General features: G+C 63.6%; 211 protein-coding genes, 2 tRNA genes and 5 pseudogenes (2 of these 218 cut by a window edge). 103 read left to right on the top strand and 115 right to left on the bottom strand.

What is annotated here, in order from left to right:
- The 4 genes and pseudogenes from SCLO_RS06880 to SCLO_RS06895 form a co-directional block, all read left to right on the top strand.
- Window positions 1-179, top strand: a pseudogene (locus SCLO_RS06880) (NAD(P)/FAD-dependent oxidoreductase); its annotated part reaches 688 nt to the left of the window's first position; the annotation flags it as partial.
- 259 nt (window positions 180-438) lie between these two features.
- Window positions 439-642 carry a YgaP family membrane protein gene (locus SCLO_RS06885; protein ID WP_083949073.1) on the top strand — a complete coding sequence of 68 codons (204 nt, stop codon included), beginning with the start codon at window positions 439-441 and terminating at the stop codon, window positions 640-642.
- Between the two features lie 128 nt (window positions 643-770).
- Window positions 771-1904: pseudogene (locus SCLO_RS06890) on the top strand (TolC family protein); the annotation flags it as partial.
- Window positions 1905-1921: 17 nt separating this feature from the next.
- Window positions 1922-2263 (top strand): carboxymuconolactone decarboxylase family protein, encoded by a 342-nt coding sequence (locus tag SCLO_RS06895; RefSeq protein WP_066517029.1) that lies wholly within the window; start codon window positions 1922-1924, stop codon window positions 2261-2263.
- A gap of 136 nt (window positions 2264-2399) precedes the next feature.
- Here SCLO_RS06895 and SCLO_RS06900 read toward each other — a convergent pair whose 3' ends face one another.
- Window positions 2400-4784, bottom strand: a complete 2385-nt coding sequence (locus SCLO_RS06900; RefSeq protein WP_066517028.1) for a TonB-dependent receptor — start codon at window positions 4782-4784, stop codon at window positions 2400-2402.
- A gap of 544 nt (window positions 4785-5328) precedes the next feature.
- Here SCLO_RS06900 and SCLO_RS06905 point away from each other — a divergent pair.
- A complete protein-coding gene (locus SCLO_RS06905) occupies window positions 5329-6627 on the top strand; it encodes an O-acetylhomoserine aminocarboxypropyltransferase/cysteine synthase family protein (protein WP_066517050.1) in 1299 nt (432 codons plus the stop codon).
- Window positions 6628-6721: 94 nt separating this feature from the next.
- Window positions 6722-7948: an NAD(P)/FAD-dependent oxidoreductase gene (locus SCLO_RS06910; RefSeq protein ID WP_066517027.1), complete on the top strand. Its 1227-nt coding sequence runs from the start codon at window positions 6722-6724 to the stop codon at window positions 7946-7948.
- 6 nt (window positions 7949-7954) lie between these two features.
- Here the strand turns inward: SCLO_RS06910 and SCLO_RS06915 are convergent, their stop codons facing one another.
- The 4 genes from SCLO_RS06915 to SCLO_RS06930 all read right to left on the bottom strand — a co-directional run bounded on the left by SCLO_RS06915 (window position 7955) and on the right by SCLO_RS06930 (window position 11167).
- Complete coding sequence (locus tag SCLO_RS06915; RefSeq protein WP_123905456.1) at window positions 7955-8470, bottom strand: 2'-5' RNA ligase family protein; 516 nt, start codon at window positions 8468-8470, stop codon at window positions 7955-7957.
- A 35-nt stretch (window positions 8471-8505) separates the two neighbouring features.
- Window positions 8506-9477, bottom strand: a complete 972-nt coding sequence (gene mltG, locus SCLO_RS06920) for an endolytic transglycosylase MltG (RefSeq protein ID WP_066517025.1) — start codon at window positions 9475-9477, stop codon at window positions 8506-8508.
- Window positions 9478-9487: 10 nt separating this feature from the next.
- Window positions 9488-10747 (bottom strand): beta-ketoacyl-ACP synthase II, encoded by a 1260-nt coding sequence (gene fabF / locus SCLO_RS06925; protein WP_066517023.1) that lies wholly within the window; start codon window positions 10745-10747, stop codon window positions 9488-9490.
- Between the two features lie 186 nt (window positions 10748-10933).
- Window positions 10934-11167: an acyl carrier protein gene (locus SCLO_RS06930; RefSeq protein WP_007689016.1), complete on the bottom strand. Its 234-nt coding sequence runs from the start codon at window positions 11165-11167 to the stop codon at window positions 10934-10936.
- A 206-nt stretch (window positions 11168-11373) separates the two neighbouring features.
- On the opposite strand from SCLO_RS06930, the gene SCLO_RS06935 reads away from it, so the two are divergent.
- The gene (locus SCLO_RS06935; protein WP_066517021.1) at window positions 11374-12615 is read left to right on the top strand and encodes a glycosyltransferase family 87 protein; all 1242 of its coding nucleotides are present in this window, start codon (window positions 11374-11376) and stop codon (window positions 12613-12615) included.
- On the opposite strand, the gene fabG is transcribed toward SCLO_RS06935, so the two are convergent.
- From fabG to fabD, 3 genes are read right to left on the bottom strand one after another with little or no spacing between them, the layout of a single operon-like run.
- On the bottom strand, window positions 12569-13309 hold the full coding sequence (fabG, locus tag SCLO_RS06940) for a 3-oxoacyl-[acyl-carrier-protein] reductase (protein WP_066517020.1): 741 nt from the start codon (window positions 13307-13309) through the stop codon (window positions 12569-12571). The genes SCLO_RS06935 and fabG overlap by 47 nt on opposite strands.
- A gap of 2 nt (window positions 13310-13311) precedes the next feature.
- Entirely contained in the window at window positions 13312-13743 is a 432-nt protein-coding gene (locus tag SCLO_RS06945; RefSeq protein WP_066517047.1) for a GxxExxY protein, read from the bottom strand.
- Window positions 13744-13781: 38 nt separating this feature from the next.
- Complete coding sequence (gene fabD, locus SCLO_RS06950; protein ID WP_066517018.1) at window positions 13782-14717, bottom strand: ACP S-malonyltransferase; 936 nt, start codon at window positions 14715-14717, stop codon at window positions 13782-13784.
- A 158-nt stretch (window positions 14718-14875) separates the two neighbouring features.
- Between fabD and SCLO_RS06955 the strand changes: the two genes are divergently transcribed.
- From SCLO_RS06955 to SCLO_RS06975, 5 genes are all read left to right on the top strand, one after another.
- Window positions 14876-16348: an efflux transporter outer membrane subunit gene (locus tag SCLO_RS06955; RefSeq protein WP_174521955.1), complete on the top strand. Its 1473-nt coding sequence runs from the start codon at window positions 14876-14878 to the stop codon at window positions 16346-16348.
- A complete protein-coding gene (locus SCLO_RS06960) occupies window positions 16338-17879 on the top strand; it encodes an efflux RND transporter periplasmic adaptor subunit (RefSeq protein WP_096362105.1) in 1542 nt (513 codons plus the stop codon). Before SCLO_RS06955 ends, SCLO_RS06960 begins: the two co-directional genes overlap by 11 nt.
- Window positions 17880-17883: 4 nt before the next feature.
- Entirely contained in the window at window positions 17884-18597 is a 714-nt protein-coding gene (locus SCLO_RS06965) for an ABC transporter ATP-binding protein (RefSeq protein ID WP_066517016.1), read from the top strand.
- Window positions 18598-18751: 154 nt separating this feature from the next.
- On the top strand, window positions 18752-19960 hold the full coding sequence (locus SCLO_RS06970; protein WP_066517015.1) for an ABC transporter permease: 1209 nt from the start codon (window positions 18752-18754) through the stop codon (window positions 19958-19960).
- A gap of 198 nt (window positions 19961-20158) precedes the next feature.
- Window positions 20159-20533 carry an RcnB family protein gene (locus SCLO_RS06975; protein ID WP_066517011.1) on the top strand — a complete coding sequence of 125 codons (375 nt, stop codon included), beginning with the start codon at window positions 20159-20161 and terminating at the stop codon, window positions 20531-20533.
- Window positions 20534-20593: 60 nt separating this feature from the next.
- Here SCLO_RS06975 and SCLO_RS06980 read toward each other — a convergent pair whose 3' ends face one another.
- Window positions 20594-21994, bottom strand: a complete 1401-nt coding sequence (locus tag SCLO_RS06980; protein ID WP_066517009.1) for a GntP family permease — start codon at window positions 21992-21994, stop codon at window positions 20594-20596.
- Between the two features lie 218 nt (window positions 21995-22212).
- On the opposite strand from SCLO_RS06980, the gene rpsF reads away from it, so the two are divergent.
- Genes rpsF through rplI form a run of 3 tightly spaced genes read left to right on the top strand, consistent with a single transcriptional unit; the run spans window position 22213 to window position 23498 of the window.
- Window positions 22213-22641, top strand: coding sequence for a 30S ribosomal protein S6 (gene rpsF, locus SCLO_RS06985; protein ID WP_066517007.1), 429 nt, complete (start codon window positions 22213-22215; stop codon window positions 22639-22641).
- A 13-nt stretch (window positions 22642-22654) separates the two neighbouring features.
- Window positions 22655-22879: a 30S ribosomal protein S18 gene (gene rpsR / locus SCLO_RS06990; protein ID WP_004212076.1), complete on the top strand. Its 225-nt coding sequence runs from the start codon at window positions 22655-22657 to the stop codon at window positions 22877-22879.
- Between the two features lie 13 nt (window positions 22880-22892).
- Window positions 22893-23498: a 50S ribosomal protein L9 gene (gene rplI, locus SCLO_RS06995; RefSeq protein WP_066517006.1), complete on the top strand. Its 606-nt coding sequence runs from the start codon at window positions 22893-22895 to the stop codon at window positions 23496-23498.
- Between the two features lie 65 nt (window positions 23499-23563).
- Here the strand turns inward: rplI and SCLO_RS07000 are convergent, their stop codons facing one another.
- A complete protein-coding gene (locus SCLO_RS07000; RefSeq protein WP_066517043.1) occupies window positions 23564-23869 on the bottom strand; it encodes a plasmid stabilization protein in 306 nt (101 codons plus the stop codon).
- 120 nt (window positions 23870-23989) lie between these two features.
- On the opposite strand from SCLO_RS07000, the gene SCLO_RS07005 reads away from it, so the two are divergent.
- The 5 genes from SCLO_RS07005 to SCLO_RS07025 all read left to right on the top strand — a co-directional run bounded on the left by SCLO_RS07005 (window position 23990) and on the right by SCLO_RS07025 (window position 27401).
- A complete protein-coding gene (locus SCLO_RS07005; protein ID WP_066517005.1) occupies window positions 23990-24325 on the top strand; it encodes a hypothetical protein in 336 nt (111 codons plus the stop codon).
- A complete protein-coding gene (locus SCLO_RS07010; RefSeq protein ID WP_066517004.1) occupies window positions 24325-24570 on the top strand; it encodes a hypothetical protein in 246 nt (81 codons plus the stop codon). The genes SCLO_RS07005 and SCLO_RS07010 overlap by 1 nt, the downstream gene beginning before the upstream one ends.
- A gap of 100 nt (window positions 24571-24670) precedes the next feature.
- The gene (locus SCLO_RS07015) at window positions 24671-25603 is read left to right on the top strand and encodes a DUF808 domain-containing protein (protein ID WP_066517003.1); all 933 of its coding nucleotides are present in this window, start codon (window positions 24671-24673) and stop codon (window positions 25601-25603) included.
- A 10-nt stretch (window positions 25604-25613) separates the two neighbouring features.
- Window positions 25614-26978 carry an MATE family efflux transporter gene (locus SCLO_RS07020; RefSeq protein ID WP_066517000.1) on the top strand — a complete coding sequence of 455 codons (1365 nt, stop codon included), beginning with the start codon at window positions 25614-25616 and terminating at the stop codon, window positions 26976-26978.
- 102 nt (window positions 26979-27080) lie between these two features.
- Window positions 27081-27401 carry a hypothetical protein gene (locus SCLO_RS07025; RefSeq protein ID WP_066516999.1) on the top strand — a complete coding sequence of 107 codons (321 nt, stop codon included), beginning with the start codon at window positions 27081-27083 and terminating at the stop codon, window positions 27399-27401.
- A gap of 30 nt (window positions 27402-27431) precedes the next feature.
- Here the strand turns inward: SCLO_RS07025 and SCLO_RS07030 are convergent, their stop codons facing one another.
- From SCLO_RS07030 to folE, 6 genes are all read right to left on the bottom strand, one after another.
- A complete protein-coding gene (locus SCLO_RS07030) occupies window positions 27432-28202 on the bottom strand; it encodes an ABC transporter permease (RefSeq protein WP_066516997.1) in 771 nt (256 codons plus the stop codon).
- Window positions 28199-29131, bottom strand: a complete 933-nt coding sequence (locus SCLO_RS07035; protein WP_066516996.1) for an ABC transporter ATP-binding protein — start codon at window positions 29129-29131, stop codon at window positions 28199-28201. Before SCLO_RS07035 ends, SCLO_RS07030 begins: the two co-directional genes overlap by 4 nt.
- Window positions 29132-29197: 66 nt before the next feature.
- Window positions 29198-29827: a class I SAM-dependent methyltransferase gene (locus SCLO_RS07040; RefSeq protein WP_066516995.1), complete on the bottom strand. Its 630-nt coding sequence runs from the start codon at window positions 29825-29827 to the stop codon at window positions 29198-29200.
- Between the two features lie 168 nt (window positions 29828-29995).
- Window positions 29996-30772 (bottom strand): enoyl-CoA hydratase-related protein, encoded by a 777-nt coding sequence (locus SCLO_RS07045; RefSeq protein ID WP_066516994.1) that lies wholly within the window; start codon window positions 30770-30772, stop codon window positions 29996-29998.
- 26 nt (window positions 30773-30798) lie between these two features.
- Entirely contained in the window at window positions 30799-31635 is an 837-nt protein-coding gene (locus tag SCLO_RS07050) for an SDR family oxidoreductase (protein ID WP_066516993.1), read from the bottom strand.
- Window positions 31632-32240 carry a GTP cyclohydrolase I FolE gene (gene folE, locus SCLO_RS07055; RefSeq protein ID WP_066516992.1) on the bottom strand — a complete coding sequence of 203 codons (609 nt, stop codon included), beginning with the start codon at window positions 32238-32240 and terminating at the stop codon, window positions 31632-31634. The genes SCLO_RS07050 and folE overlap by 4 nt, the downstream gene beginning before the upstream one ends.
- Window positions 32241-32392: 152 nt before the next feature.
- Between folE and SCLO_RS07060 the strand changes: the two genes are divergently transcribed.
- The gene (locus tag SCLO_RS07060) at window positions 32393-32992 is read left to right on the top strand and encodes a nucleotidyltransferase family protein (protein ID WP_066516991.1); all 600 of its coding nucleotides are present in this window, start codon (window positions 32393-32395) and stop codon (window positions 32990-32992) included.
- Here the strand turns inward: SCLO_RS07060 and SCLO_RS07065 are convergent, their stop codons facing one another.
- Window positions 32993-34654 carry an MFS transporter gene (locus SCLO_RS07065; protein ID WP_066516990.1) on the bottom strand — a complete coding sequence of 554 codons (1662 nt, stop codon included), beginning with the start codon at window positions 34652-34654 and terminating at the stop codon, window positions 32993-32995.
- Window positions 34655-35042: 388 nt separating this feature from the next.
- Here SCLO_RS07065 and SCLO_RS07070 point away from each other — a divergent pair, with 388 nt between their 5' ends.
- The 5 genes from SCLO_RS07070 (at window position 35043) to pgl (ending at window position 40688) form a co-directional block, all read left to right on the top strand.
- Window positions 35043-36251 carry an acetyl-CoA C-acetyltransferase gene (locus SCLO_RS07070; protein ID WP_066516989.1) on the top strand — a complete coding sequence of 403 codons (1209 nt, stop codon included), beginning with the start codon at window positions 35043-35045 and terminating at the stop codon, window positions 36249-36251.
- Between the two features lie 21 nt (window positions 36252-36272).
- On the top strand, window positions 36273-38450 hold the full coding sequence (locus tag SCLO_RS07075; RefSeq protein ID WP_066516988.1) for a 3-hydroxyacyl-CoA dehydrogenase NAD-binding domain-containing protein: 2178 nt from the start codon (window positions 36273-36275) through the stop codon (window positions 38448-38450).
- A gap of 68 nt (window positions 38451-38518) precedes the next feature.
- Window positions 38519-39523, top strand: a complete 1005-nt coding sequence (galE, locus tag SCLO_RS07080; RefSeq protein WP_066516987.1) for a UDP-glucose 4-epimerase GalE — start codon at window positions 38519-38521, stop codon at window positions 39521-39523.
- Window positions 39520-39996: a YbaK/EbsC family protein gene (locus tag SCLO_RS07085; RefSeq protein WP_066516985.1), complete on the top strand. Its 477-nt coding sequence runs from the start codon at window positions 39520-39522 to the stop codon at window positions 39994-39996. The genes galE and SCLO_RS07085 overlap by 4 nt, the downstream gene beginning before the upstream one ends.
- Window positions 39997-40004: 8 nt before the next feature.
- Window positions 40005-40688, top strand: a complete 684-nt coding sequence (pgl, locus tag SCLO_RS07090; RefSeq protein ID WP_066517042.1) for a 6-phosphogluconolactonase — start codon at window positions 40005-40007, stop codon at window positions 40686-40688.
- A 194-nt stretch (window positions 40689-40882) separates the two neighbouring features.
- On the opposite strand, the gene SCLO_RS07095 is transcribed toward pgl, so the two are convergent.
- Window positions 40883-41359 (bottom strand): SspB family protein, encoded by a 477-nt coding sequence (locus tag SCLO_RS07095; protein ID WP_066516983.1) that lies wholly within the window; start codon window positions 41357-41359, stop codon window positions 40883-40885.
- Between the two features lie 97 nt (window positions 41360-41456).
- On the opposite strand from SCLO_RS07095, the gene hisB reads away from it, so the two are divergent.
- The 13 genes from hisB (at window position 41457) to SCLO_RS07160 (ending at window position 52375) form a co-directional block, all read left to right on the top strand.
- On the top strand, window positions 41457-42044 hold the full coding sequence (hisB, locus tag SCLO_RS07100) for an imidazoleglycerol-phosphate dehydratase HisB (protein ID WP_066516982.1): 588 nt from the start codon (window positions 41457-41459) through the stop codon (window positions 42042-42044).
- Window positions 42041-42658 carry an imidazole glycerol phosphate synthase subunit HisH gene (gene hisH, locus SCLO_RS07105; protein ID WP_066516979.1) on the top strand — a complete coding sequence of 206 codons (618 nt, stop codon included), beginning with the start codon at window positions 42041-42043 and terminating at the stop codon, window positions 42656-42658. Before hisB ends, hisH begins: the two co-directional genes overlap by 4 nt.
- Window positions 42655-43392, top strand: a complete 738-nt coding sequence (hisA, locus tag SCLO_RS07110) for a 1-(5-phosphoribosyl)-5-[(5-phosphoribosylamino)methylideneamino]imidazole-4-carboxamide isomerase (RefSeq protein WP_066517041.1) — start codon at window positions 42655-42657, stop codon at window positions 43390-43392. The genes hisH and hisA overlap by 4 nt, the downstream gene beginning before the upstream one ends.
- Window positions 43389-44153 (top strand): imidazole glycerol phosphate synthase subunit HisF, encoded by a 765-nt coding sequence (gene hisF / locus SCLO_RS07115; protein WP_066516977.1) that lies wholly within the window; start codon window positions 43389-43391, stop codon window positions 44151-44153. The genes hisA and hisF overlap by 4 nt, the downstream gene beginning before the upstream one ends.
- A 154-nt stretch (window positions 44154-44307) precedes the next feature.
- Window positions 44308-44580, top strand: a complete 273-nt coding sequence (locus tag SCLO_RS07120; RefSeq protein WP_066516976.1) for a PEP-CTERM sorting domain-containing protein — start codon at window positions 44308-44310, stop codon at window positions 44578-44580.
- Window positions 44581-44636: 56 nt separating this feature from the next.
- Window positions 44637-44954, top strand: a complete 318-nt coding sequence (locus SCLO_RS07125) for a phosphoribosyl-ATP diphosphatase (RefSeq protein WP_066516975.1) — start codon at window positions 44637-44639, stop codon at window positions 44952-44954.
- A gap of 232 nt (window positions 44955-45186) precedes the next feature.
- Window positions 45187-45759, top strand: coding sequence for a hypothetical protein (locus SCLO_RS07130; RefSeq protein ID WP_174521954.1), 573 nt, complete (start codon window positions 45187-45189; stop codon window positions 45757-45759).
- 131 nt (window positions 45760-45890) lie between these two features.
- The gene (locus tag SCLO_RS07135) at window positions 45891-47363 is read left to right on the top strand and encodes a L,D-transpeptidase family protein (protein ID WP_066516974.1); all 1473 of its coding nucleotides are present in this window, start codon (window positions 45891-45893) and stop codon (window positions 47361-47363) included.
- Window positions 47364-47367: 4 nt separating this feature from the next.
- The gene (locus tag SCLO_RS07140) at window positions 47368-47679 is read left to right on the top strand and encodes a hypothetical protein (protein WP_066516973.1); all 312 of its coding nucleotides are present in this window, start codon (window positions 47368-47370) and stop codon (window positions 47677-47679) included.
- A 52-nt stretch (window positions 47680-47731) separates the two neighbouring features.
- Window positions 47732-48415 (top strand): murein L,D-transpeptidase catalytic domain family protein, encoded by a 684-nt coding sequence (locus SCLO_RS07145; protein WP_066516971.1) that lies wholly within the window; start codon window positions 47732-47734, stop codon window positions 48413-48415.
- 298 nt (window positions 48416-48713) lie between these two features.
- Window positions 48714-49412 (top strand): endonuclease/exonuclease/phosphatase family protein, encoded by a 699-nt coding sequence (locus SCLO_RS07150; protein ID WP_066516969.1) that lies wholly within the window; start codon window positions 48714-48716, stop codon window positions 49410-49412.
- A gap of 42 nt (window positions 49413-49454) precedes the next feature.
- Window positions 49455-51785: a patatin-like protein gene (locus tag SCLO_RS07155; protein ID WP_066516968.1), complete on the top strand. Its 2331-nt coding sequence runs from the start codon at window positions 49455-49457 to the stop codon at window positions 51783-51785.
- Complete coding sequence (locus tag SCLO_RS07160) at window positions 51782-52375, top strand: hypothetical protein (protein WP_096362106.1); 594 nt, start codon at window positions 51782-51784, stop codon at window positions 52373-52375. The genes SCLO_RS07155 and SCLO_RS07160 overlap by 4 nt, the downstream gene beginning before the upstream one ends.
- Before the next feature lie 45 nt (window positions 52376-52420).
- On the opposite strand, the gene SCLO_RS07165 is transcribed toward SCLO_RS07160, so the two are convergent.
- From SCLO_RS07165 to zwf, 6 genes are all read right to left on the bottom strand, one after another.
- Window positions 52421-52915 carry a CvpA family protein gene (locus tag SCLO_RS07165; protein WP_066516967.1) on the bottom strand — a complete coding sequence of 165 codons (495 nt, stop codon included), beginning with the start codon at window positions 52913-52915 and terminating at the stop codon, window positions 52421-52423.
- 11 nt (window positions 52916-52926) lie between these two features.
- Window positions 52927-54294 (bottom strand): DNA repair protein RadA, encoded by a 1368-nt coding sequence (radA, locus tag SCLO_RS07170; RefSeq protein WP_066516965.1) that lies wholly within the window; start codon window positions 54292-54294, stop codon window positions 52927-52929.
- 198 nt (window positions 54295-54492) lie between these two features.
- Window positions 54493-55125, bottom strand: coding sequence for a bifunctional 4-hydroxy-2-oxoglutarate aldolase/2-dehydro-3-deoxy-phosphogluconate aldolase (gene eda, locus SCLO_RS07175; protein WP_066516964.1), 633 nt, complete (start codon window positions 55123-55125; stop codon window positions 54493-54495).
- A 1-nt stretch (window position 55126) separates the two neighbouring features.
- On the bottom strand, window positions 55127-56092 hold the full coding sequence (glk, locus tag SCLO_RS07180) for a glucokinase (RefSeq protein WP_066516963.1): 966 nt from the start codon (window positions 56090-56092) through the stop codon (window positions 55127-55129).
- A complete protein-coding gene (gene edd / locus SCLO_RS07185) occupies window positions 56089-57921 on the bottom strand; it encodes a phosphogluconate dehydratase (protein ID WP_066516961.1) in 1833 nt (610 codons plus the stop codon). The genes glk and edd overlap by 4 nt, the downstream gene beginning before the upstream one ends.
- On the bottom strand, window positions 57914-59389 hold the full coding sequence (gene zwf / locus SCLO_RS07190; protein WP_066516960.1) for a glucose-6-phosphate dehydrogenase: 1476 nt from the start codon (window positions 59387-59389) through the stop codon (window positions 57914-57916). Before zwf ends, edd begins: the two co-directional genes overlap by 8 nt.
- A gap of 357 nt (window positions 59390-59746) precedes the next feature.
- Between zwf and SCLO_RS07195 the strand changes: the two genes are divergently transcribed.
- The 8 genes from SCLO_RS07195 (at window position 59747) to SCLO_RS07225 (ending at window position 65199) form a co-directional block, all read left to right on the top strand.
- Complete coding sequence (locus SCLO_RS07195; protein WP_066516958.1) at window positions 59747-60907, top strand: tyrosine-type recombinase/integrase; 1161 nt, start codon at window positions 59747-59749, stop codon at window positions 60905-60907.
- Window positions 60908-61000: 93 nt separating this feature from the next.
- Window positions 61001-61084: transfer RNA gene (locus SCLO_RS07200), tRNA-Leu, on the top strand.
- A gap of 90 nt (window positions 61085-61174) precedes the next feature.
- Window positions 61175-61330 carry a hypothetical protein gene (locus SCLO_RS23280; protein ID WP_157080311.1) on the top strand — a complete coding sequence of 52 codons (156 nt, stop codon included), beginning with the start codon at window positions 61175-61177 and terminating at the stop codon, window positions 61328-61330.
- Window positions 61331-61913: 583 nt separating this feature from the next.
- Window positions 61914-62129, top strand: a complete 216-nt coding sequence (locus SCLO_RS07205) for a hypothetical protein (protein ID WP_066516956.1) — start codon at window positions 61914-61916, stop codon at window positions 62127-62129.
- Window positions 62126-62359: a hypothetical protein gene (locus SCLO_RS07210; RefSeq protein WP_066516953.1), complete on the top strand. Its 234-nt coding sequence runs from the start codon at window positions 62126-62128 to the stop codon at window positions 62357-62359. The genes SCLO_RS07205 and SCLO_RS07210 overlap by 4 nt, the downstream gene beginning before the upstream one ends.
- Window positions 62356-62883, top strand: coding sequence for a hypothetical protein (locus SCLO_RS23810; RefSeq protein ID WP_231923370.1), 528 nt, complete (start codon window positions 62356-62358; stop codon window positions 62881-62883). Before SCLO_RS07210 ends, SCLO_RS23810 begins: the two co-directional genes overlap by 4 nt.
- 73 nt (window positions 62884-62956) lie before the next feature.
- A complete protein-coding gene (locus SCLO_RS07220) occupies window positions 62957-63769 on the top strand; it encodes a type IV toxin-antitoxin system AbiEi family antitoxin domain-containing protein (protein ID WP_066516952.1) in 813 nt (270 codons plus the stop codon).
- Entirely contained in the window at window positions 63766-65199 is a 1434-nt protein-coding gene (locus SCLO_RS07225) for a nucleotidyl transferase AbiEii/AbiGii toxin family protein (protein ID WP_066516946.1), read from the top strand. The genes SCLO_RS07220 and SCLO_RS07225 overlap by 4 nt, the downstream gene beginning before the upstream one ends.
- 12 nt (window positions 65200-65211) lie before the next feature.
- Here SCLO_RS07225 and SCLO_RS07230 read toward each other — a convergent pair whose 3' ends face one another.
- Window positions 65212-65532 carry a hypothetical protein gene (locus tag SCLO_RS07230; RefSeq protein ID WP_231923371.1) on the bottom strand — a complete coding sequence of 107 codons (321 nt, stop codon included), beginning with the start codon at window positions 65530-65532 and terminating at the stop codon, window positions 65212-65214.
- 271 nt (window positions 65533-65803) lie between these two features.
- On the opposite strand from SCLO_RS07230, the gene SCLO_RS07235 reads away from it, so the two are divergent.
- From SCLO_RS07235 to SCLO_RS22865, 5 genes are all read left to right on the top strand, one after another.
- Entirely contained in the window at window positions 65804-66289 is a 486-nt protein-coding gene (locus SCLO_RS07235; RefSeq protein ID WP_066516942.1) for a hypothetical protein, read from the top strand.
- Window positions 66289-68673 carry a type IV secretory system conjugative DNA transfer family protein gene (locus SCLO_RS07240; RefSeq protein WP_083949069.1) on the top strand — a complete coding sequence of 795 codons (2385 nt, stop codon included), beginning with the start codon at window positions 66289-66291 and terminating at the stop codon, window positions 68671-68673. Before SCLO_RS07235 ends, SCLO_RS07240 begins: the two co-directional genes overlap by 1 nt.
- 543 nt (window positions 68674-69216) lie before the next feature.
- The gene (locus tag SCLO_RS07245) at window positions 69217-69744 is read left to right on the top strand and encodes a plasmid mobilization protein (RefSeq protein ID WP_066516941.1); all 528 of its coding nucleotides are present in this window, start codon (window positions 69217-69219) and stop codon (window positions 69742-69744) included.
- 9 nt (window positions 69745-69753) lie between these two features.
- Window positions 69754-71238, top strand: a complete 1485-nt coding sequence (locus SCLO_RS07250; protein ID WP_066516940.1) for a relaxase/mobilization nuclease domain-containing protein — start codon at window positions 69754-69756, stop codon at window positions 71236-71238.
- 113 nt (window positions 71239-71351) lie between these two features.
- Complete coding sequence (locus SCLO_RS22865) at window positions 71352-71750, top strand: hypothetical protein (protein ID WP_123905457.1); 399 nt, start codon at window positions 71352-71354, stop codon at window positions 71748-71750.
- 62 nt (window positions 71751-71812) lie between these two features.
- Here SCLO_RS22865 and SCLO_RS07255 read toward each other — a convergent pair whose 3' ends face one another.
- The 4 genes from SCLO_RS07255 to SCLO_RS07270 form a co-directional block, all read right to left on the bottom strand.
- On the bottom strand, window positions 71813-72001 hold the full coding sequence (locus SCLO_RS07255; protein ID WP_066516939.1) for a hypothetical protein: 189 nt from the start codon (window positions 71999-72001) through the stop codon (window positions 71813-71815).
- 282 nt (window positions 72002-72283) lie between these two features.
- Entirely contained in the window at window positions 72284-72703 is a 420-nt protein-coding gene (locus tag SCLO_RS07260) for a hypothetical protein (protein ID WP_066516938.1), read from the bottom strand.
- Window positions 72704-72722: 19 nt separating this feature from the next.
- On the bottom strand, window positions 72723-73523 hold the full coding sequence (locus SCLO_RS07265; RefSeq protein ID WP_145980667.1) for a hypothetical protein: 801 nt from the start codon (window positions 73521-73523) through the stop codon (window positions 72723-72725).
- Window positions 73524-73562: 39 nt separating this feature from the next.
- Window positions 73563-74147, bottom strand: coding sequence for a hypothetical protein (locus SCLO_RS07270; protein WP_066516934.1), 585 nt, complete (start codon window positions 74145-74147; stop codon window positions 73563-73565).
- Between the two features lie 256 nt (window positions 74148-74403).
- Here SCLO_RS07270 and SCLO_RS07275 point away from each other — a divergent pair, with 256 nt between their 5' ends.
- Window positions 74404-75480: a helix-turn-helix transcriptional regulator gene (locus tag SCLO_RS07275; protein ID WP_197705128.1), complete on the top strand. Its 1077-nt coding sequence runs from the start codon at window positions 74404-74406 to the stop codon at window positions 75478-75480.
- A gap of 32 nt (window positions 75481-75512) precedes the next feature.
- On the opposite strand, the gene SCLO_RS07280 is transcribed toward SCLO_RS07275, so the two are convergent.
- Window positions 75513-76286 (bottom strand): TylF/MycF/NovP-related O-methyltransferase, encoded by a 774-nt coding sequence (locus SCLO_RS07280; RefSeq protein WP_083949068.1) that lies wholly within the window; start codon window positions 76284-76286, stop codon window positions 75513-75515.
- Between the two features lie 452 nt (window positions 76287-76738).
- Here SCLO_RS07280 and SCLO_RS07285 point away from each other — a divergent pair, with 452 nt between their 5' ends.
- A complete protein-coding gene (locus SCLO_RS07285) occupies window positions 76739-77671 on the top strand; it encodes an ArdC family protein (RefSeq protein ID WP_231923372.1) in 933 nt (310 codons plus the stop codon).
- Window positions 77672-77807: 136 nt separating this feature from the next.
- Here SCLO_RS07285 and SCLO_RS22870 read toward each other — a convergent pair whose 3' ends face one another.
- On the bottom strand, window positions 77808-77996 hold the full coding sequence (locus SCLO_RS22870) for a hypothetical protein (protein WP_123905459.1): 189 nt from the start codon (window positions 77994-77996) through the stop codon (window positions 77808-77810).
- 247 nt (window positions 77997-78243) lie between these two features.
- On the opposite strand from SCLO_RS22870, the gene SCLO_RS07290 reads away from it, so the two are divergent.
- Genes SCLO_RS07290 through SCLO_RS07300 form a run of 3 tightly spaced genes read left to right on the top strand, consistent with a single transcriptional unit; the run spans window position 78244 to window position 81102 of the window.
- Complete coding sequence (locus SCLO_RS07290) at window positions 78244-78534, top strand: type II toxin-antitoxin system RelE/ParE family toxin (RefSeq protein ID WP_066516929.1); 291 nt, start codon at window positions 78244-78246, stop codon at window positions 78532-78534.
- Window positions 78535-78543: 9 nt separating this feature from the next.
- Window positions 78544-78873, top strand: coding sequence for a HigA family addiction module antitoxin (locus tag SCLO_RS07295; RefSeq protein WP_066516928.1), 330 nt, complete (start codon window positions 78544-78546; stop codon window positions 78871-78873).
- Between the two features lie 27 nt (window positions 78874-78900).
- Window positions 78901-81102 (top strand): type I restriction-modification system subunit M, encoded by a 2202-nt coding sequence (locus SCLO_RS07300; RefSeq protein ID WP_096362107.1) that lies wholly within the window; start codon window positions 78901-78903, stop codon window positions 81100-81102.
- Here the strand turns inward: SCLO_RS07300 and SCLO_RS07305 are convergent.
- Together SCLO_RS07305 and SCLO_RS23815 are read right to left on the bottom strand one after the other, a co-directional pair.
- Entirely contained in the window at window positions 81068-81646 is a 579-nt protein-coding gene (locus SCLO_RS07305) for an IS5 family transposase (RefSeq protein ID WP_231923361.1), read from the bottom strand. The two genes, SCLO_RS07300 and SCLO_RS07305, sit on opposite strands and share 35 nt — an antisense overlap.
- Window positions 81541-81813, bottom strand: a pseudogene (locus tag SCLO_RS23815) (transposase); the annotation flags it as partial. The pseudogene SCLO_RS23815 and the gene SCLO_RS07305, both read right to left, overlap by 106 nt.
- 163 nt (window positions 81814-81976) lie before the next feature.
- On the opposite strand from SCLO_RS23815, the gene SCLO_RS07310 reads away from it, so the two are divergent.
- The 6 genes from SCLO_RS07310 to SCLO_RS07335 all read left to right on the top strand — a co-directional run bounded on the left by SCLO_RS07310 (window position 81977) and on the right by SCLO_RS07335 (window position 90330).
- Entirely contained in the window at window positions 81977-82156 is a 180-nt protein-coding gene (locus tag SCLO_RS07310; RefSeq protein WP_179948863.1) for a hypothetical protein, read from the top strand.
- Entirely contained in the window at window positions 82150-83346 is a 1197-nt protein-coding gene (locus SCLO_RS07315) for a restriction endonuclease subunit S (protein WP_123905460.1), read from the top strand. Before SCLO_RS07310 ends, SCLO_RS07315 begins: the two co-directional genes overlap by 7 nt.
- A gap of 26 nt (window positions 83347-83372) precedes the next feature.
- Window positions 83373-86423 (top strand): type I restriction endonuclease subunit R, encoded by a 3051-nt coding sequence (locus SCLO_RS07320; RefSeq protein ID WP_066522258.1) that lies wholly within the window; start codon window positions 83373-83375, stop codon window positions 86421-86423.
- The gene (locus SCLO_RS07325) at window positions 86423-87151 is read left to right on the top strand and encodes a M48 family metallopeptidase (protein ID WP_066522263.1); all 729 of its coding nucleotides are present in this window, start codon (window positions 86423-86425) and stop codon (window positions 87149-87151) included. The genes SCLO_RS07320 and SCLO_RS07325 overlap by 1 nt, the downstream gene beginning before the upstream one ends.
- Window positions 87152-87638: 487 nt before the next feature.
- Window positions 87639-88100, top strand: coding sequence for a MarR family winged helix-turn-helix transcriptional regulator (locus SCLO_RS07330; protein WP_096362109.1), 462 nt, complete (start codon window positions 87639-87641; stop codon window positions 88098-88100).
- Window positions 88101-88245: 145 nt separating this feature from the next.
- Window positions 88246-90330, top strand: coding sequence for a TonB-dependent siderophore receptor (locus tag SCLO_RS07335; RefSeq protein ID WP_066521890.1), 2085 nt, complete (start codon window positions 88246-88248; stop codon window positions 90328-90330).
- Between the two features lie 221 nt (window positions 90331-90551).
- Here SCLO_RS07335 and SCLO_RS07340 read toward each other — a convergent pair whose 3' ends face one another.
- From SCLO_RS07340 to thyA, 4 genes are all read right to left on the bottom strand, one after another.
- Window positions 90552-91847: a dihydrolipoamide acetyltransferase family protein gene (locus tag SCLO_RS07340; RefSeq protein ID WP_066521886.1), complete on the bottom strand. Its 1296-nt coding sequence runs from the start codon at window positions 91845-91847 to the stop codon at window positions 90552-90554.
- A gap of 95 nt (window positions 91848-91942) precedes the next feature.
- Complete coding sequence (locus SCLO_RS07345; protein ID WP_066521897.1) at window positions 91943-92947, bottom strand: alpha-ketoacid dehydrogenase subunit beta; 1005 nt, start codon at window positions 92945-92947, stop codon at window positions 91943-91945.
- A gap of 41 nt (window positions 92948-92988) precedes the next feature.
- Window positions 92989-94284: a 3-methyl-2-oxobutanoate dehydrogenase (2-methylpropanoyl-transferring) subunit alpha gene (locus SCLO_RS07350; RefSeq protein ID WP_066521883.1), complete on the bottom strand. Its 1296-nt coding sequence runs from the start codon at window positions 94282-94284 to the stop codon at window positions 92989-92991.
- A gap of 107 nt (window positions 94285-94391) precedes the next feature.
- Window positions 94392-95282 (bottom strand): thymidylate synthase, encoded by an 891-nt coding sequence (gene thyA, locus SCLO_RS07355; protein ID WP_066521894.1) that lies wholly within the window; start codon window positions 95280-95282, stop codon window positions 94392-94394.
- Window positions 95283-95501: 219 nt separating this feature from the next.
- Between thyA and SCLO_RS07360 the strand changes: the two genes are divergently transcribed.
- On the top strand, window positions 95502-95789 hold the full coding sequence (locus SCLO_RS07360) for a JAB domain-containing protein (RefSeq protein WP_231923373.1): 288 nt from the start codon (window positions 95502-95504) through the stop codon (window positions 95787-95789).
- A gap of 99 nt (window positions 95790-95888) precedes the next feature.
- Window positions 95889-95965: transfer RNA gene (locus tag SCLO_RS07365), tRNA-Pro, on the top strand.
- 64 nt (window positions 95966-96029) lie between these two features.
- On the opposite strand, the gene putA is transcribed toward SCLO_RS07365, so the two are convergent.
- Complete coding sequence (putA, locus tag SCLO_RS07370) at window positions 96030-99638, bottom strand: trifunctional transcriptional regulator/proline dehydrogenase/L-glutamate gamma-semialdehyde dehydrogenase (RefSeq protein WP_066521892.1); 3609 nt, start codon at window positions 99636-99638, stop codon at window positions 96030-96032.
- 99 nt (window positions 99639-99737) lie between these two features.
- On the opposite strand from putA, the gene SCLO_RS07375 reads away from it, so the two are divergent.
- The gene (locus SCLO_RS07375) at window positions 99738-100238 is read left to right on the top strand and encodes an Lrp/AsnC family transcriptional regulator (RefSeq protein ID WP_066521878.1); all 501 of its coding nucleotides are present in this window, start codon (window positions 99738-99740) and stop codon (window positions 100236-100238) included.
- Between the two features lie 183 nt (window positions 100239-100421).
- Here the strand turns inward: SCLO_RS07375 and purB are convergent, their stop codons facing one another.
- A complete protein-coding gene (purB, locus tag SCLO_RS07380; protein ID WP_066521772.1) occupies window positions 100422-101738 on the bottom strand; it encodes an adenylosuccinate lyase in 1317 nt (438 codons plus the stop codon).
- Window positions 101739-102012: 274 nt separating this feature from the next.
- Here purB and SCLO_RS07385 point away from each other — a divergent pair, with 274 nt between their 5' ends.
- Window positions 102013-102456, top strand: a complete 444-nt coding sequence (locus SCLO_RS07385; protein WP_066521785.1) for an EF-hand domain-containing protein — start codon at window positions 102013-102015, stop codon at window positions 102454-102456.
- Between the two features lie 136 nt (window positions 102457-102592).
- On the opposite strand, the gene SCLO_RS07390 is transcribed toward SCLO_RS07385, so the two are convergent.
- Complete coding sequence (locus SCLO_RS07390; protein ID WP_066521770.1) at window positions 102593-102784, bottom strand: hypothetical protein; 192 nt, start codon at window positions 102782-102784, stop codon at window positions 102593-102595.
- A 206-nt stretch (window positions 102785-102990) separates the two neighbouring features.
- Here SCLO_RS07390 and SCLO_RS07395 point away from each other — a divergent pair, with 206 nt between their 5' ends.
- Together SCLO_RS07395 and pyrF are read left to right on the top strand one after the other, a co-directional pair.
- Window positions 102991-103362, top strand: coding sequence for a lipopolysaccharide assembly protein LapA domain-containing protein (locus SCLO_RS07395; RefSeq protein ID WP_066521768.1), 372 nt, complete (start codon window positions 102991-102993; stop codon window positions 103360-103362).
- Entirely contained in the window at window positions 103359-104033 is a 675-nt protein-coding gene (gene pyrF / locus SCLO_RS07400; RefSeq protein WP_066521766.1) for an orotidine-5'-phosphate decarboxylase, read from the top strand. The genes SCLO_RS07395 and pyrF overlap by 4 nt, the downstream gene beginning before the upstream one ends.
- A gap of 122 nt (window positions 104034-104155) precedes the next feature.
- Here the strand turns inward: pyrF and SCLO_RS07405 are convergent, their stop codons facing one another.
- The 5 genes from SCLO_RS07405 to SCLO_RS07425 form a co-directional block, all read right to left on the bottom strand.
- Window positions 104156-104809 carry an outer membrane protein gene (locus tag SCLO_RS07405; RefSeq protein ID WP_066521765.1) on the bottom strand — a complete coding sequence of 218 codons (654 nt, stop codon included), beginning with the start codon at window positions 104807-104809 and terminating at the stop codon, window positions 104156-104158.
- A 183-nt stretch (window positions 104810-104992) separates the two neighbouring features.
- Window positions 104993-109177 carry a translocation/assembly module TamB domain-containing protein gene (locus SCLO_RS07410; RefSeq protein WP_066521763.1) on the bottom strand — a complete coding sequence of 1395 codons (4185 nt, stop codon included), beginning with the start codon at window positions 109175-109177 and terminating at the stop codon, window positions 104993-104995.
- Entirely contained in the window at window positions 109177-111234 is a 2058-nt protein-coding gene (locus SCLO_RS07415; RefSeq protein ID WP_083949222.1) for an autotransporter assembly complex protein TamA, read from the bottom strand. The genes SCLO_RS07410 and SCLO_RS07415 overlap by 1 nt, the downstream gene beginning before the upstream one ends.
- Before the next feature lie 100 nt (window positions 111235-111334).
- Entirely contained in the window at window positions 111335-111814 is a 480-nt protein-coding gene (locus tag SCLO_RS07420) for a DUF1465 family protein (RefSeq protein ID WP_066521761.1), read from the bottom strand.
- 99 nt (window positions 111815-111913) lie between these two features.
- The gene (locus tag SCLO_RS07425; RefSeq protein WP_066521780.1) at window positions 111914-112093 is read right to left on the bottom strand and encodes a YdcH family protein; all 180 of its coding nucleotides are present in this window, start codon (window positions 112091-112093) and stop codon (window positions 111914-111916) included.
- A gap of 189 nt (window positions 112094-112282) precedes the next feature.
- Between SCLO_RS07425 and SCLO_RS07430 the strand changes: the two genes are divergently transcribed.
- Complete coding sequence (locus SCLO_RS07430; RefSeq protein WP_083949224.1) at window positions 112283-112441, top strand: YdcH family protein; 159 nt, start codon at window positions 112283-112285, stop codon at window positions 112439-112441.
- Window positions 112442-112651: 210 nt separating this feature from the next.
- On the opposite strand, the gene SCLO_RS07435 is transcribed toward SCLO_RS07430, so the two are convergent.
- From SCLO_RS07435 to SCLO_RS07450, 4 genes are all read right to left on the bottom strand, one after another.
- Window positions 112652-113017 carry a PilZ domain-containing protein gene (locus SCLO_RS07435; RefSeq protein ID WP_066521757.1) on the bottom strand — a complete coding sequence of 122 codons (366 nt, stop codon included), beginning with the start codon at window positions 113015-113017 and terminating at the stop codon, window positions 112652-112654.
- Window positions 113018-113089: 72 nt separating this feature from the next.
- Window positions 113090-113554, bottom strand: coding sequence for an RNA polymerase-binding protein DksA (gene dksA / locus SCLO_RS07440; protein ID WP_066521754.1), 465 nt, complete (start codon window positions 113552-113554; stop codon window positions 113090-113092).
- 573 nt (window positions 113555-114127) lie between these two features.
- Window positions 114128-114691 (bottom strand): hypothetical protein, encoded by a 564-nt coding sequence (locus tag SCLO_RS07445; protein WP_066521752.1) that lies wholly within the window; start codon window positions 114689-114691, stop codon window positions 114128-114130.
- A gap of 18 nt (window positions 114692-114709) precedes the next feature.
- Complete coding sequence (locus SCLO_RS07450; protein WP_066521750.1) at window positions 114710-114910, bottom strand: hypothetical protein; 201 nt, start codon at window positions 114908-114910, stop codon at window positions 114710-114712.
- A 336-nt stretch (window positions 114911-115246) separates the two neighbouring features.
- Here SCLO_RS07450 and SCLO_RS07455 point away from each other — a divergent pair, with 336 nt between their 5' ends.
- A complete protein-coding gene (locus SCLO_RS07455) occupies window positions 115247-116206 on the top strand; it encodes an IS481 family transposase (RefSeq protein WP_096362068.1) in 960 nt (319 codons plus the stop codon).
- Here SCLO_RS07455 and SCLO_RS07460 read toward each other — a convergent pair.
- From SCLO_RS07460 to SCLO_RS07475, 4 genes are all read right to left on the bottom strand, one after another.
- Window positions 116147-117514, bottom strand: a complete 1368-nt coding sequence (locus SCLO_RS07460; RefSeq protein ID WP_407695316.1) for an IS701 family transposase — start codon at window positions 117512-117514, stop codon at window positions 116147-116149. The genes SCLO_RS07455 and SCLO_RS07460 overlap by 60 nt on opposite strands.
- 133 nt (window positions 117515-117647) lie before the next feature.
- Window positions 117648-119234 (bottom strand): DHA2 family efflux MFS transporter permease subunit, encoded by a 1587-nt coding sequence (locus SCLO_RS07465; protein ID WP_066522155.1) that lies wholly within the window; start codon window positions 119232-119234, stop codon window positions 117648-117650.
- Window positions 119231-120358: an HlyD family secretion protein gene (locus tag SCLO_RS07470; RefSeq protein ID WP_066522158.1), complete on the bottom strand. Its 1128-nt coding sequence runs from the start codon at window positions 120356-120358 to the stop codon at window positions 119231-119233. The genes SCLO_RS07465 and SCLO_RS07470 overlap by 4 nt, the downstream gene beginning before the upstream one ends.
- Before the next feature lie 7 nt (window positions 120359-120365).
- Window positions 120366-121751, bottom strand: a complete 1386-nt coding sequence (locus tag SCLO_RS07475) for an efflux transporter outer membrane subunit (protein ID WP_231923374.1) — start codon at window positions 121749-121751, stop codon at window positions 120366-120368.
- On the opposite strand from SCLO_RS07475, the gene SCLO_RS23285 reads away from it, so the two are divergent.
- The 5 genes from SCLO_RS23285 to SCLO_RS07490 all read left to right on the top strand — a co-directional run bounded on the left by SCLO_RS23285 (window position 121750) and on the right by SCLO_RS07490 (window position 125478).
- The gene (locus tag SCLO_RS23285; protein ID WP_169800598.1) at window positions 121750-121890 is read left to right on the top strand and encodes a hypothetical protein; all 141 of its coding nucleotides are present in this window, start codon (window positions 121750-121752) and stop codon (window positions 121888-121890) included. The genes SCLO_RS07475 and SCLO_RS23285 overlap by 2 nt on opposite strands.
- A 50-nt stretch (window positions 121891-121940) precedes the next feature.
- Window positions 121941-122735 (top strand): AraC family transcriptional regulator, encoded by a 795-nt coding sequence (locus SCLO_RS07480; RefSeq protein ID WP_066522163.1) that lies wholly within the window; start codon window positions 121941-121943, stop codon window positions 122733-122735.
- A 505-nt stretch (window positions 122736-123240) separates the two neighbouring features.
- Entirely contained in the window at window positions 123241-124200 is a 960-nt protein-coding gene (locus SCLO_RS07485) for an IS481 family transposase (protein ID WP_096362068.1), read from the top strand.
- Window positions 124201-124214: 14 nt separating this feature from the next.
- Window positions 124215-124559: a hypothetical protein gene (locus tag SCLO_RS23290; protein WP_169800548.1), complete on the top strand. Its 345-nt coding sequence runs from the start codon at window positions 124215-124217 to the stop codon at window positions 124557-124559.
- The gene (locus tag SCLO_RS07490; protein WP_169925556.1) at window positions 124543-125478 is read left to right on the top strand and encodes a tyrosine-protein phosphatase; all 936 of its coding nucleotides are present in this window, start codon (window positions 124543-124545) and stop codon (window positions 125476-125478) included. Before SCLO_RS23290 ends, SCLO_RS07490 begins: the two co-directional genes overlap by 17 nt.
- A 467-nt stretch (window positions 125479-125945) precedes the next feature.
- On the opposite strand, the gene SCLO_RS07495 is transcribed toward SCLO_RS07490, so the two are convergent.
- Window positions 125946-127082: an aminotransferase class I/II-fold pyridoxal phosphate-dependent enzyme gene (locus SCLO_RS07495; RefSeq protein ID WP_066516043.1), complete on the bottom strand. Its 1137-nt coding sequence runs from the start codon at window positions 127080-127082 to the stop codon at window positions 125946-125948.
- A gap of 65 nt (window positions 127083-127147) precedes the next feature.
- Here SCLO_RS07495 and SCLO_RS07500 point away from each other — a divergent pair, with 65 nt between their 5' ends.
- Window positions 127148-127411: a hypothetical protein gene (locus SCLO_RS07500; RefSeq protein ID WP_066516044.1), complete on the top strand. Its 264-nt coding sequence runs from the start codon at window positions 127148-127150 to the stop codon at window positions 127409-127411.
- 39 nt (window positions 127412-127450) lie between these two features.
- Complete coding sequence (locus SCLO_RS07505) at window positions 127451-127963, top strand: hypothetical protein (RefSeq protein ID WP_066516289.1); 513 nt, start codon at window positions 127451-127453, stop codon at window positions 127961-127963.
- Between the two features lie 5 nt (window positions 127964-127968).
- Here the strand turns inward: SCLO_RS07505 and SCLO_RS07510 are convergent, their stop codons facing one another.
- The 5 genes from SCLO_RS07510 to SCLO_RS07530 all read right to left on the bottom strand — a co-directional run bounded on the left by SCLO_RS07510 (window position 127969) and on the right by SCLO_RS07530 (window position 134466).
- A complete protein-coding gene (locus SCLO_RS07510) occupies window positions 127969-128535 on the bottom strand; it encodes a gamma carbonic anhydrase family protein (protein ID WP_066516047.1) in 567 nt (188 codons plus the stop codon).
- 42 nt (window positions 128536-128577) lie between these two features.
- Complete coding sequence (gene hemB, locus SCLO_RS07515) at window positions 128578-129573, bottom strand: porphobilinogen synthase (RefSeq protein WP_066516049.1); 996 nt, start codon at window positions 129571-129573, stop codon at window positions 128578-128580.
- A gap of 377 nt (window positions 129574-129950) precedes the next feature.
- Window positions 129951-131255 carry an amidohydrolase family protein gene (locus tag SCLO_RS07520; RefSeq protein WP_066516051.1) on the bottom strand — a complete coding sequence of 435 codons (1305 nt, stop codon included), beginning with the start codon at window positions 131253-131255 and terminating at the stop codon, window positions 129951-129953.
- Window positions 131252-132640 carry an amidohydrolase gene (locus SCLO_RS07525; protein WP_066516054.1) on the bottom strand — a complete coding sequence of 463 codons (1389 nt, stop codon included), beginning with the start codon at window positions 132638-132640 and terminating at the stop codon, window positions 131252-131254. The genes SCLO_RS07520 and SCLO_RS07525 overlap by 4 nt, the downstream gene beginning before the upstream one ends.
- Window positions 132641-132657: 17 nt before the next feature.
- A complete protein-coding gene (locus SCLO_RS07530; protein WP_083949032.1) occupies window positions 132658-134466 on the bottom strand; it encodes a peptide MFS transporter in 1809 nt (602 codons plus the stop codon).
- 126 nt (window positions 134467-134592) lie between these two features.
- Between SCLO_RS07530 and SCLO_RS07535 the strand changes: the two genes are divergently transcribed.
- Together SCLO_RS07535 and SCLO_RS07540 are read left to right on the top strand one after the other, a co-directional pair.
- Window positions 134593-135174, top strand: coding sequence for a nitroreductase family protein (locus SCLO_RS07535; RefSeq protein ID WP_066516066.1), 582 nt, complete (start codon window positions 134593-134595; stop codon window positions 135172-135174).
- Window positions 135175-135244: 70 nt separating this feature from the next.
- Complete coding sequence (locus SCLO_RS07540) at window positions 135245-135589, top strand: GntR family transcriptional regulator (RefSeq protein ID WP_066516070.1); 345 nt, start codon at window positions 135245-135247, stop codon at window positions 135587-135589.
- Window positions 135590-135894: 305 nt separating this feature from the next.
- Here the strand turns inward: SCLO_RS07540 and SCLO_RS07545 are convergent, their stop codons facing one another.
- From SCLO_RS07545 to SCLO_RS24510, 9 genes are all read right to left on the bottom strand, one after another.
- A complete protein-coding gene (locus SCLO_RS07545) occupies window positions 135895-137859 on the bottom strand; it encodes a tetratricopeptide repeat protein (protein ID WP_066516072.1) in 1965 nt (654 codons plus the stop codon).
- 3 nt (window positions 137860-137862) lie between these two features.
- Entirely contained in the window at window positions 137863-139233 is a 1371-nt protein-coding gene (gene prsR, locus SCLO_RS07550; protein WP_066516074.1) for a PEP-CTERM-box response regulator transcription factor, read from the bottom strand.
- Window positions 139233-141314: an XrtA/PEP-CTERM system histidine kinase PrsK gene (gene prsK / locus SCLO_RS07555; RefSeq protein WP_066516075.1), complete on the bottom strand. Its 2082-nt coding sequence runs from the start codon at window positions 141312-141314 to the stop codon at window positions 139233-139235. Before prsK ends, prsR begins: the two co-directional genes overlap by 1 nt.
- A 10-nt stretch (window positions 141315-141324) precedes the next feature.
- Entirely contained in the window at window positions 141325-142713 is a 1389-nt protein-coding gene (locus SCLO_RS07560) for a TIGR03013 family XrtA/PEP-CTERM system glycosyltransferase (protein WP_066516078.1), read from the bottom strand.
- A gap of 140 nt (window positions 142714-142853) precedes the next feature.
- Window positions 142854-143132, bottom strand: a complete 279-nt coding sequence (locus SCLO_RS07565) for a hypothetical protein (protein WP_066516080.1) — start codon at window positions 143130-143132, stop codon at window positions 142854-142856.
- A gap of 53 nt (window positions 143133-143185) precedes the next feature.
- On the bottom strand, window positions 143186-143788 hold the full coding sequence (locus SCLO_RS07570) for a sigma-70 family RNA polymerase sigma factor (protein ID WP_096362209.1): 603 nt from the start codon (window positions 143786-143788) through the stop codon (window positions 143186-143188).
- 117 nt (window positions 143789-143905) lie between these two features.
- Window positions 143906-144037, bottom strand: a complete 132-nt coding sequence (locus tag SCLO_RS24180; protein ID WP_255210221.1) for a hypothetical protein — start codon at window positions 144035-144037, stop codon at window positions 143906-143908.
- A 75-nt stretch (window positions 144038-144112) separates the two neighbouring features.
- A complete protein-coding gene (locus SCLO_RS07575) occupies window positions 144113-144907 on the bottom strand; it encodes a response regulator (RefSeq protein WP_066516085.1) in 795 nt (264 codons plus the stop codon).
- 28 nt (window positions 144908-144935) lie between these two features.
- Complete coding sequence (locus SCLO_RS24510) at window positions 144936-145460, bottom strand: hypothetical protein (RefSeq protein ID WP_456154408.1); 525 nt, start codon at window positions 145458-145460, stop codon at window positions 144936-144938.
- A 48-nt stretch (window positions 145461-145508) separates the two neighbouring features.
- On the opposite strand from SCLO_RS24510, the gene SCLO_RS07585 reads away from it, so the two are divergent.
- Window positions 145509-147056, top strand: a complete 1548-nt coding sequence (locus SCLO_RS07585; protein WP_231923375.1) for a sensor histidine kinase — start codon at window positions 145509-145511, stop codon at window positions 147054-147056.
- Window position 147057: 1 nt separating this feature from the next.
- On the opposite strand, the gene tgt is transcribed toward SCLO_RS07585, so the two are convergent.
- Together tgt and SCLO_RS07595 are read right to left on the bottom strand one after the other, a co-directional pair.
- The gene (gene tgt, locus SCLO_RS07590; protein WP_066516091.1) at window positions 147058-148188 is read right to left on the bottom strand and encodes a tRNA guanosine(34) transglycosylase Tgt; all 1131 of its coding nucleotides are present in this window, start codon (window positions 148186-148188) and stop codon (window positions 147058-147060) included.
- 44 nt (window positions 148189-148232) lie between these two features.
- Window positions 148233-148379, bottom strand: a complete 147-nt coding sequence (locus tag SCLO_RS07595; protein WP_231923376.1) for a hypothetical protein — start codon at window positions 148377-148379, stop codon at window positions 148233-148235.
- A gap of 253 nt (window positions 148380-148632) precedes the next feature.
- Here SCLO_RS07595 and SCLO_RS07600 point away from each other — a divergent pair, with 253 nt between their 5' ends.
- Entirely contained in the window at window positions 148633-149586 is a 954-nt protein-coding gene (locus SCLO_RS07600) for a crotonase/enoyl-CoA hydratase family protein (protein ID WP_066516304.1), read from the top strand.
- Between the two features lie 12 nt (window positions 149587-149598).
- On the opposite strand, the gene SCLO_RS07605 is transcribed toward SCLO_RS07600, so the two are convergent.
- The 3 genes from SCLO_RS07605 to groES all read right to left on the bottom strand — a co-directional run bounded on the left by SCLO_RS07605 (window position 149599) and on the right by groES (window position 154018).
- Window positions 149599-151521 (bottom strand): putative bifunctional diguanylate cyclase/phosphodiesterase, encoded by a 1923-nt coding sequence (locus tag SCLO_RS07605; RefSeq protein ID WP_231923377.1) that lies wholly within the window; start codon window positions 151519-151521, stop codon window positions 149599-149601.
- A gap of 512 nt (window positions 151522-152033) precedes the next feature.
- Window positions 152034-153677 carry a chaperonin GroEL gene (gene groL, locus SCLO_RS07610; RefSeq protein ID WP_066516096.1) on the bottom strand — a complete coding sequence of 548 codons (1644 nt, stop codon included), beginning with the start codon at window positions 153675-153677 and terminating at the stop codon, window positions 152034-152036.
- A gap of 53 nt (window positions 153678-153730) precedes the next feature.
- A complete protein-coding gene (gene groES / locus SCLO_RS07615; RefSeq protein WP_021243753.1) occupies window positions 153731-154018 on the bottom strand; it encodes a co-chaperone GroES in 288 nt (95 codons plus the stop codon).
- 366 nt (window positions 154019-154384) lie between these two features.
- Here groES and SCLO_RS07620 point away from each other — a divergent pair, with 366 nt between their 5' ends.
- Together SCLO_RS07620 and yghU are read left to right on the top strand one after the other, a co-directional pair.
- On the top strand, window positions 154385-154819 hold the full coding sequence (locus SCLO_RS07620) for a universal stress protein (RefSeq protein ID WP_066516104.1): 435 nt from the start codon (window positions 154385-154387) through the stop codon (window positions 154817-154819).
- Window positions 154820-154903: 84 nt separating this feature from the next.
- On the top strand, window positions 154904-155776 hold the full coding sequence (yghU, locus tag SCLO_RS07625) for a glutathione-dependent disulfide-bond oxidoreductase (protein ID WP_066516306.1): 873 nt from the start codon (window positions 154904-154906) through the stop codon (window positions 155774-155776).
- A gap of 136 nt (window positions 155777-155912) precedes the next feature.
- Here yghU and ligA read toward each other — a convergent pair whose 3' ends face one another.
- From ligA to SCLO_RS07705, 16 genes and pseudogenes are all read right to left on the bottom strand, one after another.
- The gene (ligA, locus tag SCLO_RS07630; protein WP_066516105.1) at window positions 155913-158048 is read right to left on the bottom strand and encodes an NAD-dependent DNA ligase LigA; all 2136 of its coding nucleotides are present in this window, start codon (window positions 158046-158048) and stop codon (window positions 155913-155915) included.
- Between the two features lie 49 nt (window positions 158049-158097).
- Window positions 158098-159759 (bottom strand): DNA repair protein RecN, encoded by a 1662-nt coding sequence (gene recN / locus SCLO_RS07635; RefSeq protein ID WP_066516106.1) that lies wholly within the window; start codon window positions 159757-159759, stop codon window positions 158098-158100.
- A gap of 44 nt (window positions 159760-159803) precedes the next feature.
- Entirely contained in the window at window positions 159804-160577 is a 774-nt protein-coding gene (locus SCLO_RS07640) for an outer membrane protein assembly factor BamD (protein WP_066516109.1), read from the bottom strand.
- 47 nt (window positions 160578-160624) lie between these two features.
- Entirely contained in the window at window positions 160625-161653 is a 1029-nt protein-coding gene (locus SCLO_RS07645) for a sensor histidine kinase (protein WP_066516111.1), read from the bottom strand.
- Between the two features lie 146 nt (window positions 161654-161799).
- Entirely contained in the window at window positions 161800-164103 is a 2304-nt protein-coding gene (pnp, locus tag SCLO_RS07650; protein ID WP_066516113.1) for a polyribonucleotide nucleotidyltransferase, read from the bottom strand.
- A 172-nt stretch (window positions 164104-164275) separates the two neighbouring features.
- Window positions 164276-164545 carry a 30S ribosomal protein S15 gene (gene rpsO / locus SCLO_RS07655; protein WP_066516115.1) on the bottom strand — a complete coding sequence of 90 codons (270 nt, stop codon included), beginning with the start codon at window positions 164543-164545 and terminating at the stop codon, window positions 164276-164278.
- Between the two features lie 17 nt (window positions 164546-164562).
- The gene (truB, locus tag SCLO_RS07660; protein ID WP_066516122.1) at window positions 164563-165480 is read right to left on the bottom strand and encodes a tRNA pseudouridine(55) synthase TruB; all 918 of its coding nucleotides are present in this window, start codon (window positions 165478-165480) and stop codon (window positions 164563-164565) included.
- Between the two features lie 90 nt (window positions 165481-165570).
- Window positions 165571-165948, bottom strand: coding sequence for a DUF6491 family protein (locus tag SCLO_RS07665; RefSeq protein WP_066516124.1), 378 nt, complete (start codon window positions 165946-165948; stop codon window positions 165571-165573).
- A gap of 118 nt (window positions 165949-166066) precedes the next feature.
- Complete coding sequence (gene rbfA, locus SCLO_RS07670) at window positions 166067-166462, bottom strand: 30S ribosome-binding factor RbfA (protein WP_066516127.1); 396 nt, start codon at window positions 166460-166462, stop codon at window positions 166067-166069.
- 64 nt (window positions 166463-166526) lie between these two features.
- Window positions 166527-169097 (bottom strand): translation initiation factor IF-2, encoded by a 2571-nt coding sequence (gene infB / locus SCLO_RS07675; protein ID WP_066516130.1) that lies wholly within the window; start codon window positions 169095-169097, stop codon window positions 166527-166529.
- A 71-nt stretch (window positions 169098-169168) separates the two neighbouring features.
- The gene (locus tag SCLO_RS07680; RefSeq protein ID WP_066516133.1) at window positions 169169-169825 is read right to left on the bottom strand and encodes a DUF448 domain-containing protein; all 657 of its coding nucleotides are present in this window, start codon (window positions 169823-169825) and stop codon (window positions 169169-169171) included.
- 141 nt (window positions 169826-169966) lie between these two features.
- Window positions 169967-170203 carry a tautomerase family protein gene (locus SCLO_RS07685; protein ID WP_066516135.1) on the bottom strand — a complete coding sequence of 79 codons (237 nt, stop codon included), beginning with the start codon at window positions 170201-170203 and terminating at the stop codon, window positions 169967-169969.
- A gap of 6 nt (window positions 170204-170209) precedes the next feature.
- Window positions 170210-171780 (bottom strand): annotated as a pseudogene (gene nusA, locus SCLO_RS07690) (transcription termination factor NusA).
- 12 nt (window positions 171781-171792) lie between these two features.
- Window positions 171793-172317 carry a ribosome maturation protein RimP gene (rimP, locus tag SCLO_RS07695; RefSeq protein ID WP_066516308.1) on the bottom strand — a complete coding sequence of 175 codons (525 nt, stop codon included), beginning with the start codon at window positions 172315-172317 and terminating at the stop codon, window positions 171793-171795.
- A gap of 139 nt (window positions 172318-172456) precedes the next feature.
- A pseudogene (locus SCLO_RS07700) lies at window positions 172457-174186 on the bottom strand (acyl-CoA dehydrogenase C-terminal domain-containing protein).
- Between the two features lie 64 nt (window positions 174187-174250).
- On the bottom strand, window positions 174251-174817 hold the full coding sequence (locus SCLO_RS07705) for a TetR/AcrR family transcriptional regulator (RefSeq protein WP_066516310.1): 567 nt from the start codon (window positions 174815-174817) through the stop codon (window positions 174251-174253).
- Between the two features lie 205 nt (window positions 174818-175022).
- Between SCLO_RS07705 and SCLO_RS07710 the strand changes: the two genes are divergently transcribed.
- Window positions 175023-175844 carry a cupin-like domain-containing protein gene (locus SCLO_RS07710; protein WP_066516144.1) on the top strand — a complete coding sequence of 274 codons (822 nt, stop codon included), beginning with the start codon at window positions 175023-175025 and terminating at the stop codon, window positions 175842-175844.
- A gap of 535 nt (window positions 175845-176379) precedes the next feature.
- Window positions 176380-177063 carry a CDP-alcohol phosphatidyltransferase family protein gene (locus tag SCLO_RS07715; protein ID WP_066516149.1) on the top strand — a complete coding sequence of 228 codons (684 nt, stop codon included), beginning with the start codon at window positions 176380-176382 and terminating at the stop codon, window positions 177061-177063.
- 37 nt (window positions 177064-177100) lie between these two features.
- Here the strand turns inward: SCLO_RS07715 and SCLO_RS07720 are convergent, their stop codons facing one another.
- From SCLO_RS07720 to SCLO_RS07740, 5 genes are all read right to left on the bottom strand, one after another.
- Window positions 177101-177304, bottom strand: coding sequence for a hypothetical protein (locus SCLO_RS07720; protein ID WP_066516312.1), 204 nt, complete (start codon window positions 177302-177304; stop codon window positions 177101-177103).
- Between the two features lie 178 nt (window positions 177305-177482).
- Window positions 177483-179021, bottom strand: a complete 1539-nt coding sequence (locus SCLO_RS07725) for a SpoVR family protein (protein WP_066516152.1) — start codon at window positions 179019-179021, stop codon at window positions 177483-177485.
- Window positions 179021-180331 (bottom strand): YeaH/YhbH family protein, encoded by a 1311-nt coding sequence (locus tag SCLO_RS07730; RefSeq protein ID WP_066516155.1) that lies wholly within the window; start codon window positions 180329-180331, stop codon window positions 179021-179023. Before SCLO_RS07730 ends, SCLO_RS07725 begins: the two co-directional genes overlap by 1 nt.
- Window positions 180332-180350: 19 nt before the next feature.
- Window positions 180351-182294 (bottom strand): PrkA family serine protein kinase, encoded by a 1944-nt coding sequence (locus SCLO_RS07735; RefSeq protein WP_066516158.1) that lies wholly within the window; start codon window positions 182292-182294, stop codon window positions 180351-180353.
- Between the two features lie 138 nt (window positions 182295-182432).
- Window positions 182433-183941 carry a carboxylesterase/lipase family protein gene (locus SCLO_RS07740; protein WP_231923378.1) on the bottom strand — a complete coding sequence of 503 codons (1509 nt, stop codon included), beginning with the start codon at window positions 183939-183941 and terminating at the stop codon, window positions 182433-182435.
- Window positions 183942-184757: 816 nt separating this feature from the next.
- Between SCLO_RS07740 and SCLO_RS07745 the strand changes: the two genes are divergently transcribed.
- Window positions 184758-185327, top strand: coding sequence for a CinA family protein (locus tag SCLO_RS07745; protein WP_407695317.1), 570 nt, complete (start codon window positions 184758-184760; stop codon window positions 185325-185327).
- A gap of 36 nt (window positions 185328-185363) precedes the next feature.
- On the opposite strand, the gene SCLO_RS07750 is transcribed toward SCLO_RS07745, so the two are convergent.
- Genes SCLO_RS07750 through SCLO_RS07760 form a run of 3 tightly spaced genes read right to left on the bottom strand, consistent with a single transcriptional unit; the run spans window position 185364 to window position 190996 of the window.
- A complete protein-coding gene (locus SCLO_RS07750; RefSeq protein ID WP_083949036.1) occupies window positions 185364-186788 on the bottom strand; it encodes an efflux transporter outer membrane subunit in 1425 nt (474 codons plus the stop codon).
- The gene (locus SCLO_RS07755; RefSeq protein ID WP_066516161.1) at window positions 186785-189886 is read right to left on the bottom strand and encodes a multidrug efflux RND transporter permease subunit; all 3102 of its coding nucleotides are present in this window, start codon (window positions 189884-189886) and stop codon (window positions 186785-186787) included. The genes SCLO_RS07750 and SCLO_RS07755 overlap by 4 nt, the downstream gene beginning before the upstream one ends.
- Before the next feature lie 3 nt (window positions 189887-189889).
- Entirely contained in the window at window positions 189890-190996 is a 1107-nt protein-coding gene (locus tag SCLO_RS07760) for an efflux RND transporter periplasmic adaptor subunit (protein WP_066516163.1), read from the bottom strand.
- Window positions 190997-191100: 104 nt separating this feature from the next.
- On the opposite strand from SCLO_RS07760, the gene SCLO_RS07765 reads away from it, so the two are divergent.
- A complete protein-coding gene (locus SCLO_RS07765) occupies window positions 191101-191778 on the top strand; it encodes a response regulator (protein WP_066516164.1) in 678 nt (225 codons plus the stop codon).
- The gene (locus tag SCLO_RS07770) at window positions 191775-192836 is read left to right on the top strand and encodes an ATP-binding protein (RefSeq protein ID WP_066516167.1); all 1062 of its coding nucleotides are present in this window, start codon (window positions 191775-191777) and stop codon (window positions 192834-192836) included. Before SCLO_RS07765 ends, SCLO_RS07770 begins: the two co-directional genes overlap by 4 nt.
- A gap of 22 nt (window positions 192837-192858) precedes the next feature.
- On the opposite strand, the gene SCLO_RS07775 is transcribed toward SCLO_RS07770, so the two are convergent.
- A complete protein-coding gene (locus tag SCLO_RS07775; protein WP_066516169.1) occupies window positions 192859-193803 on the bottom strand; it encodes a LysR family transcriptional regulator in 945 nt (314 codons plus the stop codon).
- A gap of 882 nt (window positions 193804-194685) precedes the next feature.
- Here SCLO_RS07775 and SCLO_RS07780 point away from each other — a divergent pair.
- From SCLO_RS07780 to SCLO_RS07790, 3 genes are all read left to right on the top strand, one after another.
- Window positions 194686-195678 (top strand): DUF6925 family protein, encoded by a 993-nt coding sequence (locus SCLO_RS07780; RefSeq protein WP_066516171.1) that lies wholly within the window; start codon window positions 194686-194688, stop codon window positions 195676-195678.
- A gap of 108 nt (window positions 195679-195786) precedes the next feature.
- The gene (locus SCLO_RS07785) at window positions 195787-197766 is read left to right on the top strand and encodes a TonB-dependent receptor plug domain-containing protein (RefSeq protein ID WP_231923379.1); all 1980 of its coding nucleotides are present in this window, start codon (window positions 195787-195789) and stop codon (window positions 197764-197766) included.
- A 4-nt stretch (window positions 197767-197770) separates the two neighbouring features.
- Window positions 197771-199303 (top strand): PepSY domain-containing protein, encoded by a 1533-nt coding sequence (locus SCLO_RS07790; RefSeq protein ID WP_231923380.1) that lies wholly within the window; start codon window positions 197771-197773, stop codon window positions 199301-199303.
- Window positions 199304-199440: 137 nt separating this feature from the next.
- On the opposite strand, the gene SCLO_RS07795 is transcribed toward SCLO_RS07790, so the two are convergent.
- Both SCLO_RS07795 and SCLO_RS07800 read right to left on the bottom strand, forming a co-directional pair.
- Window positions 199441-200898, bottom strand: a complete 1458-nt coding sequence (locus tag SCLO_RS07795) for an NAD-dependent succinate-semialdehyde dehydrogenase (protein ID WP_066516174.1) — start codon at window positions 200896-200898, stop codon at window positions 199441-199443.
- 163 nt (window positions 200899-201061) lie between these two features.
- Window positions 201062-202273: an acyl-CoA dehydrogenase family protein gene (locus tag SCLO_RS07800; RefSeq protein WP_066516177.1), complete on the bottom strand. Its 1212-nt coding sequence runs from the start codon at window positions 202271-202273 to the stop codon at window positions 201062-201064.
- Between the two features lie 684 nt (window positions 202274-202957).
- On the opposite strand from SCLO_RS07800, the gene SCLO_RS07805 reads away from it, so the two are divergent.
- Both SCLO_RS07805 and SCLO_RS07810 read left to right on the top strand, forming a co-directional pair.
- On the top strand, window positions 202958-204304 hold the full coding sequence (locus SCLO_RS07805) for a helix-turn-helix domain-containing protein (protein WP_123905461.1): 1347 nt from the start codon (window positions 202958-202960) through the stop codon (window positions 204302-204304).
- Window positions 204305-204358: 54 nt separating this feature from the next.
- Window positions 204359-204736 carry a hypothetical protein gene (locus tag SCLO_RS07810; protein WP_066516188.1) on the top strand — a complete coding sequence of 126 codons (378 nt, stop codon included), beginning with the start codon at window positions 204359-204361 and terminating at the stop codon, window positions 204734-204736.
- A gap of 160 nt (window positions 204737-204896) precedes the next feature.
- Here SCLO_RS07810 and SCLO_RS07815 read toward each other — a convergent pair whose 3' ends face one another.
- The 8 genes from SCLO_RS07815 to SCLO_RS07850 all read right to left on the bottom strand — a co-directional run bounded on the left by SCLO_RS07815 (window position 204897) and on the right by SCLO_RS07850 (window position 212282).
- Window positions 204897-205313 carry a carboxymuconolactone decarboxylase family protein gene (locus tag SCLO_RS07815; RefSeq protein ID WP_066516190.1) on the bottom strand — a complete coding sequence of 139 codons (417 nt, stop codon included), beginning with the start codon at window positions 205311-205313 and terminating at the stop codon, window positions 204897-204899.
- A 113-nt stretch (window positions 205314-205426) separates the two neighbouring features.
- Window positions 205427-205990, bottom strand: coding sequence for a cytochrome b (locus SCLO_RS07820; protein WP_066516193.1), 564 nt, complete (start codon window positions 205988-205990; stop codon window positions 205427-205429).
- A 27-nt stretch (window positions 205991-206017) separates the two neighbouring features.
- A complete protein-coding gene (locus tag SCLO_RS07825; RefSeq protein ID WP_231923381.1) occupies window positions 206018-206815 on the bottom strand; it encodes an SDR family oxidoreductase in 798 nt (265 codons plus the stop codon).
- Between the two features lie 91 nt (window positions 206816-206906).
- A complete protein-coding gene (locus SCLO_RS07830; RefSeq protein WP_231923382.1) occupies window positions 206907-208466 on the bottom strand; it encodes an acetolactate synthase large subunit in 1560 nt (519 codons plus the stop codon).
- A gap of 91 nt (window positions 208467-208557) precedes the next feature.
- Entirely contained in the window at window positions 208558-209448 is an 891-nt protein-coding gene (locus SCLO_RS07835) for an alpha/beta fold hydrolase (protein ID WP_066516200.1), read from the bottom strand.
- Between the two features lie 36 nt (window positions 209449-209484).
- Window positions 209485-210093: an amino acid synthesis family protein gene (locus SCLO_RS07840; protein WP_066516205.1), complete on the bottom strand. Its 609-nt coding sequence runs from the start codon at window positions 210091-210093 to the stop codon at window positions 209485-209487.
- Between the two features lie 152 nt (window positions 210094-210245).
- Window positions 210246-210728 carry a VOC family protein gene (locus SCLO_RS07845; protein ID WP_066516207.1) on the bottom strand — a complete coding sequence of 161 codons (483 nt, stop codon included), beginning with the start codon at window positions 210726-210728 and terminating at the stop codon, window positions 210246-210248.
- Between the two features lie 36 nt (window positions 210729-210764).
- Window positions 210765-212282, bottom strand: a complete 1518-nt coding sequence (locus SCLO_RS07850) for an aldehyde dehydrogenase family protein (protein WP_066516211.1) — start codon at window positions 212280-212282, stop codon at window positions 210765-210767.
- 191 nt (window positions 212283-212473) lie between these two features.
- Between SCLO_RS07850 and SCLO_RS07855 the strand changes: the two genes are divergently transcribed.
- The 5 genes from SCLO_RS07855 to dmeF all read left to right on the top strand — a co-directional run bounded on the left by SCLO_RS07855 (window position 212474) and on the right by dmeF (window position 216976).
- On the top strand, window positions 212474-213229 hold the full coding sequence (locus tag SCLO_RS07855; RefSeq protein WP_123905462.1) for a 2-keto-4-pentenoate hydratase: 756 nt from the start codon (window positions 212474-212476) through the stop codon (window positions 213227-213229).
- 14 nt (window positions 213230-213243) lie between these two features.
- On the top strand, window positions 213244-214047 hold the full coding sequence (locus SCLO_RS07860; RefSeq protein WP_066516218.1) for an SDR family NAD(P)-dependent oxidoreductase: 804 nt from the start codon (window positions 213244-213246) through the stop codon (window positions 214045-214047).
- A gap of 86 nt (window positions 214048-214133) precedes the next feature.
- Window positions 214134-214595 carry a GNAT family N-acetyltransferase gene (locus SCLO_RS07865; RefSeq protein WP_066516221.1) on the top strand — a complete coding sequence of 154 codons (462 nt, stop codon included), beginning with the start codon at window positions 214134-214136 and terminating at the stop codon, window positions 214593-214595.
- A gap of 82 nt (window positions 214596-214677) precedes the next feature.
- On the top strand, window positions 214678-215820 hold the full coding sequence (locus tag SCLO_RS07870) for an MFS transporter (RefSeq protein WP_231923383.1): 1143 nt from the start codon (window positions 214678-214680) through the stop codon (window positions 215818-215820).
- A 109-nt stretch (window positions 215821-215929) separates the two neighbouring features.
- A complete protein-coding gene (gene dmeF, locus SCLO_RS07875) occupies window positions 215930-216976 on the top strand; it encodes a CDF family Co(II)/Ni(II) efflux transporter DmeF (protein ID WP_231923384.1) in 1047 nt (348 codons plus the stop codon).
- Window positions 216977-217055: 79 nt separating this feature from the next.
- On the opposite strand, the gene SCLO_RS07880 is transcribed toward dmeF, so the two are convergent.
- Both SCLO_RS07880 and SCLO_RS07885 read right to left on the bottom strand, forming a co-directional pair.
- Window positions 217056-217766 carry a (2Fe-2S)-binding protein gene (locus SCLO_RS07880; RefSeq protein WP_123905463.1) on the bottom strand — a complete coding sequence of 237 codons (711 nt, stop codon included), beginning with the start codon at window positions 217764-217766 and terminating at the stop codon, window positions 217056-217058.
- Window positions 217767-217879: 113 nt separating this feature from the next.
- Window positions 217880-218464: a DUF7676 family protein gene (locus SCLO_RS07885; RefSeq protein WP_231923385.1), complete on the bottom strand. Its 585-nt coding sequence runs from the start codon at window positions 218462-218464 to the stop codon at window positions 217880-217882.
- A 600-nt stretch (window positions 218465-219064) separates the two neighbouring features.
- Here SCLO_RS07885 and gstA point away from each other — a divergent pair.
- On the top strand, window positions 219065-219712 hold the full coding sequence (gstA, locus tag SCLO_RS07890) for a glutathione transferase GstA (protein ID WP_066516228.1): 648 nt from the start codon (window positions 219065-219067) through the stop codon (window positions 219710-219712).
- Window positions 219713-219732: 20 nt separating this feature from the next.
- Here the strand turns inward: gstA and SCLO_RS07895 are convergent, their stop codons facing one another.
- From SCLO_RS07895 to SCLO_RS07910, 4 genes are all read right to left on the bottom strand, one after another.
- Entirely contained in the window at window positions 219733-220902 is a 1170-nt protein-coding gene (locus SCLO_RS07895; RefSeq protein ID WP_083949039.1) for an MFS transporter, read from the bottom strand.
- A gap of 97 nt (window positions 220903-220999) precedes the next feature.
- Complete coding sequence (locus SCLO_RS07900) at window positions 221000-222370, bottom strand: aminotransferase (protein ID WP_066516238.1); 1371 nt, start codon at window positions 222368-222370, stop codon at window positions 221000-221002.
- A 276-nt stretch (window positions 222371-222646) separates the two neighbouring features.
- The gene (locus SCLO_RS07905) at window positions 222647-223135 is read right to left on the bottom strand and encodes a DUF6644 family protein (RefSeq protein ID WP_066516243.1); all 489 of its coding nucleotides are present in this window, start codon (window positions 223133-223135) and stop codon (window positions 222647-222649) included.
- A gap of 40 nt (window positions 223136-223175) precedes the next feature.
- Window positions 223176-223664: a DUF6644 family protein gene (locus tag SCLO_RS07910; RefSeq protein ID WP_066516244.1), complete on the bottom strand. Its 489-nt coding sequence runs from the start codon at window positions 223662-223664 to the stop codon at window positions 223176-223178.
- A gap of 772 nt (window positions 223665-224436) precedes the next feature.
- Between SCLO_RS07910 and SCLO_RS07915 the strand changes: the two genes are divergently transcribed.
- From SCLO_RS07915 to SCLO_RS07925, 3 genes are all read left to right on the top strand, one after another.
- The gene (locus SCLO_RS07915; protein ID WP_083949040.1) at window positions 224437-224793 is read left to right on the top strand and encodes a DUF6152 family protein; all 357 of its coding nucleotides are present in this window, start codon (window positions 224437-224439) and stop codon (window positions 224791-224793) included.
- An 87-nt stretch (window positions 224794-224880) separates the two neighbouring features.
- Window positions 224881-225639 carry a hypothetical protein gene (locus tag SCLO_RS07920; RefSeq protein ID WP_231923386.1) on the top strand — a complete coding sequence of 253 codons (759 nt, stop codon included), beginning with the start codon at window positions 224881-224883 and terminating at the stop codon, window positions 225637-225639.
- Window positions 225640-225800: 161 nt separating this feature from the next.
- Window positions 225801-228212, top strand: a complete 2412-nt coding sequence (locus tag SCLO_RS07925; protein ID WP_231923387.1) for a TonB-dependent receptor — start codon at window positions 225801-225803, stop codon at window positions 228210-228212.
- A gap of 67 nt (window positions 228213-228279) precedes the next feature.
- On the opposite strand, the gene SCLO_RS07930 is transcribed toward SCLO_RS07925, so the two are convergent.
- Window positions 228280-228524: the end of a cytochrome c gene (locus SCLO_RS07930; protein ID WP_066516252.1), read on the bottom strand. Its footprint extends 313 nt past the window's final position; only the last 245 of its 558 coding nucleotides appear in the window; its start codon lies beyond the right edge, outside the window — the gene reads right to left on this strand; it ends in the stop codon at window positions 228280-228282.

Genomic DNA, 228524 nt, shown 5'->3' on the forward strand with positions numbered 1-228524 from the left:
CCAGGGTCGAGCACGACGTCATGCATGTTGATGAAGTCGGCGAGGATGGCGCGGTCAGGAAGGCGCATGATCTGCCCTTCGGCTTCTCAATGATGCTTCCGGCGTTCCGCGGCGTCCCTGCGGTGAGCAATATCGAAGGGCTGACCAACCCGCGCGGCTTCGTCATCGTCGACAGGCACCAGCGCAATCCCGCCTTCCCGGAGATCTTCGCGCTCGGCGTCTGCGTCGCCATCCCGCCGACCGGGCCGACGCCGGTGCCGGTGGGCGTGCCCAAGACCGGCTTCATGATCGAATCCATGGCGACGGCGATCGCCGCCAACCTGTCGCTGATCCTCGACGGCAAGGAGCCGACGGCCGAGGCCACGTGGAACGCGGTCTGCGCACGCGATGGGCATCCGCAAGTTGCGTTTCTGATCCTCAAGGAAAGGAGTGAGACTGATGACTCTCGATCGTGCCGTGATGGCGTTTGCCGGCTGCGTGGTGCTGCTCGGCATCGTCCTGTCGCTGACCATGCATCCCTGGTGGATCGCGCTCACCGCCTTTGCAGGCCTCAACATGCTGCAGGCGAGCTTCACCGGCTTCTGCCCCGCCGCCATGCTGTTCAGGGCATTCGGCATCCGTCCGGGGACAGCCTTCAAATGACGCTCAAGCGAGCGATCCCCTTCCCTCTGCTCGCCTGCCTGCTGGCGGGCGCCTCCCTGCCCGCGCGGGCGACGACCCTCCAAGAGGCGATCGCGGCGGCCATGAGCCATGCGCCGGAGATCGAAGCGGCGCGCGCCGATACCGACGCGGCCGACGCCCGGATCAGGGAAGCGCGTGGCCAGGGCCTGCCCAGCGCGACGTTGAGCGGCACGATCGGCCATGGCCGCCTCGATCCGCAAGGTTTCTTCGGCTTGCCGGCCGCGAACGTCACGCCTCGCGCAGCGCAGCTCACTATCGAGCAACCGCTGTTCCTGGGGGGCCGGGTCAGCGCCGGGATCGCGCAGGCGAAAGCGGGCAGCGAAGCGGCACGCGCCGGCGAAACCATGACGCGCAGCCAGATCGTCGTCGCGACGGTCCAGGCCTATGGCAATGTGCTGACCACGCGTCGCATGGTGGCGCTCTATGGGCAGATGGTCGCCCAGATGGAGGAGATCGAGCGCCAGGCCCGACTCCGCTTCAAAGCCGGTGAAAGCCCCAGCACAGATGTCGCACAGGCAACTGCCCGGCTTGCCGAAGCGCAGGCCGCCCTTGAAAACGCGCGCGGCCTCGCCGTTTCGGCCGATGCACGGTTCACCAACCTGACGGGCCTTGCCCCACGGGCTCTCCAGCCCATTCCGGCAAGTCCCGCCCTGCCCGCCTCGCTCGATGAAGCGCTCGACAGCGCGCGAGCGAACAATCCGGCGCTGGCGCAAGCGGAAGCTGCACTGGACGCCGCCCAGGCCGGCACGCGGGGCGCGCGAGCCGAACGCCTGCCCATGATCGGTGCCTTTGCCGAAGGGGCAAGCGTGCGCGATCAGTTCTTCCCCGATTATCGCTCCGACGGGGCCACGATCGGCGTGCGGGCGCGCTGGCAGATATTCGCGGGCGGGCGTGTTTCGGCCAAGATCACCGAATCGGACAGTGCGGCAAGAGCGGCCGATGCGCGTGTGCGTGCCGCTCGATCGGCTGTCGACGAACAGACGATCAGCGCCTTTTCAGCCGCGCGCGCGGCGTCGCTGGTCGAAGCCGCCGCAACTGCCCAAGCGCTCGCCGCCGCCCAGGCGCGCGACAGCGTTCGCCATGAGGTCCGCGTGGGCATGAAACCCCAACTCGATCTTCTCGATGCCGAACGCGAGGCGACCGCCGCCGCCGTCAACGAGACCCGTTCGCAAAGCGATCGCATCGTTGCCGCTTACCGGCTGCTCGCCCTTATGGGACGCTGAACTTCACAGGAGACGACATGCATAAAGACTGGCCGAAAATGGCTGCCGAACTGAACGGCGCAATCAAGGAAGTGCGGCTGGGTACGCCCGAGGTCATGCAGGCATTTTCCGCCATGGCGGCGGCCGCGACCAAGGCAGGCGCCCTCGACGCCAAAACGAAGGAACTGATCGCGCTGGCCATTGCGGTGGCGATCCGTTGCGACGGCTGCGTGGCGTTCCATGCCAAGGCGGCCGTGCAGAAGGGGGCGACCCGCGACGAGGTGATGGAGACGATGGGCATGGCTCTGTACATGGGCGCCGGCCCCAGCCTCATGTATGCCGCGCAGGCGGTCGAGGCGTTCGATCAATTCTCCGACTAGGAGAAACGATACATGCCCATGCCGGCAAATCGGCGGTATGACCGGTCGCCGATCCGCCCGCAGGTCCATGGGGAGACCCGCGGGCGAAACCAGTGCGGGAAGATGCTGTCCCAGCTAACGCATCTTCCCTCTCATATCAGCGGCGGACGCTCAGCGTGACGCCGAAGGTACGCGGACGGAAGGTACCCGAGCGATACCAGGTCGAACCGGGCAACTCGTGATACAGGCTGACCAGAGGCAGGCTGTTGGTCACATTGTTGATGAAGAAGCTGAGATCAACATTGCTGTTTCCACCCGCATCGATGCGCGCGCCGAAGCGCAGGTCGAGCTGCGAGGTCGCCGGTGGCCGCGGCAGTTCCGGATCGACCAGGATCGAGTCGAGGTCGAGCGGCTTGGTGATGCGGCTGCTATAGCTGAAGTCCGCGCGCGCATAGGCTTCGGAATCGCCCACCGGCTGGGTGAATTCGCCGTTCAACTGGATCGTCCACGGCGCCACGCGCGGGAAGGGCTCGCCTGCCTTGCGGACAGTGGTCCCGTCCAGGCCCGGAATCGCCGTGGTGTACCGCGCATGGGTATAGGCCACCGAGCCGCCCAAGGTGAGTTGGCGGATCGGCTGGACGGTCACGGAAAGATCGAAGCCGTCGATCTTCGCGTCGCCCAGGTTCAGCGCGGCGTAAACCGTGCAGAGCGGCAGGTTGAACATCGTCTGCACATTCTTCCAGTCGATGCGATAGGCCGAAGCGTCTATCACCACCTTGCCGCCGAACAGGCGGCTCTTGGCGCCGACTTCATAGCTCCAGATGGAGTCCGGCTTGAGGCGGAGCGTCGCATAGGGATCGAAGCCGATCGCCTGGGCTTCAGGCTCGCAGCGCGCGCCCACCGGCGGCGATATGCCCGGACCGCGAATGCCCTTCGATGCCGATGCATAGAGCATGGTGTCGCGGTCGGCCTGGAACGACAGGCCTAACTTGGGCGTCAGATTGCGAACCGTCACGTCGCCTGTGTCGACGCGCCCGTTGGTCGCATAGAGCGGACCGGCGGTGAAGCCGGTGAACTTGTAGTTGGCGATCGTATAACGCGCGCCGGCGGTCAGCTTCACACGAGGAACGATTTCATAATCCGCCTGCGCATAGACAGCGAACTGCTTGTCGCGATGCTCGTTGCGCTGGAACACGAAATATTCGTCCTGGTACAATTCGACTTCATAAAGGTCGCTCAGCGTTTCGGTAAGCGGTTCGCCCCTCTGCGCTTCACCATAATTGATGAGCTCGAGAACGCGCGGGTCGCTGCCTGCATATTGATCGCGTACATAGGATTTCTGGAAAAACGCGCCGACGATCCAGTTTAAGCGATCGGTCGAATTATTGTCCTGCAAACGCAGTTCCTGCGTGAAGGCGGTCTGCTTCGTGCGGCTGGCGGTGCCGGGCACATAATCCTCGAAACCGGGAAGGAATTCCCCGGAAAACCCGGTGTTGAGCGCCGTAGAAAGAGAAGCATCGTCGCTCTGGCTGCGGGTCTTGCGATAGAAATAGGACGTGTCCGACACCAGCGTCGCGGCGCCGAGGTCCAGCTCCATCTTCAAGGCGGGCAGGTAGAACCGATCGTGCAGCGGTTCGGGGATCTTGTTCAGGCTGAGCTTCAGATCGCCGGTATGGCGATTGGAGGTCGCCAGTTCGAAACGCGAACCATCGGCGATCTTCTGCTTCTGGTAGAAGAACGACGGCGTGATCGTCAGATTCTCGCCAAGCTTCGCACCCAGTGCGAGACGGGCGGAAAAGGTGTCGGAATTGTTGATGTCGCTGTCCAGCGGCTTGTGGGTATAGCGATCCAGCCGATCGATATAGCCGCCGTCATGACGATACCAGACGCTGGCGCGGAAACCGACCTTGTCCTCGACCAGAGGCGCGCCGCCCGCAAGACCGGCCTCATAGCTGGTCGCGCCATGCTGGGTCGTGGCGATTTCCGTACGGCCGTACACGCTGACGTCGTTATATTCGGGCTTGGGCAGGATGAAGCGGATCGCGCCGCCCACCGAACCGCTGCCGAACAGCGTGCCCTGCGGGCCGCGCAGCACTTCGAGGCGCTCAAGGTCGAACACCTGCGGATAGGGGTTGCTGAGCGACGGGCTCACGCCGATACGGGTCTGCACCGGGGTGTCGTCGATATAGACGCCGGTGGTGGGGATGCCCGAGGCGGAGTCGACGCCGCGAATGGCGATCGAGGTCTGGCCCGTGCCGTACAGCACCGCGCTCTGACCGAAGGTGACGCCCGGTGTGATCTGCGCGATGTCCGCGATCGAACGGACGCCCTGCTTGTCGAGTTCAAGCTGCCCCTTCGCGACGATGCTCGCGGGAACGCGGCTGAGGCTTTCCTCACGACGGTTCGCGGTCACGACGATTTCACCGATGCCGGTGTCCGCGGCCTGGGCGCCCTGCGCGGCATGCTGCGCATAGGCGGGCGCTGTGCCCACCGACAAACACCCAAGCGCGAACAGCGCATGTTTGAATTTTGCTGATTTCATATGAAAGACCTCCCTGAAATTTCTTTATAGCTAAACTATCGCAATAAATTTTATGATTAAACTATTTTGATAGGGATGTGCAGATTTTTGGCTGCTGCGTTATGCGTTGACGAACGAAACTGCGTGGGTGAGGCTTGAAGCCTGGCCGATGACGAAAACGCCTATGACCACGCCCGATCTCGAACCATTATCGATGCGCGTGGTCATAATCTTCCCCTAGGACTGAGACATTCTCTCTGTCGGCCTGCCAGCTTTGCCTGGCATGTTGTTGTCGCACTGACCGTGCGACGTAACGAATGCGCATTTTACCCGTCGCGCCGCGTGAGCTTGATTGCATAACAGGCCATAATATCTGCAAAACTGGCCAATTGCGGCACTGCCTTTCAGCCGGGCCCTCAGGAGAAATCGCGTCAGGACGCGGTATCGGAACATGGCTTCTCAAACATCGACGATCCGACGCCTGCCCCATTTGCACCGGCCCCTTGTCAAACAGCGGCAAATCGACGAGCTTCGCCTTGACCAAAAGACAGGCAAGAGGATTATCGTGGCCAAGAAGAAACTGCACCCCGAAACGCTGGCCATCCATGCGGGATGGCGCGCCGATCCGGCTACGGGCGCAGTGGCTCCGCCCATTTATCAGACCACATCCTATCAGTTCCAGAGCGCCGACCATGCCGCGCGCCTCTTCGCCTTGCAGGAGTTCGGCGGCCTCTACACGCGGCTGGCCAATCCCACGACCGGCATTCTCGAAGAACGCATCGCCGCCCTTGAAGGAGGGGCTGCGGCCGTGGCGACGGCCTCGGGGCAGGCCGCGTCGGCTTATTCAATCCAGAACCTCGCGCGGGCGGGCGACAATATCGTCAGTTCCACGGACCTTTATGGCGACACGTGGAACCTGTTCGCCAACACGCTCAAGGATATGGGGATCGAGGCGCGGTTCGTTGATCCGTCCGATCCCGAAGCCTTCGTCCGCGCCAGCGACGATCGGACCCGCGCCTGGTATGTGGAAACGCTCCCCAATCCCAAGCTGGTCGTCTGCCCCATCGCGGAGATCGCGGCGCTGGGCCGGCCGCTGGGCATACCGCTGATCGTCGACAACACCGCCGCGCCGATGATCGCGCGTCCGCTCGATCATGGCGCGGCGATCGTGGTCTATTCGACCACGAAATTCATCGGCGGGCACGGCACGTCGCTGGGCGGCATGATCGTCGACGGCGGCAATTTCGACTGGAGCGCCCATGCCGCCCGCCAGCCCCTGCTGAACCAGCCCGATCCAAGCTATCACGGCCTTGTCTGGACGGAGGCCGCACAATCCATCGGGCCCATTGCCTATGCCTTCCGCGTTCGCGCGGTGCTGCTGCGCGACCTGGGCGCCTGCATGTCGCCCTTCAATGCCTTCCAGCTTTTGCAAGGCCTGGAAACGCTGCCGCTCCGCATGGCGCGCCATAGCGAGAACACGGTCAGGGTCGTGGACTTCCTGCGCGGCCGCTCCGATGTGACGAAGGTCATTCACCCCTCCTGCCAGACCGGCGTGCAGGCCGAACGCGCGGCCAAATATCTGGTGGGCGGCCAGGGCGGTCTGCTCGGCTTCGAACTTGCTGGCGGCCGGGAGGCGGGACGGCGCTTCATCGACGCTCTGGAGCTGTTCTACCATGTCGCCAATATCGGCGATGCCCGCAGCCTGGCGATTCATCCGGCATCCACCACCCATTCGCAGCTGACCGCCGAGGAGCAGGGCGCGGCAGGCGTTTCGGAAGGCTATGTACGCCTTTCGATCGGGCTGGAACATATCGGCGATATATTGGACGATCTGACCCAGGCGCTCGACCGGGCGGCAGGTTGATGGCTGGTTCCAGTAAAAATCCCCGCATGCACTCTTGAAAGCGGAGGCAAAGCCGTCCAATCACGCGCTCGGCAATGACAGAGGATGAGCGCGGATGAGCTATTATGACGTTCTGATCGTGGGGGCGGGCCATGCCGGGGCGCAAGCGGCGATTTCCCTGCGTCAGCTTGGGTTCGAAGGATCGATCGGCATGATCGGCGATGAAAAGGACCTGCCTTATGAACGCCCGCCTCTGTCCAAGGAATATTTCGCGGGCGACAAGGGTTTCGAGCGCATCCTGATCAGGCCCGCCGCCTTCTGGGAAGAGCGCAAGGTCGACATGCTGCTGGGCAAGCGCGTGAAGCATGTCGATCCCGCCACCAAAATCGTCACGGCGGGCGGCGAGGAAATCGGTTATGACAAGCTGATCTGGGCGACGGGCGGCAGTCCGCGCATGCTGACCTGCAACGGCGCGGACGCTTCCAACGTCCATGCGGTCCGCCGCCGGGACGATGTCGACGCCATGATGGCGAAGATGGACCAGATCGGTCATGTGACCGTGATCGGCGGAGGTTATATCGGACTGGAGGCTGCGGCCGTCCTCACCAAATTCGGCAAGAAGGTGGTGCTGCTGGAGGCACTCGACCGGGTGCTGGCCCGTGTGGCGGGGGAAGAGCTTTCGCGCTTTTACGAGGCCGAGCATCGGGCCCATGGCGTGGACCTGCGGACCGGCGCGAAGATGGACTGCATCGAGGTCAGGGACGGCAAGGCGACCGCCGTGCTGATGCAGGACGGCGAGCGGATCGAGACGGACATGGTGATCGTCGGCATCGGCATCGTGCCGGAAACCGGTCCCCTGATCGCGGCGGGCGCGGTCGGCGGGAACGGTGTCGACGTGGACGAATATTGCCGCACCAGCCTGCCCGATGTCTATGCCGTGGGCGATTGCGCGGCGCATGCCAACCGCTTTGCGCGAGGCGCGCAGCTTCGCCTGGAATCCGTGCAGAATGCCAATGACCAGGCGAAAACGGCGGTGGCGCACATCATGGGCAAGGAAGAAGCCTATGATGCGGTGCCGTGGTTCTGGTCGAACCAATATGATCTGAAATTGCAGACGGTGGGGCTGTCGACCGGGCATGACCAGGCCATCCTGCGCGGCGATCCCGCAACGCGCAGCTTTTCCGTGCTTTACCTGAAGGGCGGCAAGCTGATCGCGCTGGATTGCGTCAATGCCGTGAAGGATTATGTGCAGGGACGCGCCCATGTGTTGTCCGGCGCGGCGCTGGATCAGGCGCAACTGGCGGATTCATCCGTCCCGCTCAAGGAAGTGGGTCTGGCGTAGATTTCCCTAACCCCGAAAGCAGGATCTGGCGGCCAGTTCCCACGGGCCGCCACGATAATGCCAGACCGCCAATCCCGTGATGGCGAGCGGACGCGGACGGAACCCGGCTTTCAACCGCCCCGCAAGCGCCCTCGCCTCCTTTGCCGTGACCTTGTTCTGCACGGTGACGTGCAGGCGCGGGCGGGCGAGGTCCTGCGGTACCAGCAGACTGGAAAAGGCATCGGCCAGTTCCAACCATATATCCATGAGCGCAGGGCTTTCGACGCGATACGCGACGCCGTGCTCCAGGAGGAGGACGCCCGCCAGCGACGCCTTGGGCGGCGGCGAGGCGCAGAGAGTTTTGATCCGCACCGCCACTTCACCAAGCGTGGACGGCGGCAAATGGCGAAACAGGGTCAGATGCGCAGGCAGGACGTTGCGGTCCGGCGGATAATAAGCCCGCCTCTGCCGGTCGAGCCAGGCAAAGTCCTCGCCACCCATGAGCCCGGTGACGACGATCGGCGCAAGGAGGCGGCCGGTCATGGATCAGCGCCGCCGGAAAAGCCGCACGCTACAGGTCAAAGTTCCCCGCGCGCGCGCCGGATTTCGAACCATTTGCGGACATTTTCATTATGTTCCTGATAGGTGTCGGCGAAGATATGCCCGCCCTTCCCATCCGCCACGAAATAGAGAGCCTTCGTTTCCGCCGGGTGCAGCACCGCCAGCAGGGACAGCCGCCCCGGATTGGCGATCGGCCCCTTAGGCAGGCCCACCATGGCATAGGTGTTATAATCGTTGACCGCCGCGATTTCGGACTTCCGGATGCGGCGGCCCAGCGGTTTCCCCTTGGTGATGGGATAGATGATGGTCGGATCGGCCTGAAGCATCATCTTCGCCCGCAGCCGGTTGGCATAGACGCCCGCGACCATCGGCCTTTCCTCCGGGATCGCCGTTTCCTTCTCCACGATGCTGGCGAGGGTGACCGCCTCCTGCGGCGTCTTGACGACGAGGTTCGCCGCACGCTCCGCCCATAGTTTCGCGAGCCGGCGGTCCATCGCACCCTGCATCCGTTTCAGCACCGCCTCGCGGCTCTCCCCCTTCTGATAGGCATAGCTGTCCGGGAGGACGCTGCCTTCCTTGGGCACCTTGATTTCGCCAGTCAGTTCCTCATTCGCCATCAGCCGTTCGTAGACGAGGATCGAGGGCATGCCTTCGGGGATGGTGATCAGGCGGGTGAGCGTCTTTCCGCCCTGAAGGATCGTCAATATCTGCGAATTGCTCGCGCCCTTGGGGATGACGAATTCCCCGGCCTTGATCGGCGTCCCGCGCCCGAAAACCTTGGCGCGCGTCAGGAAAGCATCGGCGGAGCGCACCGCCCCCGCCTGTTTCAACAGCACCGCCGCGTCGGAAAGGGTCGCCCCCTCCGGCACCATCAGCGTGATATTCTGCGCCGCAGGTCCCGCCTCCGTCCATCCATAGACGAAGCGGAAAGCGATGAAGGCCGCGACGGCAAGGCCGATCAGCAATATGCCACAGCCAAGCCGCCGCATGCTATGTTCCTCAGATCGCCTTCATGATGAGCGATGCATTGGTGCCACCGAAACCGAAGCTGTTGTTCAGCACAGCGCGCACCTTACGTTCCTTGGCGACATGCGGGACCAGGTCCACGCCCGCGCAGCTTTCGCTCGGCTCGTCGAGGTTCAGCGTCGGCGGCACGATCTGATCGCGCAAGGCGAGGATGCAGAAGATGCTCTCCACCGCGCCCGCGCCGCCCAGCAGGTGACCGATGGCGGATTTGGTCGAGCTCATCGACATGGTGGCGATATGGTCGCCGAACAGCCGCTTGACCGCACCCAGTTCCAGCTCGTCGCCCAACGGGGTCGAAGTGCCGTGCGCGTTCACATAGTCGATGTCCGCGAGCGACAGGCCGGACTTCCTGAGCGCCATCTCCATGGAGCGATAACCGCCGCTGCCTTCCGGGTGCGGGGCCGTGACGTGGTAGGCGTCGCCCGACAGCCCGTAACCCACGACCTCGGCATAGATTTTCGCGCCGCGCGCCTTGGCCCGCTCATATTCCTCCAGCACGACCACGCCCGCGCCTTCGCCCATGACAAAGCCGTCGCGGTTGACGTCATAGGGCCGCGAAGCCTTTTCCGGCGTGTCGTTGAAGCCGGTGCTGAGCGCCCGCGCCTGCGCGAAGCCAGCGATCCCGATCGGGCAGATCGCGCTTTCCGCGCCACCCGCCAGCATCACGTCGGCATCGTCCATCGCGATCATGCGCGCGGCGTCGCCGATGGAGTGCGCGCCGGTCGAGCAGGCGGTGACGACGGCATGGTTCGGACCCATCAGGCCATATTTGATCGACACCTGCCCAGAGATCAGGTTGATGAGGCGGCCATGGACGAAGTGCGGCGACACACGGCCAGGCCCCTTGTTCGCCAGCACCAGCGATTCGCTTTCGATGCCCGGCAGGCCGCCGATGCCCGAACCGATGGAGCAGCCCGCGCGCAGGCGCTCTTCCTCGGTCATGTCGAGAAGGCCGGCATCCTTCAGCGCCTCACTCGCCGCCGCGATGCCGAAGACGATGAAGGGATCGACCTGACGCTGAATCTTGTGGTCGACCTCCAGATTCGCGTCGAAGCCATATTCGTGGTCGGCCGGCTTCACCTCACAGGCGATGCGGCATTTATAGTCGGTGGGGTCGAAGCGCGTGATCGTGGCCGCGCCCGATTTCGACGCAAGGATGTTCTTCCATGTGGTTTCGACATCTCCACCCAGCGGGCTGACCATGCCAAGACCGGTTACGACGACACGACGCATATGTTGCTCCGAATTCCTTTGGCTTCACGCCGCTCCTTAGCCGCTCGCGATCCGATTGTCGAAAGCCGAGGCAAGGGAATCAGCGCGCCAGATACGAAAAGGCTCCCCAGACCCGGAGCGACCGGACAGGAGGAGCCGTTCCTTCAAGCGATGCGGCCGACCGGACGGACCAGCCGCGAAACGCCCTTACTGCTTGCTGTCGATATAATCGATCGCATCCTTGACGGTGGCGATCTTTTCAGCCGCATCGTCGGGGATTTCGACGCCGAATTCTTCCTCGAAGGCCATGACCAGCTCAACGATGTCCAGGCTGTCTGCGCCCAGATCGTCGATGAAGCTGGCGTCTTCGGTCACCTTCTCGGCTTCGACGCCCAGATGCTCGACGACGATTTTCTTTACGCGATCCGCGGTCTCACTCATGAGTGGTCCTTTTTACTGGGTATCGTTGGTGGGTATGAATATCCGTTAAGGGATGCCCTAAAGCCAAGCCCGGATAGAGGCAAGAGGCAAGAGAGCCAAGCCCCTACATGCAGCGCGGGCATATGGCCGCATGCCTCGCGATACCCCGGCTCGTTGGATAAGCGTCCGTTTACCAAAAGTTCAATCGAATTTGCGACATCTTGCCAATGATCGAACGCCTTTGTCCCGACCGCTTCATTTCACGCGAGCGCATCCGGATAACGGCGGTCTTGATGCTCGCGATGACGGTCGGCGCCATCGCGATTCTTTTGCTGACGGCGCATGGGACCGTGGATTCGCTGGGGCGGCCGATCGGCACGGATTTTTCGAACGTCTGGACCGCCGGATGGATGGCCGATCATGGCCGCGCCGCGCAGGTCTGGGACTGGCGCGCCCATCATGCGGTCCAGCAGGCGCTGCATCATGACGCGGCGATCCCCTTCTATGGCTGGCACTATCCCCCGCCCTTCCTTCTGCTGGCCATCCTGCTCGCGCAGCTTCCCTATGTCACGGCGCTGATACTCTGGCAGGGAACAACGCTGACGCTCGCTTTCCTTCTGGTGCGCCGGATTCTTCCTCAGGCGCGCGATGCGTGGCTGGTAGCGCTCGGTGCGCCGGTAGTGCTGATCTGCCTTGGCCATGGGCAGAACGCCTTTCTGACGGCCAGCCTGCTGGGCGGCGGGATGCTGCTGCTCGACCGGCGGCCATGGGTCGCAGGGATACTGCTGGGTACGCTCGTCTACAAACCGCAATTCGCCGTGCTGATTCCAGTCCTGATCGCGGTGCGAGGGAACTGGCGAGCCTTTGTCGCGGCCGCGCTTGCCAGCATCGGCCTTTGTCTGCTGACCTTCGCAATCTGGGGATGGCCGGTGTGGCAGGCATTCCTCGATTCCCTGCCCCTGACGCGGCATATCGTCATCGAAAGCGGCGATACGGGGTGGGAGAAAATCCCCAGCCCCTTTTCCGCGATACGGCAATGGGGCGGGTCGATCCCGGCGGCCTATGCAATACAGGGGATGGTAGCCTTCGCGGCGATTGCAGTGGCCGCGCTGATCGCAAGGCGAGGATCGATGGAAACGTGCGGAGGCGCCGCGCTGTCCGCCGCGCTGCTCTGCACTCCTTATGTGCTGGACTATGATTTCGTATTGCTGGGGTTAGCCATCGCGTTTCTGGCGGCGGATATGCGGAAACGCGGCGAATTGCCGTGGGAGCGCACGGTGCTGGCCTATGGCTGGGCCGCGCCGCTTTTCGGCCGGTGGATGACCGCGATGACCGGCATTCCGGTCGTCATGATCGCGGCCATCGCGGTGCTTTTCATGGCGCTGCGGCGCGCCGCCCGGTTCGACGGCGCGCTGAGCGGGATCAGATCATCGCCATGCCGCCATTCACATGCAGCGTCTGGCCGGTGACATAGCCTGCTTCCCGGCTCGCCAGATATACGACCGCCGCGCCGATATCCTCGCCCGTGCCCAGGTCGCCCGCCGGAATCTTCTGGAGGATCGCGCCCTTCTGCACCTCGCTCAGCGCGTCGGTCATGGCCGATCGGATGAATCCCGGCGCGACGCAATTGACGGTGACGCCCCGGCTCGCCAGTTCTTGCCCCAGCGACTTGGACATGCCGATGATGCCCGCCTTGGACGCGGCATAATTGGCCTGCCCCGGATTGCCGGTGACGCCCACCACCGAAGTGATCGAGATGATGCGGCCGAAGCGCGCCTTCATCATCGGCTTGGCGGCGGCGCGGGCAAGGCGGAATGCAGCCTCAAGGTTCACCGCGATCACATCGGCCCATTCATCGTCCTTCATGCGGAGGATCAGATTGTCGCGCGTGATGCCCGCATTGTTGACGAGGATGTCGATCTTGCCGCCCAGCGCCTCGACTGCCTGCGGCACCAGCGCGTCGACGGACGCAGCATCAGACAGGTTGCAGACCAACGTCTTGTGATCGCCCCCCAGTTCCGCCGCGAAAGCCTTCAGCTTTTCCTCATTGCTCCCCGAAAGCGCCAGCGTCGCCCCCTGCGCGGCAAGCGACTTCGCGATGGCGGAGCCGATGCCGCCCGATGCGCCCGTCACCAGCGCGGTCATGCCTGTCAGATCGAACATGTTCAGTCTCCTTGTTCCTGTCGGTTCACGCGGAGGCGCGGAGACGCGGAGGGGCGATAGTCGTTGACGATTCGCTTCACCCCCTCCTTAAGCGTCGCGCCGCCGAAATTGACGAGCAGGCCGACGGGCTGCCCGGTAAGGCGCAGATAGGTCAATAATTGCTTGGCATGTGCGGCATTCAGTCTTTCCGTCGACTTGATTTCCACCAGCAATCGCCTTTCGACCAGCAAATCAATCCTGAATGCGCTGTCGAAACGAAGCCCGTCATATTCGACATCAACCGGGCGCTGGCGCTCGACGGCATAACCCATGGCGGCCAGCTTGGCCGCCAGGATCATTTCATAGACGCTTTCCAGCAGTCCCGGCCCCAATTCGCGATGAATCCGCAGCGCGACGTCCAGAACGTCGCCGCTGATCCGGTCAATATCGGTCAAATCCCCTCCGCGCCTCCGCGTCTCCGCGCGAATGCAAATCAAAATTCGGCCAGAGCCGCTTCGATATCGTCCATCGTCACGATGCTGCGGACGGTGGCGTCGGGCGCGATGCGCTTGACCATGGGGCCGAGCACCTTGCCGCCCAGCTCCACGAATTCCGTTACGCCCGCATCCCACATCGCCGCCACGGATTCGCGCCAACGCACGCGGCCAGTCACCTGCTCCACCAGCCGCGCCACGATCTCGGCCGGGTCGGCGATGGGAGCGGCCAGCACATTGGCATAGACTGGCAGCAGCGGCGCATTGATCGCCGCCTTGCCCAGCGCCTCGTCCATCGCTTCTGCGGCGGGCTGCATCAGCGGGCAGTGGAAGGGGGCGGAAACGGGAAGCAATACGCCGCGCTTGATGCCATGGTCCTTGACCAGCGCCACCGCCCGCTCGATCGCGCCGCGATGGCCGGAAATCACCACTTGCGTCGGGTCATTGTCATTGGCGACGGTGCAGACTTCTCCCTCCGCCGCCGCGTCGGCCAGAGCCTGCGCCTTTTCGATGTCCGCGCCCAGCAGGGCCGCCATCGCGCCCTCGCCCACCGGCACGGCGGCCTGCATCACCTGCCCGCGCAGCTTCAACAGCTTCGCCGTGGTACCGATATCGAAAGCCTCCGCCGCGCAAAGGGCGCTATATTCACCCAGGCTGTGCCCGGCGACATAATCGCCCTTGTCGGCCAGCGAGAAACCGCCTTCCTTCTGCATCACCCGCAGCGTTGCCAGCGCGTTCGCCATGATCGCGGGCTGGGCATTCTCCGTCAGCGTCAGGTCGCTTTCCGGCCCTTCCACCATGATGCGGAACAAATGCTGCGACAGGGCGTCGTCGACTTCCTGAAACAGTTCCTTCGCGGCCGGGCTGGCTTCGGCCAGCGCCTTGCCCATGCCCACCGACTGGCTGCCCTGACCCGGAAATAGAAATGCCCTCATGCTTCACCCTCTGAACCCGGCGGCGCGAAAAGCGCCATTTTCCAAGACCGTTACACTTTACGACAACATTGCCATTGAGACACCGCCGCGATTTCGGCAGTTATTTCAACGAGCGCCTCGACATCGCCCCTGGGCGGCTGTCTGCGGTGCCTTTAACGATGACGGAGTGCAAGGAAAAGGTGCGATATCGCATTGCATGGATCAGCGGAACGGCGCTCCTGTTGACGGCCTGTGCCGCCGGTCCCGATTACCGCCCGCCCCAAACGACGGCGCTGGGAGTTCCGCCTGCCTATAGCCAAGGCGCTTCCGTCCCGCTCAGCGAGGCCGATCTGGCCAATTGGTGGACACGGCTCAACGATCCCGCGCTCAGCCATCTGATCGATCAGGCCATCGCCAGCAATCTGGACATCGTGCAGGCGCAGGCGCGGCTGCGGCAGGCGCGGGAATCGCTGCGGCAGGCCAATGCCTCCTTCCTGCCGCAGGTGAACGCGTCGGGCAGCGGGGGACGCAATTACAGCAGCCAGGATGCGGGCGGGCGGCTCGACAGCAGCGGCAATCCCATCGGCGGCGCCGGAGGCAACTGGTCAAGCAGCTATTCCCTGCGCGCCAATGCAAGCTGGCAGATCGACCTGTTCGGCGAGCTTTCCCGCTCCGCCGAAGCGGCCCGCGCCGACCTCGCCGCATCGGGCTATGACCTCGCCAATGTGCGGATGACCATCATTTCCGAACTGGTCACCAACTATGTGCAGGCGCGGCTGGCGCAGGCCCAGCTTCAGGTGGCGCGCGAAACGCAGACGGTCCAGCAGGACAATTACGACATCGCCAACTGGCGCTTGCAGGCGGGCCTCGTCTCCTCGCTGGACGAGCAGCAGGCCAAGGCGCAACTGGCGCAGACCAGAGCGTCCATCCCGCAACTGGAGACCAGCCTGAAAGGCAGCCTCAACCGGATCGCGGTGCTGACCGGGCAGGCTCCGGGAGAAGCCACCCGCACCCTCGAAACCCCGGTCCCCATTCCCGCAGCCGCGACGCAGATCGCCACCGGCATTCCCGCCGACACGCTGCGCCAGCGCCCGGACGTGCGCTCGGCGGAGCGCGCCCTCGCCGCCGCGACGGCGCGGATCGGCGTGGCGCAGGCGCAGCTTTATCCGTCGCTGGGGATCAGCGGGAATATCGGCACCACCTCCAATGCTTTCAAAGACCTGTTCGACCTGGTGACGGGCGGCGTGTTCGCCAATGTCGCGCAGGTGATCTTCGACGGCGGGCGGCTCTCCTCGCAGGTCCGCTCGCAGAAAGCCGCCGCGGACGGGGCCTTCGCCTTCTATAAGCAAAGCGTGCTGACCGCGCTGGAAGATGTCGAAAATGCGATGGCCGCGCTCGCCAGCGCGCAGGCGCGAAAGGCGGAGTTCCAGACCGCCTTCGAAGCGTCCAACAACGCCGCGACCATGGCCCGCAGCCAGTATCAGTCGGGCCTGATCGACTTCCAAACGCTCTCCAACAGCGAATCCACGCTTTTGAACGCCCGCAACAGCCTCGCCTCCGCTCAGGCCGACGAAATCCTTGCCATCGCCCAGCTTTACAATGCGCTGGGCGGCGGCTGGCAGAACATGGAAAACCGCCCCAATGAGCAATGATGTGACGACGGATCAGGATCTGAACGACTTCCTTGGCGCGAAGCCCGCAAAGCCGTGGCGCAAATGGATCATCCGGGGGGGTATCGGCGTGGCGCTGCTGATCGCCATCCTGCTGCTGGCTTATTGCTTCGGCGGCGATGACAAGCCCGACTATGCGACGCGCGAGGTGCGCAAGGGCGACCTGACCGTCACCGTCTCCGCGACCGGCAATCTGAAGCCCATCAATCAGGTGGATGTGGGCTCCGAACAGTCGGGCAAGATCACGGCGGTCTATGTCGACGTGAACGACCGGGTGACGAAGGGGCAGAGGCTGGCCGAACTCGACACCCGCCGTCTGGTCGACACCATCAACCAGAACCGGGCGCAGGTTTCCTCCTCGCAGGCCAGCGTGTCGCAGGCGCAGGCGCAGCTTGCCCTCGCCAAGGCGACGCTGGACCGGCAGCTCAACGTGTTCAACCTGTCGGGCGGGCGCGTCCCCGCCAAGACGGAACTGGACGCGGCCCGCGCCGATTATCAGTCGGCCCTCGCCAACCTCAATTCCGCGCAGGCGCAGGTCCGCGTGTCGCAGGCCCAGCTTTCGACCGCGCAGACCAATCTTTCCATCGCCCAGATCGTGTCGCCGGTGACCGGCGTCGTCCTCTCCCGCGACATAGAGCCGGGGCAGACGGTGGCGGCGTCCCTCAACGCGCCGGTCCTCTTCACCATCGCCGAGGACTTGACCAAGATGGAGGTCGAAGTCTCCGTCGACGAGGCCGATGTCGGGCAGGTGAAGGAAGGCCAGAGCGCCAATTTCTCCGTGGACGCCTTCCCCGGCCGGACCTTCCCGGCCAAGGTCACGCGGGTGAATGTGGGGTCGAACAGCTCCAGCAGTTCCTCATCCTCCTCCTCGTCCAGCAGCACGTCCAGCAGCACGGCAGGCACCGTGGTGGCCTATACCGCCGTGCTTTCGGTCGACAATCAGGACGAAACCCTGCGCCCCGGCATGACGGCGACGGCGGACATCGTGACGCAGGAACTGCGTGACGTGCTGCTCGTCCCCAACGCCGCGCTGCGCTTCAAGCCCATCACGGATGCCGGCCAGGGCGGCGGCATCACCAGCCAGATCGTGCCCGGCCCCCGCCGCTTCCGCCGCGGCAACGCCCGGCAGGTCAGCTTCGGCGCGGGCAGCAGCCAGACCGTCTATGTGCAGGACGAAAATGGCGAGCCCAAAGCCGTGCAGGTCACGGTGGGCGCGAGCGACGGCGCGCGCACGGCCATCATCGGCGGCGACCTGAAAGCCGGAATGCGGGTCATCACCGGCCAGCTGGCCGCCGGGCAGCAACAGCCCGCCGAGGACCAGAAGGCCGACCAAAATGGCGGCGGCCGCAAGGCGGGCCCGCGCAACAAGGCGGCGGACGGCAGCCCCGCCACTGTCGGCAAGCTCGGCAATTCGGGCGACTCGCCGCCGGAAACCGCGCCGGTCGCTCCCACCCCCGCGCCGCAGGGCCAACGCAACGAACCGCGCGGCACGGGCCGGACGAACGGAACCTGACGCCATGGCTTCCCCGCCCCCCTCCGCGCCGATCATATCGCTGCGCGGCATCACCAAGACGTTCGGCTCCGGCCCGACCGCGTTTCAGGCGCTCAAGGGCATCGACCTCGACATAAAGGAAGGCGATTTCGTCGCCGTCATGGGCCCGTCCGGCTCCGGCAAGTCGACGACGATGAACATATTGGGCTGCCTCGACGTGCCGACGGCGGGCGAGTTCCTGTTCAAGGGCCGCCATGTGGAGCAACTGGACCGCGACCAGCGCGCCCTGCTGCGCCGCCGGTATCTGGGCTTCGTGTTCCAGGGCTTCAACCTGCTCGCCCGCACCAGCGCGCTGGAGAATGTGGAACTGCCCCTGCTCTACCGGGGCGAGGACAAGAAGATGCGCTATGACGCGGGCATGGCCGCGCTGGAGAAGGTGGGCCTCAAGGAATGGTGGGATCACACGCCCGCAGAGCTTTCCGGCGGCCAGCAGCAGCGCGTCGCCATCGCCCGTGCCATCGTGACGCAGCCCGCCGTGCTGCTGGCGGACGAGCCGACCGGCAATCTCGATTCGGAACGGTCGGTGGAGATCATGGAACTGCTGACCGACCTCAACCGCAACAGCGGCATCACCGTCATCATGGTCACGCATGAGCCGGACATGGCCGCCTTCGCCCACACCATCGTCCATTTCAAGGACGGGCTTGTCGAACGGATCGAGGAAGGGGCGAGGGTTTGACGATGTTCCCGACCACCGTTCGCCCTGAGCGAAGTCGAAGGGCAAGTCTGAGCGAAGCGAAGGCACGGCCAAGGCCCCTTCAACGCCGTCCGCGGCGGCACTCAGGACAGGCTTCGACAAGCTCAGCCCGAACGGATTTGAGGTTTGCATATCCATGCTAGGCACCACCGTCATCCTCGCCTTCCGCGCGATCAACCGGCACAAGCTGCGCTCGTTTCTGACGACGCTGGGCATCATCATCGGCGTCGCGGCGGTCGTGACCATGGTGACGCTGGGCAACGGCGCCACCGCCGCCGTGCGGGAACAGATCAGTTCGCTGGGCGCCAATGTGCTGCAACTGCGCCCCGGACAAGGCTTCGGGCGCGGCGGCGGTGGTCCCCGTCCGCCCGATTTCAAGCCGCAGGACCTGACGGCCATCGAAAACCAGCTCACCGGCGTTCGCGCGGTCGCTCCGCTGGTGCAATCGAGCGGCAGCACGGCCATTTACGAAGGCAGCAACTGGTCCACCACCGTCTATGGCACCACCGCCGCCTATTTCGAGGTGCAGAACTGGAAAGCCGAAACGGGCCGCCTGTTCATGACGGAGGAGGAGGAGGCCGGAAAACCCGTCTGCATCATTGGCAACACCGTCCGCACCAACCTCTTCCAGGGCAACGACCCCATCGGCAAGCGGATGCGGATCAAGGGCGTGTCCTGTCAGGTGATCGGCGTCCTCACCACGCGCGGGCAAGGCGGCTTCGGCGATCAGGACGACGTGGTCGTCATGCCGATCAAGTTCGTGCAGCGCCGCTTCACCGGCGACCGCGACATCAGCCAGATCATGGTCGCGGTGGACGACGCCTATGACACCTCCGCCGTGCAGAGCAGCCTTGAGGAACTGATGCGCGAACGGCGCAAGGTGAAGGCGGGCGATCAGGACAATTTCAACGTATTCGACACCAAGCAGATTTCCGACACGCTGACCGGCACCACCACCATATTGACTCAGATCGTGGCCGCGGTGGCGGCGATTTCCCTGCTGGTCGGCGGGATCGGCATCATGAACATCATGCTGGTGTCCGTGACGGAGCGGACGCGGGAAATCGGCATCCGCCTCGCCATCGGGGCGGTGGCGCGGGAAGTTCTCATGCAGTTTCTGGTGGAGGCCATCGTGCTGTCCTGCCTGGGCGGGCTGATCGGCCTGTTCCTGGCGCTCATCGCGTCCGTCGCCATCGCGCCGCTGATGCAGGTGCCCTTCATCTTCGACGTGAAGGTGAACCTCATCGCCTTCCTGTTCTCGGCCGCGATCGGGGTGGTGTTCGGCTATTTCCCGGCGCGGCGGGCCGCGGCGCTCAATCCCATCGACGCGCTGCGGCACGAATAGGGGAGCATGGACCGGCTCCGCGCCTCTTCCGAACACCGCTCCTCGAATCGTTCCATGAACAGCCGTTCAGATTAAACCGCGCACCGATACAATTTCCGACACAATTCTCTCTACCCGGCACATCCTTGCGACAATCGCCTCCTAATTCTGTGTTCGACGCCCCGGAAGGCGCCAGAGATCGAAGAAGGAGCAATAACGATGATGAAGAAGTTCCTGATGGCCCTTGCCGCCACCACGATGATCGCCAGCCCGATGGTCGCCGCGCAGGCGCAGGCTGCTCCCCATCGCGAAACCGTTCGCGTGGTGAAGCAGGGCCCGCACGGACGCACCATGGTCCGGCAGAAGACGGTCGTCCGCAAGCAGGCCTATCGCAACAATTATCGTCACTGGACGAAAGGCCAGCGGTTCGACCGTCGCCACGCAGCCCATTATCGGGTCGTGAACAACTATCGCGACTATCGCCTTTCGGCCCCGCCGCGCGGTTATCAGTGGGTGCGGTCCGGCAATGACGCCGTGCTGATCGCGATCACCAGCGGCATCATCGGCGCGGTGATCGGCGGCGCCCTGCGCTAAGCAACTCGCCCGAGCGGTGGGCGGCGCCCCGGCAGGTGACCTTGCCGGGGCGTTTCGCGTTTATACGAGGCCGGTCAGATAATAGACGGCGATCACGATGAAGACCGTGAGCGTCTTGATGATCGTCAACGCGAAGATATCCTTGTAAGCCTGCCGATGCGTCAATCCCGTCACCGCCAGCAAGGTGATGATCGCCCCATTATGCGGCAGGCTGTCCATCCCGCCCGAAGCCATGGAAGCGACGCGATGCAGCACCTCCCTGGGGATGCCGGCCGCATCGCCCGCCGCGATGAACTGATCCGCCATGGCCGCCAGCGCGATCGACAGCCCGCCCGAAGCCGATCCGGTGATCCCGGCCAGCGACGTGACGGTGATCGCTTCGTTGATGAGCGGATTCGGCACGGATTTCAGCGCCTCCTTCACGATCAGGAAGCCCGGCAAGGCCGCGATCACCGCGCCGAAGCCATATTCGACCGCCGTATTCATTCCCGCCAGCAAAGCGCCGCCCACCGCCGCTTTCGATCCATCGGCGAAACGCTTCGCCACGGTTCGGAAAGCAAAGAGCAGGATGGTCGCGATGCCCAGCAGCAAGGCGCCCTCCACCGCCCAGAGCGCGGCCATCTGCGCGACCTTGACCGACACCGGCTCGGCGAGGCCAGCCATGGACAGGCTGACCTCCTCTTCGGTCCAGATCCGGGGGATCAAGACGGTCAGCGCCAGATTGCCGAAACCCACGACCAGCAGGGGCAGGATGGCGATGATGGCGGGCGTGCGCTCTTCATCCGCGACCGGCTCGGGCTCGTTGACCAGCGTTTCGGGCGCGCCATAGCCCTCTCCCGCCGCCATCAGCACGCGCCGCCGCCAACCCAGATAGGCCAGCCCCATCCCCATGATGCAGGCCGATCCGATCAGCCCCAGCACCGGCGCGGCCCATGTCGTCGTGCCGAAGAAGCTGGTGGGAATGATATTCTGGATCTGCGGCGTGCCCGGCATGGCGTCCATGGTGAAGGTGATCGCGCCCAGGCCGATCGTCGCGGGCACCAGCCGCTTGGGGATGCCGGCGCGCCGGAACATCTCCGCCGCGAAGGGATAGACGGCGAACACCGCGACGAAGACCGACACGCCGCCATAGGTCAGCAGCGCCGTCACCAGCATGATCGCGGGGATCGCCCTTTCCGCGCCCACGAAGCCGATCACCGCCGTCACGATGGAGCGGGAGAAGCCGGAAATCTCGATCAGCTTGCCGAACAGCGCGCCCAGCAGGAAAACCGGGAAATAAAGCTTCAGGAAACTTGCCACCTTCTCCATGAACAGCCCGGAAAAGGCGGCGGGGACGGCGGACGGATCGGTCAGGAACACCGCCAGCATCGCCAGCAGCGGCGCCATCAATATGACGCTCATCCCGCGATAGGCCGCCAGCATCAGCAAGATGAGCGATAATGCCGCAATGCCGACCGCCATATTTCTCCCCCTTCCCGCTGCGTTCGACGAAGAACTACGCGGAGACAGGCCGCAAGCCAACTGTCCCTTGCCTTTCACCGGCATTTCCGTCATAGGCGCGCCTTCGCACGGGACCGGGGTGACTCGGCCCCACGCGTTTCAATGCTTAAGACGACAGCCGGAGGGGCGTTCCACATGGGGTGGACGTCAGCGATCGGCCAACAGATGAGGCAATACCCATGGCTCTTTACGAGCATGTGTTCCTTGCGCGCCAGGACCTGGCACAGGCGCAGGTGGACGCGCTGGCGGAAACCGCCACCAAGATCGTCGAGGATATGCAGGGCAAGGTGACCAAGGTCGAAACCTGGGGCCTGCGTTCGCTCGCGTACAAGATCGCCAAGAACCGCAAGGCGCACTATGTGATGCTCAACATCGACGCCCCCGCCGGCGTCGTCGCGGAACTGGAGCGCCAGACCCAGATCAACGAAGACGTGATCCGCTACATGACCATCAAGGTCGACGAGCTGGAAACCGGCCCGTCCGTGATGATGCGCAAGCAGGAACGCTCCGAGCGTGGCGATCGCGGCCCGCGCGGCGATCGTGGCGATCGCGGTCCCCGCGAAGATCGTGGCCCGCGCCGCGACCGCGAAGAAACCGCTGGCGAATAAGGAGATCTGAAACATGGCACGCCCGTTTTTCCGCCGCCGCAAGAGCTGCCCTTTCGCCGCCAAGGATGCGCCGAAGATCGATTACAAGGACGTCCGTCTGCTGCAGGGCTTTGTGTCCGAGCGCGGCAAGATCGTCCCCAGCCGCATCACCGCGGTGTCCGCCAAGAAGCAGCGCGAGCTGGCCCAGGCCATCAAGCGCGCCCGTCATCTGGGCCTGCTGCCCTACATCGTGAAGTGAGGGAGTAATCTCCATGGAAATCATTCTCCTCGAACGGATCGAGAAGCTGGGCGCCATCGGCGACGTGGTCACCGTGAAGGACGGCTATGCCCGTAACTTCCTGCTGCCCAACAAGAAGGCTCTGCGTTCCAACGCCGCCAACAAAAAGGTCTTCGAAGCCAACCGCGCGAAGATCGAAGCCGACAATGCGGCCCGCCGCTCGGATGCCGAAAAAGCCGCCGAAGGCGTCAACGGCAAGCAGATCGTCCTGATCCGCCAGTCGTCCAACGCCGGCCACCTCTACGGTTCGGTCGCCGTCCGCGACATCGTGGACGCGCTGCATGCCGATGGCGTCACCAACGTGAGCAAGGCGATGGTGGTTCTGGAGCGCCCGATCAAGACGCTGGGCGTGTTCGACGTCAAGGTCGCGCTGCACCCCGAAGTCGCCGTCGCCATTTCGGTGAACGTCGCCCGCTCGCCGGAAGAGGCCGAATTGCAGGCGCAGGGCGTCGACGTGATGGCCGACCTGTTCGAAAAGGACGAGAGCGGCTTCACCGAAGATTACGATCCGAACGCCGAACCGGGCGAAATCGCCACAGAAACGGAAGAGACGGAAGAGGCTCCGGCCGCAGAAGCCTGAGCCCTCAGACAGGATCGAAAAGAAAGCCGCCCTTCACCGGGCGGCTTTTTTTGTTTGCGCGCGGCTCATCCATGCGCCCGCTTGCGTCGTGTCTCCCATCCCTTCTTCGCCGCGGCCGAGCGGTCAGCGGCAGAACGTTGCGACGACGCGGCTCCGCCCTTGCGGCCGCCCTTACGGGATGAGGCATGGCTTTCGGGCTTTCCGCGTCCCGATCCGGATTTCTTGCCGCCGCCCGATTCCTTGTTCACCGTGGCCCAGGCGCGCCGTTCCGCTTCCTTGTGGGATACGCCGCGATCCTCATATCCTTCCTCGATATGCTCGGCCTTGCGCTTCTGCTTGTCCGTGTAGCTGCTCTTGTCGCCTTGAGGCATCGTCTTTCTCCTGCCAGCCCCGACCCCATGGGAACCGATCAGGACCGCGTCGGTTGCCATCGCTGCAGGGGCGTTATGAAATAGCCGGAACAGGAGCCGGGCAGGGGCGTTCCCCTTGCCATGGAGCAATGCGCCCTCATCGAACGCCTGGCTCGCCACCTTTCCGCCGATCGGCCCGATGAATGGGCCAGCCGGCTGGAGGAGGCGACGAGCATCCTCGCCATCCTGAAGGATCCGGACGAGGTCATGACGCAGGCAGGCCGTGGCGACATATGGCGTTCCATGATCGACGCGGCCCTGCGTCAGCGCTGGCAGGTTGTCCCTGCCCAAGCGAAGGCGCAGGAGGAATTGCCCGTCGGAGCCGATGAGGAAGGCGAGTTTACCCTGCCGGAAAAGGCTGTCGGCGGCGATCCGGCAGACTGGATACATCTTCAGGAATCGCGGGAGAAGAAATGATGAAGACATTGTTGAAACTGGCGTTCCTGACTGGCCTGGGCACCGTGGCCTGGAAAAGCTGGCACGACTGGAGAGCGAAGGACGGCGATGACGACCGGGGCGCCGCAGGATCTTCGGGCGTCATCCGCGATGCCGGCCCCGCCGAACAGCATGTGGATGAGAAGGATTGGGATCTGGTGGACGAACAGTCGGACGAATCCTTCCCCGCGAGCGATCCGCCCGCCAATTTCCGCGGCGTGGCCTGAATCCGTCTTGCCGCATTGCCCGGCGCGCGCGACCCTTCTATGACCCGAAAGGCAGGAAAGCCGGCAACCGGCTTTCCAACAGGGGAAAGCTGAAAAATCCATGCCTTCGGGTCTGATCGCGCTGCTGGATGATGTGGCGGGCATAGCCAAGCTGACGGCCACATCGCTGGACGATGTGGCGGCGGCGGCGGGCAAGGCCGGGAGCAAGGCCGCTGGCGTCGTGATCGACGACACGGCGGTTACGCCACGCTATGTCATGGGCCTTACCCCCGACCGCGAGCTTCCGATCATCTGGAAGATCGCCAAGGGCTCGCTCCGCAACAAGCTGCTGTTCCTTCTTCCCGCCGCGCTCGTCCTGAGCGCGCTCGCCCCGTGGCTGCTGCCGCCGCTCCTGATGGCAGGCGGCGCGTTCCTCTGTTTCGAGGCAGCGGAGAAGCTGCTGGAAGCGATCGGCAACGGTCATGACGTCGCGGACGAAGCGCTCGCCACGCACAGTTCGGCGGAGTTGGAGAACCAGAAGGTTTCGGGCGCGATCCGAACCGACTTCATCCTTTCCGGCGAGATCATGGCGATCGCGCTCGGCACGGTCGCCAGCGAGCCGCTGTGGGAACAGGCCATCATCCTCGTGATCGTGGCGATCCTGATCACCGCAGGCGTCTATGGCGTGGTGGGCCTTATCGTGAAGATGGACGATATCGGCCTTCACCTGGCGAAGCGATCCTCCGCCCTCGCGCGCGGCGTGGGACGCGGACTGGTCCACGCCATGCCGGTGCTGATGAAGATATTGAGCGTCGTGGGCACCGCCGCGATGCTCTGGGTCGGCGGCGGCCTGATCGTGCATGGACTGCACGAATTTCACTGGGACATGATCCCTGACGCCATCCATCATATGGCCAAGAGCGCGGCCCACGCCCTGCCCGCCATGGGATCGGTCGTCGAATGGGTGGTGAGCGCCATCGGCTCCGGCATACTGGGGCTGGCGATCGGAGCGATCATCGTCGGCGTGCTGCACCTCATCCCCCGGAAACATTGAAGCGCGGAGCATGGGCCATCCATGGCGTTCCGAGGCGCGCGCCCTGCTGACGCTCGCCCTGCCCATGATAGCGGGCAATATCGCATGGTCGGCGATTGCGGCCACCGACCTGCTGCTGCTCGGCTGGCTGGGGACCGATGCGGTGGCGGCCGGCGCGCTGGCGATCAACCTGTTCGCGGCCATGCTGATCTTCGGCATGGGACTGGTCACCGCCGCCGCTCCGCTAATCGCGGAGGAACGGGGACGCCGCCGCCATTCAGTGCGGGACGTGCGGCGCACGGTGCATCAGACGCTGCGCGCCGCCCTGATCTTCGCCATCCCGGCCTGGCTCGTCCTGTGGCAATGCGAAGCGATCCTGCTCGCCATGGGACAGGATGCCCATCTGGCCCGCAAGGCCGGTGAGTTGATGCATGGACTGCAATGGGCGCTTCTGCCCTTTCTGGGCTTTTCCACGCTCCGCAATTTCATTTCGGCGCTTGAGCGGCCGTCATGGGCGGTCATCGTCATGCTCTGCGCGATCCCGTTCAACGTGCTGGTCGGATGGGTGTTGATCTTCGGCCATCTGGGTTTGCCCGCGCTGGGCATAGCGGGCGCGGGGCTGGCGAGCACCCTCTCCTCCTCCTTCCTGTTCTTCACCCTGTTGTTCGTCATTATGTATGACCGGGGATTCCGCCGATACCGGCTGCTCGGCCGCTTCTGGCGAAGGGACAGCGAAAGACTGCGCGCCATATGGCGGCTGGGCTTGCCGATCGCGGTCATGCTGGGGCTGGAAAGCGCGGTGTTCAATGCCTCGGCGCTGCTCATGGGCCTGATCGGCAAGGAGCCGCTGGCGGCCCATGCCGTCTCCATCCAGATCATATCGCTGCTGTTCATGGTGCCCTTGGGCATTGGGCAGGCGGCCACGGTGCGGGTGGGCCTTGCCCATGGGCGCGGGGACAAAGACGGCGTCGGGCGTTCAGGCTGGCTTTCGCTGATGATCGGCATCGCATTCGCCTGTGCCGCCGCCGCGTCCCTGATCCTCTTTCCGCGATGGCTGATCGCGATCTTCCTCGATACGCAAGACCCGGCCAATGCCCGGACCGTCGCGCTGGCCATCGTCTTCCTGGGGGTGGCGGCGCTGTTCCAGCTGGTGGACGCGACGCAGGCGGTGGGCGCGGGCGTGCTGCGCGGTATCCGCGACACGAAGATCCCGATGATCTTCGCGCTGGTGGGCTACTGGATCATCGGCATCGGCGTCGGCACCTTCCTGGCCTTTCCGATGCATATGGGCGGCCTTGGCATCTGGATCGGCCTTGCCAGCGGCCTCAGCGTCGTGGCCGCGTTGCTGGTCGCGCGCTGGGCCATGCGGAAGAAACTGGGCTTGCTTTCGCGCTAGCGAAGGGCACGCCCTCTTTTCCTTCCATCATGTCCCCCGTCAGAATGACGCGGTGCACAAAACAATTGAAGAGAGCCTGCGAATCGGTAATGATCGCGGATTATGCAAGCGCCGACCGAAATCCTCCAAGCCATCGCCCAGCAGAAATGCCTGATCGTGACCTATAACAAGATGGTCGTGAAGCTGGCGCCTCACATCCTCTATACCCGTCATGACGAGATGTTCATCGACGCCGTGACGGTGGACCGGGACGGCCGCCCCCCGCGCGAACTGAAGCTGGGCACCTTCAAGCTGACCGGCCTCAGCAACATGGCGGTGGTGGATGAACCGTTCGAGGCCATGCATGGCCTTTATGACGAAACGGACGGCAAATATAAGGGCGTGACCCTGTTCGCCGTCCAGTCCGAGAGCGCGACGGCCTGACCCATTCCGGAACGAAGCGACGGCCCGCTCCTATTTCTTGAGCCGGTAGCCCGTTCGGAAAACCCATCCAACGATGGCGAGACACAGCGCCAGCATGGCCCCGATGAAGGCGATGCTGAATTCGATCCCGACATCGCCCCTGCCGAAGAAGGTCCAGCGGAAGCCGGAGATCAGATAGACGATCGGATTGAACAGGGTGATCGTCCGCCACGGCTCCGCCAGCATGTGGATCGAATAGAAAGCGCCGCCCAGGAATGTCATCGGCATGATGAGCAGCAGCGGGATCACCTGCAACTGTTCGAAACTCTGCGCCCATATGCCCAGGATGAAGCCGAACAGGCAGAAACTGATCGCGATCAGCGCCATGAAAGCGATCATGGCGATGGGATGGGCGACGGAAATATCGACGAACAGATGCGCGGTCACGAAGATGACGATGCCGACGAGGAACGCCTTGGTCGCCGCCGCCCCGACATAGGCCGTGACCGTTTCCGCGGCTGAAACCGGGGCCGACAGCAGTTCATAGATGGTGCCGTTGAATTTCGGCATGTAGATGCCGAAACTGGCGTTGAAGATGCTTTCCGTGAACATCGACATCATGATGAGGCCCGGCACGATGAAGGCGGCATAGGGAATGCCGTCGATCTCCGTCATGCGCGAACCTATCGCTCCGCCGAAGACCACGAAATAGAGGGAGGTCGTGATGACCGGCACCAGCAGTCCGGTCATGAGCGTGCGGCGGAAGCGATGCAGCTCGAATTTGTAGATCGCCCAGATGGCGCGCAGATTGGGGCCGCTCATGCCGCCTGCTCCTGGTGCACGAGGCTGACGAAAATATCCTCCAGGCTGCTTTGCTGGGTGTTGAGGTCCTTGTAGCCGATGCCCAGATCGCCCAGCTTGCGCAGCAGGGAAGACACGCCCGTGCGCTCGGCGCGCGTGTCGAACAGATATTCCATCTCATTCCCTTCGGCCTTCAGCGTCACGCCCCATTCCGCCAACTCGCCGGGCACCGTGGGAAGCGGCTCCGTCAGGGCGATCGTCAGCGTCTTCTGGCCGAGTTTGCGCATGAGGACATCCTTGTCCTCCACGAGCATCAGCTCGCCCTTGTTGATGACGCCCACGCGGTCCGCCATCTCTTCCGCTTCCTCGATATAGTGGGTGGTGAGGATGATCGTGACGCCGGTCTGGCGCAGTTCGCCGATCAGCTTCCACATGTCGCGCCGCAATTCCACGTCCACGCCCGCCGTCGGCTCGTCCAGGAACAGGACGCGCGGTTCGTGGCTGAGCGCCTTGGCGATCATGACGCGGCGCTTCATGCCGCCCGACAGCTCCAATATCTTGTTGTTGCGCTTGTCCCACAGCGACAGGTCGCGCAATATCTTCTCGACATAGGCATCGTTGCGAGGCTTGCCGAAGAGGCCGCGGGAAAATGCCACGGTGTCGATCACCCGCTCGAACTGGTCGGTGGACAGTTCCTGCGGGACGAGGCCGATAGTCGAGCGCGCGCCGCGATAGTCGCGGATGATGTCGTGGCCTGCCACCGTCACCGTCCCGCCGCTCGGCCGCACATTGCCGCAGACAATGGAAATGAGGGTCGTCTTGCCCGCGCCGTTCGGGCCGAGCAGAGCGAAAATTTCCCCCTCTTCAATCGAAAGGTCGATGCCCTTCAAAGCCTGAAAACCGGAAGCATAGCTTTTGGTCAGGCCGGAAATAGTGATGATCGATGCCATATGCGGCAAGGCCCTTTCTGCTTCGCCGGGAACATAGGCGCCCGGTCCCGCCAGGCAAGCCCGCCCTCATTCTCCCCGGCGGAAAAAGCGGAACACCGTTGCTGGCGGAAAATTCCTGACCGTCTGGCCCACCCGGACGACATCCAGGTCGAGCAGGTCCAGAATGTCGCGATTGACCGGCGGGCGCATGGAGTAGGTGAACTGGATGAAGGCGCCCCCCGGCCGCAGCATGCGGAAGGCTTCCGTCAATATGTCCACATGCAGGGTGCGGTCCATCGCGAGCAGCGGCAGGCCGCTGATGACCGTCTGATATTCGCCGGGCCCTCCGGCGGCGGCGGTCGACACGATCTGGGCGGGCGTTTCCAGAATCGTCACATGGGGGAAGTGCCGCCGCAATCCTCTGGCGAAGGCCGGATTGATTTCCACCACTTCCAGCTTTGCCGCAGGGAGGCCGGTTTCCAATATGGCGCGCGTGAAGACGCCCGTGCCGCCGCCCAATTCCAGCACGCGTCCGTCCGCCGGATCGATATGCGACACCATGAGCCGCGCCAGATAGCGGCTGCTGGGAACGACGGACGCGGTCTGGCGGGGCTTTTTCAGCCAGGCGCCGAGAAAGTCCAGATATTCGGAGGCCCGGGCGCGAAATTCATTCCGGGGCATGGCGATCGCCCGGCTGCGCTTCGACTTATGCTGCATGGGCGAAATACGACCGCTCCGTTACCGTTGTGAGTCCTCTTAGCCATGACACAGGGCCACGTCGATTATGTTTCCGCACAACACCCGCCCGGTGACCGGTCCATGGGACAAAATGACAGGCCCCGCACGATCGCCCTTCGATGGCCGATCGTGCGGGCCGAATGGCTGTCAGCGCCCTTTCCACACGCCGGGCCGCTTTTCAATGAAGGCGGCCATGCCTTCCTTCCTGTCGTCCGTCGCGGACAGGATCTGAAACAGGCGGCGTTCGGTCAGCAATCCCTGCGCCAGCCCCGTTTCGAAGGCGATGTTGACCATTTCCTTGTTCACCATCGCCGCCATCGGCGGCATGGACGCGATTGCGGCGGCCGTTTTCAGGGCGTCGTCCAGCAGGTCCGCCGCCGGAACGATCCGCGCGACCAACCCGGAACGCTCCGCTTCCTGCGCGTCCATCATCCGTCCCGTCAGGCACATGTCCATCGCCTTGGCCTTGCCGACCGCGCGGGTCAGACGCTGCGACCCCCCCATGCCCGGCGCCACAGCCAGCTTGATTTCGGGCTGGCCGAATCTGGCGGTGTCCGCCGCGATGATGAAATCGGCCATCATCGCAAGCTCGCACCCGCCGCCCAAAGCGAAACCCGCTACGGCGGCGATCCACGGCTTGCGTGTCGCGACCACCTTCGACTGCCAGCCGGAGAAGAAATCCTCCAGGAAGAAGTCGGCGGCGAGCTTGTCGGCCATTTCCTTGATGTCGGCGCCCGCCGCAAAGGCCTTTTCACTGCCGGTCAGGACGGCGCAATGCTGTGACGGGTCGGCATCGAAGGCGGCGAAGGCGGCGCCCAGATCAACAAGCACCTGGCTGTTGAGCGCATTGAGCGCCTGTGGCCGGTTGAGCGTGATGAGTGTCACCGCGTCGCGTTGTTCCACCAAAATCGTTTCATAAGCCATGGCTGTCTCCTTCGATCCCTGAGCCATTAACGGCACAGATGCATGAAATCCCGGTCGTAGCCGCGCATATGCGCGCCCGCGTCGATATAGAGGGTCTGGCCCGTCACCGCGGTCGCCTGCGCCAGATAGAGGACGGCCTGGGCAATCTGTTCGGGCTGCGGCAGACGGTCGAGCGGCATGAGCTTTTCCAGCCGCTCGATCTGCGCCTCGTCATAATCGGCCGTGGGAATGGTGAGGCCAGGGGCCACCGCATTCACCCTGATCCGGGGCGCCAGATTGCTGGCGCTCAACCGGGTCAGGCCCGCCAGCGCCAGCTTGGAAAGCGTGTAGGCCAGTTGGTCCTCATGCGGATGGTCGATCCGCTGGTCCAGGATATTGACGATGCACCGGTCGACCACGCCGGCGGGCACCATCGCGAAGGCCTTGGTCAGCAGGGCGGGCGCGGCGCAGTTGACGGCATAATGCCGCATCAGATCGTCGGCGGTCACGTCGCCCAGCCGGTCCTGACCGAACAGGGCCGCGCCGTTCACCAGCACGTCCGGCGGACGGCCGAAGCGTTCGGCCACCTGGCCGATCAGTTCTTCCGCGCTTTCGGGGTCGGAAAAATCGGCGACGAAGCCTTCCCACTCGGTGCCATTCTGCTCCAGCGCCAGCGCCAGATGGGAATCGAGCCGCGTGTCGTGGCTGCCATGGATGGCGAGCGAGAATCCCTCCCCCGCGAAGGCGGCGGCGATATGCGCGCCCAGCCGCCGGTGCCCGCCGGTGACCAGCGCCAGCCGCTTGCCCGCCAGGGGAGCGGCGCGCCCCTCTCCTTCCGGCCGCGCGCGTCCCAGCGGACGGTAGATCGGATCGCTCCCGCTCACGATTCGATGAGTTTCAGCACTTCCTCGCGACTCTTCACATCGTCGCGGAAGACGCCCAGCATGCGGCTGGTCTTCATGATGACGTCGGGCGTCCGCACGCCACGGCCGGTCATGCAGCCATGCGTCGCCTCGACCACCACGGCGACGCCCTGGGGCTTCAGATGCTCCCAGATGCAGTTGGCGACCTGCGAAGTAAGCCGCTCCTGCACCTGCAGGCGATGGGCAAAGGCATGAAGGACACGGGCCAGCTTCGATATACCCACGACATAATCCCCCGGCAGATAGGCGATATGGGCATGGCCGACGATCGGCGCCATATGATGTTCGCAATGCGACTGGAACGGAATGTCCTTGAGCAGCACGACATCGTCATAACCGCCCACCTCATGAAAGATGCGGGACAAATGATAAGCCGGATCGTCGCCATAGCCGCGGCAATATTCCCGCCAGGCCCTGGCTACGCGCTCGGGCGTCTCCATCAACCCTTCCCGGCGCGGATCGTCGCCCGACCATTTGATGAGCGTGCGGATGGCATCGGCTACCTCGGCCGGAACCGATTCCTTGACGGATTCTCTCACCGTTTCCGCATCGGGATCATAGATCATGAAAAGACCGCTCCTTGCTTCCGGCCCTGCATATGGCGTCTCGTCCCGGCGAAGGCCAGCCCTTTCCGGCATGCTGGACACAAGAGCCCGCCCATGGCAAATCCACCCCCCAGGGAGCCTTATCAAGCACATGCCCTCCTTTCCGGCCTTTCATGCGCACTGAACAGATCGCGGCGGTCTTGCTGGCGGCCGGTCCGTCGTCCCGCTTCGGCGAGGCGGATAAGCTGATGGCCCCGCTGCGCGGCAAGCCCGTCATCCAGCATACGATGGAGACGGTCGCTTCGATGGCCTTTGCGGAACTGGTCGCCGTGGTCCGTCCCGCCGCGCAAGCCCCGGTCATCCACCGGAAGCTGGAACGACGCGGCTACGCCATCATCGTCAACGAACAGCCCGAAGAGGGGATTGCCGGCAGCATCGTGCGCGCGGTAGGGCATGTCATGCCGATCCGGCGGGTTCGCGGTATCCTCCTATGCCTGGCCGACATGCCCGACGTGCCGCAGACCCATTATAATCGCCTCTGCATGGCCGCGACGGACATCCGGTCCGTGATCGCCAGCACCGACGGCTTCTCCTCCTCCCCGCCCGCCTTCATCGGGCGCCGGCATTTCCCCGAATTGCTGGCGCTGCGCGGCGATCAGGGCGCCCGCGTCCTGCTGAGCCACGGCGTGCAGATCGAAACGCACGGCAATCTGCTGCGCGATATCGACACGCCGGAGGATCTGGCGAACTGGCAGTCCGACCCCGAAGGATGATCAGCTCGAACGGGTGGGATCGGTCATGGGATCGCCCATTTCGCGCGGATCGGGCGCGCGGCTGAACGGCAGCGATCCGGTCTGCCGCTCCAGCATCCGGTGGACGACAGGCGGGTTGGGTCCGTTATGGAGCGCCCGGATGGCTTCACTATTGGCCTGATCGGCGAAGGTGCGGCGCTGATTGTGCCGGACATAATCGAGCCAGGTGGACACATGATAACGCTCGATCCACAATTCCGGATCGCCCAGGTCGCGCATCAACGACCAGCCATGCGCGCCATCGCGACGCCTGATCCGGCGGCGCTCCCCCATGGCCGCCAGGAAGGGCACGATGGAGCCGGGCGGGATGCGATATTCGATCGTCACCACCACCGGACCGCTGCGCGGTTCGACCGGCACCGCCGTTTCGGGCTCCCGCCAAAGATTCTGGAGATCGAGATTATCGTCGCCCGATTGCGGCAAGGGACGGACGAGGCCGATGACCATCGTCAGCACCTGCCCCGCCGCCGCCGCCTGAAGCGCCGTCACCACGCCATGCGCCTCGGCTATGGAACCGAAAATCCAGGCTCCCCCCGCCATCGCGCCGAAAACCACCATCTGATAGAGCGCGATCGCCCTGGCCACGACCCAGCGCGGAGCGGACATCTGGACCGACACGTTGAAGGTGGCGAGCGCCAGTATCCAGCCGAACCCGGCAAGCAGATACCCCGCCAACGCCAGCGCCAGCCAGCCGCTCAGGCTCATGATCGCAAGGCCGCCCCCCAGGCAAAGGGTGCCGAGTTGCACGATCTGCTCGATGGAGTAGCGCGCCCGCAACCTGCTGGTGACAAGCGCCGCGCCCACCGCGCCGATGCCGAAGGCGCCGCTCAGCAGGCCGAAGGTCAGGGCGCTGCCCGCCAGCACATCCCGCGCGACGAGGGGCATCAGGGCCGACACAGCCGCCGCGCCGAAACCGAAGGCGAGCGCCCGCACCAGCACCAGCTGGATATTGGGCGACATCGCGACATAGCGGACCCCCGCCCGCATCGCGAGGCCGAGCCGTTCGCGGGGGAGAAGTTGTGGCGGCCTTTCCGGCCGCCAGCGCGACAGGACCGCGATCAACGGGATGTAGCTGACCGCGTTGGTCAGGAAAGCAGCCGCCGCGCCCGCAGTTGCGACGATGACGCCGCCCAGCGCCGGTCCCATGCTGCGCGCCAGATTGAAACCCATGGCGTTGAACCCCACCGCATTGGGCAACACCGAACGCGGCACCATGTCGCCCACGGACGCCTGCCATGCCGGGCCGTTCACCGCCGTCGCGCAACCGATGAGGAAGGTGAGCGCCAGCAGGCTCCACGGCGTCAGCAGGTCGCGCCAGGCCGCGAAGGAGAGAATCGCCGAGACGAGCAGCATGAAGCACTGGCAGGCCAGCATCACCTTGCGCCGTTCCAGATTGTCCGCGATCGCCCCGGCCCAGAGCGAGAGCAGCATGATGGGGAGCGTGGTCGCGGCGGGCACCAGCGCCACCATCAGCGAGGAGCCGGAGAGCGACGTCATGATCCATGCCGCGCCGACCGACTGGATCAGGCCGCCGAAGTTCGAGGAGAGGCTGGCGAGCCAGACGGAGCGGAAGATCGGGACGGAAAGGGGCGAAGGAGCGGGGTGGGAATCGGCTTCGGACACGGGGCAAGGTGAAGCGGAAAATGGCGGGGGCGTCAAATCGGCGATTCGGCTGTGGACCGCGAATCCATGAACGAAGTAGCGAAGGGAACGGGTTTTGCCTTGGGCGGTTGCCCCTACGGCGGGTGGGGATGGGCATGTTCCGCTTGCACTTTACGTAAACGTAAATACATTCCGGGGCGTGAACCGTAGGCCGGATCGGGATTCAGGAGACGGCGTGACGAAAATGGCGGATTTCCGTGACCCGGAGCGCGGCGTGCCTGCGGCATGCCAGCGCCGGGCGCATGGAAGGAAGCGGGGCAGGTGACTCGCTCCGACGCCATGGACCGATCGCCGGAACCGGATGCCGGTCCAGCCCAACCCAGCCCGTGGTCAGCGGAGAGGAATATCCATGGAAGCCTATGTCTACGACGCCGTCAGGACGCCCCGCGGAAAGGGGAAAGCCGACGGGTCGCTGCACGAGATCACGCCCATCCAGCTTGCGACGCAGGTGCTGGAGGGCATTCGCGACCGGAACGCCATCGACACGGCTGATGTGGATGATGTCATCCTGGGCTGCGTCGCGCCGGTGGGCGAACAGGGCGCGGACATTGCGCGGGTCGCGGTGCTGAACGCCGATTACGACCAGACGGTGCCGGGGGTGCAGATCAACCGCTTCTGCGCTTCGGGGCTGGAAGCGGTCAACATGGCGGCGGGCAAAATCGTGTCGGGCGAAGCGGGCTTCGTCGTCGCGGGCGGCGTCGAATCCATGAGCCGCGTGCCGATGGCTTCGGACGGCGGGGCCTGGGCCATGGACCCGGCCGTCGCCTACAAGACCTATTTCGCGCCGCAGGGCATCGGGGCGGACGTGATCGCGACCAAGTTCGGTTTTTCGCGGGACGATGTGGACGCCTATTCTGTCGAGAGCCAGCGGCGCGCCAAGATGGCATGGGACGAAGGGCGCTTCGCCAGGTCGATCCTGCCGGTGAAGGACGTGATCGGGCGCGTGGTGCTGGACCATGACGAGCATATGCGGCCCGATGCGACCATGCAGTCGCTGGCGGCTCTCAAGCCGAGCTTCGCGGCGCTGGGCGAAGAGATGCCGGGCTTCGACGCGGTGGCGCTGCTGCGCTATCCGGAACTGGAGAAGGTCAATCATGTCCACCATGCGGGGAACAGCTCCGGCATCGTGGACGGCGCGGCGGCCGTCCTGGTCGGCAGCAAGGCGATGGGCGAGAAATATGGGCTGAAACCCCGCGCGCGCATCCGGGCGGCGGCCTCCATTGGGTCGGAACCGCTCATCATGCTGACCGGGCCGGAATTCGTCGCGGGCAAGCTGCTGAAGCGCGCCGGGATGAGCGAGGCGGACATCGACCTTTGGGAACTCAACGAAGCCTTCGCCGCCGTGGTGCTGCGCTACATGCAGGCGATGAAGCTCGACCACAGCCAGATCAACGTCAATGGCGGCGCGATCGCCATGGGACACCCGCTGGGCGCGACGGGCGCGATGGTGCTGGGGACGGCACTGGACGAGCTGGAACGGTCGGGCAAGGGCACGGCTCTGGTCAACCTGTGCGTGGGCGCGGGCATGGGCACGGGCACGATCATCGAGCGGCTGTAAGGCGGAATCAGGAGAGACGATATGAACACCATCCGCTTCGACATTGACGGCGACGGTATCGCCACGCTGACCATCGACGTGCCGGGGCAGTCGATGAACGTCATCGGCCCCGACTTCATCGCCGATCTGGATGCGGCGATCACGCGCATCGCTTCGGAAGAAGGGATCAAGGGCGCGGTGATCGCTTCGGGCAAGGACAGCGGCTTCATGGCGGGCATGGACCTCAAATATTTCGGGTCCATGCTGGCGAGCGCGGAAGGGCAGCGCCCCTCCCCCGCCGCCATTTTCGACAATGTGTTCACGCTGAACCAACTTTTCCGGCGGCTGGAAACCTGCGGCAAGCCGGTGGCCTGCGCCATCGAGGGCACCTGCGTGGGCGGCGGTTTCGAACTGGCGCTGGCCTGCCACCGGCGCGTGGTCGGGGACAGCAGCAAAACGCAACTGGGCCTGCCCGAAGTGCTGATCGGGCTTTTCCCCGGTGGCGGCGGGTCGCAGCGTCTGCCGCGCCTGATGGGCGTGCAGGCGGCGCTCTTGTATATGCTTCAGGGCAAGCTGTTCCGGCCCGCGGAAGCCGCGATGCTGAAGGTCGTCGATGAAGTGGTGCCGCAGGGCACGGCAATCGAGAAGGCGCGGGAGTGGGTGAAGGCGAACCCGACCGCTTCGGTCCAGCCCTGGGACGTGAAGGGCTTCAAATTCCCCGGCGGCGCGGGCGGGTTCAACCCCGCTTTCGTGCAGACCATGGCGGGTGCTGTGCCGATGACGGTCAAGCAGACGCAGCGCAACATGAATGCGCCCATCGCCCTGCTGTCGGCGGTCTATGAAGGCGCGATCCTGCCGATCGACCAGGCGATCAGGGTCGAGAGCAAATATTTCGCCAGGGTCGCCGCCGATCCGCAGGCGGGCAACATGGTCCGCAGCCTGTTCGTCAACAAACAGGCGGCCGAGCGCGGGGCGCGGCGTCCGAAGGATCAGCCCAAGGCGCCGACGAAGAAGCTCGCCATGCTGGGCGCGGGAATGATGGGCGCGGGGATCGCGACCGTCGCGGCGCAGGCGGGGATGGAGGTCGTGCTGTTCGACCGCGACCTCGCTTATGCCGAGAAGGGCAAGGCCCATGTTGAGGAGCAGCTTAAAAAGCGGCTGGGCAAGGGCATGACGCCGGAGAAAATGGCGGAGACGCTGGCGCGGGTGACGCCGACGACCGATTATGCGGCGCTGGCCGGGGCGGACTTCGTGATCGAGGCGGTGTTCGAGGATGTCGCGATCAAGGCGGAGGTGACCAAGAAGGTCGAGGAAGTGCTGGGCGCGGATACGATCTTCGGGTCCAATACTTCGACCTTGCCGATCACCAAGCTCGCCAAGGCATGGAGCAAGCCGGAGAATTTCATCGGCATCCACTTCTTCTCGCCGGTCGAGAAGATGCCGCTGGTGGAGATTATCCTCGGCAAGGAAACCGGGCCTGCCGCCATCGCCAAGGCGCTGGATTTCGTGGCGCAGATCAAGAAGACGCCCATCGTCGTCAATGATTCGCGGGGGTTCTATACGTCGCGATGCTTCGGCACCTATGTGCAGGAGGGCGTGGAGATGGTCGCGGAAGGGATCAACCCGGCGCTGATCGAGAATGGCGGGCGGCAATTGGGGATGCCCGTGGGGCCGCTGGCCGTGGGCGATGAAGTGTCCATCGAACTGGGCAACAAGATCGTGCTCGCCGCGAAGAAGGAACTGGGCGACGCCTATGTCGCGCAGCGATCCGACGAACTGATGGCGCAGATGGTCGAGATGGGCCGTCTGGGGCGCAAGAGCGCCAAGGGGTGGTATGACTATCCCGAAGGCGGCAAGAAGCATCTTTGGCCGGGGCTGGCGGAACTGTTCCCGCTGGCCGCCGATCAGCCCGGCGTGGAAGCGGTGAAGGAGCGGCTGCTCTATCGGCAGTTGATCGAATGCGCGCGCTGCTTCGAAGAGGGCGTGCTGGAGACGCCGGAGGATGGCGACATCGGCGCGATCTTCGGATGGGGCTTCGCGCCCTGGACCGGCGGGCCGTTCAGCCATATGGACACGGTCGGCATCGCGCATGTCGTGGCGGTGCTGGACCGGCTGGCGGCGGCCCATGGCGACCGCTTTGCCCCCACGAAGCAGTTGCGGGAGATGGCGGCGAGCGGCGCGACCTTCTACCGCCCCGCCCCATCCCGCGCTGCGGCATAAACAGGCTGACAATCCCCCTTCCCCTGAGTTAGGTCTTCCCGGAGCATTTCCGGGAGGACCTTCTTTTTATGAGCGACAAGCCCACGGTTTTGGTGACGGGCGGGGCCGGCTATATCGGCAGCCATGCGGTGCTGGCGTTGAAGGACGCGGGCTATGGCGTGGTGGTGATCGACAATCTCGTCACCGGGTTCGACTGGGCGGTGCCCGAAGGGGTGCCTCTGGTGCGGGGGGATATTGCCGATCAGCCGCTGGTGGAGGCGGCTATGCGGGACCATGGCGTCAGGGCGATCATGCATTTCGCCGGTTCGGTCGTGGTGCCAGAGTCGGTCGAGAACCCTCTGAAATATTATCATAACAACAGCGCCAAGACCCGCGACCTGATCGAAAGCGCGGTGCGGGTGGGCGTGCCGCATTTCATCTTCTCCTCGACGGCGGCGACCTATGGGATACCGGAGGAAAGCCCGGTCAGGGAGACGACGCCGCAGCGGCCGATCAATCCCTATGGCATGTCGAAGCTGATGACCGAATATATGCTACGCGATGTGAGCGCGGCGCATCCGATGAACTTCTGCGCGCTGCGTTATTTCAACGTGGCGGGGGCCGATCCGCAGGGGCGTAGCGGGCAATCGACGGCGGGCGCGACGCACCTCATCAAGGTGGCGGTCGAGGCGGCGCTGGGCAAGCGCGAGGCGGTCAGCGTGTTCGGGACGGATTTCGACACGCCCGACGGGACGGGGGTGCGCGACTATATCCATGTGACCGACCTGGCCGCCGCGCATGTGCTGGCGCTGGAGGCGCTGATGAAGGCGCCGGAGCGGAATTACCTGCTGAACTGCGGTTATGGGCGCGGTTTTTCGGTGCTGGAGGTGCTGGACGCGGTGGATCGCGTGACCAACATCAAGATCGAGCGGCGGATGGAAGGACGGCGGGCGGGCGATCCCGACTCGCTGATTTCCGATAACCGGGCGATTATGAATGAGTTTCCGTGGGAGCCGCGCCATGCCGATCTGGAGCAGATCGTGACCCATGCGCTGGCATGGGAACGCAAGCTGTCGGAGATCCGCGGGGCATGAGCGAGGCGAGCGTTCGGGCCTTCTTCGCCGCGCTGGCCCCTGACGTGGCGATCATCGACCAGGGCGTGAGCACGGCGACGGTGGTGGAGGCCGCCGCCGCGCTGGGCGTCGAACCGGCGCGGATCGCCAAGACGCTTTCGCTGCGGATCGGGGATCAGGTCGCGCTGGTGGTGGCGCGGGGCGATGCGCGGCTGAGCAACGGCAAGGCGAAGGCGGCGCTGGGCGGCAAGCCCCGGATGCTGGGCGCGGACGAGGTGGAGGCGATCACCGGGCATCCGGTGGGGGGCGTGTGTCCCTTCGGCCTCGCATCCCCCCTGCCCGTCTATTGCGATGTGACCCTGCGGGCGTTCGAGACGGTGTTTCCGGCGGCGGGATCGCGGACGGCTTCGGTGGAACTGACGCCGGATCGGCTGGCCGAACTGACCGGCGCGCGGTGGATCGATGCCTGCACCCTGCCGGAGGAAGTCGCTTGAGCAAGCCCATGGAGCATGTTTTTGCCGATGGCGCGCAGGCGGCGGGCGATCTGGCGCGACGGATCGGGGATGTGCTGGGCGAGGCCATCGTGGCGCGGGGGGTGGCCAGCATTGCCTTGTCCGGCGGGCGGTCGCCGCGGGCGGTGCTGGAGGCGCTGGCGGGATTGCCGCTCGACTGGAGCAAGGTGGTGGTGACGCTGGTGGACGAACGATGGGTCGCGCCGGATCAGGCCGACAGCAATGAGAAGCTGGTTCGCGAGGCGCTGCTGACCGGAGAGGCGGCCAAGGCGCGGTTCGTGGGGATGAAGAATGATGCGGCGGATGCCTATGCGGGGGTGGAAGCCTGCGAGGCGGCTTTGGCCGCGCTGCCATGGCCGCTCGACATCGTGCTGCTGGGCATGGGGGAGGACGGGCATACCGCCTCGCTTTTCCCGGAGGCCAGGGAACTGGCGGAGGGACTTTCCACGCAGGCGCGGGTGCTGGCGGTGACGCCGCCCGCCGCGCCGCATCAGCGCATGACGCTTAGCGCCAGCGCGATCCTCGATAGCCGCCATATCTTTCTCCAGATCGGCGGGGCGGCGAAGAGGACGGTCTATGAGCGGGCGCTGGCGGGCGGCGCGGCGGAGGATCTGCCGGTCCGGGTCGCGCTGTGCCAGGACAAGGTGCCGGTGGAGGTGTGGATCGGCGGGTAAAATGTCCAGGATGGGTGGATTGGCGACGGTCCGCTTTCCTCATTCCGTTCGCCCTGAGCGAAGTCGAAGGGCACGGCCGACCGTAGAGAGGCCACTTCGCTCAGTGGAGGGCTCTTCGGCAAGCTCAGGACAGGCTTCGACTTCGCTCAGCCCGAACAGAGGAAGGAGTGTCCCCTCCTGCCCGGAACCGGCGCTTATTTCTTCTTGCCGAAATCCACCGTCACGACATTGGAGCCGTCTTCGGCCTTCACCTCGGGCGCGTCGTTTTCCGCTTCGTCATGGGGTTCGGGCACGGCGTCGGCCTGCACCTGGAACTGGAGCGCGAAATTGACCGCCGGATCGACGAACGCCGTGATCGCGGAGAAGGGAATGGTGAGGTGCGCCGCGACCTGGTTGAAGGTCAGGCTGACCTGGAACATATCCTCGCTGACCTTCAAGTCCCAGAATTTGTTCTGGAGGACGATGGTCATTTCATCGGGAAAACGCTCGATCAGCCGGGCCGGGATGTCGACTCCGGCCGCCTGCGTCTTGAAGGTGATATAGAAATGGTGATTCCCCGGCAAACCGCCGGTCTGCTCCACCTCGCCCAGCACACGGCCGACGACGGCGCGCAAAGCTTCCTGCACGATCTCGTCATAGGGAATCAGGCTGTCGGGCAGGTCTTCGCTCATGGCGCACTGTCCTAACGAGGCCGCGCGGCGGGTCAAGTCCGCGCGTCATCCTGCGCGCGCGGATTGCATGGCGCGCGCAAGGCGCTATAGGGCAGCCATGCGCAGGGCCGAGATTCACCGCAACACTGCGGAAACGCAGATCGACGTCACCGTCAACCTCGACGGCACGGGCGTCTATTCCGTTTCGACCGGCATCGGCTTCCTCGACCATATGATCGAGCAATTGTCGCGCCATTCGCTGATCGACATGGACGTGAAGACGGTGGGCGACCTGCATGTCGACCAGCATCACACGACCGAGGATACCGCCATCGCCATCGGCGAGGCGGTCGCCAGGGCGCTGGGCGACAAGCGCGGCATATCCCGCTACGGCACCGCCTATGCGCCGATGGACGAGACGCTGACGCGCGTGGCGCTCGACATTTCGGGGCGGCCGTGGCTGGTGTTCAAGGCGCCCTTCACCGTGGAGCGGCTGGGCGAATGGGACACCGAGCTGATCGAACACTGGTTCCAGAGCTTCGCGCAGGCGGCGGGGATCACGCTGCATGTCGAAAATCTCCATGGCGGCAATAACCACCATATCGTCGAAAGCTGCTTCAAGGGGCTGGCGCGGGCGTTGCGGCAGGCGGTCGAGATCGACCCGCGCAAGGCGGACGCGATCCCTTCGACCAAGGGGATGCTGTGACGGTCCTTGCCCTTATCGACTATGGCGCGGGCAATCTTCATTCGGTCCATAACGCCCTGCGGAAAGCAGGCGCGCGGGATGTGACGATCACCGCCGACGCCGATGCGGTGGCGAAGGCCGACCGGATCGTGCTGCCGGGCGTGGGCGCTTTCCGGGCCTGCCGCGACGCGCTGGTCGCGATCCCCGGCATGGTCGAGGCGATGGACGAAGCCGTCAACGGGCGCGGGACGCCCTTTCTGGGCGTGTGCGTGGGGATGCAGTTGCTCGCCGGCGCGGGCGAGGAGTTCGGGCGGCATGAAGGGCTGGGCTGGATTCCCGGAACCGTCAAGCTGATCGAACCGCGCGATCCGGCGATCAAGGTGCCGCATATGGGCTGGAACGACGTGATCCTGCGGGGCGCGCCGCCGCTGCTGGAGGCGGGGGAAGCCTATTTCCTGCACAGCTATCATTTCGAAGCCGACGATCCGGCGCATGTCGCCGCCGTCACCGACCATGGCGGGCCGCTGGCCGCCGCCGTGGCGCGCGACACCATCATCGGCTGCCAGTTTCACCCGGAAAAGAGCCAGAGCTACGGCCTTTCCTTCCTCTCCCGCTTTCTGGAGTGGCGTCCTTGAGCCTGATCGTCTTTCCCGCCATCGACCTCAAGGGCGGACAGGTCGTCCGCCTGGCCGAGGGCGACATGAACCGCGCCACCGTTTATGGCGACGATCCCGCCGCGCAGGCTTTGCTCTTCGCGGAGGCGGGCGCGCAGCATCTGCATGTGGTGGACCTCGACGGCAGCTTCGCGGGCCATGCGGTCAATGCCGAGGCGGTGGAGAAGATCGTCGCGGCCTTCCCCGGCCATGTGCAGCTGGGCGGCGGCATCCGCAATCGCGAGGCGGTGGAACGCTGGTTCGACATCGGCGTATCGCGGATCGTGATCGGGACGGCGGCGCTCAAAGACCCGGCCTTCGTCAAGGCGGCGGCGCGGGATTTCCCCGGCGGGATCGTGGTCGCGGTGGATGCGCGGGACGGCTTCGTCGCGACGGACGGCTGGGCGGAGAAGTCCGACATGCCGGTGGTCGACCTCGCCCGGCGGTTCGAGGATGCGGGGGTGGCGAGCCTGCTCTTCACCGATGTGGGGCGCGACGGGCTGCTGAAAGGATGCAATATCGACGCGACCGTCGACCTGGCGCGGGCGACCGCCATTCCGGTGATCGCCAGCGGCGGCGTGGCGGGGATCGCGGATATTCGCGTGCTGAGCCTTCACGCGGACGAGGGGATCGAGGGCGTCATCACCGGGCGGGCGCTCTATGACGGGCGGCTGGACCTCAAGACCGCGCTGGCGGTCGCGCGGGCGGCGGCATGACCGTCCGCACCCGCGTCATCCCCTGCCTCGACGTGGCCCATGGCCGCGTGGTCAAGGGCGTGAACTTCGTCGACCTGCGCGATGCGGGCGATCCGGTCGAGCAGGCGAAAATCTATGACGCGGCAGGAGCGGACGAACTCTGCTTCCTCGACATCACCGCCAGCCATGAGGCGCGGGGCACCATCCTCGACGTGGTGCGGCGCACGGCGGAGGTCTGCTTCATGCCCGTGACCGTCGGCGGCGGCGTGCGCGGCGCGGAGGATGCGCGGGCGCTGCTGCTCGCCGGGGCGGACAAGGTGGCGGTGAACAGCGCCGCCGTGGCGCGACCCGACGTGGTGGCGGAGATCGCCGACCGCTTCGGCAGCCAGTGCGTCGTGGGATCGGTCGATGCGCGGCGCGTGGGTGAGGGCCGGTGGGAAATCTTCACCCATGGCGGGCGCAAGCCGACCGGGATCGACGCGCTGGACCATGCGGTGCGGCTGGCGGAACGGGGCGCGGGAGAATTGCTGGTCACCTCGATGGACGGGGACGGCACGAAACAGGGCTATGACCTTGCGCTCACCCGCGCCATCGCCGACGCCGTATCCGTGCCGGTGATCGCGAGCGGGGGCGTCGGAACCCTCGAACATCTGGTGGAAGGCGTGATCGAGGGCCATGCCAGCGCCGTGCTGGCGGCATCCATCTTCCATTTCGGGCAGCATACGATCGCGCAGGCGCACCGGGCGCTGGCGGCGGCTGGCGTGCCGGTGCGATCCGCCTGAAAAGCTGGAAAAGCGTCGGCTGATCTTACATTAACCAAAGTGCCCGGAAGGCCATTAACCTTTTTGAGCAGCGCAAATGCGCCGCCCGGTCCTTTCTGGCACGGCTCCTGCTTAACTCTCCTGCATCATGTTCTGGGAAACAGGGAGTAAGAGGATGAAGATGAACAAGTTGCTTCTCGCCGTTGGCGTCGCCGGCCTGGTCGGCGCGGCCACCCCCGCCAATGCGACCTTCGGCTGCTGGTTCGGCGGCAAGTGCGGCGGCGGTTCGTCCTCGGGCGGCCACTCCTCGTCGGGCGGCAACAGCAGCTCGGGCGGTTCGTCGGGCGGCGCGACGCAGGTGCCCGAGCCGGAACAGCTCGGCCTGTTCGCCATGGGCATCGCGGTGCTCGGCGCCCGCGCCTTCCGCGCCCGCCGCAAGCGCAAATAAGCGCTTCGTACACGGATTTCGGTTGACGGGTCGCGTGCCGGGCGCTTGATGGCGCCATGCGCGCGACCCTTCATCATCTGGAACAGACCATCGCGGAGCGGCGGAGCGCCGATCCGTCGCAATCCTATGTGGCGAAGCTGACCGCCAAGGGGCGCGGCAAGATCGCGCAGAAGGTCGGCGAAGAAGCGGTCGAGACCGTCATAGCGGCCCTGAGCGGCGAGAGCGCCGAAATCGTCGGCGAAAGCGCCGACCTGCTGTTCCATTGGCTCATGCTGCTGGCCGATTGCGGCGTATCGCTCGATTCCGTGCTGGATGAACTGGAACGGCGCGAGGGACTGTCGGGGCTGGCGGAAAAGGCGGCGCGCAAGGAGTGATGCGGTTTTTCAGGCGACTGCCGGCCCTGCCTTGCCTTGACAGCTAGTCGAAGGGGACAGGCTGAGTTTACCGAAGGCCGTCCCGCACCTCTCTTCGTCCGGCGGAGGGCTTCGACAAGCTCAGCCCGAACGGAAATCGAGTGTCTGGAATCCGCCCATCATCGCCTCCGGATAAATATTGCCTCACCGGCGTTTCTGCTTCAGCTTCGGTGGAAAGACGATGGAGGGCATCATGGTGCGGACGATCCTGGGCGGACTGCTGGGCGGGTTCGCCCTGTATATCACCGGCTTCATCTTCTGGGGGACGCCGCTGGGCGCGCTGGCCTTCCACAGGGCCGATCCGCAGGCGGGCGCCAATCTCCAGGCCGCCATGGCGCAGGCGCTCAATCCCACCGGCACCGGCGTCTATATCGTGCCCGACCCCGCGACCGCGCAGGGCACCGTGCTGTTCGGCAAGGGGCCGGTCGCGCAGATCTTCTACAATAGCGGCGGGTTTCCGGTGACGGACGGCTCCGCGCTGATCGGCGGGTTCGTGCTGGCGCTCGCGGTGGGCGTCGTCATCGCGCTGGCGCTGCGCTTCACGGCGGCGGATTTCGGAAGCCGGGCGCGCGTGGTGCTGCTCTTCGCGCTGGCGGGGGCGCTGTGGCTGCATGTCGGGCAGGCGGTCTTCAACCATGCGCCATGGGGTTATATCCTCTACAAGGCGCTCAGCGATTTCGTGGGGCTGGCGGTCGCCGGGCTGGTCGCCGCGAAGCTGATGGAGCCCAGGACGGCGGCTTCGCCCGCGGCCGACACCCTTCACTGACGAAGCGCCACCGGCGAGCCAGGCCGCGAACGTTGCCCGAAAGACATAGGGCGAACGGGCAATGGCTCGTCCCATCCTCTTTTACGCGATCGGAGTTTGATCGCGGCAGGCTTTGCGCTATCTGGACCAGCATGAACCGTCCCCATCCGATCCTTTTTTCCAGTGCCTTGGCGCTGACTCTCGCCGCCATGCCGGTTGCCGCGCAACCGCCCGCGCCCACGTCCATCCTGCCTCCGCCGGTGTCGGCGCCGCCGGTCATGCCCGCGCCCGTGGCGCCGCCCGCCATCGTGACGCCGCCGCCCCTTCCGCTGCCGCCGCTCTCGTCCGCGCAGGAGAAATGGCTGAACGACTGGCTGCGCAGGGGCGCGGCCGAAGGGCTGATGGCGAAGAGCAAGGCGGGAACCGCGCTGTCGGGCGACGCGCTGCTGTCGGCCACGCTGGACCGCGCGCGGGCGCTCAGCACCGGGCGGGTCGATACGGCCGACTTCCTCAATATCTGGGCGCTGCGCCCCGCGCCCTTCGACCCGCGCCCGTCGCTGGCGAAGGCGATCGCGGAGGACCGGCTGCCGCAATGGGCCGCCACGCTGACGCCGCCCTGGTCGGGCTATGACGGGCTGCGCAAGGGCCTCGTCAATTATGAGCGCATCCGCGATACGGGCGGCTGGCCGAAGCTGAGCGCGGATTCCTCGCCCGACGCGATCCGCAAGCGGCTCGCCATCGAGGACAAGGCGGTCACGCCCGACGAGAAGCTGGTGGACGCCATCCAGCGGGCGCAGCGCCGCTACGGCCTCAATCCCACGGGGCAGCTCGGCACGCGGACGCTGGCGGAACTCAACGTGCCGGTGGAGGACCGCATCGCCGCGATCATGGCGAACATGGAACGCTGGCGCTGGATGCCGCGCACCCTGCCCGTCAACCGGGTCCAGGTGAACATCGCCGCCGCCGTGCTGACCATGTTCGAAGGCGACCAGCCGGTGAAGTCGATGCGCGCCGTCACGGGCAGCCCGGACAACCAGACGCCGATGCTGGCGTCGAGCATCCATTCGATCGTCGTCAATCCGCCCTGGAACGTCCCCGCCTCCATCGCGAAGAAGGAGTTGTTCCCCAAGGGCCGCGCGACGCTGATCCGGCAGGGATACAAGATCGTCGGCACGCCGGGCGGCGGCGAGCGGATCGTGCAGCCCGCCGGGCCGAACAGCGCGCTCGGCCGGTTGAAGTTCGATTTCAACAACCCCTTCGCGGTCTATCTGCACGACACCCCATCGCGGGCGAAGTTCCAGAGTTACGACCGGCTGGCCAGCCATGGCTGCATCCGCCTCGAAAAGCCGGTGCCGCTCGCCGAGATGATGGTGGCGGGCGATCCGCAGCTGGCTGGGCAGATCCAGTCGCTGATCGACGAAGGCAAGACGCAGCGGGTGTCGCTGCCCAGCGAGGTCGCCGTCTATCTGCTCTACTGGACCGCCTTCGCGGGGAGCGACGGGGTGATGAACTTCCGGTCCGACCCCTATGGCTGGGACAAGCTGCTCGCCCAGAAGATCGAGGCGTCCAGCCGCCGCCTGGACCCCACCGCCGACCATTCCACCGCCATTGCATCCAAGGATTGATCCCATGCGCAAGATCGCCCTTTTCGCCCTTTGCGGCGCGCTCGCCCTTTCCGCCTGCGGGAAGAAGGAAGAGGAAGCGCCCGCGACCAACAATCTGGTCGAACCGCCGGTCGAGAATGTCATCATCGAAGAACCGGATGCCGTCCCGAACGTCAGCCAAAACCTCACCAACAGCGCGCCCGCCGCGCCGCCGCCCGAAGTGTCCGATGACCAGCAGATGCTGGACGACGCCGCCGCCACGGGCATGACGTCGCGCCTGCCTTCGCAGGCCGAGGCGGACCATCACGCCGACGAAGCGAATAACACGAGCGGTTGATGCGCAGCGCGGCGGCCTTGGACCGGGGCCGCCGCTCTGCTATATTGATTCGATGGATCGCCGCAGTTTTACGAAGTTCGCTTTGAGCGGACTGGCCTTATCGTTTCTTTCCGACAGCATCGGCAAGGCCGCCGCGCCGGAAATGCCGTCTCCCCGGAATGCGCCTCCCGCGCCGGTTCCCGCCGCGCCGCGCGCCGTTTCCTTCGCGGGCAAGCCTTATGAGCGGCTGCTGGAAAAGGCGAAGGCGGCGCTGGACAGCCATGCCCATGCCTTCACCCTGCGCGACCGGATCGCCATCGCCGATTTCAACGCGCCCTCGCGCGACCTGCGGCTGCATGTGGTGGACCTGATCGGCGGGCAGTCCAGTTCCTATCTGGTCGCCCATGGCCGCGGATCGGACCCCGGACATTCCGGCTGGCTCCAGAGCTTCTCCAACGAGCCCAATTCGCTGGCGAGTTCGTCCGGCGCCTACCGGACGGGCGACATCTATTTCGGCCAGCATGGGCAGGCGATGCGCCTCATCGGGCTGGACCCGACCAACAACAATGCCGAAAACCGCGCCATCGTCATCCATGGCGCGGACTATGTGAGCGAGGACCATATCGCCGCATGGGGCAAATGCGGGCGCAGCGAAGGCTGCCTGGCGGTGGCGCGGCACATGCTGCCGCAACTGGTCGGGCTGCTGGGCCCGGACCGCATGGTCTATGCGGACAAGGTCCTGGTGGCGGGGGCCTAGACCCGGATGTGCGGGACGCTCCGGCTTGATGGCCGGCGAGGGCGGTTTGCGTGCGGCCTGCTTTTTCCATTCCGTTCGCCCTGAGCCCATTCCGTTCACCCTGGGCAAAGTCGAAGGGCAGGACCGGCCGTAGGGAAGCCACTTCGCTCCGATCAGCGGCGGGCCCTTCGACAAGCTCAGCCCGAACGGATGAACCAGCGTCCTCGAATGGCCGATATCCGCCGATCGCCGGATATAATCGGCGGTCTCGCGCATTGCCCTCTTGGAAACAGGGCGCCCGCTGGCGCATTAGGTCATCATGAAGTCCATTCGCGTCGCAAGCTACAATATCCGCAAGGCCATCGGCACCGACCGCCGCCGAATCCCCGAACGGGTGATCGACGTCATCAATGAAGTGGATGCCGACATCGTCGCGCTTCAGGAGGCCGACCGGCGGTTCGGCATTCGATCCGCTGCCCTCCCGCCGCTGCTGCTCGACAGCCAGAGCGGGTACAAGGCCGTGCCGCTCAATGTGCAGACCGACTCGATGGGGTGGCATGGCAACGCCATCCTCGTCCGCAAGGAGACGCAGGTCGCGGCCTATGACGTGATCCACCTGCCCTGCCTGGAGCCGCGCGGCGCGACCATGGCGGAAGTCACGCTGGACGGCGCGAAGCTGCGCGTGTTCGGGATGCATCTGGACCTGTCGGGCCTGTGGCGGCGGCGGCAGGCTTCGGCGATGATCCATGCGGCAGCGCAGGGGGAAGCCATGCCCACGGTGCTGATGGGCGACCTCAACGAATGGAGCGCGGACCGGGGCTGCCTGGCCGACTTCGCGCGGCATTTCAGCTTCGCGCCGTGCGGGCGGAGCTTCCATGCGCGGCGGCCGGTGGCGCGGCTGGACCGGATCATGCATTGCGGCAGGCTGAGACTGGTGGACAGCGGCGTGCATGAAAGCGCGGCGGCGCGCAAGGCGTCGGACCATCTGCCGATCTGGGCGGAGTTCGCGATTGGCTGACGCCCTCTCGACAAGCCCGGCCCGCTCTGCGATCCATGGGGCATGAGGGAGAAGGAACTCCGGCTGGCGCTGGTCTGCTATGGCGGGATCAGCCTTGCGGTCTACATGCACGGCATCAGCAAGGAAATCTGGCGGCTGGCGCGGGCGAGCCGGTCCTTCCATGACGGGACGCCGGCCGAAGGCAGCACCGAGGCCGTCTATCGCCGCCTGCTGGAAGCGATGGCGCGGGAAAGCGGCATCAAGCTGCGCATCATGCCCGACATCATCGCCGGGGCCAGCGCGGGCGGGATCAACGGCATCTTCCTGGCGCAGGCGATCGAGACGGGACAGTCACTGGAGCCATTGACCGACATGTGGCTGGAAAATGCCGATGTCGACCAGTTGCTGGACCCCGATGCGCGGCCCGCGCGGGCGATCACGAAATTCTGGGCGGCGCCGCTGGTGTGGATGGCGGCGCGGCGGCCCGGCGACACGGTGGAGCGCACGGTCGCCCCCGACACGCGGGAGGAGGTGCGGCAGAAACTGTCCCGCTTCATCCGGTCGCGCTGGTTCGAGCCGCCCTTCGGCGGGGAGATATTCTCCGCCATGATCCTCGATGCCTTCGACGCGATGGCGGCGACGGGGCGCGGCCCTTCGCTGCTGCCGGACGGGCATCCGCTGGACCTGTTCGTCACCGTCACCGATTTCGAGGGCCATCCGCAAAGCCTGACGCTCAACAGCCCGCCGCAGGTGATCGAGACGGAACATCGCCTGTCCATCGGCTTCCGCGCGGAAGGGCATGGCGCGCGGCCCTTCGCCGATGCGGTGGAACTGGTCTTCGCGGCGCGGGCGACGGCGAGTTTTCCGGGCGCCTTCCCGCCCTTCACCGTGCGGGAGCTGGATGCGGTGCTGAAGCATCGCCATCGCGCATGGCCGACGCGCGACGCCTTCCTCGCGCGCGCCCTGCCCCGCCATGTGGCGCAGGGCGTGGCGGAGGATGCGGTGCTGATCGACGGATCGGTGCTGGCCAACGCCCCCTTCGCCCAGGCCATCGGCGCGCTCAGGAACCGGCCGTCCCGGCGGGAGGTGGATCGCCGCTTCGTCTATATCGACCCCAAGCCGGGGCATCGTTCCATCCGCCTGAACCGCGAAGGCGAGCAAATGGAGGAGGAACGCAACGACACGCGGCTTCCCGGTTTCTTCCGCACCATTTTCGGCGCGCTGAGCGACATTCCGCGCGAACAGCCGATCCGCGACAATCTGGAGGCGATCGACCGCCATTCGTCGGGCATCCGCCGCATGATGCGGATATTGCACGCGCTGCGCCCCGGCATCGAGGCGGAGGTCGAGAACGCCATCGGCGGGATGCTGTTCCTCGACCGGCCGACCCCGGCGCGCCTGTCGAACTGGCGCGCCAAGGCGCAGCAGCGGGCGGCGGCTTCGGCCGGGTTCGCCTTTCCGGCCTATGGGCATCTGAAATTGTCGGGCATCGTCGAATCGCTGGCGGAGCGGCTGTTCTGCCTCAGCGGGGAGGAAAGCCCGATGATGCGCGAAAGCTATCGCCAGGCCGTCTGGGCGGAAGTGCGCGCGACCGGGGCGGACAAGCTGACCGAGGATGCCGGGCCGTCCTCCGCGCCGGTGCAGTTCTTCCGCACGCATGACATGGCGTTCCGGGTGCGGCGGCTGCGTTTCCTGGCGCGGCGCCTGACCGAGGCGCTGGAGATCGAGAGCGCGGCGGACGAGGCGGCGGTCGAAAAGCTGCGCGACGCCATCTATCAGGCGCTGGCCCATTATACCGAATGCGACCAGGCGGATTTCCATGGGGAAGCCGTGCGCGCCGCCGCGCGGGAGGTGCCGACCGACGCCGCCGCCGCCCTCGCCGCGCTGGCGCGGGAACGCGACCTGCGCGCGCGGGACGAGGCGGCGGACATGATGCTGGCCGATGCGCTGGCGGCGCTGCCGAAGAAGGAGCGGCGGACGATGCTGCTCGCTTATCTGGGCTTCCCCTTCTACGATATCGCCACCCTGCCGCTGCTCCAGGGGGAATCGCTGGACGAATATGATCCGATCAAGGTGGACCGCATTTCACCGGAGGATTGCACCGCGATCCGCTCGGGCGGCGCGGAGGCGACGCTCAAGGGGATCGAGTTCAACAGTTTCGGCGCTTTCTTCAGCCGCGCCTATCGGGAAAACGACTATCTGTGGGGGCGGCTGCATGGCGTGGAGCGGCTGCTGGACATCGTGAATTCGACAATGCCCGCAGCAAGCCGCCTTTCGCCCGAACGGCTCGCCGACTATAGGCGGGAGGCGTTTCTGGCGATCCTGGACGAGGAGGAGGAAAGGCTGCCGCATGTCGCGGACCTGATCGCCAGCCTGCGGAAGGAGATCGGATGACCGCTCGTGCGACCCTGATGGCGATGACGATGCTGGCCTTCGCCGGCGGCTGCTCGTCATCGGGCGGAGAGCGCGGCGCCGATCCCGCGCGGCAGGAAAGCGCCGTGTCCACGACGCCCGTCTCCGCGCCGCCGCCGTTGGCGGAAGCGCCGCGACCACGCCCTCCCCTGCCCGCCAAGGCCAGGGACCTGCCGCCCGACAAGATGCTGTCGTCGATCGAGACCGAAACCGCCATGCAGGCGAAAATGCCGGACGAACAGCCTTTGTCCGACCCCGGTCGCCCGCCCTATCGCCCGGTCGACCTCCCGGCTTCGGGATCGACCGCGCCCGTCGCGCCCTTCCCGCAGGAGGTGACGAACTATATGGTCGAGCGCGACAGTTGCGACCATTTCCGGGGCGAGGAACCCTATGACGCGGACCGGCGCGCCTATCTGGCGGAAAATATAGCGGAACTGTGCACCGGGACGGACGGACGGCTGGCGGCGCTTCGGATGCGCTATGCCGACGATCCCACGGTGCTCGCCGCGCTTTCGGGCTATGAGGAGCGGATCGAAAGCGGATCGGGCAGCGGCAAATATATCGGGAAGTGATCCGGGAGGATTGCGGAGGCGGTATCGAAGGGCGGTTTGCTGTCCCTACTTCCGCTGTTCCGCCACGAATTCGCTGATGGCCTGTCCGCTGGCGTTGAGGAGGGGATAGGTGCGGGCGTCGGAGAGCCAGTCGGGGCGGCGGGCGCCACTGCCGTAGACGGTGTCGTAGACGAGGCTGAAGGCCAGGAAGAGCAAGGTCGCGCCGATCAGGCCCTTGACCGCGCCGAAGCCGCCGCCCAGCACGCGGTCGACAGGGCCGAGGATCGACTGGCGCGTCCGCTTGCCGATGGCGTGGGCGAGGAGCTTGCCCGCCGCGAAGGTCACGCCGAAGACCAATAGCAGCGCCAGCATGGCCGCGCCGCTTTCCGTGCCGATGAGCGGCGTCAGCAGCTCCGCGACCGAGGCATGGAACAGGCGGATCGCGAAGATCGCCAGCACCCAGGCGATGAGCGAGAGGGTTTCCTGCACGAAACCGCGCAACAGGCCGAAGATGGCGCAGCCGCCGATGGCGAGCAGGACGAGGATGTCGACGGCGTTCATGGCCTGGCTGGCTATCCGCGCCCGAGCATCTGGTCAACAAGCTGCGACAGGGCGCGATAGCCGCTGACGGAGATGCCCTTCACGCCGTCCGCGGCGGCGGCCGGAATATATGCACGATTGAAGCCGAGCTTCGCCGATTCGCGCAGGCGCAGCGGGGCGTGGGCGACCGGGCGGATTTCGCCCGACAGAGCGATCTCGCCGAAGAGGACGACATCGGCGGGGACGGGACGTTCGGTCAAAGCGGAGATGAGCGCGGCGGCGACGGCGAGATCCGCCGCCGGGTCCGACAGGCGGTATCCGCCCGCGACGTTCAGATAGACTTCGCAGGTGGAGAAGCTGAGGCCGCAACGCGCCTCCAGCACGGCGAGGATCATGGCGAGCCGCCCGCTGTCCCAGCCGACCACCGCGCGGCGGGGCGTGGCTCCGCTGGAGAGGCGGACGACCAGCGCCTGTATTTCGACCAGCACCGGGCGCGTGCCTTCCAATGCGGGGAAGACCGTCGCGCCGGTCACGCTTTCGTCGCGATGGGTGAGGAACAGCGCGGAGGGATTGGCGACTTCCTCCAGCCCTTCGGCGACCATGGCGAAGACGCCGATCTCGTCCGTGCCGCCGAAGCGGTTCTTGATCGCGCGCAGGATGCGATACTGGTGGCTGCGCTCGCCCTCGAAGCTCAGGACGGTATCGACCATATGTTCGAGCACGCGGGGACCCGCGATGCTGCCGTCCTTGGTCACATGGCCGACCATGACGAGCGCGGTGCCGCGCTGCTTGGCGAAGCGGATGAGTTCCTGGGCCGAGGCGCGGACCTGGCTGACGGTGCCGGGCGCGCCTTCGATCAGGTCGCTGTGCATCGTCTGGATCGAATCGATGACGAGCAGCGCGGGCGGCTCGCCCTCCCCCAAGGTCGTGAGGATGTCGCGGACGGAGGTGGCGCTGGCAAGCTGCACGGGAGCGTCGCCAAGACCGAGGCGCCGGGCGCGCAGGCGCACCTGATCGGCGGCTTCCTCCCCGCTGATATAGGCGACGGCAAGGCCGCGCGCGGCGATGCGGGCGGCGGCTTGCAGCAGCAGCGTGGACTTGCCGATGCCGGGGTCGCCGCCGATCAGCGTGGCCGAGCCGGAGACGATGCCGCCGCCCAGCGCACGGTCGAATTCCGCGATGCCGGTGCCGGTGCGGTCGGGAAGCTGGACCGCGCTGTCGAGACCGACGAGGGAGATGGCGCGGCCCCCGGTCTGAAGGTCGTGGCGCGAGGAGAAAACGGTTTCGGCGGCTTCCTCGACGATGCTGTTCCATTCGCCGCAATCGTCGCACTGGCCCTGCCACCGGCTCGATACGGCGCCGCATTGCTGACAGACGAATTTGCGCTTTGCCTTGGCCATGAAGGAGGCATATCAGAACATATGCGGAACGCAATCCCGTTGGCGCCGGGGCGGGCATCTTTCAAAGGGAACAACGGGAAGATGCGGTGGGATTGGGCGGAGAGCGGATATAAGTCCTCCCCCTTCAGAGGAGGGGAAAACAGAATGCCCGCCATTGGCCGCTGCCGGTCATTGGGGATCGGGCACGCGCAACCCGCCTCATTTTGATGAAGCATTGCTCCCTAGACTCGCCGCCTCGCGGGCCAGTGCCTCGATCCGTGCGGGATCGACCGGGCCTTTCGGCACGACCCAGCTTCCGCCCACGCATTTTACGAAGGGTTCGGCGAGCCATTGGGGGGCGCTTTGCGCCGTGATGCCGCCGGTGGGGCAGAAGCGGGCTTCGTGGAGCGGGGCGGCCAGAGCTTTCAAGGCGGGGAGGCCGCCGGAGGTCTCGGCGGGGAAGAATTTGAAGTGGGTGAGACCCAAGTCCATGCCGCGCATAATGTCGCCTGCCGTGGCCGTGCCGGGGAGGAACGGGATGTTCGCGGCGATGGCGGCCCGGGCCAAAGGTTCAGTGAGGCCGGGGCTGACGATGAAGCGCGCGCCTGCTTCCATGGCGGCGTCGAGTTGCTGCGGGTTGAGGACAGTGCCCGCGCCGACGACCGCGCCTTCGACCTTTGCCATTTCGCGGATCACGTCCAGGGCGGCGGGCGTGCGCAGGGTGACTTCCAGCGCGGGGAGGCCGCCCTTCACCAGCGCCTGCGCGATGGGGAGCGCGTCCTCCACCCGTTCCACCACCAGCACGGGGATGACGGGGGCCAGTTCCATCACCTGAGCGACATCGAGCGGCATTTCACTTCTTCTCCCGGAAGGCGGCGGCGGCGCCGAACAGCCCGATCTCGTCATGCAGGGCAAGGCGGATGGGAATGGATTTCATGAGGCTTTCGAAACGGCCCTTGGCGGTGAAGCGGCTGTGAAAACCGCTTTGGGGCAGAAGGTCGCGCATCCGCTGGGTGAGGCCCCCCGCCAGCACGACCGCATGGGGGCCGTGGGCCAGCGCCAGATCGCCCGCGACCGCGCCATAGCAAAGGCAGAAACGGTCGAAGGCGGTACGGGCGAAGGGGTCGCTTCCGTCCAGCGCGGCCTGCCAGAGTGCGGGGTCCTCCATCAGCAGGATGCGTTCATGGCCGATGGTCGCCATCGCCTTGTAGATATTGTTGAGACCGGGGCCGGACACGATCCGCTCGACCGACACGCGCAGGAATTTGTCGCGCAGATAGTCGAGGATTTTCTCCTCCATCGTGTCGAGCGGCGCGAAATTCATATGCCCGCCCTCGGTCGCCATGACGTGAGGCACGCCGTCGTCATAGGCGATCATCGCGACGCCAAGGCCGGTGCCGGGGCCGATCACCGTCACGCCGCCATCGTCGGGGAAAGGCCGGTCCTCGCCGAAGAGAAGCGGCAGGTTCTCGGGCGGCAGGCGGGTGACGGCGTGGGCGACCGCTTCGAAATCGTTGACGAGGCGCATCTGGTCGAGGCCCAGTTCATCGTCCAGCGTCTCGGGGCGGATGACCCAATTGCTGTTGGTGAGCTTGATGACGTCGCGGCCGATGGCGGTGGCGAAGGCGATGGAGGCGGCTTTGGGGAGGTCGCCTCCCTCCTCCTGCGCGAAGGCGGCCCAGCAGGCTTGCAGGCTGGGATAGTCAGCGACCTTGTATTTGCGGACCTTGCCAAGCATTGGGACGCCCTGCGCGTCGACCGTTGCGCGGGCGAAGCGGGCGTTGGTGCCGCCGATGTCGGCTGCGATGATGTCGGTCATGATCCTAGCTCGCTTTCCATCGCCGCGAGGATGGGTGATGCGCCCGCTTCGGCCAGATCGCTGTGCTGGCGGAAGAGCGCGAACAGTTCGCGGCCGGTGTCGTAGGGCGGCGGCGGGGCTGGCGGCGCGGGACGGGCTTCCCATTCGGCGGCGTCCACCAGCGCCTCGACCGAGCCGGTCTGGGCGCAGACGCGGACCGGATCGCCGTCGCGCAGTTTGCCGATGGGGCCGCCGCCCAGGGCTTCGGGCGAAAGGTGGATGGCGGCGGGCACCTTGCCCGAAGCGCCGGACATGCGGCCGTCGGTCAGCAGCGCGACCTTGAAGCCGCGATCCTGCAACACGCCCAATGCCGGGGTAAGCTTGTGGAGTTCGGGCATCCCGTTGGCGCGTGGACCCTGAAAGCGGACGACGACGACCACGTCGCGTTCCAGTTCGCCCGCCTTGAAGGCGCGCAGCACGTCGTCCTGATCGTGGAAAACGGCGGCGGGAGCTTCGATGGTCCAGCGGGAGGGATCGACAGCGCTCACCTTCATGACGCAGCGGCCGAGATTGCCCGCGAGCAGCTTCATGCCGCCGTCCGGGCTGAAGGGACTGGAGACGGGCCGGAGCATCGCGTCGTCGCGGGATGCGGGGACTTCGCGCCATGTGAGCGCCTCATCCTCCAGCACCGGCTCCTTGCCGTAATCGGTAAGGTCGGCGCGGGCGACGGTCAGGATGTCGCGGTGCAGCAGCCCGTTGTCGAGCAGCTCGCGAATGACATAGGCCATGCCGCCCGCCGCCTCGAACGCGTTCACGTCGCCCGATCCATTGGGATAGACGCGGGCGAGCAGCGGCACGGCTTCCGACAGTTCGGCGAAGTCGGTCCAGTCGACGCTGATCCCGGCGGCTCGCGCCATGGCGGGGACGTGGATGGCGTGATTAGTGGAGCCGCCTGTCGCCATCAGGCCGATGATGGCGTTCACGATGGCCTTTTCATCGATGCAATGGCCGAGCGGACGATAATCCTTCCCGTCCCATCCTATGTCGGCGAGCCGGTGGACGGCGGCGCGGGTGAGTTCGCTGCGCAGCTTCGTGCCGGGGTTGACGAAGGCGGCGCCGGGCATGTGGAGACCCATCACCTCCATCATCATCTGGTTGCTGTTCGCCGTGCCGTAGAAGGTGCAGGTGCCAGCGCCGTGATAGCTGGCGCTTTCGGCTTCGAGCAGTTCGGTCTTGCCGACCTTTCCTTCCGCATAAAGCTGGCGGATGCGGACCTTTTCCTTGTTGGAGAGGCCGGACGGCATGGGGCCTGCCGGGATCAGGATCGTGGGCAGATGCCCGAAACGCAGCGCGCCGATCAGGAGGCCGGGCACGATCTTGTCGCAGATGCCGAGCAGCAGCGCGCCTTCGAACATGGCGTGGCTGAGCGCCACGGCGGTGCCGAGCGCGATGGTGTCGCGGGAAAAGAGCGACAGGTCCATGCCCGCCTGCCCCTGCGTCACGCCGTCGCACATGGCGGGGACGCCGCCCGCCACCTGCGCCGTCGCGCCGACTTCGCGGGCGGCGATCTTGATGGCTTCGGGATAGCGGCCATAGGGCTGATGCGCGGAGAGCATGTCGTTATAGGCGGTGACGATGCCCATGTTCATCGACCCGCCGGTGCGGATGACGGGCTTGTCCTCCCCGCTCGCCGCGAATCCGTGGGCGAGGTTGCCGCAGGACAGTTGCGCGCGGTTGGTGCCCGCGTCGCGGCCCCGCTCGATCAGGTCGAGATATTGGCGGCGGCGCGCGGCGCTCCTCCGGACGATGCGGTCGGTGACCCTGGCGATCACCGGGTTGAGGTCAGTCATGCCAGCTTGCTCCATCGCGTTCGATAAGGGCAATGGCCGAAGACGGTCCCCAGTTCCCCGACGCATAGGGGGAAATCTTCATTCCGGCTGCCTTCCAGCCATCGATGATGGAATCGATCCATGTCCATTGCGCCTCCACCTCGTCGCGGCGGACGAAAAGGGTCTGGTCGCCCGCCAGCAGGTCGAGCAGCAGCCGCTCATAGGCGATGCGGCGGCGCTGTCCGGCGAAGGCGGCGGTGAGGGATACGTCGAGCGACACTTCCTCCAGATGGACCTGCCGTTCGAGGCCGGGGCGTTTGCTCATGATGAGCAGGCGGATATATTCCTCCGGCTGGAGGCGGATGATGAGGGTGTTGGGTTCCAGACCCGAACCCCCGCCCCCATGCTGTCCGTCGCGGCCGAAGATGGAGTGGCGGACGGGCTTGAACTGGATCAGGATTTCCGACTGGCGGGCGGGCATCCGCTTGCCGGTGCGGAGGTAAAAGGGCACGCCCTGCCAGCGCCAGTTGTCGATATGGGCTTTCAAGGCGACGAAGGTTTCGGTGTCGGAGGACTTGCCCAGTTCGTCGGCATAGCCGGTGACGATCTGGCCGCCGACCGCGCCGGGGGTATATTGGCCGCGGACGCTGTGGGTCTTGACGGTTTCGGCGGTCATCGGGCGGAGCGAACGGAGCGCCTTCACCTTCTCGTCGCGCACGGCGGTGGGGTCCATGCGGGCGGGCGGTTCCATCGCGATGATGGAGAGGATCTGGAGCACATGGTTCTGCACCATGTCGCGCAGCGCGCCCACGCCGTCATAATAGGAGACGCGGCCTTCAAGGCCCACCGTCTCGCCCACGGTGATCTGCACATGGTCGATGGCCGACGCGTTCCACAGCGGTTCGAACATGACGTTGCCGAAGCGCAGGGCGAGGAGGTTCTGGACCGTTTCCTTGCCCAGATAATGGTCGACGCGGAAAATCTGGTCCTCCGCGAACAGCGCGCCGATGGCGTCGTTGACCTGCTTCGAGGAGGCGAGGTCCTTGCCGATGGGCTTTTCCATGGCGATCCGGGTCTTGGACGTGATGAGGCCCGCCTCCGCCAGCCCCTGCGCGGTGGGCGCGAAGAGCGAGGGCGGCGTCGACAGATAGACCGACAGGCCGCGCTCCAGCCGCCCGTCGAGCCGCTCGGCCAGCGCCGCGAACTGCTCCGCATTGCCCGCCTCCACCGGCTGATAGCAGATGATCGCGGCGAGCCGGTCGGCCACGGCTGGATCATGACGGTCGGCGGGGAGGAATCGGGGCAGGCTTTCCTGGATGTCCTTGCGGAAGGCATCGTCCGTCATGTCGGAACGGCCCGACGCGATGACGAGGAAGTCGTCGGGCAACAGCCCGTCCGCCAGCAGATTGTAGAGCGAGGGAAAGATCATCCGGTGCGCCAGATCGCCGGTGGCGCCGAAGAGCAGGAACGTGGCAGACGGTTCGGTCAAAGGATCGCCCTTTTCCGTTGGAGTGTTATGTCTGCACGAAGCCGCCCTTATAGCGGGCCGCTTTGGAGACGCAAGACAGGCTATCGGGCCGGGTCCGCTCCCGCAATATGAGGCGGACATTATCCGTTCCGATCCCGCGCGGTGATTTTTGGCTGGACGGCTGGGCCGGTTTTTGTCATCTGGCCCTCCGCAACCATGCGCGGGCGTGGTGAAATTGGTAGACGCGCCGGACTCAAAAGCATGTGCTAATCAATAGGTTAGACACAAAACATAGCAAAAACAGTCGTTTAATGGCATAATTGAAAGATGAACGGCTAGCACAGCGCTAGCACAAAATCGCTCATGAGGTGCCCGGCTATGACGACCACCGCTCGCCACAAGCTTTTGGACGGAAAAGTCCAACTCTATATGCGTTCAAACAGCCCGCATTGGCAGTGCTCCTGCTCAATCGCGGGCAAGCAGATGCGAACCAGTACAAAGGAAGAGAGCCTAGCCCGCGCCAAGGACGTGGCGCGGGACTGGTATCTCGGCCTGATGGGAAAATACCGTGCTGGAGAGATTAAAGAAGGCACGCCCTTCCGAAAAGCGGCGCAGCAGTTCCTTGCCGAATATACCATCATCACCGAAGGCGAGCGGAACGCGAAGTATGTGGAGGGCCACGGCATCCGCCTTCGCGTTCATCTGCTCCCGTTTTTCGGTGACAAAATGGTGGAGGAAATCACTCCCGGCCTCGTGCAAGAGTACCGCGCCCATCGCATGACGTCGCGGGTCGATAGGGAGGGAAACCCCAAGCGGCCCGCACGTTCGACCATCCATTCTGAAATCATCACTCTTCGCCACGTCCTGAAAACAGCCCAGCGGCATGGCTGGCTGCCCTATCTGCCGGATATTTCCGCACCCTATAAAACCTCAGGAAAAATCGCTCACCGCGCTTGGTTCTCTCCGACGGAGTATAAGGAGCTTTACAAGGCGACTGGCGAGCGGGCGAAGAACCCGAAAAAGGAACGCTGGCGCTCGGCTTGCGAAGACCTCCACGACTATGTGCTATTCATGGTGAACAGCGGCCTGCGTCCCGACGAGGCAAAGCGCATTGAGGTGCGCGACGTGGAGATCGCCACCGAAGGCGCCAAGGGTGAGCGCATCCTTCATATCGCGGTGCGTGGCAAACGTGGCGTGGGCTATTGCAAGACTATGCCGGGAGCGGTGCTCCCGTTCACGCGGATGAAGAAGCGCCACAATCTCGGCCCCACTGATCTTATTTTCCCTAAGATTCAAAGGGAACTTTTTAACACCATCCTCGACGAACTCGGCATGAAGGAGGATAGGGAAGGCAATCCGCGCACGGCGTATAGCCTGCGCCACACCTATATTAGCTTCCGACTCATGGAAGGAGCTGACATTTATCAAGTTGCCAAAAATTGCCGAACCAGCGTTGAGATGATTGAAAAATTCTACGCTTCCCATATTAAGGACATGATTGACGCTTCCGCCATCAATACACGAAGGAAGAAGCGCTAATCGAGATCATTGACGGCAGGCTGCTGATTGTAGTCAAATGGCCGTCCAGTTGGTTGACGTGACGGCCTCCGCGCCGCATAGGCACAGCCACATGCGGGCGTGGTGAAATGGTAGACACGAGGGTCTCAAAAACCCTTTCCTCACGGAGTGTCGGTTCGAGTCCGACCGCCCGCACCAACTTTCTAGTTTTGAGGTATCGCCTTGCGAGGCTTCCGCCATAATTCCCGCCGTGGACCTGTCTTTATCTTACCCAGTCATGGACGATGGATGATCGTCTACAATGGCGAGGAACTGGGCTCTTACCATTCTCCCGGCGCCGCCGCAGATGACGCGGCAGGCGGGCATACATTCTCCCCATCAAATGGAATCGACCTTGGCGACCTGAACCTTTCGCCTGACATAGCAGATTGGGAAACGATCTAATCCAATAAAGCGCCGAACGGCGATTTTATGCCAGCCTGAGCAGCCTCGTTGGCTGGCTTTCGCGAAGGTCCGCCCTGAACAGGGCGGACCGCTGGCCGTCAGGTTCCCGAACGGGAACCGGCCATCGCAGTATGTTCATCAACTTCCGCTCCTTAAATGATATGCCTTCCGCACACCGGCAGCGGGTACCACGCCTCCGCCTGCATCAACCTTCGGGAGAAGCGGCAGAAGAGGGAAGGCCGCCCAGCCGATGTTTCGGCGATACGCCGTGGCCGCGCCACCGGATAGCCAATGGCTCACATCACGCTCCGAGCGATGCTTTCGCTTGGGTATGACCTTGTGCCGTCAAGGGGCGGCGCTATGGCTCCGGCTCCGCCCTGATTTCCCCTTGTGTCATTTGCATCCCCATCGGGCAGGTTCGAGCCCCCTGCCATGCGCGGGCGCTACTGCCATCAACAGGAAGCCTCGGCTCCCCCGTCCGCAGGCGTCCGGTTCCCCCAATTTTCCTGTGTGACGCCGCGCCATCGCGCCTGGCTCTCCGTGGGCACGCCCGAAAGGGCAATGCAAACCAAGGAGAAAAGACATGACGAAGAAATCCGAAACCAAAGCCCCGACATTGATTGCCTGGCACGTCCGCGAAGCCAAAGGCGGCAAAGCCTTCTGGACCCGCGTCGGAGCCGCTTGGCAGCACCAGAACAGCGACGGCCACACGCTCCAGCTCGATCTCTACCCTTTGGATGGCCGCATCGTTCTTCTACCCCCGAAGGCCGGTGAAGTGGCGGAAGGCGGTGCAGCATGACCTACGAGGTTCAAACGCTCACCATCTGCGATGGCTGGATCAACACCTGGACCGTCCATTATCCGGACGGCTCCAGCGAGCCAGAAACCTTTGAGACCGCCGCACAGGCGCAAGAAGCGCTCGACGAGTTCTTCGCCGACATTCAGGCGGAGATCGACGCTGGACAGCGCACCGAAGACGAAGGGTACAGCCGCGACGAGTTTCGCATCGTGAAGGGAGGTGCCGCATGAGCCGCACGTTCAAGCGCTACATCGAGCATTACGAAACCGTCTGGCACGGCGTGACCATCACCATCAGCTATGAGCCGCGATGGCTGAGCCTCGCCGATGACTACGGCCTCGATACGGCCCACCTCGAAATCGAGGCCATCGCGCCCGAGCGCGCTCCGCTCCCGATCACGGAGACCGGCTACCGCTCGCACTTCACAACGGCTCACGCCGTCGCCGCGATGGGCGGGCCGGTGGCCCTTGTGCGGACATGGCTCGACGAAGAAGCCTCGTCGCCCGCGTGGCAACAACAAGCCGCCGCCGCGCGCCAGCTCACCCTCTTTTTTTTTAGGGTGACGCTGCGCGGCCTTGTGGCGCGCTGGCCGTCGCTTGCGGCCAGCAGCGGCTATGGCTGCTCGCCATCGAGTTTATCGAATGCAGAAAACCCTAAGTCTCACTTAGCGAATCCGGAACGGCAGTTATCGCGTCGCAAAAAGTTCATCAAATATGCAGAAGTTCGCATTTTCGGAGAATTACGGCGTCTATAATGCACTGGACGCCAGAACAGGGGCTTGATATAATGGTTATGTAGAAATTCGCGTTTATCAGGAATTTCAGCATATGGAATATACCGATTCATCCTCGCTGCCCGAAGGTCGTCAGCGTCTTACCGCACTGGTAGGCGGGGCAGGAGACGTCATTAGCGTCGATGACGCCGTGCGTCTTCTACACCTCGACCGCTCCACCGCTGCCAAAACACTTGCCCGCTGGACAGAGCAGGGATGGCTCCGCCGTGTCCGGCGTGGAGCCTATGTGCCAGTGACGCTCGACACACTGGACAGCAAGCATGTGCTTGATGACCCGTGGGTACTTGTCCCGAGCCTCTTCTCGCCGGGATATGTCGGGGGCCGTACGGCGGCTGAATATTGGGACCTGACCGAGCAGATTTTCAACGACATCGTGGTCTTCACGGCCAAACCGATCCGCGAGAAGTCTCAAAAGCACCACGGGGCAAACTTTACCGTGAAGCATGTCGCAGTCGAGCGATTGTTCGGAACGAAGGCGGTCTGGCGGGGGCAGAGCAAGGTTCTCGTTTCCGACTTGCAGCGCACCATCGTCGATATGCTCGACGATCCGTCCGTTGGCGGCGGCATCCAGCATGTTGCGGATTGCCTCGCCGAGTATCTTCGCCGGAACGACCGCAACGACACGCAGTTGCTGGCCTATATCGAACAGCTTGGAAACGGTGCTGTATTCAAGCGTCTCGGCTTTCTCGCCGAAGATAGCGCAAGCGCCGAATGGTTGGTCGAGCAATGCAGGTCACGGCTGACCAAGGGCAATGTCAAGATTGACCCAAGCCTTGACTGTCCCCGCATGGTGACGCGCTGGCGCTTGCGGATTCCCGACTACTGGGTTCAGCGAGGCCGCGCATGATCGAGCGGCGCGAGATACTCGAAACAGCCACGCGCATGTCGCTCACGCCGCATGTCGTGGAGAAGGATTATGTGCTGGGCTGGATGCTGGCTGGCATCAGCGCCCATCCGAGCTTGCGCGACAGTTGGCTGTTTAAAGGCGGAACCTGCCTGAAAAAGTGCTTCTTTGAGACCTACCGCTTCTCTGAAGACCTCGATTTTACCCTTTCCGATGCTGCACATCTGGACGCTGCGTTTCTGACACAGACGTTCAACGAGATCGGCGAATGGATTTACGAGCGGACGGGCATCGAGATTCCGGCCAATCTGCAAACCTTCGATATTTACACTAACCCGCGCGGCTCCGTATCTTGCCAAGGCAAGATCAGTTATCGCGGGCCGGTCGCTACCCGCGATCTTCCTCGCATCAAACTGGACCTGACCGCCGACGAACGGGTCGTGCTGGCTCCTGTGCGAGTAGCTGTATTTCATCCCTATACCGACGCCCCGGCTGAAGGCATCGACGTGCTGGCCTATGCCTATGAGGAATTGTTCGGCGAGAAAGTGAGAGCCTTGGCGGAACGTACCCGCCCGCGCGACCTCTACGATGTGGTCAACCTGTTCAGGAACCACGAGGCGCGGCCACATTCCGCCGTGATGCTCGATGTGCTGCGTCAAAAATGTGAGTTCAAGGGAATTGGAGTGCCGGTACTGGCCGATCTTGAACCGCATCGCGGGGAGCTGGCCAATTTGTGGGAGAATATGCTCGCCCACCAGCTTCCGGCTCTGCCACCTTACGAGAGCTTTTGGGAGGTGCTGCCAGCCTTCTTTGATTGGCTGCACAGCAATGTCGAGCCGGTGATCCCCGCAGCCGTCGCCGTCGGGGCTGGCGACGTTGTATTGCGTCAGCGTGACCTTCGCTTACCCGTGTCGGGCCAGGCACAATCCATCATGGAGATTATTCGTTTCGCCGCGGGCAACCGCCTGCTGGTCGATCTCGATTATCAGGGCTCCACCCGTCGCATCGAGCCATATTCGCTACGCCGCACCCAGAGCGGTGACATTATCCTTCACGCACACAGCGTCGATCGGAACGAACACCGCAGCTACCGTGTGGATCGGATTCAAGGTGCGCGCGTCACGAATACGTCCTTTACGCCGCGCCATCAGGTCGAATTGAGTCCGCAAGGTCCCGTTCTGGCTCCGCCAACAACTGCACAACCACAATCGTCTGCTCCGCGTCAATCCGTAGCCAGAGCGCGCAGCATCGCGCCACGCAAAGCACCCAAGCGGGCCAAGGCGTTTGGCAAGCCGGTGCATATTTACCAGTGTCCGATCTGCAATAAAAAGTTCCGCCGTGACCGCTTCGACGGGAGTCTCAACCCGCATAAGAACCAATGGGGCGGGCAATGCTCGGGCCGTACCGGCTTTTTCGTTGAGACGAAATATTAAGCCCGCGTCCTTTCACGACTTCAAAAACCGCGAGCCGACAATCGCGGCGCGGGCGGTTTCATCGCTCCAATGCAGACGGTCTACCTTGCCTTGGCCGATTTTGCCGCGCTGGCGGCGGATCGCTTCGCCGCGCTTGAGCGGATAGAGCGGGCGCAGCCATTGCGGCGCAGGCTCGACCGTGCAGGCCGTCACCTCGATATGCACCCAGCCGCCCCGGTCAATCTTGACGATTTGTCCGGTTATGACGCGATGGCCGGTGATGACCGGCCTTTTCTTGGAATGGCGCGGCTGCGGTTTCCAGACCGGCTCGCGCCAGCGGATCACGTCCGCCACGATGAAATCAGTGCCGCAAGACAACCATTTCACGTCTCCCCCAATCCGGGGGCGCTTTTCATGCGCGGCATTGCCAGCGCATCTTCGCTTACGCGTTCTCTGTGGTAAGCTTGACGCGCCCCCTGTCTCTTTAGATTGTGAAGGGGAAAGACGTTTGTGCGCAAGTACATCTGCAATGCCCTGTCCGCGATGCAGGACATTGCAAAGATGTGCCTAGACGGGTTGCCGCTCCGCACAAACATACAGGCGTATGTTTACTAACGGGGGCCACATGCCGGAGGACAAGCCGAGCGCACCAAAAGTAGATGAAGCGCTAAGCGCTTGGGAACGCGGCGCAGGCGATACGCCCGATGCGCCGCCCCATCCCAAACTCGCCACTCTCAAATCCCGCTTCGCCGCGCATACCGATGTATGCAGCTTGGAAGACGTACTTTCCACCGCGATGAATGATGCGGGTGACGCCGTGCCCGTGACGGTGGCGGTGCAACCGGGATTGCTCGCGCTTCTCGCGCACATCGAGAAACTCGATTCGGCCCGAGTCGGGCGGAATCCCGCGCCGCCGTCGCGTTTGCTCGCGCAGATCGTCAGCAATCACCTCGAAAATCTACTGCATACCATCGTAACCGACCCGACAAGCCATCCGCACTATGCGGCACTCTGGAACGCCCTCTGCGCCGCCGAGGGCGCGCCGGAATTGGCCGTGCCGACCGACGACGCGGCGAACGGGACGCCGCCCGCCGATAGAGGGCCGTTCTGATGCTCGCGGCGACGAAGCCCTTGCGGGCCGTCGCCTTATCGCTGGCGCTTGCCGCGTTGCCTTTGGCTGCCGCCGCGCAAGAATCCGTGCCAAGCTGGCAGAAAGATAACCCGATATTCCGGCAGGGCGGAGAGCCGCGTGGGCTGGTGCTGCCGCCCGCGCAGCAGCGTGTCTTTGACCGCGACGCGGCTTTGCTGGCCGATATCCGCGTGGAGCTTGCGGAGGGCGAGTATCGACGCAAGGCAGGCGAGATTGACGCGGCGGCATGGCGCAGCCGCGCCACAGAACTGCAAGCAGCGGAAACCGCCCTGCGCCGGAAATGGCAGGGCATCGGCACAGGCCAAGACTTGATGCTGAGCAGCGCCGCTGACAGCATCGCCCGCGCGCGCATGGCGGCGCTCAGGGCGCAATACGACCCGCCCAAAGAGCCGACGCCTTGGAACTACGTCACCGAGCTTGCAGGGATTGCCAAGGATATGGCCGTGGGCCTGTTCCGAGAGGGCATGGACCTTCTCGGCAGGCTGTTCGCCAGACTGTTCGGCCCGCTGGCCGTGCTCGTGGGCGTTGTCGGACTGATTTGGCTCGTGAAGGACAAACGGCGCAAACCGAAGCTAAGACCCGCCCTGTCCGACAATTACGGCTCCGCCCGCTATGCGGACGTGCGCAATAGCCTTGCCGACGCATACGACGGCCACAGGGGCGTGTTTTTTGGCAAGAGCAGCGCGCCGGAGCTTTCAGCCATCCCCGTTGAGCAGCAAACGGGTGCGCCAGTGCTCTCGACGCCGGAACACCATACATTGATTGTGGCGCGCACCCGCACGGGCAAAGGCACCCGCGTCATCGTGCCGACGCTCTTGCGCTATGGCGGCTCGGCGATTGTCATCGACCCCAAGGGCGAAAACGCCGCCATCACAGCGCGCATCCGGCGCGGTGCGCTCAATAGCGCCGTCCACGTCATCAACCCGTGGGGCGAACTGGCGGAGACGTTCAAGGAGCGCGGCCTTGCGCCCGCGACCTTCAATCCGCTGGACGTGCTGGTGCGCGACGACCCTAACGCCGTCGCGGTGGCGCAGGCGCTTGCTGCGGCGGTCTGTCCAACGACCCCCGGCGACAAAGACCGCTATTGGCAGGGCAGCGCCGCTAACGTCCTGACCGCCGTGCTCTTGTGGATCACCGACCAGCCGGGCGAGCAAAAGACGCTCGCCCGCGCGCGGGAGATTGTGAGCCTGAGCCGCAAGGATTTTACGGACAGGTTTCTGGTGCCGATGGCGGCCAGCAGCGCCTTCGGCGGGGCGATAAGGGAGATGGTCAGCCCGTATCTGGACCTCGCGCAGGAAACCTATTCGGGCATCATGTCCAACCTGTCGGAGGCCACCAAGTTCCTGTCCGACCCACAAGTAAAGGCCGCCACCGCCACATCATCCTTCGACATGGCCGACCTGATACGGGAGGCGGTGACGGTCTATCTGGTCATCCCGCCCGACCGTATCGACACCCAGCGCACATGGCTGCGGCTCATGACCACGGCGGCCATGCACACCTTCAAGCGGTATCCGCTGGGCGGGCGTCCGCCGCACCGCTGCATGATCTTGATGGACGAGTTTCCGGCGCTGGGACGCATCGAGGATTTGCCGCGCGATATCGCCACCATGTCGGGCTACGGCATCGACTTCACCCTGATTGTGCAGGGCCTCGACCAGCTCAAAGACCTCTATGGCGCTGCGGCGGGCACCATCCTGTCCAACTGCGCTTACAAATGGTTTTGCAACGTCAACGACCTTGAGAGCGCCAATTACCTCTCCGAAACCTTGGGCAAAGTGACCGTGCAGACGGTTGGGCATGGCGAGGGCCAGAACTTCGGCCCCGGTGGCGGTGGCCAGAGCGAGAACGTCAATTACGGGGAGACCGGTAGGCCGCTGCTCATGCCCGACGAGGTGCTGGCCTTGGGGCGCGACGTGGCGATTGTCCTGAACCCTACCGACCGTCCGCACTACGTCCGGCCCGTGGATTACTGGCGGCTCCCCGACGCCTTCGCGTCGCTCGCCGCTGTCTATCCGCATCTCTATTGGGAACCGCCCTTAGCCTACGACGACAACCCTTATTTTGTGCGGGGCGGCAAATCGGACGGCGGCCATAATGGCCGCCAGTCCGGCGGCGCGCGCCAGCGCGCCGCAAAACCCAACGGCAAAATGACGCGCGCGGAAGCGCTCGACCTTCTCGGCCTCTCGGAAGGCGCAACCGCCGCTGAGGTGCGGGCCGCTTGGAAGCGGCTGATGCAGAAGGTGCATCCCGACACCGGCGGCTCGGCCCGTTTCGCGCAAATGCTCAACGAGGCCCGCGACGTGCTTAGCACTGGCAGCGTTGAAGAGGATGGCGCGCGATGAAAGCTTCGCCGCATCGTCCGCCTTCGTGCTATCCTGCGGCTCATCACGCGCTGAGCGAGTCGCATACGATTGTATGCAGACGGCGATACCCGCCCTTGCCGCAAGCGCTCGCTACCCCACACCCCAGCACGTCCCGTGCTATCCTAAGTTATGGCTTAGGAGAGTGTGCAAGCCATGTGCGGACTGACCGTCCACACCCCGCGCCTGAAGGCGCTGGCTTGGCAAGGAAGGCGCTTCGCCCTCCCGTTGCATCCCTCCAGAGCAAGGGGTTTCATACCCCTGCACCCGTGCGGGGAGCCTTCGTGCTCCCTGCGACCCATGACCGGGGCTTTGCCCTCGGCACCCACCAAGGCACGTCGTCCTTGGAACCAGACAAGGGGTTATCGCACCCCTCGACCACTCGCCGGAGACTTCCGCGTCCCGGCACCCACGGCCAGAGCTTGCGCGCTCTGGACGACACGCAGGCGGCTTTCATGCCCCTGCACCCTGACGGAGGGGGATACCCCCTCGACCCCGCAGCCGGACACGTCCGGCAGAAAGGAGATGCGCTTGAGCGATAGCGGCTCAGAGCACAGCCCTTCCGGGCGGCGCAAGTCGGAACGGCGGCAACGCACCGCCACCATCTATGCCCGCGTCACGCCCGACGAGAAGTCGGCGTTTCTCGCCCGCGCCGACAGGGCGGGTATGGCCGCCGCCGCCTTCGCCCGTGCGGCGCTCATCGGCGAAGCCGGTCCCCGCGCGCAGCGTCGCATCCCTGCCGACAGTGCTGCGCTGCGTCAAATACTCGGCCACCTTGGCAAGACCGGCAGCAATCTGAACCAGATTGCCCGCTACCTGCATACAGGCGGCGAGGCGGAAACCGTCTTGCCGGACCTGCGCGAAGCGCTGGCCGACTTCGCGCGCCTTCGCGCCCTCATCTATGGCGCGCTTGGCAAGGAACCGGATAGCGCCCCAGCGGCGGCACCGCCGCTGGTCTCGACATCTGCACCGGCTCCAATCCCGGCACCGGCAGCGCCGGAGGCCGCCCCGCCTGCGGGATTGTCCAAGTTCATCCCGCCTCCCAAACCGTGAGGCGGCGGCATGATTATCAAAGGAGGCTCACGCGCCGGACCCCGCCAGCTTGCCGCCCACCTTCAGCGCACCGACACCAACGAGCGCATGGAGGTGCTGGAACTACACTCCGGCATCGATGACCTGGCCGCGACCTTCCGCGACTGGCAAACCCTCTCGGAGGGCACGCGCGGCAAGAAGGGACTCTATCACGTCAATATCGACCCCGACGCCCGCTATGACATGACGCCCCAGCAATGGGCGCGTGCCGTGGAGGTTCTGGAACAAGAACTCGGGCTGGACGGTCAGCCCCGCGCCGTCGTCCTGCACGAAAAGAAAGGCCGCCAGCACATCCATATCGTCTGGTGCCGCACCGACCTCGAAACCATGACCATGCGCTCGGATAGCAATAACTATCTCGCCCATGAGCGCGCCAGCCTCAAACTGGAACGCGAGTTCGGCCATGAGCATGTGCCGGGGAAACACGCGAAACGCGACCGCGCCAAGCAGCCGGAGTTCCCGCGCGCGGATGTCAGCCATGCGGAGCATCAACAGGCCGAACGCAGCGGCCTTTCCACCCAAGAGCGGCGCGCGCAGCTCGCGGCGCTCAAATCATCCTGTGATAGCGGCATGGCGTTCAAGGCCGCCGTGGAAGAAACAGGCTATGTGCTGGCGCGGGGCGACAGCAAGGACTTCGTGCTCGTCGGGCCGGAGGGCAGCGTTTACAGCCTGAGCCGCGAACTCAAAATGAAGGCCGGCGAGGCGCGGGCCTTCATGGCGGATGTGGACCGCGATGCGCTCCCCACCGCCAGCGACGCCAAAGCCCAGCAGCGCGACCGGCAGAAGGATGCCGAGCCGCCCGCATTCGAGATGCAGCGCCCGCCCGTCGAAGATCTCGCGCCAGAGCCGGAGACGCAGGGCGAGATAACGGACGCGCAGGAGCAAGATTCCGGCGCACCGGAACTCGCCCCCGCCGTCGCGGCGGCATTGGCCGCGCGCGAACAGGCCGAGGCCGAGAAACTGGCCAAGTGGCATCATGCCGAATTGCGCCAGCTCCGGCATGTGCTCGTTCTTGAAGCGCGGGAAAAGATAGACGGCCTGCGCCGCCAGCAGCAGGCCGAGCGCGAGCGCTTCATCCGCGATGGAAAATTGTCCGGTATCGAGGGATATATCGAAGCCCTGCAAAACCGCCTCAATCCGGGGCGCGGTGCGGAGAAACGCCTTGAGCGTGAGACCGCATGGAAACACCTGCACAAGCGGCAGGCCATCGAGCGCGCCGATCTTCGCACATTGCTCCGGCAGGACAGGGCCGAACACATCGCGGAACTGAAAGAACGCCACGAACAGCAGCGACGCGATCAACAGGCGGGGTTTGCGCGGGAGCGCATCCGCTATGCGGAAGATTCAGCCCGCGCGGCGCGATTGCTCGCGCAGGTCGAAGAAGACCGCCGCGAGGCAGAGCGGCGACGGCAGGAGGGGCGCGCGGCGGAACCGCCGCCAAGACCCGCAAAGTAAGCGGCTCGCGTTTCCTGCAACCAGAACCGGGCCGCAAGAAAAGGAAGAAAAAGGTTGCCACAGGTCAGCAGGGCGAAGCCGCCGCCGAAGGGCTATTTGGCTGGCTTCCCGATATGGCCGCGATATCCGCCGCCGTGTCGCGCTTCCTGCATCTGGACGCTGCGCCGTCGCCGGAACAGGTGGATACAGGCGCGACCGCGAAGGACAGCGAAGGGTTTGAAGACCCGCCCGAGCTTGTGCCCACGTTCATACCGACCGTGCGGCGCGTGCTCTCGCGTTTCATGAATCCGGCCAAGAAGCGCAGCGTGAAAAACCGCCGTGCGCGCGGCCTTCGCGCGCTACTTGCGCGTACAGGATTCAGGTCGAAATTCCTCGGGCAGCCATCTCCGCCGCCTGCACCGAAACCCCTACCTCCACCGCCGCCGAAGTCGGCACAGCAAACACCCGCATCGCCATCATCACCTAAGCCGCCATCGCTGCGCGGGAAATTCAACAAGCCTATGGGGCCGTAGCCGAATTGACGGAGAAGACCGCCAGCGGCTTCCCGCTGGCGGCTTTCTCTTGCGGGCAGGGCTTAAAAGCCCGGCCCTTTGACGCGGCGCGTGATGATCGCGCGGTTGATGTTTTCCAGCGAGGCCAGCGCATTCGCGCGCTCGGTGGTGGCGGGCTCGGTGAAGGCCAGTTCCTGCTGCACACGGTAGAATTTGGAGTGCAGAGCGGTTTCCGGCAGGTTCTCAAGTTCGGAAGCGACAATGAGGCGCATGGGCTGTCTCCCTATTGCTTGAGGCCGCAACCACTACGGCCTTTCATGCCCCCGATGACGCCAGCGCGATTGCCGGGGGCATCCGAAGGACCGCAACGGAGAGAAGGAGCCCGCACGGGCTTGCGCCCAGCAGGCAAAACCGCTGGCAGGGTGCATGATGAATAGGACGTATGGAGGTGGACGGTAGGGAGACTTCTCCGCACCGGTTTCTGACTTGTCCCGAACCTCGATACCGCTGGAGCAAAAACCGCGTGCATTCTATCGGCGCGCGGTTGGAAGCACTCAAGCCCTGAGCATGTTCGCCGCCCGCGTGTAGTTGGACGCCTCGTAGAGCGTCCAAGCGCCGCCCGCGATGAACACGACGCCGATCAGGAACACCAGCGTCATCACGCCGAGCGCGATGAACGTCGCGCCCATCAGATAGCCGACCGTCGTCGGGATGCTGTAGACGGCCCGCGTCTTGTCGTTGCGCAGCGCCAGCGCCTTGAACACGCCATTCTTCTCGCGTCCTGCCAGCGTCACTTCATCCCCATCGCGGATATCCGGCACATCAGCCAGTTTGATTTGCGCGGAGCGCTCGCCCACCCGAAACGCGATGACCTGTCCGGTTTTCACGGAGCCGCCATTGCGGCCCACCGTGCCGCGCGTTTCAGTCGAATGACGGATGCCGCTGACGGTTCCGCACAGTGTAGTCAGTCCCATATCATCCCCTTCATTCCTGCTACAGCTTCGGCGCTTGCGCCTGCGCATCCGCCTTGCGCTTGGCCTCGGCCTTGAGGCCGTTCACCCATTGGCTACTGCGTATCTCCGCCGACCACACCGCCCCGAGGTCGATGAGGGAGGCTTTGGCCGCGCGTACCGGCCCGCTCCAAATCCCATAGGTATAGGTAAGCACCTGCCCGCAGGCGGCGGGATCGCTGGCCAGCGTCAGGCCGAGGGATTGATACCGGCGTTCATTCTGGAACGTCGGGACAATCCGGTTGCGGGAGAGTTCGTGCCCGACATAGGGGCGATTGCCCCGGCGGGTGAAAGCGCAGCGCGGCTTGCCTGCTTCTTCCCAAACAAGCTGGTGCGGCTCGGCAAAGGACGGCTGGCCGTATTTAGCGAGAAGGCCTGCGCGGAATTGCTGCTGAGTCGGCGGGTTTTGCGTATGCGCGAGATTGGGGCGCTCAATGGCGATGACGCGCGGCTCGGACGGCGGCGTCGCGAAATACACAATGAACAGTTCAAACCCGCCGCCCGCAGGCTGAACTTCCAGTCTGTCGAGAAATTCCGGCGTCGAAAGATTCTCCGGCCTGCCTTCTCCGGCAGCGTAATTATAGCGCGAGGTCGTACGGATAATCCGCATACTCGGGTCGAAGGCCGTCAGCGCCGCGCGGGCTTCCGCTTCCGTCATGCCGATGCGCACCCCCGCCATGTCCATCTTGGCCGCAGGTGTGGACGCGGTTTGTGCAAAGGCGGGCGTGAGCGTGGTCAAAGCCGCGCCGATAAAAGCAGAACAAAGCGCAGCCCTTCGCTGCATCGGGAATCTCCTTACAGGGTATGGATGGAGACGGCAGGCTCAGCCCGTCACGTCGCTGATATCGTTGGCGCGCCAGTCGGGCGGCATGGTCGATTGCGCGCAATAGCGGGCGCTGCGCTCCCAGCCGTGCTCGCTCTTGGCGGTGAAGGCCGTATCCCCCGTAACGGTGTAGATGGAGGTGCTGGTTTCCGGCGGGGCGCTGTCCTGCAAGTCCCCGCAGGCTTCCGTCACGCGGTAGGTGTTCGGCCCTGTTTGCTCGATTTTCTTGAACTCGCAGAAATCCCGCGCGCCGCCGATGCCTTCACGGCGCAGCAGCGTTGTGGTGGCGTTGGAGGCTTGGCCGCACGGGGTATCGCTCTCGACGTAATAACCGCGCTTGAGCGGCAGCGCCGCGATGGTGGCCGCTTGCGCCTTGGCCGGAACGGCTTCTGGTATCGCGGGCGCGGCGGCTTGGTTTGCGGCGGCATCGACTTCAGCGGCAGCCATGCCCGCCGTGTTGCCGGACTCTGCCTCTACCGCGCTCTCCGTGGCGGCGGTATTCTCCGCTGTCGCGGCGTTCTGGCCGCAGGCGGCAAGCCCCGCCGCGAGCAGCAACGGCACGACAAGGGAACGGGTTTTGCTCATGACATCTCCGCGCGTGAAAATCCTTCCCGCTATGGTTAAGGTGGCGCGGAGGCCCATTCGTCCCCTAAACAGGGGAGAAATCACGCAGCCTTGAGCAATGCCGCCGTGCAGCGTTGTTCATGCGGGGTTATTTGAAGAGCGGATAAGGTTGACTTTGTAACCGCATAAATACGGGGAGCGTTACGCGGCCATGCTGTCCCAAGAAGTCCTTGAACCCCGTCTTTCGGGACTGATTGCGCATCTATACGATGCAGCGGTGGACGATAGCCTTTGGGCGGGAACAGCGACGCGCATTGCGGAAACGCTCGGCTCGACCAGCACCGTTCTTAAACTGCACGGCGACAATGCCCGCGTGAATTTGCTGGAATGCACGGACAACCTGATGGTGTCCGAGCGGGAACAGGCATGGGCCGACGACTGGCACCGCAAGGACTTATGGGTAGAGCGCAGCGTGGCCTATGGCATGCAGCGTATCATCACCGATGAGGATTTGGTGACCCCCGAGGAGCAGGCGCGCAGCGGCTTCTATCAGGATTGGCTCCGGCATCTGGATATTCATCACATGCTCGGGGCGGTATTCCCCGCAGCAGACGGCGCTATTGGCGTTCTCGGCATCCACAGGCCGCAGGGTGCGGGAGCCTATACCAACCACGAACGGAAGCAGGCGGCACTGGTGCTGCCGCACTTGCAGCGGGCGCTGCGCCTTGGGCAGCGGTTTGCGGCGGTATCCCAATCCCATGCCGCCGCCTTGGAGGCGCTCGACAGGCTGGATACGGGCGTGCTGATGGTGGACGGCGCGGGCTGCGTTATTCAGGCGAGCAGCATGGCGGAGCGACTGTTGCGCGAGAATGCGGAGCTTGCGGTTATTCGCGGACGGCTGGCGCTGCGCCCGCCAGCCCTTCACGACAAGTTGCTGGCGCTGGTGCGCGGGGCGATGGATACCGCGCGGGGCAAGATTGCCAATCCCGGCGCGGCGCTGTCCGTTCCGCGTCCGCATCGCATGCCGCTGGCCCTTGAGGTTGCCCCCTTGCGCCCCTCGGCTTCCGCCTTTGGCGAACAGAGGCCTGCCGTGCTGGTGTTCATCCGCGACCCCCAAGCGCCGATTGAGGTTACGCGGCTTCGCGAACTCTTTGGTTTAACACGCACCGAAGGTGCCGTTGCCGCCGCACTCGGGCGGGGAGCATCGCTTGAAGATATCGCGGTAACTATGGGCATCGAGCTTTCGACCGTGCGCAGCCATCTCAAACGCATCCTCGCCAAGACGGGCACCCATCGGCAAGCGGAAGCGGTGGCATTGCTGGCGCGGAGCACCCCAGCAAGTTCCAGTCACTAGTTGCTCATTCAATCCTTGTGCTCAAGCAAATATCAGGGCTTGAGGATAATCCCCTGACCTGTGGGCAGAGAAGCGACTGATACAGAATGGCTTCTAGCGAATTCATCCCACATATCCTGTTGTAGACGGCATTTTGTGAAGGCGTAATCGTCAAGAACGACAATTGCCCCTGAAACCAGCTTCGGCCAAAGCGCATCAATGCATGCTTTTTCGTAGGTTGCGTTGTTAAGGTCGATCGAAAGGTATGCGATCTTCTTGATATCGGCCTTTTCTAAAGTGCCAGGAAGCTCCCCTCTAACCAGAGAACAGTTTGGGAAGCTTTTAAAAGCCTTTTGGACGTCATTGAATATATCTCGGCGATGGTAATCCTTATTGTAGGATTTGGCGACCGCCGCTTCGTCCGAATTTAGCCCTGTCACAGGAACACCTGACCACGTATCGAATAGCCAGAAATGTCTATCTTGTTTTGACCAGTCGAGCGCACGGCATATAACACCCGAAAATATTCCAGTGTGCACTCCGCATTCAACGAAATCACCTTCTCTATTCAGGCCATTTTGCGCTGCCCAAAGAGCAATATGAGCACGCCACCTAACATCCGGGGCCTTCTCGCCAGTCATCCTTTTTATTTCATATGCCGTGGCATCCCAAGCGCTCGCAAAGAGATCATCCTCTAAAAACTTTGTGGATTTTCCTTTAGTTCCGAATCCATCTCCTCGATAATCGCATTTCATCGAGAATGGTCGCTTTGAAACGCCAATCTTGTAAAGAAATGAATGTCTCTTTGTATTAGTGTTACTTTCCATCACGCGCTTCTCATATTTTATGAATTATATTTTCTTTAAGCTACATGATGATAATTCAATTGTAAAAATTTATATTTCTCATTTTATTTAGATATTATTGATAATAATCATCCGATTTTACGTCGTGCGAAATGCCCGAACCGGGCTCTATGGCGCTGGCTGTGCAATAGCGCCACCAAGCCACCGAAGGCGTCTTGGCCAGTCGGTGACGATCCCTCGTGCGAGGCTGCCCGTGGCAGCTGGCAGACGCGGCAGAAGCACCGCGATCCCTTCATTCTGGCGGCTATGGCCGCCTTGCGTTCGGGGCGTGCCGCCCCCTTGCTGTCAAGACCAAGCCCTTGAGGGCGGAAAACGCTCGACCGTGTAGTCGCTGCGTTCCGGCCCGCACCTTCGACCGTTTTCCGGTCCTGACAGCAGAACCCCCGCTCATTGCCGCGTGGCTAGTCGGTTGCATGCGCAACCCATCAGCCAAGGAAGAAAAGGCAATGAAACAGGATGTTTATGAACGTGTAACCGCCCATATCGTGACCGCATTGGAAAATGGCGTCCGTCCGTGGTTTCAGCCGTGGAACGCCGAGCATGCCGCTGGCCGGATTACCCGTCCTTTGCGGTCTAATGGCCAGCCCTACCGTGGAATCAATGTCCTGATGCTGTGGGGCGCAGCGTGCGAGCGCGGCTATAACGCGCCGATCTGGATGACCTACAAACAGGCGCAGGAGCTTGGCGGCAACGTCCGCAAGGGCGAGAAGGGCAATCTTGTCGTGTACGCCAACACCATCACCAAAACCGAAACCGATGAAAACGGGCAGGAATCCGAGCGCGATATTCCTTTTATGAAGGGCTATACCGTGTTCAACGTGGAGCAGGTGGAAGGATTGCCCGCGCATTTCTATGCGCTGGCCGAGCGTCCCGCCGATACCGTGCAGCGCATCGCGCATGCGGAGGCTTTCTTTGCTGCGACCCGTGCGGATATTCGCCACGGCGGCAGCCGAGCATTTTTCAGCCCCGCACAGGACTTTGTGCAAATGCCGCCCTTTGAAGCCTTCCGCGAGGCCGAAGCCTATTACGCCACCCTTGCCCATGAAATGACCCACTGGACGAAAGGCGCGAACCGCTTGGAGCGAGATTTTGGCCGCAAGCGCTGGGGCGATGAAGGCTATGCGATGGAAGAGCTTGTCGCAGAGCTTGGCGCGGCTTTCCTTTGCGCCGACCTTTCCTTGTCGCCTCGACCCCGCGACGAACACGCCGCCTATATTGGCAACTGGCTCAAGGTGCTGAAGGAGGACAAGCGCGCCATCTTCAGCGCCGCCGCCCATGCGCAGCGCGCCGCTGATTATCTCCACAGCTTGCAGCCGCAACCCGACGCATTGCAGGACGCCGCCTGAAACGGCAACGCCGGAGGGGCGACCCTCCGGCATCTGGCGGAGCCGCCGTCATGGTAAACGGCGGCTATTTCTTATCCCGCCCAACCCACCCCTGAGTAGGCGGCGCGACCTTTGGGCCGCGCCGGACAGAAGGCTTTCAGCCCTGATAATCCTCGAAGCCGCGCTCGCGCTTGCGCGGCACATCTTTATGGCCGCTACACAGCCAGCAGGAGCAAGGGCGGCAATGCGTAGAGGCATTGCGCCCGACCGCGCGCGGCGAATGCGCAGGCGCATCGGAGAGGCCGCGCGACCACAGCTTCATGACACGGCGTGCCCGCGCTTTCATCCGCTCCTCGTCTTGTCTGCGCCTTGCCCGTGCCATTGCTACCTTGCCGATTTTTCGCTGTGCCCGCCGATACTTGGCATAATGAGTTATCTGACTGTATTTGAAAGAATATTATAGAGATTTGCGGCTACATTCGAGAATGTCTCGACAACGATTCGATAGGCAAGTCCGGCTGACGCTGCGGCCCATAAAGTCGTAACCGTATGGCGTAACTTGACGCCGAACGCAAGGCTCGGTAGCCTGAGCCATGAAGATCGGAAGCGTGATCCACGCAGGGTTGCAGCGGCTCATCGAAGGCGATGATGTCAGCGGGTTCCAGCCCGCCGTTGCCTCTGAAATCCGGCGCATGTTGTCCTTCCTCCAGGACATGGAGAACGAGGGCAATTTGCGGACCATGCCGAACTGGAAAGCAGACCTGCTGACCGGCGAGCGCAAGCATACATGGAGCCTTTACGTCACCTCGCACTGCCGGATGACGTTTCGGATCAACCACGACGAAATCGAGATCATCGACCTCGATCTCGAAGATGACCACTAGGAGGCCGCTATGAGCGCCAATATCGGAATCCGCTTGAAGAGCCCGGCTCATCCCGGCGGCTTTATCAAGCACGAGATTATCGAGCCGCTAGGCCTGTCGGTGACCGCCGCAGCCGAGGCGCTGGGCGTGACGCGGGCGACTCTCTCAACGCTGCTCAACGAGCGCGCGCATCTCTCGCCGGAAATGGCGCTGCGCATCGAGAAGGCTTTCGGCGTGTCGATGGACACGCTCATGCGGATGCAGAACAGCTACGACATCGCCCAAACCCGCAAGCGGGAAGGGGAGATCAAGGTGGCCCCGTTCAAGGGCGGCCCGGTCTCGTTGCGACCAGCAGTTTGAATAAATCTAGTAAAGAGTTGAAATTAAATGGCGCTCAAGAAGTCCGAACTTTATAGCTCTCTCTGGTCAAGCTGCGACGAACTGCGCGGCGGCATGGATGCCAGCCAGTATAAAGATTACGTCCTTTCTCTTCTTTTTATCAAATACGTCAGCGATAAGTATTCGGGTGTTCCCTACGCGCCCATCAAGATTCCGGCGGGTGCGGATTTCAAGGCCATGGTCGCGCTCAAGGGCACGACCGACATCGGCGATCAGATCAACAAGAAGATCATCGCGCCACTGGCCGCCGCGAACGACCAACTGAGCCAAGCCGATTTCCCCGATTTCAATGATGCGGCGAAGCTGGGCGACGGCAAAGAAAAGGTCGAAAAACTCACCAACCTGATCGCCATTTTTGAAGATCCGGCCCTCGATTTTTCCAAAAACCGCGCCGAGGGTGACGACATTCTGGGCGATGCCTACGAATATCTGATGCGCCACTTCGCCACCGAAAGCGGCAAGAGCAAGGGGCAATTCTACACCCCGGCGGAGGTCAGCCGCATCATGGCGCAGATCATCGGCATCCGCCAGGCGCAGACCAGCCCGGACACCACGGTTTATGACCCGACCTGCGGCTCCGGCTCGCTCCTGCTCAAAGTGGGGGACGAGGCCAAAACCAAGGTTTCCTTGTACGGGCAGGAAAAGGACTCCGCCACCAGCGGTTTGGCCCGCATGAACATGATCCTGCACGACAATCCGACGGCGCAGATCGTTCAGGGCAACACCATCGCCGATCCGAAATTCAAGGACGGCGAAACGGTCAAGCAATTCGATTTCGTGGTGGCCAACCCGCCATTCAGCGATAAACGGTGGAGCACGGGGATTGATCCACTGCATGATCCGCACACGCGCTTTACGGGCTTTGGCATCCCGCCTGCGAAGCAGGGCGATTATGCCTATCTGCTGCACATCGTCCGCTCACTGAAAAGTACGGGTTCCGGCGCGTGCATTCTGCCGCACGGCGTTCTTTTCCGGGGTAATGCAGAGGCCGACATTCGCAAGGCCCTTGTCCGCAAGGGCTATATCAAGGGTATTATCGGCCTTCCGGCCAACCTCTTTTACGGCACGGGTATCCCCGCCTGCATTGTCGTGGTAGATAAGAAGGACGCCCAGGCCCGCAAGGGTATCTTCATGATCGATGCCTCACAGGGCTTCATGAAGGATGGGCCGAAAAACCGGCTGCGGTCACAGGACATCCATAAGATCGTCGATGCCTTCACCAAGGCACTCGACATTCCCGGCTATTCACGCACGGTGCCGTTTTCGGAGATTGAGAAGAACGACTTCAACCTCAATCTCCCGCGCTATATCGACAGCCAGAAGGCCGAAGACAGACAGGACATCGAGGGCCACCTTCGCGGCGGCATTCCCCAATCGGATATCGACGCGCTGCAATCCTATTGGGATGTCTGCCCCAGTCTCAAAACCGTCCTTTTCGCGGAATGCCGCCCCGGCTACGTCAATCTGACGGTGGACAAGGCTGCGATCAAACCGGCCATCTTTGAACACCCGGAATTTTCCGCGTTCATGGATTCGATGGCCGGGCATTTTGATGCATGGCGGGCCAAGAACACCGCCGCATTGAAGGCGCTGAAAACCGGCATCCATCCCAAGGATGTGATCGCAGAATTGTCCGAAGGGCTGCTGGCCCACTACACCGGCAAGCCGCTGATCGACAAATACGACGTTTACCAGCACCTCATGGATTACTGGGCCGAGGTGATGCAGGACGATTGCTACACCATCGCCCTCGATGGATGGAAGGCCGAAACCAACCGCATCATCGAAAAAGACAAGAAGGGTAAGGAAAAGGACAAGGGCTGGACCTGCGACCTCATCCCGAAGCCGCTGATCGTCGCCCGCTTCTTTGCCGATGAACAGGCGGAAATTGACCGACTGAACGCGGAACTGGAAATGGCCAGCGCCGCCCTGGCGGAGCTGGAAGAAGAACATGGCGGGGACGAAGGGGCCTTTGCCGAACTCGACAAGGTCAACAAGGCCGCAGTCAATGCGCGCCTGAAGGACATCAAGGGCGACAAGGATGCAGCGGACGAAGCCAAAGTCCTCAAGCAATGGGTAAAGTTCTCTGACGCGGAAGCCGAATTGAAGAAGCAGATCAAAAAGGCCGAAGCCGACCTTGATGCCGCCGCCTACGCTAGGTTTCGTGGACAAAGGGTATCCAGAGTTTGACTGACACGAGCGCTACGAAGCCGAGGTATGATTCTTTGGTTTTATCGTAGCGGGTCGCGATGCGCCGCCAGTTCTTGAGTTTGTTGAACAGGCGTTCGATCAGGTTGCGCCATTTGTATTTCGCGCGGTCGTGCGGGGCGGGATTGCGCCGGTTGACCTTGGCAGGGATCACCGCCTCGACACCCGCCGCCTCGATCTCTTCGCGGATCGCATCGGCATCGTAGCCCCGGTCGGCCAGGAAGGCCTTGATCCGGTCGGTTATCATACGGAACAGTGGGGCGAAGCCCTGCACATCGTGCGCCTGTCCGGGTGTCAGCACGAAGCCGAGGGGGAGGCCCCTGGCATCGCACCTTGCGTGGAGCTTCGTCGTGAAGCCGCCTCGCGATCGGCCAAGCGCCTCGGTTTGCTGAGTCCCCTTTTTATGCCGACGGCACAATGATGTGCCCGGACCACCGTGCTGTCGATCATGTCGGCGGCCGCGTCGCGCCCCGCCAGTTCGGCCAGCGTCTCGAGCATGGCATCGAACACGCCGGTCGTGACCCATCGTCGATAGCGCCGGAACACGCTGTTCCACTTGCCATACTCGTCCGGCAGGTGCCGCCATTGCGCGCCGGTCCGCGCAATCCACATCATGCCCTCGAAATAAGGGCGATTATCCTGCGCCGGGCGGCATCCACGACCGTGCTCAGGCGGCAGCAGCGGCCCGATCACTTCCCATTCTTCGTCCGTAACGCCGATCCGCTCGCCCAAGGCTGCCTCCAAAAGCCAGCCTTGAATCAGCGACCGAGTCCCCAGTCAAGCTTTGTCCACGAAACCTAAATATCCCAAGCTGACCGAAGCCGAGATCAAGACCCTTGTGGTCGATGATAAATGGATGGCGAAAATCGACGCTGACATTCACGGCGAAATGGACCGGATCAGCCAAGTCCTGACTCAGCGTGTGCGGATTTTGGCCGAACGCTATGATGTTGCGATGCCGGAGCTTACCAAGCGCGTGGCCAATCTTGAAACGAAGGTGGAAGGCCACCTCAAGGCGATGGGGTTTGCGTGGTGAGTGCGTTGGCTGTGATGAAAGAATCTGTATTGCAGAAGCAAGAAACGGAGGTCGGCCAACTGCCGGTCGATTGGCAGGTTGAACACTTAGGCAGCTTGCTGCGCCGTCCGCCTGCCTACGGTATTAATGCGCCTGCTGTCCCGTATGACCTTCGGTTACCAGCATATCTCAGAATTACAGATATTACGGAAGATGGACGCTTTAATCCAGATGGTCGGGCATCAGTCGCTCATTCACAAGCTGGCTCATATTCACTGGAAGATGGGGATATAGTGCTGGCGCGCACGGGGGCGAGCACTGGTAAATCATACCTCTATCGTCCAGAGGATGGGGAACTGGTTTTTGCAGGATTTCTTATCAGAGTAAGTCCGAACCCTGACAAGCTTCTGCCACAATACCTCTCTTATCAGTTTCAAACATCAGGATATTGGAATTGGGTCCGCACTAATTCCATGCGTAGCGGGCAGCCGGGAATCAATGGCAAGCAATATGCTTCTTATCCGCTGCCTGTCCCGCCAACCATGCGTGAGCAAGAAGCCATCGCCGAAGCCCTGTGGGATGCGGATGCGCTGATTGAATCGCTGGAAAGCCTCATCGCCAAAAAGCGCGCGATCAAGCAAGGCGCGATGCAGGAGCTTTTGTCTGGTCAGCGTCGCTTGCCAGGGTTTGCAGCTGACTGGATCGCGGGAAAGATTGGCGACGCCTTATCTATTCAGCATGGAAAATCGCAATCCGCTGTTGCGACCAACGACGGACCTTATCCGATTTTGGCGACGGGCGGACAAATTGGAACGGCCAGCGCCTTTCTTTGGGATAAGCCGTCGGTCCTGATCGGAAGAAAGGGAACAATTGATCGCCCGCAATATGCCGAAAAGCCTTTCTGGACGGTCGACACACTATTCTACTCTATAATGAATGGTGGCAATGTTGCGAAGTTTTATTACTACCTGTTTTGCCTGATTGATTGGTATGCCCATAATGAAGCTTCAGGAGTTCCCAGCCTAAACGCGCGCACCATTGAAAGAATCGACATAAAGATTCCTCATCCTGATGAGCAGAAGGCTATAGTTACTGTGCTCGATGATATCGAAGCTGATTTGGAAAATGTTGAGGCGCAGTTGTCAAAAGCGCGTCAAATCAAGCAGGGTATGATGCAGAACTTACTGACCGGCAAAGTGCGGTTGGTGTGAAGGTTGGCGCAGAGGGGGCTGCGAAAATGAGTGATTATGTTGGCAAGCCGGAAAAGGCGACGCAGAAGCGTATCATCGGCTTGTTCAAGGACACGCTGGGCTATCACTATCTCGGCGACTGGTCCGATCGCGCGGGCAACAGCAATATCGAAGAAAGCCTGCTCTCAGCGTACCTCAAAGGCGCGGGATATTCCGACGCGCATATCAGCGCCGCCCTGTTCAAGCTGCGATCCGAGGCGTTCAATACGCACCGTTCCCTCTATGACAACAATCAGGTGGTCTATGGCCTTCTGCGCTATGGCGTTGATGTTGTGGTACAGGCCGGGAAGCCGACCGATACCGTCAAGCTGATTAACTGGCGCGAGCCTGCGAAAAACGACTTCGTGATTGTGGAGGAAGTAACCCTGAAAGGCGGGTCGGAACGCCGCCCCGACCTTGTGCTGTACGTCAACGGGATTGCTATCGGCGTGATCGAGCTGAAAAACAGCCGTGTCACCATCGGCGACGGCATCCGCCAGCTTCTGTCCAACCAGTTGCCCGCGTTCAATGCGTCGTTCTTTTCAACCGTGCAGATCGTTTTCGCCGGGAATGATTCCGAAGGCCTGCAATACGGAACCATCGGAACACCGGAAAAGATGTTCCTGAAATGGAAAGAGGACGAGCAGGACAACACCGGATTCAAGATCGACAAGTACCTTGCCAAACTGTGCCAAAAGGACCGCCTGATCGAACTGATGCACGATTTCGTGCTGTTCGACGGGGGCGTTAAGAAGCTGCCCCGCGTCCATCAATATTTCGGGATTAAGGCCGCGCAGGAGCACGCGCGGCAGCGCAAGGGCGGCATCATCTGGCACACACAGGGGTCCGGCAAGAGCATCGTCATGGTGCTGCTGGCCAAGTGGATTCTGGAGAACAACCCCAACGCCCGCGTGGCGATCATCACCGACCGGGACGAACTGGACAAGCAGATCAAACGGGTGTTCACCGACGCGGGCGAAGACATCCACCGCACCAATAGCGGACGCGATTTGATGTCCAAGCTCAGCGAGGCCAAGCCGCGTCTCCTATGTTCCCTCGTCCACAAATTTGGCCGCAAGGATGTCGAGGACTTCGACGCCTTCATCAAAGAGATCGAAGCTCACCCGTCCAAAGCCGTGGGCGAGATTTTCGTCTTTGTCGATGAATGCCACCGCACCCAAAGCGGCAAGCTGCATAAGGTGATGAAGGCAATGCTGCCCAATGCCGTCTTTGTCGGCTTCACCGGTACGCCGCTGCTCAAGCGGGACAAGCAATCCAGCCTTGAGGTGTTCGGGAGCTACATTCACACTTACAAATTCGGTGAAGCCGTGGAAGACGAGGTTGTCCTCGACCTGATCTACGAGGCACGGGACATCGACCAGCGCCTTGGGGCCGAGGACAAGATCGAGGCCTGGTTCGAGGCCAAGACCAAGGGCCTGAACCACTGGCAAAAGGACGAGCTGAAAAAGAAATGGGGCACGATGCAAAGCGTGCTCAGTTCTAAATCACGCATCGAGCGCGTGGTGAGCGACATTATTTTCGATTTCAGCGTAAAGCCCCGCCTGTCCAGCCAGAAGGGCAACGCCATTCTAGTGGCCTCCAGCATTTACGAAGCGTGTAAATATTTTGAGGCCTTCCAGAAGACTGAACTGAAAGGCCGCTGTGCGATTGTCACGTCCTACAATCCCAATTCGCAGGACGTGACCAAGGAGGAAACGGGCGCGAATTCCGACACGGACAAGCAGTTCATCTACAACACCTATACCGATATGCTGAAAGGTGTTGAAGCCAAGCCCGGTATGACAAAGACCGAGTCATACGAAGAGGACGCGAAAGATAAATTCATCAAGCAGCCCGCGAATATGAAGCTGCTGATCGTTGTCGATAAGCTGCTGACCGGGTTCGACGCGCCTTCCTGCACCTATCTCTACATCGACAAGTCGATGCAGGACCACGGCCTTTTCCAAGCGATTTGCCGGACCAACCGCCTGGATGGGGACGACAAGGAATTCGGCTACATCGTGGATTATATGAGCCTTCTCAAGAAGGTCGAAAAGGCGATTGCCGTTTACACGTCGGAGATTGACACCAGCGCGGGCGGATCAGACCCTACCATTTTGATGCAAGATCGCCTTGCCAATGGAAAGGAGCGGCTGGACGAGGCGCTGGAGGTTGCCGCCCTTATTTGCGAACCTGTGGAGCCCCCCAAAGGCGAATTGCAGTACATCCATCATTTCTGCGGCAATTCAGAGATTGCTACGGATTTGACCGAGCGCGAGCCGCAACGTGCGGCCCTGTACAAGGCCACGGCTTCGCTTGTCCGTGCCTATGCAAGTATCGCGGACGAGATGGAGGAAGCGGGATATTCCACCGCTGATATTTCGCGGATCAAAAAGACCGTGGAGGAAGCGGTCAATATCCGTGACATGGTGCGCCAAGCCGCCGGGGAAGTGATCGATCTCAAGGCCTACGAGGCCGATATGCGGCATTTGATTGATACTTATATCGAAGCCGATGAGCCGCGCAAAATCTCGCCCTTTGATAATATCAGCCTGCTCGACCTGATCGTTAAGTCCGGTATCGCCGACGCGATTGCCCAGCAGCTTAGCGGCATGAAGGACAAGGAGTCGGTTGCTGAAGCGATTGAAAATAACGTCCGCAGCAAGATCGTGAAGGAGCACCTGAACGATCCGGCCTATTACGATAAGATTTCCGCTCTGCTGGACGAGATCATCAAAGCGCGGAAGGCCAAGGCCATCAGCTACGAAGAATACCTGAAACAGGTTGCAGACCTGATCTGCAATCTTGCTCAGGGTAAAAGCGATTCAACGCCGTCAACCCTGAACACGCCTGGCAAGCGTGCCCTGTACAATAACCTTGGCGAGAATGAAGACCTTGCGCTTCAGATCGACGACGCTGTTAAAGCCAATCGCCCCGACGGCTGGCGTGGCGTCGAACCCAAGGAGCGAACGATCAAGGCCGCGATGTATGCTATTCTCAACAATGTGGACGAGGTTGAGCGGATTTTCACCATTATCAAGTCGCAACCGGAGTATTGATGCACACCGAACTGACCATCGGTGGAATTTCTATTGATGTCATTTTCAAGGACATCAAAAATGTCCATTTGAGCGTTTATCCGCCAACGGGGCGCGTGCACATTTCTGCCCCGCGCAGGATGAGCCTTGAGAATGTACGCCTGTTTGCCATCTCCAAAATTGGTTGGATCAAGAGGCATCAGGCGAAAATTCAGGACCAGCCGCGCGAAAGCCCGCGCGAATATCTGGAGCGCGAAAGCCATTACGTTTGGGGCCGCCGATACCTTCTGACCATTCAGGAAGGTGGCGCGAAGTCCACCGTATCCCTTGGTGTCCGCACACTGGAATTGACCGTACCGGACGGAGCGTCGCCCGATATAAAGGAAGAAGCCCTCTCCGAATGGTATCGGGCAGAGCTACGCAAGCGCGCAGCACATCTATTGGACAAATGGGCCAAGCATCTGAACGTCGAGCTGCGTGCCTTTTACATTCAGCGTATGAAAACGAAGTGGGGCAGCAGCAACCCGCAGCGCAAGACGGTGCGCCTCAATCTGGAACTGGCGAAATTCCCGCCCGAATGTCTGGATTATGTGACCTTGCACGAAACTGCCCATTTCATTGTGCCGAACCACAGCCCAGAATTTATCGCCATTCTTGACCGAAACCTTCCTGGTTGGCGAACGATCCGCGACCGTTTGAACGAAGGACCACTACCGTGCTTCAGTCAGCCGGTGAATAAAGATGCTTGATTCGCGCCGCCTAGCGCACAAGTGCATAAGGTGCGCAGATGGTTTACGTTGCCTCCCTGCTGGGGCGCGGCTGCCATATCCGGAGACCGTCTTAAATTTGGACCTTCATCTGGAATTTAGCACATGAATTAGCACACTAGCGCAAAATGCCTTGATTATACCTTAAATATCAGTATTTTGTCTTAGCCATTGCTCGACTCAAAATCCGGTTCCGCAAGGAGTGTCGGTTCGAGTCCGACCGCCCGCACCAGGCAGTTCCATATTTATTGCCAATCTTAGCGCTTGGCGCGAATGGTCACCCTATTTCAGTCACTTGCAATCCAAGGGAATGGATGGCGATTGTCAGGAGACGGGGTTTGGAGCCCTGAAATTACGCGATTCGCATCCTTCGGGTCATCCCGCATTCGCGCCCATTTACCGCCGGGACTCGACCTGTCTCCATCTGCGGGCATCAACTCATTGCCGGCGGCGCGCCGGCAGCGGGCCGATGCGCGCGCTCCGCCGGGTATTGCGCGCCACGGAAATCGGCAGCCGCCAACTGGCGACCGCCACCGGCCTCACGCCATCGCAATTGCTCGTCCTGCGCGAAATCGACATCCGCCAATCCGCCACGCCCGGCACGATCGCCCAAGCGCTGCAATTCAGCCAGGCGACGATCACCACCATCGTCGATCGCCTGGAATCTCTGGGCTTCGTCCAGCGCCAGCGCAGCGAAAAGGACAAGCGCCAGTTTCACCTGAGCGCCCTGCCCGCCAGCAAGGCCGCCATCGCCGACGCGCCCGATCCGCTGCAAACGACCTTCACCGATCGTTTCGTCGCCCTGCCGCCATGGGAGCAGGCGATGATCCTGGCCGCCGTCGAACGCCTCGCCACGCTCATGGACGCCCAGAATATCGACGCCGCCCCCTTGCTCGACAGCGGCCTCATCGACCGGTCCGGTCCAGCCTGACTCCGACCATCGCCGCTCGGAGCAGCAACCGTTCAAAGCCGGATGATTCTACAACCGAAACCGCATCTCTTTTCGATATTACGAATAGTTAGTAATAGCTCTAGTCGCACTTCTATTGAGATTCTATTGCAATAGGGGATTATTGATGCTCGCCACCCGATGCGCCGTCCTTTGCGGCGTCGCGCTTATCGCCCTTTCCGGCACGACCACCCATGCGGCAGCGGAGCAGGCGCCCGGCGCAACTGCGGCAAGCCCCCGCAGCGGCGACGAGGACCAGATCGTCGTCACCGCCGCCAATGCGGGCACGAAAACCGAAACCCCGCTCATAGAGCTGCCCCAGCCGATCAAGGTCATCACCGCCGACCAGTATCTCTCCCAGGGTGCGATCAGCATCAGCGACACGGTCAAATATGCCGCGGGCGTCCTCGCCAACCCCTATGGCCGCGACACCCGAGTCGACGGCTTCAACGTGCGCGGGCTCGACGCCCTCCAGTTCCGCGACGGCATGCGCGACATCTTCTCCTATTATGCGAGCATCACGTCGGACCCCTACAACTTCTCCCGCGTCGAGATCGTGCGCGGTCCCGCCTCGGTTCTGTTCGGCCAAGGGTCGATCGGCGGCCTCGTCAACCTCGTGTCGAAGACTCCGGACTTCACGACCCGGGGCGAACTGAAGGCCGTCTATGGCAGCTATGACCGCAAGGAATTGCTGGGCGACATCAACTATGCGTTCGCCTCCAACCTGGCCGTTCGTCTCGTCGGACGGGCCCGCGACGCCGATACCTATGTCGACCATGTTCCCGATGATCGCGTGATGATCGCACCCTCAATCCGCTGGCAGCCCACGCCCGACACCGATGTGGTGCTGACCGGCCTTTACCAGGAGGACGATAGCGGCTCGACCTCTCAATTCCTGCCGATCGTCGGTACGTTCCGCCCCAACCCCGCCAACCCGTCGGGCCACCTTGACCGATATACTTTCGTCGGCAAGCCCGGCTGGGATCGGTATAACGGCCGCTCGATCCAGAGCGGCGGGTCCATCACCCACCGCTTTTCGGATGCGGTCAAGCTCAGCCTCAAGGCCCGCTATATCGATAGCGATCTTGAATATAACACCCATTATGCCAACAGCTACGCCAACCCCGAAAATCCGTTTGCGGCGGACGGCCGGACCATCGGCCTCTATGCCGGCGCGAACGACGCAAAGATGAACGTCTTCTCGACGGACAATAATCTGCAATTCAACTTCAACACCGGCGCGAATATCGAGCACAAACTGCTCGTCGGCATCGATTATAGCTGGAACAGGGTCGGCAAGCGCTCTGATGATGGATATGAGATCGTCGACCTCTACGACATCGATAGGGATGCTCTGAGGACCTACGATCCCAGCGGCCCCTACACTTATGAAAGCCAGAAGCAGCTTGGCGTCTATGTCCAGAACCAGATCCGTTTCTACGACCGCGTTTCCGTCGTTCTTGGCGCGCGACGCGACCGCGTCACCGGCTCCTCGGGGCGGAAGGACAAGGCCACGACTTTCCGTGCCGGCATCATCGGGGAAATCGGCGCCGGTCTCTCACCCTTCTTCAGCTATACCGAAAGCTTCCTGCCGGTCGCCGGCAACATCCAGCTGCCCGGCGGTATTCCGAGCGACCCCTACCGACCGCTGACCGGCACGCAATATGAAGCGGGCGTGAAGTGGCAGCCGTCCCCCGACACGCTGGTCACGTTCACGCTCTTCAAGATCAAGGAGCGCAATCGCGTCCTCTACGGCGAACTCAACTCCACCACCCAGTCGGGCGTGCTCAACACCAAGGGGTTCGAGATCGAGGCCAGCCACACCCTGCCCGGCAATTTCGAGCTGCTGGCCAACTATGGCTATTCCAGGCTCAAGTCCGAGACCAATACCAGCCTCGACTATATGCCGCGTCACACCGCCTCGGTCTGGTCCACCAAGACTTTCGGCCTGCCCGATGAAGCGCAGCTGCGCCTGGGCGGCGGTATCGTCTATAATGGCAAGAGCATTTCGACCAGCGACCTGTGGTCCATCATCACACCCTCGCGCACCACGGTCGACGCCCTTGCGGAAATCAGCTGGACCGACTGGCAATTCAGCGTCAACGCAACCAATCTGCTGAACAACAAATTCTATGCGTCCTGCCTGGCGCGCGGCGACTGCTTCATGGGCGCCCCCCGTAATGTCATGGGCACGATCAGCTATCGCTTCTGATTTCACGCCTTAAGACACCCATGCTTCCGCGAGGAGCATGGGTGTCACGAACAGGTGATATGTCGGCGGAACGGCAACCGACCCTAGATGTTACGGTTGCGAAACCATAGCGTCCTCGTAATCCATGTGTCGGTACAAGCCGCGACCGCTTTTCTCAGCAGGAGATCGTCACGGCGCACGGGGCGAAAGTCCGTTCTGCCCGGCGCATCGTCAGATCCACCTTATTCCACAAACAGCAGGGCGGGCGTTTCCAGACGCTTTTTGAGCGCCTGGACGAAACTCGCCGCATCCCAGCCGTCGACGACGCGATGGTCGCAACTGATCGACAGGTTCATCAGCTTGGCGGCCACGACCTCCCTGCCCCGGAAGACCGGGCGTTCGATCACGCGGTTGGGGCCGATAATGGCGACTTCGGGCCGGTTGATGACTGGCGTGGTCGCGATCCCGCCCAGCGTCCCCAGCGAGGTGATGGTGAGCGTCGAACCGCTCAATTCCTCCGGCTTCGCCTTGCCGGTGCGGGCCGCTTCGGCGAGGCGGCGGATTTCCGAGGCCAATTGCCAGATATTGCGATCCTGCGCATCGCGGATGACCGGAACCATCAAGCCCGCATCGGTCTGCGTCGCCATGCCGAGATGCACCGCGCCATAGCGCGTCACCACGCCAGCTTCATCGTCGTAGCGCGCGTTCAGCATCGGAAATTCCGGCAGCGTCCGGCAGATGCCCACGATGAGCAGCGGCAATATGGTGAGCTTCGGCCGATCCCCCCGGCCGGCGTTCAACTGCTCGCGCAGCGCCTCCAGTTCGGTGACGTCGATTTCCTCGACATAGGTGAAGTGCGGGATGTGGCGCTTGGAAGCGGCCATGTTCTCCGCGATGCGGCGGCGCATCCCGATGACCTTGATCGTCTCGTCCGGGCGAATGGCCGAGCGTCCCGCCGGATGATAGCCCTGCCCCGCGCCATAGAGCAGATAGGCGTCGAGATCGGCATGGCGGATGTGGTCGCCGCCATGCTTCACCTGGGCAAGATCGATGCCCAGTTCCTTCGCCCGTGCACGGACGGCGGGAGAGGCGAGGACCTTCGCCTCCTTCACATCGTGGGTTGCCGCTTCCGGGGCGCTGTCCGCCGGGCTCCGGGCTCCTGCTTCCGCAGGAGGACGATGTTCTTCCGCAACGGCCGTGCGCGCTTCTTCGATCACCGCCTCGCTCGGCGTTTCCGCTGCGATAGTCTCCTCCGAAGGCGGCGGCGCTTCGGCGACGGGAGCAACCTCCCCTTCGCCGTCCGTCTCTATCTCCACCAGCACGGAGCCGATGGCGACCTGATCGCCCGGCTCCCCCGCCAGCCGCACCACGATGCCCGCGACGGGGCTTTCCATCTCCACCGTCGCCTTGTCGGTCATCATGTCGGCGATGGGCTGGTCTTCCTCCACCCGATCACCGACCTTGACGTGCCAGCCGACGATCTCCGCCTCGGAAATGCCTTCGCCGATGTCGGGCAGCTTGAACGTGAACAGAGCCATTACGGCCTCCCCCGTTCGTGCGTCGCCGAAAAGAGGGTCTTGGTCGTGCTTTGCCCGGCACGAACGGAACAGGGAGGTGTGACTACCATGGCCCCTTAGTCCTTCATGATCTTGTTGATGGCTTCGCGAAGCCGCACCGGCCCCGGAAAATAGGCCCATTCCAGACTGTGCGGATACGGCGTGTCGAAGCCGGTGACGCGCTCGATCGGCGCTTCGAGATGGTAGAAGCAGCGTTCCTGCACCTGCGCGCTCAGTTCCGCGCCGAAACCGCTGGTACGGGTCGCTTCATGGACGATCAGGCAGCGGCCGGTCTTCTTCACCGATGCCTCGATGGCTTCGATGTCGAGCGGCACCAATGTCCGCAGGTCCACGATCTCCGCATCCACGCCCATCGCCGCGACGGTGCTCTCCACCACATGCACCATGGTGCCATAGCAGAGGATGGTCAGCGCCTCGCCCGCCCGCACCGTCCGCGCCTGCCCCAGCGGGACGCGATAATAGCCGGTCGGCACCTGCGCCTGTGGATGCCCTGCCCAGCTGACCGCAGGCGTATCATAATGCCCGTCGAACGGCCCGTTATAGATGCGCTTGGGTTCGAAGAAGATCGTCGGGTCATTATCCTCGATGGCGGCGATCAGCAGCCCCTTGGCGTCATAGGGGGTCGCCGGGATGACCGTCTTGACGCCGGAGACATGGGTGAAGATGCCTTCGGGCGACTGGCTGTGCGTCTGCCCGCCGAAGATGCCGCCGCCAAAGGGCGAGCGCACCGTCATCGGCGCGATGAACTCGCCCGCCGAGCGGTAGCGCAGCCGCGCCGCTTCCGACACAAGCTGATCCAACGCCGGATAGATATAGTCGGCGAACTGGATTTCGGGCACCGGGCGCAGGCCATAAGCGCCCATGCCGACCGCCACGCCGATGATGCCGCATTCGGTGATCGGCGTGTCGAACACGCGGTTCTTGCCAAATTTCTGCTGAAGGCCCGCCGTCGCGCGGAAGACGCCGCCGAAATAGCCGACATCCTCGCCCATGACGACCACGTTCGGGTCGCGCTCCATCATGATATCCAGCGCGCTGTTGATCGCCTGGATCATGTTCATCTGCTGCGCGTCCGCGCGATCTTCCTGAGTCACGACCTCGCTCACAGGCCCGCCGCCTTCCATTCGTCCAGCATCTGCCGTTCCTGCTCCTTAAGGTGCGGGGGCATTTCCTCGAACACATCCTCGAACATCGATTCCATCGGATGATGCAGACCGTGGCCGAGGATGCCGTTCTTCTCCGCCTCGCGCGCGGCGTCGCGGACCATCTCGGCCAGTTCCCTGTCCATGGCGGCATGGCGATCCTCGTCCCAGATGCCGAGACCGATGCAATGCTGCTTCAGCCGCGCGATGGGATCGCCCAGCGGCCAGAGGCTGCTCTCCTCCGCCGAACGATAGGCGCTGGGATCGTCGGAGGTGCTGTGCCCCTCCACCCGATAGGTGAAATGTTCGATCAGCGTCGGCCCGGCATTGGATCGCGCCCGATCGGCCGCCCAGCGCGTCGCGGCGTAAACCGCCAGCACGTCATTGCCATCGACGCGCAGCCCGGCGATGCCATAGCCCACGGCGCGCGCGGCGAAGGTCGTCGCCTCCGCTCCGGCAAATCCTGAGAAGCTGCTGATGGCCCATTGGTTATTGACGATATTCATGATGACGGGCGCGCGATAGACGCTGGCGAAAGTGCAGGCGGAATGGAAATCGCCCTCCGCCGTCGAGCCTTCGCCGCACCATGTCGCGGCGATGCGCGTGTCGCCCTTGGCCGCGCTCGCCATCGCCCAACCGACGGCTTGGGGATATTGGGTGGTGAGGTTGCCGGAGATGGAGAAGAACCCCGCCTCCCGCGCCGAATACATGATGGGAAGCTGGCGGCCCTTCAGCCGGTCGCCCTTGTTGGAATAGATCTGGTTCATCATGTCGATGATGGGCCAGTCGCGCGCAATGAGGATGCCCTGTTGGCGATAGCTGGGAAAGCACATATCGTCTCGCGCCAGCGCGAGCGCCGCACCGATCGACACCGCCTCCTCGCCGGTGGACTTCATGTAGAAGCTGGTCTTGCCCTGCCGCTGGGCGCGGAACATGCGCGCGTCGAAAGCGCGGGTCAGCGCCATGGCGCGCAGCATCCGGAGCAGCGTTTCGGGCGGCAGGTTGGGATTCCATGGCCCCACCGCCGCGCCATCCTCATCCAGCACCCGGATCAGGCCATAGGCCATGTCGCGGATCGCCGCGGGCTGGACGGCCTCATCGGGGCGGGGCGTCGCACCCACTGCGGGAATATCGAAATCGGAAAAATCGACGCTGTCGCCCGGCCGGAATTTCGGTTCGGGAACATGGAGTCGAAGGGTCGGCAGATTGCGACCCGCCTTGCCTTCGCCCGCGTCCGATCCTGCCGGGTCGCTCATCCCGCCTCCTTTGTACGTTGCAATAATATTACTCTTGGTAATTATTATATTTCAACACTTCAAAAAGGCAAGGGCTGCTTACCCAAATATATCCGGCCCTTGCCCCCTCACACCGCCACCGGCGCGGCGATATGGGATTGCGGCGCATAATCCAGCACCTCGAAATCATCGATCCCATAGTCGAAAATGCTCGAAGGCCGCCGATTGATCCGCAGTTTCGGCGCGCCCGAGGGCGTGCGGCGCAATTGCTCCTCCACCAGGTCCGCATGGTTGAGGTAGAGATGCACGTCGCCGCCCTGCCAGACCACCTCGCCCGGCTCCAGATCGCATTGCTGGGCCAGCATCCGGGTTATCATCGACAGCCCGAAGATATTGAAGGCAAAGCCCAGGCCCAGATCGCAACTGCGCTGGAACAGCAGGCCATTCAATCGCCCGTCCGCCACCTGGAACTGATAGGTCATGTGACAGGGCGGCAACGCCATGCGCGGCACCTCCGCCACGTTCCAGCCCGTAAAAAGCAGGCGACGCGATCCCGGCGTCGCGCGAATCGATTCGACCAGCTCGGCGATCTGGTTGCGGCCCTTTTCCGCCCGGCGATAGAGACCGTCGCCCGCGGGCTCGTAAACCGGCCAGTTCACCCATTGCGCGCCATAGACCGGCCCCAGATCGCCCCAGCGCGCCGCGAAACCGGTATCGTCGATGATTCGCCGCTCGAAAGTGTCGCGGTCGATGTCCTCCCCCGTCGCCTTGCGATAGGCGTCCAGCGGCCAGTCGGTCCAGATATGCACGCCCTGCCGCACCAGTTCGCGGATATTGGTGTCGCCGCTCAGGAACCACAGCATCTCCCGCGCCGCGACCTTCCAGTATATCCGCTTGGTGGTGAGCAGCGGCACATGGTCCCCGGCCAGCGAAAAGCGCATCATTGCCCCCAGCAGGGAGCGCGTGCCGACGCCCGTGCGGTCGATCCGTTCATCGCCCTGCGTCCAGATGCGGCGCATCAGGTCCAGATATTGCTGCTCATAATGGGAAATATGATCGGTCAATGCGGCGGCCTTCCTGACGGATCGAGAATCCTATAGTCGCCTCTAGCCCAGCGCGCCCCGTCCGCCAACGGAAGAAGGATGTCTCCACAATGGAGGAAGCGGCGAGCAGAACGGATAGGGTTCCCATAGCCCCGCCTCGCCCGGCGGCGGCATTATTTGTTTATGGACAAGGACGTGGAAATCGACTTGGTGATATTGGATGAACAGTGGCGCCCGTTACATCGATTGCCGCCGCAGGACGATTGGCGCACGACGGTAAAGGAATTGCTGCGATATGGGAGCCGCTGGCTGGCACTCTATCAGCGGCGCAGCATGGAAGGGGTGGCGCAACTGCGCCCATCCGACATCGCGCTCACCCGGTCCCTTTGCCGCCGCCTACGGCCACTCGACATCGTCCTGGCGGATCATGTGATCGACGCGCGGGACGACCGCTTCAGCTTCCGCGCGGCGGGGCTGTTATAGCCCGCTAAAAAAAGCGCATCCACCGCTTGCCAGCCTAAAAAGCGGCCTCTATAGGCTGCGGCCTGCCTGGCGGGATCGCGATGCGATGCCGCCTTCGGTCGGGGAGTAGCTCAGCCTGGTAGAGCACTGTCTTCGGGAGGCAGGGGCCGGAGGTTCGAATCCTCTCTCCCCGACCATATTCTCTTCATCACATCAAAACATGGCCATGTCTTGCGGAAGGCAGGGGACAGGCTCTTTCGCCTAACCGATCATCATCAAACTGGCATTGCCGCCCGCTGCCGTCGTGTTGATGGAAGTCGACACCTCCTCCAGCAGCCAATCGACCGGATAGCAGCCCGTGCGCCCCGGAGGCGCGGCGTGAAGGGAAATGATCGGTCCCGGACGCTCGGCCAGGGACAGGGCCGTCGCCGCGATCTTGTCCGCCTTGCCCTCCACCAGAGCAGCGGCCACGGGCGCGGCAAGGTCGGTCGAGAAGCAACCCGCGACCAGCGGCGGCAGATCGCCGGGCAACGCCATGCCCTCCAGCACCCCCCGGTTCCCCGTGGCAAGGATCGCCGCCATCTGGTCGAACAGCCCTTCGCGCGTCGCCGGAAGCATCAGCACATTCCCGCGCCGATGCAGCGCATAGATATTGCGTTCCCCCACGGGCCCCGCCAGCAGCGTTTCGCTCCCCAGCGCCGACCGGCTTCCATAATCGCGTGCTACGGCTGCGGCCGCTTTCTCCCCCCGCGCATCAAGCCACCGGATAAGGGCCAACAAGGGCTCCGCCATCCCCTCCGCGCCGGACAGGATGGAAGGCGCGGCCACCGTCAGCCGACCCAGATAAAGCGGCCCGCCCGCCTTCGGCCCGGTTCCGGAAAGCCCCCGCCCGCCAAAGGGCTGGACCCCTACGACCGCGCCGATGACGTTGCGGTTCACATAGATATTGCCGGCCTTCACCCGCGAGGTGACATGCGCGACGGTCTGGTCCAGCCGCGTGTGCAGCCCGAAGGTCAGGCCATATCCCGTCGCGTTGATGGCATCGATCAGCTGGTCGATCCGGTCCCGCGAAAAACGGATGATGTGCAGCACCGGCCCGAACACCTCGCGCTTCAGCTCCGCGATACTCTCCAGTTCGATGATCGTCGGCGGCACGAAAGTGCCATGCGCGGTTTCCTCCGGCAAAGCCTGCTGCTCCACCTTGCGGCCCAGCTTGCGCATCGCCGCGATATGCGCCTCGATGTTGTTCTTCGCCTCGGCGCTGATGACCGGGCCGATGTCCACCGCCAGCCTGTCCGTCCGCCCGATCCGCAATTCCCGAAGCGCGCCCTTCAGCATGGCGAGCGTCCGGTCCGCCACATCCTCCTGCAGGCACAATATGCGCAGCGCCGAACAACGCTGCCCCACGCTGTCGAAGGCGGAGGCGATGACATCGGCCACCACCTGCTCCGCCAGCGCGGAGGAATCGACGATCATCGCATTCTGCCCGCCCGTCTCGGCGATCAGCGGAATGGGCTTGCCGTCGCGCGAGAGCCGTTTGGCGAGCTGATGCTGGATCAGCCGGGCGACCTCCGTCGATCCGGTGAACATGACGCCCGCCGTCTCCGGCGCCGCGACCAGCGCCGCGCCGATCGCGCCATCCCCCGGCATCAATTGCAGCGCATCCGCCGGAACCCCCGCCTCATGCAGGATGCGGACGGCCTCGGCCGCGATCAGCGGCGTTTCCTCGGCGGGCTTGGCCAACACCGGATTGCCCGCGACCAGCGCGGCGGCGACCTGTCCGGTGAAGATCGCCATCGGGAAATTCCACGGGCTGATGCATATCACCGGCCCCAGCGGCGCCTGCGCCGCCCCGAAGGTCGCGCGCGCCTGCGCCGCATAGTAGCGCAGGAAGTCGATGGCCTCGCGCACTTCGGCGATGGCGTTGGGCAGCGACTTGCCCGCTTCCCGCACGATCAGGCCCAGCAGGATCGGCATCCGCGCCTGCATGACGCTCGCGGCCCGCTCCAATATCGCGGCACGCTCGACCGGCGGGACATGGCCCCACGGACTTTCCGACGCGCGGTTGGCGGCGGCGCGCGCCTGTTCGGGCGACGCCTCGAACACCGTTCCCACCCTGTCACGATGGTCTGCGGGGTTGAGCACCGGACGCTCCGTCCCTTCCCCGCCCTCCGGCGCGGCGGTCCAGAGCGTCCCGGCGCTTTCCCGCAGCTTCTCCGTCAACGCCGCCAGCGCATCCTCATCGCTGAGGTCGATGCCTTCCGAATTGCGCCGGTCGGGATAGAGCGCGCAAGGCAATGCGATCTGGTCGTGCCGATGCCCCGGATGCGGCATGGCGCGCACGATCTCCACCGGATCGGCCGTCAGTTGCTCGACCGGCACGGCCGGGTCCGCGATCCGATGCACGAAGGAACTGTTCGCCCCATTTTCCAGCAAGCGCCGCACCAGATAGGCCAGCAGCGTCTCATGCGTCCCCACCGGCGCATAGATGCGGCACGGACGGTTCAGCCCTTTCGTTCCGACCACCTGCTCGTAAAGCGGCTCGCCCATGCCGTGCAGGCACTGGAACTCATAGCGCCCCACGAAGAAATCCGGCCCGGCCAGATGATAGATGGTCGCCAGCGTCTGCGCATTATGCGTCGCGAATTGCGGGAACACCGCGTCGGGCGCGGCCAGCAGCTTCCTCGCGCAGGCGATATAGGCCACATCGGTATGGACCTTGCGGGTATAGACCGGGAAATCCGCCAGCCCATCGACCTGCGCCCGCTTGATCTCCGCGTCCCAATAGGCGCCCTTGACCAGCCGCACCATGATCCGCCGCTCCGCCCTGCGCGCCAGATCGATGATCCAGTCGATGACGAACGGGCATCGCTTGCCGTAAGCCTGCACCACGAAGCCAAGACCGTTCCACCCAGCCAGATCGGGGTCCAGCGCCAGGCTCTCCAGCAGGTCGAGCGACAATTCCAGCCGGTCCCCCTCCTCCGCGTCGATATTGAGGCCGATGGCATAGCTTTTGGCCAGCACCGCCAGCGCCTTCACGCGGGGCAGCAACTCGCCCATCACCCGGTCCGCCTGCGCCCGGCTGTAGCGCGGATGCAGCGCGGACAGCTTGATCGAGATGCCCGGCCCTTCATAAATGCCGCGCCCGTTCGACGCCTTGCCGATGGCATGGATGGCGCGCTCATAATGCTGATGATAGCGCGCCGCGTCGGCCGCCGTCACCGCAGCCTCGCCCAGCATGTCATAGCTGTAACGGAACCCTTTGGCCTCCATCTCCCTCGCGCGTTTCAGCGCCTCGGCGATGGTCTCGCCGGTCACGAACTGCTCGCCCATCATCCGCATGGCAAGGTCGACGCCGCGCCGGATCACCGGCTCACCCGCCCGCGCGATCAGCCGCGTGAGCGCCGCGCCCAGCCCTCTGTCGTCGACGCTCCCCACCAGCTTGCCGGTGACCACCAGTCCCCATGTCGCGGCATTGACGAACAGCGACCGCCCGCCGCCCATATGCGATCCCCAGTCGCCGTCCGCGATCTTGTCGCGGATCAGCGCGTCGCGCGTCGCATCGTCGGGAATCCGCAGCAGCGCCTCGGCCAGACACATGAGCGCCACGCCCTCCTGGCTGGACAGCGAATATTCCTGCACCAGCGCCTCGACGCTGGAGCCCTTGGGATTGGCCCGCAGCCCCACGACCAGCTTTCGCGCCGTATCCCGAACGGCCGCCCGCATCCCATCGGACAGGCTCGCAGCCTCGATCAGCGGCGCAAGGCAGGCGGCTTCATCCCGGCGACAGGCGGCGGTGATGGCGCGGCGGAGGGGGGACTGTTCCCGGATGGCGGGAGCGAAATCGGCGAAGGGCGGCTGCGTGGTCATTCGGGAATAATACATCACGCATCCCCTTTGATCCCGACTTTTCCAGTGCCATTTTCCTGCCGCTTTGACTTATTTCCGACCTTCTTTTAGGAAATCCGGATGGATAAATCCTCCAATCCGGTCGATCTGGACGAGTTCGACCGCAAGATCGTCGGCGCCCTGGTCGAGGACGGCCGCATGACCGTCACCGATCTCGCCCGCGGCGTCGGCCTGTCGAAAACCCCCTGTCAGGTGCGGCTGCGGCGATTGATCGAAGCGGGCGTGATCAAGGGCTTCCGCGCCATCGTCGATCCGGCGAAGCTAGGCATGGATCATGTCGCCTTCGCCGAAGTGAAGCTCAGCGACACACGCGAACAGGCCCTGCGCGCATTCAACGCGGCCGTCCGCCGCATTCCCGAAGTCGAGGAATGCCACATGATCGCCAGCAGTTTCGATTATCTGCTGAAGGTCCGCACATCGGATATCCGCCGCTACCGCACCGTGCTGGGCGAGAAAATCTCCAGCCTGCCCCATGTGGCCAGCACGTCGACCTATGTGGCGATGGAAACGGTGCTGGAAGCGAGCGGGTCCCGGCTTACGGCGCAGAAGCAGGTCGGATAACGGCCAAAGGCGGGCATGCAATCTCAGTCCGGGCTGAACTTGTCGAAGCCCTCCACTGGGCGGAGCGAAGTGGCCTCCCTACGGTCGGCCGTGCCCTTCGACTTCGCTCAGGGCGAACGGAAAGAGGAAAGCGGACTGTCGCCAATCCACCCAAAACCTGTCACCGCAACCAGGCGCCCAATCTCAACTTTCCCCGAACACCCGCCGGAAGATCGTATCCACCTGCCGGAAATGATAGCCGAGGTCGAATTTCTCCTCGATCTGATCGGCCGTCAGCGCGGCGGACACGTCGGGATCGGCCTTCAGCAATTCCATCAGGGAAAGCTGCCCGTCCGACTCCCACACCTTCATCGCGTTGCGCTGAACGTAGCGATAGCTGTCCTCGCGGCTCACCCCCGCCTGCGTCAGCGCCAGCAGCACCCGTTGCGAGTGGACCAGCCCGCCCATCTTGTCGAGATTCTTCATCATCCGCTCAGGATAGACGAGCAGCTTGTCGATGACCCCGGTCAGCCGCCCCAGCGCGAAATCGAGCGTGATGGTCGCATCCGGCCCGATATAGCGCTCCACCGACGAATGGCTGATGTCGCGCTCATGCCACAGCGCCACATTCTCCATCGCGGGCATCGCATAGCTGCGCACCATGCGGGCCAGGCCGGTCAGATTCTCGGTCAGCACCGGGTTGCGCTTGTGCGGCATGGCGCTCGACCCCTTCTGCCCCGGCGAGAAATATTCCTCCGCCTCCAGCACTTCGGTCCGCTGGAGATGGCGCACTTCCACCGCCAGCCGCTCGATGGAAGAAGCGATGACACCCAGCGTCGCGAAGAACATCGCATGACGGTCGCGCGGGATGACCTGCGTGGAGACGGGCTCGATGGAAAGGCCCAGCTTCGCCGCGACATGCTCTTCCACGCGCGGATCGATATTGGCGAAGGTGCCGACCGCGCCCGAAATGGCGCAGGTCGCGACTTCCGCCCGCGCCGCGACCAGCCGCGCCTTGCAGCGGGAGAACTCGGCATAAGCCTCCGCCATCTTGAGGCCGAAGGTCACCGGCTCGGCATGGATGCCATGGCTGCGGCCGATGGTCGGGGTCAGCTTGTGCTCGAAGGCGCGGCGCCGGATCACTTCCAGCAGCTTGTCCAGATCCTCCAGCAGAATGTCCGCGGCTCGGCTGAGTTGCACGGCAAGGCAGGTGTCGAGAACATCGCTCGACGTCATCCCCTGATGCATGAAGCGCGCTTCGTCGCCCACCTGCTCCGCCACCCATGTGAGGAAGGCGATGACGTCATGCTTGGTGACCGCCTCGATCGCATCGATGGCGGGCACGTCGATGGCAGGGTTGGTCGCCCACCAGTCCCACAGCGCCTTGGCCGCGGACTTCGGCACGACGCCCAGTTCGCCCAGCGCCTCGGTGGCGTGCGCCTCGATCTCGAACCAGATGCGGAACCGGGCTTCCGGCTCCCAGAGGGCGGTCATGTGCGGGCGGGCGTAGCGAGGGACCATGGCGAATCCTGCATGATGGGGTGAAGGGTTGCGCGCCGCCTAGCAGCGTCCCTTGCCAAGAGCAAATCGCCGGAACGCGGCGCGCAATCCGCATCCATTCATCCCGATTCAAATAGAAATCGCAGCCGAAACGACCCGTTCGCGAAGATGAGTGGAAGATCATGAACCGATGTTCAGGAACTTTACCCAGTATCGGGATATTACCTCTCTTCAAGATCGAAGCGATCTTATGCGAATGAATTTGCCGACGAGAATGACAATTCTGGAGATTGATATGCTGCGTACGATGATTTTCACGACCGCTCTTGCCATGGCCGCTCCGGCGATCGCGCAGGACGCCACGATGCCGCAGCAGCCGGCTCCAGGCGCAGCCACGCCCGCCCAGCCAGGCTCGGCGCAACCGGGGACCGCGCAACCCGGTGCGGGAGCGCAACCGGAAGCGGCCCAGCCCTCCAGCCAGGCGGCCACCGTCGCTTCCATCGTGGAGAGCGAGTTCCCCGCCTATGACACCAACAAGGATCAGCAACTCGACAAGGCGGAATTTTCCAAATGGATGGTCGCGCTGAAGGATCAGGAAATGAAGGCGACCGGAAAGACGCTGCCGCCTGCTGAAGTCACCGCCTGGGCCGAAGGCGCTTTCGCCACGGCCGATGTCGACAAGAGCGGGACTGTCAGCAAATCGGAGCTTGTCAGCTTCCTGGGCGGTGGCGCTGGATAACCCTGCGGGCAAACGGAAGCCAAGGGTCGCACCGGGGCGGCGTGAGCGAAAAGCCACGCCGCCTTTTTTTGCGACTCCATGTCCCGGACCTGACATCTTGCAGCGGCCAGCCCCTGAGGGACGAAGCCGCGAAGGTTCAGGACCGCTTCTTGTTGGCGTAAAGCAGCGCGGCCACCAGCGCGGCGGAACCGATGCCCGCGGCGGTTCCCATCCAGACGCCCTTGCCGCCCTTGCGCGCGGCGTCCGCCTTAGGGGGATTGGTCGATGCGCCCTTTTCCTCGACAGGCTGGGGCGCGGTTTGCGGCGAATGATCTTCAGGCTTGCTCATGATGCCCCATGCTAGGCAACAAAGCCGTGAGAGGAAAGAGGCCAAAATGCCCGATCCGGCTCCGATCCCGCGATAATTTGCCTCCGCTCCGCCCGAATGCGGTGTCTTATCCCTGACGCGACGATGCCGCTGTGCGGACGAGACGCTTCCGCCCTCCGCCAAAATCGCCTAAGCTGTCCGCCGGATCAGCAGCCAAAGGACCGCCGATGCAATTTCTACGCACCGCCTTCTGGGTCGTCATCGCCGTCACCCTCGCCTTTTTCTGCATGGCGAATTATGTGCCGGTGACTGTCCGGCTGTGGGGCGATCTGGTGATGGAAACCAAGCTGCCGGTGCTGCTGATCGGCGCGTTCCTGCTGGGTGCGGGGCCGTTCTGGATCATGGCGCGGGCCACGCGCTGGCGCATGAAGCGCAGGCTGGACAGCACGGAGCGCGCCTTGGCCGCCGTCACCGCCGCCGCCGCGCCGCCGCCCGGCTCCGCCGCTGTCGCTCCACTCCCCGCGCCTACGCCGCAGGCCGATGAAACATCCCTGCCCGCCGCCGGCCCTTCCTCCCTCCAGACAACAGGAACAGCATGAGCAGCCCTCTCTATATCGCCATAGACACGCCCGATCTGGAAAAGGCGCAGGCATTGGCGGGGCGGGTACGCCATCATGTCGGCGGATTGAAGCTGGGTCTGGAATTTTTCTGCGCCAACGGCCATCACGGCGTGCATGAGATGATGAAGTTCGACCTGCCGATCTTCCTCGACCTCAAGCTGCACGACATTCCCAACACGGTGGCCAAGGCGATCCAGGCACTGCACCTTCTGGAGCCCGCGGTGCTGACCGTCCATGCGGCGGGAGGCCGCGCCATGCTGGAGGATGCGAAGGCAGCCGCTGGCGCGAAAACGAAGGTGGTCGCCGTCACCGTGCTCACCAGCCTCGACGATGGCGACCTGCTCGACATAGGCGTGGGCGGCAAGGCGGAGGATCAGGTGGCCCGTCTCGCCGATCTGGCGCGCGGCGCGGGACTGGACGGCATCGTCTGTTCCGGCGCGGAAGTGGGCCTGGCAAAGCAGATATGGCCGGACGGTTTCTTCGTCGTGCCGGGCGTCCGTCCCGCAGGCGGCGCGATGGGCGACCAGAAGCGCGCCGTCACCCCCCGCGAAGCGCTGGATCGCGGCGCGTCCATCCTCGTCGTGGGCCGCCCGATCAGCCTTGCGGAAAACCCCGACATGGCCGCCCGGGAGATCGAAGCGACGCTATAAAGCGGAACCTTGATCCGACGAGGGACGGCGCTTGCACGGGCGTGACTCCAACGGGCATAGCCGCCATCGCATTCCGGAAGCCAAAAAATGGGGGCAGCCACATCGTGACCGCCCCCCTTTCATCAGAAGCGATAGCCGACGCTGGCCACCACTTGATGCCGGTCGGTATCGACATCGAAATTACGGCTGGTCGCGCCATCCTCGAAGCGAATCCGGCCCTTGTTATAGTTGGAATAGCGATATTCCAGCTTGGCGAAGCTATTCGTGTTGATCGCACGCTCCACGCCCGCGCCGATCCGCCAACCGTCCAGCTTGAAAGCGGTATCAGTCACATTGTTGGTCACGCCCGAAAGTACCTTGAGCTTGGCGTTAGTATAGCCGCCCTTCACATAGACCAGCGTGGACGGGTCCGCGAGGATACCCGCGCGCGCGCCGACGTAGAAGTCACGGCCCTGCTTGACGCGGCCGAAACCGAAATCGTCGTTGAAGTCACCGCGGCTGCTCTTGGCGGTGGAATTGGTGAACTCGCCTTCCACGCCGACCACGGCGCTGCCCAGGTTCACGTCATAACCCGCGCCGACACCATAGAGCAGCCCGTCGATGGACTGGTCGTCGCGGCCATTGTCATTGTCGATGTCGCTGCCGGCACCGACATGGTCATAGCCCAGAATGGCTTCGACACGCGGCCCCGTGAAGGTCGGGCCGACATCCTGCGCCAATGCCGGGGCGGAAACCGCGCTGCCGGCCAGAAGGGTTGCGGCCATGATCTTTCGCATAGAAATAACTCCGTCTTCCTGTTCTCTTATCCCCGACAAGGGGGAAGACGGAGAAAGCGGAGCAAAGCCGTTGGTTGCATGAACCTAAGATAAACAAACACTTATGTTGCGGATATGTCACATCTGGCAGCACCTCGCCCCGGAGCCGTGCGTCAATCGCGACGAAGCGGAACGGCCCGCCGCTCAATAATCCTTGGACACGCGCACGTTCGCGCTTTCGCGGCCCAGCGTGGAAATGGCTCCCAGCAGCGACAGCCAGCGCGTGACCTGATATTCGATCCGCGTCGCCGAATAGCCCTGCCCATCGGTGATCAGCTCCACATAGGTCTTGCGCGTCAGATATTTGCCCGCCGCGATGGACGTGCCCTGCCCCTGTGTCGGATCGGCGGCGATGATGCGCAGCCGGTCCAGCCCCGCCGCCCGCCGCACCGCATTGATGGGATCGAGCCCGCCATTGCCCTGCAACGATCCCACCGCCGACGCCAGTTGCAGCGCTTCGGGCGCGGACAGGTTGGTGATCGACGTGCCGAACAGGATGCGGGAGAGCAATTCATCCTGCGGCAGCGCGGGCACGCTGGTGAAGCTGATGTCCGGCGCGAGGCCCGTGCCCCCCACATGGATCGAAGCGGTCAGGTCCGCCACATTGGCCTCCGCCGTGATGTCCAGCGTCGGGTTGACCGGCGTCTTCCCATCGAACTGGATCAGCCCTTCGCGAAGGTCGAACCGCCGGCCGGCAAATTCATAATCGCCCCGCACCAGCCGCGCCGTCCCCGCGATCGCCGGATTGGTGACGGTGCCGCCCAGATCCAGATTGGCCCGCCATTCGCTGTCCAGCCCCAGCCCCGTCACCATCAGCCGGTTGCGCGCCTGCGCCTTGATCGCGAGCGCCCAGGGCACGTTGCTGCGCACCCGTTCCATTTCCTCGCCCCGCCGGTTGATCTCCACCACCTTGAGTTGCGGAAGCTGCGCGGCGGCGGCGGCGCGGCCGAGCGTGAAGCGGCTCTTGATGAGTTTCAGGTCGCCCCCGATGGTGCCGCCCGATCCGTCCGACCGCAGCGTGATCGGCCCCGTCACCGTGGCCGCCAGGTCGTCCCGTTCCAGCAGCGTCGCATTGTCGGCCTGCAACGCCAGGTCCATGCCGACGCCCGCCGTGCCCTTGAAAGTGAAGGAGCCGCTGCCCGTCACCGATCCGCCATTGCGCGCCGTCGCGGCAAAGCTGGAGATAAAGAGCCGATCGCCCGAAAAGCGCCCCTGCGCTTTGACGCCGCTCAGCCGCATCCCCGTCACCGGGCTGTTGATCGCGACATTGTCGGTGGAAAATGTCCCGGCGATCACCGGCTCGCCCATCGTGCCGCGCACGTCCGCCGTCATGCTCACCGGCCCCACGATGTCGACGATCTCCACGCCCGTCAGCCGCCAAAGCGTATCGGCTGCGCCATTATAGCGCATCTGCGCGAAGAAGGGCGCGCGGTTCAGCCGCTCGATCAGGCTGCCATCCTGCCCCAGCGGCGTCATCAGCGCCTGCGCCTGCCCGATGGTGCGCCCGTCCGACACGAACAGCATCCGCGTCGCCAGCCGGTCCTGATTGAGGACGCCATTGACCCCGACATCCACCGGCCGCGAACTCAGCGAAAGGCCGGACCGCGACAGTCCCCGCACCCGCAACTCGACCTTGCCCGTCGGCATCCCGCCGCGCGGCTTGGCATAGCTCAGCGTCCCCGTCGCCACGCCGCCCAGCCCCAGATCGTCATAGGCGATGTCCAGCAGCGACAGCGGCAGGGCCTGCATCCGCGCCTCGATCGCAACGGATTCGCTCCCCAGATCGCCGCCCAACTGCACCGATCCCCCGGCAAAGCCGATCGTGGCCGGCGCCAGATGCCATCCCTCCTCCGTCCGCGTCAGCACGGCTGCGCGCGTCAGGCGGATCGGCTTGCCGTCCACTGTCCCGCCGGCCGTCAGGCGGATGCGGTCCGGCTCCACCTGCGCCTCGCCCTGGAGATCAAAGAGCCGCCCGCGTTGCCCCGAAAGGCTGCCGCGCACCGTGCCCCTGCCGTCCACCAGCTTCGCATTGCCCGCCATCCGGCCGAGCAAGATGCCGCCCACCCGCAGGCCCTGCGCCTGCACCGTGGCGTCGATGGAGGTGCCCTCCGGATCGAGCAGGATCACTGCGTCCAGCTTGCCCCGCATGACGGCGATGACGGTCGGCCCGTCAAAACGCGCGCGGCTGGCCGCGAGTTGAAGCTGCAATTGCTGCACGTCCTTGACGGGTTTGAAACCGACCGTGCCCGTCACCGGCCCGGCAACGGCCAGTTGCCCGTCCAGCCCACCCGTCACGGGCCGGATATCGCCACTCGCCGTCACGCCCGACACGGCCAGCCTTGCCACGCGCACGATCGCCTGGCCACCTTCGGGCAGCAGGATCGCGCCATTGCCGCTGAACGGCCCCAGCGTCGATCCACCCTCCGCCGTGAAGGCATAGCCGGTCGCATCGGGATCGAAACGCGCCTTCACCTCCCGCAGCCCCAGCGCATCCATCGGCCGATGCAGCAGCAGGTCCACCGCCGGACGGTCGATCTGCCCGTCCAGCGTCACGTTCAGCGGCCCATATTGCTGATGCCGCCCGCTCCCTTCGAAATGCACCGTCCCGTCGCGCCTGCGATAACCCTTCGCGTCCAGCACCAGCAGCGGCGATTGCACATGCAGGTCGTTAAAGGCCAGTTGCCCGTCCGCCCCCAGAGCCAGTCCGCTCCGCAGCGTCGGCAATCCGCCGCCCAGCGAATGAAGGAAGCTGTTGTCCAGCCGCCGCATCCGCGCCAGCGCATGGCCGCTCAGGGAAAACTCCCCCTTCGCCCCCGGCGCCGCCCGCAGTTTCGAGGTCAGGTCGACCACGCCCAGCCCGCGAATGAGCAGCCCGTTGATCTGTCCGTCCAGCCCGAAATCATAGCGCCCGGTCTTGAGGTCCGCCATCATCAGCAGCTTGCCGCTGAGCCTGTCCGACCGCACCGTCATCGGATTGCTGACGATCTGCTGCCCCTTGAGTTGCAGTACGCCGTCCAGCGCGAAGTTGCGGAATATCCCCTCGACCAGTTCCCCCTGCCCATCTAGCCGCCGCGCCCGCAGGCGCACGGGGATCAGCGCCGGGCCGTTCTTCGCCTTGCGCCCCTTGCCATCGGCGCGTAGGTCGCTGATCGTGGTCTTGTCGAAGATAAGCTGTTTCGCCGTCAGCAGATATTCGTAGCCGGGACTGGCAAAGGCCCCATCCAGCCGTATGCGCGCCGCCACGTCGCTCCCGCGCATATTCTTGAGCAAGGCTTCAGGCCGCGCCAGCTTCACATCGACCAGCATATTGTCGAGCGCATTGTTGCGCAGGTCGATGGCGCCGTCCGCCGTCAGGTCGATGGCGGCGGACCGCAGCGACAAAGTGCCGTCGATCACCCGGTTTTCCATGCCGCCTTCCGCCTGCACCGACAGGCGCGGCGTCGACAGCCGCTCGACCAGCCCATTGCCCGCCATGGCCGGTCCCTCGATCGACCCTTTTGCGCTATAGTGGCCTTTGCGCGCGGTCAGGTCCAGCGCGACCGCCGGCTGCGCGTCCAGCGTCCCGGCAAGCTGCCCGTCCCAGCGTGTCCAGCTTCCCTTGCCATGCACCCGCAGATTGGCGTCCTGCCTCAATCCCGCCATCGCCGCCAGCACGCCGCCTTTGGGCGCGTTCATGATGACTTCCAGATCGAACTTGTCGTCATCCGGGCGGCTGTCGAGCGCGATCTTCAGCGCATCCTCGCCGCCCAGCACCCGCGCCGACAGGTCGATGATGGCGCGGCCGCCGCGAATATCCGCGTCGCCGCTCAGCGTCGCCACCTGCGCCCGCCCAGCGACGCTGCGGTCGATGGCCAACTGTCCCACCGACAATTCCATCAGGCGGATGTCGAAACCCGGCAGGATCGGCCCTTCCCGCTCGCTCGGATTGAGCTTGGGCAATTTGTGCAGCGTGGCGCGCGGGATCGCCAGCCGGTCTATGTCCAGCCGGTTCGACAGCCACGCAAAGGGCCACCATTCCAGCTCCACCCTCGGCGCGTCGAAAAAGCGCCCCTTGGGATCGGACAGTTCCAGCCCGTGCAGCACCGCCTTGCGATAGATGCTGCCGTCGATCCGCTCGACCCGGATGCGCAGCCCCGAAGGCGGGCTGATGCCGGCGATCCGCGACACGAGGAAGCGGTGACCCGAAGGCGTATCGAGCCAGACCAGCGCTCCCACGGCGATCAGCAGCAACGCCCCCAGCACAGCCGTCACCCAACGCTGCCACCGCCCGTCCCATGCCCGGCGGAGCTTGGACGGCCGGGCCGTGTCGAGGGGCTGTTCCTCCGCCATCAGAAAGCCTGTCCCAGCGACACATAGACCGCGATCTTCGGATCGCCCTTTTGCGGATTGAGCGGCGTGCCGACATCGACGCGGATCGGTCCGAAGCTGCTATAATAGCGCACGCCCATGCCCGCCCCGATCCGCAAATCCCGGAATCGCGGCAGGAAACTGGTGGAGATATTGCCCGCGTCGACAAAGGGCACCACGCCGAAATCGCCGAAGCGCACCCGCGCCTCCAGCGAAAACTCCGCAAGGCTCTTGCCCCCGACCGGATCGTCATCCGGCCCATAGCGTGGCCCGATCTTCTGATAGCCATAGCCGCGCACCGACGCGCCGCCGCCCGCATAGAAGCGCCGCGACGGCGCGATCCGGTCCACGCTCGATCCCAATATCGTCCCGAACCGCGTCCGCGCCGCCACCACCACCCGGTCGCCCATCGGCTGATAGACGCTGCCGTCCAGTTGCACCCGCGCATAGCCGAAAGTGCCGCTCTGGAACGATAATTCGGGGCTCAGCCGCCCGCCCAGCCGGAAACCCTTCGTCGGATTGAGCAGGTCGTCGCTGCCGTCATAGGTGAGGCTCAGCGGCACCGCCCCGATGAAGAAGGTCCGGCGCGACCCGCCGCTGAAGAAATCGGCTTCATCCGACGCCACCAGTTCCGTGCCGACGCGCCACACCCATTTCTTCTGGAACAGGATATTCGTCTGCCGCTCCAGCCCGGCCGCGATGGTGATGGTCCGCGCATCATAGGCGTCGCGCTTGATGTTGCTGACCGACAGCAGCCCTGTCAGCACATTATCGCGCCGATGGAAATTATTGCGTCGGTAAAGCACGCTCCCCGTCTGCTCCTGCGTGCCGATGACCCCACGCAGCGTCACCGCGCCTTCGGGCGGCAGCAGGTTGCGATGCTGCCAGCTCACCTCCGCGCGATAGCCCTCGCCCGTGCCATAGCCCAGTTCCCCCGCAATAGTCCGTAGCGGCGCGGACCGGACCTCCACGTCCAGGTCGACATGCTCTCCGTCCCCCGCATCGCGCGGTTTCAACGTCACCGTGGACACCAGGCCGGTCGCCACGATGGCGCGCCGCAGATCCTCCACATCCGACGCCATATAGGGATCGCCCGGATCGAAGCGCGCGATTTCCTGCAAGTGCCGCGCATTGAACAGCTTGTTTTCGTTAAGGACGATATGGCCGAAGGTCCGGTAGCCTCCCGGGGTCACCACGATGTCCAGATCGCCCTTGCGCTCCTCATGGTCGATCCGCACCTCCGGTTCATCGACCTTGGCAAAGGGGAAACCATTCTCCGCCAGCGCCGTGGACAGCGAATCGCGCCCGGCCACGATCCTGTCCGCATCCACCGGATCGCCGACCTTGACCGGAAAAGCCTCCCGCAGCTTCGGCTCGCGCGGACCTGTGCCTTCCAGCCCCATCAGGTCGACCGAGGACAATCGATATTGCGTCCCCGGCACCACGTCGAACCGCACCGCCAGCCGGTCGCTCCCCGCAGGCGGCGGCGACACGGACCCACGGATGCGCGCCGCATAATAGCCCTTGGCCCGCAGCAACTGGTCCAGCAGATCACGATCTTCCTTCAACCGCCGGTTGATCTGCGCCAGGTTGGCGCGCCGCTTCTCGCCCTGCGAAAGGGCCGACAATTCCTTGAAGCGCAGGTTGAACTGATCGTCCGCGATCCCCTCCACGCCGTGCAGCGCCACGCTGTAGCGCCGTTCCTCCCCCGCATCGGTGAAGGCGGGGCTCTGCTCGACCGGCTGCGCCTCCAGATCGGGCGCTTCCACCACTACCGCGCCATCGGGATCGGCCGCCTCGGCCTGCGGCTCGGCAGGCAGCGGCTCCACCCTGTCGGGCTGCCCCATGTCGGGCCAGTCGACGCCGATATCCGGCATGGGATCGAGCGGAAGCGCTTGCTCCTCCACCGGCTCGGGAGCGGGAGGCGCGGACTGGGCGCGGACCGTTCCCGGCGCGGCCAGCAGCAAGGGCGCAAGGACGAGCCGAGCGACATGCGGGCAGCCTGAGAAGCGGCGTCGGTTCCGCAAGCCGTTGGTCATGCACCCGATCTAGCCCATATGCCCCGGACAATGCCAGCCAAGAAGCAGGCCCGCCGCATCATTCCGTCGCCCCGCCGCCTTTTTCAGCCCGCCGCCTTTTTCAGAAGGATGTGTTCAACCGGTCCATCAACGCCCGTGCGGGGCTTTGCGGTTCCTTCCCGTCCGGACGGCGCATCAGGTCGATCCGCCCCTGCAACCGCGCCACCCGCTCATAAAGCTCCTGGCTCGCCTCCACCAGCGACCGCGCCGCGAAAGGGAAATCCGCCACCAGCGCCGGATCGCTCTGCGCCGCCGCGCCCAACCGGTATTTCTCATCGCGCATGTCCGCGTCGCCGATCTCGCCCCGCTGCCACGCCCGCTGGCTCAACAGCCAGGCGATCACATGCATCAGCCGCGTCGTCACCTTCAGCGATTCGCAGGCGAAGGCGACCCGCTGCAACGGATCGCCGGTCAGGTCGCCGGGCAAGGCGTCGGAATCGAAATAGGAACGCGCCTCGTCCGCCATGACCATGGCTTCGACATACAGGCTGTCCACCAGACGCTGGTGAAGTCCCCGATCGAGCGATGCAGCTTTCCCCATCGCGCCTGACTGGCACATTCCCGGCATTTTGTCAGTCCCGCCCCGCGCCCCATACTGCGGCTGTCCCATTCAGGGGCGGTCGGCGCACCCCCGCAAGCCCTAGGCGATGATGTCCGGCACCAGCGCATCCTCCAGCATCGCCATCTCATCGCGCAGGCGCAGCTTGCGCTTCTTCAGCCGGGCGACCTGCATCTGGTCGCCCGCTCCCGACTCGACCAAGGCGGAAATCGCGCCGTCGAGGTCGCGATGCTCCACCCGCAGCATTTCCAATCGACGCATGATGTCTTCCCGGCTCACCGCATCCGCTTCCCAGAACCCCATTCAACGACGGATCGTTGATAACCCGCCCCGGCCATGCGGGCCATCGCAAATTTCGGGACGGGCCATCGCAAAGCCCGAATCCCCGCGAGACAAGCCGGGCGATTCATGATCTACTTCGTCATCCATCACCCTCGTAAGGAGAATGTCATGGAAAACAGCCATATTTCCGCTCTTTCAGCCAAGCACGCCGGACTCGAGGCCCGAATCAAGGCGGAGACGAGTCGGCCGATGCCGGACGCATCGCTCGTGGCGTCGCTGAAGAAGCAGAAATTAAGGTTGAAGGAGGAAATGACCGCGCAGCACTAAGCGCCATTCCGTCATGACGGGCTTCATCGGATGGAGGTGAAGCCCGGAAGACAAAGCCCCGTCACGCACGGGGCTTTTTATTTGGAGCGGGACGGGCGGCAAAAGGCGGGCTGGTTCGGCCATTGACCAGGCAAGTCATTCATCCCTTCATGCTGATCCTGTCGAAGGCCTGATATCCCCATTCCGACGGACGACGACGCAAACCAGGCTTCAACGCCCCCGAACCGATTGCCATCGCAGATAATCGGGCAGCACATGTCCCTCGCCGCTTCCCACCGGGCGTCGGACCAGCCGGGGGTCGATCGGCCGGTCGAACGCCACGCCGATCCTTTCGCCATGAGCCCATGCGACCTGCCCGTCCACTCGGCCCACCCCGCGCAGTTCCAGCGTCAGCCGGGTCTGGGCCGCGACGCGCCGTTCGCATTCCGCCATCAGGCCGGTGGCCGACAGGTTGCGGACGCGCGCCTGGCACAGCGGCATCCCGTCATCCCGGACCAGATTGGTCAGCAGAAAAAGGCTGTCCCGCGGCGACGTTCTGGCCGGGCCGCGCTCCAAACCATCCTGATCCATGTCCATCGGCCGACCTGTCACATTACCTGTTGAAAGTTCAGGTCATTGCCACCGGCACATGGATAAAATGTTAATCCCCTAATCGTCGCGCGAAATCTTTTCCTGCCGCTCATGGCGTTCCTGCGCCTCGACCGTCATGGTCGCGATCGGGCGGGCTTCCAGGCGACCGAGCGAAATCGGCTCGCCGGTCACTTCGCAATAACCATATTCGCCCTCGTCGATGCGGCGCAGGGCGGCGTCGATCTTGGAGATCAGCTTGCGCTGCCGGTCGCGGGTGCGCAGTTCGATCGACCAGTCCGTCTCGCTCGACGCGCGGTCGTTGAGGTCCGGCTCGCGCAGCGGCTCGTTCTGGAGCACCGCCAGCGTCCCTTCCGCTTCGGCCAGGATTTCCTTCTTCCACGCCCAGAGGCGCTGCCGGAAATATTCCAGCTGCAACGGGTTCATGAATTCCTCATCCGGCGACGGGCGATAGTCGGGGGGGAGTGTTACAGCCGATTTCGGCGGCTTGTCGCCGTCCTTCTCGGAATTCAAAACCGATGCCATCTGGCTCTCCGACTCGATGGGCCCCGGCGCTGAAAGGGCCGGGAGGCCATTCCTTATGGTGGGCGCCCTAATAGCCATGGGCGCGGACCGACACAAGCGAACATTCGCCGTGCGCCAATGCCCTCAGTCCATTCGTTTTTCCACCGGGGCAGGACATCCGCCGAGTCCCTCCGGAAGGCGCCGCGCGGGGTCACCCCGGGCAAGCGGGATTCACTTCCCCGCCCACGCCTGTTCCATAGTGGGACGTTAACCATATCGGGCCACCCGATACGGTAAATCTCCTCGACTTGGGCGCGACAATCAGGGTTAACGGCGTTGCAGTTAACGCTTTATTTTGCGTTCCTGCACATAGGGAAAACCCGCCGCCCCCTTCACCGGGCCAGACCGGCGACGGGGGACCAGGGGTTAAAAGGATAAGAGTGAACCTATGTCGGTACGGATGGCATTGGCAAAATTATGCGCCTGCACCTGCGGCGGCGCCATCATCGGCGGCGGCGCCGTCCACGTCGCGGATAACGCGCGTCCGGCGATGGTCAAGAGCACCAAGAGCGTGAAGGCCGCGCCCAGGAAGCGCTATGCCGTCCGCACGGTGAAGCGCAAGGTCGTCAAGACCGTGACCGCCTGCGCGCCGTCCACCGTGACCGTCACGACACAGGCGGCTCCCATTCCCCTGCCCGCGCCCATGCCTGTCCCTGAAATGCCGATGATGTCGGGCGGATCGGCCGTTCCGGTCGTGATGGGCGGCGGCTTCGGCGGTTTCGGCGGCGGCGGGTTCATCGGCGGCTTCTTCGGAGGCGGCGGTGGCGGTGGCGGCGGTTCCGTCGTCATTTCCTCCACCAGCAGTTCGACCGGCGGCATCAGCAGCTCGACCAGTTCGACCACCGGCGGCGTGTCTACCTCGACCGGCGGAGTTTCCACCTCGACCGGCGGCGTCTCGACATCCACGGGCGGCGTTTCCACATCCAGCGGCAACGTGTCGACCTCAAGCGGCGTGTCCACTTCATCGGGCAACGTCTCGACCTCATCGGGCAATGTCTCCACCTCGTCGGGCGTCAGCAGTTCCTCCTCGTCCAGTTCGTCGTCATCCTCTTCTTCCTCGTCCTCCTCCAGTTCGTCGAGCAGTTCGAGCGGCGGCAAGGGGTCGAGCGGCGGCCATCACGGTTCCTCCGGGTCCAGCGGCGGATCGTCCAGTTCCTCGTCCAGCAGTTCCTCTTCGTCCAGCAGCAGTTCGTCGAACGGCGGATCGTCCAGCTTCGGCACCACGAGCAGCAGTTCAAGTTCCTCCTCCAGCTCCTCGTCGAGCAGTTCGTCCTCCTCCAGCAGTTCGGGCGGCAGCTCCAGCAGCACCGGCGGCACGGACGTTCCCGCGCCACCGATGGTCCTGCTCTTTGGCGCGGGCGCGATCGCATTGATCGCCCGCCGCCGCTTCGCCGATCGAAAGGCCAGCGCGGCCGCCTGACGGGCGGCCGCGACATGGGACCTCTTCCCGAAAAATACGAGAAGAAGGCCCTGATTGAGTCTCGTCCATAGCGATGGAATGCTAAAATTAATTCAAGATGTGCGCCTATTATCGTAATCAGGCATAATAAACCTGCCATTCTCGACGAAATATTTTCTGATGACATCATCACCTAGTTGTTTGATCCCACGGTTTGATGGTGCGATCCTTTCGTTGGAATGGAAGGAAGCCTTATGGGACAGGTACGTCACGGGAGCGCCACGACCACGCACGCCGTCCGAGCAGCAATACAGCGATCGCAAGCTTCGCTCGCGACGCTGAGCCGGGATTTGGGGATCAACCCGAAGACGGTGGCGAAGTGGCGCAAGCGGGCGACGGTCGAGGATTTGAAGACCGGGCCGAAGGCCCCTCATTCCACCACCCTGTCCGAGGCCGAGGAGGCAATGGTTGTGGCGTTCCGTCGACACACGTTGCTGCCGCTCGATGACTGTCTTTATGCCCTGCAACCATCGATCCCGCACCTGACACGATCGGCGCTGCACCGATGCCTGCAGCGACACGGCATCTCTCGCCTGCCCGACATCGAAGGTGACAAGCCAAAGCGACAACGCTTCAAACGCTATCCGATCGGCTTCTTCCACATCGATATTGCCGAAGTGCAAACTGCAGAAGGCAAGCTGTACCTGTTCGTCGGCATCGACCGCACCAGCAAGTTCGCCGTCACGCAACTCGTCGACAAGGCGGATCGCCGAACGGCGTGGGAGTTCCTCGAACACCTGCTGAAAGCGGTGCCCTACCGCATCCACACGATCCTGACGGACAATGGCATCCAGTTCGCCGAGCAGCCGCGCAACCGTAACACCGCATGGTCACGCCAGATGCGCTTCGACATGATCTGCGAGGCAAACGACATCGAGCATCGTCTCACCAAACCGAACCACCCGTGGACCAACGGCCAGGTCGAGCGGATGAACCGGACCATCAAGGAGGCGACCGTCAAACGCTTCCACTACGACAGCCATCAGCAACTCCGGACGCACCTCGCTGACTTCATGGCCGCCTACAACTTCGCCCGAAGGCTCAAAACGCTCAGCGGGCTCACACCCTACGAATACATCGCCAAGATCTGGACGTCAGAGCCAGAACGGTTCATCGTCAACCCAATCCACCAGATGCCGGGACTGAACAACTAGTTTCTCGCTCTCAGCTGCAGACCGGCTGCTTTGCCCGCCAGGACGCCCCGTACTGGCCGATAGGCGAACGTCGAATCTGGAACAGGATACGAGAATAGCCGCCGTTCGCGCGGGTCGGCTCCCGGCAAAAGCGGAACTTCGTGTTTGCAGGAAGGCATAGGCCATCATTGTCATGAGAAGGTGGCGATGCAGCCCTGTCCATGATCGTCCTTCGAAGTGGTCGAGGCCGAGTTCCTCCTTGAGCTGCTGGTGCGCCTGTTCGCAGATCCAGCGCGCCTTGATAGCGCCAGCGACGTCCTTGACCGCGGTGTCGGAGGGAAGGTTGGAGAGATAGTATTTTCGCTCGCCGTTCGAGCGATGCTCACCCACCAGCCAAGCCTCTTCGCCTGGCATATGCTGAGCACCAGCAGCTCCGATCCGCTGTGGCGCGCCATCGGCGATACGCACACGCATGGCGGCAAAGCGAGCCGCCAGGCGGCCTTTGGTCCCTCGGCGCCAACTGACCTGCCGCCATCTCGCATCTTCGAGCATGGCATAGGCTGCTCGGGATTTGACGTCGGGCACATGCCGAACTCGTGGTCGCCCACGTCCTGCTACCGGGAAGATCAACTGCACGTCGGCAGGAAAGACCTTCTGGTGCCGGGGAATACCAACGGCCCAGCGCAAGCCTCGTGCACTGAGCGCCTGCCGGAACGGCCCTGACAAGCCATAGCCGGCGTCGGCCAGGACGCAGCCGAAGCGCGCACCGGCAGCAATGACCCGGTCGATCTCCTCGATGGCGATGTCGGGCTTCGTGCGATAGGCTTGGGAATCTTTGGGCACGCCAGCCCTCTCCATCCGGGCCGTGTCGCTGGTCCAGCTTTCTGGCAGGTATAGCCGCAAACCCAGCATGACCGGCACCTCCCCCGAAGCCAGGGTCACCGATACGAGCGTCTGGCAGTTCGCGTTCTTGCCCAGTACCGTAGCATATTGGGGCGCGACCCCGACCGAGGCTTTGCCCTTCTTGGGAAGGGCTGTGTCGTCGATGATCAGCCAGGCTTTGTCGCCACCGACCAACTCATCCGCTTGCCGCCACAACCTCGCCTCCAGCGGCGCGCTATCCCAGATCCCGGCACCGATGAAATGATGCAGCCGGTCATAGCTGAGCGCGTCTGCGCGGGCCGCCATGGGCTGGATGCTCTTGCGATCGCCGGGGCCAATCAAGCCGGCGATGTAGGCCGGGCACATCCGACGCCGCGTCTTGTTACCCAACTTCTGCAGATACGGCGCAAGCCAATGCTCGAGATCCCGCTGCCAATCCTCTTCCATCGCCAGCCTCCATCAAAGCTGGCTTCCCATGAATCACGCATTTCCCCCGCAGGGAATCCCAAAAATTACACTTCTGCCAAAGTAGTGCTAAGGTCTGTGGACATTCAGGATTTTCAGGAGTGAAGCATGTACGTCATTTCCTGGATCGAAGGAACAGGCCGCCCCCCGCACAGGCGAGCATGGATATGCCCGCGATCAGAAACGCATCGCTATAGGCCAGCAGCAATGCTTCCCGCCCCATCGTCTGATTGATGATGGCGAGCGCCTGCTCCCGCAGGGGTGCGGCCGCCGGGTCATGGAGCGCGGTAGCCCGCTCGATAGGACGATGGGCGAGCAATCTGACCATTTCGACGCTTCTCTCCTGAAAGAGAGGCGAGAATGGATTGATGGCCTCCCCGATACGGGCGGCATGCAGTTTCTCACGCTCGACGACGATCTGTCCGGCGATCGCAATGCCGATCGCGCCGCCGACATTGCGCACGGTCGAGAACAGACCCGAAGCGGAACCCAGTTCCGATTTTTCCAGTCCCTGCACGGCCATCACCCCGAGCGCCACGACAATGAAGGATTGGCCGATCCCGCGCACGACCAGCGAGGGCACGATCACATTGGCGGCGGCATCGCCATCGAGATGAATGTTCATCAGGCAGCCGGCCGCCATGATGACGAAGCCCAGGACGATGATCGTGCGCACGCTGGTCCACTGCATCAGCCGGGGCGTCGCGAAGGACATGACAAGCTGGATCAGGCCATAGGGGATCATAGTCAGGCCGATCTGCCTGGCGTTATAGTGATGCGCATCGGCAAAATAATTGGGAACGAGAAAGACGACCCCGAACACGATTGCGCCGAAGGTGAACTGCATCAGGTTGGCGAGGCCAAAATTATATCGGCCAAGCAGACGCAGATTGATGAAGGGATTGCGCTGCCGAAGCTCGATTACCACGAAGGCGGCAAGAGCGATCACGGCGACCGCTGCCATGGAAGCGATCCAGTTCGATGAAAACCAGTCCTTGCGGCCGCCTTCCTCCAGCACGATCTGGAGTGCGGAGAGGCCCAACGCCATGGCGATGATTCCACCCCAGTCTCCGCCGCGCAGCTTGTCCAGCGCCGCCGGGGCGCGCGGCGTCGCCCAACCGATGGCCGCCAGCAGCAACAGGCCGGGCGGAACCTGGAGATAGAAGATCCAGCGCCAGCTATAGGCGTCGGTCAGCCACCCTCCGAGCGACGGACCGGCCGCTTGCGCCACATTGTTCGCGACCGCGAACAGCGCCATGCCGAAGGGGTGCCGGGAGGGGGGCAGTTCGCTGACGATGATCTGGAAGGAGAGCGGAATGAGCACCCCGCCGAACGCACCCTGCAATGCGCGGGCGACAATCATCGTCCCGATGTCGGGCGCCATCGAACAGGCAATGGAGAACAGCACGAAGCCGCCAGTTCCGACCATCAGCACCCGGCGCATGGAGAAGACCGATACCAACCAGCCCGCCATCGGAATGACGATGATCTCCGCCACCAGATAGGCCGTGGTGATCCAGGAACCTTCCTCGAAGGATGCGCCCAGCGATCCCCGCACATCGGGCAGCGAGGCGTTGGTGACGTGCACGTTCATGCCCGCCATGAAGCAACCCACGACTCCCGCCAGAACCGCGACCCACGCCCGCAGCGGCACGCTATCGTCCGGGCCCTCCCTGCGCTCGCCTTGTGCTGTCGCGGTCATCGGCGATCACCGCGCGTATCGACGATGGTCTCCACCGACATGCCCGGCCGCACCATCGCGGCGCGCGCCTGTCCCGGATCGATGCGGATACGCAGCGGCATCCTCTGGACAATCTTCGTGAAATTGCCGGTCGCATTGTCGGGCGGCAGAAGAGCGAATTGCGCGCCCGACGCGGGGGCGAAGCTGTCGACATGCCCCTTGAGAGTGGCGCCGCCAAAGGCATCCACGGCGATCGTCACCGATTGGCCGGGACGGACACGCTCCGTCTGCGTTTCCTTGTAGTTCGCTACAATATAGGCCGTTGCCGGCACCACCGCCATCAGCGGCGCGCCGGTTTCGGCATAATGCCCGACCCGCGCCGTTCTTTGTCCCACCTGCCCGGAAACGGGCGCGCGGATGACCGTGCGTTCCAGATCGAGCTGTGCGGCATCCAGTGCCGCCTGAGCCTGCCGCACGGCGGCGCGCGCCTTGTCCAGATCGGCGACGGCTTCGTCCCGCCCTGTCGTCAGCACGGACAGCATGTCGCGGGAAGCCGATGCTCTCGCCCGCGCCTCGGCCAGATTCGCGTTGGCTTTGCGGCTGTCGGCCTGAGCCGTCTCGAACATCTGCGCACTCGTCACCTCCTGACGGGAAAGGGACGACTGGCGTCTGTAGTCGAGGGTGGCGAGGCGCGCTTCCGCATCCCGTGCGGCAAGAGCAGCCATATCCTGCGCGATCAGGCTCCGCTGACGCATCTTCCGGGCATCGAAATTGGCGATACGCGCCTGCTGGGCAACGACAGCGGCCTGCGCGGCCGAAAGCGCGCCTTCGGCCTCTGCCACTTTCATCCTGTAATCGCGATCGTCGATCCGGGCGAGAATATCCCCGGCGCGCACTCGCTGATTGTCGGCGACGGCGAGCGCAGCGATCACGCCCGCGACCCGCGGCGCTATGGTTACGACATCCGCCCGCACATAGGCGTTGTCGGTTTCGACCAGGAACCGCCCCTTGACCCACCAATGAATGCCAAAACCCGCGGCCGCGACCAGAGCCAGCCCGCAACCGGCGACAAGCAACCGGCGGCGGCGGCCGGGCCGCATCCTGGCGATGGAAGGCGTGTTTTTCGGGCTGTCACTATCTGTCATGTCAGGATCACTTCGAGGAAATCGCCGACGAGGCGATGGAGGATGGTCTTTCGGGCAGCGGCAGGATCACCGGCGGGGCGCTTTGCCAGCCCCCACCCAGCGCCTTGAAAAGGACCACCTGCGCGGTGGCCACTTCCATTTCCGCACTTGCCAGGGCTGCTTGCGCTTCCATGTCGGTCCGATCCGCGTCGAGCATGTCCAGAGCGGTCGCCGCTCCGGCGCTGCGCTGAATCCAAACGAGACGGCGCGCGCGCCCGGCCCGGTCCGCCGCGACACGCAAGGCGTCCATGCGGCGAAGGGCCGCCGAATAGACTTCCGCGGCCTGATTCACCTCCCGCAACGCATTGAGGATCACCGCATCGAAGGCAGCGAGAGCCGCGATCTCGCTTGCTCTGGCCTGTCGGATACGCGCTCGGGCGATGCTGATATTGGGAAAGCTCCAGCTCAGCAGCGGCCCGAACCGCCACACCCTGTTGCGGCGGGCATCCAGGCCCGCAATGGACGGCGATGACATGGCGAGGCCCCCGCCCAGCGAAATTCTGGGATAGAGATCGGCCACGGCGATACCGATCCGCGCGGTGCCGCCAGCCAATTTCTGTTCGGCGGCCCGAATGTCCGGTCGCCGGCGTAACAGCGCCGCCCCATCTCCCACCGGGATGATCGCAGCCATGGACGGCAGGCGCACGCAGGCTATTGCCGCCGCTGGCGGTTCGGTGGGCGGGTGACCGGTCAGCACCGCCAGTTCCGCCAGAGCGCTGCGGCGCGCGGCTTCAACCGGAGGAACAGCCGCGCTGGCCTGCGCTGCAAGAGTTTCAGCGCGCAGCACATCCGCTGGCGATCCGGCACCCGCGGCGCGCAGGCTTTGGGCAAGATCGCGTCCTCGTTCCGCGAAAGCGAGCGATTGCCGGGCCATATCGGCCTGCCGGGCGTGGCCACAGGCATCAAGCCATGCCCGGGTCGTTTCCGCCGCGACCGCCACCCGCAAACCATCCTGGAGCGCGGCGGCTTCCCGCATGTTCGCGATCGCAACCTTTTCGGTCGCGCCAATGCGTCCCCAAAGGTCCACTTCCCAGGAAATATCCGTGCCGAAACCGAAACGGGGGCCGGTTCGAACATGGTCGCTTCCCGCGCCACTCGCGGCGATCTGATCCTCCAGCGTGCTGCCTCGGCCGGCTTCCACCGAAAGCCCGGTTTCCGGCAGGCGCGCGGCATGCGCCTCGCTGAGGACCGCCCGCGCCTCCAGCAGGCGCGCGGATGCTGCCCTCAGATCGCGATTATTGGCGAGAGCTTCCTCGACGAGTGCGTCGAGCGCGGGCTCGCGATAGAGACTCCACCATTTGTCGGGTGGTTCTTCAGCACCCGCCGCTGCGGGGTGGGTGATGCTCGCTGGCATGGCGATCGTCGTAGCGGGCGGGTTTTCAGGCGCGGTGATGCAAGCTGACAGCAGGGACATGCCGGAAATGGACGTGATCAGGGATCGGGTGGAGAAACGCACGGTGTTCTGCTCGATGATGGCGGGCAGGCAGAATTAGGAGATCAAGGCTTGTCCTTCTCCGTCGAAACAGACAATATTCGTCGCAATATGGACAGTCTTCGTACTTATCAGGATTGCGAACGCGCGCCGCAGCCCGTTGCCGCCCTTGCAAGCGATTATGCCGATGGGGAATATGTCGATCCGCACCGGCATATCCGTGCACAGCTCATCCACACACTCACCGGTGTCATGACGGTGACAAGCCAGGACGGCAGTTGGGTCGTGCCGACTGGCCGGGCCGTATGGATGCCGCCGCACGAGGATCATGCGATCCGGATCGCGGGCCATGTTACCATGCGGACGGTATTCGTGCGCCAGGATGCACGGCCCGGTTTTCCGACAATGTGCGAGGTGATCGAAGTGTCGCCTTTGCTGCGCGAAGCCATCGTTGCGGCCGTTCACATACCCCTGGACTATGCGGCGCATGGACGTGACGAACGGGTCATGGAACTGATCCTCGACGAGATCGAAGCCGCACCCCGCCTACACCTTCATGTTCCCATGCCGCGCGATGCCCGCCTGGGCCGCATCTGCCAGAAGCTGATCGCCGATCCGTCAATGCCCGCCACGCTGGAGGGGCTGGCCGTCGAAGTCCATGTCAGCAGTCGGACGCTGGCACGCATGTTCCATCGCGAAACTGGCATGAGCTTCGGCGCATGGCTTCGCCGCATGCGGCTGTTGTTGAGCCTGCCGCGCCTGGCCGCGGGGGCCTCGATTTTGGAGGTGGCCCTGGAACATGGCTATGACAGCCCCAGCGCCTTCGCCGCGATGTTCCGCCGAACGCTCGGCCTATCTCCGACCGCCTATCTCGCGCGGGGCACATCCCCGCCCTCATCGGAATAGGCTGGCATCGACGACGGCTTCATCGAGATAAGCAACAGCCATGGCGAACACGCCTGCCTTGCCATGCCATCACCTGGCTCCCGACATGGACGGTGCCGCCTACTATATCTGCCGCGCCCCACAGATGCCGTTCGAGTTAAACTTGCGGTGGTATCGGCATTGATCCCCCAGAAGCCCGGCTCCTCCCTGAGCCACGAACTTTGTTCACCTGATGATCTGATAGCAGAGCCGGCAATTATTGGCGACACGAAGGAACCGGAAAATGAGATTGCAATTCATTGCACGCCGCTGGAGCACCCGTTGGCGTCATCCTTTGTCGGACAGCAGGTCGCGCATGCGCCCAGCGGGTTCGAGCGGCGTCGGCACCGCCTTCACATCGCTGACGTTGCCAGCCGTCAGCATCAGCACATAGGGACGGCCGATGACGTCGGTGAGCGCGTGGACCTAAGTGTTTGATCCCACGGTTTGATGGTGCGATCCTTTCGTTGGAATGGAAGGAAGCCTTATGGGACAGGTACGTCACGGGAGCGCCACGACCACGCACGCCGTCCGAGCAGCAATACAGCGATCGCAAGCTTCGCTCGCGACGCTGAGCCGGGATTTGGGGATCAACCCGAAGACGGTGGCGAAGTGGCGCAAGCGGGCGACGGTCGAGGATTTGAAGACCGGGCCGAAGGCCCCTCATTCCACCACCCTGTCCGAGGCCGAGGAGGCAATGGTTGTGGCGTTCCGTCGACACACGTTGCTGCCGCTCGATGACTGTCTTTATGCCCTGCAACCATCGATCCCGCACCTGACACGATCGGCGCTGCATCGGTGCCTGCAGCGACACGGCATCTCTCGCCTGCCCGACATCGAAGGTGACAAGCCAAAGCGACAACGCTTCAAACGCTATCCGATCGGCTTCTTCCACATCGATATTGCCGAAGTGCAAACTGCAGAAGGCAAGCTGTACCTGTTCGTCGGCATCGACCGCACCAGCAAGTTCGCCGTCACGCAACTCGTCGACAAGGCGGATCGCCGAACGGCGTGGGAGTTCCTCGAACACCTGCTGAAAGCGGTGCCCTACCGCATCCACACGATCCTGACGGACAATGGCATCCAGTTCGCCGAGCAGCCGCGCAACCGTAACACCGCATGGTCACGCCAGATGCGCTTCGACATGATCTGCGAGGCAAACGACATCGAGCATCGTCTCACCAAACCGAACCACCCGTGGACCAACGGCCAGGTCGAGCGGATGAACCGGACCATCAAGGAGGCGACCGTCAAACGCTTCCACTACGACAGCCATCAGCAACTCCGGACGCACCTCGCTGACTTCATGGCCGCCTACAACTTCGCCCGAAGGCTCAAAACGCTCAGCGGGCTCACACCCTACGAATACATCGCCAAGATCTGGACGTCAGAGCCAGAACGGTTCATCGTCAACCCAATCCACCAGATGCCGGGACTGAACAACTAGCGATAATCGACCTGATGCTCGACCAACTCGGCCGTCGCGTGGATTGCGAGATCAGCTATATGATCGAAGAGATCGCCGAGATCGACCGGTTCGCGCAGCGGCTCGTGGAGGATGGTTTTGATCAGGATGAACGGATATCGGGCGCAAGGGAGAGGGTCGCCTCGGCACGCACGGGAACGTTCCTCGCGCAAAATCTCCGGCACGAATATGACCGAGCCGGAGAACTGCTTTCGCTATGCCTGGACATGGCCATTGGCGCGGGCGAGCAGTATACTGGTCCGGCGGAGGCCCTGCTTGCCCGGCGAGTTGAGCCCGAGATGGAGTTGCTCGGGAGCTTCCATATTGTGGGGAAATCCTAGCCCGACTACCGATGCAGGCGTCCGAGCGGCCAATTTACGAAACAACCAACCGATATATATATGCAGTCCCAACGCAAGAGCGAAAAACCCAATGAAGAATAACCGAGAGATCAATCCGAACCGGCATATTCCGTTGGCCGGCGGGTCCAACTTCAGGGACGTGGGCGGCTACGTGGCCGCAGACGGGCGACGCGTACGTTGGAACACCGTTTATCGATCGGGCGCCTTGTCCCGGCTTCAGGCGGACGACTGGCGGTGGTTCGTCGAACGTGACATCGGCGCGGTCTGCGATCTGCGCTCCGATCAGGAAAGGGAGCTCGCGCCGACGATGTGGCAAGGGGGGCAGCGAACCGAGCATCTCGGCGTCGCCTATGCCGCGGAACTGATCTTCACGCCACGGTCACCCGAGATGACGGCGACCAACGTGAACGAGATGCACCATTCCCTCTATTCGCTTTTTCCCCGGCTGCTGGCACCGTCGTTCCGGGCGATGTTCGACGCGCTGATTTCGGAACGCGTGCCGTTGATCGTGCATTGCTCGGCGGGACAGGATCGGACGGGACTGGCGATCGGGCTGTTGCTCACGGCGCTGGGCGTGCCACGGGAAACGATCCTCGAGGATTATCTGCTCTCGACCGATTTCCGCCGCGTGGAAAACGAACTGGACCATCACGGCCTCGCGCATCTTTCCGACCGAAACATCGTGGCCCGCTTCTATGCCCAAAGGATCGCGCAACAGGGCTTCGAAGTCATGCGAGCCCGCCCGTTGGTGAACAAAGCGGGAGAGCCTTTGCTCCTGGGCGCATTTGCCGCCATCAGCGACGAGTGGGGATCGATCGAAGGCTATCTGGACCAGGAACTCGGCATGGGGGCCCAGCGGATCGCTTTGCTTCGTGAGAACTGCCTGGAAAAAATATGATGCCGCTCATCGGGACCACGCGTGCCGATCGGCGTGACCGAGGGCAATGAATGGTGCTGTCTGAAGCATCCTGGTTTTCCGGAGGCATTTTCAACTGGGTCGGCGTGGAGATCGCAAACGTCGCCGCGAGTCATGCCGTAGCGCCGGACAAGTCGTCATTCCAGGTATCGAGACTCCCGCGAAAGACGATGCCGCGATCGGCCCGGTCCGCCTTGTGGCCTGATGCCGGTATGGTGGCCACCGAGATAAGCTCATTCAAGCTACCTCAGCTTTTGTTTCGAAGTCGATGGGGCTGAGATACACCAATATCGAGCACCTGCGTGTCGGACTACCCTTGATGTCGTGAACGATCGTCTTGCCAGTTCATGACAGCAGCGTGGGCCCGACAAACTCGACGCCCTTGCCTGAAGGGAGATTGCATATCCACTCCCAACCGAAAACCACCGCATAGCCCTGCGCGAACCGGCTTACGGCCTTCCTTGCGCCGCGAACCAGGGGATCATGCGGGATATGGCGTCCTCGACCCGGTCGGTCGACACGGCGAAGCTGAAGCGGATGTGGCGATGGCCGTCGGCGGGATCGAAGTCGATGCCGGGGGCGGCGGCGACTCCGGTTTCGCGGAGCAGCTTGCGGCAGAAGGACAGGCTGTCGTTCGTCAGATGGCCGACATCGGCATAGATGTAGAAGGCCCCGTCCGGCGGCGCGATGTCCCGGAGGCCAAGAGCAGGCAGCGCCTCCAGCAGCAACTCGCGGTTGCGGCGGTAGGTGGCGACATGCCCCTCCAGCTCCGCCGTCTCATCCATCGCGACGAGGCCCGCATGCTGGGCGAGGGACGGCGGCGTCAGGAAGAGATTGCCCATGCGCGCCCTTGCCGCTTCGACCCGTTCGGGCGGCACCACGGTCCAGCCGAGCCGCCATCCCGCCATGCTGAAATATTTGGAGAAGCTGTTCACGATCACCGCGTCGGGCGCATATTCCAGCATCGAATGGGCTGGCTCGCCATAGGAAAGGCCGTGATAGATTTCGTCGGAAACGATACGGATGCCGCGTTCCGCGCAGACCTTCGCGATGGCGGCCAGTTCCCGCGGCGGGATGATGGTGCCGGTGGGATTGGCCGGACTGGCGAGGATCAGGCCGTCGGGCGCGGGGTCGAGCCGCGCCAGGGCCGCCGCGCTGATCCGATAGCGCTCGGCGGGGCCGCAATCCACTTCCTCCACCTCCAGATAGAGGGCCTTGAGCACATTGCGGTAGGCGACATAGCCGGGGCGCGCGGTCGCCACTCTGGCTCCGGGCGCGAACAGGCAGGAAAGCGCCAGCACCAGCCCCGGCGACGCGCCGCAGGTGAGGATGACCTGTTCCGGGTCCACGCCCACCCCATGACGGTCCTGGTAGAGGCGGGCGATGCGGGCCTTGAGCGCGGGGCTTTCCCAATAGCCCATGGGATCGGTGTCGAGGATGGCATGCGCGGCGGCGATGGCGGCGGCGGGAGCCCCGGTCGAAGGCTGGCCGAATTCCATGTGGAGGATGGAACGCCCCTCCGCCTCCAGCCGGTGCGCTTCGCGGCTGATGGCGATGGCGTGGAAGGGGTCGATGCCGGCGATCATGGATCGCGCCCTAGACAGGCCGCCGCCGCCCCGCAACCTTCCCCTGCGATCGGCGTTGGATCGGGGTGAGCGAAACCATCCTCGACGGATTGCAATATTATGGCGCGGGGGCGGCGACGCTGGCGGCGCTGATCGTGGCCCTGCATCTGGGGCGGCGCATCACGGGATGGGCCTTCGTCCTGTTCGTCACATCGTCGGTGGCGCTGATCCTGTGGGGTTTTCTGGCGCGGGACAGCGAAGGGATCGGCTGGCAGAATGTCGCGTTGCTCTTCATCAACGCCACGGGCGTATGGCGCTATCTCTTCTCGAAGCATCGGCCGAAGGATTGAGCCATTGCGCGCCGCGCCGACGCCGCCTAGATGAAGGCCATGATCGCGCGCCGGCTGCTGACCTCCATCGCTCTTTTCCTGTCCGGCTGCGCGGGGGCGCAGCAGGGCTATCCTTCGCTCGCCAAGCGGGCGGTGGAAGGCGCGCCCATCGCGGAGGTGGCTCCGCCGCCCGCCCCGGTCGCCGCCGACGCGGCGTTGAAGGCGCGGGTGGAGAAGCTGTCCGCGCAGGCGCAGGCCGGACGCGCCGCCTTCGACCGGGCGTATCCGGCGGCGGACCGCGCCGCGCAGGCCGCGCGCGGCGCGCCGGTGTCGAGCGACGCATGGGTTTCGGCGCAGATCGCGATCAGCGGGCTGGAAACGGCGCGCAACGACAGCGTGTCGGCGCTGGCCAGTCTCGACACGCTCTATGTCGAGCGCAGCAACGCCATCGCCGAGGGCAAGGAACAGGGCGGCGCGGAGGAGGTCGATGCGGCGCGGGCGGCGGCCCTTTCCATCGTCGACGGGCAGAATGACCGGCTGGATGCGCTGAAGGGACGGCTGGCGCAGCCTTGAATTTTTCAGAGCGCGGCTTTCACCGCGCCCTTATGCGCCTTTCCATTGTGGATATAGCGTTCCACGCCTTCGCGCATCGCGATCAGCGCCTCGTCCGACAGGTCGCGCATATATCTGGCGGGGCGGCCCGCCCATAGCTGGCGATGGGGTATGGTCTTGCCCGGCGACAGCAGCGCCCCGGCGGCGAGCATGGCGTCGCTTTCCACCGTGCATCCGTCCATCACCACCGAGGACAGCCCGATGAAGGCGCGGTCCCGCAGCGTGCAGCCGTGGACCATCGCCATATGGCCGATCAGCACATCCTCGCCGATGATGGTGGGATGGCCTTCCGCCGGGCCGCCCGATTCCGGGCCGTCGCAATGGACCACGGAGCCATCCTGGATGTTCGTCCGCGCGCCGACGCGGATGCGGTTCACATCGCCGCGCAGGACGCAATTATACCAGATGGAGACATCCTCCCCGATCTCCACGTCGCCGATGATCCGGCATCCCGGCGCGATGAAGGCGCTGGGGTGGATGACGGGCGTCTTGCCGTTGAAGGGGATGATGGTCGCTCCGGGATGGTCGGTCATGGCAGGCGTCCGATTCTATTTTCCGATGGGGATTCGACCGCTTCAGCCGTTGAGCAGGCGCGCGGCGTGGAGGGCGTGATAGGTGAGGACGCCCGAACAGCCCGCCCGCTTGAACGCCAGCAGCGTTTCGAGCACCAGCGCGTCGCGGTCCCCCGCTCCCGCCGCGACGGCGGCCTCGATCATCGCATATTCGCCCGACACCTGATAGGCGAAGACCGGGACGGCGAAGGCGTCCTTCACCCGGGCGATGATGTCGAGATAGGGCAGGCCCGGCTTCACCATCACGCTGTCCGCGCCTTCTTCGAGGTCGAGCGCGACTTCGCGCAGCGCTTCCTCGCTGTTGGCGGGGTCCATCTGATAGCTTTTCTTGTCGCCCTTCAGCAGGCCGCGCGATCCCACCGCGTCGCGGAACGGGCCGTAGAAGGCGCTCGCATATTTGGCGGAATAGGCCATGATCTGGACATTGGCATGGCCTTCTTCCTCCAGCGCCTCGCGGATCGCGCCGATGCGGCCGTCCATCATGTCGCTGGGCGCGATGATGTCCGCGCCCGCCGCCGCCTGGTTGAGCGACTGGCCGATCAGCATGTCGACCGTGGCGTCGTTGAGGACATAGCCCGCTTCATCCAGCAGGCCGTCCTGCCCGTGCACGGTATAGGGATCGAGCGCCACGTCGGTCAGGATGCCGATGTCGGGCACCGCGTCCTTGATGGCGCGGATGGCGCGGCACATGAGGTTGTCGGGATTGAGCGCCTCCGCCCCGTCGTCGCTGCGGCGTTCGGGCTGGGTGTTGGGGAAGAGGGCGAGGCAGGGGATGCCGGCGTCGCGGGCTTCCCTCGCGCGGTCGACGATGCGGTCCACCGACCAGCGCGACACGCCGGGAAGCGAGGAGATCGGCTCTTCCACCCCCTGTCCTTCGGTCACGAACAGCGGCCAGATGAAGTCGGCGGGGCTCAGGCGGTTTTCCGCATGCATCGCCCGGCTCCATGCCGACGCGCGGGGACGGCGCATGCGCAGCGCCGGATAGGAAGCATAGGTCATGCGCCGCGTTTAGGCCCGTCCCCTCGCGGGATCAATCTTCGATGCAGTCGAAGCCTGTCCTGAGCACCGCCGCAGGCGGCGTCGAAGGACCTGCCACCGAACGCAATGAAGCGTTTACGCTCTCGCCACGCTCAGGGCGAACGGATGGGCGTCGGGCCGCGGGCGGATATTGCCTTCTCCCACCTCCATTCGCCCCGGCTGACCGAAATCGAAGACCCGCATCGAAGGGTTTCTTACACGCATCACTGTCCTTTGATACGCTACTTCGAAAGGCTTAGTGGCATCTCGGGACGAACGGATATTGGGGAAACGTCCACTCTCCACCCAGAATCCGCCCATCAACATCCGTCAGGGAGGAGTCCCTCCCCCTCCCCGTTTCACCAATCATAGGCTTTCGGCAACGCCTGAGGCACCGGATCGGCATAGCGGTCGCGCAGCTTCGTCTGCCGGTCCGCCATGGGCTGCTCGACGCCATCGATCCAAACCGCCACCGGCGCGGAGGTCATCTCCAGCGGGTCGCCGTCCCAGATCACCACATCGGCGGCCTTCCCGGCCTTGAGCGAACCGATCCGGTCGCCAAGGCCCAGCGCCTCGGCCGGCGCGGAGGTGATGGTGCGCAGCGCCTGCCCCCAACTGAGGCCCGTCGCGCCCGGCACTTTGGTGAGCGCCACCATATTGCCCGCCTGCTGGTTGGCGATGCGGGCCTGCAATCCCTCATCGCCGATCAGGCCCATGGCGACCGTCACGCCCGCCTTCACCATGCGTCCCACATTGCTCTGCGTCGCGGCGAGCTTTTCGAAGCTGGAGGGCAGGTCGTCCAGTCCCCCGGCGATGACGGGCACCCTGGCGGCGGCGATCTGCGACGCCACCATCCAGCCTTCCGCCGCGCCCAGCAGGATCAGCTTCAGCGCGGGAAAATCCTGCCGCAGCGCCAGCACGTTCACTATGTCGCGGGCGCTTTCGACATGGACCATCAGCGGCATCTGGCCGTTCAGCACCGGCGCCAGCGCCTGCGCGTCGACGCGGTTGAGCAGGCTGTCCTTCGACCGTCCGTCATAACTGGCCGGAGCCTTCGCATAATCCTGCGCCTCGCGCAGCATGGTGCGGAAGGTGAGGTAGGATGCCGCACGGCTGCCGCCCGCGCCCGCCGCGCCCTCCTCGCCCATTTCGACATATTGGAAGGCTCTTGGTTTGGTGATCGGGTTCATGTCCGCGCCAAGGTCGATGACCGCTCCCTGTCCCGCGAAGATGCCCGCCACCGCCGCGGGCGCGACCACGGCGCGCGTGACGCCGCCGGTGCGGCTGACCGCGACGGGGTTCGCCAGGGGATTGATCGCGGGCGTCACGTCCAGCGCCGCCGAGAAAGGGGATTTCGCCTGGGTGTCATTGGTCTGCGACACGGCGGGCACTTCGATCAGGCCGACGCGGGTGAAGCCGGACACGATGCCCGGCGTCACCCATTTGCCCTGCGCGTCGATGGTCTTCGCGCCCGCGGGGACGGCGACGCCCGCGCCCGCCGCGACGACCTTGCCTGCGGAGATGACGACCGTGCCGTTCGGGATCGGCTCCGATCCATCGCCGATCGCCACGGTCGCGCCGGTGATGGCGACGGTCTGGGCGAAAGCGGGAAGCGACAGGCCGGAAAGCAGGCCCGCGGCCACAAGGGGAAAGCATTTCCTCATTTCACGTCTCCCGCGCCGATCTGGCCCAGTTCGAAATCGCTGACCGGACGCCGCTTCGGATCGTGGGCGTCATAGAGCAGCGCGCCGTCCACCCACACCTTTTCCGGGCGGCTATAAGTGCTGAAGGGATTGCCGTTCCACAGCACGATATCGGCCATCTTCCCGGGCCTGAGGCTGCCGGTCCGCTCGGCGATGCCCATGGCGCGCGCCGGGTTGATGGCGAGCCATGTCCACGCGACCTCATCCGGGATCGCCATGCCCATGCGCCGCCCCGCGCCCAGCGCCTTGGCCGCTTCCTGATTGAGCCGCTGGATGCCGTTCTCATCGTCGCTATGGACGATGGCGCAGCCGCCCGCGCGCTGGATCAGCGGGACATTCTCCTTGATCCCGTCATAGGCTTCCATCTTGAAACCGTACCAGTCGCCCCACATCGCCGCGCAAATCCCGTTGTCGCGCAGCAGGTCCGCGATCTTGTAGGCTTCGACGGCATGGTGGAAGGCCGCGACCCTGTATCCGAACTCCTTCGCCATATCGATGACATTGGCCATCTCGTCGGCGCGATAACAATGGTTGTGGACGAGGATCTTGCCCTCCAGCACGTCGGCCAGCGTCTCCATGCCCAGGTCGCGGGTCTGCTCCTCGCCCCTGGCACGCTTCTTCTGATATTCGCGGGCCTTGATCCAGGTCTGGCGGTCGACCGCGATGTTGCCCATGCGGGTGCTGGGCTCCTGCCCCTTCTCGCCGTAGACGCGCTTGGGATTTTCGCCGCACGCCATTTTGAGGCCATAGGGCGCGCCGGGGAACTTCATCCCCTGCATGGTGCGGGCAGGGACATTCTTGAGCGTCACGCTCCGCCCGCCGAACAGATTGGCGGAGCCCGGCAATATCTGGAGCGTGGTGACGCCGCCATTGGCGAGCGCCCGCCCGAAACCGGGGTCCTGCGGCCAGACGGAATGTTCCGCCCACACATGCGCGGTGACGGGCCCCGTCATCTCATTGCCGTCCGACAATGCGTCCACGCTGGGCGAAGGATAGTCGCCCAGATGGCTGTGGATGTCGATCACGCCGGGCGTGACATATTTCCCCGTCCCGTCAAAGACAGCGATGTCCGCCGGGACGGGCGTGTCCGGCCCGCCGATCGCCGTGACCTTTCCTTCGGACAGGAAGATCACGCCATTGTCGATCCGCCCGCCTTCCCCGTCGAAGATCGTCGCGCCGCGAATGGCGGTCGCCATGCCCGGATAGGGCCGATAGGTGGACGGGTAGGGATCGGCGGGTTCGGCGGACGGATCCTCCTTCACCGCGTCCTTCTTCTTCGCCGCCATGCCGGTGCCCGCGCAGGCCAGCAAAGCCAGCGCCAGCGCGAATGTGCGCGTCGTCTTCATCGTCCTGCCTTCCCTGTTCATTGCACGCCGTGCATCCACCGCTTGATGAGCGGCGCCAGCACCAGCAGCGCCGCGCCCACGATGGCCGCCGCGATGCCGATGGTCCAGAAAACCCCGATATAGGTGTCCAGGCTGACCTTCAGGTTGGTCACCTGCCCGCCCACGGTTTCCACGCTGGCGACCTGCGCGACGATGCCCGCGACATATTGCGCGACGGAGATCGACAGGAACCACACGCCCATCATCAGCCCGACCACCCGCGCCAGCGACAGCTTGGTGATCATCGAAAGGCCGACCGGCGATATGCACAGTTCCGCGGCGGAATGGATGAAATACAGTCCCGCGAGCCACCAGATCGCGACCTTGAAATCCGGCCCCGCATATTGCGCGCCCCAGACCAGGAACATGAATCCGACCCCCACCGCGATCAGGGCCATGGCGAATTTGATCGGGATGGAGGGCTCCAGCCCCCGCTTCGCCAGCGCGTTCCACATGATGCCGAACAGCGGCGCGAGCATCACGATGAAAAAGGCGTTGAAGAACTGCGTCTGCCCCGCGCTGATCGAAAACAGGCCGAAGACCGACAGGTCCGTGTTGCGATCCGCAAACAGGGTCAGCGAAGACCCAGCCTGTTCGAACAGCGTCCAGAAGACGACGTTGAACACCACCAGCACCATCGCCGCCAGCATCATCTGGAATTCGACCCGGTTCCCTTCGAACCAGGCCCAGACCAGGATACCGGGAATCGACAGCACGAAGGTCGCGAACAGCACCTTGCCCATGATCGGCAGCGACAGCAGGTAGGGAATGATCCCCTCGCCCGGCCGGGCATCCGCATTGTGCATCAGGTTGGTGAAGAGGAACCAGGCCACCGGCACCGCCAGCACCGCGCCCGCATAGATGAGCAGGCTGCGGTCCGGTCCGGATTGCTCGGGCGTCTCGCCATAGCCCGCCAGCTTGCCGCCATCGAACTGGATCAGGCTCCAGCTGAACAGCATGCCCAGCGCGGCAAGGCCGAAACCCGCCCACCAGCCGACCGTATCGGCCAGCAACGGGCAGAGAAGCTGCGAAAAGAGCGAGCCGAGATTGATCCCCATATAGAATATGGTGAAGCCCGCGTCCCTCCGCCGGTCGCCTTTCTCGTAAAGCTCGCCCACGATGGTGGAGATATTGGGCTTGAAGAACCCATTGCCGACCGTGACCATCGAAAGGCCGATGAGCAGCAGCATCGTATAGAAGGGGGAGCGTTCGCCCGCGGCCTTGAAACCGCCCTTTTCGACCGTGCGCGCGACATCGCCCCGCCCGTCGAGCAGCGACACGGTGCCGTCCTCATTGCCCCGGATTTCCAGACGCCGCGCGCCGTCCACGACAAAGCGCTTCTCCGCGCCGCTACTGGTCGGGCGGTCGACGAAATTCTCGACCTGCACTTCATAACGCTGCCCGTCGATGACCGCATGGGGCCTGGCCGTCTCCCCGCCGAAGCACAGGATGAAATAGCCCAGCGCCATCAGCAGCGCGCCGAACTTGACGGAGCGTTTCGCGCCCAGATAGCGATCCGCGATCAGCCCGCCGACCAGCGGCGTCAGGTACACCAGCGCCGTGAAGCCGCCATAAATCCCGTTGGTCGTCTGATCGTCGAAAAGGAAATGCTTGGTCAGGTAGAGCGTCAGCAGCGCCCGCATCCCGTAGAAGCCGAACCGCTCCCACATTTCGGTCGTGAAAAGCCGCGCCAGTTGCCGGGGGTGGCCGAACCATTGCGGCCGTTCGTCCACGGGCTGACGGGCCGCATCCACGCCGGCATTGTCGCCAGCGGTTGGATTGGCCATGATCGATAACTCCCTTGCCATGCTCCGGCCCTTCGCGGGGCCATCAGCATGCCCCGACCCTAGCGAAGAAATTGCGCGTGTGAAGAACATCATTACAAGACTCGCAAACAATCGAAGAGAAAGCCTGTGACCTTCAACGACCCCACGACCCCGCTCTCGCTGCTCCGCACGCGCCGCTCCGGCAAGCCGCGCGACCTGATCGCGCCCGGCCCCGACCAGGATCAGCTCCGGCAGATATTGGAGATCGCGGCCCGCACGCCCGACCATGGAAAGCTCTTTCCCTGGCGCTTCGTCATCGTGCCGACGGAAAGGCGCGCGGCGCTGGCCGCCCTGCTGGAAACCGCCTATCGCAAGGAAAAACCCGATGCGGGACGGCTGGAGATAGAGGCCCTGCACCAGTTCGCCCATCAGGCCCCCGCCCTGGTGGTCGTCCTGTCCTCCCCCGTCGCGAACAGCAAGATACCCGCATGGGAGCAGGAGCTTTCCGCCGGCGCCGCCATCATGAACCTGCTCCATGCCGCCCATGCGCTGGGGTTTGCCGGAGGATGGCTCACCGGCTGGGCCGCCTATCATGAAGATGTGCGGGCGGCCTTTGGCGGGGAAGGCGAACGCATCGCCGGCTTCGTCTTTCTGGGCACCCCGGCCAAAGAGCTGGAGGAACGGCCCCGGCCAGATTATGATAAAATAGCTTCCTTCTGGGACAGATAAATATAACGGCGGGCCGGTATGTCGTTATACATGGTTGACCCGCGATGCTGTATTATGGCACTGATGCACCATGGCCGACGACAGCAAGCCCGTTTACCTGCGCCTTCGCGACACCATCGCCGCCTCCATATTGGACGGCGAATATGGCGATGGCGACCTGCTTCCATCCGTCCGCGCCTTTGCCGGGCAGCAAGGGGCCAACCCGCTCACCGTAGCCAAGGCCTATCAGAGCTTTCAGGATGACGGGCTGGTCGTGGTGAAGCGCGGCGTCGGCATGTTCGTGGCGGACGGCGCGACTCGCCGACTGCGCGAAACCGAACGCAAGCGCTTCGTCGAGGATGTCTGGCCCCCCGTCGCCGCGCAAATCCGCCGCCTCGGCCTGCGGCCCGAAGAACTGGACATGCAGCAGGCCTGAAACGCGCTGTTTTGGGTGGGTTGCGGACGGTCCGATTATCTAACACTTCAATTTAAGGGTCCACGCACTCACCCCCGTTCGCCCTGAGCTTGTCGAAGGGTCAGCCTGAGCGAAGTCGAAGGCAACACCTCACTTCGTTCGGTGGAAGGCCCTTCGGCAAGCTCATGACAGGCTTCGACTTCCCTCAGCCCGAACGGATGAAGGCGTGTCTGGAAATGGCCGAAACCCGCCGTCACGGGATTGCGGGTTTGCGATCCACCTGGCTGCTTTCCTCCCGCGCAGGCAGGAGCATGAACAGATCACATCTACCGCGCCGCGAGCCCTTCCTTCGCCGAACCCGTATAAGCCTGCTCCAGATGTGCCCGAAGCTGCGGATGGCCGGGGGCCAGCGCGACCGCTTTTTCCAACAGGTCGACGGCCGCCCGCCGGTTCGTCCCGGTTTTGAACAGCGTCCAGCCATAGGCATCCGCCGTGATCGGGCTTTCGGGCATCAGGCGATAGGCGAAGGCCGCATAGGCGCGCGCCTGGCCGGCATCCCCGGCCTCCAGCGAAGCGCGGGCCATGTCGGCCATCAGCAAGGCATCGTTCGGCCCGATCCGCGCCGCGACCGCCTTCAGCATCCTCAATGCATCCCGCCATTGCCCCTGCGCCATATAGCCGGAAGCGGCGAGTCTCAGCCCCAGCACGTCATCGGGATTTTGCGACAGGAACAGGCGCACGACCTGAAAGGACCGCGCGGGATCGCCCGCCCTTTGCAAGGCGGCGGCGAGGCGCAATGCGACATCGCGGCCGAAACGAAGATTGGCCGCCATCTCATAGGCCTTCACCGCTTCCCCCGGCCGCCCCGCCGCGTCGAGTGCATCGCCCCATATGACATAGGCGTCGGGCGCGCCGGGATTGGCTTCGCTCAGCGACCGGGCCCGCGCCACGGCCTGCTGCGCCTGTCCGGTGCTGAGCAGCGCCCGGATATAGGGGATATTCTCCCTCGCCGACGCCACGTTCACAGGGACGGAACCGGCCAGCGCGGCGTCCTGCGCGTTGACGAAGGGTGCCGCTGACGGGCGGTCGGGCCATAGCGCGCGGGCCAGCATGTCGTCGGCCATGATCCGGTCGCCCATCGCTTCCTGCGCGCGCGCGGCCAGCGTCAGCACATAGGGATCGGCGTCCCTCTGCGCGACGAGCGGCGCAAGGACGGTCGCGGCGGAAGGGAAATCCGACGCGAGATAATAGGCCCGCCCCAGCAAAGTGCGTGCGACGCCGTTATCGGGCTGCTGCTGGACCAGTGGCGCAAGGGCTTCGAGGGCCAGCGTCGCATTGCCGTCCTCCAGATGCAGGACACCCCGCAGCAGCATGGTCGCCGGATCGCCGTCCAGCCGCCCCTGAGTCCGTGTCAGGAGCGAGCGGGCAAGGTCCGCCCGGCCCGCCCGCGCCGCCATGACCGCCTGCATGAAGAAGGCCCGCGCATGGCCCGGCTCCAGCGCCAGCAGGCGGCGCGTGGCGCTCAGCATCCGGCGCGCTTCCCCGGCATCGGCGAGTGTGGCCGCATATTGTTCCAGGACCGGAACGGAATCGGGATTAATGGCGAGCGCCCGCTCGAACCAGGGCAGGGCCGCGACCAGCCCATATTGGCTGCGCGTCAGTTCCCCGCGCAGGAGCAACGCCTTCACATTCTGCGGCGCCAGTCCGACCGCCTGGTCCGCCGCGACGATGGCCCCTGCCTGATCGCCCAGCGCCAGCCGGTAGCGCGCCGTGTCGATCCAGCTTTCCGGGTCTTTCCCCGCCAGCTCCCGCGCCCGGTCCAGCGCCGCTCCGGCCGCCGCCATGTCGCCCCGCGCCATCTGGATATTGCCGGTGGTCCGCATCGCGGCGGCATCGAAGGATGCAGGGATGTCGCCCGACTCCACCTCCGCCAGCGCGGCGTCCGCATCCCCCCGCAAAAGCAGGGCCTGCGCCATCAGCACCCGTGTCTCGCCCGCCTTGCCGCCCAGGACGCGCGCGCGTTCGATCTCCGCCTGCGCGCCCGCCCCGTCGCCCAGATCGACCAGCGCCCGCGCCTGTGCGATGCGAGCGGGAATAGAGGCCGGATCGGCCCGAATGGCGTTCAACAGCTCGACCCGCGCCGTCCGCGCATCGCCCTTGACGAGCGCGGCGATTCCCCGGGAGAGCGGCGCGGTCCCGTCCGACTCATGCCGCCGCCATTGCCACAGCGCCGCCACCGACAGCAGCAGGACGGCGATACCCGCCAGCAAAAACAGGCGCTTGCGGTTCATGCGTCAGCCCTGTCCCTGCATCTGATATTGCTTCAACAGGTCATAGAGGGTCGGCCTGCTGATCCCCAACATCTTCGCCGCGCCGGATATATTCCCATCCGTCCGCGCAATCGCCCGCCGAATAGCGCGTCGATCCGCCATCTCCCTCGCGGCTTTGAGGTTGACGACATCGCCGCCGGCCTCCCGCTCGCCGTCCAGGTCTAGGTCGGCGGCGGTCACATGCTTGCCGTCGGCCATGATGACGGCGCGCTTCATCCGGTTCTCCAGTTCCCGCACATTGCCCGGCCAATGCCATGCGTCGAGCGCCGCCAGCGCGTCGGGCGCGAGCCCCTTGACCTGCGGGTTCATGTCCTTGGCGAAGCGGTTGAGGAAATGGCGCGCCAGCAGCGCCGGATCGCCCGGCCTGTCCCGAAGCGCGGGTATCCGCACGACGATTTCCGCCAGACGATAATAGAGATCCTCGCGGAAAGTGCCCGCCGCGATCATCTCCTCCAGATTCTGATGCGTGGCGCAGACGATCCGCGTGTCCACGGCGATGGGCTGCCGCCCGCCGATCCGTTCGATCACCCGCTCTTGCAGGAAGCGCAGCAGCTTGACCTGAAGCGGCAGCGGGATGTCGCCCACTTCGTCGAGGAACAGCGTGCCGCCCTGCGCCTGCTCGATCTTGCCCGGCGTCGTCTTGACCGCGCCGGTGAAAGCGCCCTTCTCATGGCCGAACAGTTCGGATTCCAGCAGCGTCTCCGGTATCGCCGCGCAGTTGATGGCGACGAAATTGCCGTCCTTGCGCGGGCTGGCGTCGTGAAGCCCCTGCGCCAGCAATTCCTTGCCGGTGCCGCTCGCGCCGAGCAGCAGGACGGACACCTGCGCGCTGGCGACCCGCTCGATGGTGCGCGCGACCTTCATCATTTCGGGCGCGCTGGTGATGAGCTTGCCAAGGATGGGCGCGCCCTCCGGCGCGATTTCCGCCAGCCGGGCATTTTCTCTTTCGAGCGTGTGGACGTGGAAGGCGCGGCGGACGATCAGGCCCAGCTCGTCTATGTCCACCGGCTTCTGGTAGAAATCATAGGCCCCACCCGAAATCGCATCGCGCGCACTTTCCCGCGCGCCATGGCCGGATGCCACGATGACCTTGGTATCCGGCTTGATACGCAGGATTTCCGCCAGCGTGGCGAAGCCTTCGCTGGTGCCGTCCGGGTCGGGAGGCAGGCCCAGATCCAGCGTCACCACATCGGGCGTTTCGGCGCGGAGCAGTTCGATCGCTTCCTCCCGGTCGCCCGCGATGAAAAGCTGATATTCCTCATAGGCCCAGCGCAACTGGCGCTGGAGGCCCGGATCATCCTCGACGATCAGCAATTTAGGCCGCGTATCACTCATCAGGCAGCCTCCCCCTTCCTCATGATCGGTGCCCCTTCAAACGCCAGAGGCAAGCGCAGGATGAAACGGCTGCCCATGCCCGGTTTGCTCTCCACGTCGATCCTCCCTCCCATGGCGGCGGCCAGTTCGCGCGCCTCGAAAGCGCCGATGCCGAAACCGCCGGTCTTGCTGCTCGAAAAAGGCTTGAACAATTCGCGCCGCACGAATTCCGCCGTCATGCCCGTGCCGTGATCGACGATCTCGACACCGGCCTCATCCCCTTGGGTGAACAGGCGAAGCTCGACAGGACTTTCGGCCGTGCTGGCGTCGATGGCATTTTGCAGCAGGTGCACCAGAATCTGCTCGACCCGGACAGGATCGGCCATGACCGGCAGCGCGTCGCCGGTCACGCGCACGGGATGCTGGCGCGAGCGGGAGCGCGCCACGGCATCGGCCATCTCCCGCAGCATCATGGGACGGGGTTCTTCGGTCCGCCCCTTGTTATGCTGGGACAGGCGGGCGAGCAGATCGTTCATCTTGCCCACCGATTCCTTGAGCGTCAGGATCATGTCCGCGCGGAATTCGGGATTGTCGGCATGGCGCTCGGCATTGCGGGCGAGGAGCGAAAGCTGGCTCACCAGATTCTTGACGTCATGCATGATGAAGGCGAAGCGGCGGTTGAACTCGTCGAAGCGTTGCGCATCGCTCAGCGCCTCCTGCCCCTGCGCTTCGCTGATATAGGTCGCGGCCTGCCGCCCGGCGGCGCGGAGCATGTCCAGATCCTCCCAGTCGAGCCGCCGGTCGATGGGCGGCCGCGCGAGCAGGATCGCCCCGATCAGCTTGCCGAAATGGATCAGCGGAACCAGCGCCCAGCCCCGGCCGTCGCTCTTCATCCAATCGGGCAAGGGCATGGCGGCGGCATCCCCCTGCGCGCCCTCGATGTCGATGATCCATCCCGTCTGCTCCAGCCGCAACGCCACGTCTCTGGAAAGCGAAGGCGTCTCGCGAAAGTCGAGGTTCCAATTCCAATGAGTCTCGAAAACCAGCCGTCCGTCCTCGCTGCGCAGCAACAGCAGGGCGCCCGACGAATCGGTGATGTCGGCCACGGCCTTCGCCACGCGCTCGCCCAGCGCGGGGGCGTCGCTCCCCGGCCTGCCGATGGTTTCCCCGAACCGCATCCATTCGGTGCGATAATCGTAGCGATGCTGGAAGAAATGCTTGGCGACCTGCACTTTCCATAGCGCGCGCAGCTGCGGCGAGGGCAGCAGGATCAGCGCGGTCACGGCCATGAAGAAGACGCCGCCAATCTCCATCACCCGCGCATAGGGACCGGCGATCAGCTCGATAAGGACGGTCGCCGCCGCGAACAGGATGACATAGAGCGCCACCGCGGCGACGGAGAGCGACTGGAAGGTGAGGCTGCGCGACAACTGGATGCGGCCCGACAATTCCTTGCGCAGGCTCACCGCGATGATGGGCGCCAGCAGCGCCATCATCACGCCACGCAGGGCGTAAAGTTCATGCATATGCGCCGGCGCGAAATAACCGACGCCATAGAGGCTGAAATCATAGGTCCACATGGCCGCCAGAGCCGCCAGCAACAGGGCCACCCTCCCCCTGTCCCGCACCGGCCAGGCGGTATAAAGCTGATGCACAAGGACGAGGCTGCCGACCGCCGTCATCATCCGCAGGATCAGCGAAAGGAGCGTCAGCGGATGGTGAAGTTCGCTTTCGTCCGAAAGCTGCTGCGCGACGAAATCCGTGAAGCTTTGAAGCATCAGCAGGCCGATGACCGCCGCATAGACCAGCCCGATCGCGAAGATCGGCCCGGTGCGCCCGGCGGGGCCCCGCCGCAGCATGACGAACATCAGCAGCAGCCATGCCGCGTTCCGTACGCTCTCCCCCCAGCCGGAAAGCGACTGGCCGACTCCTCCGAACGAGACGTAGAGCGCCCAGCAGGACGTCATCAGCAAGGCCGCCGCCATCAGGCGCGGCTCGACCTCTCCGTCGCGCCGGCGCAGGATGAAGATGCCCAGCGCCGCGAACAGCGCGGCGGCGAGGGCATGGCCCCAGTTCCCGACAAATTGCAGCAGGATGCTCACCGCCCCGCCCTCACCGCGCGCCGTCGGGCCAGAGGACGACGCGCACGGTCTGGATCAGGATCAGCAGGTCGAGGAAGGGGGTGTAGTTCTTGGCATAATAGAGATCATATTCCAGCTTGTGCCGGGCATCCTCGATCGACGCGCCATAGGGATAGTTGATCTGCGCCCAGCCGGTGATTCCCGGCTTCACCATATGGCGTTCCGCATAATAGCGCAGATGCTGCTCCAGATCCTCGACGAACTGGCGGCGTTCGGGGCGCGGCCCGACGAAGCTCATCTCGCCTTTGAGGACGGTCCATGTCTGCGGCAGTTCGTCGATCCGCAGCTTGCGCAGCCAATAGCCGAGGCGCGTGATGCGCGGATCGTCCTTTTCCGCCCACACCGCTTTGCCGGCGACTTCGGCGTCCTGCCGCATGGTGCGCAGTTTGACGATCCAGAATTCCTGCCCGTAAAGGCCCACGCGCTTCTGCCGGTAGAAGGCTGGTCCCTTGCTGTCGAGCTTCACCAATATGGCCGCGAGCAGGATGACGGGGCCGGTCAGGATCAGCAGGATCAGGCTGGCGGCGATGTCGAACAGGCGCTTGGCGATGCTGGAGAGGCGGCGGCCGGAGGAAAAGCCGTCCGAAAAGATCAGCCAGCTCGGGTTCACGCTGTCGAGGTCGACCCTGCCCGTTTCGCGCTCCAGAAAGGTGGAAATCTCATTGACGTGGACGCCGGTCGTCTTGACCCGCAGCAGATCGGAGAGCGGCAGCGCGTTGCGGCGTTCCTCCAGCGCCAGCACGACCTCGCTCGCGCCGAGCCGGACCACGAAATCGGCGAGATTATAGATGGCACTGCGGTTGATGGCTTCGGGGATGACCTGCGCCCCGTCATTCATGCCGATATAGCCGACGACCAGGAAGCCAGCGCCTTTCTTGCGCTCCAGTTCGCGGATGCGGTCGGCGCGGCTCCCCGCGCCCAGCACGACCAAGCGGCGCTTGAAGGCTTCGCCGCCGATCATCGAACCCAGCATCAGGCGGACGAGGATCAGCAATGCCATCGCCAGCGCCATCGCATAGAGGGAGTTGGAGCGCCACAGCGTCATTTCAGGCCCGATGAAGTGCATCACCGACAGGAAGATGACGCCCAGCGACACCGCGACCAGCAGGCGGGCGAAAGCGAAGCGGATCGACTGCAACGCCTCGGTCCCATAGACGCCCACCGCGATCATGGCTGTCTGGATCGCGAGAACGAAGCTCAGCAGCGGCCAGAGACGGGTGGTGATATGATCGACATCCATGCCGATCTGCCGCGCCCGCAAAACCCAGCCCCCTTCCGCCGCGCAAAGCAGCAGCGCAAAATCCAGAAGGCCCAGCAGCAATACCGCGTGCGGCACATAATGTTTGAAAAGCCTGATCATGATCCCGTGCATTCTCCAGGCCGCAGCAACGCAGCCTCACGCGCCGGAACCCTTACACAGCATGTAAGGAAATCCGACACCTCCGGAGAGTGCCCGAAAATGGCAAATAATTCCTGAACGGAAAATGCGGGGAATTTGGGCTAATGCGGCCCGGAACCATCATCCTTGCGAAAGGCGTCCGCTGCGTTTTTCGCCGCATCGCCGACTATGGTGGCCGCATTGTCGATGGAATTGGCCGCTTCGGTCAAACGATCGGCCCGCCTGTCTTCCCGGCCCTTGGAGAGATAGAAGAAGCCGATGGCGAGGATGAGGGCGAGGGTGATCAACAGGAAAACCAGCCCGCTGCCGTGCGATCGCGCCGGATCGACCGAACGCTTCTGCCTGCCTGATGACTCAGGCTGCGGGGGTTCTTCTTCCATCTCCCTTCTCCTTCCATGGAAGAACGGATTTCCATCCGATTCGTTCCGATGGCTTAACGACCCCGGCTGAGCCGATCGACATCTTCCATGATCTCGTCGAGAACCGCCGTTTCGGTGGTCTCCTGGCTGCGCCGCGAGGGCAGGTCACCGCTCTCCATGATCTGCTCCAACGCAGCGCGTCCCCGCGCCACGCGGCTTTTGATCGTGCCCACGGCCACACCGCATATTTCGGCGGCTTCCTCATAGGCGAAACCGCCTGCGCCGACCAATATCAGCGCTTCACGCTGAGGCTGGGGCAGTTGGAGGAGCGCCCTTTGCATGTCCGAAAGCTCGACATGCTTGTCCTGGCCCGCAGGCGCGGCGAGTAGACGGTCGGCCGTCAGATCGTCCCACTCGCCCCGGAAGCGCGAACGACGCATTTGCGAAAGATAATGGTTGCGCAGGATGATGAAGGTCCACGCCCTCATATTCGTGCCCGCCTGGAAGCGGCTACGCGCAGCCCATGCCTTCAGCAGCGTCTCCTGCACGAGATCGTCCGCGACATCGCGATTGCCCGAAAGCGACCGGCCGAAGGCACGAAGATGGGGAATGACCGCAGCCAGTTCCCGCTTGAAATCCTCATCGGACAATGTGGCGCGCTCAACGGCCTCATCCATTGGAGCCGCCTCCGCGCCGCCTGTCGCTCCCATCGTGTGATCCGGAATGGTCAAAGCCATAGAAATGCTTGTACCTTATGCTGATAGCAGCCAATCGGAAATCCTATCATTCAGGCTTCAGCGCCATAGAACCAGCAGCATGGCAAGAACGGCCAACGCCAGCGAAACCCCCAGAATATATCGCACGATATGGGGCGTCGATCCGGCACGGACATCCTCTGCCGAAATATGCTGCTCCTTATCCGCCATAGTGCCTCTCCCATCGTTACGCATCAATAACGCAATGGACGGGCGGGGGTTCCGGCATATCCGCCTTCTGCCGCGTCAGGCAGGCGCCGTGGCTTCATCGAAGAAAAGCGCCTGCGCAATCGCGGCCTTGACGGTTGAACGCTGGAACGGCTTGGTGATAAGGAAGGTCGGCTCCGGCCTTTCTCCCGTCAGAAGCCGCTCCGGGAAGGCCGTGATGAAGATCACGGGAACCGAAAATTCCGCCAGAATGTCCTTCACGGCATCGATGCCGCTGGAATCGTCGGCCAGCTGGATATCCGCCAGCACCAGTCCGGGACGCTGCGCCATCGCTTCGCGCACGGCGTCTTCCCGCGTCACGGCGATCGCCGTCACTTCATGCCCCAGGTCGCGCACGATGGTTTCGATGTCCATCGCGATGATCGGTTCGTCCTCGATGATCAAAACCTTGGCCCGGGTTTGCGATTCGATGGCGCTGAGCGCTTCCTCCACCAGGGCTTCAACGTCCCCCGAGGACATGCCTATCAGATAGGCCGTATCCTCGACGGTGAACCCTTCCAACGCGGTGAGAAGCAGGGCCTGGCGCGGCAAGGGCGTCAACCGGCCCAGGCGCGCGCGGGCGACAGCTTCCTGTCCGTCCGGGTCCAGCAAGGGAGGCACATCGTCCAGATGCGATGACGACCAGATCGCATGGAAAATCTTGTAAAGGCCCAGACGCGGATCGACGTCCGCCGGAAATTCGTCAGGCGCAGCGACAATGGCTTCCAGCGTGGCGCGCACATAGGCATCGCCGTGCATCTGGTCGCCCGTCAGGGCACGCGCATAGCGGCGCAAAAACGGAAGATGGGGGTGCAGCTGCTGTCCAAGCGACATATTTTGGTCTTCTCCCTGCCCTTCGGGCTCAATGCTGCGAAATCTGTTTCGAACAAGGAGAATGGATCGACAATGTCATCATGGCAAGTCCAGCCCCCTCGTCACCAGCGATGCCGATGATACAAAAAACGCCTTGAATCCGGGAACCATCGACGAAGAGATTTGTTTCACTGCCGTTCGGTTTTTTTCGACGGCAAAGCCAAGGTTTACGGATTTTACATGTTCCGTGAATTGACGCTGCCCCGGAAACTCGCAAAAAACAGATCTGCAGGCATGGCACGTATTGTTTCATAGGGGCTGAATTTTGGTTTCTTCGACAACGGAACGGGATGCGACGGAGGCGATTGAGAGCGATGCAGGCGCCGCCGTTACCGATATGAAACGTGCAAAACATGCCACGCGTGGCAAACGAGCAACCCGTTCCGGAAGCACGGAACATGTCGCCGACGCCCTGCGTTCGGTTTATCAGCGGGCGGTTGACGAGGATATTCCCGCGGAAATGCTGGACCTTCTCAGTAAACTGGACTGACGCCGCCATGATCAGGGCAGTCATCTCCCCTCCTCAGGCCGACCCATGTCTGTCCATCGCCTACCCGCGATAATGAACAGCTATTTCCGTTCTACCGGCGTCAAGATGTTCCTCATCCTGACGCTGGCGCTTCTGCCGCTTGGCATATTGGCGCTGGTGGCCTCGCTTCAGGCGATTCGCACCGCCGATCTCGAAAAGGAAGCCCTGCTGAGGGTCGCGGTGACGCAAAGCGCCCGCAAGCTGACCGCCGATCTCGCATCGGACAGGACCGCCATCGCCCTCACCATCAATTCGATCGCCGCGCACACGGCGGATGCGGGCATGTGCGACCGCCTTTCCTTCTTCCTGCGGTCCCACGCCAGCAGCGAAGGGCATTTCTACATCTACGACCGGGCGGGGCGGCGGCTGTGCGGTTCGCAAGCGGCCGAGCCAGCCGGTATAACGGCGCAGAGCCGTTTCGACCCCGCCCAGATCGCACTGCTCCCGCAAGCCGGGTTCCTCGTCAGCCGTGAAATCAGCCGCGACGGCCGGATCGTCGCCCTCGCCTATTATTCCCGCGCCCATCTGGAAAAAGTGGCCGATCCCGCCACCGCCCTGCAAAATCGCCAGCTCAGTCTTGAGCAGGGGCGAGCGACCTTGTTCGTCACCCAGGGGGGCGGCCGCCAGCCATCCAAACATCGCAGCATCAGCCTGTCGGCGCGGGTCATGCATCCGGACCTGTTACTCACCATGACGGTGCAGGACCCTCCGGCGACCGCCGCCCGGCTTCTTTCTCTTTTCCTGCCGCTGGTCATGTGGTTCGCCGCCGCCGCAATCGGCTGGTTCGTGGTCAACCGGCTGCTGATTCGCCCGCTGGTGCTGCTACGCCGTTCCGTCGCCGCCTATCAGCCCGGCGAAGTGCTGGAGCCCCTGCGCCGGATGCGGACGCCCGCGCAGGAAATCGTGGCGCTGGGCGATACATTCCGCGCGATCAGCGAAGAGGTCGCCACCCATGAGGCGGAAATGGCCGAGGCGCTGGAGACGCAGCGCAAGCTCACGCGCGAAGTGCATCATCGCGTGAAGAACAATCTTCAGATCATCACCAGCCTCATCAACCTGCATGCCCGATCCGCCGGCACGTCCGAGGCATCCCAAGCCTATGCCTCGATCCAGCGGCGGGTCGATGCGCTGTCGGTCGTTCATCGCAACCATTATGCGGAGCTGGAGGAAAATCATGGGGTGGGCGTGCGCTCCCTCATCAGCGAACTCTCCGCCAGCCTGCGCGGCAGCGCGCCCGCCGATGCGCGTCGCTTCATCATCCAGATCGACAGCGACAACCTGCACATCAGTCAGGATGTCGCGGTCCCCATCGCCTTCCTGCTGACGGAACTGGTCGAATTGGCGATGATGTCCGCGCCCGATGCCGGCATGCGGATCGCCATCCATGCAAACGCCGGGTCCACGGATCGCGCCCAACTGGAAATCCGGTCCCCTGCCCTGTGCGCGTCACCGGCCATGACCGCGCGTCTCGAAGAGCGGTACGGGCGCATCCTCACCGGCCTGTCACGCCAATTGCGCGCGCCGCTCGACCATGATGCGGCAGCGGGTCTCTATGCGATAGAGATCGCCACCCTGCCTTGAGTCATGCCCGCCTGTAATCGTTGCGGAAACCGGCGGCGAAAGCAGCGAAGCGGCCCTCCGCGATGCTGTCGCGGATATTCTGCATCAGGTCCTGATAGAAATGGATATTATGCTGGGTCATCAGCATCGCGCCCAGCATCTCGCCCGCCTTGACGAGATGATGCAGATAGGCGCGGCTCCACGTGGAGCAGACCGGACAGGCGCAACGCGGATCGAGCGGTCCCTGATCTTCCGCGAAACGCGCATTGCGGATATTGAGCGGGCCGTTCCACGTAAAGGCCTGCCCATTGCGGCCGCTGCGCGTGGGCAGGACGCAATCGAACATGTCGATGCCCCGCTCCACCGCGCCGACGATGTCGTCCGGCTTCCCTACGCCCATCAGATAGCGGGGCCTGTTGGCAGGCAGCATGTCCGGCGCGAAATCGAGGCAACCGAACATCGCTTCCTGCCCTTCGCCTACGGCCAGCCCGCCCACCGCATAGCCATCGAAACCGATGTCCATCAGCTTGTCTGCGGAAACCCGTCGTAATTCTTCGTCCAGCGACCCCTGCTGGATGCCGAACAGAGCCGCACGTTCCGCATGGCCGCCCCCCGCATCGAAGGCGTCGCGGGACCGCTTCGCCCAGCGCATCGACCTTTCCATCGACCGCGCCGCTTCGTCATGGGTACAGCCGTTCTTCGTGCATTCGTCGAAGGCCATGACGATGTCGCTGTCCAGCAGCCGCTGGATTTCCATGGACCGTTCGGGGCTCAGCATATGCTTCGATCCGTCGATATGGCTGGAGAAGGACACGCCTTCCTCGCTCATTCTCGTGAGGGCGGAGAGGCTCATCACCTGATAGCCGCCGCTGTCGGTCAGGATCGGCCTTTCCCAGCCCATGAACCCATGCAGTCCACCCAGGCGCGCCATCCGCTCCGCGCCGGGACGCAGCATCAGATGATAGGTATTGCCCAATATGATGTCGGCCCCGGCCGCGCGCACCTCGGCGGGCCGCATGGCCTTGACGGTGGCGGCCGTTCCGACCGGCATGAAGGCAGGCGTGCGGATGTCGCCGCGGCGCATCGCAATGACGCCCGTGCGGGCCTTGCCCTCCGTAGCCGCGATGGAAAAGGAAAAACGCGATTGGGTCACGGGGCGCCGTCTATAATCGAACGACAGCCCGCACAAGGGCGCTCTCAGCCCGACTTGCGCAGGCCTTCGACCAGCAGCACCGCTTCGATGCGGAAACCTTCCACCCGCTTGTATCGGCCGATGAACCGCAGGCAGTCATCGGACAGCCGCAATTGCCATGATGCGCCGTTCGCATCGTCATGCAGCATCATGAGCACTATTTTGGGATCGGGCGAACGTCGATACATGGAAAGCTGTCTAGCCCATAAAGGTTAACAAGGCCGAAATTTCTGCTTCCCTGTCATGCCAAGTTGCAAACATGCAACAGGATGGTAGCAGCAGCCCTTCATCCTTATGCTTTCAGGCAACAGTCGGTCGGAAAAGTGGTTAACATGTCATCATATTGCATTGCATGAGACCCACAACCCTGTTCTGTTGATGAGAAATAAGAATGCGGGGGCGCAGATGATTGATTCAGGGCGATTTAATCCGACCCATGTGGACATGCGAACGCCGCATGAGGAGGACATCTCCCTTCCGGCAGGCAACGATTATGGCGACGCTACGGAAAGCACGGCGTCCGAGGAGTTCAGCCAGTCGCTGTTGTTCGATCTGGGACAGATCGATGTCCGTTGGGAAGCGGAGCTGGGCACATTATGGGCCTTCATGACTCCCCATGATCGCCCCAATTCGAATCAGAGCCTCATTCGTGACACGATGACATGGCTCAGCGAAAGCAAGCGCCTGTTCGGCGCGAACCCCGGCTCGCTCAAGTTCATGGTCCTGGGCTCCCGCTTTCCCGGCGTCTTCAATCTGGGCGGCGACCTGGAGATGTTCGCGGAATGCATCCAGAGCCGCAACCGGGAAGCGCTGCTGAAATATGGCATTTCCTGCGTCGAGATCGTCGATCGCATCTGGCACAGCAACGACATGAACATCATCAACATCGGGCTGGCGCAGGGCGATGCGCTGGGCGGCGGGTTGGAAGCGCTGATGTGCTTCGATGTCATCATCGCGGAGCGGCAGGCGCGCTTCGGCCTGCCCGAAGTCCTTTTCGGCCTCTTTCCCGGCATGGGCGCCTATTCGATCCTCTCGCGCCGCGTCGGACCGGTGCTGGCCCGGCGCATGATCATGGAAGGTCATGTCTACAGCGCCGAGGAGATGTACGACATGGGCATCGTCTCGCAGGTGGTCGAAGCGGGCGAAGGCGAAGAAGCGACCCGCCGGTGGATCGCCGATCACAGCGCGCACCATGCCGGTTATGTCGGGATCGCGCGGGCGGGGCGTCGCGTCCATCCGATGACATTGGAGGAATTGACCGACATCGTCACCACATGGACCGACACAGCGCTGATGCTGTCGGATCGCGACCTGCGCATGATGCGGCGGCTGGCGGCGGCGCAAACCCGCCTGCGCTGACCTTTCCCCCGATCAGCTCGCCCGGCGGCGCGGAAAGGGGACAGGAAGCGATTCCTCCTTTGGCGTCAATGCGCCATGGGCGATCAGCGCGGTGACCGCCTCGCACGATACCGGCCGACTGAACAGATAGCCCTGCACATTGGTGAAGCCGGCGTCCCGCGCATGATCGAGTTGATCCAGCGTCTCTATGCCTTCGGCCACCGTATCCATCGCCAGATCGCGGGCCAGGCTGCCGATGGCGCGGACGATGGCGCGATCTTCCGCATTGGCGCTGACCCCCGCCATGAAGCTCTGGTCGATTTTCAGCGTGTCGAAACGATAGGAGCGCAGATAGGATAGCGAGGAATAGCCCGTTCCGAAATCGTCCAGCGCCAGCCGCAATCCGATCCGCTGCAATTCACGCAAAATGGCGTTGGCCTGCCCGCTGTCATCCAGAAAGATGGATTCGGTCACTTCCAGTTCCAGCCGCCGCGCCGGCAGCCCCGATTCCAGCAGCGCGGCAATGACGCTGCCCGGCAGTTCGGCGGACTTGAGCGACGCGGGCGATATGTTGACGGCCACCCGCGCATCCGTCGGCCAGGACGCCGCCGCCAGACAGGCGTGCCGCACGACCCAGGAGGTGATGTCCTCGATCAGGCCCATGCCCTCGGCGATCGGAATGAACTCCGACGGCGGGATCGGCCCCAAAGTGGGATGTTCCCAGCGCAGCAGAGCCTCGCAGGCGTGGATATGCAGGTTTTCCAGATCGACGATCGGCTGGAACACCAGCCTCAATTCCTGCCCCTCTATGGCGCGGCGAAGGCCCGTCTCGATCTCATGGACACGGTTGAAGCGTTCCTTGAACAACCAGCTGAAACTCGCCGCCCGGTTGCGCCCTTCCCGCTTCGCTTCATACAGGGCAATGTCCGCATGCTGCATCAGTTCGTCCATATGGCGGCCGTCCTGCGGCGCCACGGCATAGCCGATGGACGCGGTCACTTCGAGATGATGGTCCCCCACGTCAAAGCCATAGGCAAAATATTCGATGATCTCCCGCGCGATGGTCTGCGCCGTCAATCGGTCGGCATTGGGGCAGATGATCACGAATTCGTCCCCGCCGAAACGCGCGGTCCAGCCCTTGTCCTGGACGACCTCGGTCAATCTTTTGGCGACGCCGCGCAGAAGCTGGTCGCCGACGATATGTCCCAGCGAGTCATTGATTTCCTTGAAGCGGTCGATGTCCATCCACAGGATCGCCACCGCGTCATGCGGGGCCATGTGATTGTCGAATATGTCCTGCAACCGCATCTGCATCGCCATGCGGTTTTCAAGCCCGGTCAAACTGTCATAGCGTGCCAGGCGCTCGAATTTTTCGGCGAGGACGGATTGATCGCGCTTGCCCTTGAGCGCCTGAACCACGATGCGGTGCGTCGTGGAGCTGATTTCCGCCAGTCCCAGCACCATCATCGCCATGGCGATCGCAAGGACGCGATAACCCGTCGAACCTTCCAGCCACAGCCCTGTCGCGGTAGGCACGAGAGCAAGGCAGACCTGTCCGATCGCGATGTGGACCCGCCCTGCATTGCGGCCCGAAATGCCTCCCGCATAGCCCGTCGCCATGGACACGCTGAGCATGTGCATGACGGAATTGCCCGATGCGACAAGCGTCGCGAAGCTCATCAGGCCCAGCAGGCCCGCATAGGCCCACGCGCCCAGCTCATAGACCAGTTCCCACAGGCGCGAAGCAACGGCAGTGCCGCGCATCAATTGACGGTGGAAGAATATCGCGGTGACGACGCGCAATGTCGCCACGATGCACACCGCCGCGACAATCACATCGATCATGGGGTCATGACTGAGACTGCTGATGACGATGCCGACGGCGGTTCCGGTCGCGGCGCCAATGGTGAGGGAGGCCGGCGAAGCGTAGAGCGTTTCCACCAGACTGCGGCGCACATCGGCATCCTGCGCCGTGGGCCGGGCAAGTCGACTGATCAGAAAAGTTCCTATAGCGCGCAAATCGGCGGGTCTCCGGTTCCCGATCCTCAAAATGGAGCCGTTGGTTTATTTTTCGGTTAATCATACCCACGATTTTCTGCGAAAAATCGCGCCGGTTTGTAAAAGTTTGAAAACTCACTTCCTATTCTTTGCGTAAGCGCGCCGCCCTTTTCTGACTGCAACGATGATGCCGACTGACACGCTGTGTTCGGCTGCCATGGCCTTGATAGGACATCTAGCTTGATCGCTGCGACCTGCTCGGCACTTAAAAGCGGCTTCTATGCCAGCCCGTCGCGCAACGATCGGGCTCCCGCTTTCGCAGGACGATAGTGGGCTTCCATTCAGGCATGTCCTATCATCGCAAAAGAGGCCGGCGGATCGCTCCGCCGGCCTGTTTTTCCTGTCGCTTGCGTATGGACTTTCGATCCGATCGCGGGGCGGACGGCCGCCCGCCCCGCGAAGATCGTTTCTTAGAAGTCCATGCCGCCCATGCCGCCCATGCCGCCGGGCATGGCGGGCATGGCCGCCTTATCTTCGGGCAGTTCGGCAATGGTCGCTTCCGTGGTGATGAGCAGACCGGCAACCGAAGCAGCGTCCTGCAACGCGGCGCGGACGACCTTGGTCGGGTCGATCACGCCAGCGGCCACCAGATTCTCATAGGTGTCGGTCGCCGCGTTGAAGCCCTTGGTCTCGTCATTCTCGCGCAGCAGGTTGCCGGCGACAACGGCGCCGTCGACGCCCGCATTCTGGGCGATCTGGCGCAGCGGCGCTTCGATGGCCTTGCGGATGATGTCGATGCCGCGGGTCTGGTCGTCATTCTCACCCTTCAGGCCTTCCAGGGCCTTGGTCGCGTAGAGAAGCGCCGTGCCGCCACCAGGGACGATGCCTTCTTCCACAGCGGCGCGGGTCGCGTGCAGCGCGTCGTCGACGCGGTCCTTGCGCTCCTTCACCTCGACTTCGGTGGCACCGCCGACCTTGATGACGGCCACGCCGCCAGCCAGCTTCGCCAGACGCTCCTGCAGCTTTTCACGGTCATAGTCGGACGTGGTCGTCTCGATCTGCGCACGGATCTGTTCGGTGCGGCCCTTGATCGCTTCGGCTTCACCGGCGCCATCGACGATGGTGGTGTTGTCCTTGTCGATGGTGACGCGCTTGGCCGTGCCGAGCATGCCGAGGGTGACGTTCTCCAGCTTGATGCCGAGATCTTCGGAGACGACTTCGCCCTTCGTCAGGACGGCGATGTCTTCCAGCATGGCCTTGCGGCGGTCGCCGAAGCCCGGAGCCTTGACCGCAGCGACCTTCAGGCCACCGCGCAGCTTGTTGACCACCAGCGTCGCCAGCGCTTCGCCTTCGATGTCCTCCGCGATGATGAGCAGCGGACGGCCCGACTGCACCACCGCTTCGAGGATCGGCAGGATCGACTGGAGGTTCGACAGCTTCTTCTCATGGATCAGGATATAGGGGTCGGCGAGTTCGACCGACATCTTTTCCGGATTGGTGATGAAGTAGGGCGACAGATAGCCGCGGTCGAACTGCATGCCTTCCACGACGTCCAGTTCGAAGTCGAGGCCCTTGGCCTCTTCCACGGTGATGACGCCTTCCTTGCCGACCTTTTCCATGGCTTCGGCGATCTTCTCGCCGACTTCACGGTCGCCATTGGCGGAGATGATGCCGACCTGCGCGACTTCGTTCGAACCGGCGACCGGCTTGGAACGGGTCTTCAGATTGTCGACGACCTTCGCGACGGCGAGGTCGATGCCGCGCTTCAGGTCCATCGGGTTCATACCCGCAGCCACCGACTTCATGCCTTCACGGACGATGGCCTGAGCCAGAACGGTCGCGGTGGTGGTGCCGTCACCGGCGATGTCGTTGGTCTTCGAAGCGACTTCGCGGACCATCTGGGCGCCCATATTCTCGAACTTGTCCTTCAGTTCGATTTCCTTGGCGACCGAAACGCCGTCCTTGGTGATGCGGGGAGCGCCGAAGCTCTTGTCGATGACGACGTTGCGGCCCTTGGGGCCCAGCGTCACCTTGACCGCATCGGCCAGGATGTCGACGCCGCGCAGGATGCGCTCACGGGCGTCGCGGGAGAATTTTACTTCTTTTGCAGCCATGGTATGAAACCTCTGCTTTCTTGCAAATTAGAGTGCGGTTGGAACGGCTATGCTCAGGCGACGACGCCGAGGATGTCCGATTCCTTCATGATGAGCAGGTCTTCGCCATCGACCTTGACTTCGGTGCCCGACCATTTGCCGAACAGGATGCGGTCGCCAGCCTTGACATCCAGCGGCGTGACCTTGCCGTCTTCCGCCTTGGAGCCGGTGCCGACGGCGACGATTTCGCCTTCCTGCGGCTTTTCCTTCGCGGAATCGGGGATGATGATGCCGCCGGCAGTCTTCTCTTCCGCCTCTACGCGGCGAACGAGAACGCGGTCATGCAACGGACGAAATGCCATGTTGAGTGCCTTTCCCTCTTACGACGTTGTGGGATCTGGAAGGACGCGAAGGATTATTCCCCCGGCGCGTCCCGGCCCTTCTCCCATTGAACCTTGCCTTGTTAGCACTCCTCTTTCGAGAGTGCCAGCAGCGCGAATATGGAAAAAGGATTTTTCCGGTCAAGGGGCAGGCCGAACTTTTTTAGACGGGGCAATCGGGGTCTTTCCCTATTGCCCCATGCCCCTGTCTTGCCATGATCGCGTTGCGGGATTGTTGCGGCCGTCGCCATGCCATTGCCGACCGGCATTATTTCATGTCCCGGCCGCGCGGCGCTTCCCTCCCATGCGCCAAGGGGAACAATGGAGGAAGCAAAAGGAGTAAGGACAATGCGTTTCTCGAATATCGTCGTCGCCGTGGACATCTATGATCCGGACAATGGACGCGCGGCGCTTGGGCGCGCCAGCGCCATCGCCGGAGAGGAAGGGCGGCTCCACCTGCTCTATGTCCGCTATTATCTGCCGACACGCTATGCGGAACTGCTCGCCGAGGACTTCGACCTTCGGGAGCAGCAGGACGCCGCTGAGGCCATGCATGCATGGTGCGAGGAACTGAAGATCGATGCGGGCCGCGTGCATTTCGCCACGAAACGCGGGTCGGTGCGCGACGAGGTGATCAGCTATGCGCAGGCGCAGGGCGCAGACCTCATCGTCCTTGGCTCGCACCAGCCATCCTTCTCCTCCAAGCTGCTGGGGTCGAACGCGTCCGCCATCGTGCATCATTCGCCGGTCAGCGTGCTGATCGCCCGGACGGACAAGAAATAATCCGACTGCGCGGGCGGGAGCGGTTGTCCGATCAGAGGAGGCTTCCTAACTGCGGGATGACTGCCACCGATGGAGCATCCCCGCATGACCGACAGCTACACCCCGCCCCGCGTCTGGACATGGGATAAGGCGAGCGGCGGCGCGTTCGCCAATATCAACCGGCCTGTCGCGGGCTCAACGCACGACAAGGAACTGCCGGTCGGCAAGCATCCTTTCCAGCTTTATTCGCTGGCGACGCCCAACGGGCAGAAGGCCGCGATCATGCTGGAGGAATTGCTGGAAGCGGGACACAGCGATGCGGAATATGACGCCTGGCTGATCCGCATCAACGAAGGCGACCAGTTTTCGAGCGGTTTCGTCGCGGTCAATCCCAACAGCAAGATTCCGGCGCTGATGGACCATAGCGTCGCTCCACCCCGACGCGTGTTCGAATCGGGTGCGATCCTGCTCTATCTGGCGGAGAAGTTCGGCGCCTTCCTCCCATCCGATCCAGCGAAACGCACAGAGGCGCTGTCATGGCTGTTCTGGCAGATGGGCGCGGGGCCGCTGCTGGGCGGAGGCTTCGGTCATTTCTACGCCTATGCGCCGGAAAAATATGAATATCCGATCAATCGCTACACGATGGAGGCCAAGCGTCAGCTGGATGTCCTGAATCATCGTCTGGCGGAGAATGAATATATGGCGGGCGACGAATATAGCATCGCCGACATCGCCATCTGGCCCTGGTATGGCGGCATCGTCCTCGGCCGCAATTATGAAGGCGCGGCGGAGTTTCTGGACGTCGCAAGCTATGAGCATGTCAACCGCTGGGCGAAGCAGATCGACGACCGGGCCGCCGTGAAGCGCGGACGGATCGTCAACAAGGTCAATGGTCCGTTGGAAGAGCAGCTTCACGAACGGCACGACGCCAGCGAATTCGAAACGCGCACGCAGGACAAGCTGCAACAGGAGTCCTGAGAGGCAAGACGGCGGATCGCCTCGTTAGAGATTGCCCTGACCAAGACGAAACCTGTCTGTTCGGTTCGAACGGAGTCGAGAACCGGATGGAATGGCAGAGCGCTCCCCCGTAAACGCGGCGGTCTCTACTCGGCCTCTATCCTGCCGCCTTCACGATTTCCGCCCATGCGGCTTCGTCGATCACTTCTATGCCGAGCGCGGCGGCCTGCTTGAGCTTCGACCCCGCGCCCGGCCCGGCCACGACCAGATCGGTCTTGGCGCTGACCGATCCCGCCGCCTTCGCACCCAGCCGCTCGGCCTGCGCCTTCGCTTCGTCCCGGCTCATCGTTTCCAGCTTGCCGGTGAAGACCACGATCTTCCCCGTGACCGCGCTTGCCGTCGTTTCGACCCTATAATCGGGGGGCGATACCTCGCGCAGCAGATCGTCCCACGCTCCCACATTATGCGGCTCATGGAAGAAATCGGCGAGCGCATGGCCAACCGCCGCACCGACATTTTCGACGCCGATCAGTTCCGCAATGGCCTTGTCCCGCCGGTTCAGGAAGCGGCTTTCCTCCTCTCCCTCCACCCGCTCCATGCCGTCGCGCAGGGCGATGATCTCCTGTGCCAGCGCACGGATCGCGGGCAAGCTCGTATAGCGTTTCAGCAAGTCCCGCGCCGTCACCGCGCCCACATGGCGGATGCCGAGGCCGAAGAGCAGCCGCGCCGCATCCGGCCTCCGCTTCGCCTCGATAGCGGAGAGCAGATTGTCGACGGATTTCTCCTTCCATCCCTCGCGCCCCAGCAGTTCGGCGCGATGGACGGACAGGCGGAAAATATCGGCAGGCTCGGAAATCCAGCCAAGACTCAAAAATTCCTCGATGCTCTTCTCGCCCAGCCCTTCCATGTCCAGCGCGCCCCGGCTGACGAAGTGACGCAGGCGCTCGAACCGCTGGGCCGGGCAGATCAGGCCGCCAGTGCAACGTATGTCCACCTCTTCCTCTTCGCGCACGGCTTCGGAACCGCAGACAGGGCAATGATCGGGAAAGAGGAAGGAGGCGCGCGTATCGTCGCGGGTCAGATTGTCCACGACCTGCGGGATCACGTCACCAGCGCGCTGCACGACGATCCGGTCGCCGGGGCGGACGCCCAGCCGCGCGATCTCATCGGCATTGTGAAGCGTGACGTTGGAAACCACCACGCCGCCGACCGTCACGGGAGTGAGCCGCCCCACGGGCGTCAGCTTGCCGGTCCGCCCGACCTGGATGTCGATGGATTCCAATGTGGTCTGCGCCCGTTCCGCCGGGAACTTATGCGCGATGGCCCAGCGCGGCGCCTTGGCGACGAAGCCCAGTCGCTGCTGCCAGTCCAGACGGTCCACCTTGTAGACGACCCCGTCAATGTCGAAGGGCAATTCGGCCCGCTCCGCCTCGATCCTTCGGTAATGGATGAGGATCGCTTCCAGACCGTCCACGCGGACCAGCAGGTTGGAAACCGGCAGCCCCCAAGCCGCGATGGCTTGCATGACTTCCATCTGCGTTTCGCCCGGCAGCGACGAATATTCGCCCCATCCATGCGCCAGAAAGCGAAGCGGACGGCTGGCCGTGACCTGCGCGTCCTTCTGCCGCAACGAGCCGGCGGCCGCATTGCGGGGATTGGCGAATTGCCGCGCCTTGGCCGGGTCGCCGGCCTCCGCCAGAAGCCGCTCATTCAGGGCCACGAAGTCCGCCTTGGCCATATAGACCTCGCCCCGCACCTCGAAAATATCGGGAATGCCGGCTCCCGCGAGCCTGTCCGGAATATCGCCGATGGTGCGGACATTGGCGGTCACATCCTCGCCCGTCGTGCCGTCACCGCGCGTCGCGGCAAGAACCAGCTCGCCCTTCTCATAGCGCAGCGAGCAGGAAAGCCCGTCGATCTTGGGTTCCGCCGTCACCGCGACCGGAGCATCCTCCGCCAGGGCGAGAAAGCGGCGGATGCGGGCCAGGAACTCGGCGATGTCCTCATCCGCGAAACCATTGTCGAGGCTCATCATGCGGACCGCATGTTGTACCTTCTTCAGCCCGGAAGTGGGAGCCGCCCCCACCTGCCGATTGGGCGAATCCGCACGCACCAGATGCGGAAAGGCCGCCTCCAGCGCGTTGTTTTCCCGCATCAGCGCATCATATTGCGCGTCGGTGATCTCCGGCTGATCCTGATCGTGATAGAGCCGGTTATGCCGCGCAATCTCCTTTGCCAGCCGCATCAGGCGGTTGGCGGCTTCGGCTTCTGTCATCTGGGCGGGATCGGTCATGCGCCTTCCATAGCGCCGCGCCCCTCAGCCGGAAAGGCGCAACCGGCCCTCAAGCCTCCAGCAATCGTTCCGCCTGCGCGCGTGCCTCCGCCGTGATTTCCGCGCCGGAGAGCATGCGCGCAATCTCTTCGCGCCGTTCCCCTTCATCGAGCGCATGGACGCCGGTGCGGGTGACCGTCCCGTCGCTGGACTTGGCGATCAGCATATGCCCCATCCCGCGCGCCGCGACCTGCGGGCTGTGCGTGACGACCAGAATCTGGCTGCTCTTCGCCAACCGGGCGAGACGGTCGCCAATGGCCGAAGCGACAGCGCCGCCCACGCCCCGGTCGATCTCATCGAAGATCAGCGTATCGGCTCCGCCCCGCTCGGCCAGCGCCACCTTGAGCGCCAGAATGAAGCGCGACAATTCACCGCCCGAAGCGATCTTCACCAGCGGCGCAAAGGGCGCGCCGGGATTGGTCGAAATCTCGAACTCCACCCGGTCCTGTCCCTGCGCGCTCCAATGCCCTTCGTCGAGCGGTGCGACGACGGTGCGGAAACGGGCGGCATCCAGCTTCAGCGGCGCCAATTCCACCGCAACGGCGGCATCCAGCCGCTCAGCCGCCGACCGGCGTTCCACCGACAGAATCTGCGCCGCCTGCCGATAGGCATCCGCCTTGTCCGCGACGGCCTTTTCCAGCGCGGCCAGATGCTCCTCGCCCCCTTCGATCGCCGAAAGCCTGGTTGCCATCTCCTCTCGCAGAGCCGCCAGATCGTCCGGCTGCACCTGATGCTTGCGGGCCAGGCCACGCAGATCGAACAAGCGCGTTTCGATGGCGTCCAGTCTGGCCGGGTCGAAACTCAACGCCTCCGCCACGTCGTTCAGCCGTTCTTCCGCCTCTCCCGCCTCGACCACCGCGCGGTCGAGCGCCGCCAGCACATCGGCCAGCGGCGCATGGTCCGCCGCGATCCGGTCCAGCCGCCGCGCCGCCTGCCGCAATTGCGCCAGCCCACCGTCCGATCCCGTCAGGCATTCCGCCACGGCCCCCAGATCGTCGGTCAGGCGCGCGCCCTTCTGCATGGTGGCGCGTTCCTCGGCCAGAGCCGCTTCCTCACCAGCTTCCGGCGCGAACCGCGTCAGTTCCTCCACGGCATGGGCCAGATAGTCGCGGTCGCGCGCCGCATTGCCGACGGCTTCCCGCGCCTCCTCCAGCGCATCCGCCGCCGCGCGCCAATCCGCATAAGTCATGGCGACCTGCGCCACATCGCACCGCCCATAGGCATCGAGAAGCATCCGATGCCCGCGCGGATTCAACAATCCCCGGTCGTCATGCTGCCCATGGATCTCGACCAGCGCCCCGCCCAGTTCCCGCAGCAACGCGGCGGAACAGGGCTGATCGTTGACGAAAGCCCGGCTTCCCCCATCCGCCTTGATCGTCCTCCGGATCATCAGGGGCTCGCCCGGCTCCAGGTCGATCATATTGTCGGCCAGCAGGGCGTGGGCCCGATGTCCCGGCGGAGACGCATCGAAGGTCGCGGTGACGCTGGCCTGCGCTTCGCCCCTGCGCACCAGTCCGCTATCGGCGCGGGCGCCCAGCGCCAACCCCAGCGAATCGAGCAGGATGGATTTGCCTGCCCCCGTCTCCCCCGTCAGCACCCCCAGGCCCGGCCCGAACTCCAGATCGAGCGCCTCGATCAGCACGACATTGCGGATGGACAGGGCGGTCAGCATCGCCTGCTTCTACCCTTCAATGCACAAAAGGGGAACAAACGATCCTACGCCTTGGGGGCATATTCCCGAATGAGCTTGAAGGAGCGATCATACCATTTGGTGCCCGGATAATTGGCGCCCAGCACGGCGGCCGCCTTCTTCGCCTCTTCGGGGATGCCGAGGGCAAGATAGCTTTCGACCAGACGCTCCAGCGCTTCGGGCGTATGAGTCGTGGTCTGATATTTGTCGACCACCGTGCGGAAACGCAGCGTCGCCGCCAGCCATTGTCCGCGGCGCTGGTAGAAGCGGCCGATCTCCATTTCCTTGCCCGCCAGGTGATCGTTGACGAGGTCGATCTTCAGGCGGGCGTCGGAGGCATAGCGCGTGTCGGGATAGCGACGGATCAGTTCGCCCAGCGCATCCAGCGCCTGCTGCGTGATCTTCTGGTCCCGCGTGACGTCCGCGATCTGCTCATAATAACATAATGCGATCAGATAATAGGCGTAAGGCGCGTCCTTGTTGCCGGTGTGGATCGACAGGAAGCGCTGCGCCGCGCCGGTCGCTTCATTATAGTTGCGATTCATATAATAGCTGAAGGCCGACATAAGCTGCGCCCGGCGCGCCCATGGCGAATAGGGATGCTGGCGCTCCACCTCGTCGAACAGCGCCGCCGCCAGCTTATATTGCCCGCGATCCAGCCGATACTTGCCCGCATTGTAGAGCGTGGACACGTCGCGGGCGACATATTGGGTGTCGGCCTTGTTCTTCGACGTCGCGCATCCCGCGAGCAGGACCAGAGCAGAAGCAGCGCCAAGGCGCATCATGGTTTTCGTCAACATGGGCCGGGTCATAGCCGAGCGAATGGCCGTCGCCAAGCGGCAGAATGTCAGTCGTGCGTTCCGTTCGCCGATGGAGGAAGATCGAGGCATGCGACCGCACCGCCATGGCTCCCCGATTCCAGCCTGAAACGCCCGCCAAGCTGAGACGCCAAGGCCGTCGCGATGCGCAGGCCAAGGCTGTTCGAAGCGGCGATATTCTTCCCTTTGGCAAGGCCTTTGCCGTCATCGACGACCCGCAGGCAGAAACCTTCCTCCGACGCATCCAGCGAAACCCTCACGGTCCCCGCCCGATCGGGCATGCCATGTTCGATCGCGTTGCTCACCGCCTCCGCCACGATCAGCGCCAACGGCACGCCGATATGGGACGACAGCAGCAACTGCCGGGGCGCCACGACATCGACGGTCACATCCTCCCGCCCGCTCGCTTCGACGATGTCGCTGCATAGAGCTGTCAGGAACGTGCAAACATCCTGTCCCTCTCCCGATGGATGATACATGGCCCGGCTGATCTTTCCGACGAGGGCCAGCCTGGCCGATGCGTCGTCCAGCGCGCGCCGTGCCGCATCATCGCCGATATGACGGCGTTGCAGCGCCAGCAGGGCCGCGATCACTTGCAGATTGTTGGACACGCGATGCTGCAATTCGCGAAACAGCAGGTCCTTGGTTTCGGCCAGTTCCCTGCTGCGCTCCCGTTCCACCGCCAGATGAAAATTCACCCTCTGCATGAAATGGACGATGGCGATGGCCACCCCCATCACCACCGTGTAAAGAAGCATCATCACCGCCACGGCAGACGTGACGGCGAAGTCCGCGACAGGCAATAGGAAGAAATAGCTGCCCGCGATCAGGCCAAGAAACGCCGCCGCCAGACCCGGCAGCGCGCCGAACAGAAAGGCCGTCAGGATCACGGCCGGGAAGAAAGCGGCAAAGGGCGCGCCATGTCCCAGCAGGGGAGTCATGGCAAGACGCAAGCCCAAGGCCACAAGGCAAAAAACCGCCGCCCAAAAAAAGCCCAGCCAGCGTTGACCGGGCACAAGGGGCAGGCGCTCGACGAATCGTTCGTTTCGGCGCTGCATTAAAATCCTCGAATAGCCCTTTGTTACATTAGCATAACCTTCCCCGGATGCATTGATCGAGATTAGTCCATTTTTCATTTCAACGAAAAGGGCGCCCGGATCGCTCCGGACGCCCTGATTTTGCCTCACGGCAATGATGGACGCGATCAATCCTGCGTCAGGAAATCCGGCAGGCCCGCATTGGAACCGTCATCGCCCTTGTCCTCGCGGGGACCGCGATCACGACGGGGGCCGCGATCACCACGATCGCCGCCGCCGCGTCCGCCACGGTCGCGCCGGTTGCGGTCGCCGCGCTCACCACGATCACTGCGCGGCTCGCGGGGTTCGCGCGGAGGACGGGTGTCTTCCAGTTCCTCGCCGGTTTCCTGATCGACGACGCGCATCGAAAGGCGAACCTTGCCGCGCGGATCGATTTCGAGGACCTTGACCTTCACTTCCTGGCCTTCCGACAAGACGTCGGTCGGCTTTTCGACGCGCTCATTCTTCATTTCGGAGACGTGGACGAGGCCGTCCTTGCCGCCCATGAAGTTCACGAACGCACCGAAATCGACGATGTTGACGACCTTGCCGGTGTAGATCTTGCCGACTTCCGCTTCCTCGACGATGCCGAGAATCCACTTCTTCGCCGCTTCGATCTGGTCGAGGTCGGACGAGGAAATCTTGATGATGCCTTCGTCGTCGATGTCGACCTTCGCGCCGGTTTCCGCGACGATCTCGCGGATGACCTTGCCGCCGGTGCCGATGACGTCGCGAATCTTCGACTTGTCGATCTGGATCGTCTCGATGCGCGGGGCATGGGCGGACAATTCGGTGCGGGTCGAGGACAGGGCCTTGTTCATCTCGCCCAGAATGTGGGCGCGGCCTTCCTTGGCCTGACGCAGCGCGACTTCGAAAATCTCCTGCGTGATGCCGGCGACCTTGATGTCCATCTGCATGGTGGTGATGCCGCTTTCCGTGCCCGCCACCTTGAAGTCCATGTCGCCCAGATGATCTTCGTCGCCCAGGATGTCGCTGATGACGGCGAAGTCCTTGCCTTCCAGGATCAGGCCCATGGCGATGCCCGACACCGGACGCTTCAGCGGGACGCCCGCGTCCATCATCGACAGCGAACCGCCGCAGACCGTCGCCATCGAGGACGAGCCGTTGGACTCGGTGATGTCGGACAGAACGCGGATGGTGTAGGGGAATTCATCCTTGCCGGGCAGCACGGGGTGCAGCGCGCGCCATGCCAGCTTGCCATGGCCGACTTCGCGGCGGCCCGGCGCGCCGAAGCGGCCGACTTCACCGACCGAATAGGGCGGGAAGTTATAATGCAGCATGAAGCTTTCATAATGAACGCCGCCCAGGCCGTCGATCATCTGCTCGGCATCCTTGGTGCCGAGCGTCGTGGTGCAGATCGCCTGCGTTTCGCCACGAGTGAACAGCGCCGAACCGTGAGTGCGCGGCAGGAAGCCCACCATCGCCTCGATCGGGCGGATTTGCGTGGTGGTGCGACCGTCGATGCGCTGCCCGTCCTTCAGGATGGCGGTGCGGACGATTTCGGCTTCCAACTTCTTCGTAAGCTTGATGCCTGCCATCACCATCTGTGGGTCGAGACCGTCGGCGACGAACATCTCCTTCGCCTTGGCCCGCGCTTCGTTGAGGGCATTGGAGCGGGCCGACTTGTCGGTCAGCTTGTAGGCGGCGGCGATGTCCTTGCCGATCAGCTTCTTGAGCTTCGCCTTGAGGTCGCCCAGATCGTCCTGCGCGGCCATTTCCCAAGGCTCCTTGGCAGCCTTTTCCGCAAGCTGGATGATCGCGTCGACGACCTTCTTGCTCGCTTCATGCGCGAACAGCACGGCGCCGAGCATCACGTCTTCCGAAAGCTCCTTGGCCTCCGATTCCACCATCATCACCGCATTCTGCGTAGCGGCGACGACCAGATCGAGATCGCCTTCCTTCACTTCATCGAGCGAGGGATTGAGCTGATATTCGCCATCCTTGTAGCCGACGCGCGCCGCGCCGATCGGCCCCATGAAGGGCACGCCCGACAGAGTCAGCGCAGCCGAAGCGGCGATCATCGCCACGATATCCGGCTCGCTTTCGCCATCGAAGGAAAGAACCTGCGCGATAACGTTGATTTCGTTATAGAAACCTTCGGGGAAGAGCGGACGGATCGGGCGGTCGATCAGGCGGGAAACCAGCGTTTCCTTTTCGGTCGCGCCACGCTCGCGCTTGAAGAAGCCGCCCGGAATACGACCGGCGGCGGAATATTTTTCCTGGTAATGGACGGTGAGCGGGAAGAAGTCCTGCCCGTCCTTCACGGACTTGGCGGCGGTCACGGCGCACAGCACCACGGTTTCGCCATAGGTGGCCAGCACGGCGGCGTCGGCCTGACGGGCGATACGGCCCGTTTCGAGAGTCAGGGTCTTGCCTGCCAGCTCGATCGATACTTTCTTGACATCAAACATGTGTTTTCCTTCGCCCACCCGGCCCTATTGCCCGGCGGGGCCTCATATGCGGACAAGCCGGTCCGCGGCGGTTTTGGAGCATCTGTTGGCCCCTGACGGATGCATCGCCGAATTGCGACGCCCCCGGAATCGGAAACGGCCCCGCTGGGGGGCCGTCCCTTCTATAGCAGGCTTACTTGCGCAGGCCCAGCCGTGAGATGAGGTCGGTATAGCGCCCCTCATCCTTCTTCTTCAGATAGTCCAGCAGCGAACGGCGCTTGTTGACCAGCATCAGCAGGCCGCGACGGCTGTGGTTATCCTTATGATGACCCTTGAAGTGCTCGGTCAGGTTGGCGATACGCTCGGAGAGGATCGCGACCTGGACTTCGGGCGAACCCGTATCGCCTTCGGCGCGGGCATATTCCTTGATAAGCGCTTCCTTGCGCTCGGCAGTGATCGACATCGGCTTCCTTTCTTCGATTAGAGATTAAAGCCGCGCACCACTCTGACCTCTGGCCGGATTTCCGAACCACTGGCCTCCACCAGCGCGACGGGCGTATCGCCCTCCATCGCCAGCATGAGGCCGGCCAAAAGACCGGTATGCGGTTTCCCCACGAGCACCTTCCCCTGTCGGAGAGCCAATGCTTCATCGGGAGAGACTGCGAGAGCCGGGATGTCGTCCAGCCCCGCCGTCAACGGCAGCATAAGCTGCGCGATGCGGCCGCCCTTAGCAGCTTCCTCCAATTTGTCCAGCGAAATAGCCTTGTCGAGCGTGAACGGCCCCGCCTTCACCCGGCGCAGCATGGCGACATGCCCCACCGTCCCCAGTGCCAGAGCGATGTCGCGGGCAAGGGAGCGGATATAGGTGCCCTTGGTGACATGGGCGGTGAACGTGGCGCGGGCGAGCCCTTCTCCTTCCGCCTCGCTGGCAGTGACAATGAGCGAATGCACCGTTACCGCGCGCCTCTTTATCTCCACATCCTGTCCCGCGCGAGCGAGATCATAGGCGCGCTGGCCGTCGATCAGGATCGCGGAATATGCGGGCGGCGCCTGTTCGATGGGGCCGGTAAAGCGCGGTAGCATCGCCTCCACCTCCATCCGTGTCGGACGATGATCGCTGGTGGCGATCACCCGTCCTTCCAGATCGAGCGTGTCCGTCTGCGCCCCGAACGTCAACGCGAAGTCATAGATCTTGTCGCTGTCGAGCATCTGCCCCGCCAATTTGGTGGCTTCGCCGATGGCAATGGGCAGCACGCCCATCGCCAGAGGATCGAGCGTGCCGCCATGACCGACCTTGACCTTGCCCGCCCCGCTTTGACGCAGAATGCGCTTGACCGCGCTTACCGCCTGTGTCGAGCCGAGGCCATGGGGTTTGTCGAGGATGATCCAGCCGTGCATCCGCGCGCCTCTAGAGCGATTTCAAGGCGGGGGGAACCTCCGCCGGTTCGGAAATCGCGGCGGCGGAAAAGATTTGCGCGGATGCCGCTGTCAGCCCTTATGCGCCTTGACGGGCGGCGGGGCGCTGGTGACCAGGCTTTGTATCTGACACCGCTGGCCGCCGACCTGGATCGTGGAGAAGCGGTCGAGGCTATCCCCGCCCCATGTCCTGAACCCCACGGCCTGCGCATAGGGCAGGTCCATGCAGGCTCCCATCAGGCTGGCATGATACCAGTTGCGATGCTGATCCTGGATATACAATCCCTCATTGCCATCGGCGCGCCAATCGCGCACACCGCCATGATTGACGAAGGGGATATTGGCTTCGATGCCGAGCGGGCGATGCGTTTCCGCTGCCGCCGCCGTTCCCGCGAGCGCCAGAGCGGCGGCCGCAATCGCCGTGCGGCCCCAATAAGCGATGTTCCTCATTTTTCCGGCTCCAATCTTCTTTCAGAGCCCCTGTTGAAAGAAAGGTAAGCCGCGCCGCGCCGCATTCAACGGATCGCGACATTTTGGTACAAATTCCCCGGAGCCGGCTGATGAAGCCTCAATCGTCCTCGGGCTTTTCGAGATCGCGCACGACCTTGGGATCGCGCAGCAGGCGGTCGATATGGCTGCCTTCGTCGAAGCTCTCGTCCGCGAGGAATTTGAGCTTCGCCGCATATTTCAGGCGTATCCGATGCGCGACTTCCCGCTGGAGATAGGCCGTGTTGGTCCGCAGCGCCTTCAGCACCGCCTCTTCATCCTGCCCCAGCAGGGATTTCACGAACACGGTGGCGTGGCGCAAATCCGGGGACATGCGCACTTCGGTGACGCTGACCACATGGCTGGCCAGCACATCGTCATGCACGTCGCCGCGCGTCAGGATTTCGGACAGGACATGGCGCACCTGCTCGCCCACGCGGAGCAGGCGGACGGAGGGGCCTTCGGGTTGTTGAGCCATAGCTTATCCTCGTCACCCCATAAGGACGCGCCACCCCGGCATCGGCCGGAATGGCGCCATGTCCTTACAGCGTGCGCGCGCGTTCCTCGACCTCGAACAGTTCCAGCGTGTCGCCGGGCTTGATGTCGTTCGTGTCTTGCAACACCGCGCCGCATTCCATGCCTGCGCGGACTTCGGACACATCGTCCTTGAAGCGGCGCAGCGAGGCGATGTGGGTGCGCGACACGATGACATCGTCGCGGGTAAGGCGCGCGGACAGCCCCTTGCGGATGATGCCGTCGAGCACGAGCAGACCCGCCGCCTTGTCCTTCTTGCCCGCGGGGAACACCTGAAGCACCTCGGCGCGGCCGACGATGGTTTCGATCCGTTCCGGCGCAAGCTGCCCGGCCATTTCGCCGCGCACTTCCTCCAAGAGGTCGTAGATCACGTCATAATAGCGCAGCGATACCTTCTCGCGCTCGGCAAGCTGGCGCGCCTTCGCATTGGGACGCACGTTGAAGCCGATCAGCGGCGCGCGGCTGGCGGCGGCCAGCGTGACATCGCTTTCCGTGATCGCGCCCACGCCCGAATGCAGGATGCGGACCTTGATCTCATCGGTCGAGATGCGGTTGAGCGACGTGACGATCGCTTCGACAGACCCCTGCACATCGCCCTTCACCACCACCGGATATTCGATGACGGTGGTATTGAGTGCGGAGAACATATGTTCGAAGCTGGTCGGGGCCGCTGTCGTGCGCTTGCGCGTCGCCTGCTCCTGACGATAGGCGGCGACTTCGCGGGCGCGGGCTTCATTTTCCACGACCGTCAACTGATCGCCAGCCAGCGGAACGCCCGACAGGCCCAGCACCTCGACCGGGGTCGACGGTCCGGCGACCTTCACATTCTGCCCCTTATCGTTGATGAGCGCGCGGACCTTGCCGCTTTCCGCACCAATGACGAAGGTATCGCCGACCTTGAGCGTGCCGCGACGGACCAGAACGGTCGCCACCGCACCGCGTCCCTTGTCGAGTTGCGCCTCGATCACATTGCCTTCGGCGCTGCGATCCGGATTGGCCGTCAGTTCCATCAGTTCGGCCTGCAACAGGATTTTCTCGATCAGCGTGTCGAGCCCCTGCTTCTTGAGCGCCGACACTTCGACATCTTGGGTTTCACCGCCCATTTCCTCGACGATCACCTCATGCTCCAGCAGGCGCTCGCGCACGCGCTGGGGATTGGCTTCGGGCTTGTCGACCTTGTTGATGGCGACGATCATCGGAACGCCTGCCGCCTTGGTGTGGTTGATCGCCTCGATGGTCTGCGGCATCAGGCCGTCATCCGCCGCCACCACCAGGATGACGATGTCGGTGACGTTCGCGCCGCGCGCGCGCATCTCCGAAAAAGCCTCGTGACCCGGCGTGTCGAGGAAGGTGATGGTATCGCCGCCCTTGGTCTTCACCTGATAGGCGCCGATATGCTGGGTGATGCCGCCGCTTTCGCCCGCCACCACATCGGTGCCGCGCAGAGCGTCCAGCAGGCTGGTCTTGCCATGGTCGACATGGCCCATGATCGTGACGACCGGAGGACGGGGCTGGAGCGTTTCGGGCGCATCCACCTCCCCTTCCATGCCGATTTCGACGTCGGCTTCGGACACGCGCTGGATGCGGTGGCCGAATTCCTCGACCAGCAGTTCCGCCGTATCCTGATCGATCGGCTGGTTGAGCGTGACGGCAGTGCCCATCTTGAACAGGGCCTTCACCAGATCGGCGCCCTTTTCGGCCATGCGGTTGGCGAGTTCCTGCACCGTGATGCTTTCGGGCACCACGACGTCGCGAACCTGCTTCTCGCGCGGCTGGCTGCCGCCCGAATAATGGGCGCGGCGTTCCTTTTCACGGGCGCGCTTCAAGGCGGCGAGCGAACGGGCGCGGGCGCTGTCATCGTCGGCAAGAGCGCGGGTGACGGTCAGCTTGCCAGACTGGCGGCGATTGTCATCGCCACGCTTGGCGCGGTCGGGCTTGGCCGGTTCGGGGCGCTTGGCCGGCGTGACCGGCGTGAAGCGGCGCGGCGGCGGCGCGGCCGAAGCCGGGCGTTCGCTCACCTGTTCCGGAGCGGCGGCTTCCTCAACTGCAGGAGCCGCTTCCGGCGCGGCGGTTTGCGGCGTTTCCTCTGCGACATTCGCTTCTTCTGCGCGTCGAGCGACTTCGGCCTCGGCGGTTTCGGCGGCGACGCGGTTCTCTTCCGCGCGGCGGCGTTCTTCCTCGCTCGCCGCCTGACGCTGCGCATCCTCGCGGCGGCGCGCGTCTTCCAGCGCGGTCATGCGGGCTTCTTCCGCCTCGCGCAGCAGCTTGGCCTGCAATTCCTGACGCGACATCAGATTTTGCGGCGGAGCCTGACGGGCCGGGGCAGCGGGTTGCGGCGCGCGAGCCTCCGGCTGCGGCGGGGCGCTGGGCGCGGGCGTCGGATCAGGCTGGGGCGCAGCCGGGGCCGCGCCGGCGCTTTCGCCCGGCTTGCCCAGGACGCGGCGCCGCTTCACCTCAACCACCACCGTATTCTTGCGGCCATGGCTGAACTGCTGCTGCACCTGACCGGACTCGACCGTGCGCTTGATCCCCAGCGGCTTGCGGCCCAGAACCGGCTTGTCTTCCTTGCTGTCACTCATACGACTGAACTGTACCCTTCACTTCCAATCCGACCGGCAAGGCCCGTCGGCGCCTGATTCACCTGCTGCCGTCAAGCGCCCGGCGCATCGGCGGAGTCCTGCTCCCCATGCACCGGCGCTCCGGTAGCGCAACCCAGATAGCTTTCCAAGCGGCCTAGAGCCGCACGCAAACGCGACGCGGCTCGCGAGTCGGTCACCGCGATATGGACGACATTGTCCCGCCCCATTGCCATAGATAGGGCGCCCCGGTCCACAGGCAAGACGATGCCCGCTAAATCCGTGCCTTCCGCTTCCTGCCCAACGCGCAGCGCCTGATCCAGTTTCCGGTTGCCGTCCGCCGCCGCATCGGAGGCGTGGAGCAGCAGCGACACCTTGCCCTGACGGGCCGCGACGTCGATCTTTTCCGATCCGGTGAGCAGCATCGAAGCCCGTGCCTCCAACCCCAGACGGTCGAGCAGCACCTTGCGAAGCCCCGTTTCGATGAGGTCCGGCAGCGTGTCCGGTATCTGCAATTCACCGGTCTTGAACGCACGGGCGAGCGCCCCTTTGAGCTTGCCCTTCGCCAGCGCCGTTTCCAGTTCTGCGCGCGGGACGCCGATCCACGCGCCGCGCCCCGCCGCTTTCGCGCGGATGTCGGGCAGCACTTCGCCATTAGGGCCAAGCGCCAGCCGGACCAGCGTTTCCGGGTCGGCGCGGTCGCCGGACAATATGCATTTGCGTTCGGTCACGCGGCGCCCTCCCCGAAACCATCCGTATTCCTGCGGAAGCAGGAACCCGGTTCAGCCGTTGAGGGCGCGCGCGCGCTTGGAACTGGGCTCCTGCCTTCGCAGGAGAGCATGTCCCGAACGGCGATGTCGGCCTTCAGCCTCTCATCGGGAAGTGACCGCAGCATTCGCGTCCTCCCCCATTTTCGGCACAGGCGCGCGGTCGGCAACCAATTGGCCGCCAGCGCCATAATTTTCCGTCGACACTTCGGAAATCACCACCTGAACAGCCGCGGGCGGCTTGCCCAGCCGCTCCACGAGCGACCGGGTCACGTCGGCCACGATCGCGGCTTTCTGTTCACGGGTGGCGTTTCCCGCCAGACGGATGTCGACGAAGGGCATGGGCGCTTATGCTTCCTCACCCTCGAACCAATGGCGCGGGCGGCCATGATGACTTCATTGCCCTGCTCTTCGGTCAAGCCATATTCGGCCAGGATGCCGCCCTTATCCTCCGGCGCGTCATTGCGGCGGCGGCGCTGGTCGACGCGCTTCTTCGCGATCAGTTCGTCCGTCGCAAGGTCCGCTAGATCGTCCAGCGTCTTGATGCCCGCCTTGCCCAGCGTCACCAGCATGGCTTCGCTGAGGTGCGGCATGTCAGCCAGCGCGTCCTCGACGCCCAGCGCGCGGCGCTCCTCGCGAGCGGCGGCTTCACGGCGTTCCAACGCTTCCTGCGCGCGGCTCTGAAGCTCCTGCGCCAGTTCTTCGTCGAAACCTTCGATGGCGGCCAGTTCGTCGATGCCGACATAGGCCACTTCCTCCAGCTCGCCAAAACCTTCGGCCACCAGAAGCTGCGAGAGCGTCTCGTCCACGTCCAGTTCGTTCTGGAACATTTCGGAGCGGGCGACGAATTCCTTCTGGCGCTTCTCGCTGGCGTCGGCTTCGGTCATGATGTCGATGGCCTTGCCGGTCAGCTGGCTGGCAAGGCGGACATTCTGGCCGCGACGGCCGATGGCGAGCGACAACTGATCGTCGGGGACGACGACTTCGATGCGCTCTTCCTCCTCGTCGATGACGACGCGGGCGACCTGCGCGGGCTGGAGCGCGTTGACGACGAAGGTCGCGGTGTCTTCGCTCCAGGGAATGATGTCGATCTTCTCGCCTTGCATTTCCTGCACGACGGCCTGCACGCGGCTGCCCTTCATACCGACGCAGGCGCCGACGGGATCGATGCTCGAATCGCGGCTGATGACGCCGATTTTTGCACGGCTGCCCGGATCGCGGGCGGCGGCCTTGATTTCGATCACGCCATCATAAATTTCGGGGACTTCCTGCGCGAAGAGCTTCTTCATGAACTCCGGATGCGCGCGGCTGAGGAAAATCTGCGGCCCGCGATTTTCGCGGCGCACGTTCAGGATCACCGAACGGATGCGGTCGCCGACGCGGACCACTTCGCGCGGGATCTGCTGGTCGCGGCGGACGACGCCCTCGGCGCGGCCCAGATTGACGACGACATGGCCGAATTCGACGGACTTGACGACGCCGGTGATGATCTCACCCACGCGGTCCTTGAATTCCTCGAACTGGCGTTCACGCTCGGCGTCGCGGACCTTCTGGAAGATCACCTGCTTGGCCGACTGGGCGTCGATGCGCCCAAGGTCGATGGGGGGCAGCGGGTCCACGATGAAGTCGCCGATCACGGCGTCCTTCTTCAGCTTCTGCGCCTGACGCAGGTCGACCTGCTTGAAATAGTCGTCGACCGCCTCGACCACTTCCACGACGCGCCACAGGCGCAGATCGCCCGTGTCCGGGTCCAGCTTCGCACGGATATCGTTCTCCGCGCCGTAGCGGGCGCGGGCGGCGCGCTGGATCGCGTCCTCCATCGCTTCGATGACGATCGCCTTGTCGATCATCTTCTCGCTGGCGACGCTGTTCGCAATCGCGAGCAACTCGGCCTTGTTGGCGGAAATGGCGTTGGCCATGGTCGTGAACCTTTACTCTTCGGTTTCGAACTCGTCCGCCCCATCGGAGGAGAGCGGCATGGTAGCAGAAATGAGCGCGTCGGTCAGCAGCAGCTTCGCGTCGCCCACCAGCGCGAAGGGGATGGAGACTTCCCCCGTCTTCACGTCCCTGAATTGAATATCGTCGCCTTCAACCCCCTGAAGCACGCCCCGGAAGCTCTTGCGCCCCGCGACGGTTTCGCTCGTCGCGATCTTCGCTTCATGCCCCTTCCATTCGAGGAAATCGGTGAGGCGCGTCAGCGGCCGATCGATGCCCGGCGAACTGACTTCCAGCCGATAGGCTTCCTCGATCGGATCGGCTTCGTCCAACACATCCGACAGGCGGCGGGAAATAGCGGCGCAATCCTCGATGACGAGCTGCTTCGTCTCCGGGCGCTCGGCCATGATCTGGAGCGTATGCTCATCGCCCGATCCGAACAGCTTGATTCGCACGAGGTCGAAGCCGAGGGCCTTCACCTCCGGTTCGATCAGCGCAGTCAGTTCGGCGATGTCCGCCATGAAATCTCCAGAAACGAATATATGCGGCTTCCGCGCCGCGGGCGTTCCGGCCCGCGACCCCGACATGTTTGACGATGCAAGGAAGCAAGCGCGATATAGGCATATCGCGACGCGCCTGCAACAAGTTTCGTTCGGACGATCAGAAAGCGTCGGCGGGCAAGCGCATCATCGGTTGCGCTCCCGCCGAAAGGCTGGCTGCCAGCCCCTGGGCCTGCGGCAACATGCGCCGGGCGAAGAAATCCGCGACCGCGCGCTTGGCGGCATGGAGCGGCGTGTCGTCCTTCGCGACGGCGGCCATGCGCGTCCACATCCAGCCCATCGACACCAGCGCGAACAGGCGCAGATAATCGACCGCCGCCGCGCCCAGTTCATCCGTGTCAGCTCCGCGCAAGGCGGCGGTGGCCTCACGCAGCAACTGCAAGGCTTCCCGCGTGCGATCCGCGACCGGAGCGCCGTGCCCTTCCAGATCGGAAGAGACCAGATCGAAAAAACCTTCGGCCACGGCGCCCCCGGCGAGCGACAGCTTGCGGCCCACTAGATCCATCGCCTGCACGCCATTGGTGCCTTCGTAGATTTGCGCGATACGGGCATCGCGGACATATTGCTCCATGCCCCATTCGCGAATGTAGCCGTGGCCGCCGAACACCTGCTGCGCCTGCACCGCGCTTTCGAATCCGAAGTCGGTGAAGCCCGCCTTCACGACCGGGGTGAGCAGCGCGACGAGGGCGTCCGCCCTGGCGCGCTCCGCTGCGTCGGGGTGACGGTGGGCGCGATCCAGTTGCAGCGCGGTCCAACCGGCCAGCGCCCTCCCCCCTCCACGAAGGCGCGCACGTTGAGGAGCATCCGCCGCACGTCGGCATGGTCTATGATCGCCACGGGCCCGTGCGATCCATCGGCGCTGCGCCCCTGCAACCTCTCGCGGGCATAGCCCGCCGCCTGCTGATATGCGCCGCCCGCTATGCCGAGCCCCTGGATGCCGACCATCAGCCTTTCCGCGTTCATCATGGTGAACATGGCGGCGAGGCCCTTGTGCGGCTCGCCCACGAGCCAGCCGGTCGCACCGTCATAGTTCATGACGCATGTGGGCTGGGCGTGAATGCCCATCTTCTTTTCGAGCGCGCCCACAGACATGGCATTGCGGACGGTAAAGCGTCCAGATGCATCGGGGAGGAATTTGGGGACGAGGAACAGGCTGATCCCTTTCACCCCTTCCGGCGCATCGGGCAGGCGCGCCAGCACCAGATGGACGATATTGCCGCCCATGTCGTGATCGCCGGAGGAAATGAAAATCTTCGTGCCCGTAATGGCATGGCTGCCGTCATCCCGCGGGTCCGCCTTCGTCTTGAGCAGCGCCAGGTCCGTGCCCGCCCCGCTTTCGGTCAGCGCCATGGCCCCGGTCCACTCGCCGCGCACCATGGGAGGCAGGTAAGCCGCCTTCAAAGAATCGCTGGCATGGGCATTGATCGCCTCGCAAGCACCGCGCGTCAGGCCCGGGATGAGGCCGAAGGACAGGTTGGTGGCGGACAGCATCTCATCGAGCCATAGCTGGAGGATGAAGGGCAATCCCTGCCCGCCATATTCGGGCGAGGACGAGAGCGACGCCCAGCCCGCCTCCTGAAATTCCCGATAGGCATCGGCGAAACCTTGCGGCAGCTTCACCGCGCCGTCGATCAGGCGGCTGCCCTCCTCATCGCCCGAACGGTTGAGCGGATGCAGCCGTTCCGCGCACAGCCGGCCCGCCTCTTCCAGCACGGCGGCCGCAAGATCGCTGTCCACCTCCATGCCCAGCTCCGCCATGGCGCGGTCGAAATCCAGCACCTCCGTCATGAGGAAACGATAATCGTCAACGGGCGGAACATAGGTCTGCATAAGCCATCCTCTCCGGGCAGGAATGAAGGAATATACCAAACAGTTGTTACAGTTTCAAATCTCTTCATTCATGGCGAAAGATCGCCGCGATCTGACGGCCTATCTCCCGTGGCGTCCGGCGGCCGGGCCGATACCAGTCGCCTGCCGCATTGAGCAGGGAAAGCAGCAGATTGCGGTAAAGGGAACGGTCAAAGGACGCGGGCAGCGGCAGTTCGTCCACCATGGCGCGGAACATGTCTTCGAAACGGTCGCGGCGGTCGATCAGTTCCTGCCTTATGGGTTCGGGCACCTCGCGAAAATCGTTCATCATGGGCAACGTCAGGGAATCGGGATCGAGCTGGATTTCCAGCAATGCCTCGCACGCCGCCTCCAGCCGGTCCCATGGTTCCCGCTTGCCGGCGATCGCCTGCGCGATCCGGTCGGCGGCGACATCCAGCGCCCCGTTATGAAGTTCGACGAACAGGGCGTCCTTCGACTTGATATGATGGTAGAGCGAACCGCCCAGAACGCCCGCCTTTTCGCCGATGTCCCGCATGGATGTGCCGCGGTAGCCCTTGCGCGCGAACATTTGCGCCGCGATCTCCAATATCTGGCGTCGCCGCTCGCGGGGGTTTCCCCCCGCATTCCGCATGCCCTTCCGGTCCTTCAAATGCGCGCCCCGCACCAGTCTTTCCATGAAGGCGGCATAGGAGAAATATCGCGATCCGCAAACAGCACGGAGGTGATCGGCCCTCGTTTACCTGCTTTTCACGACCGTTCGCTAGAAACTCCAGCCCATGAGGGGCGGACAGGGGGTTTCGATGCAGGATGGGGTCATTCCCGAAACGGCTAGGGACATGTTCGAGGGCGCATATCCCCATGAACCCGCACGGTTCGCCCATCAGTTCGCGGATCACCCGCTGCTGACGCTGGATGCTCTGGCGAAGCTCGCCGCGCGCATGCGACCCGATACGCTGGAACATAATGCCGCCATCGACGTGCCCCTGGGGACCCCGACCGGCGCGCTCCAGCCTAACGGGCTCACCACGCTGCAAACGATCGAACGTATCGATAGCTGCGGATCATGGGTGTTGCTGCGCGAGATCGAGCAGGACCCCGTCTATGCGGCGCTGATGCGCGAGGTGCTGGGCGAGGTCCGGCCGATCGTCGAAAAGCGCACCGGACCGATGCACAAGTTGCGCGCCTTCGTCTTCATCTCCAGTCCGCAGGCCGTGACCCAGCCGCATTTCGACCCGGAATATAATATCCTGTTCCAGATCAAGGGCGCCAAGACCATGACGCTCTTCCCCACCGCCGATACGGAAATCGTCGGGCAGAGATTCTTCGAAAGCTATTTCACCGGCGGACAGCGCTATCTGCCGTGGCGCGACGAACATGCCGCGCGCGGCATGCCGATCCGCATCGTTCCGGGCGAATCCATTTTCGTGCCGATTTTCGCCCCCCATCATGTGAAGGTGCATGAGGACGTATCCGTCTCCCTCTCGCTCACATGGTGCAGCGATTGGTGCTTCGAACATATCGACGCGCACAAGTTCAATCGCCGGCTCCGGCGCATCGGCCTTCGCCCCGCCGCGCCGCGTCTCTATCCAGGGGGAAACCGGCTGAAATCGATAGGACAGCGCGTTCTCGAGCGGTTGCAACGGCCAGCGGTGCGATAGCATGTCCGCATCCTCAGACCAGTCCAGCCAAGGCCATGCTCTCCCGGAAAGAGAACATTGCCGCCTGTGCGGAACGCCCGCGTCGGACGCCAGCAGGGCGTGCGTCCAGTGCGGCTATGAATTCGGCCCCGACGAAGTGCATATCCGGGGAGCGCGACGAAAGATCGCCGTGCTAATCGGCCTTTGCCTCAGCCTGTGGGCGACAATCGAGGCGTTTTTCTGGGAATAGCCTTGGCACGCCCGTATGATCGTCATGGCCGCGCCGGAATAACGGAATATCGGAAAACTCTGTCCAGACGGGCAGCGGGATGATAGGGCGCGCCCATCGGGTTCCCGTTCCGCATGATCCCGACAGAGAGACCTATGTGCTCCCGCAAAATGGGAATAGGCACGACGGCGGTGAATATCCCCTCTTTTCAAGCTGGTCCTTGCATCGATCATGCTGCCTGTTCGTTTGAAACGCCCCCCTGTTCGCCGCGGACGTCAAGGCATCGGAGACTTGCCGCATCCCTCGCAACAATCCATGTAAAGGATCATGACAATCCAACCGCCCACCGCCAAATCGCTTTCGAGAATCCAGCAGAACTGGCTGGCCGCCAATGAACGACGCCTGCTGAACTGGCTGTGCGGCCACATGCCGCCATGGGTCACGCCCGATCGCCTGACCGCGACCGGCATGGTGGGCGCCGTTCTGATCTTTGCCGGATATGTCGCAAGCAACTTCGCATCGTCCTGGCTGGTGCTCGCCATCGGTGGCTATTTCGTGCAGTGGTTCGGCGACTCCATGGATGGCAGCCTGGCGCGATACCGGCATATCGAGCGGCCCTCCTACGGCTATTTCATCGACCATAGCTGCGATGGGCTGGCGACGCTCCTGATCCTGACAGGCATCGGCCTCAGCCCCTTCGTGACGATGGACATCGCCATGATTGCTCTGGCGGGCTATTTCCTTCTTTCGATCCACGCCTATCTGTCGGCCCGCGTGCTGGGGGAATTCAAGCTCTCCTATCTCTCCGCGGGGCCCACGGAACTGCGGATCATGCTGATTGGCTTGACGATCATGATGATGGTTCTGGGATCGGGGCCGGGCCTTTTCGGGCGCTGGTCGGGCTTCGACATGTTCGTGGGGTCGGTGGGGACGATATTGATCGTCCTGTTCATCGGTCAGACGCTGGTCACGGGGCGACGGCTCGCCCGTGTCGACGCTTCCCGGACGTGAAGCCGTACCGGGAAGGGAAAGCCCCTTCCCGCGCCTGTCACTGAGCGGGCTGGAACATCTCCACCACCGGCCCGCCGGACGCCTGCGCCGGACTGGACGCACCCGCCTGCGCGCGGCGTCGAAATTCCGATGCCATGGCCTGATGCATCACGCGCGCCGAAGCATCCGCCGTCGTGGACGCCAATCGCTCATGCATCTTCGCCCGATCGAGGCATTCCTGCGGAGTAAGGGCATCTGTCATGAACCGACCTCCTGCTTGACCTGCCGGCACAGCCCTGTCCTGCCACGCCCTGCGCCCCTCCAGCGTGCAGACGAAGTCCGGCCCGCGAAAAACCGGCATGAAATTACGCTTCTCGCGCCATGATTGAAAACGGAATCTGAAAAGCCGACAGGACGCCTCACGGCCTTTCCCGCCCCGTTCACCGCATCCAGTCGCCGCGCGGCTGGGCGCGATGGCTCTTCAACGCCTTCCGGCTCTCCGCGTCCACCTCGCTCAAAGCGACCTCATAACCCCATAGATTTGCAAGATTTTGCAGCACCATGGCGGCATCGCCGTCATCCAGCAGCACGCCGTTCAGCACCCCATGCTCCAGCATCAAGGTGCGATCCCCGGCCAGATCGACATCCACGACCTGAATGTCCGGCTCCTGCTGGCCTATGTCATATTCCCGCGCCAATGCCCGCCGGATACGCCGGTAACCACGCTCGTCATGAATGGCGTCCACCCGGATTTCCGAGTCGTTTTCCCGATCGAGGACTTTGAACAGCCGCCATTCCCGGATCATGCGCGGGCTCAAGAACTGCGAAATGAAGCTCTCATCGCGATAGTTCGCCCATATGTCCTTCAACACCTCCAGCGGATCGCCCGACCCGGCCATGTCGCCGAACCATTCACGGTCCTCATCCGTCGGCTCCATGCAGATACGCTCCACATCGGTCATGATGCCGAAGCCCAGCGCGTAGGGATTGAAGCTGCCGAAATGCCCTGAATCATAAGTCGGCTGATAGACGACGGCAGTGTGCGACTGGAGGAATTCCAGAAACGCGCCGTCCGTGATCTGCCCCCGTTCGTGCAGCGTCGTCATGATCCGGTAATGGGTATAGGTCGCCGCCCCCTCGTTCATCGCCTTTGTCTGGCGCTGGGGATAGAAATATTGCGCGATCAGGCGGACGATCCGCAATATCTCCCGCTGCCATGCCTCCAGCCGGGGGCCGGATTTTTCAAGGAAATAGAGGATATTCTCCTGCGGCAGGCCCAGCGTCGCCAACCGCTCGCCCCGCCCGGCCGTCGCCGCCTTCGCCCCCACCGGCACCGTGCGCCATAGGTCGTCATAGATGCTCTCGCGATAGGCCTGCCGTTCCGCCTCCCGCTCCGCTTCGCGCCGCAGGTCGCGGGGACGCACGCGGGGATAGCGGTGCACGCCCTGGTTCATCAGCGCATGGGCCGCGTCCAGCACCCGCTCCACCGCAAGCTGCCCATGCCGTTCCTCGCACTGGGCGATATAGCGCTTGGCGAACTCCAGATAGTCGAGGATGCCGTCGGCGTCCGTCCACTGGCGAAAGAGGTAATTGTTCTTGAAGAAATGATTATGCCCGAACGCCGCATGAGCGATCACCAGCGTCTGCATCATCGCGCTGTTTTCCTGCATGATGTAGCTGATGCAGGGATTGGAATTGATGACCAGCTCATAGGCGAGGCCGCGCAGCCCCTTGCGGTAGAGCATCTCGTTGGTGACGAACTGCTTGCCGAACGACCAGTGCTTGTAGAACAGCGGCATTCCGACCGACGAATAGGCGTCCAGCATCTGTTCGGAACTGATGATCTCAAGCTGGTTCGGGTAGACGTTCAGCTTCATCTCATCGACGGCGATCGGCTCTATCGCCTCGTAAATGCGGTTGACGAGCGCGAAGTCCCAGTCGCTGCCGGTGAACAGGGGCATGTCTGCGCACGCGTCCATCAGCTTCGCGCCCTTTCGCCCACGCCCCGACGCTGGAAAAGCTCGCGGAAGACGGGATAGATTTCTCGTCGGTGCGCGACCTTGCGCATAACGAAATGGCGATGCGCCTCCGCCACCGGAGCATAGGCGCCCCAGAGCGTCGTCATGCTCTGCATCGTCGTGGCATCGGGAAATTCCTCCCGCCCCACTTCCAGATAGGCGACATATTGGGCCATGGGCAGGATATGGTCCTGCATCAACGCGACGACGCGGGGATTGTCCTGCGACATATTGTCGCCGTCCGACGCCTGAGCGACATAGATATTCCAGTTGTCCGGGCGATAACGTTCCGCCGCCACCTCGATCAGCTTGTCGAGCGCGCTCGACACCAACGTGCCTCCGGTGACGGTGGAATAGAAGAAGGTCTGCTCATCCACCTCCGCCGCCCGGTCGGTATGATGAATGAACACGACCTCCACATGCTCGTAGCAACGCGAAAGGAACAAATGAAGCAGCGCGAAAAACCGCTTCGCCAGGTCCTTCATATGCTCGCTCATCGATCCGGACACGTCCATCAGGCAGAACATCACCGCCTGTGCGATAGGGCGCGGCACCGCCTCGAACCGGCGGTAGCGCAGGTCGACCGGGTCGATATAGGCGATGAGGTTGCGACGGCGGACGATATGGGCGTGTTCCTCCCGCAACTTCTCCAGCCGGTCCGCATCCTCCGGCCGGCGCGGATCGCGAGCCTCGATCTCGGCGATCTCCTCCTCGATCCGGCGCAGGTCCGCGCCGCTCGGCCGCCGCAGCGCCATGCGCCGCCCCATCGCCTTCTGCATGGTGCGCGGCACCGACAGGTTGGACGGCGACCCGGCGGTGGAATAACCGGCGCGGCGAATGCCCTCGACCTCTCCGCCGATCAGCCGCCGCTTGGCGAGATCGGGCAATTCCAGATCGTCGAGGAACAGGTCGAGGAACTCCTCGCGGCTCAGCACGAACTGGAAATCGTCATTCCCTTCGCCCTGCCCGGCCTGCGAACCCGCGCCCTCGCCGCCTTCGGGACGCTTGATCCGGTCGCCTTCCAGATAGTCGCGATTGCCCGGCAGCACCCGCTCGCGATTGCCACCCCTTGCGGCCCGGTGAAAGGTCGGTTCGGAAATCGCGTCGCGGCCGATGGAAATCTCGCCTTCCTTGTCGAGATCGCGGATGCTGCGGTCCTTGATGCTGTCGCGCACCGCCTTCTGCACATAAGCCCTCGCCCTTCGCAGGAAGCGCTGCCGGTTGACCAGGCTTTTGCCGCCGGGGTTCAGGCGTCTGTCGACGATGTGCATGTCGCCCGGCGCACCTCCCTCATCCCGCCTGCTTGACGCGGATATACCATTCGACGAGCCGTCTCACCTGCCGTTCGGTATAGCCGCGCTCGATCATGCGGGAGACGAACTCCTCATGCTTGCCGGCGGTGTCGCCGTCCTTCTTCGACCCGAAGCTGATGACGGGGAGCAGGTCTTCCACCTGGCTGAACATCCTCTTCTCGATCACCTCGCGGATTTTCTCATAGGATGTCCATCGGGGGTTCCGCCCGTCGTTCCCGGCCCGCATCCGCAGCGCGAACTTCACGACCTCGTTGCGGAAGTCCTTGGGGTTGGCGATCCCGGCGGGCTTCTCCGTCTTGGTCAATTCCTGGTTGATGATCTCCCGGTCCAGAAGCTGGCCCGTGTCAGGGTCCTTGAAGTCCAGATCCTCGATCCAGGCATCGGCATAGGCGACGTAACGGTCGAACAGATTCTGCCCATAATCGTCATAGGATTCGAGATAGGCTTTCTGGATCTCGTTCCCGATGAACTCGGCATAGCGGGGGGCCAGTTCGCCCTTGATGAACTCCAGATAGCGGGCTTCCGTCTCGGCGGGGAACTGTTCCTGCCGCACCATGCCTTCCAGCACGTACATGAGGTGCACAGGGTCGGCCGCGATCTCGATCGTGTCATGGTTGAAGGTCGCCGACAGCGCCTTGAACGCAAAGCGGGTGGAGATGCCCGACATACCTTCGTCCACGCCCGCCGCGTCGCGATACTCCTGAAGGCTTTTCGCGCGCGGATCGATCTCCCGCAGCATCTCGCCGTCATAGACGCGCATCTTGGAATAGAGATTGCTGTTCTCATGCTCGCGCAGCCGTGTCAGCACGGAAAAGCGCGCCAGCATGTCCAGCGTGCCGGGCGCGCAAGGCGCTATATTCAGGTCGGAATCGCGTAGCAGCTTCTCATAGACCTGCCGCTCCTCCGTTGCCTGAAGGCTGTAGGGAACCTTGATGACATAGATGCGATCGATGAAAGCTTCATTGTTCTTGTTATTCTTGAAATTCGCCCATTCCGACTCATTGCTGTGCGCCATGATGATGCCGGAAAAGGGGATCGCCCCGATATTCTCCGTGCCGATATAATTGCCCTCCTGCGTCGCGGTCAGCAGCGGGTGAAGCATCTTGATCGGCGCCTTGAACATCTCGACAAATTCAAGAATGCCCTGATTGGCCCGGTTGAGACCGCCGGAATAGCTGTAGGCGTCAGGATCGTTCTGCGACAGCATCTCCAGCTTGCGGATGTCGACCTTCCCCACCAGCGAGGAGATGTCCTGGTTGTTCTCGTCCCCCGGCTCGGTCTTGGAAATGGCGATCTGTCGGATGCGCGAAGGCATCAGTTTGACCACCGAGAAACGTGAGAGGTCGCCGCCGAACTCGTCCAGCCGCTTACGGCACCATGGGCTGATAAGGCCGGTCAAACGGCGGCGCGGGATGCCATAGCTATCTTCGATCATGTCGCCATGCGTTTCCGCGTCGAACAAAGATAGCGGGCTTTCGAAGATCGGGCTGATTTCGTCCCCGGCCTTCAACGCATAGATGGGATGCACCTCCATCAGCGATTTCAGCCGCTCGGCCAGCGACGATTTGCCGCCGCCCACCGGCCCCAGCAGGTAAAGAATCTGCTTGCGCTCTTCCAGTCCCTGCGACGCGTGGCGCAGGAAGCTGACGATATGCTCAATCGTCCCTTCCATGCCGTAGAAGTTGGCGAAGCTCTTATAACGCCGGATCGTCCGGTTCATGAAGATGCGGCCCAGCCGGGAATCTCGCGATGTGTCGATCACTTCGGGCTCACCGATGGCCGCCAGCAGCCGCTCCGCCGCCGACGCATGCATCAGCGGATCGTTGCGGCACCCGAGCAGATAATCCTCGACCGACATTTCGGCCTGACGCCGGTCGTCATAGGCCCGCATGAAACTGGAGAACAGTTCGCCATTCGCCATGTGTCGACTCCCTCATCGGTAGTGGCCACATCGGCGAGCATACCGCATCATGCCCTGCAAAAACAGGGTGATGCGGAAATTAAACGAGATTTCACATAGGAAAGAAGGCCGGACGAGCCATCCTGCCCACCTGCCTCGTCAGGGCGGCGTCTGGTTTGTCCGCTCGGCCCATGATTTCCACCAATAGGCCAGGTGCGGCGCCCTGAAATCGGGCGCGACGGCCGCCTTGCTGCCGATCAGCAACGGCCCGCGATGCGCGCCCTTATATTCCGTCCATCGCGGCAGACCCGCGCCATTGGGATCGCCGTTCCTGATGAAGTTCGTCCAATAATCCTGCATCATCCGGGCGAGGCGCGCATTTTCCTCGCCCTGCGAAGCCTTGGCCGCGCCCAGTGTATACCCCATGTCCGCGCAATGCGGCGCGCCCGCGACCTTGCCGCGCTGCGCAGGCGGCACATAGGCGAAATGATAGGACCAGGACGGCTGCCAGCGCCCAGCCAGTGCCGCCGTCGCCATCGCCGCCGAGGTGAAGATGAAATCGGTCTGCACCTGCCGCAGCAATTCCGCCTGCCCCAGCTTGCCCTCCGGATCATAGACCTTGCGCACTGTCGCGAAATCGATGCCGAACCGATCCTCCAAAACCCGTTCGTCAAAGCCCATCAGGCCAAAGACGCTCGCTTCATTGCTGGTCGACCCGGCGATATAAGGCACCCGGGCGATGTCGCCTTTCGCGAAGGCAATGGCGGTTTCCTCCGGGATCATTTCGCCATCGACCACCGCGCCGAAATTGGGTGGACCCGGATCAGCGGCCATGATCGCCGCGGGATCGAGCTTGCGCAGCGCTGCAATGGCCTCTTTCCCTTTGCCTGTCACACCGGCACGCGCAGCGAAGGCCACCCCTTCCCGTTCGGCCTGCGCCTGCGGCCGGGTGGCGTTGTTGATGCCGCCGCCCGAATGCGCGCTCGCCCGCGCAAAGAGACCGCGTGCCCTGGGCGAGGCCATCAGCGCATTGATGCTGGAACCGCCCGCCGAGCAGCCCATGATCGTCACCTTGTCCGGATCGCCCCCGAATTGCGCGATGTTCCCGCGCACCCAGTTCAATCCGGCGACCTGGTCCATCAGCCAGTAATTGCCTGGCGCAACGCCCGGCTGTTCCTCGCGCAATCCGGGATGGGAGAAGAAGCCCAGCCGTCCCAGCCGGTAATTGATCGACACCACCAAGATACCGCGCGCATTATAGACCCTCGCGGCTTCGTCGAACTTCTCCGCGCCCGATCCCACGAAGAACGCGCCGCCATGGATCAGCACCAGCACCGGCTTTTTCCCGCCCTTCAACGCAGGCGTCGCCACGTTGATGGAGAGGCAATCCTCGCTCTGGGCTACGCCGCGTCCTTCGGGCGTTTCCGGCTGCGGGCAGATCGGGCCGAAGCGGGAGGCGTCGAATGGCTGCGTCCACGGCGTGACCGGGACAGGCGGCGTCCAGCGGCGGTCGCCCCCGGTCGACCGGGCGAAGGGGATACCCTTGAAGATACCGCCCTGCCCCTCTGCCACGCCCCGAATCGGACCAAATGCCGTTTTCACGACCGGCCCTTCCGCAGCGGGAGAAGCGACAACCATGCTGGCGCTCATCAGCGAAAGTCCGGCCATCCCACGCAGAAAATGCATCGTCCTCACGCTCCGACCCCTCTTCATTGCGATCTGGCGAAGGGAAAGCGGCGACACCATCGCTCGACAGACTCTTGCGGATAGATCGATTAAATATGCATTACGGTATATATTTTATTGCCATAAGGTGCATGTCAATGCACTTTTCATATGTCTTGCACTAGCCGACGGCAACGGTCTGCATTACCGATAACACGCGCGCCGTCCGCGTCGCCCCTGGAGAATTGCCACTGACGGACAGCCCGCTGCATGATCAGGGCGTCCTGCCTCAAAAAGCGGGAATGACATCATGGTTTAACATGAGTGATGGTAAGGAAACGGCTCCCTATCAATCTTGCCGCAACAATAGGAGAGCGTCGTGAAAAGACCGGATGATGTTTCATACTTTACCACCCGCGCTCAAGAAGAAGTTCGGAAAGCCCGGGAAGCACGGTCGAGAGGAAACGATAAAATGGCCGTGGCGATCCATGCCGAACTTGCCGTCCGTTATCAGGCAAAGGCCCTTCAGCTTCAGCGCGGATAAAGGCTGACGGAATATTTCAGAGCGTTGACTTGTGGCGCGCCCTCTCTGGACAACCCTACCGCACGGATGGGATCGTCGTTCCCTCTTCCCGGAGCGCCCCATGGGAAAACGCTTCCAAGCACACATGAATGCTTCTGCCGCCCGTAGATCCGGCGTCGAGGAACATTGGCGTGCAGCCCGACGTTGATCCGCCAGCATATGTCGAAGAGAGACGCCGTCGGCGATCCCGCACCCGTACGAGCAAGGACAGCCGGATACGAGCATACGCTCCGACCATGAAGGGGCTCAACGCAAAGGGCATGAACGCACAGTCTGACGGCAATCGGGCCGAGACACTTTACCCCGCTCTTCCTGCCGCGATCGAGAAGGCCGCGGAAACATTACTTCACACCTGCTGCGCGCAAGAATTGCGCATAGCCACGGCCGAAAGCTGCACCGGCGGACTCCTGGCCTCGCTGCTGACGGATGTGGAAGGGGCAAGCCATGCTTTCGAGCGTGGTTTCGTCGTCTACAGCAAGGAATCCAAATGCGAGTTGCTGGGCGTCGCCCGCGCCCGCATCGACGCCTGCGGGGCGGTGAGCCGCGAGGTCGCCATCGCCATGGCGACAGGCGCGATCAACCAGTCCCACGCCGACATCGCGCTTGCCGTGACGGGCTATGCAGGATCGGCGCCGCCCGGCCAGGAGGCGGGTCTGGTGCATTTTGCCTGCGCTAGCAAAGGCGGCGCCGTGGAACATCGCGAAGCGCATTTCGGCAATATCGGTCGGGGTCCGGTCAGGATCGGAACGCTGGGCATTGCGCTGGAGATGATGATGGATGCCGTGCATGCGGTAGCGCGACCCTGAAAGATGGCGCGACGGACTGCGCTATCGGCATGCCCTTCACCGGGCGCTGCGGGTATCGACGTCTCCGCCCAGCGCCCGATAGAGGCTGACGGCGCTCGCCAGTTGCTCCCGCCGAACGATCAACGCCGCCTGGCGGGCCGCGTAGGTGGTGCGGTTGGCATCCAGCCATTCGAGACGGCTCGCCGCCCCCGCCTGGAACAGCATTCCCGCCAGCCGTGCGCGGGTCTCGGCCTGCCGCACGGCTTCCTCCTGCTCGGCGAGTTGCGTCCCGTAGGTGGCGCTCGCCGCCAGGCCGTCCGCGACCTCGCGGAACGCAGTCTGTATCGCCCTTTCATAGGTCGCCACCGCAATCGAACCGCGCACGCGGGCGAGTTCCAGATTGCCGCGCAATTCGCCACTGCGAAAGATCGGCGCGGTGATCGACGGCGCGAATGACCAGCTTCGGTTCGCGCCTTCGAACAATCCTTCCAGCGCACGACTGGCGAAACCGAAGGCCGCGGTCAGCGAAATGCGCGGAAAGAAGGCCGCCCGCGCCGCGCCCACATCGGCGTTGGCGGCGCGCAATTCCTGCTCGGCCTGGAGGATGTCCGGGCGGCGGAACAGAAGGTCGGACGGAGTCCCGGCGGCGAGCGCGATCGGGATCGGCTGTTCCATCAGCCCCACCGGCGCCGGCAGATCGGCGGGCGCCGGGGCGCCGACCGCCAGCGTCAGCGCGTTGGTCGCCTGTGCATGCTCGCGCTGCCGCTGGGCCAGATCGGCCCGCGCCTGCCGCACCAGTCCTTCGGACTGGGCGAGGGCGACGCCGCTCGCCTGCCCCGCCGCGTGCAGACGGCGCGTAAGATCGAGCGAGGTGCGCCAATCGGCGAGCGTCGCCTCGGTCAACCGCACCTGCTCGTCAGCGAGCCGCTCGGCCAGATAGGCGTCGGCCACCGCCCCGATCACTGTCAGCCGGACGGCGCGCTGACCTTCCATCGACGCAAGATAGCGGTGAAGCGCCGCGTCGTTCAGGGCGCGCAGCCGGCCGAACAGGTCGATCTCGAAGGAGGATAGCACGGCCTGGGCCGTGAACTGGCCGAATTCGAACCCCTTGGCGCCATTGCTCCCGGGTGTCAGCCCGACGCCTGCGCCAACGACGCTGGCAGGCTGCCGCTGACGGGTATAGCCACCTTCCACGCCCAGGCTCGGCAGCGATTGGGCACGCTGGACGCGGATCTGCGCACGGGCCGCCTCGGCATTGAGCGCCGCGATACGCAGGTCGCGATTTTCCGCCAGCGACAGCGCGATCAGGCGTTGCAGCCGGGGATCGCCGAACATCTCGCGCCATTCCGGCACGCCTTCCGAACCCACCGGGGCCACCGGATAGGCGGACGCGACCGGCGGAGACGGCAGCGTAAGCTTCGGCGTCATCGTACAGGCGTTGGCCGCCAGCAGCAGCATGGGGGACAATCGGCGGATTTTCATGCACGCCTTCCCCGCAGCCGCTCGGCCAGTCCCACCACCACCACGAAGAAGATCGGCACGAAGACCAGCGCCAATATAGTGCCCGTAATCATCCCGCCGAACACGCCGGTGCCGATAGCATGTTGCGTTTCCGCGCTCGCGCCATGCGCCAGCATCAACGGCACCACGCCCAGGGTGAAGGCAAGGCTGGTCATCACGATCGGCCGCAGCCGGATGCGGGCGGCCGCGATCGCCGATTCCACCAGCCCCATGCCGGCATCGCGATATTGCTTGGCGAACTCGACGATCAGGATCGCGTTCTTCGCGCTCAGGCCGATGATGGTGATGAGGCCGACCTTGAAGAACACATCGTTGCCCAGCCCCCGCAAGGCCACCGCCGCGACCGCGCCGATCAGGCCCAGCGGCACCACCAGCATCACCGACAGCGGGATCGACCAGCTTTCGTAGAGCGCCGCCAGCACCAGGAACACGACCACCATCGACAGAAGGAGAAGGACCGGAGCCTGCGCGCCTGATTCCCGTTCCTGTAGCGACTGGCCGGTCCATTCGATGGCGAAGCCCGCCGGCAGCTGCGCGGCCAGCCGCTCCATTTCCTGCATCGCGGTGCCGCTCGACACACCCGGCGCCGCAGCGCCCGAGATACTGACGGACGGATAGCCGTTGTAATTGTTCAGTTGCAGCGGGCTGCTGCTCCACACCGGCGTCACCAGTTCGGACAAGGGCACCATGCCGCCAGCGGCGTTGCGGACCTGAAGACGCAACAGATCCGCCACCTGCATCCGGTGCGGCGCATCGGCCTGCACGATCACCTGCTGCAACCGGCCCTTGTTGGGGAAATCGTTGACATAGCTCGATCCCAGCGCCGTGCCGATCATGTCGCTGATCGCGGCGAACGACACACCCAACGCGCGTGCCTTGGCCCGGTCCATGTCGAGCCGGACGCTCGCCCCCGCGGGAAGCCCGTCCGGGTAGACGCCGCTCAGCCTTTTGCTCCGGGCCGCCTGTCCGATCAGCATGTCGCGGGCGGCGAACAGCGCTTCGCGTCCCTTGCCGGCACGATCCTCCAGCCTCAGCGTGAAATTGGACGATGTGCCCAGTTCGTCGATCGCGGGGGGCATCAGGCTCATGATCGTGCCTTCATGGACGGCGCGCGCCATGGCCGCGTCGGCGCTGGCGATCTCCTGCCGCACATCCGTGCCGCCGCGCTGCCCCCAGTCCTTGAGCATCGTGAAAGTCATCGCTGCGTTCGGTCCGGACCCCGAAAAACCGAATCCGAGAATCGCGGCGGTCATCTGGATTCCGGGGCGGCCCGCATTGTGCCGCTCCAGCGCCTTCACCGCATCGAGCGTACGTGCGCTGGTGGCGTCGGCGGGAAGCTGGAAGCTCGTCATGTAAAAACCTTGATCCTCGTCGGGCAGGAAGGAGGATGGGAGGTTGACGAAGGCGATGCCCAGCACCGCGACAATGGCCGCGAAGCCGAGCATCATGCGGCCGGTACAGCCCAGCAGCCTTTTCACCAGGCCCTGATAGCCCATGGTCATCCGTTCAAACCGCGCATCGAACCAGCGGAAGAAGCGCCCCTTGCGCGGGCTTGCATCCAGCGGCTTCAGCAGCGTCGCGCACAAGGCGGGCGTCAGCGACAACGCGAGAAAGGCCGAAAACAGGATCGACACCGCCATCGACATGGTGAATTGGCGATAGATCGTCCCCACCGATCCCGACGCGAGCGCCATCGGAATGAACACCGCCGACAGCACCAGCGTGATGCCGATGATCGCGGGCGTGATCTCCCGCATCGCCTGGCGCGTAGCGTCGCGCGGGGACAGCCCTTCCTGATGCATCAGCCGTTCGACATTCTCGACCACGACGATCGCATCGTCGACGATGATGCCGATCGCCAGCACCATTCCGAACATCGTGAGCACATTGACCGAATAGCCCGTCGCCAGCATCACCGCGATGGTGCCGAGCAGTGCGATCGGCGCGACGATCGCGGGAATGAGCGTATAGCGGACCTTCTGGAGGAACAGGTACATCACCAGGAAGACGAGGATCATCGCCTCGACAAGCGTATAGACCACCTTTTCGATCGACACGCGGACAAAAGGCGCGGTGTCGAAGGGCACCGACCAGCTTATACCCTGCGGCAGCGCGCGGGCGAGATCGGCCATGCGCGCCCGCACCGCCGCCGACGTGGCGACCGCGTTGGCGCCGGGCGACAGCTGGATCGCGGCGGAGGCGGCGACCTTGCCGTTCTCGCGCGTCGCATTGCCGAAGCTCTGCCGGCCCAACTCGATCCGCGCAACCTCGCCCAGCGTGACGGACGATCCGTCGGTGCTGGCCTTCAGGATGATCTGGGCGAAATCCTCGGGCGTATTCAATTGCCCGTCGGCGGTCAGCGGCACCAGCACGCGCTGACCATCGCTGGTCGGCTCGGCGCCCAGCGCGCCGGGCGCGATCTGGACATTCTGTTCGGCAATGGCGGCGGTCACGTCGCTGGCGGTCAGGCCGAAGCCCGAGAGCTTCGCCGGATCGATCCAGATCCGCATCGCACGTTCGGCGGAGAAATTCTGGACGCGGCCGACGCCGGGCACGCGCTTCAGTTCATCCACCACATTCCGTGTCATGTAATCGGCCAGCGCCACTTCGTCATAGCGCCCGTCGTCAGACAGCAGGCTGACGATCATCAGGAAGCCGGATGCAGCGGATTCGACCGTCACGCCGGTTTGCCGGACCACTTGCGGCAGGCGCGGCTCGATCGTCTTCAGCCGGTTCTGCACATCGACCTGCGCCATTTCCGGGTCGGTGCCGGGGCGGAAGGTCGCGGTGATCGTCGCCGATCCGGAGGTGTCGGCCGAGCTTTCGAAATAGATCAGGTTCCTGACGCTCGACAGTTCGCGCTCGACGAGCCCGACGACGCTATCGTTCAGGGTCTGCGGCGTCGCGCCGGGGTAGCTCGCATAGATGCTGACGGTCGGCGGCGCGACGCTGGGAAAGCGGGCGACCGGCATCTGTGGCAGGGCGATCAGGCCCAGCAGCGTGATCGCTATGGCGATGACCCAGGCGAAGACCGGACGGTCGATGAAGAATTGCGGCATGGGTCAGTTCCCCTGCGCCGGTCGCCACGCGCGCTGCGTCACCGGGACGCCCGGTTGCACGCGGTCCTGCCCCACCACGATCACCCGCTCACCCGTCCGCAGGCCGGCCAGGACCAGATAGCGGCCATCGACCACGTCGCCGACCGTGATGCGGCGCGGGTGGACACGGTCCTGCCCATCGACAACGCTGACCTGCGGATCGCCATTGGCGTCGCGCGTCACCGCCTGTTGCGGCACGGTCAAAGCGGCGGGCAAGGTGACGCGCGGCAGCTTGGCGCGCACGAACATGCCCGGCAGGAGTCCTTCACCCGGATTGTCGACCGCTACCCGCACCAGCGCGTCGCCGGTCCCCGGGTCGACGGCGATGCCGGAAAACAATATCTTCCCCCTGGCCGGATGAGCCCGGCCGGACGCGGTCAGGATCGTCACCGCGCCGTTGTCGCCGCCAGCAGCCTCGCGCAGCGCCGCGAAGCGTTCGGCGGGCTGTCGTACATCGACATAGACTCGGTCGATCTGCTGCACCGTGGCGAGCGGGTTGGCGTCGCCAGCGGCAACCAGCGCACCCTCGGTGACATTGGCCGCCCCGATCCGGCCGGAGATGGGCGCGGTGATGCGCGCGAAGCCGAGGTCCAGCCGCCGCCGCAACGTGGCGCGCGCCTCGGCCAGTTCGGCCGCCGCCTGGTCGCGCGCGGCCACGGCGTCGTCGAACGACTGTCGGCTGATCGCGTCCGCATCGACCAGAGGCTTCAGCCGTTCGGCCTGCACCCGCGCGCGGCCGTAAGCGGCAGTAGCCTTCTCCACCGTGGCGGCGGCGGTGTCGGTATCGGCGCGGAAAGGCGCGGGGCTGATCTGGAACAGCGGCTGGCCGGCATGGACGAACTCGCCCTGCTCGAACAGCCGGCGCTGGATGATGCCGCCGACCTGCGGCCGGATTTCCGCGTCCCGATAGGCGACGACGCGGCCGGGTAGTTCGTCCGCCACCGTCACGGCGGTCGGCTCCACCCGGATGGTCAATACCTCCACGACCGCGGGCGCTTCGGGAGGCGCGGAGCCGGAACAAGCCGCCAGCGCCAGCGCGGCAGCCATCATCGATAGGGGTCGCAGGATCATGGAACCCGTCTTTTCACAGGCAGGTTGCGGCTGGGTCGAGAATGTGTGGAGATCGTGTGGAGGCGCTCTGGCGGCACATCGGCCGCGCTGCTAGTCTTCCGGCCATGAACCCGCTTGCCCTGATCGCCGAGGACGACAAGGACATCGCCGACATCATCCGCGCCTATCTGGAGCGGGAGGGTTTCCGTACCGTTCAGGCCAGCGACGGCCGCACGGCGCTCGACGTGCATCTGGCGCTCAAGCCCGACATCCTGCTGCTCGACATATCGATGCCGCTGGTTGACGGCTGGGACGTACTGGCGGAAATCCGGCGGCGCGGCGGCACGCCGGTGGTGGTCATCACCGCGCTCGATCAGGATATCGACAAGTTGCAAGCGCTCCGCGTCGGCGCGGACGATTATGTCGTGAAGCCGTTCAATCCCGTCGAGGTCGTCGCGCGGATCAAGGCGGTACTGCGGCGCACGACCGGCATGGGGAGGGATGGCCTGTTCAGGATCGGGCAGGTCGAGATCGACACCGCGGCGCATATGGTCCGCACCTTAGCAGGAGACCTGCCGCTGACGCTCACGGAATTCCGCCTGCTGGCGCATATGGCCCGCAATCCCACCCGCGTCTTTTCACGCGGCGAACTGGTCGACGCCTGCCTGCCGGGCTCGGATGCGCTCGACCGCACCGTCGACAGCCATATCAGCAAGTTGCGCCGCAAGCTGGAACAGGCGGGCGTCCCCGGCATGCCGGAAGGCGTACGCGGCGTCGGCTATCGGCTGGCGTCTCGGCCGTGAACCGGCGGATCAGCCTCGCGCGTCAACTGTCCCTCGCGATGGCCGCGCTGGCCGTCTCGACGGTGCTCGTCAGCACGGCCGCCTTCAATATCGTCTATGGCGTATTGGAGCAGTTGCATGTCGTCGCTCCGCTCCCTCCCGGCGTGGCGGATACGACGGGCGTGGATGTCGGCATCGTGCTGGCGGTGTGCGTCATGGTGCTGGCATTTGCGCTGGCGATCGCGCTCCGGCTGGCGCGGCGGATCGTCCGTCCGCTCGATGCGGTCGGCGCGGCGGCGCGGCGGATCGCGCGCGGCGATCTGGCCGCGCGGGTCGCGCCGACCGAGGAAGTGCACGGAGAGACCGCGCTGCTCGTTTCCGATTTCAATGCGATGGCGGACCGGCTGCAACGCATGGCCGATGGGGTGGCGACCTGGAACGCGCAGATCGCGCATGAACTGCGCACTCCGCTCACCGTCCTGAAAGGACGATTGCAGGGCGCGAAGGACGGCGTGTTCCCGCTCGACGCCGCGCTGGTCGACGGCCTGCTGGGACAGGTCGATGGCCTTGCCCGGCTGGTCGAAGACCTGCGCAGCGTCAGCCTGGCCGACAGCGGCCGACTGGAACTGATATTGGCCGACGTCGATCTCGAGGCTGAACTGGCGGAAATGGCGCCCATGCTTCGATCGATGCTGGAACCGGCGGGCTTCACTCTGCGGATGGACCTGCGGCCCAGCCGCGTCCGCGCGGATGCAGCACGGGTGAAGCAGGCCGTGCTGGCGCTGGTCGACAATGCGAGCCGCCATGCCGACCCTTGCGAACTCGTGATCGCTGTCCACCTGACAGGCAGCGAGGTCGTCCTCAGCGTCGCCGACGCGGGTCCGGGGCTGCCGTCTGCGCTCGAAGACGATGCTTTCCGTCTCTTCGTCCACGGCGAACGGGTCGGCGCCAGATCCTCGGAAGGGTCAGGCCTGGGGCTGGCCATCGTGCGTGGCATCGCTCGCGCCCATGGCGGCGACGTCCGCTATCGGCGCGGCCCGGACCGCTTCGCCTTTGTCGTGACGATCCCGCGAGGATGAAGCCCTTCGGCGCCCCTGCCGATCAGACCGCGCTCGCGAGGGGAATGCCGCTCTTCCTTTGAGAAATCGGGCCATTCTCGATCTCGGCGAGGAAGAAATCGACGAACGCCCTCACCTTCGCGAGCTGGTAGTTGCCCTTGGGAAAGATCAGGTGGAGAGGCATCCTTTCCGATACGATGTCCGGCAGGAGCACCTCCAACTCGCCGGTGACGATGTCATCTTCGATCAGGAAGCGTGGAAGATAGGCGATCCCCATCCCCGCAAGCGTCGCTTCCCTCGTCATCCGCACGCTGTTCGACGCCAATGCCCCACGATTGACGGAGACGATCTCATCAGGCGACAGGCGCCATTCTCCCAGCCGCGACAGGTGGGTTTCCAGGATGCACAGATGCTCCTTCAGATCGGCGGCGCTCGAAGGCCGTCCATGCTTGTCCAGATAACGGGCCGATGCGACCAGACACATTCCATAGTCGCGCAATTTCACCGCATCGAGATCGGAATCATAGGCATCGCCGACCCAGAAGGCGATGTCGAACTTCCCCTTGAGCAGGTCCGCCTTGGTATCCGACAGGTTCATGATGAGGCGCACATCGGGATATTTGCGCAGGAAGAGGGGAACGATCTGAGTCACGTTGAAGAGCGACGCGACGACCGGCGCATTGACCTTGAGGTCTCCCCGAGGCCGGGAAAGCATGCCGGAGATGACCTGATTGGCTTCGCTCACCTCATCGACGATACGCGCGCACCGCGCATACATCTCCCGGCCCGCGGGCGTCAGCGTGACGGTCCGCGTGGTTCGGTCCAGCAGCTTGAGCCCGATCGTGCTTTCGAGGCGAGAAATCTGCCGGCTGACCGCCGCCTTGGAATATCCCAGTGTCTTTGCCGCCGCAGAGAAGCTGCCTGAACTCACGACCGCCGCAAAGGACATCATCGCAATCGCATTGCCGATATCGAGCTTGTCATCCATGTATATACCTTTTTTGGTTTTGCGTATCGTTGTCAACAAGCTTCACTCGCTCGGCTTATGCTCAGGAACCACGACCGGGACGATAGCCGATGCGCCCCTCCATGTTCGACTGAAGGCTTTGATGCGCCCAGACACATCGCCTTCCTCTTGCGGATTGCCATGGGGGCCATGAAACGTCACGCCCCCGGCGCCTCTCCACCCGATCAGCCTCCCCCCTTGCCAACTGCGCCACTCCCATTTTCCATGCGTAACACAAGGTTTCTCATGCATTGCTGGCAAGGTTCGCGACCTGCCGTTGGTTTACTTTATGAAACAGTCGGCGGATCGGCAAGCTTCCGTTCCGCGCGGCCGGGAGGAAGCAACGGCGGCTATCATCGCGGAATAGGGCGCAAAACCGGCCCGGAACGCGTTGCAGCGCCCCTTGTCATAACCCTGAAAAGGCCTGTTTCCTTCGGTCCGCTGGCATTGTGCGGACGCCATCAGGCGGCCTTTGGCGAAGGACGTGACAGTTACCTCTGTAACCGCTGCATATCGCCGTGCTGAACCCGGTTAACCTCCCTACTACCGTTACCAACCGTAAAGAACGAGACGACGAAGCTTCGATCGGCGAATAATCGATACGCCAATTGCGAGTAGGCCCAGGCCGAACCGACGAAAGGGCCTGGGTTGGACGATCCGCACAATCGACCCATTGGTCAGCGCCCTGCGCGTTGCATCGGAAGGTTCGCAATGCATGGACCGGATCAGGGGTAGGATATTGACCAGTTGCATTATTTTCCGCAGTGCGCCTGCGCGTCATACGCCCTGTTGGGGGATGGTCCGCCGCCCGGGAGACGGCCGACGCCATGCCCTGCTCCGCGATCACCGCGTCGGCATAAGAGCATGATGCACCGTCCCTTGACCGACATGCTGGGCGACCTGGCCATCGATCCCGCCAACGGGTGGAGCATCGGGAGTTTCGGCGCGGTCGGAGAATTCATGCGCGATGCCACCGAGTCCGCGAGCATCGCGCGCCACCCCGGCGGGATCGAAATCGCGACGGCGCGCGGCGCAATCCGGATCGCGCCGACCGCCGATCTGAAGCCTGTCGCCTGGGACAGCCTTTCGTCCGATGGAGAAGGCTGGAGCCATGCTCTGGCTTTCTGCGTCAGGCGGCCGGAAAGCGGCGATCGGGTCATCGCCGCCATGGGGCATGACGACGAGGCAATCCGGACGGACGAGCGCTCCCATCGGATTTTCGACCTGGGCGTGGGATGCGGCGCGATCCGGATGGCCCTGCGGACGGACGATCCCGTGCTGGCCGATACCCTCGACAATGCGGTCGGAAACCCCTTTGCCGGCAATGCCAGCCTTTTTCAGGAGGTGCTGCGCGCGCAGCCGCATCGCATCCTTCTGTCCCCGGCTGGACGCATCGAGATATTCCAGCCGGTGCCGCCGCCGGATGGCAAGTCGCCCGAAGGACCGCATACGCACCTCCTAGCACCGCTGATCGGGAAAGATCGTCCTCATTCGTCCACCACGCCCATCCCGGAAGGGTGGCAATCAGCCCTGACGATGCACCCGCCATCCCCCTGGCGCACCAACCTTGGCGAGCGCATGCCCTTCGATCCCGTGATCGACAGCGCCTTCGCGCCACTGCTCGAATGTTACGGGCTCCCGGAAGATGCCGAGATCGAACGCATGTTGCTTAGCGCGCTTTCGTCGGGAAACACGCCGGAATTCGCGGACTGGCCGGAAACCCGGCGCGGACGGGCCAAGGCGCGTATCGTCCTTCGGCGCCTGGCGGCCGCCGGAGACAGGCGGGTCCGGCCATGGCGCTTCTTACACGACCACGCCGCCGTCGACACCGAACCGGAGGATGAAGCCGCTTCATAAGGGGGGCGGCCCATCATTCGCAAAGAGCGGCCGCACGTTCTTGCGACCGCCATTCACCAGGCACGCACCACAACAACAAAGGGAGGAATGGATATGATCTCCAGGAATATGATCTCACATATGGCGCTGATCGCGTCCTGCTGCTGGTTTACCCCGCTCCATGCGGAGGACGCCGAGGATTCCATCATCGTCACCGGGAAAAGCCTTGAGGAAACGCTGCCCCAGGAACTGTCGCGCTACGGCCATGACATCGTGACCGTCGACGCCAGGCAGATCAAGGACAGCGCCGCCCTCGACGTCGCGCGCGCGCTGGAATCCGTGCCGGGCCTCTATATCCGGTCGCAATCCGGCCCCTTCAGCTATGTCGACGTGGCGCTCCAGGGCTCGCGTACCCAGGACGTGCTGTGGACATGGGACGGCATCCGCCTCAACAACCGGCTGTATGGCACGACTTCGCCCAATGACACATTGCCGGCCAGCATGATCGAGCGCGTCGAGATATTGCGTGGCGGTGAAGGCCTTTTCTATGGCACGCAGGCCGCGGCAGGCGTGATCAATGTCGTCACGCGCGAGTTCACCGAAGATTTCAACGGCCAGATCAACGGCAGCGTGGACAGCTTCGCCGGCACCAGCGTGGACGGCTATGCGCGCGGCTCGATCGACCGGCACAAGTTCGTCGTCTATGCCGCGCACAACCGGTCGGAGGGCTACAGGCCCTATAGCCGGATCGAACCCAGCGCCACGGACCGCAAACGCGGCTACGATGTTTGGTCGGCGGGACTTAAATATCAGTTCGAACTGACCGACGACCTCAAGCTCAACGCCTTCTGGCAGCATACCGAGGCCAATCTCGACAACCTGACGCCCATTCGCGTCAACAAAAGCCGCAACGACCGGAACGAGGAGATCGCCAGCCTGCGCCTCGACTACACCGGCAGCGACACGGTGCAGTTCTTCCTCAAGGGATATTTCCACGATTGGAAAACCGCTTACGTCAATATCCGCAATCCGATTCCGGCGGGTCCGCCAATCATCCTTTATCCGCCGGGCACCTTCTGGGGCTATCAGGACTATGGCGGCAGCGCGGTCGTGAAGCTGCGTCCGCATCGCGGCCTGGAATATCTGGTCGGCTATGACTATCAGAGCTTCAAGGGCCGCGACGACGTGCTTCTGATCGCGCCGACCAAAGAGAGGGTGCATGCGGGCATCCTGCAGGTCCGCACGACCGACGACCTCTCGCGCAAGACGCGCCTTGCCGCCGGCCTGCGCTACAACAAGGCGAAGCAGGCCGAAAAGACGATATGGAACGTCAGCGGCCGATATGACTTCAGCGACGCCTTCTTCGCGGAGGCGAACGGGGGCACATCCTTCGTCCTTCCCGATGCGTCGCAGCTCTACGGCAACGATCCCTGCTGCGAGATCGGCAATCCCAACCTGAAGGCGGAGGAGAGCCTCAACCTCAACGCGTCGGTCGGCGGCAATATCGCATCGGACTCCGGCCTCTTCCAATGGAAGGCTACATATTTCAACCGCCGGATCACCAATCTCATCGATTATGACTATGATAACCCCTCCTTCCCCAACGGCACCTACATCAATGTGCCCAACAAGGTGAGGGCCCGGGGCGCGACGCTGGAACTGAATGCCGCGCTCGATGGTGGCCTCACGGCCAACGCCAGCTATACTTGGTCGCGGGTCCGCAATCCCGGCAGCAGCGTTCAGCGCGACCGCAACCCCAAGCAATATGCGCGGGTCGGGATCGGCTATGCGCCCGCCGACAAACCCTTTGGAGCCAATATCGCGGTGATCTGGGCGGGCGACATCTATTCGACCCTGCCCGGATTTGGACGCCGCAACTATGGCAATTATGCCGTGGTCGATGCCGGCCTGCATTTCTATCCGGACGCCGGAAGGAAGCACAGGTTCGGTATCAATGTCGAAAATCTGTTCAACAAGGAATATGCCAGTGGAGGTTACCGGCGCGCGGTCAGCGATGCCGGGGTGCTGGATGGGACCAACAGCCCGTTCCTCTATTATCTGCGCGGCGTTCCCCGGACGCTCCGTGTGAGCTACGGCATCAGTTTCTGACGCGATGCTGCTGCGACCCGTCCTCTTTCTGCACCGATGGCTGGGCATCGTTGTAGGCTTGCTCATGACGATCTGGTGCCTGTCCGGCTTCGTCATGATGTATGTGGACTATCCGCGGCTGCTGCCCGCCGAGCAGTTGCAGGGGCTGGCGCCCCTGCAACTGCCCGATGCGGCCCGGCTCGATCATGTCGACCTGCCGCCCGCCCTGTCCCTGTCCCGCGCCAGTATCGAAATGATGGCGGACCGCCCGGTCCTTCGCATCGCGCCGGCCATGGGCGCAGACCGCTCCATCGAACAGATGCGGATCACCGCGAACCGCTTCGATCTGGCGACCGGGGCCGCCCTTGAGCATGTGCCCTATCCCGAATTGCGGAAGGTCGCGGCGACATTCGGCCAGTACAGCGCGATCCATGGGGGCGTGGGAGCCCTCAAGGAAACGTCGATCGATCAGTGGAACGTCCAGGCCCATGGCATGAACGCACCGCTTTTTCGCGCCGACTATGCGGATCGGGCGGGAACGCAGGTCTATATCGCGGCGGCATCGGGCGAGGTCGTCCAGCAGACCACGCGCGCCGAGCGCTTCTGGGGTTGGCTGGGCGCTGTGCCGCACTGGCTTTATCCGACGCTTCTGCGACAAAATGGACCGCTCTGGGTTCAGGTTGTCATCTGGACTTCGTTGACCGGCTGCTTCCTCACCCTGACCGGCCTGTGGGCCGGGGTGGCGCGGCTGCGCCGCAAGCGGGAAGGCGGGATCGGCTCCCCCTTTCGCGGCATCTGGTGGTGGCACCACATATTCGGCCTCTGGTTCGGCGTGCTGACCCTGACATGGGTCGCGAGCGGCCTGTTTTCCATGAATCCGTGGGGCTTTCTCGGCAGCATGGCGGGCTATACCGAAAGCCGGCAGCTTGCAGGCAGAATGGACTGGGCATCGGTCCGGGAAGCGTTCGCGGCGAGGCCCCGGCTTCCCGAAGATACGGTGCGCCTCGACGCCGCGCCGCTACGGGGCAGGATCTACCTCACCGCCACGACCAGATCGGGGCGGATCGTCCGGTTCGATGATGCGGGCCGTCCGGCACCTCTCGACAGAGCCGCGCTCACGAAAGCGCTCGCCTATGTCGGCCCTCTTTCCAGACTGGACTTGCTGACCGAAGAGGACGGCTATTATTACAAGCATAAATATGAGGTGAAGCTGCCTGTCTGGCGCGCCATCCTCGCCAATCCGCAGGCGACGCGGCTTTATATAGACCCGGACTCCGGCACGCTCATCCGCGCGATCGATCGCGAAGGGCGCCGGTTCCGCTGGCTCATGAACGGCCTGCACAGCCTGGACCTGCCGGGTCTGCGGACAAGGCCGCTCTGGGACCTGGTCGTCCTGCCCCTGCTGGCGATGGTGACGCTGGTCTGCGCCACCGGCACATGGATGGGCATCGGCAAGCTCCGCCGCGATGCACGCCGGTGGAGACGCCGCCGCCGGAGAGCCGCCGAGGATCGCCTCAAGGCTCGTTCCAAAGCCACACCACGCCCCGCCAGCCCATAGAGCAACGACATTTCGCCGGGGCCATGGCGTGAATCGCCGCGATTTCGTCTGTCCAACCAGCCATCAGCCCCGATGTTGCCGCTTGTACCCATGGCTTGCCACGACCCGTTCCGTCGCGGCCCCGATCGTGGATGAAGCTATCCCTCGATCGACAGGCAGACCGTCTTCATTTCCAGATAGTCGTCGAGGCCATATTTGGACCCTTCGCGCCCGAAACCGGATTCCTTGATGCCGCCGAAGGGGGCCACCTCTGTCGAGATCAGCCCCGTATTGACGCCCACCATGCCATATTCGAGGCCTTCCGAGACCCGCCATATGCGAGCCAGATCGCGCGTGAACAGATAGGATGCCAGTCCCGCCGTCGTGTTGTTGGCCAAGCGGAGCGCTTCGGCCTCGTCTTCGAAGCGGACCAGACCTGCGACCGGTCCAAAAGTTTCTTCGCTGCACAACAGCGCATCGGGAGACACATCCGTCAGAACCGTGGGTGCGAAGAAAGAGCCGGCCCTGTCGAGCCTTGCGCCACCGGCCAATACCGTGGCGCCACGCGACACGGCATCCGTGACATGGGTTTCCACATCGTCCACCGCCTGATCGTTGATCAGCGGCCCCTGATCGCTGGGCCCCGCCAGACCGTTGCCGATCACGAAGCCACGGACACGCTCCGCGAGCTTCGTCGCGAAGGCGTCGTAAATCCCCCGCTGAACCAGGAAGCGGTTGGCGCATACGCAGGTCTGGCCCGTATTGCGGAACTTCGACGCGATCGCGCCTTCGACCGCGGCATCGAGATCCGCATCGTCAAAGACGATGAACGGCGCATTGCCGCCCAGTTCGAGCGACAGGCGTTTCACCGTGCCCATGCATTGGGCGGCAAGGCGCTTGCCGACGCCCGTCGAACCGGTGAAGGTCAGCTTGCGAATGCGCTGATCGCCGGTGAGCACGGGACCGATGCCCTGCGATCCGCCGGTAATTACATTGAAGACGCCCGGCGGAATGCCCGCATCTTCGCCGAGCTTGGCGAGCGCGAGCGCGGAAAATGGCGTGTAGCCCGAAGGCTTGAGCACCATCGTGCATCCGACCGCCAGGGCGGGACCGGCCTTGCGCGTGATCATCGCGAGCGGGAAGTTCCACGGCGTTATCGCGGCAACGATCCCGATCGGCTGCCTCAGCACCATAAGGCGCCGGTCGGCGCGATGAGGCGTCAATATATCCCCATCGACGCGGCGCGCTTCCTCGGCGAACCATTCGAGATAGGAGGCCGCATAGACGACCTCGTCACGCGCTTCCGACAAGGGCTTGCCCTGCTCCGCGGTCAGAATCCGGGCGAGGTCTTCCTTGTGCGCCAGGATCAGCTCGCTCCAACGCCGCACGATGACGGCGCGCTCCTTGCCCGTCAGCGCTTTCCATCCGGCCAGCGCCTGCTCGGCCGCGTCGACGGCGGCGATAGCGTCGGCTTCCCCCAGGTTCGGAACGCTCGCGATCCGTTGGCCGGTGGCCGGATTGTAAACCGCTATCGTCTCGGCATGTCCTATCCATCGGCCGCCAAGATAGGCTTCCGTGCGGAGCAACGTCGGCTCGTCCAGTGTCGGAACGGACATGGCCTCCGCATCGGCCGTCAGACTTGTCTCAACTGATGTCACTGTGAATCCTTCGTCACTGCTTGCACTGGAAAAGCCCCCACGCTGACGGATGGGCTCCCAAAACTGGAGAATTACGCGAAGATGACGCCTTTTTCAAAGGGCGACGGATCGCGCGGCAGGATCAGATGTCCTCGCAATCATTCGGGAGGCCGAAATAGAGGGCGCCCAGATTGCGGGCATAGGGCAAGGGATTGTTCATCGCATGCGCCCGGGCGCAATGGATATCGAGGAACACCCGCTGTATCGCATTGCCCCGATAGATCGCCTTGCCGCCGCTATATTGCATCAGCTTGTCGATCTCGGTCACGCAGCGGGAGACCGTCATCGTCGTCGACGCTCCCAGTTCCGCCCTCCGCTCGAGCGTCCAGTCGTCAGTTTCCGCCCGCCGCAACAGTTCATGGATATCGCGATCGAGCACCAGCTTCATCTCGTCGATCGTCCGCCGGACCTCTACGACGGCCTGCTGGATCGTCGAATCCTGCGCGAGCCGAAGGCCGGTATATGTGGCGCGTTTCCCCTTGGTGGCGTCGATGAATGCGCTCACGGCCCGTTCGAGGGCGCCGATGGACGTGATCGCAACCGTCCGGTTGAAGAGCTGAGCGAAGGGAATCTTGTAGATCGCGGAATCATGGGCGGCATAACCCGGGCAGGTGAGCGCGAACATGTCATGCTCGCTTATCGTACGATATTCCGGCACGAAAACGTCATCGACGACGATATCGTTGCTGCCTGTCGCGCAAAGACCCATGACGTTCCAGTTCTCGACGATCCGGTAATCGGATCGCGGCAGGAGGAAGTGCCGCGCATCGGGCTTGCCCCCTTCGGTTTCCGGGGGAACCATGCCGCCCAATATGACCCACTGGCAATGCGCAGAGCCGCTCGAAAACGCCCAATGCCCGCTGAGCCGGAAGCCGCCCTCCACGCGCTGCACCTTGCCGACCGGCATCTGCGACGAACTGATCCGGACCGTCGGGTCTTCGCCCCAGATGTCCTGTGCCGCGCGTTCGTCGAACAGGGCGACCTGCCAGTTGTGAACGGCAATGACGCCATAGACCCATGCGCTGCTCATGCACCCTTCGGCAAGGATGCGCGCGACGTCGCAATAGACGGCCGGCGACATCTCATAGCCGCCATATTTCGCCGGCTGCAAAATCTTGAAAAAGCCCGCGCGGTCGAAATCCTCGATCGTTTCGGCCGAAACCTGTCCCGCCGCATTGGCCGCCTGCTCGCGCTCCCGCAGGATCGGAACCATCTCCCGCGCGCGCGCGCGCAATTGGTCCGCAAGTTCCTCGCCGACATTTCCGTGCGGCTGTTCCAGCTCTGGTTTTGCCATAAACATCCTCTCCCGAGCCAGTGATCGCTTCGCCATGAACTTTTCTCTCCCAAGCCAAGGGCCGCGAGACCATGGCTGTTTTGATAAAACGCAACCGTTGAATCAGATTATGGCACACTGTTTACAAAACGCAATAACAACATTCCACGGTTGATCACGGGAATCCTGTGGCGCGGCTCATGGGACCAATCGAGGCGGGCGTTCGCGCTTGACCGACTCGTCAATCCCATAATTCTCCACCGGAATGCCGGAATCAGCGCCGCCCAATCGCACCGCCTCGCCGGACCTTATCTCGAAGGAGGTCGCTTTTTTTGCGATCATTCCATCGCGCGGCTGGTGCGAATAACCTGTCGCTTTCTCGATCCGGGCAGATGACCCGCCCGTCCATGAAATCGAGATGAATCGACCAAGGCAGGTTCCCGTCATATCGACGCGGGCGGACGCGGCTGGCCGTCATGACGCGCAGCAATCACCCATGTTTACAAAATCGAACAGTTTCCTCATATTTCGTTCCATAGGGGCGAAATGGACAACTTTTGCCTAGCGTGGCAAAGGCGTGCGGCAAAGGAGAAACGACGGTGTGGGAAAACTGGCTGCGGGGACCACCGCATCATATCCCCTGGTTCAGGCGATGGCGGCCGGATGGCACGCGCGCCTGCGCGGCGGCCGGCTGCGGGCGGCCGCATGTTTTTTGACTCCCACGAGAATAGCAAGCGCCTCGTGGCGGAGGCGGAGCGCATCCGGCAGGAGATCGGTTCCAGCCGGACCGATACGATGCTCAGGCTTTTCGATTATCTGCTCGAACATTCCGTTGCCGGTCATGCGCCAAAGGAACTGGAAATCTATCACGCCGTCTTCGCCAAGGGCGGCGCCAGCGATGCCAGTCAGGACTCGACGGTCCGCGTGTACATTCACAAGCTCCGCAAGAAGCTGGATGAATATTATACCGACCGGCCGGGTCCGCGCATTGTAATTCCCAAGGGAGAATATCGGCTCACCCTGATCGCGGCGCCCGGCGCAGCGGAAGGGGAACCCGCGCGCCCGATCGCCACCACAATCGGCAACAGCCTCAGGAAGCACAAGGCGCTCACCCTGATCGTGATGCTGTTCGCGGTGCTGAACATCGCTTTCTGGGCGCTGATGTCATGGGCCTATCCCAGCCAGCCGCTTCCGCCCGCCGCCAATTCCTTCTTCTGGCGCCCTCTCTATCAGGATGGAGTCGCGTCGCGGCCCAGCCTCATCGTCGTGGCCGACTATTATCTGATCGGCGAAGCGGTCGACGATAGGGAGGTCACGCACTTCATCAGGGATTTCTCGATCAACTCGCGCGAAGATCTTGAGCAATATCTGATGAACCACCCCCAGGATTTCGGTCATTATATCGATATCAACCTGTCCTACCTGCCCAGCAGCACGGCGGTCGCGCTGGATGACATCGTTCCGATCGTCAAGGCCGCGGACCGGAAGAAGACGCGCCCTTCCGGCTCCATCATCATGACCCACCTCAATCCCGACATCCTGAGGAAATCGAACATCGTCTATGTCGGGTTTCTAAGCGGCCTCGGCATGCTGCGCGATCCTTTGTTCCAGGCCTCGGGCTTTTCGATCGGCGAAAGTTTCGATGAACTGATCGATCGCAAGACGGGCAAGAAATATCTCGCCGACTGGGGTATGTTCGAAGGCGACAGCACGCCCATCAATGACTTCGGCTATATCGCCAGCATGCCCGGCCCGGCCGGCAACCATATCCTGATCGTCTCGGGCACCCGCGACGCGGCGGTCATGCAAATGGCGGAACTGGTTTCTGACCCCGAGCAACTCGCGGCCCTGTCCAAGCGAGTGAAAGGGAGCGATTCCTTTGAAGCGCTCTATCACGTTCGCTCCATTGGGAATATGAACCTCGACAGTTCGCTTCTCATTGCCCGTCCGCTGCAAACCCGCGGTATCTGGAATGGCGGGAAACCGAACCAGCTCTTCCCGGACACCAACCCGCAGAGCTCCAGGCTCAATGAACGCCGGATTGAGAACTGAATCCGGCGATGCGCGCACCTGCCAATCACGATCCTGTCGTATCGGAGATGCCCAATGCTTGATTATACGTTCGATCCGGCCAGTGGCCGACTGCATATGCGCTACACCGACTTCTGGAGCATCCATGATGCGCTGCGGGCGCAAACGATATTCCAGGACGCTCTTCGGGTGGCGACCGGCAGCGGGGCGGCGTTCACACTGCTCGATGATCTGAGGGAATGGGGACCGCAAGCCCAGGAGGTTGTCGAACTGAACAAACAGTTTGTCACCCTGTGCCGCAAGGCGCCCATCAGCCGCAACGCGATGGTCATCCCGCGAGCCCTTCTCCGAATCCAGATACACCGGACCCTGGACGGCATGGAAAATTGCCGCGTCTTCGAAACATTCGAAGAGGCGGATGAATGGCTGGGCGAGGTTGAATCATCCTTCTGACGCGCCTTGACCTGCCGTTCCGGACGCCATCGATGGAGGTGTGGAGATAGCGGTCGCGTCATGATGCGCCGCCAAAATGGCGAGCATATGATCTACACGCTTTGACGCGACAGGATCGTTTGCAGCGGTTCGCTTCCAACGCATCCGGCCAGAAGCAGCCTTATGGCTTGTCGCGAACCTCTTCGGAGGCCAACTCCCCCATGACCTCGCGCGCGATACGAAATGCGTCGATGCCCGCGGGTATGCCGCAATAGACCGACACCTGAAGAAAGATCTCGCCGATCTCCTCCACCGTCAATCCGTTGTTCAAGGCGCCCCGGATATGCAGCTTCAGCTCATGAGGCCGGTTAAGCGCCGCGATCATGCCCAGATTGAGGATGCTGCGGCTCCGCCTGTCGAGGCCCGGCCGGTTCCAGATTTCATCCCAGCAATATTCGGTCGTCAGCTTCTGCATCGGCCAGGAGAAGTCGTCCGCATCGCGCAAGGAACGATCCACATAGGCATCGCCGAGAACCGCGCGCCGGGTGGCCAGGCCCTGTTTGAATTTCTCCGTCTGAACCTGACGCTCGTTGCCCATGATCCTATCCTATGTGAGCAGGGCGAAGAGACGCCCGGAAAACATTGCCGCGAATATCGGCCAGGGCATCATCGCAACGCCCCGAACGGCGACGATGCCCTTGCCGTAGCTGATCACAACATCCGCGGCAGCACATCGCTTGCGCGATCGCGATCGAAAAAGCGATGCTTGATCGTGCCCGCGACGTGAAGCGCGATCAGGCCAAGCAGGGTATAAGCCAGCACTTTGTGCAACCACTGGAAGACGGCGAACCAGTCGTCGTTCTTCGGCAGCAATTCGGGCAGATCGGTGCCGAAGAAAAATACCCCGTCGCTCATCGTATAGGTGCTCGACATCGAATAGCCCATCAGGGGCACGACGACCAGCAACGCATACATGGCGCGATGCACGACCTTCGAAAGCACCTGCTCATATCTGTCCAGGGTTTCCGGCGGTTCCGGCAGTTTCGGTGTCCGCATCCGGATCGCGAGTTGAACGATAACCACCAGGAACGCCAGAACCCCGAAGGATTTGTGCCAGGGATAATAAAGTTCATATTTCGCCGGAACCTCATCGGCCAGCGAAGTCATGTGCCACCCCGCCCAGATCAGGCCCAGTATGAGAACCGCGCGTATCCAGTGCAGGATGCGCAGCGATCGAGGATAGCGCTCGATAGTGACGTTCTCAGCATGTTCCATCGCTCTTCCTCCTGTCGTCCCCGGCGTCTAGAGATAAACCCCGCGCGAGTATCCGCCATCGATGGCAATGGCTTCCCCGGTGATGGAAGCGGCCCCCGGCGAGGCCAGGAACGCAATCACCTCGCCAATCTCTTCGGCATCGGTCACGCGCCGAATGGGAATCCGGGAAATGAAATCCGCTTCGGCCTCGGCGACCGTGCCGCCCTCTTCCTCGGCAATTTCGGCAAGCAGCTCTTCCAGATGCGGCGTCTGGACGATACCGGGATGAATGGCGTTCACCGTGATGCCATCGGGGCCAAGGGCATCCGACAGCACCTTCGTCATATGACTGACCGCAACGTTGCGCATCCCGCTGAGCGTGTCCGAACCCCGCCCGGTCAGCCCTCCGATATTGACGATCCGGCCCGCCCCCTGCCGCTTCATCACTGGCGCCACCGCCCGTATGTAGCGCAGATAACCGCACACTTTAGTGTCGAGGTCGCCCAGAAGGGCCTGGACGTCGAGTTCAGCCACGTCTCCGGCAACACTGGATGTGCTCGCCGCGCAGTTCACGAGAAGATCGATCCGGCCGAAGCGCTCGACCACCCCCTCGACAAGCTGGTCGATCGTATCCTGGGATGTGGCGTTCGAAGGAATGGCGCAGACCAGTCCCGACGTGGCCTTGCGGATCGTCTCCGCCGCCTCTTCGAGCCGTTCGGCCTGGCGCGCGGTCAGGACCACCGTTGCCGATTTCCTTGCCAGCACGCGCGCGATCGCGGAACCAATGCCACCGCTGCCCCCGGTGATAATGGCGACCATGGGCTGCTCAGCGGGGATCGCCATCATTGACCCTTCTCCCGGCTTTCCATCCTCGCCACTTTCAGACAGGCCGTATCGCTGCGTCGCGCGGGACGCGGCATGACATCCATCCGACCGATCACGGCAGTTCCGCCTGGATCAGCAGCGGCCCGTCCAACTCGAGCCCCCGGCGCAGCGCCGCGGAGAACTCGGCGGGTGTCGTCACGCGAACCGCCTCGACGCCATAGCCGGCGGCGAGCGCCGTCCAGTCCGTCTTCGGATCGGCGAGCACCGTCAATTTCTCGATCGCGGGCTGGGCCAGGTCGACGTCCGCCCGCTTCAGTTCGGTTTGCAGGATGCCATAGCGATGGTTCGACGCCATGATGATGGTGACGGGCAAGCGTTCCCGCGCCATGGTCCAAAGCGACTGCAAGGTATATTGCGCGCTGCCGTCCGATTGCAGCGCAACGACCCGGGCATCGGGCGCGCCCAGCGCGGCGCCGACGGCGCAGGGCAGTCCCTGACCGATCGCGCCGCCGGTGTTCGTCATGACCCGGTGCCGGCGTGCGCGATGGGCCTGCCGGAAAAACGGCGCGCCCAGCGTGGAGCCCTCCAGCGAGATGACGGCGCCTTCCGGAAGCTGCACCACAAGCTCTTCGATGATATCGTCCGCCGACAGCTCCGCGGAGCGCGGCGGAATGGCCGGAAGATCCCGCACCGTCCGAACGGCCGCCGACGGCAGGTGATCGATCAGCGCCTCGAGCGCTTCGGCGCAAGCATCGCTTTCGCTTGCCAGCGATACGAGTCGATCCTCGCTCACCAGCTGGCTGGGCTGCCCTTCATAGCCGAAATAGCTGGTCGGCGTCTTGGCGCCGACGAGCACCACCGTCGCATCGCCCAACTGCGCGAGCACGTCCTGCGGGAAATAGGCCAGCCGTTCCAGCCTGGGCAGGTCGCCGCCCAGATTAGCGATCCGCGGATAGGATTCCATCAGCAGGCGCGCGCCGGTCTTCTCGGCGATCCGCCCCGCGGCACGAATGGCCGCCTCGCCGAGCGCATTGCCGCCCAGCAGCAGGATGCACTCCCGATCCGAGGGGATCGACTGGGCGCAGCGGACGATTTCCTCTTTCGAAACCTCGTTGAAACCGACCTTGCGAGACTGGGGCGCCACCGGATTCTGGCCCGTGGCCGGCGCAGCATCCATCACGTCGGTCGGCGCGATCAGCGTGACCACCGCACCCGGCGCCGACATCGCCAGATCATAGGCCCGGACGACATCGTCCCGCAGCGTATCGGGAGAGTCGAGATAAAGGACGGCCTTCGAAACCGGCTTCGCAAGCGAATCGATATCCGACGTCAGCGGCGCGTCGAAGGGAAGATGCCAGGTCGCATGATCGCCGATGATGTTGATGATCGGCGATCCGGCGCGCCGCGCATTGTGCAGGTTCGCGATGCCGTTCGCAAAGCCCGGCCCCAGATGCAGCAATGTCAGCGCGACCTGCCCCGACACCCTCGAATAGCCATCGGCCGCGCCGGTGCAGACGCCTTCGAACAGGCCCAGCACCGGACGGATTTCGGGAACAGCGTCCAATGCATGGACCAGTGTCAGTTCCGTCGTACCCGGATTGGCAAAACAAATCCGCACGCCCAGCTCGCGCGCGGTTTCCAGCAACTGTTGCGCGCCATTAATTCCGGTCACAATTTACCTCCCAACAATCCCCATGCCGTCGTACGACGCCACTCCTCAAAACTTTTCGGGCACATCCTCGAACGCCGCGATCACGCCTCGATCAAGGCCGTACCTTGTCCGCCAGGAAGCGTTTCACTTCCTGGTTGAAGACATCGGGTGCGTCATCGTGCACATAATGGCTGGCCCCCGCCACGGTGGTCGACCGGATATTCGGATTGCGCCGCATCATCTCTTCCACCGATGGCATCGCGCAAAAGTCCGACCGCTCTCCACGGATCACGAGGGTCGGCGTCTGGATACGGTCGATAACCGGCCACAGATCGACCACACGCTCGGGATCGGGATGGAGCCGCGTCTCGCTGATCCCCCGGGCATCATATTGCCAGACGACGCGACCGTCGGCCGACTCGCGCAGGCTCTCCGCCAGCCTCTGTTCCAGCGCTTCATCGCCCACGCTCGGACGCGCCTTGCGCCAATAGGCGCGGGCCTCGTCCCAAGATGCGAAATCGAGCGGCAGCGCGGCCATTTCCGCCTTGATCCGCTCGGCGCCCTCGCCCTGGATGGAAGCGCCGGGCGCTATGTCCTCGATGATCAGCGCGTCCAGCCGCTCGGGATGCAACGATGCGAAAACATAGGAAGTGGTGCCGCCCATCGAATGACCGATCAGCGAGAAGCGATCGAGTTTCAACCCATCGACGACCGAGACCAGATCGGCCAGATAGGCGTCCGTATAATAATTATGACCCGGATCCCAATCGCTTTCCCCACGCCCGCGTTGGTCGAGGGCGATGAGATGGAAGGAACCGGACAGATGTTGAGCGAGACCGCGCCACGTTCCCGAGAAACCCCGAAGCCCATGAAGAAGGACAACCGCGGGGGCGGTCTCGTCACCCCACGCCCGAAGGCGCAAGCGAAGTCCGTTACCCACGTCGTGGAACGATTCACGTTCCCCCGGCAGCTTTTGCGGTGCAACTGGCGCAGTCTCGCTCATATCTTTACATCTACCTGTAGAATGATCGCCCAAGAATCAGCGCAGGCCGTCCTTGCCTTCGGCTTCGGCAGCGGTCAGGCCGCCCAGGCGCGCATGGAGGCGACCGCGGGTCGCGACCGCCATCACGATCACGACTTCATCGGGGCCGGGCGCATCGGTGAAGGACACCGAGAAGGTATCGTAGTGAGACCGCACATAGAGCGCATCCTTGTGCGCGAGCGGAATGTCGATCTCCGTGCCGGGACCGCCCCGCTTGCCGGTCGATGGCACCCAGGAATAGGCGCCGCTCACCGCTTCGCGAATGGGCTTGGCGAAGGTGGTGGTCAGGAACGCATTGCCATGCTCATATTCGCCGTTGACGCCGACGACCGCGGCCTTCCCGTAGCTTTCCACCTTGCGGCCGGCGAGCCGTTCCTGAATGCGCCGTCCGAATTCGACCCCGAGATGTTCGGAGGCCGCGATCACGTCGTCGAACGACTCGGTGTACTTTCCCGCATGCGGATTGGCGATGACAGCGGCGATGACGATCTTCACGACCGGCTCGCCGTCCGCGAGACGCCCGGATTCGATCGCAAGCGTTTCCTCCTCATAGGTAAACCACTTGCGAATATGCAGCCCATGAAAGTTGATCGGACGCTCGGACATAATGTTTTCAAACTCCCTTGGTGATTATACCGGATAAGGGCCACCGGGCTGGTCCGCCTCGGACGCTGCCTGCGCGATGCCCTTCCATGCCGGCGATGGCGACCCGGAGCGAGCCGCCATCGCGTGGCTATCAATGGACCAGGCGAACCCGCTCAATCATAAAGCGGCGCCAGTTCGATCGGATCGGCCTGGCCTTCGTTCTGCGCCAGTTCCTCGATCGCCTTGCCGCCTTCGGGATCGACCACCTGCGCGACGACCTCGAGCATGTGCCCATCCGGATCGAAGAAATAGATGCCCACCGACACGCCGTGATCGAGAATTTCGTGCACACGCACATTCTTCTCAAGGAAACGGGCATAGACGCGCCTCAGATCCTCCAGGCTCTGCTCACTGTCGAGCTCGAGCGCGACATGCTCGATCTCCTTGCCCTTGGGCGCGTCCTCCGTGGTCGGGAACAGGGCAATATCGTGATCATGGACCCCAAAGGTCAGGAACACGCCGCCCACATAGGGGCCGCCATTGACCCGGGCGACGATCTCCATGCCGAGCACATCCTTGTACCAGGCTGCCGACGCTTCGGGATCCTTCACATAAAGAACGAGATGCGCAATGCGCCGAATCTTCGGGGTGAACATTGAACCTTCCTTATCCATCTCTCCAACGGGCCCGCCTCAGGTCAGGTTGACCCACACGCTCTTGACTTCACTGTAGAGCTCCATGGCCTGACGCCCATGCTCGCGTCCCCAGCCAGACTGCTTGAAGCCGCCGAAGGGCGTGGCGGGATCGACCAGGTTGAAGCAGTTCACCCAGACCGTGCCCGCCTTGACCGCGCCGGCAATCCGATGCGCGCTCTTCAGGTCGTTCGTCCAGACGCCCGCCGAAAGACCGAATTCGGAATCATTGGCCTGCGTCACCAGATCCTCGGCATCCGACCAGGACAGGGCGCTCAGAACCGGGCCGAAAATCTCTTCGCGCACGATCCGCATGTCCGCCTTGGCGTCACCCAGGATCGTCGGCTGGAAAAAATATCCCTGGTTCAAATCCGCCGGCCGCTGGCCGCCGTACAGAAGCCGCGCACCCTCGCTGGTGCCGATGTCGACATAGCTGCTCACCCGGTCCCACTGCTCTTGCGAAATCAGCGGTCCGAACGTCACGCCCTCGTCAAGACCGTTGCCGATCTTGAAGGTCTCCGCCTGCGCCGCGATCGCATCGAGGAGCTGGTCGTAGCAGGATTCATGGGCATAGAGACGGGACCCGGCCGTGCAGGTCTGCCCCTGGTTGAAGAATATCCCCTGCGCGATCGAGGCGGCCGCAGCGTTGAGGTCCGCATCGGGCAGAACGATCTGGGGCGACTTGCCGCCCAGTTCCAGGGAAACCTTCTTCAGATTGCCCGAAGCGGCGCGCACGATCGCCTTGCCGACTTCGGTGGAGCCAGTGAAGGCGACCTTGTCGACATCCGGATGCTCGACAAGCGCCGCGCCTGCCTCGCCAAAGCCCGTGACGACATTGATGATGCCCGCCGGGAAACCGGCCTCCAGCGCAAGCTCGCCCAACCGCAGCGCGGTAAGCGGGGTCTGCTCGGCAGGCTTGAGGACAACGGCGCAGCCGGCGGCGACAGCAGGCGCGATCTTCCACGCGGCCATCGACATCGGATAGTTCCAGGGCACGATCAGGCCCGCCACGCCGACCGGCTCGCGCGTCGTATAATTCAGGATCTGCGCGCCACCGCGTGGCGAAACGGGCAGGGTTTCGCCGCCGAACTTGGTCGGCCAGCCCGCGAAGTAGCGGAACGTCTTGATCGAACCTTCGATCTCGACGAGCCGCGTCAAGCTTGCCGGCTTGCCGTTGTCGAGACATTCCAGAACGGCCAGTTCATGCGCATCGCGCTCGATCAGGTCGGCCAGCCGATACAGCAGCATCGAACGATCGTTGGCGCTCATGCGACGCCATGCCGGATCTTCGAACGCGCGGCGAGCCGCCTTGACCGCGCGATCGATATCCGCCGCGTCGCCCTGCGCGACTTGACACAACTCCTCGCCCGTTGCCGGATTGATCGTGGCGAAAGTCCGCCCCGACAGCGATTCGACCAGTTGTCCGTCAATCAGAAGCTTGCGCGGAGACCTGCTGATCGAATCAATCAGCGCCGCCGCGACCTTGCGAGGGGGTTCAATTGCAGAAAATGCGGTCATCCTGTCGCTCCAACCATGCCCAAACTCCGTGGGCCGCCACCTTGTTTTTCTTTACATAGACGATTCTATTTCGTGAAACAATACAGAGTTTATGAGGGTAACTGTTGCATCCACTTAACAATCCGTGCAATCTGAATCCTGCGAGAGGACGATTGTTGGAGCATATGGTGGTTGATCCGATTCTTTCAGACTTGGCACAGGGACTCGCGGCTGCGCGCGCGAACGAGCGGAGCTTGCCGCTTGAATCGCGGGAGCTTACGCCAGAGCAAGCCTATGACGTGCAGGCGGAAACGGCGGCGCTCGTGGGGGAAAGCATCGCAGCGTACAAGATCGGCCTGACGACGCCCGGCGCGCGCAAGGCCATGGCCTGGGATGCGCCGATCGTCGGCCGGCTGGGCACGAGCGACCTCATGCAATCGCCTGCCAGCCTCAACGCGGGAGGATTTCAAAGATTTGCCGAAGCGGAGCTTCTGTTCGAGATCGGCGAAGATTTCGACGCTGGCGACGCCCCGTTCTCGGAGGCCGACGTCGCCGGGAAAATCGCGGGCCTCTTCGCCGGGATCGAATTATGCGCGTCCCGCTACGAACAAGAAGACGTCACGATCGCCGAACTGATCGCGGACAACAGCAACGCGGACAAGCTGGTCGTCGGCGACCGGCTCGCCACGGGCTGGGACCAGCGCTTTGCGGCGCTGCCGGTGACCCTTGTCCGCAACGGCCACGATCCGGTCTCCGGATCGACATCCCTGGTATTCGATAATCCGCTGAAATCTGTCACCTGGCTGGCGAACTGGCTCGCCGCGCGGGGTGAAGGCCTGATGCGCGGGCAGATCGTCGCGAGCGGCAGCTGCACCGGCATCACCGAACTGGACGGGGATGAGCAGTTGATCGCCGAATTCGGCGATCTCGGCACCGCGTCCGCAATCATCGCGCCTAAGCGCCGCTAAATGGAGGAGAGTTTATGAGTTTCGATCTTGGGGTATCCGGAAAAGTCGCCATCATTACCGGCGGCAGCGTCGGCATCGGCAAGGAAACCGCGCGCAAACTGGCCCGGGCCGGTGCGAAGGTCGTGATCGCGGCGCGCACGCAGGCGACGCTCGAGGCGGCGGCCGAGGAACTCCGGAACGACACGGGCGGCGAGGTCGTGGCCATCACGATCGACACCACCGACATGACCTCGGTGCGGGCCGCGGTGGATGAAACCGTCCGCCGCTTCGGCGGTCTCCACATCCTCGTAAACTGCGCGGCTGCGCCGGGCGGGCTGGTGCGCAACGCCATCGAAGAAGCCGACGAAGATGCCCTGCTGCTCGACCTCAATACCAAGCTGCTGGGCTATTTCCGCATGTGCAAGGCGTGCGTCCCGCATATGCGCAAGGCGCAGTGGGGCCGGATCATCAACGTGGGCGGCCTGACGGCCCGTTGCACCGAAGCGTTGAGCGGCATGCGCAACACCGCGCTCGTGCATCTGACGAAGACGCTTTCGGACGAAGTCGGCCGGGACGGCATCACCGTCAATATCATTCATCCCGGCGTGACGCGCACCGAGCATATCGAAAGCTGGTTCCAGGAAATGGCCCGCGACGAAGGGACGACGTTCGAAGCGATCGTCGAGCGGGAGGCCGCTGGGCCGGCCGCGCTTCGCCGCATGCTGGAAGTCGCGGAAGTCGCCGATCCCATCGTATTCCTGGCGTCCGCGCCGGCGAGCGGCATCACCGGGGAATCGATCGCCGTCGATGGCGGCCTCTCCCGCGCGGTCTTCCTCTGAGTTCATCTCCGGCAGCGATCGCGATCGCTGCCGGCCCTTTTTGCCGGCAGGCATCGATATTGCCATGTTCGGGGAGAACCGGGGCCATGACGAAGCTGACCACGCGGCGGGCTGCACCTGGCGACCTTGAATCCCTGGCGTTTCTGTTCGATGCCTATCGCGCATTCTATCGGCGCCCCTCCGACATCGATCAGGCTAGGGCCTTTATCGGGTCGCGCCTCGAAAATCATGATTCCGTCATCCTTGTCGCCGAGGACCCGGCTGGAGAAATCTCTGGCTTTTGCCAGCTCTATCGCAGCCTTTGTTCCGTAGAGGGCGGCCCGATCTACATTGTGTACGACCTGTTCGTACGCCCCGCGGCGCGGAGATCAGGGGCTGGCCAGGCCCTTTTGCGGGCGGCGGAGCAATATGCGTTCGATCATGACGCGATCCGCATGGACCTGCGGACAGAGAAGTCCAATTTCCCCGCGCAGAAGCTCTACGAAGCGCATGGGTGGATTCAGGATCAGCGTTTCTTCGGCTACAGCAAGCAGCCGGCACGTCCATAACCGCCACGGTTCAACCCCAATTTCAGGAAGGCGGGCAATCCGCGATCCGATGCATACCGCCAGTCCTGTTCCTCCACGGCCCGTGAAACAGTTGGCCGCTCTGGCTGTGGGCGCTTTCGCCATCGGCCTGGGGTCCTTCGTCGTGATCGGCGCGCTGGACGAGATCGCCCGCGCCCTCGCCGTCACGCCTCGCGCGGCGGGATGGATCATTTCGGCTTATGCGCTCTGCTACGCCGTTTCCGCGCCGATCAGCGCGCTCCTGTTCGCCCGCGCCAACCGCCGCACGCTCCTGATCCTGGCCTTGAGCATGTTCACGCTTGGGAATCTCGTCTGCATCCTCGCCGATAATCTCGCGACGCTCATCACGGGGCATATCGTCTTCGCGCTCGGCGCCGCGATGTTCACGCCGACCGCGGCGTCGCTGGCGACTGAACTCATGGGCCCCGGCCGCAAGGGCCTCGCGCTTTCCTTCGTCTATGGCGGCATGACCGTCTCGCAAGCGGCGGGCGTACCGATCACGACCTGGATCGCACAGACCAGCGGATGGCGATATGCATTCGTCATCGTGCTCGGTTTCGGCCTCCTGGCCGTCAGCCTGCTGCTCAGCCAGGCCCCGAAGCCGCAAGCGCCCACCGCCCCCGGTCCCCGATGGAGGTTGCCCTCGACGATCCCATGGCCGATCGTCGGGCTGCTGGCGACGAGCTTCCTGATCGTCGTTTCCGATTTCACGGTCTATTCCTATGTCAGCGTCATTCTCTCGGACACATGGCTGGGCGCCATGAAGGTGCTGCCCCTTGTCCTGCTCGCTTTCGGCGTCGGAGCCATCATCGGCAACGTGGCGACCGGCCTTCTCACCGACAGGATAGGCCCGACGATCGTCCTCCTGGGCGCCGTGGCGGTCCAGACCCTTCTTCTGATCCTGATGATCCTGTGCCGGCACCAGGGCGCCGTCGCCCTCGCGATCGGTTTTGGCTGGGGCGTCGCCAGTTACATGTATCTGGTGCCGATCCAGCATCGGCTCCTGAGCCGAGCGCCCGACGCTCAGCCGCTGGTCCTGGCGATGAACGGTTCCCTCGTCCAGGGGGGCGTGGCCGTCGGCGCAGCGGTGGGCGGGGCTGCGATGGAGAGCGGCGGAATGAGCCTGCTCGCCTGGGTGGCGGCCTTGATCGCGCTGGCCGCCTTCCTGACCGCCGCGGCATTTGTACGCAAACGGGCCGATGAATGACGGGCGGGGAGCTGTTTCAACGATGCCCGATAACGCTGCGCAACCGTAAAAAACATGACTTATGCCGCAGCCTTCGTCTTGTCTGGCGCCAATCAACAAGGAGGTAAGGGTGCAAACCGAGGCAAGCCTTTCCAACGGATTCCAGATCGCAGGCCAGACATCGCCACAGCCGCTCCCGGCGAAGCCCGTTCGTCCGCTCCCGGTATATGATTTTCTCGGGCACAAGCATGACGATCATGCGCGGCGGACCCGGTGGGTTCTGGCGCTGTGCGCCGGGATGATGATCCTGGAGATCACGGGCGGCCTGCTCTTCGGCTCGATGGCGCTGCTGACGGACGGGCTTCACATGGGCACGCATGCGGGCGTGATGTTGATCGCGGCGGGCGCCTACCGCTTCGCGCGGCGGCGCGTGGGCGATCCCACCTTCGCATTCGGCACGGGGAAGGTCGGCGATCTTGCCGCTTTTGCAAGCGCGGTGGTGCTGGGCGCGACGGCGGTCATGATTGTGATCGAAAGTATAGAGCGCATCCTCAATCCGGTGGCGATATCGTTCCGGGAGGCCATCCCGATCGCCGTCCTCGGCCTTATCGTGAACCTCATTTCCATATGGCTGTTGCACGATCATCATGCTCATGAGCACGAGCATCCACATGGTCACGAGCATGAGCATGAGCATCATGCCGCGCATGGCGACCATGGCGCGCATCGGGGACATCATCACGATCACAACCTGCGCGCGGCCTATATCCACGTCCTCGCCGATGCCGCGGTCGGTCTTCTCGCCATTATCGGCCTGTCCCTCGGTTGGGCGCTAGGCTGGCTTTGGCTCGATCCGGCGATGGCGCTGCTCGGCGCTTGCCTGATCCTCAGCTGGGCGTTTTCCCTGGTGCGCGCGACGGGCAACGTCCTTCTCGATCGCGTGCCCGACCCGGAACTCGCAGCCACCATCCGGTGCCGTCTGGAACAGGAAGGGGTGGAAGTGGAGGATCTGCATTTCTGGCGCCTGGGACCGGGACATCATGGCCTCGTCGCGGCGCTCTCCGCCTCCTCGCCCCAAAGCCCCGCGACATACCGGGATCAATTATCGGGGATTCCGACACTCAGCCATGTCGTCATCCAGGTCGAACGGAAAGGGGACGAGGACAGCTTTCTCTGAAACCTTGCCCATGTGGCAGATCCACCAGAACAATGGCGGGTTTGTCGCGGCCCGCGCGCCTGCATGGCCAGCGCCCGCGCTAAGCCACTACGCGCAACGCATCGCCAGAACGCACCCAGATGCGATTACGCCGCAACCGCTCGGCCTCTGAAAGAAGGGGACAGCTCACGCAAAACTCCTTGCGCGGCCCCTTGTGGTAGAGACAGCAGGCGGCCCGCTTCTGGCAGACTTCACTGCGCGCGCCCACATGGACGTCATAGAAATCCGGCGCCGCCGCCGCGATCTCCGTGTCGAGCGCCAGCAATTGCCTCGCCTCGGCGACGGCCGCGTCGCGGCGGCCGAGCCGTTGGCCGATAGCGGCAAACTGCGCCATCCATGACGAGACGATCATCGCCCACAAGGCGCGGCGCGAATAACGCGACCAGCCGTGCTGGCTTGCGACAAGAGGTTCGCTGAAAGCCAACAGAGCCTCCAGCAATAGCCTGCGGCCTTCCTCTTCATCGGCCGGCACGACGATCCGCGCTTCCCGCACCCAGAGCGCCTCGACAAGCGTCATGGAAGAGAATTTCAGCCCGAAATCCCCGATCTGCGGCACGACACGGCCATGCAGCCACGCGCCGATCAGAAAACCGGCGGCCCAGCCGTGCCGCAGCAACAGCGATGCCGAAACCGCGCGCCGGTTTGCACCGAAACCAAGCGCCGCCATGCGCGCATTCAACGCCGCGAGCGGTCCGCTGTCCGGCTGGCACAGCATGTCCCGGTCCAGCCACCCATCGCGGTCTTCAGGCAAGGTCTCGATCCGCAAGGCGTCCAGAACGGGACGCAGCCTTGTCCGAAGCTCGGCAAGAGTGACATCCTCTTGCGGGAATGGCGCACATCCGACGCTCCGGACGGCGGATGCCCTCACGCCGCTTCAGCCCGGACGAATCCGCGGCCCGTTTCATCAAACATGTCTGGCCCCGCACCCGCATAGCGCCTCATCACGTCGCGCCACATCGTCAACCGGCTGAAATCGGGTTCGGCCGCAATCTGGTCGGGGCCCGCCAGAAAGGGATTGTCGAAATAGATCGACAGCATCGGCCGACCCGCGCCGTCCCGCAGCTCGAAGCCCCAGCTGTTCGGCGCCCCCTCCCTGTCGAGAGAACGAAAGAGATGCGCCTCGCCCGGCATCCGCTCCCGCCCTTCCGGCGTGTCCGGCATGGCCCCTGGACCAAGACACAGATGAAAATGCGGCCCGCCAAAACCGATGGTGAGATAGCCCGCATCATATTCGAACCGGTCGGGCGGGCATGGACATGTCCATTCATAAGCCACGCCCGCCAGGATCGGACCATAAGTCAGCCGGTTCCAGTAGCGGCTGAAAATATCCGTCAGGAAATGCCGAAGAGAGGCCGGATCCGTGGCAAGATTCCAGCGATGCGTTATTTCGCGCCCCTGGGAGTCCCGAACCACATGAGGCTCAATCCCGCTGACCTCGATCATGCTCATCCTCTCTCACTTCCTTATTCTATTTCTCGCCTCGCTCCGCCAGTCATCGCGGCGGGCGCCATGATGGATCGATGTTTCACAGACAACTCCTCAGTCTCTCTCCCCATCCACGGACAGGCTGCTGCGACGCGAAACTTCCGCGCGCGGTTCATCAGCGTTTCAACCGATGTCCAGTGCAGGATAAGGGACCGGATTTATCGTCAGAACTTACGGAAAATCGGGTGCCAACGCCCGATCTTTACCGTTGAGGAGCCGTTACCCGTGCCGTTAATGAAACGGGCCGAAATGCACGGGCCTCCTGGCCGGAAAGGCTGGCCCGGAAGCAACCTCCATCGAAATGTTACGGAAGGGACCGGAACCACTTTTGACCTGTTCCATCGGAGCCCCCCCGCCCGCACGCTGTTCCGGCCTTATCGCACGGAGGCCCGTCAGGCCGGGCGGCATGTCCCGGCCATATCGCGAAAGCCGCGTTGCTTCTGCCGGGCGCGGCCATTATCATGACGGCAATCCCGGCACAGCCGCATGACATCCGTTGTGTAGGCATAGCCAGCGCCCCGGATGCCGGCCCGCCATTTCGTCCCAAGATGACAGGGTAAGATCATGAAACTCTATCACGAAGTCCGAGGCTGCTCGCTGGCGGTCGATATCGTCGCCCGCGAACTCGGCATCCCTCTCGACCTGCAATGGGTCAATATGCGGACCAAGACATTGGCTGACGGCACGGATTATTTCTCCGTCAGTTCCAAGGGGACGGTCCCGACGCTGGAACTGCCGGATGGGCAATATCTCAGCGAAGGGACCGTCATCATGCAGTATCTCGCCGATGAGGAAGGGTCGGGACGGCTTCTTCCCAGGCCCGGAAGCCTGGCGCGGCTCCGCGTCCTGGAATGGATGAGCTTCATCGCGGCCGATCTTCATAAAGGCGGTTTCATGCCGCTTTTCAAACCAGCCACCCCTCCCGAATATCGAAGGATCGCGACGGACTATGTGAAGGCGAAACTCGCCTGGCTCGATTCCCGGCTCCGCGACGGGCCATATCTGACCGGCGACGATTTCACGATCGCGGACGCCCATTGCTACACCATCGCGATGTGGGCCGGGGTGCATCATATCGACACCGATGCCTGGCCCCATCTCGAAGCTTATCTGGAGCGCGTCGGGTCTCGCCCGAGCGTGAAGGCGGCCGAGCAGGCCGCCCGGGAACAAGGCGAGCGCGACAGGCTTACGAGCAACGCCCTCGTCGGTTGAACCCTTTCACGACAGCCCCATCAACTGCTGGTTCGAATCCCGGCAATGACGATGAGCAGGCTGGCCGCCAGCACGGCACAGCTGCCCCAGATTGCGATCGAGAAACTGCCCGATCCGAGCGTGAGCGCAACGGCCGCCGGGCCGAAACCCATGCCGAAGGTCTGGATCGACCCCATGGCGCAGACGACGCGCCCCTTTGGGTCCGCATCCGAACACACGCCCGAGAGCAAGGGCTGCGCATAGTTCCAGGCGAACAGCAGCAGGATCATCGCGACGATGAAAATGGTCGGCGCCAGATGGCCGTCGAGCATCCGGAAGCTGATCACGGACACCGCGCCGCTCATCGCGAGCGGCCAGACCCGGCCGAAACGCCGTGGGGTGAGACCGGCCAGAGCCGCGCCGGCCATCCCGGCGAATGTCCCGAAGGCAAGCCCGCGCGCGATCTGGTCGGCATCCAGGCCGCTGGACTGGCCGATACGCTCGGCATAGCTCCACATCGCGCTGATCGCGCCGAAATAGAAGAACACGCCCAGCAGCGAAAGCACGGCGAGGCGCTTCTTGACCTGCGCCGTGGCCCTTGGATCGTCGGCGGCGACGCGCCCATGCGGGAACCACCGCAGCCCCGCCGCGGCGATCAGCGCAAAGGCGCCATTCACCATGAACAGCGCCTGCGTACCGAACCGCTCCTGAAGCGTCGGAAGATAAAGCAGCGCCAGCGCTCCGCTCAGCGCGCCGGTCACGAGATAGATGGCGAATGCCCGATCGGGATTGGCGGCGCGCCCGAATGCGGCGAAAGCGAAACCGACCGCGATGCCTTCGCCCATGCCCGCAATCGCGCGAGCGGCGGCGACCGCCCCGTAGCTGGCGCTGAACGCCGTCGCCACATTGCCCAGGAAGATGAGGGAAAGACCCGCGGCAACGCACAGCCGCCAGTCCCAACGCGGCAGCAGGAATGTGCTGATGCCGATGGTGAGCGCCATCGCGTTGATGTCCCAGGCCGCGACATAGCCCAGCTGCTGATCGCTCAGCGGCACCTGCGCCGCAAGGACGGCCAGAAGACCGGGGGTGATCAGGATCGTCCATGCACCGACGATGCCGACGAGAACCCCCGCCGCCAGTCCGGCCATTCCCAGCGCATGCTCCCCCGGACCTGGCCGCGAGCAAACTGGTTCGGGCGGGGTCAACTCCATGCTATTCACGCGCCTCTCCTGGCTGTCCCTGAACAGATGCGCGGGCTTCGACGTTTCGATACCGTCGAAGCCCGCGCACCGTTACCTGACTATATTGTTATCCCAGTTCCGGTCGCACGGCGTCGACCGCCGCCTTGAACTTCTGGACGAGTTCGTCGATTTCCGACTTGTTGATCACGAGCGGCGGCGCGAACACCAGCGTATCGCCGAGCGCCCGGGTGATCAGGCCCTTCTGGGCGGCAGCCTGGAGCACGCGCCGTCCCACGCGATCGGAGGCCGGGAACGGTTCCTTCGTAGCCTTGTTCTTCACCAGTTCGATGCCGATCATCAACCCGATGCCGCGGATTTCACCGACGATCGGATCATCGGCAAACGCGTTGCGCATCGCCTGATGGAGATAGGGTCCGACCTCCGCGACATTCTCGACCACCTTCTTGTCGTCGATCGCCTTCAGCGCCGCGAGTGCGGCGGCCGCGCCCACGGGATGCGCCGAATAGGTATAGCCATGCGCGAACACTCCCGCACGCGGCGCCTCGGCCTCGAAGACCTCCCACAATTTGGGCGAGATGAAGCAAGCGGACATGGGGAAATACCCGCTGGTGACGCCCTTTGCCGCCGTGATCAGGTCCGGTTCGACATTGATGGTCTGGCTTCCCCAATAGGTGCCGAGGCGGCCAAAACCCGAAACCACCTCGTCGAGTACCAGAAGGATATCATGCCGGCGCAGGATCGGCACGATCTCCTCGAAATAGCCCTCCGGCGGCGCGATCAGACCGCCGGCTCCCATCACCGGCTCGGCGAAGAAAGCCGCGATCGTGTCGGCACCTTCGCGCGCGATCAGTTCCTCGAGTTCGGCCGCAAGCGCGCGTGAGAATTCACGCTCGGACTGGCCTTCGGCGGCCTTGCGATAATGATGCGGCGCCGTGACGTGCAGGATCGGCCCGATCGGAAGGTCGAACAGATTATGCATGCCGGGGAGCCCCGTCAGGCTCGACGTCAGCACGCCGGAGCCATGATAGGCGTTCCAGCGAGCAATGATCTTCTTCTTCTTGGGGCGGCCCAGCAGGTTGTTGTAATACCAGATCAGCTTGATCTGGGTCTCGTTCGCATCGCTGCCCGAAGCGCCGAAGAACACGCGCGACATGGGAACCGGCGCCCGCTTGAGCAGTTCGTCGGCACATTCGATCACGACATCGGTCGACATGCCGTTGAAGGCGTGAAAGAAGGAAAGCCTTTCGCTCTGCGCGGCGATCGCATCGACGACTTCCTGGCATCCATAGCCGAGATTGACGCACCAGAGGCCCGCCATGCCGTCCAGATATTCGTTTCCGTGAATATCCTTGACGCGCACGCCCTTGCCTTCGGTGATGACATTGGGGCCTTCCCGCTTCAGATCCTCGACCCAGGTGAAGGGATGGAAAAGCGAAGCCTGGTCGATTTGACCAGCGCGTTGGATATCAAGGGTCATAGCGGTATCCTGTATGATGAAGGCGAAGGAAAAGGCCGACCGACTTCAAAGGAGAGAGGATCGAACGCCTTGCGACGGTCGATCACGCGCCCCTGTTGCAAGCCCTGGCCAAGCTGCACTCGGAAGAAGCGACCGTCGCGGGCGCCCATGCTCCCATGCCTGCAACCCAGGACTTCCAACACAGGCGAATCCTCTGTCTGACTGTCAACTCTTTCGTAACAGTCACGATAAATGACCACGAATGGTTGTCAATAGTGAACAATGGGTCTCGGCCCCTTACGAAAAGCCGATCCAGCGTCCGAATATGATCACGCCGATCCAGAGGCAGAGCGAACTGGCGCCCGCGACGCGAACGCTGACCGGAGGCGGGAGGAGATCGTCCCATTCGGTGATTTTCCTGTACGCGCCATGATGGAAGATCGCCATGTTGACCCCGGCGGCGAGGAGCAGTCCCATCTTGATGAGGAACAGCGGATTTTCAGAATATTTCACCGCATTCGAGATGAACAGCAGGACGCCGGTGATGACGGCGGCCACGAACGCCGCCCAGGTGAAGGGCAGAAGCTCGACGATCAATTGCCGCGCGCCTCGACGGTGGGACGGGTAGCCGAGCAGGCGCAGATCGACGATCGCGATGGTTCCGACCACCAGCGTGATGGCCAGAACGTGAAAGGATTCGAGCCACGGAAAAAACTGGTCGCCTTCCTTGATGGCCAGCGCCACCGGCGTCTCTTCGAGGGATTGTAAGAAGTTGAGCAAGTCCACGGCAGACCCTCCCGATCTCATGTTAGGAAAATGGGCGCAATCAGATGGTGTAGGCGATCCAGCGCCCGCAGAAGATGACGCACACCCAGACCGCAAGGGAGAGCCACGCAGCCGGTTTGACGAAGGGACGCCATCTGGCGTGCTCGAGATGGAACCCGGGATGGAGCAATGGCCGGCGGAAGAACCAGGTCAGCAGGCACGCCGCCACGATAAGGCTCATTTTGAGCCAGAATGTCGTATTGGTGAGCACGCGGTCCGGTTCGCCGGTGGCCATGAGCCCGCCCGTGATGAGCAGGACGACCAAAGCGATCCACATCCAGCGCAAATAACGCCGGATCACGACGTTCGGCATCGCGTCGGTCGCGAATACCCCGGCCAGGCGCAGGTCGGACACCAGCGCCGATCCGACGACGATCGTGATGGCAAGAATATGGATGCTCTGGATCGCCGGAATGATCCAGGGAACGTCCCGGATCGTCGAGGCGAACGGCGTCGCGTACAACCACGTCGTGAAATTCTGCAAAGTCATTCTTCACTCTCCTGATCAAGCGCTCGATCCGAGGAAAACGAGCCTATCGGCCCGCGCATGGCGATCACCGCCCCGAGGACGACGGCATGGCGGGCGGGCCTTGGTCCGAAAGCCTGCGGTCGGTCGAGGGGGGAATGATATGCGCGCGCATTGATGCGTTCGATGTTCCGGCCGTGGCCTCTGCATTGGCGGAAGGCTGACGCCGCACCCGGACATCGACGCGGCCAAATGACAGCCTGCAAATCTCTCATATCCTCTCCTTCATCCGGGCAACGTCTTCGCTGCCATGCCTGCGAACGAGCCCCCGCTATGTGCTTGTTCATGCGGGAACTTCGGCGCCCGGATAAACCGCTACAGATCGCGGAAATTATTCCCAAATTGCAACAAAAATCCGTATGTTAGTCTATTGTTGTCTTTATGCATAACAGGAATCATATGCTGGCGCCACGTGATAAATTTGTCAGGACACACCTCCTCGACCCATTCGTCAACGCTTGATAATTCATTTCAATATATTGATTTATATCGATTTATTATAGGATTCCACCCTACCGCCACAGGTGGATCCGGCAGGGCCTACCGTTCGCTTAACGCAACAGTATTGCGTTAATGTGAAGTTGTGTTACTTAAACGAGACCATCAGCGGGAAATAGCCATGGCATTCCTATATACCCCACGCGACGATTCCGGTCCCCAGCAGGAAAGCGGCTGTGGCCGGTACGGCAAGACCGCGTCACCATCAGAGAGAGCATCGATGAAACACAGAAGCATCATGGCGCTGACCGCAATAGCCGCAGCCTTCACCGCCGGCACTCCGGCAACGGCCCATCACTCCTTCGCGATGTTCGACCAGACCAAGACGGTCGTCCTGCAAGGCGTGGTCAGCAAGTTCGAGTGGACCAATCCGCACGCCTTCGTGATCCTGGAGCTTCCCGTCAACGGCCAGAAAGTGGCCTATACCCTGGAGTGCAGCAGCCCCGCGCTGATGCGGCACGCCGGCTGGAAGTTCAACACCATCAAGGCCGGCGAACGCGTCAGGGTCGCGATGCACCCGCTCAAAAACGGCAAGCCCGGCGGCATGCTCGCCAAGATCAAGGTGCCCGACGGAAGACTCCTCGCCGCCTGGTGAGCTTCGACAGGACGATACCGGCGCCCCGGCAAGCGATCGGAAGAGGACGGAATGGCTGAAACAACGCAGGTCCGCAATTGGCGCAAATTGGCTGCGATCGGAATCGGTTGCATTCTGGTCGCATCCGCGCTGGTCGGCCTGGGTTCGTTCATCGGGTCCAAGGTCGGGGCGGCGGACGATCCCGACATAACGGGGGTCTGGAATCGCTACCCGCCCTATCCGGACACCTTCTCGACCGAACCGGAGCCGGAAGAACTGCAAGTGGTGGAGCCGCCGCTCAAGGAGCCCTATCTCACCGAATGGCGGAACATGCGACAGCGCCGGCAGGATGCCGATGCCGCCGGCAGGCCACTGCCCACGCCCAGTTCGCTATGCCAGCCGGAAGGCATGCCGTCGATCATGGGCGCCCATTATGCGATGGAATTCCTCCAGACGCCCGGACAGGTCACCGTCCTCGCCGAGTTCCTGACCCAGACACGCCGGATCTATCTCAACCAGCCGCTGCCCAATCCCGACGACATCGAACCCACCTATAATGGATATGCCGTCGGCAAATGGGAGGGCGATACGCTCGTGGTGACGACCTACGGGGTCAAGGAGGATGTCCGCTATGAGGATATTCCGCACTCGGCCAAAATGAAGATCGTGGAGCGATGGCATCTCATCGCGCCGGACATCCTGCAAAACGACATCACCATCGAAGATCCGCAATATCTGGCCAGGCCATATAGCTTCAACTTCAAATATAAGCGGGAGAAACCCGACTATAAGATCGCCGAGTTCGTTTGCGAGAATGAAAAAAACATCATCGAAAAAGACGGCAGCCTCGGCGTGAAAACGGAATAGGGAATCCGCACGGCCCAGACCGGGCAGTGGGAAAAGCAAGCAGTGTCAAGGCGTTCCAGATGGGGTTAACGGCTCTTTCCAGAACATGCGCCGACAGAAGATCAGGTGATCCACGGCCGATGCCTTGCGCTGTCATGCCACAGCAAAAGGGGAAACAGGTCATGAATATGTCGAACCGAACCACCCGCCATGTGCTGGCCAGTCTTATGGCGACCAGCGCGCTCCTTGTGGCCATGCCTGGCCATGCGCAATCTTCGGACCCGGGCAGCGCCCCGCCCGCGATCCAGGACCAGAGCACGTTCGGCGATATCGTCGTCACGGCCAACAAGCGCGGCGAGAATCTCCAGAAAGTGCCGATTTCCGTCAGCGCCTTCTCCGGCGAGCAGATCAACCGCCTCAACGTGCGCGACACGACCCAGATCACCCAGCAGATCCCGTCCCTTCACGTCAATGCATTCTCTCCGAAGCTGACGATCTTCAGCCTTCGCGGCATTTCCCAGAACAACTTCACCGACCAGCTCGAAGCGCCCGTCGCGGTCTATCTCGACAATGCCTATGTCGCTTCGATGAACGCCATTTCCGGGCAATTGTTCGACGTGAAGCGCATCGAGGTGCTGCGCGGTCCGCAGGGCACGCTTTTCGGACGCAACGCCACGGGCGGCCTCATTCACTATCTCAGCAATGACGCCAGCGAGGAAGAATTCAACGGCTATGTCCAGGGCGACTATGGCCGCTTCCACAGCTGGTCGCTCGAAGGCGCGGGCGGCGGCGCGCTGGCGCCCGGCCTCCGCATCCGCGCGGCGGCACGGGTCGAGAAAGCCGACGGCTACATCAAGTCGCGCGATACCGTCCTCGACGATGGCACCGTCCTGCCGGGCAGCGGGCAGGATCTCGGCGGCCGCAACGGCTGGTCCGCGCGGGTCAACCTGCAATATGACGTCTCGCCGGACGCCACGATCGGCTTCTGGTACAAGCATGCGGAAGACAATCATGTCGCGACGGGCGGCTATGTTTTCGAGAATTGCGATATCGAGGCCAACGGATACTGCCACACCGACGCAACGGGGCTGAGCGACGGCACCGGCGGCGTCATCAACAGCCTGACGGGAAAGCCCGCTTCGCCCTGGGAGCATTTCGGCGAACGGCGCGGAAATCTGGACCGGGTCGTCAACAGCTATCAGGGCGATCTCAACTGGCGCCTCGATGACGGCATCACGCTGACGGCGATTACCAATTATCTAACCCTCAAGCAGCTCTATGCCGAGGATGGCGACGCACAGCCGACGCTGATCGCGAATGTCGACACGTCCATGGATTTCCACCAATTCTCGCAGGAAATCCGCCTTGCCGGCGAAAGCAGCGCCCTTAAATGGCAGGTCGGGGCCTATTTCCTCGACATGAAATATAAGGGGTATCACAATATCACCGGCGCGCCCGTCATCGATCTGGCGATCGCGGCGAATGGCGACTTCGACACCCCGACGGTGGAGCAGCCTTACAAGATCAAGTCGCGCAACTGGTCCTTGTTCGCCCAGGGCGACATCACCCTGACGGACCGGCTCTCCCTCACCCTGGGCGGACGATTCTCCTCGGACCGGAAGTCGATCGACTATCAGGCCATATTGGTCGATCCCGTCATCAATCCCGATCCGGTGACCCTGTTCACCGGCGAGGGACTTGCGGCGATCGTGCCCGGCGTGAACCGGGAAAAATTCGATGGCTGGGCCGCGCGCGCTTCGCTGAATTATCAGGCCACCAGCGACACGCTGCTCTTCCTGTCCTGGAATCGCGGCATCAAGGGCGGAAACTGGTCGCTGTCCTCCAACATCGATCCGCCGGACTTCAAGCATCGCCCGGAAACGCTCAACAGCTTCGAGGCGGGGTTCAAGACCGCCTTCCTCAATCGGACGCTCCGGCTGAACGGCACGCTGTTCCACTATATCTATGACGATTATCAGGCCTTCTCCCTCGCGGGAGGGGTGCCGCATGTCTATAATAGCGATGCGCATTCGACGGGCGCGGAACTCGAAGCCTTCTGGTCTCCTTCGCGCCGGTTCGACGCGGTGCTCGGTGCGACCTGGCAAACCTCGCATGTGGACAGTATACCCGCCACCGGAATCCAGGTGGGACCGGAATATTTTCCGGGCGCTCCCAATACCCAATATTGCACCAACCAGGGCGGGTTCTTCCTTTGCGATTTCCCGCAGAAGACTATCGTGGGGGCGCAGTTTCCCAACTCGCCCCGGTTCAGCCTGAACTATCTGCTGCGCTACAATGTCGATGTCGCGAACGGCAATATCGCCGCGCAGGTCGACGGTGCATGGTATGACGATCAATATCTCGAAGTCACCAACGGCAGATCGTCACTGCAAAAGGCGTATAATGTCACCAACGCGTCGCTGACATACACGCATCAGGACACGGGGATCGCCCTGACCGCATGGGGCAAGAATGTCTTCAACAAGGCTTATCGCGCCTATGTGCTGAACCTGGGCATCCTGGGCACCACATCGACCTACGCGCCGCCCGCGACCTACGGCGTGACGCTGCGGGTTCCGTTCGGACAGCGCTAGATCGAACGGATCGCGCGCGCCTCGCTGCCAGGCGGCGAGGCGCGCGCGAAGGCATTTCCCACCCGGCTTACTGGGGCGTGGCCTGCTGGGGATACCAGTAGCGCAGATGGCAGTCTTCGCAGACCTGGTCGAGCGCCCCGCTCAGGGCGGCGAGCTTCACCGCATCCCGTTGCTTGGCCGCCTCCGAAAACTCCTTGCCACTCTGCGCGAGCGCCTGCGCCATGGCGGAAAAGCTTTCGGGGTCCTTGTCGATAAAGGCCTGGACCTGCTGCGGAGTGGATGCGCCGGGATTTTCCTGGTCCTGGATGGTTT

Origin of the sequence: Sphingobium cloacae (assembly GCF_002355855.1) — a bacterium.
GTDB classification, from domain to species: Bacteria; Pseudomonadota; Alphaproteobacteria; order Sphingomonadales; family Sphingomonadaceae; genus Sphingobium; species Sphingobium cloacae.

Excerpts from the sequence above, each read along its gene's own strand:
- SCLO_RS23810 (WP_231923370.1), top strand. The coding sequence starts at position 62,356 with ATGAGCCGCACGTTCAAGCGCTACATCGAGCATTACGAAACCGTCTGG.
- rpsF (WP_066517007.1), top strand. The coding sequence starts at position 22,213 with ATGGCTCTTTACGAGCATGTGTTCCTTGCGCGCCAGGACCTGGCACAG.
- rbfA (WP_066516127.1), bottom strand. The coding sequence starts at position 166,462 with ATGGCTCAACAACCCGAAGGCCCCTCCGTCCGCCTGCTCCGCGTGGGC.
- SCLO_RS07035 (WP_066516996.1), bottom strand. The coding sequence starts at position 29,131 with ATGGCATCGATCATCACTATTTCCGGCCTGACCAAAAGCTATGCTTCC.
- SCLO_RS07800 (WP_066516177.1), bottom strand. The coding sequence starts at position 202,273 with ATGGCAAAACCAGAGCTGGAACAGCCGCACGGAAATGTCGGCGAGGAA.
- groES (WP_021243753.1), bottom strand. The coding sequence starts at position 154,018 with ATGGCATTTCGTCCGTTGCATGACCGCGTTCTCGTTCGCCGCGTAGAG.
- SCLO_RS07595 (WP_231923376.1), bottom strand. The coding sequence starts at position 148,379 with ATGATGCTGCATGACGATGCGAACGGCGCATCATGGCAATTGCGGCTG.
- SCLO_RS07505 (WP_066516289.1), top strand. The coding sequence starts at position 127,451 with ATGATCGCGCGCCGGCTGCTGACCTCCATCGCTCTTTTCCTGTCCGGC.
- SCLO_RS07125 (WP_066516975.1), top strand. The coding sequence starts at position 44,637 with ATGCGCGCGACCCTTCATCATCTGGAACAGACCATCGCGGAGCGGCGG.
- eda (WP_066516964.1), bottom strand. The coding sequence starts at position 55,125 with ATGCCGCTCGATGTCGCTCAGGTGATGGAACTGGCCCCCGTCATCCCC.
- SCLO_RS07560 (WP_066516078.1), bottom strand. The coding sequence starts at position 142,713 with ATGATCAGGCTTTTCAAACATTATGTGCCGCACGCGGTATTGCTGCTG.
- galE (WP_066516987.1), top strand. The coding sequence starts at position 38,519 with ATGAGCGACAAGCCCACGGTTTTGGTGACGGGCGGGGCCGGCTATATC.
- SCLO_RS07895 (WP_083949039.1), bottom strand. The coding sequence starts at position 220,902 with ATGGAGTTGACCCCGCCCGAACCAGTTTGCTCGCGGCCAGGTCCGGGG.
- truB (WP_066516122.1), bottom strand. The coding sequence starts at position 165,480 with ATGCACGGCTGGATCATCCTCGACAAACCCCATGGCCTCGGCTCGACA.
- SCLO_RS06930 (WP_007689016.1), bottom strand. The coding sequence starts at position 11,167 with ATGAGTGAGACCGCGGATCGCGTAAAGAAAATCGTCGTCGAGCATCTG.
- SCLO_RS07710 (WP_066516144.1), top strand. The coding sequence starts at position 175,023 with ATGTTCGAGGGCGCATATCCCCATGAACCCGCACGGTTCGCCCATCAG.
- prsR (WP_066516074.1), bottom strand. The coding sequence starts at position 139,233 with ATGAGTGATACGCGGCCTAAATTGCTGATCGTCGAGGATGATCCGGGC.
- SCLO_RS07410 (WP_066521763.1), bottom strand. The coding sequence starts at position 109,177 with ATGGCGGAGGAACAGCCCCTCGACACGGCCCGGCCGTCCAAGCTCCGC.
- SCLO_RS07705 (WP_066516310.1), bottom strand. The coding sequence starts at position 174,817 with ATGCGGAATGCGGGGGGAAACCCCCGCGAGCGGCGACGCCAGATATTG.
- fabG (WP_066517020.1), bottom strand. The coding sequence starts at position 13,309 with ATGTTCGATCTGACAGGCATGACCGCGCTGGTGACGGGCGCATCGGGC.
- SCLO_RS07220 (WP_066516952.1), top strand. The coding sequence starts at position 62,957 with ATGGAATATACCGATTCATCCTCGCTGCCCGAAGGTCGTCAGCGTCTT.
- SCLO_RS07005 (WP_066517005.1), top strand. The coding sequence starts at position 23,990 with ATGGAGCAATGCGCCCTCATCGAACGCCTGGCTCGCCACCTTTCCGCC.
- fabF (WP_066517023.1), bottom strand. The coding sequence starts at position 10,747 with ATGCGTCGTGTCGTCGTAACCGGTCTTGGCATGGTCAGCCCGCTGGGT.
- SCLO_RS07160 (WP_096362106.1), top strand. The coding sequence starts at position 51,782 with ATGACCGCTCGTGCGACCCTGATGGCGATGACGATGCTGGCCTTCGCC.
- SCLO_RS07135 (WP_066516974.1), top strand. The coding sequence starts at position 45,891 with ATGAACCGTCCCCATCCGATCCTTTTTTCCAGTGCCTTGGCGCTGACT.
- SCLO_RS07465 (WP_066522155.1), bottom strand. The coding sequence starts at position 119,234 with ATGACCGCGACAGCACAAGGCGAGCGCAGGGAGGGCCCGGACGATAGC.
- SCLO_RS06975 (WP_066517011.1), top strand. The coding sequence starts at position 20,159 with ATGATGAAGAAGTTCCTGATGGCCCTTGCCGCCACCACGATGATCGCC.
- hemB (WP_066516049.1), bottom strand. The coding sequence starts at position 129,573 with ATGACCTATGCTTCCTATCCGGCGCTGCGCATGCGCCGTCCCCGCGCG.
- SCLO_RS07585 (WP_231923375.1), top strand. The coding sequence starts at position 145,509 with ATGAACAGCTATTTCCGTTCTACCGGCGTCAAGATGTTCCTCATCCTG.
- SCLO_RS07645 (WP_066516111.1), bottom strand. The coding sequence starts at position 161,653 with ATGCAGCGCCGAAACGAACGATTCGTCGAGCGCCTGCCCCTTGTGCCC.
- SCLO_RS07765 (WP_066516164.1), top strand. The coding sequence starts at position 191,101 with ATGAACCCGCTTGCCCTGATCGCCGAGGACGACAAGGACATCGCCGAC.
- SCLO_RS07045 (WP_066516994.1), bottom strand. The coding sequence starts at position 30,772 with ATGGCTTATGAAACGATTTTGGTGGAACAACGCGACGCGGTGACACTC.
- SCLO_RS07775 (WP_066516169.1), bottom strand. The coding sequence starts at position 193,803 with ATGGATGACAAGCTCGATATCGGCAATGCGATTGCGATGATGTCCTTT.
- SCLO_RS07335 (WP_066521890.1), top strand. The coding sequence starts at position 88,246 with ATGCTCGCCACCCGATGCGCCGTCCTTTGCGGCGTCGCGCTTATCGCC.
- SCLO_RS07760 (WP_066516163.1), bottom strand. The coding sequence starts at position 190,996 with ATGATCCTGCGACCCCTATCGATGATGGCTGCCGCGCTGGCGCTGGCG.
- SCLO_RS07665 (WP_066516124.1), bottom strand. The coding sequence starts at position 165,948 with ATGAGGAACATCGCTTATTGGGGCCGCACGGCGATTGCGGCCGCCGCT.
- SCLO_RS24180 (WP_255210221.1), bottom strand. The coding sequence starts at position 144,037 with ATGGCGGATAAGGAGCAGCATATTTCGGCAGAGGATGTCCGTGCCGGA.
- SCLO_RS07015 (WP_066517003.1), top strand. The coding sequence starts at position 24,671 with ATGCCTTCGGGTCTGATCGCGCTGCTGGATGATGTGGCGGGCATAGCC.
- SCLO_RS07225 (WP_066516946.1), top strand. The coding sequence starts at position 63,766 with ATGATCGAGCGGCGCGAGATACTCGAAACAGCCACGCGCATGTCGCTC.
- SCLO_RS07300 (WP_096362107.1), top strand. The coding sequence starts at position 78,901 with ATGGCGCTCAAGAAGTCCGAACTTTATAGCTCTCTCTGGTCAAGCTGC.
- SCLO_RS07140 (WP_066516973.1), top strand. The coding sequence starts at position 47,368 with ATGCGCAAGATCGCCCTTTTCGCCCTTTGCGGCGCGCTCGCCCTTTCC.
- SCLO_RS07470 (WP_066522158.1), bottom strand. The coding sequence starts at position 120,358 with ATGACAGATAGTGACAGCCCGAAAAACACGCCTTCCATCGCCAGGATG.
- SCLO_RS07250 (WP_066516940.1), top strand. The coding sequence starts at position 69,754 with ATGATTATCAAAGGAGGCTCACGCGCCGGACCCCGCCAGCTTGCCGCC.
- SCLO_RS07210 (WP_066516953.1), top strand. The coding sequence starts at position 62,126 with ATGACCTACGAGGTTCAAACGCTCACCATCTGCGATGGCTGGATCAAC.
- SCLO_RS07070 (WP_066516989.1), top strand. The coding sequence starts at position 35,043 with ATGGAAGCCTATGTCTACGACGCCGTCAGGACGCCCCGCGGAAAGGGG.
- SCLO_RS07040 (WP_066516995.1), bottom strand. The coding sequence starts at position 29,827 with ATGCAGCATAAGTCGAAGCGCAGCCGGGCGATCGCCATGCCCCGGAAT.
- rpsO (WP_066516115.1), bottom strand. The coding sequence starts at position 164,545 with ATGTCGATCACTGCCGAGCGCAAGGAAGCGCTTATCAAGGAATATGCC.
- SCLO_RS07240 (WP_083949069.1), top strand. The coding sequence starts at position 66,289 with ATGCTCGCGGCGACGAAGCCCTTGCGGGCCGTCGCCTTATCGCTGGCG.
- SCLO_RS06900 (WP_066517028.1), bottom strand. The coding sequence starts at position 4,784 with ATGAAATCAGCAAAATTCAAACATGCGCTGTTCGCGCTTGGGTGTTTG.
- SCLO_RS07245 (WP_066516941.1), top strand. The coding sequence starts at position 69,217 with ATGCGCTTGAGCGATAGCGGCTCAGAGCACAGCCCTTCCGGGCGGCGC.
- SCLO_RS07790 (WP_231923380.1), top strand. The coding sequence starts at position 197,771 with ATGCTGCTGCGACCCGTCCTCTTTCTGCACCGATGGCTGGGCATCGTT.
- SCLO_RS07805 (WP_123905461.1), top strand. The coding sequence starts at position 202,958 with ATGTTTTTTGACTCCCACGAGAATAGCAAGCGCCTCGTGGCGGAGGCG.
- SCLO_RS07075 (WP_066516988.1), top strand. The coding sequence starts at position 36,273 with ATGAACACCATCCGCTTCGACATTGACGGCGACGGTATCGCCACGCTG.
- SCLO_RS07900 (WP_066516238.1), bottom strand. The coding sequence starts at position 222,370 with ATGACCCTTGATATCCAACGCGCTGGTCAAATCGACCAGGCTTCGCTT.
- SCLO_RS07340 (WP_066521886.1), bottom strand. The coding sequence starts at position 91,847 with ATGGCTCTGTTCACGTTCAAGCTGCCCGACATCGGCGAAGGCATTTCC.
- SCLO_RS07495 (WP_066516043.1), bottom strand. The coding sequence starts at position 127,082 with ATGATCGCCGGCATCGACCCCTTCCACGCCATCGCCATCAGCCGCGAA.
- SCLO_RS07485 (WP_096362068.1), top strand. The coding sequence starts at position 123,241 with ATGGGACAGGTACGTCACGGGAGCGCCACGACCACGCACGCCGTCCGA.
- radA (WP_066516965.1), bottom strand. The coding sequence starts at position 54,294 with ATGGCCAAGGCAAAGCGCAAATTCGTCTGTCAGCAATGCGGCGCCGTA.
- SCLO_RS07820 (WP_066516193.1), bottom strand. The coding sequence starts at position 205,990 with ATGGAACATGCTGAGAACGTCACTATCGAGCGCTATCCTCGATCGCTG.
- SCLO_RS06895 (WP_066517029.1), top strand. The coding sequence starts at position 1,922 with ATGCATAAAGACTGGCCGAAAATGGCTGCCGAACTGAACGGCGCAATC.
- SCLO_RS07685 (WP_066516135.1), bottom strand. The coding sequence starts at position 170,203 with ATGCCCTTCGTCGACATCCGTCTGGCGGGAAACGCCACCCGTGAACAG.
- SCLO_RS07740 (WP_231923378.1), bottom strand. The coding sequence starts at position 183,941 with ATGGCCGGACTTTCGCTGATGAGCGCCAGCATGGTTGTCGCTTCTCCC.
- SCLO_RS07420 (WP_066521761.1), bottom strand. The coding sequence starts at position 111,814 with ATGGGGAAAGCTGCATCGCTCGATCGGGGACTTCACCAGCGTCTGGTG.
- ligA (WP_066516105.1), bottom strand. The coding sequence starts at position 158,048 with ATGACCGATCCCGCCCAGATGACAGAAGCCGAAGCCGCCAACCGCCTG.
- SCLO_RS07735 (WP_066516158.1), bottom strand. The coding sequence starts at position 182,294 with ATGGCGAATGGCGAACTGTTCTCCAGTTTCATGCGGGCCTATGACGAC.
- SCLO_RS07350 (WP_066521883.1), bottom strand. The coding sequence starts at position 94,284 with ATGAGCGACCCGGCAGGATCGGACGCGGGCGAAGGCAAGGCGGGTCGC.
- SCLO_RS07795 (WP_066516174.1), bottom strand. The coding sequence starts at position 200,898 with ATGTCCGTTCCGACACTGGACGAGCCGACGTTGCTCCGCACGGAAGCC.
- SCLO_RS07750 (WP_083949036.1), bottom strand. The coding sequence starts at position 186,788 with ATGAAAATCCGCCGATTGTCCCCCATGCTGCTGCTGGCGGCCAACGCC.
- rimP (WP_066516308.1), bottom strand. The coding sequence starts at position 172,317 with ATGGCGGACATCGCCGAACTGACTGCGCTGATCGAACCGGAGGTGAAG.
- folE (WP_066516992.1), bottom strand. The coding sequence starts at position 32,240 with ATGATCTATGATCCCGATGCGGAAACGGTGAGAGAATCCGTCAAGGAA.
- SCLO_RS07165 (WP_066516967.1), bottom strand. The coding sequence starts at position 52,915 with ATGAACGCCGTCGACATCCTCGTCCTGCTCGCCATCGGCGGCTGCGCC.
- SCLO_RS07755 (WP_066516161.1), bottom strand. The coding sequence starts at position 189,886 with ATGCCGCAATTCTTCATCGACCGTCCGGTCTTCGCCTGGGTCATCGCC.
- SCLO_RS07835 (WP_066516200.1), bottom strand. The coding sequence starts at position 209,448 with ATGAGCGAGACTGCGCCAGTTGCACCGCAAAAGCTGCCGGGGGAACGT.
- SCLO_RS07150 (WP_066516969.1), top strand. The coding sequence starts at position 48,714 with ATGAAGTCCATTCGCGTCGCAAGCTACAATATCCGCAAGGCCATCGGC.
- SCLO_RS07720 (WP_066516312.1), bottom strand. The coding sequence starts at position 177,304 with ATGACAGATGCCCTTACTCCGCAGGAATGCCTCGATCGGGCGAAGATG.
- SCLO_RS07325 (WP_066522263.1), top strand. The coding sequence starts at position 86,423 with ATGCACACCGAACTGACCATCGGTGGAATTTCTATTGATGTCATTTTC.
- SCLO_RS06910 (WP_066517027.1), top strand. The coding sequence starts at position 6,722 with ATGAGCTATTATGACGTTCTGATCGTGGGGGCGGGCCATGCCGGGGCG.
- SCLO_RS07540 (WP_066516070.1), top strand. The coding sequence starts at position 135,245 with ATGGCCGACGACAGCAAGCCCGTTTACCTGCGCCTTCGCGACACCATC.
- SCLO_RS06885 (WP_083949073.1), top strand. The coding sequence starts at position 439 with ATGACTCTCGATCGTGCCGTGATGGCGTTTGCCGGCTGCGTGGTGCTG.
- yghU (WP_066516306.1), top strand. The coding sequence starts at position 154,904 with ATGACCGACAGCTACACCCCGCCCCGCGTCTGGACATGGGATAAGGCG.
- SCLO_RS07545 (WP_066516072.1), bottom strand. The coding sequence starts at position 137,859 with ATGAACCGCAAGCGCCTGTTTTTGCTGGCGGGTATCGCCGTCCTGCTG.
- SCLO_RS07510 (WP_066516047.1), bottom strand. The coding sequence starts at position 128,535 with ATGACCGACCATCCCGGAGCGACCATCATCCCCTTCAACGGCAAGACG.
- SCLO_RS07000 (WP_066517043.1), bottom strand. The coding sequence starts at position 23,869 with ATGCCTCAAGGCGACAAGAGCAGCTACACGGACAAGCAGAAGCGCAAG.
- SCLO_RS07280 (WP_083949068.1), bottom strand. The coding sequence starts at position 76,286 with ATGGAAAGTAACACTAATACAAAGAGACATTCATTTCTTTACAAGATT.
- SCLO_RS22870 (WP_123905459.1), bottom strand. The coding sequence starts at position 77,996 with ATGAAAGCGCGGGCACGCCGTGTCATGAAGCTGTGGTCGCGCGGCCTC.
- SCLO_RS07430 (WP_083949224.1), top strand. The coding sequence starts at position 112,283 with ATGGAAAACAGCCATATTTCCGCTCTTTCAGCCAAGCACGCCGGACTC.
- pnp (WP_066516113.1), bottom strand. The coding sequence starts at position 164,103 with ATGTTTGATGTCAAGAAAGTATCGATCGAGCTGGCAGGCAAGACCCTG.
- SCLO_RS07810 (WP_066516188.1), top strand. The coding sequence starts at position 204,359 with ATGCTTGATTATACGTTCGATCCGGCCAGTGGCCGACTGCATATGCGC.
- SCLO_RS07425 (WP_066521780.1), bottom strand. The coding sequence starts at position 112,093 with ATGCGTCGATTGGAAATGCTGCGGGTGGAGCATCGCGACCTCGACGGC.
- mltG (WP_066517025.1), bottom strand. The coding sequence starts at position 9,477 with ATGCGGCGGCTTGGCTGTGGCATATTGCTGATCGGCCTTGCCGTCGCG.
- SCLO_RS07600 (WP_066516304.1), top strand. The coding sequence starts at position 148,633 with ATGATTGATTCAGGGCGATTTAATCCGACCCATGTGGACATGCGAACG.
- SCLO_RS07265 (WP_145980667.1), bottom strand. The coding sequence starts at position 73,523 with ATGCAGCGAAGGGCTGCGCTTTGTTCTGCTTTTATCGGCGCGGCTTTG.
- SCLO_RS07745 (WP_407695317.1), top strand. The coding sequence starts at position 184,758 with ATGAAGGGGCTCAACGCAAAGGGCATGAACGCACAGTCTGACGGCAAT.
- SCLO_RS07385 (WP_066521785.1), top strand. The coding sequence starts at position 102,013 with ATGCTGCGTACGATGATTTTCACGACCGCTCTTGCCATGGCCGCTCCG.
- SCLO_RS07475 (WP_231923374.1), bottom strand. The coding sequence starts at position 121,751 with ATGCCAGCGAGCATCACCCACCCCGCAGCGGCGGGTGCTGAAGAACCA.
- SCLO_RS07915 (WP_083949040.1), top strand. The coding sequence starts at position 224,437 with ATGGCGCTGACCGCAATAGCCGCAGCCTTCACCGCCGGCACTCCGGCA.
- SCLO_RS07305 (WP_231923361.1), bottom strand. The coding sequence starts at position 81,646 with ATGGGTCACGACCGGCGTGTTCGATGCCATGCTCGAGACGCTGGCCGA.
- SCLO_RS07205 (WP_066516956.1), top strand. The coding sequence starts at position 61,914 with ATGACGAAGAAATCCGAAACCAAAGCCCCGACATTGATTGCCTGGCAC.
- rpsR (WP_004212076.1), top strand. The coding sequence starts at position 22,655 with ATGGCACGCCCGTTTTTCCGCCGCCGCAAGAGCTGCCCTTTCGCCGCC.
- SCLO_RS07520 (WP_066516051.1), bottom strand. The coding sequence starts at position 131,255 with ATGAGGAAATGCTTTCCCCTTGTGGCCGCGGGCCTGCTTTCCGGCCTG.
- edd (WP_066516961.1), bottom strand. The coding sequence starts at position 57,921 with ATGACTGACCTCAACCCGGTGATCGCCAGGGTCACCGACCGCATCGTC.
- SCLO_RS06935 (WP_066517021.1), top strand. The coding sequence starts at position 11,374 with ATGATCGAACGCCTTTGTCCCGACCGCTTCATTTCACGCGAGCGCATC.
- putA (WP_066521892.1), bottom strand. The coding sequence starts at position 99,638 with ATGACCACGCAGCCGCCCTTCGCCGATTTCGCTCCCGCCATCCGGGAA.
- SCLO_RS07910 (WP_066516244.1), bottom strand. The coding sequence starts at position 223,664 with ATGACTTTGCAGAATTTCACGACGTGGTTGTACGCGACGCCGTTCGCC.
- SCLO_RS07290 (WP_066516929.1), top strand. The coding sequence starts at position 78,244 with ATGAAGATCGGAAGCGTGATCCACGCAGGGTTGCAGCGGCTCATCGAA.
- hisF (WP_066516977.1), top strand. The coding sequence starts at position 43,389 with ATGACCGTCCGCACCCGCGTCATCCCCTGCCTCGACGTGGCCCATGGC.
- SCLO_RS07330 (WP_096362109.1), top strand. The coding sequence starts at position 87,639 with ATGCGCGCGCTCCGCCGGGTATTGCGCGCCACGGAAATCGGCAGCCGC.
- SCLO_RS07620 (WP_066516104.1), top strand. The coding sequence starts at position 154,385 with ATGCGTTTCTCGAATATCGTCGTCGCCGTGGACATCTATGATCCGGAC.
- SCLO_RS07565 (WP_066516080.1), bottom strand. The coding sequence starts at position 143,132 with ATGGAAGAAGAACCCCCGCAGCCTGAGTCATCAGGCAGGCAGAAGCGT.
- SCLO_RS07575 (WP_066516085.1), bottom strand. The coding sequence starts at position 144,907 with ATGTCGCTTGGACAGCAGCTGCACCCCCATCTTCCGTTTTTGCGCCGC.
- SCLO_RS07085 (WP_066516985.1), top strand. The coding sequence starts at position 39,520 with ATGAGCGAGGCGAGCGTTCGGGCCTTCTTCGCCGCGCTGGCCCCTGAC.
- SCLO_RS07730 (WP_066516155.1), bottom strand. The coding sequence starts at position 180,331 with ATGCACATCGTCGACAGACGCCTGAACCCCGGCGGCAAAAGCCTGGTC.
- thyA (WP_066521894.1), bottom strand. The coding sequence starts at position 95,282 with ATGCGCCGCATCTGGACGCAGGGCGATGAACGGATCGACCGCACGGGC.
- groL (WP_066516096.1), bottom strand. The coding sequence starts at position 153,677 with ATGGCTGCAAAAGAAGTAAAATTCTCCCGCGACGCCCGTGAGCGCATC.
- SCLO_RS07850 (WP_066516211.1), bottom strand. The coding sequence starts at position 212,282 with ATGACCGCATTTTCTGCAATTGAACCCCCTCGCAAGGTCGCGGCGGCG.
- SCLO_RS07925 (WP_231923387.1), top strand. The coding sequence starts at position 225,801 with ATGAATATGTCGAACCGAACCACCCGCCATGTGCTGGCCAGTCTTATG.
- infB (WP_066516130.1), bottom strand. The coding sequence starts at position 169,097 with ATGAGTGACAGCAAGGAAGACAAGCCGGTTCTGGGCCGCAAGCCGCTG.
- SCLO_RS07405 (WP_066521765.1), bottom strand. The coding sequence starts at position 104,809 with ATGCGAAAGATCATGGCCGCAACCCTTCTGGCCGGCAGCGCGGTTTCC.
- SCLO_RS07570 (WP_096362209.1), bottom strand. The coding sequence starts at position 143,788 with ATGGATGAGGCCGTTGAGCGCGCCACATTGTCCGATGAGGATTTCAAG.
- SCLO_RS07715 (WP_066516149.1), top strand. The coding sequence starts at position 176,380 with ATGACAATCCAACCGCCCACCGCCAAATCGCTTTCGAGAATCCAGCAG.
- SCLO_RS07155 (WP_066516968.1), top strand. The coding sequence starts at position 49,455 with ATGAGGGAGAAGGAACTCCGGCTGGCGCTGGTCTGCTATGGCGGGATC.
- SCLO_RS07260 (WP_066516938.1), bottom strand. The coding sequence starts at position 72,703 with ATGGGACTGACTACACTGTGCGGAACCGTCAGCGGCATCCGTCATTCG.
- SCLO_RS07145 (WP_066516971.1), top strand. The coding sequence starts at position 47,732 with ATGGATCGCCGCAGTTTTACGAAGTTCGCTTTGAGCGGACTGGCCTTA.
- SCLO_RS07020 (WP_066517000.1), top strand. The coding sequence starts at position 25,614 with ATGGGCCATCCATGGCGTTCCGAGGCGCGCGCCCTGCTGACGCTCGCC.
- gstA (WP_066516228.1), top strand. The coding sequence starts at position 219,065 with ATGAAACTCTATCACGAAGTCCGAGGCTGCTCGCTGGCGGTCGATATC.
- SCLO_RS07390 (WP_066521770.1), bottom strand. The coding sequence starts at position 102,784 with ATGAGCAAGCCTGAAGATCATTCGCCGCAAACCGCGCCCCAGCCTGTC.
- SCLO_RS07860 (WP_066516218.1), top strand. The coding sequence starts at position 213,244 with ATGAGTTTCGATCTTGGGGTATCCGGAAAAGTCGCCATCATTACCGGC.
- SCLO_RS07455 (WP_096362068.1), top strand. The coding sequence starts at position 115,247 with ATGGGACAGGTACGTCACGGGAGCGCCACGACCACGCACGCCGTCCGA.
- SCLO_RS07235 (WP_066516942.1), top strand. The coding sequence starts at position 65,804 with ATGCCGGAGGACAAGCCGAGCGCACCAAAAGTAGATGAAGCGCTAAGC.
- SCLO_RS07030 (WP_066516997.1), bottom strand. The coding sequence starts at position 28,202 with ATGAGCGGCCCCAATCTGCGCGCCATCTGGGCGATCTACAAATTCGAG.
- SCLO_RS07395 (WP_066521768.1), top strand. The coding sequence starts at position 102,991 with ATGCAATTTCTACGCACCGCCTTCTGGGTCGTCATCGCCGTCACCCTC.
- dksA (WP_066521754.1), bottom strand. The coding sequence starts at position 113,554 with ATGGCATCGGTTTTGAATTCCGAGAAGGACGGCGACAAGCCGCCGAAA.
- pyrF (WP_066521766.1), top strand. The coding sequence starts at position 103,359 with ATGAGCAGCCCTCTCTATATCGCCATAGACACGCCCGATCTGGAAAAG.
- SCLO_RS07130 (WP_174521954.1), top strand. The coding sequence starts at position 45,187 with ATGGTGCGGACGATCCTGGGCGGACTGCTGGGCGGGTTCGCCCTGTAT.
- SCLO_RS22865 (WP_123905457.1), top strand. The coding sequence starts at position 71,352 with ATGGCCGCGATATCCGCCGCCGTGTCGCGCTTCCTGCATCTGGACGCT.
- SCLO_RS07840 (WP_066516205.1), bottom strand. The coding sequence starts at position 210,093 with ATGTCCGAGCGTCCGATCAACTTTCATGGGCTGCATATTCGCAAGTGG.
- SCLO_RS07320 (WP_066522258.1), top strand. The coding sequence starts at position 83,373 with ATGAGTGATTATGTTGGCAAGCCGGAAAAGGCGACGCAGAAGCGTATC.
- pgl (WP_066517042.1), top strand. The coding sequence starts at position 40,005 with ATGGAGCATGTTTTTGCCGATGGCGCGCAGGCGGCGGGCGATCTGGCG.
- SCLO_RS07825 (WP_231923381.1), bottom strand. The coding sequence starts at position 206,815 with ATGATGGCGATCCCCGCTGAGCAGCCCATGGTCGCCATTATCACCGGG.
- purB (WP_066521772.1), bottom strand. The coding sequence starts at position 101,738 with ATGGTCCCTCGCTACGCCCGCCCGCACATGACCGCCCTCTGGGAGCCG.
- SCLO_RS07120 (WP_066516976.1), top strand. The coding sequence starts at position 44,308 with ATGAAGATGAACAAGTTGCTTCTCGCCGTTGGCGTCGCCGGCCTGGTC.
- SCLO_RS06970 (WP_066517015.1), top strand. The coding sequence starts at position 18,752 with ATGCTAGGCACCACCGTCATCCTCGCCTTCCGCGCGATCAACCGGCAC.
- SCLO_RS07435 (WP_066521757.1), bottom strand. The coding sequence starts at position 113,017 with ATGGACATGGATCAGGATGGTTTGGAGCGCGGCCCGGCCAGAACGTCG.
- SCLO_RS06960 (WP_096362105.1), top strand. The coding sequence starts at position 16,338 with ATGAGCAATGATGTGACGACGGATCAGGATCTGAACGACTTCCTTGGC.
- SCLO_RS06915 (WP_123905456.1), bottom strand. The coding sequence starts at position 8,470 with ATGACCGGCCGCCTCCTTGCGCCGATCGTCGTCACCGGGCTCATGGGT.
- SCLO_RS07285 (WP_231923372.1), top strand. The coding sequence starts at position 76,739 with ATGCGCAACCCATCAGCCAAGGAAGAAAAGGCAATGAAACAGGATGTT.
- SCLO_RS07845 (WP_066516207.1), bottom strand. The coding sequence starts at position 210,728 with ATGTTCACCCCGAAGATTCGGCGCATTGCGCATCTCGTTCTTTATGTG.
- SCLO_RS07095 (WP_066516983.1), bottom strand. The coding sequence starts at position 41,359 with ATGAGCGAAGACCTGCCCGACAGCCTGATTCCCTATGACGAGATCGTG.
- SCLO_RS24510 (WP_456154408.1), bottom strand. The coding sequence starts at position 145,460 with ATGACTGCCCTGATCATGGCGGCGTCAGTCCAGTTTACTGAGAAGGTC.
- SCLO_RS07010 (WP_066517004.1), top strand. The coding sequence starts at position 24,325 with ATGAAGACATTGTTGAAACTGGCGTTCCTGACTGGCCTGGGCACCGTG.
- SCLO_RS07780 (WP_066516171.1), top strand. The coding sequence starts at position 194,686 with ATGATGCACCGTCCCTTGACCGACATGCTGGGCGACCTGGCCATCGAT.
- SCLO_RS07530 (WP_083949032.1), bottom strand. The coding sequence starts at position 134,466 with ATGGCCAATCCAACCGCTGGCGACAATGCCGGCGTGGATGCGGCCCGT.
- SCLO_RS07815 (WP_066516190.1), bottom strand. The coding sequence starts at position 205,313 with ATGGGCAACGAGCGTCAGGTTCAGACGGAGAAATTCAAACAGGGCCTG.
- SCLO_RS07725 (WP_066516152.1), bottom strand. The coding sequence starts at position 179,021 with ATGGACGCGTGCGCAGACATGCCCCTGTTCACCGGCAGCGACTGGGAC.
- hisB (WP_066516982.1), top strand. The coding sequence starts at position 41,457 with ATGCGCAGGGCCGAGATTCACCGCAACACTGCGGAAACGCAGATCGAC.
- SCLO_RS07785 (WP_231923379.1), top strand. The coding sequence starts at position 195,787 with ATGATCTCACATATGGCGCTGATCGCGTCCTGCTGCTGGTTTACCCCG.
- SCLO_RS07310 (WP_179948863.1), top strand. The coding sequence starts at position 81,977 with ATGGCGAAAATCGACGCTGACATTCACGGCGAAATGGACCGGATCAGC.
- SCLO_RS06955 (WP_174521955.1), top strand. The coding sequence starts at position 14,876 with ATGACGGAGTGCAAGGAAAAGGTGCGATATCGCATTGCATGGATCAGC.
- SCLO_RS07375 (WP_066521878.1), top strand. The coding sequence starts at position 99,738 with ATGGATAAATCCTCCAATCCGGTCGATCTGGACGAGTTCGACCGCAAG.
- SCLO_RS07025 (WP_066516999.1), top strand. The coding sequence starts at position 27,081 with ATGCAAGCGCCGACCGAAATCCTCCAAGCCATCGCCCAGCAGAAATGC.
- SCLO_RS07480 (WP_066522163.1), top strand. The coding sequence starts at position 121,941 with ATGGACAGTCTTCGTACTTATCAGGATTGCGAACGCGCGCCGCAGCCC.
- SCLO_RS07885 (WP_231923385.1), bottom strand. The coding sequence starts at position 218,464 with ATGAGCATGATCGAGGTCAGCGGGATTGAGCCTCATGTGGTTCGGGAC.
- SCLO_RS06980 (WP_066517009.1), bottom strand. The coding sequence starts at position 21,994 with ATGGCGGTCGGCATTGCGGCATTATCGCTCATCTTGCTGATGCTGGCG.
- SCLO_RS07460 (WP_407695316.1), bottom strand. The coding sequence starts at position 117,514 with ATGGAAGAGGATTGGCAGCGGGATCTCGAGCATTGGCTTGCGCCGTAT.
- SCLO_RS07525 (WP_066516054.1), bottom strand. The coding sequence starts at position 132,640 with ATGAAGACGACGCGCACATTCGCGCTGGCGCTGGCTTTGCTGGCCTGC.
- SCLO_RS07195 (WP_066516958.1), top strand. The coding sequence starts at position 59,747 with ATGACGACCACCGCTCGCCACAAGCTTTTGGACGGAAAAGTCCAACTC.
- SCLO_RS07255 (WP_066516939.1), bottom strand. The coding sequence starts at position 72,001 with ATGCGCCTCATTGTCGCTTCCGAACTTGAGAACCTGCCGGAAACCGCT.
- SCLO_RS07640 (WP_066516109.1), bottom strand. The coding sequence starts at position 160,577 with ATGTTGACGAAAACCATGATGCGCCTTGGCGCTGCTTCTGCTCTGGTC.
- SCLO_RS07345 (WP_066521897.1), bottom strand. The coding sequence starts at position 92,947 with ATGAACATGATCCAGGCGATCAACAGCGCGCTGGATATCATGATGGAG.
- SCLO_RS23280 (WP_157080311.1), top strand. The coding sequence starts at position 61,175 with ATGATCGTCTACAATGGCGAGGAACTGGGCTCTTACCATTCTCCCGGC.
- SCLO_RS06965 (WP_066517016.1), top strand. The coding sequence starts at position 17,884 with ATGGCTTCCCCGCCCCCCTCCGCGCCGATCATATCGCTGCGCGGCATC.
- SCLO_RS07060 (WP_066516991.1), top strand. The coding sequence starts at position 32,393 with ATGCGCACTGAACAGATCGCGGCGGTCTTGCTGGCGGCCGGTCCGTCG.
- rplI (WP_066517006.1), top strand. The coding sequence starts at position 22,893 with ATGGAAATCATTCTCCTCGAACGGATCGAGAAGCTGGGCGCCATCGGC.
- SCLO_RS23285 (WP_169800598.1), top strand. The coding sequence starts at position 121,750 with ATGGCGATCGTCGTAGCGGGCGGGTTTTCAGGCGCGGTGATGCAAGCT.
- glk (WP_066516963.1), bottom strand. The coding sequence starts at position 56,092 with ATGACCGACATCATCGCAGCCGACATCGGCGGCACCAACGCCCGCTTC.
- SCLO_RS07415 (WP_083949222.1), bottom strand. The coding sequence starts at position 111,234 with ATGACCAACGGCTTGCGGAACCGACGCCGCTTCTCAGGCTGCCCGCAT.
- SCLO_RS07270 (WP_066516934.1), bottom strand. The coding sequence starts at position 74,147 with ATGAGCAAAACCCGTTCCCTTGTCGTGCCGTTGCTGCTCGCGGCGGGG.
- SCLO_RS07865 (WP_066516221.1), top strand. The coding sequence starts at position 214,134 with ATGACGAAGCTGACCACGCGGCGGGCTGCACCTGGCGACCTTGAATCC.
- SCLO_RS07295 (WP_066516928.1), top strand. The coding sequence starts at position 78,544 with ATGAGCGCCAATATCGGAATCCGCTTGAAGAGCCCGGCTCATCCCGGC.
- recN (WP_066516106.1), bottom strand. The coding sequence starts at position 159,759 with ATGCTGACCGCCCTGTCCATCCGCAATGTCGTGCTGATCGAGGCGCTC.
- SCLO_RS23290 (WP_169800548.1), top strand. The coding sequence starts at position 124,215 with ATGCTCGACCAACTCGGCCGTCGCGTGGATTGCGAGATCAGCTATATG.
- fabD (WP_066517018.1), bottom strand. The coding sequence starts at position 14,717 with ATGAGGGCATTTCTATTTCCGGGTCAGGGCAGCCAGTCGGTGGGCATG.